The following is a 197521-nucleotide window of genomic DNA, read 5'->3' as shown; positions in this document are numbered from 1 at the left end:
GGAGGACTTGAAAAAAGTGCGAAGCTAAAGTCTCCGTTCTCTGGAGATTTAGAGGGGGCTTTATGCTGAGGGGTTCCTTAACTTAATGACATTGGGAGAAATCCCCCATTTTCATTTTAAGTGTTATGGAGAGTTACAATAATTCGAATGGTATTTTATTTTTGTTAATAGGTGTATTCATTCGCTATCAAATTGGAAAACGCAGATTTGACCGCAGAAACATTACAGGATTGCAAATCTATTCTAGCTATTTAAAGGCATTGATGATTTCGATAATAGAAAAACTACTTAATTTTTTTGGGGTGCTCTGTATTGTCTTAGGATTGATTGCAATAGTTATTATGCATTAGCCTCTAAAACCCTTAAAATTTTCGGCCGGCCCTTACGGGCATAATATGTCATTATTATACTTTTAACGACTTCTTTTTTAGACGTTTTAACTTTTAAAAATAGCATATTATACACCCGTCTTTTTTATTGTAATATTTAACAACATCTGATCAAATTTAGATTAAAAGTAAAATCATATTTTAGCCGTCAAAACGTATCTTGTTTAATAAGGTACTATCGACAAAGACTCTCGATGAAATCATCATCTGCTTTAACTAGCATCATCGCATTTCTGACTGTATGATTTATTCAGCAGGCTTTGAACTACCGGAAACAACAATTTCATTACACATCATAAAATTGCTCCAAAGCATTGACTCAGAGTCCATAAAGTGCTCTGCACGCGGCTTCATATTCATCGTAAGCTGAGAGTGTTTTGATACGTTGCCCAATCCTTTTTCGACGTCTGCTTAAGGTACTTGAGTTGGGATTAAGGTCCAGTATTATTTCTGCATCACCTTTTTTTATTACCTCATATTGGCCAATTAGTATTTTTGTTTTCGCAACTACGTCCTGGTGGGCAGCTTGAGCTGAATCAAAAGGTGGGGTTACTCCAAATGGGAGTTTGTGTACATGCCTTTTTCCAAAAGCCCCGCGTGGCTGAAACTCTTCTATGATCTCATTGATGGCTTCGCTGTTGAGCAGACCTGTCAAATAAATCGTTTCATCAAGAGTAGAAACATAAGCAAAATATACAGTTTGATCTAAAATTAATCGCTTAGCGTCTACTTGTCCAAGGTCAAGAAATCCAGCGCATACTTTTCCACCCCCGGCACCAGTCATTACAATAAACCCTGTAGGAGGAAGAATTTGTTGGCTCAGCTTACCTCTCACATTAACAAGAGAAAATATTGTACTAGCATCACCTCTTAAAGGATCAATAGTCTTCGCAATAGCGCTCAAAGTATTCGCGACACCAGGCCCCTTACCTACAATTGCTGTATTTGAAAGAACTTCCCAGACATTATTGATGTTCTTTTTAATAGGTAGCAAGGCTTTTTGCAGTGGTGCAACATCAAATGCGGTGAGCAGATTGGAAGTCACCACATCGAAAATGAATTCTTTAGGAACCATTCGTGGAGCTAAAGAAAATCCTTGGTGCTTTTTAGCATCTTTTACGGTGAACGCAATTGGGCTGGTTGTGGGATTAATAGATTTTATCGCTACCTGATTGATATTTAGTCCTGCACTTACCTCATAAAAAAGTAGACTTCTAGGCATGATATCTGCGCCTTGTCGGAATGAAGCCGGGTTATAGAATCCGGAGCCATCATCGGCAATGGCTTGCTCGCTCCATGCAGTTCTGTTGCCTTGCGTATTTTTATAAAAAGTAATGTTTTTTGAAGGTATTATCTGATAAACAACTTTTCCAGAAATGGGATCTGCTGAACTTAAATCCGGTGATTCCTTTACGCCAAATAGTACAATTGCATTATTTTTAAACACGTGTTCCTGCACTTTCCAAATTTCATCGATGTCAAATGCTACAGCGGAACTGGCCGTAGAAAAAGCCATCTTTCGGAAAGGATTGTGATGATGCCCATTTAGTAAAGTCTCCGGTACAATACAACCTATCTGCGCACCATCAACCAAGTATTGTTGAATAGCGTGAAGTAAGAATATTGTAGCGAGTTCAATATGCAAATGAGAAGAACCCGGTGGCTTAATACCAAAATTATCAGCCTTCTTCTTGAGTATTGTCTGATATGGGTTGTGCGCAACTTTACTTAGTGCAAGCCAAGGTGGATTAGATACAAGGCCATTGAACTGGCCCAATACCAAGCCCGGTCTAAAACTATTCCTTAAGATATATGACCAAATCCCATTTCTTCCGTCTCTGCTAAGAAGATCTATTTTCTCCATCAGGGCATTCAGAAATTCAGTAACTTCAATAATCTGCTCGCCATCAAGATCAACACCAACCTCTACTTGAATAGAGAGCACTTGTGAGGTGAGGTCTGAAAGATCAATAATTAAACTAGGTTGACCTTCCGCTGAACGCACCAATCGGTAACAATAATCGATTAGGTTGTCAAAAAAAGAGCGGTATTCGGGGCTGATAAGATACTGGGGCAAGTCTATCGCATACTCAGCTATTTTTAGTAAATACACGTTTGCCTGATCGTCATTGCCACTATTAGAGATTGGCGTAATTGCAAATAGGGAATCTGCATGGTAGACTGGTATGGAGATCTGATGGGTACCTAGAGGTGCGATCCAGTCTAGTGCGGCAAGAACCCAGTTGATTTTAGATAGCATCACTGCAAGTGGATCAATATCAAAACCAGTAATGCATTGGTTCAATAAATGTAGCTTGGCTTCTTTACTTAAATCGGCATTGTTTGCTATTATCCTTTCTTTTGCAATTTTTATAGTTTCCACAATCATTGATCCGGATCCACAGCACATATCGATAAATTGAATAGGAACAGCAGACTCAAGACTCGAAACTACCTGCTCTACAATTTTTTGGGATAACCAACCGGGTGTCCATTCCTGTCCAAGTAGCAATCTTTGTGAACGATTAGCCAATTGAGCCATTAGTTCCCCAAAGAGGTCTTCGACTGGGTTAGAGCGGAAATCATAAGCCATTAAATCTTGCTGCATGCTTCTAGCAATCGGAAGGATTACTTCGATGTTTGGAGTGGCATTAATCCATCCGAAATAGTCATACTCAACGAAATTCAGCAGACCTCTATTTTCAAAGAAGGATCCATTAATGATACTGGAAAGCTCGGCATCGTCAGAATTAAGCGCCTTGTTTTCCAGATAATTGGCGCACAATAATTTACCTAATGTAAGGATGTAGTATTCGTCCACATATGTAGTCAAGTCAAAAGTATCAGACTGACCTTCCTCCCTTAGATAGCTTACAAAATTGCACCAGAGTTCCGAGATGAGGTTCGCATATTTTGGGTTATCTTCAAAAGCGGAAGAAATAATCCCCGATAAGGCAAGCACATGTGTACGACTAAAGCGATTTTCAAAACCAAGATCCTTAGCAATAGAGTTTGCAGTAACCGGCCTTGCGCCGATACGAGCTAGATATTTTACCAGAAATCGTATCAAATCCAATGCATCCTTTTTTGTAGCACCTGAACAATCAATATGCTCGAGTTCGATCAGCACAATGTTTTCCCTGCTACAGACTTCTCCATTCAGAGCAGAAACATCTATCTGGTATGCATACCACCGTATTGTGTCAGATAATATACCAATGATCAAATCTGGATCGTTGCCAGCATTAAACAAACTTGCGCAATAATCTTTCACTTGCAAATGACCTTGACGGTATTTACTGGAATTCCTTAAATCTCCTTCGTACTCAATAGCTGTGAGATCTACTAAATTGTCAACAAATCCTGTGCTACTACTACCATTCTTCGCAATTTTTACAGCAGCTTCACTACCCTGAATGTGGCGAAGTATCCAATTTGGTGCTTCTGTAAATACCTGTCTTAAATGCGAGGTGAAACTATCCCTTACCACTTGTTCGTTTTTTCCGGCATTAATCAGAGAATTGCTTTCCTGAAGACAGAGCCTGGCGGCTTTTAAGTTTACTTGAGTAGCCTCCATTATTTAATCCGTTTTTTAAGCAAGTTTGCTTTAATGTTCGACAGTTCTTTTAGTTTCTCGGATTGTTGATTTCCAAATTCAAAACTTTCCAAAATTATAGAATCAATCTTATTAATTAGTTTGGTTGGCTTGTCCTTTGCCTGACTAAGCTTTTTGCCAATTAGATGCAATGAGGAAAGTTGTTGATCACTGAGGGACGGAAAAGGAATTTTTTTGAGTTGCGTGGCCTCTAGTTTTAGGGCTCCACCGCCCATTACCGTCCCATACAGTTCCATTGAAACAATAGCCCATGTGCTATTTAATAAAGCTAAAAGCGAATGCTGGCTATATTTGTTACTTTCTTTAACAATCCATAAAGTTGAAAAATTAGCGTCTATTAGGACGTTGTCTATATTAATCCTAGTTTTTGGTTCAGAAGAGTTAACTCGTGGAATTACTAAAGACCCTTTATGTCTCGCTTTAAATTCAGGAAGCATATACCAAAATCTTGGCTTTTCACTTGGCCTTTTACTGTTCCACTTTCGGACATTAGTTTTAACGGCGCTAAGCTCTGGAAAGAGTGGATCATCATTGCCTCCACCGTTGCGCATTTCTGCGCCTTTCTTTATATATCGAGCAAGCTCACGCGGAACTTGTTCATATGAAAATGAGAAAGCCTGGTCATTTGGTAAATGCTGAAAATCTTCTGGTAAAATATAATGTTGCAAAGATAATGCAACATGATTTAAATCGCTAAGGTGCACACAGAAATTGTCCTTTAGATCAGATTGTCGTCTGAGAACAGGACTGAAATACCGCGAATGTGCCTGAAAAGCCTGCATGTTGTATTCCTCCCTGGGAGCGATTAAGATTTGTTCGTTCAGTTCAGCGTTATATGATAAGTAAAAAAAGTTGTTCGCACCAGTTCTAAGACCTTGCCCGATTTCAACCCCCAATTCCTGTAACGTAAAGAAAGATACTTTTGAATACTGATGCCATTGCCTGAGATAAGAAGACCGCTTAATATTTCCCGTCACGGATGGAGTCTCATTTTTTGTGTTTTCAAGTAGTTTATACCATCTATAGTTTTGAGCTGCAAACAACAAATCTGTTGCGAAATCCTTTATAAATGTATGTTTAGATTCAAAGAATTCAGGGAACTGTTGGCCGTTGGTAATAGCTTTAACAAAAGCAATCTCACTCGCAACCGCATCGGGGTAAACTTTTCCAACTAAACTGTGATCGTTCATTGACGTCTTATAGACAAGAGAACTGCTAAAGCTTTCTTTTGTCCAAGATAAAATCGAATTGCGTTTTTTAATTCTTGTAGCGACAAGCAAAGTTGTTTTTACCTGTGTAGGCTTGAACCATGAAGCATTTGCGTCTTCTACAATATAGTCTATTTTAAACCACTTCAGTAGAATGTACTTAATAATGCTTGCATAATCCCTGCTCAACCAGGTTTCAGGAACTACCAATGCGATTTGCCCTGACTCTTTTACGAGCATAGCGCATAATATCCAAGAGGGAACTGCTAAATCTGACAACCCAGAATAACTCGAGATAATAATGCGGAACTCTTCTTTATCCTCTACGCTAAGTGTATTAAAATGCTCCAGTTCACTGATTAAGTTTATCCTGATGTCATCCATTGCAAGTGCATCGGTCAGGTTTGACTTTTTAATCTCTTGATGGCGAACATATGGAGGGTTGGTAATCACCAAATCATAGCCATTGGGTGAGAATTTCTTTAGCATGGAACGAGCGAACGCATTACCCTGAATTAGCATAGAAGATTTAATACCTTTTGTCCTTTTGTTTGCCTGCTCGTATACTAGATGATCTATTTCTACACCAGTCATCGTTTTTGCGGAAACAATAGTCTCAGCACAAGCAAGCAACAAATCTCCAGTCCCGCACATCGGGTCTATGATATCTTTTGCATTTTGTCTCGTCAGATAGGCAAGCATCCTACCCACCCTTTTTCCGGAAAAGAATTGACCAAGTTCTTTTTTACCTGTCTGCATTATTTGATCGATCTTCAATAAACTATGTTTGAAGCGTGAATTGTAATCTTGGAAGTTCATCCTTTATCAGCTTGTAAAATTCTACCGCGTCCAGCCAAACTGGATTCCCGCGTGTTAGGCAAGCATTAATATACCTTGAGTACAGTCGTTCAGGTTTTTGTTCTTCCAAGTTTTCACTATTCATAAATGCGCTACCAATCAGTTCTCTTATCAATGCTTTTTCACTGAGATCATCTTTTGAAAGTACTTTATCCGAAGCAGTTGACTTGGTCAAAAGCAACAAGGGATCTCCCTGTACTTTTACAGTAGAGTTCGTCTGTTTAAAGCTATTTTGTATTTTATCCAAAATGCTTGATGTGATGACCTGGAAGCCTGCCTTTTGATAAGCATCAATTAATGCTCGCCAAATCTCTGCTTGCGCAGAGTGAAAGACAAGACTTAATGAACCTTTAGACTTTAATACTCTTTGCATCTCAGAAAATACAGCCTGCATTATGGTGTGGTATTCAGTAATTCCTTTTTCCTGGGCTTTGTTCACAATTGCTTCATTATGTTGGTCAGTCAGCCTACCCAGCCAAAATTCATTTAGCTGATTGATTTCTGAATAAGGGATATAGTCTCCGAATGGCGGATCGGTAAAAATATAGTCGACTGACTCATCTGCGAGGTTAAGTTTAGTGCTGCTTGCATTTATTACCTCTACCTGACTTGCGCTATTGTGCATTAGGTCAAATGCCTGCTTAAATGTTTTGATCTTTCTGCGCAGACCTTCAAAAATATTTTTTTCTATAGGTAAGCCGCTAACATATAACACACCGGATTGCGAGCCTGTAATGACAAAATCTGTACTATTTTTTTTAACAACTACTCGAGTCATAAGCGTCGCATGGGACGAGTTATAGCTTAAAAGCAACAACTTCAAGGCTGATTGAAGAGAGGGTGGAAATGTTTCAATGTTCTTCCATAACACAGAAAACACCTGTGCATTTCGTTTTGTATAAAAATGATGAAGGTGTGTAATACCATGATGGTAGCCCGCACGGTGTAAAACTCCCCAACGTATTTCATGCTTAGGGAAACTATTTAGAGGAAATGCCGTTAGAAGAGACTTGATATCCTTTTTTTCGTTCTCGGTAATCAGTCTACTCCATGTTTTTTTATCCGTCTTCCCATACACTTTAACCGGAACTCTTTTTTTCTGTTCATGACTTTGTTGCAGTACTTCATCCCATACAGTCTCAGTGGCACGTTTAATTTTACCTATATCATCAGCAAAACCGCAATGAGGACAAATGAAATCCTGTGCAAGGCTTAATGGCTCTTGTCTTACCACAGCTGACCAAAATGTAATTTCTTCCCTGCACTGCGGGCAGCTCAATACATCTGACCAGATCACATGCCTAATTATACCTTGCCCACCCGCATTGTCTTTAATTGCATAAATATTATTCAACTCCGCTTCAGTTTGATGGATGAGTTCTAAGGCTGCGTTTTCAAATTCTGACGTTTCCGGAGGAGTTGACATGGTTTCAGAAACAAATGCACCTAAAGTACTGAGTTCGTACAAAAAAGCTTTCCTTTTACCCCATTTTGGATTAAGTTTTAAAGCTTTCGCCGTATCAATCATATACTGCGTAGGTTTGTGTGCCAATTTTGCTCCAAGCCCCGTTGTGCCACTCCCCGCAAAAGGATCAAGTACTGTAGCGCCCACTTCAGTATGACAAGCTATGAAAATACCAATGGCTTCCGGGGATATCTTCGTCGGGTAGGAAAAAGCATTATAAAGCGCACCAGTGCGACTGGACGGTAAAGGAGCAAGATAGAGTTGTTTAAGTTCGGCAATTTTATGTTTTGCTATATGTCCCTTCAAGGTTTTCTATTAAAAATATAAGTTTATGCAATTTCAGAATTTTCAAGCCCAGTAGCAATTTAAATTTCAAGCTAATTTTAGCCGAAGTTAAAATATTACGCTTCATTAGCATAGCGGTTAAGTATCTTTAACCTCTTCTCCGCTGAATTCCCAGACAAGTATACGCTAATAAAATTAGTAAAAAAAATAGTTAAGCTTACTGTCTTCCAAGTAATTATTAATCAGTGCACTTGTAAAAATTAATAAATAATTGACTTATTTGCTCTACGTTTGGGGTTTCAATCAAGTAGGAGAAGCTCAAGTGAAAATTTTCGGTGTTTCACTTTGCGGCAACGGATCCGCATCTGCAATTTTGATTAAAGAAGAAAAGGCAAACGCTTCTCCTAAGACTAAGGCCTGCTGTTGCTTAAGGCTGGTTAGTAAATCAATCTGGCTTTTGTCGTCATACTCAATGGTATTTCGTATAAATTCCAAATCTCGGCTGTTGGTTATTTTATGCACGATAAGTGAATTGCATTGCGAAATCACTGTATTAGAAACTTCAGATGGCCTTTGTGTTGAGACCATCAAATTCACTCCAAATTTACGCCCTTCGCGTGCCAGCTTATCGATATAGTAGTTGTTAATTTGATCCGTACTGGATGTAGAAATATACCGATGCGCCTCTTCTAGTACCAAAAGAATATTATCTTTCTGACGATTGCCTGCTGTTGTCTTGAAGTTAAAAATACTTTTACTAATCATATACACAAGCAATGCAAGGATATCATTTGACACACGCAAGGATAAAATCAGCACCTGCTTTGTAGGAGAATTAAGGAAGTCCTCTATGCTATTGCCCTGTTTATTGAATACCGCATCAAAACGTTCGTCTGAACAATAATGTTTGATGCGCTTGATGACATGTTTTAGAAATCCTATAGTAAATTCGTCTTTTTTGCCATTCTTTAATGGTACTGCTGCCTCTATTTCTATCTGCAATTCTGAAAATTCATAATATACTTTATGGTCAGCATTCGATGATTTTTTTAGCTTTAAAACTGCCTCTTTAAGATAGGGTATCACGTTGGGTGAATCTTCTTTTAAGAGTTCCGTGATCTCATAGAAGCTTAAATCTTTGTGGGAAAGTTCCATATCGGAGTAGTCTTTGAGTATAACCCAAGATGGTCTCCCAGCACCTGGGTCTAGGGGTTCATTAAAGATGTCCGAGTATTCCTCATTAGAATCTATGATGATGGTTTTTAGTTTTTTATTTGTCACATTATGCAGGCGGCCACTATTCCGATAGACTCCTTGTAGAATTGAGGTTACGGTACATGACTTGCCACTTCCTGTATTGCCAAATATTGCGCAATGTTTTCCAAACAAAACATTTGGATCAGCATTGATTTTTACTTGATCGAAATAAATATCTTGCCCGAGTTGTAGTGCGGCAGTATTTGGTTTTATAGTGGAATTATAGATAGCCTCTAGTTGTTTTTCGTCAACGGTAAACACGTCCGCCTCCAAAGTAGGAAAAAAGTCAATTCCTCTTTTAAACGAATTGCTTGAAGGATTAAAGGTTCCAATCAATCTGATTTTGGAAATGATAAGATCTATCTTTGGAGCGAACAAGGCCTCTCGCTCTTTTGAAGGTTCATGTTGTTCAAATATAATTCCGATTGCATTTTGGGAATTGTATAAAGGTATTGAAACGTATCCATTGAGCATGCCTACAATATGAAGACCGTTACCAGAAGACACTGGCTTTGAAAAGATATCTTTATCATGAATTATTTCCAGATAACGGTTCGTAATCCGGTAGACAGTTCCTATCTTAAACGCCATATTCTATTTCGAAAGTTCCTTTAACGTTTCAATAATCGTGTCTTTAGCCGGTATAAATGTACTTAAAGGAATTAGATACTTAACCACATTGCTGAAATCACCTACTAAATTGCCTTCGAAAAGGATGATTCGACTGTCACTTCCACTCCGAGCCTTGAGCGTTTGCAGAAAGAGGGGGCTGGTATTCGTAATCAAAGAGTACGAGTATACTATTAGTGATAAGTTTGGGTTGTATAAACCAGTTCTGATAATATCGTTGACATGTTCGTCTAAAAAGGAATAACCTACGATAACCAGCGTATTTTGGGTTTCAGTAAGACATTTAGAAAAATTCCGGAATAACTCACTATATGGCAAGTCCAGAGAATAGGATTTTTTTGTTTGAATTGGATAAATCATTAGGCTTTCGAACTCAAACTCGTCCTTTTCCGAACTGTCGGATATTTGGATTTCTTTGAGATTATAAAGATCATTGATACTATCTGTATACTGCCAAGAAATGCTCCCATGAAGCTTATATATATTTAAATAAGTAGCTATCCTTTTTCCTTTGTCTCCAGAATCTTGTTTAATATAGGTTTCATTATGAAATGTGTCAGGATCAAATTTCCTCATGTGCACACCTCTAAACCCATTGTTATAACTTGCTCCAATCTTTTCGCAGGCATTTTCAAAGGCTAGGTCATAGTTTGGCGTAAATATTCTAGGCCTGTTTAGTGTTTCTTTACGACTGATAATCTTATTGATAAACAATTCATGCACAGCGAGTTTATCTTTTACATATTCAATGGGAAACGGGACATAATTATCGACGAATACTTTCAAAGCTTTATTTAAATAGCTTTTAATTAGTGTGGCGGCTACAGCATCCTCCTTATTGTTCAAATAATATAGGTATTCCTGATTGATTTTATCAAACTTTTTTTCCAAAAGATCATTGGATTTAAAGAATTTGATCAGTTGCAAAACATAATCCGATGGAGAGCCTGTGGCTTCCAGTTCTTTGACAATAGCTTCAAATGGGTTTTCATCCTTGTTGATGGTTTTACCACCAATAGCTACAGAAGTTCCCGAACCACATAGAAAATTGAGATTTTCATTCAAAAAGTATTTAGCAAGTTTACCAATAGGAATGTTTTCTTCATCCTTGAAAAAAGCCTGAATTTCTTTCTCATCACCTAATTTAGCATCGTCAAGTTCTGCGATAAGTACTTTTCCTTCTATTGTAATGTAGTTGATCATAATTCTTCTAGCTTTTCGAAGGTAATAAAAAATTACCGGTAACTTAATAGATGTGTTCTCGGCGAGGTAAGCATCGAATTATGAGTGAATTCTAATATCGATAAATTAGCAATTAAATTGACTACTAAAATGGTTCTTAGATTCATCTTGATATAACTTATTGCCCGCAAGGGCCGCCCGAAATTTTTGGCATAGCAAGGCACTAAGAACAATCTGTCCTTAGTGCCCATTTTGCTATTTTAACATCCCCTAATTAAGCGCATTCACTCCCACCTTTGCAAAATCCCCGCATAAATCAAATGTAGTTTGCACCTTGCCCAACACATTGCCTGTCATAATGGATTTGAATTTTGTTTCTGTATCCTTCTAGCTTTTCACATTCTGAAAATAACCCGTTACACAATTGTAAACGCCAAACAAGCTACCTTTTTTAGTTTCTTTCTGTTGGGTCGGACTTGTGACGGAATACTCTAAAACCCTATCGACCATATTGGTAAATAGACTAGAGAATTCATCCTGTTTGCCTATTTGCAGGTTATGCAACGTTTCCTTATCTGGAGCCATTACAATGGAAATTACTGAAGCATTGACCAGCTAATTACGTGGCGGATTGACCAACTAAAATAATTACAATTATTTTTATAATCATCTCAATATTATCAATTTAAGGTGGTTAATTTCAGCCGAAATGAATTGCCTCGGGTTTTCCGAATCAACTGATCTCGTGCTCCAAAATCTCCATCGTAAGTCCTCCATAGGCACACAATAGCTCACTTGCTAGAAGCAATTCTGTATTGCTTTTTAGATGACATATTCAGGTGAGCGGCCTAAAAAACTTTTCAGTATATCCTTTACGATGTTCATACATCTCTTAGATTTGAGTAATTTACTACTCATCCACCAAGCATACACAGATATAATGTAATTTCTGATTTGTACGGGTTAAATACGGGAAGTCAAATATCGCTTTGTGATTGAGGCTTTTTTAAAGCAAATTTTTCCGTTTTTTCTCATCAAAGTAGTAAGTTGGATAGAAATCTTTTTCCTGCCCCATGTTTCCAAACAGGACTTGCTCAAATGGCCAGCCATCATGCTTGAACTCACAATAAATTGTCGGATAACCATAGTACACATCAGGAGCAAGATCATAAGTCTCAATATCCTCAAAGGCCAGGCGGCAAAAAGTGTTAGCGTGCGTTTTTTTATAAAGCGATTTTGATCTTCGGTTATCATCAGGACCTAGAACGTCCCAATAGCCTTGCGGATCAACGATAAGATTACCGCCATGGCCTATAAATTCCACTCCATAATCATACAGATTATAAAATTCCATTTTTGCCCAGGAAGGCTTTTCAGGGTCAGCATCTGGAAACATCCTATCACCTACCTGCCTAACTATTGCGCTTCCAAAATTAAAACAGGTCCGTTTTGCAAAAGTACGCCTTCTGAAATTTTCCGATATCGTCTCATGGTCTAAAAAATCTCTATAAACTTTCTTCTTCATCGCTAGCGCTTTTTTTTGACGGTCAACTAACCTGGGCTGGCTGTTTTTGTAATTAACTGCCAGACTAGACACCACAATTCTTTTGAGTTCAGATAATTTAGAGCTAGGTAGGAAATTGATATGATAGATAAGACTTCTAAAATCTAATACGTTTGTTGAGGTCTCAAAATTGAGTGATTCGGGTATTTTTAAAGATGGATAGCTCTTTTGCCTTTGTCCCAGGATCAGAATATAAACATTCTCAAAGATTTTATCCTGATCATGCTTGATAAATTTTTCGAGTGTGTCTTGAATCTTTCTCACGCTACTCGTCGTTGTAATCTGATAGGCGATACCATTCTCCGTATCGCCTAGGTCAATAGCGGCTTGGTTGCCTGCGGTTGCATTTAGGTTTTTTAGCCTATAACCGAAAATACAGTTAAGAATCTCGCAGATTACGTATTCCGATATAATATTTCCGTCTTGAAGATTTAAAGAAGAATGGTTGGTAAGCTCGCGTTCTCAAATCGAAAATTCTCGTATAATAGCCTTTAAATCAATTTCTCTCTGTGTCATTTTCACCTAAATTATTTTTCTCAAGTTCCTCTGCGTCACCATGGTGCGAGGGCTTCTCCAATGCCTTTTATTGCAGCGATTTCAAATTCACTATGGGATGCATTAAACTTCGTCAAAATTTCCTAGATTTTTTTCTAAGATTGAGTTCAACGTCTCAGTCAAGGTTTGTTCTTGCTTCGTGAGTCCATAATAATGTTCTATATTCTCATTTATATAATCCAGTTCTGTGATTAGCTCAATTTCCTCTTTCTTCAAATACGCCGCGTGATCCTGCTTCCACAATTTGGCGTCTATGAATGAGAGCGGAAGCATTTAAATAAAGATTAAAAGGGAAATATTTCATTCTATACCCAAGGCGGAAGAAAATGTCGCCCACCATAATGTTGTCGTTTTTTTAAGTCACTCATAATTGTCGGTCTTTCATAATTTTCTGGAACATAAATATTTAAGAATAATAATCCGGCCGTTCAAGTTCTAGGCTTTTACCCTTGTTATATTCAATAACCTCAAATTCTTCATCGAAATCTTCACCATCGACGATATAAAAAGACATTAGTACAGGAATTTCAACAGTTTGTTGTATTCCCATATCCGTTTGTTCACGAAATAACATTACTTTATCTTCGCTGTCATAGATGCCAGTGTCTTCATCATCAATCTGAACCGACACGTCAACTTTAATCTCCAAAATGGCTTCCACCTCAAAGGTTTCTTTATCACCCCCCACGACCTCAAACTTTCGGTCGATTACCTCTGTCGAATTGATTGTGATGCCATATATCTCCATATAATTAACAATATCTATATAGATACTTTCATCGTTGAGCTCATCCTCCAACCACGATATAACATATTTGTCTAGGTCCTTGCCCTTCTTTTCAATGATCTCTTCGAGTTTCCTAGACCTGCTTACGCCCAATAGTTCCTCAATAAAACGCTTGTAATCCTTTACAATACTTAGTGAACCACTTCCCAGTGAATGGAAATCCTTATCCTCTGAAAAGACAAAAATATCCTTACCCTCGTCTATCCCATATTGCTCAATCTGGGCGATAGCAAATGCATCAGGGAATTCGCTCTTCTTGTCAGCAGCTCCAAATGGCGGTCTGGAATTGAAATAGTCGTCAAAAATCTGGGTAGTGTCGATTGTCGGGTAATCTAAAATAATAACATCGGCATTATCCAACACATTATCCAAAGTCTTAGAAAACTCATCAACCAAAACAGAAAGCTTTGGCATCCGTTTTATTAAATCCCTGGCTGCCCCACTGTTTTTCAGAATATCGATATTTATTTTCTTTCCATGTTCATCAAGAGATTTGTTATTAATCAATTGCCCGTGTTTTTCTATAGCTCGCTCAGCTCTTCTTTTGAAATTTGCCTTTATCTCATTCACCGTTAGTTTGGGCATTACAATATTAAAATAATCCTTATAGACTGGGTTCAAAAAGGTTTTAATAACTGTGCCATGAAGAAAATTCTGGCCTATGAAAACCGAAGAATCAATAAAAACTGTTTTTCCCTTTAATTCCAAGATAGTACTCTCCTTCGCGTAATTTATAATTTTCAATTTGGAAATAAATTACCACAAGGTCGCTTAAAAGAATGATAAGAACAAATTCTAAAACTTACCTTGAAGATTTTTGAGCTTAAAAAATTTTAACTTTCATCTACAATATTCACAATCTTATTATCTTCCAGATTAAACTTAATCTGACCAAACTTTTGGATGGGCTTTATTTGAGAAACTTCAGATATAGGAAAATATTTTACGCCAATGGTTACTGTGGGCATACTAAAGTCCCAAGATGATCTTATCTTGAAGTTTTTACCATACAATCGTTGATCTGGAGAGTTTAAATAGGCTTTGAATTCAGCGGTTCCTTCTGTTCTAGTAATATTCTGCCAATTTTTTCTGCGCTCAAATATGAAGTTATCTGCAAGGTTTTTCAAAACATCAATTTCTTTACCCCTATTGCACGCATTAACAAAGTCTCTGATAGTCTTACGTGGTGTCTTCTGTAGCTCCCTTATCGCCTCCTTTTTATCTTCCAAATAGGAGGTAAAATCTGCCCACTGTTATCTTCATTATTATTCTTGAAATTATCTAATAACAAGAAGCCTTTCTCGTTGTTCGCTTTGTTTATGCCATCAACTATATTAACATGGTAATATTGCTCTCTGTCTTCAAATAAGACTTTTATTCTAGGACTGAATTTTTCAGCTTTTTTGTTTGATTTTCGGATCAGATATTTTGTTTCATTCAGAGGATTTTCTATTGGTTGTCCCCAGCCATCTGTAGAATATTCAGACTGGTATCTGGATATCTGAATTCTAATTTCTTTCCGTCCTTTTTCAAGATCGGTAGTTTAGCCATATTCTGGGAAACATTCAAGTATTGCGCTATCCAATTCCCACTCTTCATAATCACTTTTAAAGTTTATTTGGCAGCTAAATTCGTACTCAAGTATGTAGACCGGAAAACGCATTTTCTTCTCGATAATTTTTTGTTGTACCAAAGTAATGTCTGATTCTCGATTTACGGTAATTGAGATTTCTGTTGCTATCATATAACGATTTCGTATTTTTTGCCCAGTTAATAATTAATGTGAATAAGTCTTTCTGTGTAGATTTAACTACATAGACCATTAAATTCCGTGGCGGACTGAACATTTTTTAAAAATAGAAAATAATTGTACTGCATTAACAGTTAAATTAATAATATGGTCAATTATTAACGAATTGGACTGTCTCTATTTTGATAACCGATATGGTCTGTGCCTCCTAAATCCCCAATCAAGGTCACAATGGCCTCACACTAAAGTGTCACAAACTGGTCCTTCGTAAATTGTACAAGCAAATAGTTGCAAAAGCAAGATTTAATTGCCAGCTTTAATGCTGCACTCTCAACTCCGCTCTCAAATGACCATTCTACCGAAAATTTTTAAGATCGATAACGATCATCGCGATCTAAAAGGCATAGCCAACATTCTTGATGTTTTAAAAAAGATTATTCGTTTGGCCTACGGAAAATTCGGCTGGCCATTGAAGAGAGAAAACCTGGAATTAGATAGTTTTGTCAAGGATGACATCACCTATTTCCTGTACCTGCACTCGGTACCAGACAAGACTTCTGAATGGGCTAGTTTTCTTCCTGAGCAGTTAAAGTCCAGTCCCGAAATGTTCAAACAGACAAAGTTATCACTTATACTTTTTATCGAAACCGAACACGACATATATGCCGTGGTTGGCGGAAATGCCTATCCAATTATCGTCGGGGTGATTGACCACGAGTTTGGCCTTGATATCTACGACAGGATTATATCAATCGAAAATGACGAAGCTTTCTCTACCAAGTCAAGAAGAATCATAGGCCAGCAGATTGGCGTCAGCGAACAGTTCAGGGACAAGTACAAGATGATAAACTACCTTCAGTTCGGAAAGATACCAAAGGAACTAAATATCAAACTTGATAAAGAGACAAGTAATGAGCACTTTGATTTTCTTTTGCAAAAATCAGGCGATCGTTTAAATATCAGTGTCGGGAAAGCCTTTAGGGTAAACAAACAGGTCAGTTTCGATGTACTCGACCAGATTATCAGGGAGCTACTTGTCATCAAGGGCATCGCCCCCCAAGAATTATTAAGCTCCTACATCCAGGTACGGGACAAAGTGGTCATCGATGATCTTCAGATGCAACTAGTTAGCCGAATTTTTAACTATATCCCAGTTTTCCAGGGCACAGCGAAGAATATGGATGCGCATTTTGAATATGATTTCTGCAGTCCTAATAACATTGAGGCCTTTTATGAGGCAGAAACATACCAGTTAAAGGAAAAGGGCAAAGACGATAAGCACGAAATTTTCGCAACTCTTCACGACAAGAATGAAATCGTCAAAGCAATAGTGCTACGCGGTTATGAGCTTCATGGAAACAACGAACAATCATTCCTCTTTTACCTGCGTGGCGTCAGGGTTCATTGCTATACTGGAACCAAAAATACAACCAGTAGTGGATTTCTGTTCCACTTCAATGCTGAGTTCAATATCAACAAAGAGCCTGTGTTTTTAATCGATACCAAATGGTACAAATTAAAGGACGCATTCTGCAAAAGCCTGGCCAGCCAGACCAGCGCAGTGCTGAAGAGCACCAAACTGCAGAACGGCATATTAAATATCCCATGGCAGAAAAAGCCAAATTCGACTTCTTTGCTGGACGAGGGCGAGTACAATGAGTCCTATGATGGACGCATTGACTATTTCGTCATGGATACGATTACCCCCGATGGAGTAGAGTTATGTGATATCATTTATCGCAATGGCGAGGAACTAATGCTGATCCACATTAAACACAGCTTCACAGCGCGGGTCAGGGAACTTACCAACCAAATTTTGATCAGTGGCAGAAGGGTCAGTGAGGCAATCGCAACAAAAAACAGCGCATATTTTAAAAAGGTCTACAATTCTATACTCGCCAAAGGGAGATCTGTGAACAATCTTTCTGAAAGCGAATTTACTGAAATGTTCTTTGAAAGCCGGATAACCTATGTTTTTGCAACAGCGTCTCAATTCGAGGACGACCCCTCTATTTCAGAAAACCTGTCCAGATATACCTCGAACATTGCCAAATTTTCGCTAACGACGTGTTCAAGCGAAGTACGAACGCTATATGGAGATTTCAAAACGTACCAGATCGAGAGGCAAAACTGTTAACCCCTGATTATCAGCTGTTCGAAATGTCATTAAAGTTCTTTAGATAATTATCTGCCCAATACCTAATCACACTACCGATTGGTCTAGCGTGCCGTTCTGCTCCAAAAGATCTATAATATCTCTTCCTGCGCTCGTTTTTATACCGGACCATTCCAAGGTCTGCCATTCGAATTTCCAAAATACCTCTGCTTACACCAAACTCGTAGGCTAGTATGGTCATTGCCTTTTGATAGGCCAAGATATTGCATTCCTGATCGTCAACCCAAAGAGAACCAATTTTGCTTATGCCATTATTCATCTGCCACTCTACCAGCTTCCACATCAAAGAAACCCGTGGCATCAAAAGACACGATGCCAGATAGTTGGCCTGCCATTCGATCCAATGCTTTTCTTTTTCAAGAACATACCTGCCCGTGGAGTTATCAAATTTAGAGTCGGCAGTTTCCTCGTAATCCTTGCGGAAAATCCTTGTTTTCGAATGCAAGATAAAATGGCAGATTTCGTGCATGACAACAAAGGCGAACTGCCCCGTCCCCGCCAGCTCTGGATTTACATGTATCGTCTTTTCCCTCCTATTGAAATAACCGTTTTCGTTCGACATTTCCATGGGAAATGGAACGTCCACCAAAAACTTGACACCGTAGGTTCTTGTTATAAATCCCATAAAGGAATCGATTCGTACGGTCTTGACGTTTTCGATCAGGCCCCCATAAAAGGAATTCAAAATATTTTGGCTCATTTCAGATAAGCTCTCTTTTGAAAGGAACTCAAGGCTGCTTATTTCCTCTCCTGGAAACCAGTTGACACTCGCATTGAGTTCCGTCAATAAGAATTCACTTATGATTGAATCTACGTTTTCAGGGTTAAGCTGAACGTCCTCATTTGAATAGAGATCCTTGATTTCCTCAATCTTACTCATTTCATCACTCCAAGCTCTATCCTTGGGCCCACATGATTTTGTAGGTTTTCTTGATTTATTGTAAAGGATGATATCCCCGACATCCCCGTCAACCTTTATCCACATCATTCTTTTGCTTTTAAGCAGATTAAATGCACCGGACTGAAGGTCCGAATTTGTCATAAATATCCCCTTAACATTTAATCCAGCAACCTGTTGGATCTTGCAAATGAACTCCTCAACGTCGCTCACAGGAACTAAACTATTATAGTTTTTACATTCAATCAGGTAAAGTAAATGCAAATCGGTTGCGCCAGCCAACTTCAGTTCGATACTAAGATCAAATATGATATTACTGTTCCTATCTTTTGAAAAGTAGGGAACTTTACTCCTTACCTTACAAAAATCCGGATTAATCCCAAGCCTGCCAGACCTTACCGCTTCGTCAATGATCATAAATGCCGCTTCCTCTAAGACATCACCTTTTTGAACTGTATTCATGTTTGCTAATTATATTCGTAAAAATAATAATTTTACTTTTCAACTTATTGACGAGTAACAAGTTATTTTTCCACAATAGCGATTGATAAAAAAGTTAGTATTTCGGCAACCAATCAAGCCTGGTCTATATAACCAGCTAATTGTACATATCTCAAACTTATTTGTGCAAATATCATCCCATTCTGTGCTAAACATTTGGACAAACTGCCCAACAAAACCACGTTCTCACCGTTAATAACACGTAACCAAAGTGAGAACCCCATTTAAGCCGACAGACTACCATAGCCTATGGAAAAAACATCAGAGGAGCAAACAGCTGATCTGCTACTGGTCATGGACGCCATTGTGCCCCTGCCATATCCTTTTCGGCAACGGATCACACAGTGACCCTAGTTCAAACCCGATCGCCTTCCCCTAAGTCCGTTCCCAAAAGCAGATACTCCGCCTGAGACAAAATCGTATCCATCGCCACCCCCATAACTGGAGTTGCTACTGTAATTGTAATGAAAGTAGAGACGCTTTAGGCAGCTTCTGTATTATTTTTAATCAGGGAGTTAGGTAGTCAAGAGCAGAATGCCTCCGTTTTCTTTTACACCTTACTTCATTAAAATCGAATAGTTCAAGTTTTCCCCTTAGTTTTTAATTGTTTTATAAATGGACACGAGAAAAGCTTGAGGCAAAAATGCATAAAAATGTCTCAAACTATTAAAAAGTTAATTTAAAATAACCCTCTGACACTAATTCCCATGCAATCTTCAATAAAGGTATTCGATATTTGTACGATCTGGGTTATGATTATGCAATGAACCAATATAAACTTACACTTATTTTAGAGTGTCAGATGAACATTTTTGAACCAAATAAATATGTAGAAAACGATGAAATTCGATGAGCTATGTTGGTCAAACAAAATAATTTATACAATTTAAAATTTACCCTAGTAGAGATTTTTGCAAATTCTCTACTAGGGTAGTGTATTATTCCTCTTCCTTCAATTCATCAGCCAATATAATTATCCGCTTTAAATCTGAAACAAAAAGGTTCGAGAAAATGTCAGTAAGGTTCACCAGAAGCAACATCAAAGAAAACTAAAACCCTGTAAATCAAATGATTTCAGGGTTTTTGCTTTTACCAGAAATACCAGAATATGCACCAATTCGCAAATAAAATGTGCGTCATTAGGGGAGTCATTCTCGATATTACCAAACTCCCCGAATTCGCACTAAAACATTGAAAGTAAGCTAGTTCAATAGATGAACATCTTGTTAGAATAAAACTGCAAAGCTAAATTTGCATCGTCAATTAATTGTTTTTAATGGCGATGCAGCCCTTGCCCGAAAATCGGGCTCGGGTGTTTAACCTTAATGTTATCGTTATGAAAACTAATTTTAGCGTGCTTTTCTTTTTAAAAAAGCCAAAAAACTACACAAAAGGGGCTGTTTACTTTATCTTTTTAAGAATTACCGTGGACGGGGTTCGTGCGGAAATGTCCACGAGCAGAAACTGCGAACCAGAGCGGTGGAATGCAAGAGCAGGAAAAGTGGTTGGAACAAGGGAAGATGTTAAAATCCTAAATGCACATCTGGATAATATAAAAGCCGAGGTTTATGCAGCCCATACCTCGCTAAGTGTCGACGGGAAAGAAATAACGGCTGATAGCATTAAATGTTGTTATCTGGGCAAAGAAGAAAAAACGCATACAATTCTCGAAGCAATTAAAAACCACAATGTGAAAATGAGAGCATTGGTGGAGAAAGAAGAATATGCTCAAGGGACGCTTAACAGATTTGAGGTGTTAGATAGACACGTAACTAATTACATAGCCTACAAATACAACAGGACAGACCTTAATGTAAAGCGCATAGACCATGAGTTTATAGATGGTTTTGACTTCTACCTCCCTACGGTTAAGGAAAATGATACCAATACCGCAAACAAACATGTTAAAAACCTTAAAAAGATAGTGAGCATCTGTCGACAATATAGGTGGATAAGCACTGACCCCTTCTTCGGTCATACATTGAAATCCAAACCTGCCCATCGAGAATACCTGACCGCAGATGAATTGCAGAAGATCACCGAAAAACAGTTTACTACTGGAAGACTATCGCAGGTCAGTGACTTTTTTCTATTCAGTTGTTATACCGGGCTCTCCTATGCGGACGTTCAAAAACTTAAACTGGTAGACATTGGTATTGGGGTTGATGGGGAACGCTGGATATTTACCTACAGAAAGAAAACCAATACAAGAGCGGCAATTCCATTGCTGCCGATAGCGGCAAGCATTCTGGATAAATACAAAGGTCACCCCTCCTGCCTGAGCAACGACAGGGCCTTACCTATTTCCAGCAATCAAAAGATGAACGAATACCTCATTTAAATTGCAGCTATTTCAGGAATCAATAAAACATTGGGCAATAGGATAGCCAAACGGACTTTCGGGACTGCTGTAACTGTGATGAATGGCGTGCCTATCGAAAGCATTTCGAAGATGCTCAGACACACCAATACACGCACCACTCAATTGTATGCTAAAGTATTGGATAAAAAAGTGAGCGAAGATATGGCTCCACTCATGGGGAAATTTGTTGCGCAAAAAATCAACGTCAATGACCTTAAAGAATCGTAAAGCGCCGATATTGATTTTATAGGAATGAAATACGTGCCACGCTCAAAAATGGCCGAGACCTTTTAAAGTAAATCCACACATCATGAAATAGATCCTATTAGCTCAATAAGTAACGCGCACCCTTTCGGCAGGTTATAGGACACAACTTATTCTATAAATAGCATGAAAAAGAGTTATTAATAGTTGCAGTAGGTGCATTGATGTTCGCTAGCGCTGCTCACATTTCAAGAAAAGGAGCAAATAGCGGTAAAGTACCTCCTGAAAAAGCAACGAGAGGAACCAGATCAAAACTCCACTAAACATTTCGCTTTGGGTCAACAGGACCGGGCTCAGCTAGTTAAAATAAGATGAACCACGCATTAAAAAGATTTCTCCTCATTGACGATGACCCAATGCGCAATTTCATTTCTGAAAGGATTCTTGAAAATCCATTTGAAAAAGTGAATACAGATCACTTTACAGTTCCGAGTGAAAGGTTAGAATTTATAAGAAATAACTCAGACAATGATCCCACGGATGAAAAAAAAGTACTGTTTCTGGACATAAATATACCATTGATATCAGGATAGGAGTTTCTCGTAGCACTTTATCTTTTTGACCCATTGCGGTAATAGCTAAACAAAGACATTTAAAAAAATAAGCTTTTTGGATACTATCATTAGATGAAAAAACCACCGGAGCCGAGGCAGACCCGCACTTGGACCGGGTACATCCAAACACAGAACACTATGAAATTTTTCTAATGTTGCAGAAGGAATAATAAAATCATATTTGTAGAAGCTAAGGTGTAAGCTATTTACAGATACTCGCTTCAAAATTTCCTTTTATGGATGTATTTGTGTTCAATTTATTGTCAATAAGAGTTGCCTTTCCGGTTATTTTTTCTGCCGTTATTGCAGTTATCTCCACCATTGAGCTTGATGAATAAATTAAAAATCCATCATTACCGGTAGGATCGTTAGGGTCTTTGACAAGTAAGGGAATGTAGGTATAAATGCCAACCTTTCTAGGTACAGTAAATCTTACTGAAAACTCCTTATTTTCATTTGTACAGCTTTTCGTCCCGTCAGCAGAAAGATAGATGTTAAACAAATCTTCTACTTTGTAATCATCGTAATAGAAATTCGTGTTTTTATGCATTGATACTTTTGTAGTGAAGGAAGTGCCATAAAGTTTTCCTGTAACCACAGAGGGAAACGATTCGGGTATTGGCTCTGGATCATTTTTCTTTTTGCAGGATAATACAGCAATCGATATGAATAACAGGTACACTTTATTTTTCATGTCTAAAAATCTTTATATAAACCAAGTTACGCTTTTTTGTTTACCAGAAAGAAATTTACCGTTACACGGCGAATACCGGAAATTGAAAATTGGACAATCTTAGGAACCCCAGGGAATAGTGAATGTAATATGGATAATCAACCTCCTTTTCCCGCAGAAAAAAAATTAATAAGACTCTTGAGTATTAGATGCCTTGCAAATACCATCTTTTCTAATTCGCTGAAGTTTAATTATTGCAATAACCTCAAGAGCGAGTCCTAAGCCCGTTATAAATCCTTTAAATAGATCAGGTATTGGATAATATCGGCTGAAAATTGGCGTAAGGCTTGTGAACATTAATCCGATGATTAGGTAAGCCTTTGCAGATTTGGGAATGGTGTGACGTTTCATATTTATATGTTTTTAAGTTGTTTTGATATAGTTTCCATTTTTTTACGAGTAGCCTCTAACTTAGCGGCATCTTTATTAAACGACCGTGGGCGTATTACAAACCATAAAACAGCCAGATAGATAACTGCTACAGTGTAAGTAGGGAAAAGCCAAATAGGATACTTTGAAATAAGCTCGTATACGTACATCAGCCAGCCAACCGAGCATAGCGCAACTACGCTAACCATTGTTTTCTTATAATAGTACTTCTGGTTCTGACGGGTTTGCTCAATGAACTCAATAAATTCCAGATTACTACAGTTGTCAAGTTGTTTAAAACGTTTGAGGGATCTCATATTCGTGGCAGCAACTAAAAGTCCTGATGTAACCATTAATCCACCACCTATATAAGTCGTAATCAGCCTAAAATTGACAAATAATAGAACGGCAATTATCAAGCTTGAGAATAGTAGGCATGAAACAATCATTAACCATTTGTTTCTGAGCTTCTGATTTCGAAATGTGCTTATTAATTTTACCATTTCCTTTGCAGTAAGCAATCTATCAGTTTTTGCGGTGTGCCATACAGCTTTCAAATCATCTAAATTGTCCATTCGCTTGAAATTTTTGAGTTAATTTTTCTTTTATTCTATGAATTTTTACTCTTACATTTCCGTTGCTCAGCCCTACAACTGCAGCAATTTCTGCCTGCGGCAAACCCTCCAATTCCAGCGAGATGATGATGCGGTCTGTTTCTTCCAGTTCTGAAATATAACTGTATAACATTTTAAGTTTTTCCTCCGACGACTCCTCGACTGTTTCGGCTAAATTATAAGGAAGTTCTGCAGTGGGCATTCGCTTCGCAACTTCTAGAGCACGCAGGCAGTTATTGGTGGCGATCCTGAATATCCATGTACTGATCTCTGACTGGTAACGGAAGCTAGGCAGATTTTTCCACACGGAGATAAAAGTTTCCTGCACTAGATCTTTAGCCTGATCAGCGTCATTTGTGTATCCTAGACAAACCCTGAATATTTGCGAAGCGTAGCGGTTATATATTTCCTCAAACATTATTACATTCACTGGCTGATACAATTGCCTTCTTTTTATGCCGGGTTAGATACCACACTATATGGAATGTTACAATCAATTTAATCAGTGCAGCTGAACCCTTTCAAGAATTTAAAAAAGGAAACTTAAGTAACTAAATAATTCATCATTCCATTGTGGCAACTTTAATATTATCGCTTAGAATTGATATGTTGTCGTGACTAAGATTATCATTAACAAATGTCATAATTCCCACTTTGTCTTGGGCATAGGCCACACAAAGTGTGCTAGATCCAATGCCGGTACGGCCACTGCTGTGGCCCAACAGTTGTTGAATATACCTAATGGCTGTTCCAACCCTTCCATAAATCTCAATTCGAGTAAGTTTTTCAGCAGACACAACCTTATTGGTACGCATGCAAAACACTAATACGCTGTGCCGAACCTATGCTCCCCTAAATATTGGCTTGTAGAAATGTTCTGACGGTCTTCAGCGATGAACGCCATCCAGATATGAAAGGATTTTCCGAGCCACGAAGCATCCATGGCCAAAGTTTCCTTACCCATTTTCCATTTGGCACCACTGGTTATGGTTTCTTGATAGGCTGTACCGGGTATATACGCGAGTAACATCACTTGGTCTGAATTTCGCTCCCATACCTCATATCCCTCGGTGTCCCAGCGTACATGAAAACCTTCATCACTCACTAAAACCACCGGGTTGGCAGCCCCCATCAAAGTTCCAGCGCTTACCAACACTTTCGAACAGTCCATTAGCCCATCTTCATCAAAACCGATAGTTAACAAGTAGGATTTGGCCAGGTTGTGCGCAGTCATCTGCCGCTTCTTACTTTCTATGTTAAACCCAATGCGCACAAAATGAAGGATGTGGGTCAAGAACTCCTGTGCCCTGTTAAATTTACTTCTCGACAACTGTTGCTTCACCGATCCCTCTTTGTTTTTTGCGCTCGGCTTCCGTGCGCCCCTAATGCAGGCTTGCCCAAAACGCTCGTAGCCATATACGCTTCCCACTTTACCGCTAAAGGCACCATTGATGCCATTTTTTAAAATCGCCATAATTAGATCTATTTAATAAACTGATTACAAACAAGTTAATTATAAATCGGGACTTTAACAAACCTAAAACGAATGCAATTCGGATGTTAATCGGATCTCAATGTCGTAGTTGCGTCAAATGTCCATCCAACATCCGTCTTACACCCGGTAAATTGCGATCTCAAGGGCGGTTGGAAGCGCAATATTTTAGCCGGTAAATTGAAATGTGGAGACAGCGATCACCTGTTAAAACAACCAACACCTGCCAACGTGGAGCAAAAGCAGGGGGACTTTTTGCTTGGCGCTTGAGTCGAACACCGCCTGAGCGATAAATACAATTTTGAGCATAGTCTTATCAGTCGATTGCAATCCTTTTAACCTCTACCCTCCATTGTATGATTCAAATAGAGGTGGTTTGAAACGCTCGCATTTCACATCCGCACCACCTCCACGTGCGTTAAAAAATCGCTGATCAAAAAGAGCTAAATTGATGTTTCGGCAGGGTCGCTTTCCCAACCATTCCCTGGAACGGTGATACTAATACGCTTCTCCAAATTGATCTCAAGCGCCTAAAAATTTTAGGTAATTTGCCGATCCGTTATAACCTAACCCTCTATAAACTTTTATTAGGTATTTATTAGCGTTTTTATGCGTGGCACTTTGCTTTTTTCCTGTAGCGCAGGGCCAACCACAAAACTAATATCTTCCTTATATAGATTTTGGTAAAGGCTTATCGCACAACCAAGTAAACACCATCTATAAAGATGCTGAGGGCTTTATGTTATTTGGGACGTTATCTGGATTAAATCGGTCATATGGACACGACTTCAACCTATTTAAGCACAATCCGCAAGATATCATCAGCTTCATAGACGATTACATCAACCATATTTTTGAAGGCCCAAGTATGAAACGGTGGATAGTGTGTATGAACGGCGTAAACAGCTACAATCCTATAGAGGATAAAATCGTAAAAAATATTAGGCTTTTTATGCAAAGCTTAAAGTTCCCTGTAAACGATGAACTGCTAGACATTAGGCTGCCAAATATGATAGCGCCCAAAACGACAACTTTTTGAGTTTAGAAGAAGGTTGGAAAATATTTACCCCAAGCGCTCCTACCTAGGTGGTGTGTTTAAATGGGAAAGATTTGATTTTAGAGGAGAACCAACACCATTTGGATGGCTTCCGGTTCCGTGTCGTTTCGGTAGGATAGATTTATGTGATTTCCCAAAAGATTATTATTAATACCTGAAGTCGTGGTGGACAGAAACACCAACCATCCATATTTTTCCGCATTAGAGTTGGAAAGGAAAAGAAGGTCAAGCGATTCCAGTTTGGCTTCACAGCGATGTCCAAGAAGGGGAGCTTTTCTTAAACGATAAGAGTGTAGGCAAAAAAAAATAACGCCAAAAATGGGTATTCAAGTTGGTACGTAATTTATCAAGAAGGCACGCTATAAGGCTGTGGTCTACAGCAACAGATAGCAGACAATGGTTGACATGGCGAAAACGGCTGCCAGTGGAACAACCCTTTAACTAAAATCTCATAAACCCACCATTAAAAGCAAACCAAGCAGATGTTGCAGTCATCATCTTAGATCTTTTGGATAGGAATAAACTTCATCGCTATAGCATTTAACTAAACAAAGCTACCCAATAAGAGGAGCCTTGTTTAATTAAGACGTCAATAAAAAGCGTTAGTTTATGGGGTCAGGAGGCGCCGGATTTGCTGGATCGTAAATCGCCACCGCAACACGCGAATCTGCACAACCGTAGTAGAGATACCATTTCTTTTTAAAATAGACCATACCCTCAATAAATACAGTACCGTTGACATACTGTCCACTTTTTTCGAAGGGGGCTAGCGGGCGTAAGAATGGAAGGTCTAGACGGGTAATTGGTTTCGAGGGATCTTTACTGCTAAACAACGCCTGGCCTGCACAATAAGAATTGGCAGTAAAGCGGGTATCGCGTCCCTCACCCGGTTTGTTCTTTCCATTGTAAAATAAAATGATCCCCTTACTTGTCATAATGGCTGGGGGACCACACTCTGTTAGATCGCTGTCGAAATAACCTGGTCTCGGTGAGATCAGTTCTTTCAATTTCCCATCTTTGTCTACCACAGGCGCCCAATTTATAAGATCAGTAGACGTTGCACCATAAACGTGGTGTTCTCCCCAATAAACCCAATACTTACCCTTTATCTTGATGATTACTTGTTTCCCATTTACCACCTTGGTTAATATGGAAGCCGATTTCGTCGCCATGTTTAAGAACTTGCCATTGTATGCCGTGCGAAACATCGGACCAAATTTTTTCCAATGTAGGAGATCGCGCGATGTGGCTACGCCGAGGCGGGGCACATCTCGATTCCATTCGGTGTAGAAGACCACATAAGTGCCATTTATTGTTACAGCAACTCGAGGATCTTCGCAACCACCTGGCCACTCATATTTCTTGGCCATGTCGTTGGCCGGATAGAGCACTGGCTTGTCGTTTCTCTTGAAATTAAGTCCGTCGCTACTCTCTGCGTAGCCCAGGCGGGAGGTACGAAAACCGATTCCGATTCCATAAAGATCTTCGGCGCGGTAGAGCACTACAATTTTGCCATTCTTTAGAGCAGCTCCAGGGTTAAAAGTATCATTGGCTTCCCAAGCAACCATTTTTTTACTTATGGGATCCAAAAACCTTGATGAAGTATCGGGCGAAATGATGGGATTTACCCCCGCTGGCCTAACAAAACCGCCAAACGCCCATGATGGAAGTTTATTAATCGTAGTTTGTGAAAAGCCGTTAACACCAATCAGCAGTAAGCCAATTATCCAAAGCGATTTAAAGTTTCTGATCATAAGTTATAGTTAAATTTGTTTGTACAGTTCTTCAATACGCTCTAGTGGAACACCCTTAGTCTCGAAAATATATCGACTCACAAATAGCACCATACTGATGTTTATGAATCCATAAATCCCGAAAGTAGATGCAGCTCCCAACCCGGCAAGCATCACCGGAAACGTGAGTGATACGATGGAATTGGCTACCCAATTTCCAAATACGGCAATAGATGTTGCAGTTCCTCTGATTTTAGTTGGAAAAATTTCTGCAACATAAACCCATAGTACTACGCCCCAAGTACAGGCGAAACCGCCTATGTATACAAATATTGTGATGAGTACAAGGTAGTTATCCAACAAATTAAAATAAAACAGTGCCGCGAGGGCAAACATACACAGGCCCATAATCCAAGAGCCCGCCAGTAATAGTTTTTTACGGCCAAGCCGATCGATTAACGGGAAGGCTAGCAAGGTAAATATAAGGTTAACCACGCCGGTAAGCACTGTTTGGAACAATACACTTCCTCCAACATGTGTTTTCTCAAATATTAAAGGAGCATAGTAAAAAACAATGTTGATTCCTGTAAGTTGAGCGATAGAGGCGAACACGAGCCCTATAATGACCACCTTCCTAAAACGCGGTGTAAATACATCTGCTAAAGCAGGAGTACTTTCTGACCTAATGTCATCCTCCACCAGCTTCACTTGCGTGGCACCTTCATCAGAAGAATAAATGTTCCCGAAAACCTTTTCTGCTTCTTCTGCCCTACTCTTAGAAACCAACCATCGAGGACTCTCTGGCACCAAAAGGAGTAAAACAAAAAATATGACCGATGGTATAACGGCTGCCGCAAGCATATAACGCCAATAGTTGTCGTTATTCAAGCCCGACCAATGTGAATTTACAATAAGATAATTAGAAATAAAAGACAAAAGTATGCCTGTGACGATTGCAAGTTGTTGTAGCATCCCCAGCCGACCTCTAAATTTTGGTGGAGCTACTTCTGAGATATAAATAGGTGCCAAGGTAGACGCCATTCCTATTGCCACTCCACCAACCAATCTGTAGATCACCAGTTGATCATAACTTGCTGCAATACCACTCCCTATGGCGGCAATTATATATAAAATAGAAGTAACGATCATTAGACGTTTACGCCCAAATCTATCTGCAAGCCTACCAGCGAACAACGCGCCCGGGATACAGCCAAGTGATGCCGCAGCAACTACTAATCCTATCTGCGCATCATTAAGCTGGAATAATGGTTTAAGGTATTGTAAAGCTCCTGCAATTACCGCAGTATCAAAACCAAATAATAGCCCACCAAGCGCAGCCACTATTGATATAAGGATGGTGTATTTTTTCATTAGTTCGGGCTTTCCATTACATATAGAGAATTTACTTCGGATGCGCTCAGCACCTTATTGTATAGGCGAATTTCGTCTAAAGAACCCATGAAGTAGCTCGCACCATAAAAATAGTTAGGACTTGAAGTGTCTGTGAGGCTGTAAGCAGTTTTAGGGAGTTCGTTTCCGATGCACACATTGACAATGGTTTTTGGCGGTGCAAGATTCCCTGCGACCGCAACCGATTTTATCAATTTACCATTGATGTAAAAAGTGATGGCACCATTGGTAAAGGAAGCCACTACCTGACTCCAAGCATTTAATGCTACGGAACCTGGGTTGTCATCAACATCGTGGATTCCTGCATCGGTTGACACGGTAAGGAACGGGAAGTTATTGCCTTGAAGCTGGAATTTGTATCCAAAATAATGATCGACCGAAAAAATATAGTTCCCGTTGCTTGCGGCAACCGGCTTTACCCAGCAGCTAATTGAAAAGTTATTTGGGTATAAGGAAGCATCGTAAGGAATCTCCACGTAGGCTCCTTTGTCAAAAAAGTAAGCCCCGTTAGCAGTCCCATACCTGTCGGCAGTTAAAACCGGCAATGTACCCCCATCTGCGGCATTGGCTACTGATGTGCCAACATAATTGGTTTTAAGTACACCATTATGTCCGTTACCGCTTGCATCCATCGGGTCTCCGTTAAACTTCCAATAAGCTACCAAATTTTGCGGCGATACTTCCTGAATCAGATTGGTGCTAAATGCATTTTTCGCTCGCACCAGGTTAGCAAGTGCATTGTCTACTTCCCGCTGAGTAAAAGAGCCAGTGACAACAGCAGCGGCAAGGTTGATAGCGGTTTTAACTTCCGCTTTTGATCCGGCAGTATAATCGCCAGCTTGCTTGCCTTCAATCGCCGCACTGTAAATTGCGGTTGCGCTGTCGATCTGAAGGCTTAACTTTGTCTTGTCAGAATTGTAGTTGGGTTTATCAGCATTTTTTTTACAAGATTGTATCAGGGCTGTAAACGCGATCATCATCATGATCAATGTTATCGAAATTTTAAATTTTTTCATATCAAATGTTAATATGGTTTACAATGAATTACAAGCCTAATTTTAAATTGGTTTGCCTTTCGCTCTCTGGTATTGGAAAAAACTTATTGTTATTAAAATTAAACAATGGTTTGTAGCTCAATACACCGTTTGCGTAAGCTGACCCGTAGCGAATAATGTCAAAGAACCTGTGAAACTCTAATGCCAATTCCGACCTCCGTTCCTTCCGTATCAGGTCACGAAGTTGTCCTTGATTTGTGGTGCTGATATCGGGGAGCAAACCTGTGGGCACCGCACCGAATCCGGGCAACGTGGTATCGTATAAAAAACTCTCTCTTGCACGTTTGCGAACTCGGTTTAACGGCACTAACGCCCCGGCACCGTTGCCTAACTCATTATATGCTTCAGCTTCTATCAGTAGCACTTCGGCAAAACGAATGGCTTGGTAATTGAGGTTGCCATCGCCCTTTGTAGTAATAGGAACCTCTGATAAGGGTTGGTTGTGCTTTTTACTTAAGTAGCCGGTGGAGGACCAAGCGGGGTCGAACGCCTTATCGAAATAAGAATGCCCAGTTCTGGCAATAGAGTAATCTAACCTCGGATCATCCACACCAGAAGGTGATTTTTCGAAATTATCTACCAAGCTTTGTGTAGGATAATAAAAACCGTAACCGTTAAGTGGTCGAGGCGCAAACCAAACGTTAAGATTATTTCCTTGAAAGGGCACCAGCCCAGATTGATGTTGAACCGAAAATACTGCTTCGGCATTATTTTTAGTAGAGGCTCTGAAATTATCGGCGAACACAGGCAGCAAACTGTAATTACCAGAATCGTCAACAGCCTTTGCAGTTGAAGCAGCAAGTGCCCATTTCTGTTCAAAAAGGTAAGTTTTAGCTAACAATGCCATTGCAGCTCCTTTTGTCGCGCGGCCTCGATCTGCGCCAGTCCAAGTGGTTGGCAAGGTGGCGATAGCGGCGGTAAGATCTATTTCTATTTGAGCATAAATTTCTGCCTGTGTAGAAACTGGTTTCTGTGCTTCAGCAGGAGTCTCCACTTTAAGATGCAACGGAATATTTCCATAGGCTGCTGTTAAATTAAAATAATAGTAAGCACGTAAAAACTGTGCCTGCGCAATTGCTTGTGCTTTTACAGTTGTAGAAATAGCGGTATTGTCAGTGCTTAAGCCATCAGTAACAACGTTACAGGTAAAAACTCCCTGATAATACCTTTTCCATACTGCTTCAACGGCAGAATTGTTGGGATTGATGTTAAAATCGCCAATGGATTGAAAATCTGCCTGGTCGCCAGCGCTACCGCCTTTAATTGCATCATCTGATGCCACATCGCCCAAAACCCATATCGCATTAGAGGAGGCATCGGTAAAGGTTAATGAGCTGTAACAAGCATTTACCGCGAGGACGGTATTTGCGTCATTTGTGAAAAAATTTGTGGTTACATATTGCCCGCGAAGCGGCTGATCGAGAATTTTTTTGCAACCCGAAAATGTAAATAATAGGACGAGTATGCTGTAGAATATAAAGTGCTTTGCTTTCATCTGTCTAGAATTAAACTGTTAGAAATTTGCGTTAATACCTGCCGTAATGGTACGTGCCGAAGGATAAGTTCCCCAGTCGATTCCCACTGCTCTTACCCCATCCCCGGCATTATTGCTATTGGTATATTGCTCAGGATCCAACCCTTTATATTTGGTGAATGTAAGCAAGTTTTGCCCACTTGCATAAATCCTTACAGAGGATAGTCCGATTGCTTTTAATACACTTTTACCAAGTTTGTAACCAATTTGCACATTTTTCAATCTTAAATATGATCCGTTTTCCAAAAATCGAGTTGAAGGTTGCTTATTGTTTGTCGCATCTGTCCACGACAATATTGGATAGGTATTGCTAGTCCCCTCACCGTGCCAAGCCTGTGTAGCTGCCGCTTGGGTTAGGTTAAAAGGACGGTAAAAACCTTCGATATCGGTATTTATTTGATCGTAGAGCTTGTTGCCATAAACCCCTTGAAAAAACAAGCTCAAATCAAAGTTTTGATAAGATAAATCGCCCGTTGCACCATAAGTAAATTTTGGAATTGGACTGCCCACAAAAGTTCTGTCATTGTTATCAATCACTCCATCTCCGTTGATGTCCTTAAACATTACATCGCCTGGCTTAATATTAGGCCCTTGGTAAGCATGGGTAAATACTTGTTGTGCATTTTGGAAAATCCCTTCTTGCTGTAATAAATAAAACGATCCAATTGGTTTTCCAACCTGTGTTAATGTCGCAAAATAATTGTTATCAATTCTGCCGGCCGCTATGGGAGGATTTCCTGCGAGGGATACGACATCATTCTTGAGGGTAGCGAAATTACCACTTATGCCAAAACTCCAATCTTTGTCGAGCGTTTTACGGTAGCTCACTTCAAGTTCAAACCCCTGATCTCGTACTTTACCAGCATTAATAACTGGGGCGGAAGCCTGGCCTGCGCTACTCGGTAACTGTACAGGCAACAATACGTTATTGGTATTTTTAACGTAATAGTCTGCCGTAACCATAAGGGAATTATTTAAGAAACCCATGTCCAATCCTATATCTTCCTGATTGCTTATTTCCCATCGAATATTTGGATTGCCAATTGCGTTAATGGTGTAACCCTGATTGGTAGTACCGTTGAAAGGATAATAATTATTGCCAGATAAAGTAGATACATATGGCGCTGTACTCAAACCCTGCTCATTACCTGCTTGGCCTATGTCGAATCTAAGTTTTAACGTTGAGATTGGCTTAATGGCTTTGATAAAATCTTCTTGATCTAACCTCCAACCCAAGGAACCAGAGAAAACCGACTGGGCATTATTATTTGGGTCGAGCTTTGAGGATCCATCGCGCCGATAATTGAAACTTGCGAGATATTTATCGTTATACTGATAGTTTATCCGGCCAAATAACGATGAAAGTGAGAAATTAGATTCACCACCACCATTTTGCTCGCCCAATATTGATCCATTATCTAGGTATTGGAAATTTGGCGACTGGTTAATGAAATTAGTACGAGAAGCGCCAAGGCCTTGCTGGTCATTTTTAATAATCTCTGTTCCAAGCAAAAAGGTAAATCTGTTTTTATTAAAATCCAGATCGTAGGTCGCGGTATTTGTCCAATTATAGTTTAAATTATTGTTGTGAGATTGTGCCAGCGAACTTGGAGAATTAAAGGAACGATCTGCCCCGTAGGTAGCGAAAAACTGCTTATAATCTGTCTGGATAAGGTTAAGTCCGAGATCGGTTCTAACCTTTAAATTCTTGATAGGCACTATTTCTGCAAATACGTTCCCTAAAACAGTGTAGTTGTAGTTGTTGTTGGATGTATTGTCTGCTTGTTGCGCAGGATTTACACCATCGCCTAAAAAGTTTCCTAAGGTCGGATCCTGCTTGGGCAAATCTACAAACTGGCCGTTCGGTCCATAAACAGGTGTTCCAGAGGTACGAAACAACGCGTAACGCACCACACTGGCTGCCGCGCCGGAAAAACCATCACCAGATGAACCAACTATTTTCGTTTTTTCATAGGCCAAGTTGATGTTGGTACCAAGCGTAAGGTAACTGGTTACCTTACTTGTAACAGCTGTTCTAAAATTATATCTAGCAAATGATGAATTTTTTACTAGACCGTCTTGATCAAACACATTGCCTGATACCGCGTAGGTGGTTGCATCATTCCCGCCAGTAATAGAAAGGTTTACATTATTAACTGAAGCGGGTTTAAGCACTGCCTTTAACCAGTTTACATCTGACAACGTTTTCGCCAAACTATCAGTTATTAATGGTCGCCCGTCGTTTGTTGCAGCAGTATTGTATGCACTTACATACTGGGAGGTATTGGCCATCTTGATCAGATTTTGTGCCGACTGTATGCCAGTATATGCGTTCACACTTAATTTAGCTTTTCCAGAGACGCCATGTTTGGTGGTGATAATAACCACACCACCGGCAGCACGTGCGCCATATATAGCGGCAGAAGATGCATCCTTAAGTATGTTGATACTTTCAACATCGTCTGGGGCAATTTCGTTTATGCCATCTGTAGTCGGCACGCCATCCACGATATATAAAGGATTAGTACCATTGATGGTTCCGAGTCCACGGATGTGAACTGCGATGTTGCCACCTGGTGCGCCATTGTTTTGAGTTACCGAGACTCCTGCTGCTTTCCCCTGGATAATTTGATCTACACCGCCAACAGGGATTGCATTGATGTCTTTACTGTTTATGATCGAAACCGCACCCGTTAAGTCCCGCTTTCGCTGCGTACCATACCCGGTAACAACTACCTCATTAAGGCTCCCAGCAAGTTCCTTTAAGACAACAGTAATTGGATTTTTACCCGAGACTTCAATCTCTTGCTGCTGATAGCCGATATACGAAATCAGCAATTTAGCGCCATCTGGTATCGATACTTTAAAATTGCCATAAACATCGGTAAGCGCAAGTGTTTTTCCACCCACTATCCCAACAGTAGCACCGGGTAAGGGTTCGCCCTTTTCATCAAGCACTTTTCCTAAAACCTCTACATCTACAATCTGTGGCGCAGATTTTAAGGTGATGACAATAAGTTTAGACGATAAAACTTTATAAGACAGATCCGTATTTAACATGGCCGCATCAAGTATTTGCAAGATACTTTTATCCCTTAAATTAACAGTAATGGTTTGAGTTGGGATGGCTAAGTTGTTGTATAAGAAGGTGTAACTACTTTTTTTGTCCAAGAGGTCGATAAACTTCTCGAAACTAACGTCCTTGACATTCATATTCATTTTTTCCTGTGAGTGCACACTTGCAGAAGCATGTAGCAACGTGACCAGGATTATTGCAAATGTAAATTTCACGTATAATAGTATTTTTTTGACAATAGAACGCTCGATGAAAGAACTAAGAGTTTTTTTCATACTTTTGGTAAGTTGTGGTTAATAAAATTCTAAGAAAAGCCTGAGATCCAGCCAGAAATTAGGTTAATTGGAATAGACTCAACAATGGGGGAAGTGTGTCAGCACTTCCTTTTGTATTTGAGCTAAAAAATTCGGAATGTTATTTTCTAAGTCATAAAAGATATCCTTTCTTAATTGTTTTGATAAGTTACAATGGCAACTACCAAATGTGTATTTGATTATTTGTTTTCTTATAATTAAAAGGTTGTATCAATTGCAACGCCCGCATTACTTCATCAATGTCCTGACCTTTAAAGGCTCCTGTAAACTCCTTATTGACATATTTTTCATTGTTAAACACTATGGTTACATCGTACCAACGCTCCAACTGTTTTGCTAGATTGGCAAAACTTTCTTTTTTAAAACTTAGCTTATTGGCTATCCAAGCAGTTTCAGTAACGTCTTCGGGTACAGATGGTAAATCTGTTACTGTTTGTTTCGATTTAGATAGAGAATCGATTTCGACTTTCCGGTTACTTACCAGCGTCTTTAGCACAACAAAATTATCTGTCCGAATGGTTGCCTTTTCGTTTGGATGCAACACCAATGCGCTACCACTAATGCCGTCAACAGATAAAGAGACCTTTCCTCTAATAAGGGTAGTTTCAGCAAAATTTTCATTTGCATAGGCCTTTACATTGAAGGCGGTACCCAGAACTGCTATGTTAAGCTTACCAGCATGCACCACAAATGGATGCGCGGAATCGTGTTTTACGTCAAAATAAGCTTCTCCGACTAGCGTAACTTCTCTTTTACCGCTACCGAATATGCCGCTGGTATAGTTAATCGACGAACCAGCATTTAGCCAAACCTTTGAACCATCTGGTAAAATAGTATGGTTACGCTTGCCATAAAGGGTACTCAATTCTTGCTGTTTTAAAGGATTTAATCCTACTTTATATTGGAAGGAAAGTGCACCAATAATTAAAAGGGATATTATAGATGCCGCAACCATCCAATTCCTCCTTTGGTTACGGCGCAAGGGCTGAATGGTAGAATGCTCAAACATCAGATTTTCGGCATAAGTCCCCTCTTTTAAAATTAGGTTATCGAACCTTACCAGGCCCCGCTCCATCGCTCGACGCTCTTCGACCGAATGAAAAGCAGGCACGTTGACGCGCAACCTGTGTAGATTTCCATGAATGATCCGTAATTCGGGATACAACAAGAAATGCTGTTCCATTTCCTGTAGCTCAGCGGGCGAAAGGTCGCCAGCAATAGCACGTGAAATTAACAGCCAAATTCTATCCTCAGGATTCATATACTAACAAGACACCGTTTTTAAAAAATACCCCCAAAACGAAAAAAAAAATCCTTTTGGTTTTGTTGGTTATTTTATGGTTAAAAAATTTATACCTTTAATTAGATTCTAATCATCTCTGCAATACCAAATATGCAAGTAGTTCTTCAAAATAGTTTTTATCTGGCCATACTTAAAGATGAAAAGGTGTTTAAAGACATTTATAAGCAGTATTTTGTGAAATTGTATCGATTTGCGATATCATTGGTTCAATGTAATGAGGCTGCCGAAGAAATTGTTGATGATGTGTTGCTTAATTTATGGAAGCGGCGCAACACTTTTGATGAAATTACCAATCTTAACACTTATTTGTATGTATCTGTTAAAAACCTGTCCATCAATTATCTTCGCAATCAGGATAAATTAAAGCGGATTGATGTTGAAACTTTATACGATAGAAGCAGCTACCTATCCGTCGATCCGGAAAGTATTTTGATAAAAAAAGAGCAGATTAAACACCTTAATGCCTTAATAAACAACCTTCCTGTGCGCTGCAAATTAATTTTTAAGCTGATAAAAGTTGATGGACTTAAATATAAGGAAGCCGCGGCATTACTAAATATTTCCACAAAAACGGTCGAGAATCAACTCGCAATTGCATTTAAAAAAATTGCGGAGGTCTTAAAAGCAATTTAACTATCATAAGAGAAAACACAATAATGAATTTTGTTTCCTTTGCATTATCGATTTATGCTTGCTTTAAAGTTGTTAGGATAAAAAAAGAATCCACCAAGTGTTAAAAATTTTTCTGATCATCGCACAGCAAAAAGAAGCATTTCATTTCCTTTGTGAATTTGATGCAAACAAATTACATAGGGGCATTTTCAAAAACTCCGTCAGGATTTCTATTGGTATCCCATTGCCTGAAGTTCGAACAGTTCGGCATATTTTCCCTTGGCCTTGAGCAACTGCTGATGGGTACCTGATTCTAAAAGTTTTCCATCTTCCAAAACCAATATCCTGTCGGCGAGCCGGGCGGTAGAGAAACGATGTGAAATCAGGACAGCAGATTTTCCTTTGGTAAGTTGGGCAAACCTTTGAAAAACCTCATATTCTGCTCGGGCATCCAATGCAGCAGTTGGTTCATCCAATATCAAAACTTGAGCATCCTTCATATACGCCCTTGCCAAGGCTACTTTTTGCCATTCTCCACCAGACAATTCTACGCCATCGTTAAATTTTCTTCCAAGCCATTGCTGGTAGGCACCCGGAAGTTTTAATGCAAGTTGATCAGCCAGACTCTCTTCTGCTGCTCTCGTAACAAGTTGCTCATTTTCAATCTCTTTTATATTTCCTACCGCAATATTTTGATAAAAGGTCATTTGGTATCGGATATAATCCTGAAATATGATTCCGAGATTGTGTCGAAGATCCTCTAAATCATAATTTTTTAAATCTTTACCATCTAATAAGATACGTCCTTCGGTTGGATCGTACAATCTGGCCAATAGCTTTACAAGTGTCGTTTTTCCAGCGCCATTTTCTCCGACCAAAGCTAGTTTTTCTCCTGGGCTAAGTTGAAAGCTTAAATTCCTATTTGCCCATCTATCTGTATTTCGGTACTGAAAACCGACGTTCTCAAATACAAATCCAGATTGAATAGGATTTGGAAAAGGTAGTGCATTTTTTGGCTTGGTAATTTTTGGCTTAATCTCAAAAAAATCGATAAAATCATTGAGGTAGATTGCACCTTGAGAAACCATTGTAAATCGAGAAAGCATGGTTTCCATTAATCCGCTAAGCTGGCGGAATGAGCCGGCGAGAAAAGTTAGGCTGCCGACGGTAGATTTCCCTGTAGCCGTCTCATAAATAATAAATCCGTAGGCTGCATAATATCCCATGGTACCTAAAATAGAGAAGAACGTACCCCAAACGGAGCGGCGAATGGCGAGCTTACTATTGTCGTGATAAAATTTATCCGAGAGTTTTTTAAAGTGACTTATTATGAAGTCTGCGAGGCCGAAAATCTTCACTTCCTTTGCTGTTTCATCGCTTGCGCCCAAATAACGAAGGTAATCTAGTTCCCTACGCTCAGGAGTCTGACTCCGCGAAAGCGCATAATTTTTACTGTTGAAGTAAGATTCTCCTAAAAATGAGGGAATAATAGCAAGTAATAAAAGTAGGATCAACCAAGGATTAAAAGCAATCAGCGCAGTGAGTAAAAATGCCATAGAGATAAAATCCTGAATCTGGCTCATCACCTGCGAGAGCAAAACCGTTCTGCCAACAGTCTGCTGTCTGGCTCTTTCTAATTTATCATAAAAAACAGAATCTTCGAATTGATCTAAGTCGAGGGTGGCCGCGTGTTCCATAATACGTACGGATGTATAATTGGAAAATAGATCTCCAAGCAAGCTATCTGTCAAGTTAATCATCCTATTTAATCCATCTGTTAACAACGCTAACGCAAGCTCTAAGGCTACTAGCTCCCACAAATGGTGCAAATCGCCTGATGGTGAACTTGTGTTTAGAGCCACCACCTGATCAATAATTAATTTACCGACATAGAGTAGCGCAACCGGCATCGCGGAGCGTAAAATTCTTAATGAAAAGCTGATTAACGTTTTGCTTGGGCTACTCTGCCAAACCAACTTGAAAAAATTAGGTAAGTTTTTTAGGGAGGTAAGACGTTCTTTAAAAGAGATGTTTTCTAATGGAATGGTATTTCTATTCTTTGCCATTTAATGATTTAGGGAAACAAATTTAAATTTATTACAGCAATAGCGTCGCAGCTATTTGTAAAAACTTTATCGTTTGGTTCATAAATCTACTAAAGATCGGAAATCCGTTAATTATATTATTCCTCAGACTAAAATCAATAAGCTTAATGAATTTCAAGCTAATCACCAAAAACCAACTTCTAATCCTTGTAAAACGTGGCAATCATAGTTGGCAATACAATTAACAGCAGCGGCAGGGCAATGATAAAACCACCTATCACCGCAATTGCGAGCGGCTGATGCAACTGTGCCCCTGCTCCTATTCCCAAAGCCAAAGGCATTAACGCAATAATCGCGCCCAGTGCAGTCATTAATTTTGGTCGGAGACGCGTGGAGATTGCGTAAGTAACGGCTTCATTCACAGAAGTCCCTATTAGAGATTCTTTAAATTGCAGGAAGGTAAAAATAGAATTTTCGCCGATGATGCCGACAATCATAATCAGCCCGGTATAGCTCCCAACATTTAGCGGGGTGTTTGTAAAAAATAGTGCCAGATAGCTCCCAGAAATACCCAACAGGGAAACAAACAAAATGATAAAAGCGATTTTAAAATCCTTAAATAGGAATAGAATTACGGTAAACACCAATAAACTCGATGCGATTAAGATGGTTAACAATTCCGAAAACGACTGTTGTTGCTCTTTAAAGGCGCCCCCGTACTCAATGTGGTAACCCTTTGGGATGGAAATTGATTTTGAAATATTAGCCTGTATGTCGCTCATCACACTTCCTAAATCCCTATTGTCCAGCCGAGAGGTAACAACCCCAATATTCTGAATATTTTCTCGCTCTACCTCCGGACTTCCTGTCGCCAATGTTACGGTCGCCAATTGATTTATGGGGATTGCTGTACCGTTGCCCAAGAATATTTTAAGTCGATTTATGTCAACAATACCAAAGTTTCTGTTTCCAGGATAAACGATCCTTATCGGCGATAACTTTTCTCCATCAAATAAATCTCCTACCACATTGCCCTGCATGGCATTTTGCACCTGACTTTGAAAGCTAGCAACGCTAACACCAAATTGAGCAAGCATGTTATAATTGGGTGTAATGTTAACCGTTGGCCCCGACAGTAAAATTCCATCGAATACATCTGCCGTGCCCTTTACGTGGTCTACAACATTGGCTATTTGTTTTGACAATTGCTGCAACTGTTTTTGGTCGTTACCAAATACTTTAATTTCAACCGGCTGTGTAGACGTCATTAAATCGCCCAGCATATCGCCTATTACCTGCCCAAAATCTACGGTTAAGGCAGGTTGGCTTTTCTCTATATGGGCTCGAATTTCGGCAATAACCTCATCCGTAGTCTTTGTGCGGTCCTTTTTTAATTGGATCAAATAATCTCCTCGATTGGGTTCGGTGATGAAAAAGCCCATTTGTGTCCCCGTGCGCCTACTATAAGCTTGAACCTCCGGAATTTTAACAAGATTTTTTTCTACTTCTTTTAACATCCTGTCTGTCTCTTCTAGCGAAGTTCCAGGTGGCGAATTGTAATCTAACACAATGCTTCCTTCATCCATTTCGGGCAAAAACCCTGTTTCTAAATGTGGAAATATCAATACAATAGAGACAATCAATACAATCACAAATCCTAGGCTTAAAAAGGGGCGGGTGATAAAATAAGGAACCCATTTTTTTATTTCTACGTGGTGCGTTTCTGCTTTTTTATCATTTTCAATTTTTTTGTTTTTTGTAAGCAAGAGATAAATAACCGGCAAGCCGATCCAAGTAACAAAAAAGGAACAGACCAAGGTAATGATCATCGTATTGGTCATTACGTGGAAATAGGCGCCAGCAACTCCGGTCATCAATGCAAAAGGAATAAATATTACAATGGTGCTGATGGAAGAACCAAGCATCGCTGGAAAAAGAAACTTTATTGCTTTGCCCAGTAACCTTTCGGTTGGCTCATCTGGATGTTCCTCATGTGTGCGGTGGATTTGCTCGACCACCACGATGGCATCGTCTATAATTAAGCCGATGGCGGCCGCAATCGCTCCCAACGTCATGATGTTGAGCGAATAATTTATAAAACCGAGCACAATAACGGTTAGGCAAAGAGTTATTGGGATGGTAATTAAAATAGTGGCACTCGCCTTTGCCGATCGAAGGAAAATTACCGCGACAACTAAGGCCAAGAGCAGACCAATGAGCAAACTGTCTCTTACGCTTTGGATGGAATCATTCACAAAATTGGCCTGCACATAGTAAGGTTTGATGCTTACTCCAGAGGGCAAAATATCTTTAAGCGCCTTGACTTTTGCGGCCATTTCTGTCGATAGATCGATCAAATTTGCACCGGGTTGTTTAATTACTGCAACCAAAACACCATCTTTTCCATTGGCATTTATACGCGTATATTCTACGCTTGGCTGAATGTCTATTTTGGCTATGTCCTTTAAGGCGATGGTTCGATTTCCACGTTTTTCTACAACTAAGTTTTCTAAATCTATTGTAGACTTTACCGTGGCATCCGTTATGCTGAGGTATAAAAAATTATAATTAGAGAGGTAACCGTTTGATTTTATAAAATTACTCTGGCTTAACGCCATACTTACCATTTCTGGAGAAACCCCAAGCGCCTGCATTTTCTGCAAATTCATTTCTAACCAATACTCTTTCGTTTTACCGCCAATAACGCGGATTTCCGAAACCCCCTTTACCTGCGAAAGAAATGGTTTAACCGTATAAGTTGCAATCTGCTTTAACTCTATCGCGCTTTTTTCATGGCTCTCCAAACTGTAACCGCTTACCGGTAAAATGGAGGGATTCATTTTTTCTACTGTTACATTCAATCCGGCCGGTAAAGTATTGTTAATACTTGCAATTTCCGATTCGATTTGCTGCTTGCTTAAATCTACATCGGCACCTTCATTTAAATAAGCAGAAAGTTCAGTACTTCCCCTGCTTGTGGTGCTTCTTACAAGTTTTAGATTAGGGATTCGTTTTATTGCATTTTCTAAGGGACGGGTTACAGTCACCACCATTTTATCAACAGGTTGTAGCTCGCCTTCGGCAATAACTTTTATTTTCGGGAAAGTAATTTCGGGAAATAGAGAAGTTTGTAATCGCTCGAAAGAAAAAGCACCGCCTATTAAAACGATAATCAACATAGCCAGAACAGGACTTTTATAAGTTACAAAAAAGTTTTTCATGGCAAATTATTTTTGAATCTTAATTTTAGCGGTATCAGCTAAGCCGTAGTTTCCAACCGTAATCACCTTATCAGCTGGGCTAAATTTTGGAGATAAGATTTCTATCAACCCACCGTTTTCGATGCCTTTTTTAATCGGGATTTTTACCGCCGTGCTGTCGTTCATCAACTTCATTACCCAAAATTCGTCCTCGGTTTCATTGCTTAAGATGGCAGATTTTGGAAATACCTGTGCATTGGCATGGTTGGTTTTTACCAGCATTACCTTCGCAATTAAACCTTCGGGAATGTTCTCGGCTTTTCCTACTTTAACAATCAATCGCTGTGTTTGGGACAAAGAGTCTACGGATGGAAGACTGCCCGATATTAAGCCGTTTAATTTTTCTCCATCTGGTAGCAATATTTGAATTGTTTTATTTTGTTGGATAATTTTATTGTATTCAAAAGGCAAATCTAACAAGAAGACCAAGCTACTTTTATTTATCACTGCTGCCAAAGGATCGCCGTCTTGCACATAGTCTCCTTTTTGCCTATTTACTTGCACAATCGTACCACTTTGAGCGGCACGGATGTAAGAAATCCCTGAGAATTTAAAACTTGGATCCAATTTGTTTACCGCGTTTCCAATAGCTCTTGCTTCTTTTGTAATAATGGTAAACAACAGCTGCCCCGCCCCTACGTTTTTCCCCGGTAGCGCAGTGGCTTTTTGAATGTAGCCATTTATGTTCGCCTTAATTAAGCTCTTTTCTAAATAGGCTGAAACTGCAGTAAGAGAAACGGTTTCAGTTAATACGCTGTCTTTTACTGTTGTTATCTTAACTGGTGTTACACTAGCCGCACTTTCTTTTGTCGTGTCGCCAACTCCTTGCTTGCAGGAGGCTATGGATGCCGTAATAGCCAAGATCAAAACCATGTGTAAATTTCTATACATTTTATTTTCCCCAGTAATTAAGTTGATTTATTAATTTATATCTATTTAAAGTGGTTTGCACAAAAAGATTCTGCGCGGCTAAGTAATTGTTTAAAGCAATAACGAAATCAGCGATTTTTACGTCGCCAGTGTGCAAAAGTTTTGCATCTACCTCTATTAATCCTTTCGCAAATTTTAATTGCTTTTCAATTTGTGGAAAAAGCTGTTGTGTACTTGCTAGTTGTTGTCGGATTAAATTAAGCTGCTGGCTCCGTTGCGTTATAAAAAAGTTTTTATATCTGGCCACTGTGTTTAAACTCAAGTCTATTTTATTGTATTCTAGCTTTCGCTGATGACCATCATAAATCGGAATAGACAACGTAAAACCAACGCTAGTGCCAAAGTTTTTATAGGGCTGAAAAATGAGCGAGGAACTGTACCCTCCATTTGCGTAAATAGACAGTTTTGGCGTATAACGCAGCGCGATGAAAGATTTTTGATTGATGCCTATTAAACTATCTACCTCAAATTTTTTAATAAAAAACGTGGGTGTCTCCACAAGATTTTCAATTTCTACAGTTGGAGCATCTAAAACCCTCAGCGCTGTGTCGGCTATGCCTGATAAATAATTTAAAGCTCCAAACTCGCTCTTAAAGTTTAAAATGCTTTGTTCAAGGGCAAGCTTTTGCTGTTGATAACTTACTAAAAACGTTAAATATTCAGCTTGTTTAACAATGTTACTTCTGGTAAGTTTTCTTAATAACGTATCTTCATTTGCAAGCAACTTAACCAATTCCTTGTTAAAAGCTACTTCTTGCTGGCTTGCATACGCAAATATATACCGTTCAGTTATTGTCCTTTGTAAATCTAAACGGGTAAATTTCGAAGCGTAATTTACTGAGTCGGCGCTGAGTTTTACACGTTCTAAAGCATTGCGGGTTCTATTGCCGTTTAGGAGATTGTAATCAACTTGCAGCAATCCTTCTAACGCTTGTCCATTTGTTATGACTTGATCAAAACCGTAACCCTTAATGCTTGGGGCAAAACTGCCAATGCCATTGGCATTTACTTGGGGTTTCGTCCCTGCATAAATGAGCGCGCTATCTAACTTTAAAGATCTCACCTGATTTCTAAAATCGGCCAAGGATGGGTTGTTTTGTTCCGCTTGATTTAGAAAATAGTTTAGAGGAAGTGCGGGCGTCTGCGCGTACAATTTTGATCCGCAACACAGCAATAAACACATAAATAAGGTTGCTTTCGCAAAACTTTTAACTATAACCATGTTTTAAAAAAAGTGATCGACATTTTTATTTTCCAAAGGTGTTAATTGACGAAAAAAAATTGTTCCAATTGCACTAAAACTGAGCAGCAAAAAACACACCTGGAGTGCCTTCTTGATAAGTCGGCATAAAACTGATATTTTCATGTTTTTTAGAACCAAAAATTTCTTTCATATATGGGTAAACCAAATAGGCAATTTTGGTAGAGGCAATACCGAATCCGGCGCCTGCAATGGTATCGCTTAACCAATGTTTATTGTTGTAAAGGCGCAAAACACCTGTAGCAGATGCAACTAGATAACCAGAATAGGCAATAAATGGCGATTGATCTTTATATTCCTGATGTAAGAATTCTGCCGATGCAAAAGCAGAAGCCGTGTGGCCGGAGGGAAAAGAGTTGTTTCCAGAATTGTCTGGCCGCGTCCTTCCTTGCAATTTTTTAACCAAGAAAGTGCTTCCTCCCATTATTGCTGCCGAAGTTACGTAAAGTAGGCTAGCATCGCCAAGACTGTGCCTGCCTTTTACACCGGAAAGATTTAGTGCGTAAACAGCAGCGACCGGGACAAATTGCAAATAATCGTCTACATGAGTTACGAAATGCGGATGGTCTTGTTGCAATTTGTCTTTAATGCTTCGATCTAAACGGTTAAGGGCGCCAGTGGTATTGGCAGCAACGAAGCCATAAGTTACTAAAACAGTCGGAAGAATAAATGGTGCAACCTTAAATTTTTGCCTGGTCACTTGCTGATATAATTTGCCAGAATCTAAATAATTGACTTGGGAATTTGTAGTGCGCTGAGCATAACTGAAGCTTACAGCGCAAAGCAGAAGGAAGGAGAATAGGATCGATTTCAATAGATAATTTTTTTCAAAAATAAAACTAAAATCTGTAGAAAACTTGTAGTACTTAGCTTTCAAAAATAATGTTGATCGTGTGTTTGTCATTTTGGTACTGGTATAAAAAATCAAAGTGATAGAGCGCACAGATTTGCTTAACGAGCGCTAAACCCAATCCCAGTCCATCTGAAGACTGAGATTTGCTAAATCTATTAAAGAATAGGTCCGGAATTTCTTCATCTCGTCCCGAGTTGGCAATAGAAAGCGTTGTATCGGTTAGCGAAATTTCTACCACACCTGCAGGCACATTGTGTTTAATTGCATTGCTTAGAAGATTATTTAACAGAATATCCATCAAAAATCTACTCATCATTAATTCTTTTGGTACTAATTCTGTCGAAACTGTCACATTTTTTTGTTCGAGCATTCCTTCAAACTGACGCAGTTTTGAGATCAAAACTTCAGCTAAATTGATGGACTGCGCATCGGGCAATAAGTTGTTTTCTATTTTGGTAAGGAGCAAGAGTGTTTGATTTAACCTAGAAAGTTTACCCAGCGCATCATAAATATCGGTCAAAATCATACTCTGCTCTTCGTTAATTGGGTTTGTTTGGAGCAGCAGGTCTAACTTCGAAAGAACCACAGCAATTGGCGTGTTCATTTCGTGTGACGCCGTATCTGTAAAAGACTTTAACTCTTTATAATCACGGTTAACCCTTGTAGCCATTTCACTTACCGAACTGCCCAACTCTTCAAATTCTGATATAGTGGTTGGTTCAACCGATAAAGTGTCCGAGTTGCTTAAATTAAAATCTTTAAGCTGCCTCAAAAGTTTGTAAAAAGGTTGCCAAAGTTTATTTAAGATCAAACGATTTATCGAGGCAGAGCTAAGCAACAGAATTCCGGTAATGCCGAGCGTAATTAATAAAATAATGTGTAGCAAATCATCAGATTCTACGGTAGATCTGATGATGGTTACTTGATAACTTTGATTTTTGATTTTTAAAAATGTGGTGAGTTTTCTTGCAGGTTCTGTTTCGTTCTCTTTTGAATTAAATATATCAGCATCAGCAAAAAACCTTTTCTTATCCCCTATCGCAGGAATTTTTTTATAGATGATTTCTTCATCTATGTAATTTGAGCTAAGCGGAAGCTCCTGAAATTTCTTGGCGTAGTAAAAGATTTCATGTTCCTCGATCAAAAGATCTGCATCTAATTTGTTCTGTAAAATTACGCTGATCACTACATAATAAACAATGCCGGTAATGATCAGCATTGCTAGAGACACGAGCAGATTTACCTGATTGTATTTTCTAGAGAGTTTCATTAAATAGAAAATTTATATCCTATTCCATATATAGAGTTCATGTAATCTTTTGAGCCGGCTTCTAACAGTTTTTTTCTAAGGTTTTTAATGTGCGTATAGATGAAATCGAAATTATCTACAACGTCAATTTCATCCCCCCACAGATGCTCGGCAATGGCATTTTTACTTACTACCTTACCTTTATTTGCTAAAAAATAAATTAAAAGATCGAATTCCTTTTTCGTTAGCGTTAAACTTGTGTCGTTAACAGAAACTGTTTTGGCGGAAGCATTTACATAAATCTCATTAAACTGGATGATGTTTTCCCCATCAAAATGTTTTCTTCTTATAATGGCGCTCACCCTGGCCATGAGTTCAGAAAGATGAAAAGGTTTAACCAGATAATCATCAGCACCCAGATTTAGTCCGGCAAGCTTATCGTCTAAAGAATTTTTAGCCGAAATAATAAGAATGCCAGCCTTGTTGTTTACCGCTTTTAATTCCTTCAGTAAAGTTAAGCCATCGCCATCTGGCAAACCGAGATCTAATAAAATACAATCGTACTTATAAAGCGCAATTTTTTCTGATGCTGTCAACAAATTTGTCGCATACTCGCAAATGTTCCCTTCCTCCGTAAAATAACTCTGTATGCTGCGTAAAAGCGGCAATTCATCTTCAACAATCAATAATTTCATTCCTATATGTGTTGTAAATTTTTTACTCCCAATAGCAAACACGCTCAAAACCCTAACTTAACTATTCTTTAGCAATCAGCTTGCATTTTTAGCAATTCTATTAGATCAGCCATTGACATTCGTAAAACAGAACGTTTGTATTTGGCAATTTAAACACGATGATAGATTTAAAATCTGAAGAAAACTTGAAGTTCTCTGTCGCAATGATTTAAATGATTTATTGAAAATACGCTTCAAATTTACGACAGAATGTCGAGCTACATTTGAATTATGAAAACGAACTTATTAATGTTAACCGCTTTTCTAGGATTATCGGTTAGTGCTTACGCACAAAAAAACATCCCAACAATTGTAAAAAGCGCATTTGCAAAAGAGTATCCAGGTGTTAAAGCCAATTGGGATAAAGAAGGTAATAAATATGAGGCTAGCTTTAAGATGAAAGAAAACAGCATGAGTGTTTTATACAGCCCGAAAGGAGTGGCAGAAGAAACTGAAATGGACATGAAAGCAGACATGCTTCCTGCCGCTGTGAAAGCTTATTTAGCCAAAAACTTCAAGACTGAAAAGATTAAAGAAGCTGCAAAAATTACCAAAGCTGATGGAACTGTAGAATACGAGGCAGAAATTAAAGGCAAAGATTATTTATTTACGCCAGAGGGAAAATTTATTAAGGCAGTAAAAGACTAATAAATATCCAGATTATCTATACTTCATTTCTTGGCGGATGTTTCCTCATCCGCCTTTTTTTTTGGAATACTAGGCTATTTACCTATAAGTCTCACAATTTAATTACTTGTTCCAGTTTAAACTTAATACAGTTGGATTACATTTTTGGCTTTTTAAAACTGATGGGAATTCCTAACTTTTTAACTTAACCAATCGAATAGAGCATTACGTTGTGGCTAATTCCTTGGATGGCGTAAAAATTTTAATATTTAATTCATCAAAACTTCAGAAAGTCTTCAGTTTTTTTCGTTTAATTTGGAAGTAAGATTAAACCATCCACAAGCTTATATTCCAAATTGAGTTGTTCTTAAATACAAACATTTTCACCTAACTTTTAATAAAGATGGATCGCAAAGATTTCTTAAATGCTATTGGAATGAGTGCAGCTGCTTTTGCACTCGTTAACTGCATTGGCTGTCAAAAAACTACCGGCTTATCGGCTGTCGGTACAACAGGCCCATCAGGTGTTGATTTTACACTTGATTTAAGTCTCACTGCAAATGCAGGTTTGCTGAATAATGGCGGTTCGCTGGTTTCTAATGGTGTAATTGTAGCCAAAACCAACGCAGGTAATTATATTGCCGTTCAGCGATCCTGTACGCACGAGAGCTATCCTTTAAACTACCAAGCTTCAAACGCCCGGTTTTATTGTCCCAACCACGGCGCAACATTTTCTGAATCAGGCAATGTAACAAATGGGCCGGCTTCGCGTTCTTTAGTCGCTTATCACACCATGCAAACGGGTTCTTCTCTAAGAGTTTATTCTTAATATATGAAAATTTTATTCATTTGGTTTATCGGTTTTATAGGTCCGCTTGTGTGGATGGGAAATTTTAATCAGGCAGAAGCAGAGGCAAAAACTGCACATAAGCTTATTTTAATTAATTTTTCTGGCTCAGATTGGTGCGGCCCTTGCATTCGTCTTCGAAAAGAGATACTTGAATCGGCTGAGTTTTCTGACTATGCGAAAGAAAAACTTGTGTTGGTTAGAGCAGATTTCCCTCGACAAAAGAAGAATCAATTGTCAAAAGATCAAGTTAAGTTAAACGATGCCCTTGCCGAAAAATACAACATGGACGGTAAGTTTCCCTTTACTTTGCTAGTTAATGAAAATGGTAAAGTTTTAAAAACTTGGGATGGACTTCCAAATGAAAGTCCTGCGGAATTTGTTAAAGAGCTTTCAGCGGTTGGCCATTAAAGAAATAGATCGTCACTCCTCCGTTAGCCGCATTCTCAAATTAATGGGCAACCGTTTTGAGTTTACCGTTATTGCCGATGACAGTGATTCTGGAAATCATGCCATTGATTTAGCCATCGCAGAAGTAAGTCGAATTGAACGCTTACTTACTACTTTTAGTGATCAAAGTGAAACCAATTTGATCAACAAAAGTGCAGGTTTAACACCCGTCAAAGTTTCAAATGAAGTGTTTTTATTGATTGAACGATCGTTAAAAATCTCTGGAATAACTGATGGTGCATTCGACATTACCTATGGATCTATTGATAAAAGCCTATGGAATTTTGACTTGACGATGAAGAAATTGCCCGATTCGGAAACGGCGCTAAAATCTGTGGATTTAATTGATTATCGAAATGTTATTCTGAACAAAAAAAATTCAACGGTATTTTTAAAAAATAAAGGCATGCGTATTGGCTTTGGCGGTATTGGAAAAGGATATGCAGCAGACATGGCTATGAAAACATTAAAAGAAGCCGGAATAAAAAGTGGAATTGTAAATGCAGCGGGAGATTTAATCACTTGGGGTAAACAATTAAACGGCAAGAATTGGACCGTAGGAATTGCGGATCCAAATCAGACCAGTCGCCCTTTTTCGTCTTTAAATATTAGTAATATGGCAATTGCCACCTCCGGAAATTATGAAAAATTTATCACCATTGATGGCAAGCGCTATTCCCATACCATCGATCCAAAAACTGGTCTTCCGGTCACGGGCGTAAAAAGCGTGAGTGTTATTTGCCCAAGCGCAGAGTTGGCAGATGCCCTCGCCACACCAATAGTGGTCATGGGCGTTAATGTGGGGGTTAATTTAATTAACCAATTGCAACAAGTTGCATGCATTGTTATCGACGACGATGACAAGATATCTGCTTCAAAAAACATTAATCTGAAATAATTAAAAATGAAATCAATAAAAAGAACAATTTTTTTAAGTGTAGGATGTCTTGCTGCCATCTCGCTAATGGCGTCTTGTGCAAGTGTAAAGCCGTATCAAAAAAACCGACTTAACGATGCCGAAATGATTTTATCTGCACGGAAGGTTCAGAAATTTGAGCAAAGTTTTCAACTCTATCGGGAGGGCGCCTCGGGTGCGAATGGTGGAAAAAGTGGTGGTGGATGTGGTTGTAACTAGCAAACTAAATGAAAAAAATATATCTTAATGTGGCTTTTATGTACTTGAGTTTACTCGGTGCATACGGACAAAGTAAAACCGCTCCAGTGAGTAGAAGCGATAGCAGTTACCATGCTCGAAAACTTAAAATTGACGAAGTAAACTTAGTTTCCGCCTACTACAACCAAGATGGAAACAACTCGGCAGTTACGGGTGGAATTGGTACCGAGAAATTAACCGATATAGCCAATACTTTTGACGTACAACTATCCAACTTTAACAAAGTTGGTAAAAAAAATACCTTTTTGTTTGAGCTTGGTGTGGATCATTATACCTCTGCCTCATCGGATAAGATCGATCCATCTACCATCTCTTCTGCATCTAGTGCAGATACCAGGATTTACCCTTCGTTAAACTGGACACGCTCTAATGAGCAAACTGGCAATTCCTATGGTTTTACAGGTTCTTATTCAACAGAGTTCGATTACCAAAGTGTAGGTGGTGCTTTTAACTTAACTCGTTTATCCAAAAATAAAAACACACAGTTTGACTTTAAAGCGCAGGCGTTTCTAGATCAATGGACTGTTATTTTGCCAATTGAATTGCGAACCGGGAATGCGGGGAAGAAAGGTGAGCAATATGCCACTGCTCCGAGAAATTCATTTAGCGCATCGTTCGCACTTTCGCAGGTTATCAATCAGCGTTTTCAGGCGTCCATTAACATCGAGCCTTCCTATCAACACGGTTTATTAGCGACTAAATACCAAAGAGATTATTTTACCGATGGATCACTTCGCGCCGAAACACTGCCTGATAAGCGCTATAAGCTGCCTATAGGAATCAGGATGAATTATTTTCTAGATGACCGATTTATTGTGCGTGCTTTTTACCGATATTATATGGATAATTGGGGAATCAGGGCACACACTGCAGAGTTGGAAATACCGGTCAAAGTTAATTCATTTTTTTCCATTAGTCCGTTTTACCGGTACAACAATCAGCAAGGCACGAGGTATTTTACCGCTTACGGACAACACCAAGTTGGCGACACTTATTTTACCAGTGATTATGATCTTTCGACGTTAAATAGTGATTTTTACGGCGCAGGTGTAAGACTTTCTCCGCCTAAAGGGGTTTTTGGTTGGCAGCGATTAAACAGCGCAGAGCTAAGGTACGGACATTATACCAGGTCTACAGGTCTTGCTTCTAACATTGTCTCGCTAAATTTAAAGTTTAAGTAGGATGGCAAAGTAATTATTTGCCATGTAAGTTTCGAATTATCCATTGATTTTAGAAGAATAAAGAGGCACAAGGGCCCTTTATTCTTTTTAATTTAAGTGGATTATTCTCTATAATTAATTAACACAAAACTACAACAAGCCACCAGCAACAGTAATTCTTTCCCCGGTAACCCAGGCTGAATCGTCTGATGCAAGAAAAACTGCCACTTTTGCCATATCTTCTGGCTATAACTCAGACAAGCATGAGCGAAATGCTTTTACGCAACAAACTTTGTTGCTGTAATCTTTTTGGTCAACAGCTGCTTTAAATTTTATCTATTTTTTGCTGTACTCAAAAATGTAACCAAAATGTCTTCAGAATTTATGCTTTACTTTATCTATTGATAAGCGTCACATGAAATTTTTAAGCAAAAATGCAAACAAGATATTGGCTATTATTATAATAGGCTTTCTTGTCCTCACTGCATTCATACTAATTTTTCCTTCCTCGCGGATGGATCTAGAGTTTTCTGAAGAAGTCCAAGAACATCATAACTCCCTCTTAGATTTTTTGATGAAGGCTGTAAGTTGGTTTGGACTTATGTACAGCTCCGTTATAACGGTAACGATAAGTGCTACGGTCTTTTTTTTAGCAAGGAAAAGACGGGCGGCCTACTTTTGCTTTTCTACCCTGTTAATTGGGTTGCTTACCTATTCTATCAAAGTTTTGGTGAATAGACCAAGACCTGGAAAAGACATTGTTAGGGTAATTGTTGATGCGAAACATCAAAGTTTTCCAAGTGGTCATGTGGCGTTCTACCTTGTTTTTTTTGGCTTTATCGCCTTCGTCTTGCACCATCATAAATGGTTAACGAAAAGCGGTCGAAATATCGTTATATACTTCTGTCTGATCATGATATTGACTGTGCCACTATCTAGAGTTTACTTAGGTGCACATTGGTTTACCGATGTTTTAGGTGGCTTTTTATTAGGAATGGCGTTTTTATGGATACTTATCCGGCTATATCTAAAAGCCAGTCCTGGTAAAACAATTGGCTAGCGCTACGCTTTACAGATATAGTTGACAAACAGCTTCTGTAACAAACTTATTAACTACAAAATTACTTCAGCATTTTATTCTATTTCTGCAAATATTAAGTTTATATCTTTTTTATGAAATACATTTTACTTGCAGTTATCCTATTTTTTAGCATCTCTCTAAAAGCCCAAAAAACCGTTAAAATCACTGGTTTTGTTCAAGATTCTATTACGCACGCTGCGATAGACTACGCTTCTATCGCGCTTTTTAAAACAGGAGACATCAAACCTATTGATGGTGTGGTTACAAATACCAAAGGAGGCTTTACTCTAAGTAATGTTAAAAGAGGCTCGTATAAAATGGTAATAGGTTTTATTGGTTATAAACGTAAAACAATAGAAGCTATTAAGGTTGACGGTGTAATCAGTGTAGTTGATCTGGGCGACCTGTTCCTAAGTTCGGAGAGTAAGTTACTAAAAAGCGTAACGGTAACGGGCAAGGTGCCTACTATCCAAAATAAAATCGATAAAATTGTTTACAACGTAGAAAATGATTTAACCTCACAAGGAGGTGCTGCTGTAGATATTTTAAAAAAAATCCCTCAAGTTTCTGTTGATATCGATGGTAATGTGCAGCTTTTGGGAAGCTCCGGTGTTAGGTTTCTAATCGACGGAAAGCCATCAACCATTTTTGGAAGTAACGTTGCAGATGCGCTAAAATCTATCCCTGCAGACCAGATAAAGTCTGTTGAAGTTATTAGCAGTCCTGGTGCTAAATATGATGCTGCCGGCACCGCCGGCATTATCAACATCATCCTAAAAAAAAATAACGCATACGGGGTGAATGGAAGTGTGAATCTATCTGCCGGCACGAGAAGGAATAATGGCTCGGTTAATTTGGGAGCGAAAAATGGGAATTTTGGCTTCAATGCCTATTTCAACGGCAACAATCAACCAAACACACTTGCTTTAAATAACACAAATCGAAATTCTTTTTTTGCCGATACAACTAATACGCTTATCCAAAACGGCAATACTGAAAGCAATAGAGGCGGCATACGCACCGGGTTAGGTATAGATTGGGACATTAATAAGAAAAATAATATTACTGCCGCTGTTAGTTATGATAATTTTACCAACGATAATAATGGCTTTAATAACCAAACAATTGAAACTTTTAAAAGTAGTCAACTGGTCGATAGGGAACTGTCTTTATTAAACTCAAATAGCCATTCAAATGAGCACGCGTTTGATTTGACGTTTGCCTATAAAAAAAAGTTTAAAAAAGAAGACGAAGCGTTAAATATTGAGGCAAATGCAGGATTGGGGAAAAGTACTAATGCTTTTAGTCAGCAACAGTCGTTATTAAATTCAAATCCTTTTTCTGGTTTAAAAAGCAGTAATAAGGGTTTGGATAACGAATTTGAGGTAAATATAGATTACACCTACCCGATAAGTGATAAATTCACTTTAGAAACAGGCGCTAAAACCACCAAAAACCGCATCATCAGCGATGCTTTGGTGAATTCATTAGACAACAACACGCAAATGTTTATCCCAAATCTATCGCAGACAAATAGTTTAAACTACAAAAGGGATATTTATGCTGCGTATGTGTCTGGCACTTACAAACTTTTTAAGTACCTGGATGTAAAATCTGGATTGCGGTATGAGCGGACTTTATCAGATGCAAGTTACTCACAAGTGGGAAACATCAACATAAAGCCCTACAACACTTTCGCCCCTTCGATTGTAATTGCACACAACTTTGCAAATACCAATAGTCTAAAGTTAAGTTACAGTTACCGGATAGAAAGACCAGATTATGAAGATTTAAATCCTTTTCTAGACTTATCTGATCCTCGGAATGCAAGCACAGGAAACCCCAATTTAAAACCAGAAATTGGAAATAATTTCGAACTTGGTTATAATAAAAATTACAAAAAAGGCGGCAACCTTAACATAGCGGTATTTTTTAGACACAATAGCCAAGACATTAAATCTTTCGCTACGTTTTACCCAGAATATGTGGTGGGAGATTCGACTTATAAAAACCTAACTCTAAATACGCGATTAAATATTGGACAAGAAATAAGGGAAGGTATAAGTATTTCGGGTTCTATCCCTTTGGGAAGCAAATTAACGGTACGCCCAAATATGTATGTCGCCAATCAAACCCTCATTAATAAATTTACCGGCGGCCCAAATATTAGCGGATTTAGAGCGCGTATCAATTTAAACGCGACGTACGAGTTTAAGCATGATTTTAGTGCTGAAGTATTTGGAACTTACAGCGCACCAGAAAACAATATCCAGGGAAAAAGACCAGCATTTTTCTTTTACAATTTTGCGATAAGAAAACAGCTTCTTAATAAGAAGGCTAGCATTGGTTTTACAACGACCAATCCGTTTAATAAATATATAAATCTTAAGAGCACAATTACTGCAGTTAATTCTGTGAGGTCGTCTTACCGACAACTCCCTTTCCGTTCCTTCGGATTAACTTTTGCCTATCACTTTGGTAAACTAGAATTTAAAAAAGATGGAGAAGACCCGCTGCCAAACTCAGTCAACTAATAAAATAATTTTAACAGCCAATAAAGGCTAATTTTTATGCTCGAGTTTGAGGTGCAATATATTAAGGGCTTTTCTTGGCCGGAATTGTTGCAAGGCACTCCTTATCTTTCTTATCCTCGACAACCGAAAGATAAATCACTAAGCTCAGGATTACAACAAGAAATACAATATTTACGACAACAATTGGAACCCCGAGCCCTCCATCTTTTGGTGTTTGAGTCAAAAGATCGCCGATTGATGCCCCTAGCGGCCGTGTGAGTATGTAGGCTAACCAAAATGCAAGAACCGCATTTAGCTTTACATATTTGTACGATAAGAATATAAGTAGAATGGTACCGGAGAACAAGCTTGCCGCTATTGGATAACCCAAGCCCAAACGCTCTGATAATAAATCGCCGCCAGAAGTACCTAAAGCAAAGGTAAACAGAATAGCCCCCCAATAGAAAAATTCGCGTCTTGTAGACGTTATCTTATGAACCGATAATGTTTTTTCGCTCGCATACCACGCAATAAACACAATGATAAGTCCGGCGCCAAAGCACACGGTGGTTGTAACCAAACTAACCCCAAGGTTATCAACCAGATTATCGGATATTAAAGTACCCATAACACTTATAAATACGACTACCAACCAGTAAATCCAAGGGACATATTTGTGGTATCTAAATTGGACAACAAGTACTATAATTAGCAGTGCCGTCATTACATAAGACGTGTTTACCAAACCAAGCCCTAAATTTACGTTAAGAAAATCTGCAGCAGTCTCACCAATGGTGGTTGCTAAAATTTTGATGATCCAAAATGCCAAAGTAACGGCAGGAACCTTGTTTAATAGATTTTTCATCGTTGATTTCTTTTTTAGTTTGACAGAAATAAAAATCGATTTTATTTGATACCACTCATCACAAAAACCAGTGTCTCAATGCTTAATTTCATTAAGTTAAAAGCGAGGTTAAATTTTTTGTCAATCCTCCAAATTACACCTCGTTTTTTACAACAAGTTAGCTTTCAAATCTGTAGGCTTTTAGTAGAAGTTTGACAAAATCTTTTTATTAGAAATTTGGGACCAAACATAGATAGGTCTGAACTTCCATTGAAGAAGGATGTTCTATAGATCATCGTAAATGATCCCTAAAAATTATTTGAGCGAATAGTTCGTTATCCTTTTCGTTGAATACCTTATTTGGCGGGTTCGTCACTTGACTTATGTTAAATCAAATTTGATGTACGACATTACTGGTAAGGAGAATAACCATATGAAAACTTCTCAAACAATGTTGAAAAGACCGAAATTTATCATTATAAATGGAGCATATTTTGGAGATGGAATTTACCTTTCTCCAAATGGATGGGAATTTAATGCCAATTCTGAAGTTTCTAGGGAGAAAACTATGTTATCTCCCCTAAGATTTTATATCCAAAACCAAATTTTCTAATATTTACGCTCCGGTTTTAATGACCATTTACACATTGACACTTTGCATCTAGGAAGGAGAAAGGGTCCACACCGAGGGCGATTATTAAGGGCAAAAAAAATCTGAAAACAACAGCTCTCAGATTTTTTTTTATTCATACAAATAAAGGTATTATTTGGATTTGTACACCAACAATTTAAAGGAATTAGGTACTGCTTTCCTTGTTCCGGGTTCGAAAGTTGCCACACTGAAATAGATTTTGTGCGTCAATGGATCTAATGCCATCGTTTTAGCTCTATTTTGTGTTGTTAAGGTTTGCATCAATTCATATTGATCTGCCGTTTTTTGTTTGAAAATAGTAGCCGTACCGTCGCCATTAGAAACAAAAACCAACTTTTTAGCGGCATCATACTCAACAGCATCTACTCCAGTTCCGATTGCCAAGGTTTGGATGACTTTTCCGCTGGTTAAATCTACGATACTTAATCCCTTATTTTCCCTGCAAACGGTAAAAAGTCTTTTATTTACAAGATCTAATGCCAATCCTGTAGGTCCGCCGCAAGGTTGCAAATCATAGTTTTTAACGACTTTTAAGGTGTTGGTATTGATGATATCCAAATGGCTCTTATCTTCTAAGTTGTTATAAATTAAACCTTTTCCATCGGCTACAGCGAACTCTGGCGCCCCTCCCAAGTCTACTGATCCTGATTGCGTTAGCATTTTAGGGTCAACCACCGAAGCATTTTTACTGTCTCCACAGAAAGCAAATATTTTCTTCGAGAAAGGATCATAAATGATAGCGTCGGGACCTTCTCCTGTAATTGGTATAGATTTAATAATTTTTAAGGTCTTTGTGTCGAAAGCAATAACAGCATTTGCTTTTCCATCACTAATAAAACCTCTGTTTAATTCATTAACAATGGCGATACCATGTACCCCGCCCATGCCGCTTATGGTGCCAATTAGCTTTTCTGTTTTTAAATCTATGGCATGAACCATGGTTCCGTGAGATACAAACAGTGTTCTGGTCGGTTCATTAACGTAAAGATAATCGTAGCCCCCATCTCCCGGTAGCGAAATGGTTTTATCTAAAATAAATTGGCCTTGTGCCTTTGAAGCGGTGACAGTAGCAGCGAGCGTAAAGACAACAGTGAAGATTGAAAAAAATTTATTCATGTAATTTGATTTTAAGTATAGAATTTATTTTGATGATTGTTATCTATTGAAAAGTTGAACAAACATGATGACAACTTAGTTTTGTTTCTCCGGGCTCTGTTATGTAATGTCTTATAAATCTCGCAATATTGGCAGCGATTTAAGCCTGATGTAAAAATTTAAATTAAACATCAATTAATGCTAATGTTGATTTCCTTTTCCATCGAGGGTATAGGCACCAATGTCACGACTACCTAGGTTGTTCCTGAAGTTCGGATGACCTGTTCCGAAACATGGAGATCCATCTTTTAAGCTAAAATTATAGAGATTCGGAAATCCATTTGGTGCAGCAATAATGCCGTCATAGCTCACAAATAAGGGATTTAAATCTCCTTCTGATTTAGAAATTAAATCGGTATTTTGAGGGACGCCTATTCCGGAAACTGGGTAAAAACCGGCACGGATATCTACTTTCAAGGTTGGATCCCCTAGATCAGCGAATTTATCTATGGTTGCATAAAAAAGATTATTTCCATAACTCGTATGCACTATGTCTCCATCATCAAACAGCTCTAAGCCGTGTAAACAGTTTACGATAATGTTATTGTAAATATGTCCTATCGCGTTTACACCAACAGAAATCGCTCTACCAGGTTCTGCAGCACCGCGTCGCCAACCAATAGAAACAAATGTATTGTTATACACATCAACTTCTGTTTGTGGGAACGGTATTGTTTTGCTTGTTTCTAATTTTACTCCGGAGCCTGCTTGGCTAAAAATCACATTGTAGGCTACCTGTCCGGTTACGCCAGACTTCAAGTTCATACCTTCCCCATCGGTACTGCCAGAAGAACTAATGGTGTTTCTCAAAATAGTCACTTTCGCACCATTAAAAATAGCAAACATATCATCCTGGCCATTGGTAAACCAAGAGTCTTCAATAGCTACATTAATGGGAGCTACAACTTTTAAAGTGGCGCGTGCACTTCCGCTGGCATCTGGCCCACCTGTATTTTCTACCTTAGTCCATTTAATGGTGACCGCTTGGGCAGTATCGCATTGAAAGCCACCCCATGTTCCCGGCTTGTTCTTATCAGAGTTAAAGGAAATCGGCTGGTCTTTGGTACCAACTAAATTTAGAACGCCTTGAACCGTTACTTGTGCATTATTTTTGACAATGATTGTTGATCCTGGCTGTGCGTTTAAAGTGTCTCCTTTTTTAATCGTTAAATCGCCGGTAACGTAATAGGTCTGGTTTGCTTGCAACGTTCCCTTAACAAATCCTTGGATGTCTCCCGGTTGGATTGGACTGGATGTGGGAATTTCGATTTTAGTAAAAGTAGTAACTTCTTCTTTTTTGCAAGAATAAATGGTGAGCATAATTGCCGATCCAACCAATAGAAATGCATGACTTAACTTCATAATCTTAATTTTTAACTTATAGTGAATAACGCAAACCCAGATTAAAACTCATATTATAAACCTCTTTAGACTGCGTTAAATTGCCTATTTTAATGGTTGTAGGTGTATTTAAAATATTGTTTATTTTCGCCGCTGCTGTTAAATGTTTGTATAATTTTTTTTCTCCAGATAAGGACAAAAATGATTGTGGTTGCTGATAATAATCGTACCCATAATTTGGATACACACTTACCAAAGTTTTGTCTGTATATGAATAAGCCAGTTGGACAAATGCTTTGTGTTTATCATTTTTATATAACAGCGAAAGATTTGCAACATTCCCAGTCTGACCTTGTAATGGCCTACTTTGCAACCGCTCTACCGAAGTAGTGACGCCAGAAGCATCTGTAGATGTAAATATTTTAGAAGTGTTAATATTAGAATGGGTGTAAGTGTAATTGCCTGAAACGCCCACTTCGCCAAAAAATCTGCTGTACACCAGCTCTGCACCATACACTTTCGCAGTACCATAATTTTGAGGACTCGTTTGCTGCTGTCCTCCAAGCAATCCATTTAAACCGAATTCTATAGGATTGACAATGTTTTTGTAAAACCCTCCAATAAGAAGTTGTTCATCCGCTTTTGGAAAAAATTCGTACCTTAAATCTACATTGTCTGCTTGAGTATGTTTAACAAGTGGATTGCCTGTAACATCTGTTGCATCGCCAAAAGTTACCGTGGGCACCAACTCATATAGCGCAGGGCGAGAAATGGACTTAAAATAAGATGCTCTCAGGTTCGACTTAGTAGACAGTTCGTATTTTAATTGTAGGCTAGGTAACACATCCGTGTACTTTTTCTGTGCATTGCTCCTAACATCTAAAACAACAGGATTTGTGTCGTAGCCCTGTTTTGTTATTTCAGTTCTCAATCCTCCGGTGGCACTAAATTTGTCAGAAACTAAAGTAAACTGCGCGTATCCTGCAGCAATATCTTCGAAAGCTGTATAATTGGCTTTATCGCTCTGTAAAGATCCAGAGACGTCATAAACGACAAATTCTGAGCTATAAACATCTTTAAATGGTGTTTTTTCACCCCCATTCCCCGCAAGTGGTTTCAACGTATATTGGTTTTGCAGGTTGTATCTTGTACTATGTCGGTATAAGCCACCCGCCTTTAGCTCTAAAGATGTATTCGCACTTAGCGTTGTTTTGTAGGCAACATTGCCCAATGCGGTCACGTCCCGATTTCTACTCCTATCCCAAATCCTAGAAATATTGTATAAAAAATCTGGCGTTGAGGAAAAATCTGGATTAACCAAATGATTGGTAGAAATTACTGCCCGATCGGGGGCATCTTGTTTTGCGTTCGAATAGACGCCTGCCCAATCTAATTTAAAATGTTGGCTTAACACATGTTCTCCACTTAGTTTAAGATTTTCTGCATATTGATTTTGAACAGACGACCTGTTGTCGTCGAACACGGTTCCTGTCCCCGGCCCTAAACGACCACCATTGCCACCAACAATGGAGGTATCTACACTTAATCTAGTTTGATTTAGTTTTGTATACAGGAAGATATTATCTAGCGCCAGTTTGTTCTTTTCGTTAAATTTATAATCTAAGTGAGCGGAAAGTCCATTATTTAGTTGCTGAGTGGAATAGGTTCTGTTCGCTATGTCAGATATAATTGGCTGAAAACCTTTATTCGGTCTAGTATCTAACTGTGCAATATTAAATTGAGAGTTACTGCCGTAAAACTGGTTCTGATAACTGTCTGACACGATAAATCCTAATTTTTTGTTTAAAGCTCGCCTTCCATAAGTAAAGCTTGCTAAAGATGTTACGGGCGCCGTTTTATCACCGAAAGCTAAATTTGAACGAGAGAAATTACCCGGACTTGCTTTATAGTTTACCCCAAATCGATCGGATACGCTTTTCTGTTGAACTGCGCGTTGATCGAATGTGCTGTAGCGCCGGTCGAAAAATAGCGCATCGTAACCAGCAGATGCGCTTGCTTTAAAATACTCGTAGCTTGGAGCATCCTTAAAAACCAAATTCACAGTTCCACCAATCGCATCTGCTTCCATGTCAGGCGTTAAAGTTTTGCTTACCTCAATTCTTTGCAGTAGATCAGAAGGTACAATACTTAAAGAAATAGATCTAGATACAGGGTCTGGACTTGCTACTTTAACCCCATTTATCAATGTGTTGTTGTAACGGGGCTCTAATCCACGTATCACGGCAAACGCTTCGTCAGAACCTGTACTTTTTTGCAAAGTAACTGCAGAAACCCTTTGTAATGCATTGGCTGCACTAATGTCTGGCGACCTTACCATGGTTTGGGCGCTAATTACGTTTTTTATGTTAACAGCATTCTTTTCCGCCTGTCGGGATGAAAGTTCTGATTCTGCATCGACTTTACTAAAAACCGTAATACCAGTTAACTCCTTTGCATTATCGGCCATGGGAATGTTAAGCGTGGGCGAGGTATTACTGTTTAATTGCATCTCTTTTTCAAATCTTTTATAGCCAACATACTTCACTTTTATTTTATATTTACCTGGTTTTAACCCCTTAAATGAGTAAGCTCCAAAGGCATCTGTAAGTACGCCTATCTGCAAATCATCAAAATGAATGTAAGCACCAGGTAGCGGCTCTTTGGTTTGTTCATCATAAACTTTACCCCTTAAATCCAAGGTTTGTTGCCCAAATAAGACGGATGTGAATGAAAGAAAAATCAAAATTGTGAAGTAGAATTTGTACATTATACTGAGCTTTTTTTATGCAAAAGTTCTTGAAGATTCTGTAGGGATTCTGATTTTTTGACCGTATAAAAAAAACTTAACCAAGACTTAATACCGAATTAACATTTACCCTGTTGGCTAATAATTACAGCGCTTCTGTTTACAATTATTTAACAAAGCCAGCTGTTATGTCTACTGCGTCGATGTGTTTTTTTTTTAAAATTGAACGCGGTTTTTCTTCTACGCAGGTGAAGATGAGACTACTGCTAAAGTGGGTTTGTATAGTTGCAATGCGGGAGATCGCATGGTGCTTAAAGAAGCTACCTGATATCCATTGACACATGGCTTAAAAAAGCGCTCGAATCTTACTCCTGCACAGAATATCTACAGAATTATAATTTAATTTAGTTCTATGAAAGAAGAAACGGAGACCTTCGATAAGGTTACCAAAACATCATGTTTGCTTCAAAAAGCAAAAACATTTGTCATAAAGTCATTATAAATGGTTGGAGAAGGAATGGGAAGAATAACGATGGCAGCCGCCAATTAAACAAAATTTGATGAGTGAATCATTTTTAACTCAAGAAAACGACAATCAAATTTTACGTCAGATCTCTCTTAAAGATTCGGCAGTGTTTGATAAACTATACAGAGATCAATACAAAAAGCTTTTTTTGCTGTCGTTTGGGTATACGCGCAATCAGCAAATTTCTGAGGAGGTTGTGCACGATGTGTTCATCAAAATTTGGAATCATTCCTCTACCTTAACAATCAATCAATCTTTAAATGGATATTTAGTTAAAGCGACCATAAACACCTCTCTTAATGCGATAAAAAAGACGAAAAGATTAAACGAACAAATAGACGATTACAATACAGAACATTTTATTGGCGCTATTTCTGAAGTTGTAAATGAACGCGCAGAAGCCGCAGAAATGAGGATGCTTTTGCTGGAGGAATCAATCGAAAAGTTGCCGGAACAATGCAGAAAAATACTATTGATGAGTAAATTTCAAAAATTAAAACAACAACAAATAGCCGACGAATTGAAGATTTCCATTAAAACGGTTAAGAATCACTTAACCTATGCATACAAAAAATTGAAGGAGCGGGTAGGAATCGAAGTGCTAATGATCGGGGTAATTTTTTTTTATATAGGACTTTTAAAGTTTTAAGTTGTCTCATAACAAATGGCTGATTTTAATTTAACAAGCGAAGAAATTTTTCATGTCTCCTTAATCCTTGAAGATAAGCAGGGATCAATTTCGCCTGTTGAAGAAAAAGAGTTACAAGAATGGAGGTCGTTAAATGGAGCCAATAATTTATTGTATAAGGAAATATCACATGTGGATACTCAACTTAATCTTTATAGTGTATATCAAAAACTGGATGTAGAGCATTCGCTGTTGCATCTAAATAAAAAGCTAATGCAACATGAGATTAGCCAAAAAGTAAAAGCAAGAAAAAACTTAGTGCTAAAATTTATTGCTATGGCCGCCTGTTTTTTTGTGGTTTGTGCTGCTATTTTCTATGTTAGCTATGGGATGGACAACGTTAAAATAGAAACTTCTGCGCTCGAATCTAAAAGCTTTATTTTGCCCGATAAATCCACCATAACTTTAAATGGCAATACATTGATTACCTATTCCAAAAAAAAATTTGAAAACAACAGGAGTTTAACGTTAATTCGAGGAGAATGTTTTTTAGAAGTTGTTCACAACAAATCTAAACCTTTTACGATCACCTATAAAGATTTAACCATAGCAGACATTGGGACTGCATTTAACATGAAATTGGATAAAAATCAGCTTATTGTTAGCGTAAACGCTGGACGGGTGGAGCTTAAAATTGAAAATAAAAGTTTAATTGATTTGCGCGCTGGTGAAGCTGCCGCATATCTTCCATCCATTAACAAAGTTCAAAAAACCACCATAGACAACCAAAATTACAAGGCATACGTCGATCATAATTTTAATTTCAACAATGCCCCACTTTCTCAAGTGGCGGTTGATCTAACAAGTGCCTTTCATCAGAAAATTGTATTGGTTAATTCTGACCTTAATGCAAAGCGCATTACGGCAGAGTTTAAAAATCAATCGCTAAAAGACATTCTTCAAGTGATATCTAACAGTCTAAATATTCAAACAACAATTAAAAATAAAGTCATTTATTTGAAAGACTAAAAAGCGTCTTCTTTTGGGTAGATTGCTTAAAATTAGCCAGCATAAGTTGACATCTCCAACAAATTTATATTTTACGAGTCTTATTCTAGCAATGGCCTTATTCTTTGTGTCGTTTCATACTCAAGCACAAGAAAATGTTTTAGAAAGAAAAATATCCATCCAGTTCAATGACTTGACAGTCCGCGAAGCCATCCAAAAGCTAAAGACAATCGGCAATGTCTCTTTTGCTTACGAACCCAGCGTCATCCCACCAAAAAAGGTAGCAAATAAAATTTTTGAAACCGAGCGAATAAGTGCCATTCTAAGTTATATTTTGTCTGATACAAATCTTAGTTATGAGTTGGTAGTAAATAATGTAGTTATAAAACTGAAACTTTCCCAAGTTCACACCTTACACGGAATTGTATACGATGAAGAAACAGGCGAAAATTTAATTGGGGCAAAAATCCAGGTAGATGGCCTTACGCAGTTTAGCAATCAATATGGTTATTTTTCTATTTCGCTACATGTAAATAAATATTTGATAGGGTATTCCTACATGGGTTATCAAACAAAGTTTGAGGATTTGCGGCTGGATGAAGATGCGTACAGAAAGATAGGGCTACGTAGAAAGTCTGTAGAATTACAAGAAGTAAACATTGGCATAAATTTAATTTCAAAAGACTCTTTGGAACTAGCAAAATCTATTAAATTACTCGATTCGAAAGCCTTACAGAAGTTGCCTTTCTTTGGTGGTGAAGTTGATTTAATTAAAGCACTACAAACCCAGGCAGGCGTTAAAAATCCATCTGAAGGCAGTTCTGGAATGTCGGTTCGAGGTGGTGGATTAGATCAAAATCTAATACTAGTTGATGAAGCGCCGGTTTACAATCCCTCCCATTTATTTGGCTTAATCTCTATTTTTAATAGTGATGCCATTAAAAGCGTAGATTTTTACAGTGATTTCATTCCCGCTAATTTTGGCGGCAGGCTCTCTTCTGTGGTAGATACCAAGCTTGATGAAGGAAATTTAACAGACTATCATTTAAAAGGTGGCGTTAGTCTGTTATCTGCCAGATTAACAGCGGAGGGACCAATTATAAAAGATAAAAGTTCTTTTTTAATCTCAGCGCGCAGAAGTTTAACAGATTTGTACAACAGCGGTTTTAGCTTTTTTAACGTTAATGCGACCTATTATGATCTTAATTTTAAAAGCAATTATATCTTTAATAATAAAAACCGAATTTATCTCTCTGTTTACCATGGTTTCGATCATTTATTCTCACAAGATAATTTCGCAAATGATTGGACAAATTCCACCTCAACCTTAAGATTTAACCACATTTACAATCCTCGATTGTTTCTTAATTTTTCGGCCATTTATAGCAATTATAGGAATACATTAAGTTTAGGAAATGCGCAAAATTGGCTTACTGGAATTAGAGATATAACTTTTAAAGCCGATTTTACTTTCTTTAACAAACCTGGAAACATTATCGAGTTTGGTGGCGTTGGCACAAGACATCATTTTAAACCTGGAGAGACTTTACCTACCGATGTTACACGAAGTTTAAATAGATTTAGTGCCCTCGAATCGGCCCTGTATTTTAATCAGGATGTGAATTTACTAGAGGCCATTAATTTAAAATATGGCTTTCGATTTGGGTCTTTCAGTACCGCAAAAAAATTCCAAGAAAAAATCGGATATGACACCCCTACCGATTATTTTTATTTGGAGCCAAGGATACAACTGGCTTTAAAACTCTGCAAAAATCAGGTCATTAAATTAACCTATAATAGAAGCGTACAAAACCTACAGCTCATACAAGACAATGAACAGGCTTATTCGTCTTTAGAAACTTGGCTTCCGGCAGGTAAAAACAGTAGTCCGCAAAAATCTGACTATGTCGCCACTTCTTATACTCTTTTAGACAGCATTAAAGGGAAATTTGGCTTAGCTGTTTATTATAGAAGATTCTATCATCTAGCAGATTTATTAGATCACTCCCAAATTATTCAAAACCCAAATTTCGAAAATCAACTTCGATTTGGAACGGGCACTGCATATGGAATAGAATTAACCCTAGAAAAAAAGATAGGAACCGTTTCTGCTGAAGCGATTTACACCTATTCGAGGACGTTTCGTAAAATCGAAGCCATTAACAACGGCCTCCAGTATCCAACAAATTACGACACCCCTAATGATTTAAAAATAAATATAAATTTCCCAATTACTGATAGAGTTGCGTTATCCGCGTTCTTTAATTACCAAACGGGAAGAGCAATCTCGATACCGGTTGGCTTCTATAATTTTCTTGGCTCAAACGTACCCATTTACGAGGGAAAAAATAGTTCTCGTTTTCCTGCTTTTAATAGGTTAGATGTTTCAGCAGTTTTAAATCCTAAGATTAAGCTTATTAAAAACGGCCACCGAAAATTCGAAAGTACTTGGAGATTTGGTGTGTACAACTTATACAATCGCCGAAATCCATTATTTTATAGAATAAATAATACCGAGTCTGACCGAAATATTGGCTTTGAAGAATCATTCTCGGGCATTCTACCAACTTTCTCTTACAGTTTTAAATTCTAATATGAAATTTAAAAAAAGCTTCTTTTTCTTCGTTTTAGTTGGGATGGTCTCTTGTAAAAAGGAGTTGATTAATAGCATTCAATTCCGGAGTCCTTCCCAACAATATGATCTCGTGGTTGAAGGCGGGGTAAATGCTTTAGATTCAAATCAATTTATCAAGCTTTCCAAGCCGGTATTTCAAGTTTCAGACAGCATTGTTCCGATAAATGATGCGCAAATCTTTATAAATGATGTCGCGTTGCATATTACTAATGACCAAGGAATTTATTCCACGAATTTACTCAACAACAAAAACTATAACAGTGTTTATAAGTTGAGGATAGAATTTGGCAACAAAACGTACTATGCAGAAGATTCGCTTAAACAAGTAGCTCCAATAGAACCATCAGAACTGAACATGCGTAAACAGCAAGTTGATGAAAGCACTTTTCTTTCTATTCCGAAACATGTTTTCAATTCCCCAAAGCCAGCAATTTTTTTTTATCAGTTGGCCGGACAGAAGGACTGGTCTGCAGCATTCTTTGGCCCTTCTACATTAAATTTATTCATACATTCTGCTCCACCACCCTATGGATTGTCCCCAGTTTTAGAAAAAAGAACTAACCATCCATATAACGAAGCGGATATGATTACCGTTTACAAGTTTTCCGTCTCTAACGCTTACGAGAAATTTCTCTACCAAACTTTCCAAGAAACAGATTGGAAAAGCTTATTTTCATCCACACCTGGAAGTATAAAAGGAAATATATCTGGAAATGCCCTTGGCTTCTTTAGTTGTTCTGACGGCATTATACAGAAATTTTCTGTTAAGACCTTAACAAAGTAGATATCTTTCTCTTTCTATATAGGTCTTTTTAAATTAAGAATTGTCCTACCAATATATACATTTAAGAAAGACACTTGTATGGCTAACATAACGAAAGTATATGGGTTATTACTCCAATTATATTTCACTCTAGATCATCAACCGAATTAAATTAGCACTCAATCAACTATGGATTTTAATTTCAATACAGATCACGCAACAACAATTCAGTTAATATTTTTTGCCACTATTATTATAAGTCTGTGGCACGCTGAATTGCTTTTTAACACGGAAAATCTAAAAAGCAAGTGGACACATACTCGGGTGAATCTTGGATTTATTGTTACCGCGGTTCTCATCCAATTGCCTCTAACAATTATTCTAATTAAGGTGATGGGATGGACACAAAATCATCACTGGGGTCTGCTTTATCTATTTCCTTTTTCAATGAATTTCCTCGAAAAATTAGTTTTTGGTATCTTAATGCTCGATTTTTTCGAATATTTATATCACGTGATGATGCATAGAGCAAAATATCTTTGGCACTTTCACCTTATTCATCATAGTGATATGAAACTAGATGTCAGTACCACAGTAAGAGAGCATCCCGCAGAGACTTTTTTTAGAGTAATTTCTATGATTTTTGTAATGTACCTCACCGGAGTTACACTCCCTATATTGATTATTAGGCAATTTATTCAAAGCCTTTTTAACATTAGCTCGCACAGTGCTTTCAGTTTACCCGGCAAATTGGAACGGGTTTTGTCTTTTGTTTTTATCACACCCGGGCTGCACAAAGTACATCATCACCATAAACTACCCTATACGGACAGCAATTATGGAGATATTTTATGCATCTGGGACAGAATTTTTGGGACCTACGCTACTTTAGATCAGTCTAAAATTGTGTATGGGCTTGATGTGACGAACCATTTAAAAATATGTCGATTTAATGCCCTGTTGAATTATCCATTCCAACTTAAAAGGACACGAAAACCTGTAATGCCAGAACAGGATGCCCATTTACTTGGATGTCTTAAAGTTGATGTAAAATTGATAAAAATATGAATGTTCCCATAATCGCTTTATTTATTTGCTTTTTCAATTGCCAGGCAACGAACGTAGAAACTAAAAAACCTGCAAATCTCATTTTAGGAAAGTGGATGTCTACCCAGAAGAATCTGATCGTAGAGGTTTACAAAGAAGAAGGTGAATTTAGGGCAAAGGTTTTTTGGTTTAGCGACAAAGACAACACGTCAAAGCCTATGGCTTCGAGGGTTGATTGGAGAAATCCTGATGAACATTTGAGAAAAAGAAAACTGTTGGGAATGGATATTTTAAAAGACCTACAGTACAATTCAGAATCAAAAAGATGGGAAGATGGGCTGATTTACGATCCGCTGACTGGTAGAGAATGGAGTTCTGTGGTTTATTTTGATGATCAGGGAGAATTAAAAGTTAAGGGCTATTGGCACTTTGAATTCATCTCTAAAACGTTAACTTTTAACCGTTTGGCCGGATAATCTTTTTAATAATTTGTTAAGGAACTTTTGGGTTCAACATAAAAAATTCAAAAACAATATAATTTTTATTTCAGCTACGGAATCGCGCAGTTAAATCTCCTGCTCAGTACTATTACATGTCATCACAAAAGGCAATTTTTTTCCAAACTAATGCAACTGTTCGTAAACCACAAATATGGATGACTCTTGCATTTAAGCGCTTTAGAATTAATACCAGAGCGCTTTTGATTTTACTTACTTCGTTAATTGCTTTTGCCCAAATACTACTGCATTTGATAGCTATAAATGCTTATGGTTTTCATGAGGATGAATTGCTTTACATACTTTTAGGAAATCACTTGGCTTGGGGTTACATCGAAACAGGGCCACTAATTGCGGTTGTAGGAGATGTTTCTAAAGCTTTTTTTGGAGATTCATTAATCGCGATGCGCATATTCCCTGCCATATTTGCAGCCGTTATTGTACTTCTAACAGGCATAGTGACTATTAGGTTGGGAGGTAAATATTTAGCGGTGATTATAGCATGTACGGCCGTCGCATTTTCTCCTGCGTTCCTTGCCTCAGGTGCATTGTTTATTCCTCAGGTTTTTGATGAGCTCTTTTGGCTGCTAACCGCTTATCTCGTCGTTTGCTGGATTCAAAAACCAAAAGACAACTACCTCTACGGCCTTGGTGTAGTCATAGGATTAGGCATATTGTTAAAATACACGTTAATTTTGTACGTATTTGGCATTTTACTCGGTATATTATTTACTCCGAAGTTGCGTGGACTATTTAAAACAAAAGCATTCTATCTAGCCATTCTAATTTCCATTATTGTTTTATTGCCCCACTTAGTTTGGCAGTTTGAACATCGATTACCCGCACTTACGCATTACCATGAATTGAAAAAAACGCAACTTAATTACTTGTATCGAATAGATTTTCTGATTCAACAACTCTTAGTAAATGGACCGGCGGTATTTGTTTGGCTTGCTGGTCTAATTTATCTATTCTATTCCAAAAAATTAAAGCAATATCGTTTTTTTGGTATCTCGTTTTTTACCGTTATGATAGTTTTGGCCATTCTTAAAGGAAAACCCTATTATGGTTTCGGCGCATACCCACCATTGTTTGTAACTGGGGCCTTATTTTTGGAAAAATTCCTTAATGTGAAAAATCAAATTATAAAGGCCCTTCTTCTCTTCATATTAATAGTCCCTAATCTTTTGCTTTCTGTTATTGTACTTCCATTATTGCCGATAGAAAACGCAGCAAAGGTTTTTTATTGGGCGCGTTGCCATTTAGGCATCACTTTTACCGTAAGATGGGAAGATCAAAAAATTCACAGCGTAAACCAAAATTATGCAGACATGATTGGCTGGGAAGAACTTGCCCAAAAAACATCTGCGTTGTACAAGACGTTAGCTCCAGCAGAAAAGAAAAAAACAATTATTTATACAGAAAGCTACGGGATAGCATCGGCAATGAGCTATTATGGAAAATATTATCCATTGCCAAAGGTTGTTTCGTTAAACGGTAGTCTAGCACTTTGGGCTCCAAATAATATTGACAATAACCTTGTAATTTACTACCTACCGCCACTTGTCCTTAATCCAGTCAGCGGCATTAACAGATCAAACAAATATGTCATTAATAATCAATTTTCCAGGTTGTTCGGAACGCAAATTTGCATTTCAAAAAATCCTGCAAGTAAAAAAATAGCGCATTTAGCTTATTCCCTGGCAAAGAGTAAGGCGAGATTTTAATCTCAAAAATATTTGCTCTAAGAATGAGTATTTGATAAATTGGAAAATAAGTAGCGCTGGAAAATAAAAATTCAATTAAGCGCCCAAATTTAATGTCTGTGTGTGTGAACGAGTTTATAAAAATTCCTTATTAATTTCATCATACACACCTATCAATTGATTTGATTCCCCTGAATCGTTGAAAACTTTTTCCCACATACTCAAAGGTTCCCAGATGCAAGTTCCCTTCCCTCTTCCGTTAGGCAGATTGAAAGCAATATCATTTACTTCTTTTTTTAATGAGGAATATTCTACCACGATAATATTTTGCTGGTATTTATTCGCGAGGGATGTTAGATTGTCTCTTAAATCCTCTAAAGTTCCATGCCATTTTGGGTAGTAAGACATGCCAATCACATCAAAATTTAAGCCCCTTTCGAGCAGCTGATCAAAAAAGAAATTTGCCTCATCGCGTTGTCCTCCCAGTGCTACATGTAACATAATAGGTATTTTAGGATCAACTTTTTTAACTCCATTGATCCCCGATTGGATCAGTTGCGCCAAACTGTCCAAATGGGAAATATGTCCTTCGGGCCATACAATGCCGTGGTTAATTTCATTTCCAACTTGAACCATATCTGGAGCGGTTCCTTGATTTTTTAGAGATTGAATAACATAAGACGTATATTTTTGTAAAGAATCCTTAAGCACATTAAAGGGAAGATTTTCCCAAGCCTTTGGCTTGTATTGCTTTTCTGGGTCTGCCCAATAATCGCTATAATGAAAATCTAATAACAACTTCATTCCTGCCGCTTTTACCCTCCTTGCCATTTCTTCCGTGTGGATTAAATCACAAAAACCTGCTCCCGGCGAATACCCTTTTTCATTAGATGGATTATTGAAAATTCTTAAACGCACGTAATTAAATCCGTGGCTCTTTAAAATTTCTATCGCATCTTTCTGAACGCCTTTGTCGTAAAACTTCATTCCTCTTGCTTCCAACTGCGGGAGAAATGAAATGTCAGCACCTAACATTTTCGAAATAGGGACGACCTTTTTATTCTTCTCCAAATTAATTACCTGATGTACCGCGCCTGAAATTATGGTATGAATTCCGGTGCTTCCCGTTTGTAATGCGTCAGATTTGGCTTCGAATTTAATAACGCTCTCGGTATTTCCCGCTTGTACAATTACCTGGCATTTGCCGTTAAATAATTTCCTCGACGTAACACCTTTATCAGCCTCATGGCTGCTTGGATCGCCATTTCCAACGCCAATAATCTTTGCATCACCTGTTAAATCAAAAGAAATTAAATTGTCTGCATCTGGCACTTCTCTTCCTTCTTTATCGACAACAGAAATATTAAGTACAGAGACATCCGCTCCATTTGCAAGCATGGTTGTCTTATTAGGCGTTACAACTACTTCAGCAGGCATGCCTGTCGTTTCGACTTTAGCCTCTAACTTTCTTCCTTTTTTAAATGCAATTGCCGACAATGTTCCCGGCTCATACTTTACCAACCACGTTAAGTGTGAGTTTCTAGGCATGTCTTTCTTGCCTAGACTTTTTCCATTTAAGAAAAGCTCTACATTTTCTGCATTTGTATTTACCCAAACCTCTATCAATTTGCCCTCCTTCCCTTTCCAATTCCAATGTGGGGAAATATGTAACACGTCCTTATCTGTCCACCACGATTGATAATAGTAATAGATATTTTTAGGGAAGCCGCAAATATCCATCACTCCAAAATGGGAACTAATGTTTGGCCATTTAAAGGGGGTTGGCTCTCCCCTATAGTCAAACCCAGTCCATATAAAACCGCCCATCCAATAAGGATTTTCCGCGGCTAATTTCCACCAAGTTTCCGCTTTGCTTGCCCACCAAGGTGCTGTAATGTCTTGATCTGGCAGGTAAGCTTTGACGCTATCAATTTCGTATATCCCTCGCGTGGTTACCGTACTACCCATTTCCGTGCCCAACAGGGGTTGGTTTGGATGATCTTTATGATAGTCTGCGACCGCAAATTGTCTATAATTAAAGCCTCGGATCGGTATAACTTCATTTACGCCCGTAAATACGTTTGCCAAATCTGCAGCATAAACCGATGTTCTTGTAGGATCTAATTCCTTTTGCTTTGCCAATAATGTTTCGGCAATTCTTTTCCCAAAGCTGTTTGCTTGAACATAGCCTTCTTCATTTCCTATCGACCATAAAAATATTGAGGGATGATTTCGATCGCGTTTTATTAAACGCTCAAATTGTCCAATATACTCCGGACTGCTGTTTAATAAACGCTGCTCATCTAGTACCAACATTCCCAAACTGTCACAAGCCTCTAATAATTCTGTTGTAGGCGCATTATGGCTTGTGCGATAGGTATTTGCACCCATTTCCTTTAGTAAATGAATTCTGTAATATTGCAGGTAATCTGGCATTGCGCTGCCCACACCAGCATAGTCTTGATGGTTGTTAGTCCCTTGAATTTTTATATGTATGCCGTTCAGAAAAAATCCTTTGTCGCCATCAAAAGCAATTGTTCTTACTCCAAATCTGGTTTTTACGGAATCTATTACTTTCCCACCATCTTTCAGCACTGTTACTACTTTGTATAAGTATGGATCATCTAGTGTCCAAACACGCACCCCTAAAAGATTTATCTCTTGGCTAACGGTTTGTGCACCATTAAAGGCGAGCGTTAGCGTTTTTTCAGCCGACTGAACAAGTTTTTTTCCATTCCTATCTGTCAGGTAAGAGTAAGTCTTGTAAGTGCCTGGTTTCAGTTGCTGATTTTTAACAGTGGTTTCTACGGTAACAGCCGCACTTTTTCCGGTTACTTTTGCATGAACAAAAACTCCGTCATTTGCAATGTGTGCATTGTTAAATTCGTTTAACCAAACATGTCGGTAAATTCCCGCTCCTTCGTAAAACCAACCTTCATATTGCGTGGCGTCTGCACGAACAACCATCACATTCTCCTTTCCAAAATTAATGTAATCGGTAATGTCATAATTCACGCCAACGTATCCACTTTTATTGTTTCCCAGATAAAAACCATTGATCCAAATATTTGCATCTCTAAATATACCATCAAATTGAATTTCAAATCTTTTACCAGAATCTGTTCTTGCGATGATGAATTTTTTGCGATACCAACCAATGCTGGTTTCAGGAAACAAGCCGCCGACAGGCTTATATCCGTGACCCATGACATCTAGATTTTCAGAATTTACAAAAGGGAGTTCAACCGCCCAATCGTGCGGAACATCAATCTTTCGCCAGCTTTTGTCATCAAACTTTGGATCAATAGCAGTTGTTTCAGCTTTACCAGATTTGGAAAAAATATTGGCTATGCCATAATTGAAATCCCTGACAGGATTGGAAGCATTTCCAAGACTAAAGGACCAATCTTTGTCTATCCTAGTGTGTTTTCTAGCATTCACCTGACCATTTGCTGTACTAAAAAGAGCCAGTGAAAAGATTGTTAAACCAAGGTACAATAAACGCTTACACATATAAATTTCTGTTTCGTGATCACTAACGTTGAAAAACTGTGCTGCATTGAGCGACAGTTGCCCACGCTGCCAATTCCAGGCTTTCAATCAATCAAAGATAAAACGAAAACCCCTGTTATTATAATGGTTCGAAATATGAATTATTAAAATCAGTTTAATGCTAGTTTGAGTCGTGGTGTTTTGTAATCGCTCGCCTAAATAAATTCCAGCAAAATAAGACTAAATCGCGGTTAAATAACATATCAATCGGTTCTATTATGGTCTATCTGACCTAAAATAGGTGTACATTAGGTAAAGTTAAGCCTTTGTTTTTTATAGAGAAACGCCCAAACATTAAAGAGTTTTTTTTAATCAAATTTACGGATGACATTTTTCAAGATCATTTTTATCGCCGCTATTGCTTGTCTGGCGCCAAGTGCAAAGAGCGACCATTTAAAAGCCGAGTCGAGTTTTGTACACAACAAAATTTACAACATGGATGGGGTGGTTTATAAATCTTATACAGGTTTGGTAATGGCTGGCTATCAAGGCTGGTTTGCTGCCAATGGCGATGGTTCAGGTAGAGGATGGTATCATTATCAAGGCAGTGGCGGCTTCTTTCCCGGAACCACCAACGTAGATTTTTGGCCAGACATTACTGAATATGCCAAAAAATATAAATCACCTTTCAAATTTGCCAACGGTTCTGATGCCTATCTCTACAGTCCTTACGATGAGGACAGTGTAGATCTTCACTTTAAATGGATGAAGGAATATGGCATTGACGGCGTACATATGCAACGATTTATTGCAGAGATTAAATCTTCGAATGTTGCGGGGAAGAGGCATTTTAATAAGGTGTTGGCCAACGCTCTAAAAGCAGCAAAGAAATATGGTCGGGCAATTAGCATCATGTACGATCTTAGTGGGTGCTCTAGTGCAGATGTTGCTTATTTGGAACAAGATTGGAATGAGGTACAACGTCTTTTTAAGCTCTTCGACAGCAAAGAGAACCCAACCTATTTGTATCACAATGGTAAACCGTTGGTATCTATTTGGGGAGTTGGCTTTAACGACAACAGGCAATACTCTATTTCTGATGTGAGCAAACTCGTTACAATCCTTAAAGGTCCTTTTAATAAAGTTGCCATCATGCTCGGTGTGCCATATTATTGGAGATCATTGGGAAAGGACACTGAAAAATCTCTGCAGCTTCATGAACTGATAAAAAAAGTCGATTTGGTGATGCCTTGGGCCGTGGGAAGATTCAATTCGACAAATTACAATGAACATATAGTTTACGACGATATCGAATGGTGCAAGGCCAATAAAATAGATTATATCCCGCTGGTATTTCCTGGTTTTTCTTGGGGTAATATGCACAAAGATGCCAGTCTGTATTCCCAGATTCCTCGTTTAAAAGGAGATTTTTTATGGCAGCAAATTGCAGGTGCAAAAAATGCAGGTGCAAAATCATTATATGTGGCCATGTTTGATGAAATTGATGAAGGTACGGCCATCTTTAAAACAACTCTTAAAAAGGATACACCTTTAAACGGAGATGAAGGTTTGAAGTTTGTGGGAATTGACGATGATCTCGCTTCAGATTATTATCTTTGGCTTACTGGCCAAGGTGCCAATTGGTTTCATGGAGCAAATGGGTTTACGAACGTCAAGCCAAAAAGATAGCAAAGACATAAATGTCTTTAGATGAAATAAATAAATGATGTTAACAGAAATTTGAGTAATTCAGTATTGCGCGAAAGCAGCTTATAACAGCACGCTTGAAAAAATGCGAATAAAGGTCACTCGTTGCTATTTTCTATAGATGGGTGAGAACGACAGAATTGCGAATTAAAATACTAACCAAACATACAAATGAAATCAAATAAATTATGGGCATTAGGAATTCTCAGCCTATCTACGCTTATTTATACGTGTAAAGTATCTCAAAATACTTTAAAACGAGATGCTTCTGGCCGAATAATAGTTGATAAAAAGCCTTTGTCTGCTTATTTAACGCCCAAAGAAAGTATGAAGACCATCCACCTTGCTAAAGGTTATCACCTGGAACTTGTGGCTAGCGAGCCGATGATCCATGAACCGGTAGCTATCGCGTGGGACGGGAATGGTAGAATGTATGTTGCAGAAATGAATACTTACATGCAGGATGCCGAAGGCACAGGAGAAATGAAACCTCTTTGCACAATTAAAAGGCTCGAGGATACAAATGGAGACGGAGTAATGGACAAATCGGTCGTATTTCTCGATAAGCTGGTATTGCCACGAATGATTCTTCCATTAGACGATCGGCTTCTCGTCGCAGAAACATTCGACAATAGCATTTATAGCTATCGTGATACCAACGGCGACGGCGTAGCAGATGAAAAGAAAATGGTATTTAAAAATGAATCTGCAAATACAAATAACCTTGAACATCAACGAAGCGGCCTAGTGTGGAACATTGACAATAAAATGTATGTAACCGTAGAAAATGTGCGTTATAAACTTGACAACGATAAGTTGAAACCAGAATATTTACATGATGGCCCTGGAGGTCAATGGGGTTTGACTTACGATAGTTATGGTCGACTATTTTTCTCTGCCGCTGGCGGCGAAGCTCCAGCATTGAATTTTCAACAAAATCCTGCGTTCGGGAATCTGGATATTGGAGGGCAATACGATGATGAGTTCCAGGCGGTATGGCCAATTATTTCTACCCCTGATGTGCAGGGTGGCTTAGGTAGGTTAAGGCCCGACAGCACTTTAAACCATTTCACCGCTTGTACTGGGCAGTCTATTTTTAGAGGAAATTCTCTCCCCGAAGACCTAAAAGGAGATTTACTTATTTGCGAACCAGTGGGCAGATTGATCCGACGTGCTAAAGTTATTGATACAGATAGCAAAATAACGCTTAGAAACGCTTATGAAAAAGAAGAGTTCATCGCCTCTACAGATATGAATTTCAGACCTGTAAATACCGCAACCGGCCCGGACGGATGTGTATATATTGTAGACATGTACCGCGGAATTATTCAGGAAGGAAACTGGACAAGGAAAGGAACCTACCTGCGCAGTCAGATTGATCAAAAGAAGCTTAACGAAAATGTTGGTAGAGGACGTATTTATAGATTGGTTTATGACGGGATAAAACGTGATAAGACAACACCGAAAATGTTGGATTTACCGAGTGGAAAACTTGTTCAATACTTATCGCACTCAAACGGTTGGTGGCGAGATAATGCACAGAAAATTTTGGTGATAAGGGGCGATAAATCTGTCGTACCTGCATTAAAGCTATTGGCCTTAAATTCTCCGTTAAAACTCGCTCGCATTCATGCCTTATGGACCATGAATGGACTTAATGCATTAGACAGGACCACACTTTTAGCTGCATTGAGCGATAAAGATGCTGAGGTAAGAAAGACCGCATTATGGATCTGCGAAGAGCCTTTAAGAAACGGAGACTTGACACTAGTTCAGGCAGTTGAGCCCCTAAAAAACGACCCTAGTGCCGACGTGCGTCTGCAACTCGGCCTATCTTTAAGATTTAATAATTCTGACAACGCACATCGAATTATAAAGGAAATTATTGACACACACCCGAACGACCAAGTACTTGTTGAATCTCAAAAAAAATACCAAAGGCAAATGGATGAAAAAGAAATTGCCGAAAAAAATACCAAGATAATGGTTGTAGCCGATCAAAAGTTAATAAAAAATGGGGCAACTATATTTAAACAACTGTGTGCCACCTGCCACGGCGCAGAAGGAAAAGGTGTAATCAATGGAGGAAAAGATATGCCCGCTCCGGCTTTGGCATCGAATAAAGATATAAATGGAGATCCAGAAAAATTAATTCGTATTTTACTTCATGGATTATCCGGGCCTGTTAATGGAAATAACTATGCAGATGTCATGCCTGCGCTTGGTGCCAATACCGACGAATATATTGCTTCTGTGATAAGCTTTATCCGCAACGATATGGGAAATAAAGCTTCTACTGTAAAGATTGCTGACGTGAAAAAGGTAAGAGAGCAAACTGCTAATAGAACTAAAAATTGGACATGGACGGAGCTTAACACACTGAATTAAAATAGAGCCTCGGCTTATTTCTCACGGTGAAATAAACCATCTTAAGCGTTTTTGCACACTGCTACATTATAATACAACCTTGTCTAAAGATTTAGAGAGAAATTTGACCGATTGCTAATTACCTTAACCAACTTTGTAGAAGTTACTTGCCAAAATAGAAAGCGTTTTGAACACAGAAATTTGCACAGATAATTATCCCATTAAATGATCTATCTATTTTTTTATTCCCGTTAACACAAAGATTTAACTATTCGGGGGAATCTTCCTCAAATTAAAATAACTCACAGGACTCACTAACAACGGGATTTTTTCCACTCTGGTTTCACTGGTGTCAAGACCAAAAGCTTTGGCGTCAGATTGACCCAGCTTACGTATTGCAAAATAGCTCCTCAGAATAAAACCCTCGCGAGCATTAAACTCGTTTTCATAGGACAGGAATTTCTCCAAGATCACAAACTGGAAGTCAGCAGCCAAATGATATTTTTGAAGCGATGGATACCGACTAATAATATTTAGATTCTCATTCGCTACCAATTCCTGCACAACTTTCCTAAACAAAACATTAATACGTGGCTGCACTCGAAATCCTATTCGAAACTCCACACGGATTACTTTATCATATTCTAGTTCTTCTACACTGTAATCCATAGTGAAAGGTTCATCGGTGCGTTCGATATGAATGAACCAATAAACATCAGCTCGTTTTGGTTTCCGGCTGAAAATGGAGTAAATAATTTTTTGCTCAATCTGTTTGCTATTATTGGCTTTGGTGAGGTAAATTAGGTGCGTTGCAAATTTAGATACAGTAGTGTCGGCACTAAGGTCATGGAGCATAGGAATCTTTTCCTTTAGATCGACGAAAGTCAAGAATCGGTTATTGATTTTTCTGGATCGAAACCAGATGTACATCGTAAAGATCAATCCTACTTCAAATACCAGAAAGAAAAGTCTTTTTACAATCTTCACGGAATTAGCTATAAAGAAGGAAAACTCCACCGTTAGGAATATGCACAAAATAATGACCACTATCCATAAGGGCCAATGCTTTACATAGCGCATAAAATAGAACATTAAAAGCGTCGTTGACAGCATTGCTATCGTAATGGAAAATCCATAAGCCGCTGTCATATTTTCCGCAGTGCGGAAGTATAAACTAACCGCTATGCAGCCAATGCATAAGAACCAGTTAATACTGGGAATATAAATTTGCCCGCGAACGTTTGAGGTAAATTTAATGTCGATACGTGGCCAAAAGTTCATACTTACCGCCTCACTGATGAGCGTAAATGAACCGCTGATGAGCGCCTGGCTCGCTATGATTGTTGCCATCGTAGCGATACATACCGCAGGGATGAGGAAACCATGCGGCACTATAGCGAAGAACGGATTTATATTAACATCTGCTTTAGATTGCGACAGCACCCATGCCGCTTGCCCAAGGTAATTTAGCATGAGCGCAGTTTTAACAAATATCCATGTGATTTGTATATTCTTACGGCCACAATGTCCAAGGTCGGAATAAAGGGCTTCCGCACCAGTAGTACATAGAAATACTGCACCTAATAACCAAAATCCATTAGGGTGTTGAACCAGCAGGTCAAAACCGTAAACCGGGTTTAATGCTTTGATAATTGAAGGATAATGTGCGACCTGTACAATTCCAAGTCCACCAAGCATTAAAAACCAGACGAGCATAACAGGTCCAAAAGCAGCTCCTATCACGTTAGTCCCAAATTGCTGAAAGAAAAACAACAAAATTAAAATTGCGATCACGATCACCAGAATAACGTCATGTCCGGGAATCATGATTTTTGACAAAGCTGGTACTAAAGCCAAACCTTCAATAGCCGAGGTGACCGATATGGGCGGCGTGATGATGCCGTCTGCGAGAAGCGTACCAGCGCCAATAATTGCAGGAATAGCCAGCCATTTCCCGTATCTACGAACAAGTGCGTACAAAGAAAAGATACCACCTTCGCCACGGTTATCAGCTTGTAGCGTGATAAATATATATTTAAAAGTTGTCTGTAACGTCAGCGTCCAGAAGATACAGGACACTGCACCCAATACCATAAACTGGTTGGCAGCGCCGCCTTCCTTCAAGATGGTTTGCAAGGTATATAGAGGGGAAGTACCGATATCGCCAAAAATAATACCAAGGGTGATCAACACGCCTCCGGCGGAGAGTTTTTTAAGATGGGAATTCATAATTAATGCGGACGCTTGCGGTACATCAAACGTATAATAATAAGATCGGTAAATATATGAAAACTACCACATCATTGTTTCTTAAAAAACAGGGGTATCCCCAAGTTTTTTAGCGATTAAGAAGAATTTTACATTATTATAATGATCTTGATGTACAAGCGTTTAAGACAGTTCAAAGGGAACAAATTTAAAATGTGCATTAGTGACGCTCAGCAAATTTAAAATTTACAGAGATCTACGAATTAGGTATGGCAAGGAGCAATCTGGTATTGTAAATTGTTAACGGCAAGGTCGACGAAATTGCGTGGACCAAAATATTGTGCCATAGTTAAAATGTAATTTCTAAGTATTTAAATGAGAAAAGTAAAACAGAGTGATGGATGGAAGAGAAATCCTAATAAAAAAAGGGGGTTTGTCAGATTTTATAGGTTAAACTCAATGAGCTTTTATTGATACCTATTTATAAATTGGCCCATTGTTAATTTCCTATTAGAAATTAACAATGGGCCAATTACATTTTTCCTATTTAATGGGCTACTGCTACAACCGCTGTCTTTTTTTGCCAGAAAAACAGTATCGTAAACAACACAATTAGTATTAAAGGGAAAGTAAGCATTTTTAGCAACGTATCTTGTCCTGCTGCAAGCTCCAATTGTCCACCGGTTAAGCCAGCTGCTGATCCTGCTGCTCTAGAAGCGTCAATCCATCCCCCAATAATCGGCTGAAATATTGCGGTAGAAAACATCCCCACACCACCTACAATAGACATCCCAAGTGCGCCACTGGTGGGCACACGCTGAGCGACAGCACCGACCATAACAGGCCAGAAATAGCATACTCCCAACGCAAAGATTACGGTAGCGACATAGGCAAGGGGTCCGGTTACAACGCTAAACATATAAATTCCAACAGCAGCCAAAATGGCCGAGCCTAGTAGCACTCCCGTTTGGCCAAGCGACCTTACCACTGGGCCAGCAAAGAATCTTCCTACCGCCATTAACCCACTCGTTAATGCAAGGATTAACATTGGGCTAGCGCCGCTATTACTCATAATGACACTCACCCATTGATTAGGGCCAAATTCTGTAATTGCAGTGAGCGCCATACAGATAAATAGAAAGATATAGAGCGGCTTGAGCATTGCTTTGAAATTTCCTCCGATTGAAATACTTCCTTCTTCTCGAGGGGTTACAAACGTTTTACCGTAGAACAAACCGGCATAAATAACTGTTGGAACCATAGTTACCCACATCTGAGCTTGCCAACCTAGTCCAAAATCAGTCATAAATTTAGAAATCAAGGCGCCGATGAGTATTCCGCCGGGAAACCACATGTGAAATCGACTCAACATTTTGTTCATTTTGGAACCTGCATATGCATCTGCAATCATGGGGTTACAAGCCGCTTCAGTGCATCCATTACCAAAGCCAATAAACAATGTAGACACAAGCAAACCGATGTATCCGCCGGCGAAAATAGTTAGTATTATACCAATTGTGTGCGCTACAAATGCAGCCTGCATGATAATTTTAGGACCGACGGAGTGGTATACAAGTCCGCCGATAATCATAGAAATAGGAAATCCTAAAAAAAACATCAGGTTAATAAATCCAAGTTGTTCTGCGGTCAAGTTAAATTGTTCGCCAAGTTGAGGCAGAATCCCCGCCCGGATAGAAAATGTAAAGGCGGTGGTAATAACGGCAAAACAGCTTCCGTTAAATAAGGCGCTTTTGTTAATCGGTTTAGTCATAATTTAAGAGTTATTTGGTTTTTAGTGTGTTAATGGTTTAATAATTGTTGATTATTTTTGGTAAGATTTTGGCTTCATTTATTGGCCAATAAAGGTATAGGATTTACCAGCAGTCGTATTAAAATCATAAAGTATCGTCTCCTTAAGTGAGGGCGCTGTTAAGTTTGCTTTTTTAGAAACGATCGGTGTACGTATTTGGTCGATTTGAAAAAATGGGTTTGTGTTGTCTCCTTCTGCGTTCCTTAACAAGCTTCCTTTTAAAGCATTGGGAACCCGCAGGCGGCAATTTCCTCCTAGTTTAGATTTAATGGTAACTTTATGAAGGCTGCCATTTTTCCAGACAATCTTTTCGATTACAAATCCTCCAGGCGCCCTTAAACCGGAAATGCTGCCGTTCTTCCATTCATCGGGCATAGCCGGCAATAAATCGATCGAGCCGTCGTGGGCTTGCAATAACATCTCCGTAATCCCTGCAGTACATCCAAAATTTCCGTCTATTTGAAAGGGCGGATGAGCGTCGAACAAATTGGGGTAAGTTCCGCCGCCACTGTTTTCTCCTCCTTTATTTATCCCGGTAGGTGTAAGTTGATTTCTGATAAGCTTGTAAGCATGATTCCCGTCCCTTAGCCTTGCCCAAAGGTTTACTTTCCAACCCATAGACCAACCTGTAGAAACATCTCCTCTTTGTACGAGTGAGTTATGCGCAGCTTGGAATAAAATGGGAGTTGTAAAAGGAGAGATTTGATTGGCAGGATACAAACCAAAAAGGTGCGATACATGTCGGTGTTTATCATTGGGATTATCGAGATCTTGCATCCATTCCTGCAACTGACCATATTGACCTACCTGCATGGGTGCCAGCTTATCTCGCATCACTTTAATTTTCGCAACCAGATCTTTATCGGTATTTAACGCTTCAGCTGCTTTAACTGTATTCGAGAACAAATCGAAAACTAGTTGATTGTCCATTGTGGCGCCCGCCGAAATAGACTTTCCCGCCCGAATGCTTGGTGCGTTTTCTGGCGACATGGATGGTGATACTACCATCCATTTATGAATCGGCTCTTCCACTAAAAAATCTAGATAAAATTCTGCAGCTCCTTTTAAGGCAGGGTAAACTGTTGCCAAATATGTTGTATCTCCACTGTACAAATATTTCTCCCATACATGCCTACTTAGCCAAGCACCACCCATTGGCCACATAGCAGAGTAAATCCCATCGACCGGTCCGGTAATTCGCCACAAATCCGTATTGTGATGTGCAACCCAACCGCTGGAGCCATACATTTCTTTCGCTGTTTGTCTGCCTGTTTGAGAAAGATCTTTCACCATTTCTATCAATGGATTGTGCATTTCTGTCAGGTTGGTTTCTTCAGCTGGCCAATAATTCATCTCTGTATTTATGTTTATTGTATACTTACTTCCCCAAGGCGGATTCATTTTGTTGTTCCATATGCCTTGTAAGTTCGCAGGCTGTCCGCCAGGTTGAGAGGAAGAAATAAGCAAATATCGACCAAACTGATAATATAGGGCCACTAATTGCGGATCATTGCCATCTGCAAAATCCTTAAGCCTTGAATCCGTTGCGTTTTTTACTGAATCGGTTTCCCCTAAATCAATTTTTACCCGGTTAAAGTATGATTGATAACTACTTATGTGTTTTTTTAGCAGCTTGGAATAACTCTTTTTTAAAACATTAGTCAGATACTGTTCTGAGCGGCTTTTCTCATCCGCACTGATGTCCTTGTAATTAACAAAATTAGTGGCAATTGAGATGTATATCGTCACACTATTTGCGTTAGTGACACTGATATGATCTCCAGAAATTAAAACTTGTCCTCCCTCATTCTTGATTTTTACGATGGCATTAAATTTAACTTTTCCGGGAACATTTTCTCTGTCGCTACCGGTACCAGATAAATAAATTTCATTTTTATTTTTTGTTTCTACCGAGCTTTTATGTTCGCTGTGCATCGATGCCGAAAAACTTAAGCTTTTTCTTTTACTCGCAGTTAGCCTAATAATTATAGCCTGATCAGGTACGGATGAAAAAGCGGTTCGTTTATACGTGACACCATTAACCACGTAGGAACTTGTTGCTACTGCGGTAGCTAAATTTAGCTCACGATAGTAATCTGAAAAATGCTCATGACCCAAAAATTTTAGATCAAGATCGCCAACCGGCTGATAAGCCATTCCGTTGTTTTTTTTAGATTGGATGGCCCGTTCGGCAAGTGCACTTGCTTCCTCATACTTATCTTCGAAAATAAATTTCCTTATTTTCGGTAGCGCCGCAAGGCCGTCGGGATTATCGTTTCTATTTGGGCTTCCACTCCACAAGGTTGATTCATTTAAGCTAATTTTTTCATTTGCTGTGTTTCCGTAAATCATAGCGGCCAACCTCCCGTTTCCAATTGGAAGTGCAGATTCCCAAACACTTCCTGCCGGAGCTTTATACCATAATTTGAGGTCTTTTTCTTGTGAAAATGCAGATATACCGACGATAGTTAGCACCAAACAAAACGCAGAAATGGTTTTCAGATTTTTAGGCATTGTTTCTATCAGATATTTGGTTTTTTTGTGCTGTTCCGCTTTCCTTAAAAAATGGAAATTATTAAAAAAAATTAAGATATGGTTAATTTTTGAAATTATTACGTTTTTTTGCTGCCTGCAAAATCTTAAAAGCTCAACAATTCTTTTTTTCGCTCGATAATAACTGCCACCAAAAAAGATATACAATTCCCAATAAAATCTCTTAATCGAAATTCTTTTATTTCTCAATTTTTTTTGCTTACTCCGATTTGAAGTCACAAACACGCTTATTTTCCACATTTTAAGTTATTGGCATGCAGTAAACGAATTTGGAGTTAAGCTAAGTGAATAATAAAACCATAGTTAACGTCTAAATTCTATCTTTACGAAATGGATATTATTTCGCGTGAGGATTTTACTAAAGCTACAGGAACAGTTAGATTCCCTTCTTTGGTAACTTTTTTGATGAAATCTATTAAGATTGACGCGTTAAACCAGATGATGGCAGCAGCAGGAGAACTTAAGGGCATAGATTTTGCCAGGTTCGTATTTGCATTTTTAAAGATAAAGATAGATCTAGATCCCGAGGAACTCGAAAATATACCAAAAACTGGTGCGTTTATCATTGTGGCCAACCATCCTTACGGTGCCGTTGAATCACTCGCACTAATGGAACTTCTGTTAACTTATCGACCGGACACCTTATTTATGGGTAATTTTCTTTTAAAAAGATTGCCACATCTTGCTGATCACATTATTGCTGTGAATCCTTTTGAAAATATCAGGCACAGCTCGAGCGTAAGCGGCCTAAAAATGACTTTGTGTAAGCTTCGATCCGGTACTCCAGTAGCAATATTTCCTGCCGGTGAAGTATCTGCATTCGACCTAAAAACCTTAAAAGTGACGGATCGAAAATGGCATCCAGTAGTGGGTAAACTTATTGCCAAAGCCGCCGTACCTGTCTTGCCAATTTATTTTCATGGGCATAACGGTTTTGCCTTCAGCCTATTGAGGTTCATTCATCCGTCGCTTCAAACAGCCATGCTGCCCGCAGAACTATTTAATAAAAGAAATCAAACTATAAAAATTAGCATAGGGAAACTTCAAGGAACAAAAACTTTTCCAATGGCGTATCAAGATCCAGAACTGCTTCAGGTATTGCGTAAAAAGACCTATTGTTTGGCAGATAGATGCGTTGATTAAACCTGTAAAATAATTACCAATAAAAACGAATGGTTAAAGTTTTTTAATCAACTTTTTATCCAAGGCGAGGACTGGCTCGAAGCCATACATAGCTAGTTCCAGACTTTTGTCCTGAGCATATATATCATCATAAATAATAAGGTGACTGTCGATCATTTCGCAAGTAAGGTAAACCGTTTTGACAGGTACGGGAGTTTTTAATATAAAATTCTTTCTTTGATAGGCAGCGATAGATTTGTGCATTACGGATGTTTTTGAAGTAGTTCCATCTTGATCCGACAATAAGCCCGCAAGTTTTTCTATTTGTTCAATTCCGATACCGCCCTCGGTAACTGCCCGTTTACTTAGTAGGAACAATTTTGATTGAGGTGATCCGTAGAGGCGAGTTCCGGTCGAAATGTCGGTACCAAATTCGATTTTACCGGCTGTCTTTTCACCACCCACCGATCTCCGTGCGAAATAACTTGAAGCGTGCGCTTTTATAAAGGCTAATTTTTTGCCGGTAAGTTCCACAAATCTTCCTTTGCTATCATAAATTGTATAATGGTTTTTTTCTAAATAATCGATGTTTTTTATCGCGCTTGGCAACAAGATATTGATGAATTTTTTAGCGCTTACTTTAACATCTGGAGCCACTGTAAAATGAGTAATTGCACTTTCTAACAGTGGTGTTGGGGTAAGTGGGTTGCCTACCATCACTTTAAAAAAATAAGTGGTATCCATAACCATAAGCTTTGCTTTGTAAGCTGGAATGTTGATCACTAGATTTGTACCTTCGCTGACTGACATCCACCTTAGGCGCTCCATATTTAAGGCCATCTTTCTAACACTTTCCTCTGGAAATTCGTAATTGTCTTCCAAATATTGTCCACGCACCAAGCGCATATACCGCTGCAAGTCGTGATATTCTTTTAGATTTGGCTGAACCTTAATAATTTCTGTATAAAAATCTCTGCTAGTCATCAACATCGATAAGCATTCTACGGCATTTATATTGCCTAAGTCGCCGGCATCAATTTTAGATGGCGTCAAATCTTCATTAAACTTTCCATAATGCAGTTGGTTGATAAACGTAATCATGGCATCTGTAAGTAAAACATCAAAGTTTGCCCGTTGTTCACTCAACAAACTAGGATGTTCTGTTAAAGCTGTGAGTTTTTTGTATCGGAGCTCGTTTGGATGAAAATCTTGATTATTAAGCCCGAACTGTGATACGCAGTCCAATAAGACCATTGCAGGCAGGACTTGAGCATTCGGTTTTTCTGTTGCTAACCAAACTAACACATATCCTTTTTCATCGTAAAAGCGCTCAACCGATTTTGGGTAGTTCAGTTTTTTTTTACCGATCACTAATTGTGCTTTTATTTGCTGGGAAATAACTCCATTTGTACTTTCATAACCATTATCCACTACATTAGATGGTGTTTGTGCGAGTACAATAAACGAAATATCAACCAGGACACAGATGAGCCAAACGATAAACAGGTAGCGATAACGTGTAGAATTTTGCGGAGGGAGCAGAAGATTTCTCATATGGTTTTATTTCTATACAAATCTCTTCAAACTACTTGTTAATTTGATGATTAAGATCATAAAATCCATTGATATAGAACCAAATAGGCATGTCTCCTACAATTAAGTTTGTTTAATTTGGTTTTCAAATATTTTTGAAAAAAAATAGAAAATTGGTTTTTTCTTTTAAGCCATTAAAACTGGCAAAACTTTAGTCGATAGCCCAGTCCATTTGTTTTGTGTGGTAAACGTCATTAATTTCGGTTGTGGATCAAAACAAAATCTACCCTTAAAACAACAGAACATTCTTTTATTAACAAACAATTAGCGCCGAAATGTGTATTGTATTCGTAAAAATAAAAAAACCTAATAGCGGACCTACTTTCAGACCTTTAAATAAACAATCCAATCAGCTACAATGGCAGTAAATAACTTAAAGGAAGCTCAGGAAAAATCAGACCAGTCGCCCAGTAAATTCGCAAATTGGTTTATCAGCTTATATAACGTTTACCGTTTCATTGGCAGATTCTTTAAAGAGGCTTTCCTCCCACCTTATGAATTTAAAGAATCGATGCGCCAATGCTATGAAATTGGGTATCGTTCTGCATTGCTTATCTCAACAACCGGTTTTATAACAGGATTGGTATTTACCAAACAGTCCAGGCCGTCTTTGTCAGAGTTTGGAGCAACCTCTTGGTTGCCATCGCTGGTCGGAATTGCGCTGTTAAGAACATTAGCTCCACTCCTAACTGGACTTATTGCCGCGGGGAAAGTAGGCTCAAGTATTGGCGCCGAACTTGGATCTATGAAAGTAAGTGAGCAAATTGATGCGATGGAAGTATCTGCCACCAACCCATTTAAATTCTTGGTCGGTACGCGCGTGCTCGCCGCGACAATAACCATGCCTATCCTAACTTTTTATACCGCAATGGTTGGGATGTTTGGCGCGCTACTTAATGTGTCGGTTAACGAAGGAACAAGTGCCTCGGCTTTCTTTCAGAGTGCAATGGAAAGCATCACTTTTTTAGACATTATTGCTTCTACTTTTAAAGCACTATTGTTTGGTTTTACCATTGCAATTGTTGGTTGCTATCAGGGATTCAATTCCTCAAAAGGAACCGAAGGTGTGGGGAAAGCGGCCAATGCTGCTGTTGTTACTGCAATGTTCTTAATTTTTATTGAAGAAGTAGTATGCGTTCAGATATTTAGTTTGTTCAATACATAACCCTAATATGTTAGAGAAAAAAATAACTGATCAAACAGCCGAGAAGGTCATTGAGATTGTTGGGCTAGATAAATCTTTTGGAAGTTATGACGTGCTGGAAAACGCTTCCCTCAGCTTGTATAAAGGAGAAAACTTGGTAGTGCTAGGAAAGTCTGGTACTGGAAAGTCGGTGTTGATTAAGATCATTATCGGATTGCTTCGTCCCGATCATGGATTGGTTAAGGTACTTGATCAAATCGTCGATCAAATATCGTATGAAGAATTGCTTGAGCTCCGTTTGCGGGTTGGATTTTCGTTTCAAAACAGTGCACTTTACGACAGTATGACTGTAAGAGAAAATCTGGAATTCCCATTGGTTAGAAACCGAAGAGATTTATCGAGAGGAGAAGTAAACGGATTGGTTGAAGAAATGTTGGATGCAGTCGGTCTTTCGCAAACTATAAATCAGATGCCATCAGAGCTTTCTGGTGGCCAGAGAAAACGGATCGGAGTCGCAAGAACGCTTATTTTGAAACCGGAAATCATGCTTTACGATGAACCTACGGCTGGTCTCGATCCGATTACATCGAAAGAGATAAATAAACTAATTAATGATGTGCAAGACCGTTATCATACCAGTGCAATTGTAATTACCCATGATTTAACTTGCGCGAAAGAAACAGGAAATAGAGTTGCCATGTTGGTAGATCGAAGTTTTGCAAGGCAGGGAACATTTGAGCAGATATTTAATTCAGGCGATAAGCAAGCACAACCATTTTTTGATTATAATTTTATAGTATAGCCATGACGGACAATAGAAAAAAAATTACAGTAGGAGTTTTCATATTTATCGGAATTTTAATTTTTGTGTTGGCGGTTTTTACTTTGGGAAGCCAGAAAAAAACCTTTGTAAAAAGTTTTTCGCTGAGTGTTGTATTTAACGATATTCAAGGACTTAAGAAAGGAAATAATGTTTGGTTTTCGGGGGTGAAGGTCGGCACGATAAAAAAAATTGAGCTGTTCGGACAGTCGCAGGTTCGGGTATCTTTAAGTGTAGAAGAAGACGCACATAAATACATTCATAAAGATGCCGGCGCAAGTATAAGTGCAGACGGTCTTATCGGAAATAAGATTGTGGTGATTACTGGCGGAAACACGAAATTTCCTTTTGTAGAGGATGGAGATCAATTGCACGTAAATACCTCACTCTCTACTGATGACATTATGAAGACTTTACAGGTTAATAATAAAAATCTTGTAGACATTACAACGGATTTCAAAACACTTTCTCACAACCTTATTGATGGGAAAGGCGCTGCAGGCGTATTATTGTCTGACGAGAAGTTGGCAACCAATTTTAAAGCGATGGTGGAAAATCTCAACCGCACTTCTCTAGCTACTTCCAAAACAGCTATAGAACTGAGTACGTTTGGTCAAACCTTAAACTCGAAAACGGGATTAATGCATAAGGTGCTCACTGATACGGCCGTTTTTTCAAATTTAGAAAAGTCAGCACAGATGTTAAAAATTAGTGCGCAATCGGCATCGGTGATGGCCGCAAATTTAGAAGCTGCGTCATCAAAACTAAAAAGCTCAAATAATGCCGCCGGTCTGTTGTTAAATGATGTTAAAACAGCTGAGCAGGTTAAATCTATTATGCGCAATTTAGAGACAAGTAGTAAAAAACTTGATGATGATTTAGAAGCTGTGCAAAGTAACTTTTTACTTCGTGGATTCTTTAAAAAGCGGGCAAAGGACTCTTTAAAACGAGAGTAAGCCATAAACTGATTGATTTACTGATGGGTTGATGAAGCTATCTAGATAGCTTCCTATTGTCTACGATGTAAAAAGATGCGAGATTGCTCCTTGGATGAAGACAAAGCTTTTTTAATCATTGTACTTTTAAATTTAAATAGGTTTTTGCATTAAACAATGCGCCAGATATTGGTTTTTTTCCAAGGCATTAGAATTAGAATTTTATCGTTTTTCCGATTGCTGTAGTTAGCGATCAAGGAACTTGTGTTTAGCTTTTTTTTTTAACTTGCCAATAAGTTCTTCGCTATACGCATCAGATGAAGGACCATAACCATTTACCAAAACTCCCTTAATTGTCCCGTCGATTGAAGATATTGCATAGACGATTGCTTCGTCTTCAGGATCTGAAGCGCCTTCAAAACGGTAAAACCCGTCGATTAAAAAATTTTGTGGAGATTTTCGAATGTCATCCAAGTTGTTGTAGGTTTTATTATTTTCTATGTTGAAGTCGTATGTGTAACCACGACCAACCAATAGATCAATCACTTCAGACAATGTCTTCATTTCCCCCATATGTTCGAGTCCTTTCATAGCCATAAAATGGTTAATTTCTTCTGCTTCCGTAAGTTAAATAAAAATTACCGCAAACTACTTCTCACTTCGTTGGCATTTAATAAAAATCAAAAAAGAACTTGCTTGTTTTGACTACTGATTTCTTTAGGCGATGTCGATCGATTGCACAAAAAAATTAACTTTGTCAATAGTTGCGCCTATTTGCATTACGAATAGATTTTTGCACTACATCGAACTTCGTGTAATCCCAGTAGTTCGTTGTCCAATTGTTTAAAAATGAATGTACAAATAGTTTCCATTCTGATGACCTTGGCTATTCTTTCGCTAGTTGTTGTCTATTTCTCGTCGAACGCCAAAAACAAAAGAGCCAAACTCTTAGAAAAAATTAGAGAAGAATGGAAAGACGCAAAAACCGACGGCATCAATCTAGTGAAGTTAGATTGGTACATGCCAGACGCCTTAAAAGGCTTTCACGAAATCAACTTGCAAACCATTTCTGATATAGATTTCCATGAACTTTTTGCCTTTGTAGATCGCACAACAAGTAAAATGGGACAACAATTTCTATTCCATCGACTTAAATCGCCTGCGAAAAACATAGCACAATTGACCGATTTAGACCATCAAGCCCTGTTTTTTGATGCAAACCCAGATGTTAGAGAAGATGTTCAATTGGAATTATCCAAACTAAATCACGACGATGCTTATACGGTTGCTTTATTGATTAACCAAAGATTTCCGAGCAAACCAGAGTGGTATCATTTGCTCATTTTAGATGTAGCCGTTTTGATTTTGTCCGTTGGACTTGGCTTTATCTTCCCGAATTTCTTCTTGCTAGCGCTTTTTATTATGGTGTACAACGCTACATATTTAAACTATTGGAATAAGAAAAACATTATGGTTTTCACCAAATCGCTTAGTCAATTAAATACCTTAATTAATGTTTCTAAAAAGCTGGCAAAAAAACCTATTCCTTTTAACAATGATTTAATTGCAGAGAAGATACCGGTTTTTAAAAAAGTACAGCAGAAAATTGCCATTCTTTTCATCAACAATAAAAATGGCGGCGACATTAGTCAGATTCCTATCTATCTTTTCGAAATTATAAAAGGTATCTTCTTGGTTGATATTTTTACCATTTTCAATCTGTTAAAATCGTTAGAACGCAATCGGAAAACCATTTCAGATTTGTTTGAATACGTAGGTTCGATAGATATGGCCATTTCGTTAACTGCCCTTCGCAAAAACTCGACAGGAACATGCAAACCAACATTTACAGCTGATGACAAGAAGCTTTCCGTTAAAAACATCGTCCATCCATTGGTAGAAAACTGCGAACCGAACAGCATCGACGTAGAAAATAAAAGCGTTTTAATTACGGGTTCTAACATGTCGGGGAAAACGACTTTTCTGCGAACTATTGCCATTAACTCTTTATTGGCGCAAACCATTTACACCGTTTTCGCCGATTATTATGAAGCGCCATTTTTGACTTTATATTCTTCAATACGAATAGACGACGACTTGTTTGAGAGTAAAAGTTACTATTTAGAGGAAGTAACCGCCATGGGGAAATTGGTTGAAGCGGCCAAAAGTGAAGACCAACATTTGTTTATTATGGATGAAGTATTTAAAGGCACAAACACCATCGAGCGGATTGCGGCTGCAAAATCTATTTTATCTTACCTAAACCAAAAAAACAACATTGTATTTGTTTCTACGCATGATATTGAGCTTGCCGATATGCTTTCCAAAGAGTTTGATTTATACCATTTTACAGAAACCATTGCCGAGGACGAACTTATTTTCGACCACAAATTAAAACAAGGCGCGCTGAAAACTAAAAATGCCATTAGAATTTTGCAAATGCACAACTATCCGACCCAAATTATAGAAGAAGCTTTCGCGATAAGTGAAAAATTATCTTCAGGGAAAATAGATGAAGTGGTAGAGTGATTTTGATTAGGTTTCGGCCAACTTTAATCTTGAGAGTTGTTTGGATTGTTGAAATGTAATTATAGATTTGGGTAACTTAAACGAAAAATATACGCTGGAAAATAGAGGATATTTATTAGTTGAGATTGATTAATAAAACCGCACTAACAATAAAACAGAACTTGGAAAGAAAAGCACTAAACAGATTAATTAAACTGAAGGAAGAAGCTGAAAGTCTACCAAAAGAACTGGTTACTGAAAAAAATTTTGATAGTATTATAGATTCAAACTCTGAAGAAGATAAGCAGCACACTTATAATGAAATTAGCAATATAAGGGAGCAAAAAAATAAATTGATTCGAAAGCTAATCGGTTTTTTCAATGCTCATTTAGAGGATGATAGCATCTACTATAATCATCTAAATAAATTAACTTTTTTTCCAAAAGAAGGTATATTCAACACAATTCACTACAAAAATAATGAGGCTTGGGTTCAAGACAGAAAAGGTCTTATAAATCTTATTGAGATCCTTGAAAATGAACTAACTGAAAAAATGAATTTACCGAAAGACAAAAAAGACATTTTCTCATCTGGTTTGTTTTGGACTATTTTGACAATCGCGGTAACATTTGCCTATTCTGCTGGTATATATAAAGCAGAATTTGACAAGTCAAATTCCGAAAAGGAATTAGAACAAACTCAATTAGACTTGAATATCTTAAAATTGAAACAAGAAACTCCAAAAAAAGAAAATGATTCCTTAAAAGGAATAAATCTGTTGAGGAAATCAGATAGGAAAATAAGTAAATTAACTGAATAGTCTAACTTTAGATAAATAAGGGTTTACCGCAAAATAGTTTCTTTGGAACAATCCCTTTTAGATGTTTTAAAGAGTGTTTGTGGGTTCGGAAATTGGGCTCATCTACACTTCGGGGCGCGCAAGTTTAACATCCCCAAAAGAAGACTTTTTTTTATGCAGTATAACTCGAGCAATTTTGGTTTTTTCTAAAGATCAATTTTAACAAATCGTGTAATTTCGACTTAACATTCGACGTCTTTACTTGGCAGATTCCATTCAAGTTCAGGGTAACTTTCAGCCATCAATTTCATTTTTCCAAAAGTATTCACAAACCATTCTTCAATATCTGTTTCCATGGACTCAGAGCTTATAAAATCGGATAGAGACTTAGTATACTCAAAATAGTCTTTTGCATTGTTATAGCCTTCATTTACCTTTGAAAGCATATCTTGAAAAGCCTTAAGGCTCGGACTATCCTCGGGAACCCAAATCCACACAATTAGATGAGGAGAGCCAGAAAACTGAAAACCGACGCCCAATTCAACATAATAATTTCCAAAAAGATTCTCTTTCCAAAAAACGTGGCGTGTATGCTCTTTTAGTTGATTCATATTTTTGGCAATTTTAAAGTCACCAAAAATTGATCTGAATCTCGGCTTAAGCTTATCAAGGTAAGCTTCCATTTTTAATAATGCCGGATTAAAATTTTCAAGCGCAAGGACTTCGTGCAATGTAAAATCAGTTGAATTACCCATTTTGTTAATTTCTAAAAATTCGAGAAAGATACCAATAATCTGGTGCTCTGACCAAAATGACAAAAAATTTGCAATATTACACCATCTAAATTGCTTAAAATCGTGTTGTACGATGTGTGCTTTATCTTGAAAAAATTTTGTGCAAAATCTCAGGTACCTGTTTTTATATTGAGAAAGCCCGTCAAGGACTTGACAATAATTATTAAGTTGCCCAAAACCTTCAACAGAATGAACTTTATTCTCCAGAAAACAGATTGAATCCTCGTTTCGAAATACTATATCTATTTTACATGAGGTCCGACTATTTTTTGTAAAAGAGAAAGTTTCTTGAGATGAGATGGAAAATCCATCCCCATCAATTTTCAGAATATCTTTAACGAATTTCTCTCTAATTTTAGGATGGGTTTCGAGAATATTAACAAATATTTCAGTCGTAAAATCTTCTAAAGGAGTTTTTAGCCCTTGCGACCTGTATAACTTTATTAAGGAACTAAATAAATTCATGGAGCGTAAGGATATTTAGAAATGCTAAGATACGTTTTGAAAACGGAATTTAAAATCACCCAATATTCGACATGGTGCTCAGCGCGATGCCTAACCTTTGATAAAACGTGATTTGCAATCCCGATAAAACCGGATTCTGAAACCCGTGTTATAGATAATCGGAATGTGCAAGCTACGAATTCCGAAGAGCGGGATTCTTCACAAAATCAAATACAACTTCATAACTTCGAATAGTGGATAAACTTCTCCTCCTTGCCTTTGCAATTTCAGTCGCATACTTTGGTTTTACTATTTACTGTAAAATACGTGATAAAAAATTAGTAGAAAGCGTCACGAATAAAAATAGAGGCAAAGAATCAGAAAGAGATTTGGTATTAAAGCTTTTGAAATACGGAATACCAAAGGAAAATATCTTTCACGACCTGTATATAGAAAAACGCAAAAATCAGTTTCTCAATCTGATTTAGTTGTTGTGACAAACGTCTGCATTTTAGTATTTGAAGTAAAAGACTATAGCGCTTGGATTTTTGCAACTGGACGAGCCACAGCCAATAACGAATTGGTAGAAATTGGTACAGAATTACAAAAGTTTATTACGCACATTAATAAGACTGAAAAGTAATTATGGAAAACACCAATATTATTATTTACCAAACTGAAGATGGCATTACAAAAATTGAAACCCGATTAGAGGATGAAACGGTTTGGCTAACGATAGACCAAATGGCTGAACTATTCCAAAAATCAAGATCTACAATAAACGAGCATATTTTAAATATTTATGATGAGAAAGAACTTGTTAGTGAGCTTTCTATGAGAAAAATCGGAAATTCCGATTTTTCTACCAAACCTACTAACTTATACAATCTCGATGTAATAATTTCTGTTGGCTACCGAGTAAAAAGCCAACAAGGCACAAAGTTTCGGCAATGGGCAACAGCCCGATTAAGAGAATACATTGTAAAAGGATTTACAATGAATGACGAGTTGCTGAAACAAGCAGGTGGCGGCAATTATTTTGAAGAACTATTGTCTCGTATCCGAGATATTCGTTCGTCTGAAAAAGTATTTTGGAGAAAGGTATTAGATATTTACGCTACCAGCATTGATTACGACGCTTCGTTAGATATAACTACCCAATTTTTTCAAACGGTACAAAACAAAATGCATTGGGCAGCACATGGGCATACAGCAGCGGAAATTATTTACCAACGCATTGATGCAAAGAAGACAAATTTAGGCTTAGCTCACATTAAAGGCAGCAAACCTACAAAACAGGAAACCGACGTAGCTAAAAACTATTTAAACGAAAATGAGTTGAATGTGCTGAATAGAATGGTAACCGCCTACTTAGAATTACCCGAATTACAGGCACTTAACCGCAAGCCAATGTATATGAAAGATTGGGTTGAAAGATTAGATGATTTTGTGAGAATGACAGGCAATGATATTTTAAAAACTGCAGGTACAGTAAGTCATAAACAAGCATTAAAAAAGGCCAGTGCTGAGTATGAAAGATACAAAGAGCAAACTAAAAACGAACTATCTGAAGGAGAAAGGCATTTTATAAAGCAAATAGAAAATACTGCAAAAAAAATAAATCCTAAGATTTCGAAAAAGTAATGAACAACTACACCCTATCTCCATCACTTAACCCAAACCGAGTTTTTATTTTGCAAAAAAGCGAATTGGAAAAACGTTTTGACCCATCTTGGTCTGTATATCTTAAAACTATTAAAGATTTTAAATACAAGCCAATTGCTTTGAAAAACTTTCTTTTAGAAAACCCACAATATGGTGCTAATGAAATTGGAATTGAAAGAACAAAAAGCGACGAACCAAGATATATCAGAATAACAGACATAAATGAATTTGGTGAATTAGAAAATAACTTGGGGAAATCTGCAAATACAATTGAAGAACAATATTTTTTGAAAGAATACGATTTGTTACTTGCACGAAGTGGAAATGCAGTTGGTAAATCTTATTTACACAAAAATGTGGGTTATGAATGTTTTTTTGCCGGTTATATGATTAGATTTAAAATTGATGGTTTGAAAATTATGCCTGAATACATATTTGCCTATACTCAAACTGACTTTTATAAAAAATGGACAAAAGCAATTCAAAGATCAACAGAGCAACCAAATATTAATGCAGAAGAATATAGGAATTTAGAAATACCAACACCTGATATTGAAACTCAAAAGAAAATCGTCAAAATATATTTTGATGTTATTAAACACAAACAACAAAACGAAGCCGAGGCCGAAAAGCTATTAGCCAGTATAGATGATTATTTGCTGGGCGAGTTGGGCATTACATTACCCACACCACCCAAAAATACGTTGAAGAATAGAATGTTTACAACACAAATTAGTGAAGTAAGTGGAAGCAGATTTGATCCTCATTTTAATAAAGCTTATTTCAATGAAATTTTCAGTTCATTTTCTGAAAGTAAATTTCCAATTTCAAGAATAAAAGATGTCTTAGAAAATATTAAAACAGGTACAACACCACATCAAAAACTTGACCCATTTACAGACAATGAAGAAATAGTTTTCTTACGAAATACAAATTTAAAAAATATCAAATTGATTTATCTGATACAAAATATGTAAAATATCAATTTGGAAAAGATTTGACATATTCTCTAAAAGACGAAGTAATAATGTGTATTGCAGGTACTGTTGGACTTTCAGCAATAAATGAAATAGAAAATCCTATTTCTATAAATCAAAATGTTTCCTCATTAAAATTTTTTAAAGAAAAAATAAATCCTCGTTTTGCTTCATGTTGGTTCAATACAAATATATTTCTTGAATTGACAAAAAGAGCTTGTTCAGTAGCAACAATATTTTACTTAAACAACGATAATTTAAAATTGCTTCCAATCCCCCTCCCACCACTTGCCAAACAGCAAGAAATAGCAGACCACATAACAGAAATCAGAAAACAAGCACAACAACTAAAAGACAATACAAAAGAGGCATTGGTACAAGCCAATGCTGAAATAGAAAAAATATTGTTAACCTAGACAACCGGCTGTTCAATATCTTCCGCATGGTGATGTCTAACCTTCCATAAAGCGGGATTTGCTACGAAATAGCTCCTTTGGAGCAATCCCGATAAAAGCAGATTCGTAAATCCGCGTTATAGATAATCGGAATGCGCAAGCTATGCATTCTGAAGAGCGGGACTAAAAGTCTTCAGAATAATGTATTTTTAACGTAAGTTCGATAACTAAAACATCCAAAACGAGCCTACAGAAAAGATTGCTTCGTTCCTCGCAAAGGACGATCCCGCGCTGCGTCATTGCGAGGAACGAAGCAATCTCAGCACAAAATGTAGCTCAAAAACGGACTTAGCTTTATTTAAATAAATACTAATTATCGAACTCAGGTTTGTAATTTATCTCCTTTAGACACCCAAATATGAAAACCCTAACTTTTTTACGTTCAGTTTGCTGTAGTTTTATTTTATCAGTTTTCTTCATTTTTATGAGTTTAAATCCCGCTTATGCGCAAAAAGGTTTAAAAGATTATTATAAAAAATATTTTCCAATTGGCGTGGCGGTAGGTCCGAGAGATTTAAACGGAGATGAAGTTCCGATGATTACCAGAGAGTTTAATAGCTTAACTGCCGAAAACTGCATGAAGATGGGACCAATACATCCTGAGGAAAACAGCTATTTCTGGCGAGATGCCGATGCTGTTGTAGATTTTTCCACCCAACATCACATGAAAATAAGAGGTCATAATTTATGTTGGCACGCCCAAACTCCTAATTGGATGTTTAAGGATAGTGAAGGAAAAGACATAACTAAAGAAGCATTACTGCAAAAATTAAAAGACCATATCCATACGGTGGTTTCGAGGTATAAAGGCAAGGTTTACGCTTGGGATGTGGTAAATGAAGCGGTAGCAGATGGCGAAGGCGCTTTGCTTCGCAACTCGAAATGGTATCAAATTTGTGGTGAAGACTTTATTGCCAAAGCCTTTGAATATGCACATGAAGCTGATCCGAAAGCAGTGTTATTTTACAACGATTATAATACAGAAATCCCTTCCAAACGAGAAAAAATTTATAAACTGTTAAAAGGTTTGATAGATAAAGGTGTTGCAATACACGGAATAGGTTTGCAGGCACATTGGTCGGTAAATACGCCATCTAGAGAAGAATTAGAAAAGTCTATCAAGTTGTTCGCCTCTTTAGGCCTCCAAATTCAGTTTACAGAACTTGATGTCTCGGTATATTCAGGGCATCAAGGCGGACAATTAGTAAGCGGCGAAAATGAAAAAGCAAGTTTTACTCCAGAAATGGAAAAGCAACAATTGGACAAATACAAAATGATATTTGACGTTTTCAGAAAGTACAGAAAAAACATTACCGGAGTAACATTTTGGAATGTATCTGACCGTTCTAGTTGGCTAGATGGAAGAGGCAAAAAAAACTATCCTTTATTATTTGACGCGAATCTTAAGCCAAAAAAGGCTTATTGGAGTGTAGTCAATTTTTAATTTGCTTATTCTGAAATTCGAGCCATTATAAAAATTTCTAGTTCAAGACAAATGCGATAGATTAATAGCCTAAAAAAAACCTAACACTGAAAATATAACACAACAAAAGATGCTCTAAAAGTAGATGCAGTTATGAGCTTTTAAAAGGATGAGTGTTCCGTTTGAAACCATCGACTATTTAAAAAATACTTTAGCGCAAGAAGAATTAACCGATTTAAGCAAATAAATTGCATGTACCAGTAATCGGATTCCGTTTATATGAATTGAGTTTTCTCTCGAAAAAAAGCGAAAGAAAACTCAATTGTGGTTATAAATTCCTAAGTAATCTATTTATAGAAGCGATTACACATCATACGTAGTAGAAGCGGTTTCTCCTCCACGTCCAGTCCAATTGGTGTGGAAAAACTCACCACGAGGTTTATCAATTCTTTCGTAAGTATGGGCGCCAAAATAATCGCGTTGCGCTTGTAGCAAATTGGCTGGCAAACGTTCAGTTCTGTAGCCATCAAAATAAGTTAATCCTGCACTTAAACAAGGTACCGGAATGCCGTTTAGTACCGCAGCAGAAATCACTTTTCTCCATCCATTTTGTGTATCTGCCATTTTTTTAGCAAAGAAAGGATCCAGTAGCAAATTAGTCAACTCGGGGTTCTTATCAAAGGCTTCTTTAATGTTGCCTAAAAATCTAGATCGGATAATACAGCCGCCACGCCACATTACAGCAATACTGCCGAAGTTTAAATCCCAACCATATTCTTCTGCCGCCGCGCGCATCATTTGATAACCTTGTGCATAAGAAATTACTTTTGCAGCATATAAGGCATCTCTTAATTGGTTGATGAATTCCTTTTTATCGCCTTCGAAAACAGGCTTAGGACCAGTTAATATTTTAGAAGCTTCCACCCTTTCGTTTTTCAATGCAGACAAACACCTAGAAAATACCGATTCAGTAATTAAAGTTAATGGAATACCTAATTCTAAAGCCACTGTGCCAGTCCATTTCCCTGTACCTTTTTGGCCTGCAGTATCTAAAATTTTATCTACCATTGCAACGCCATCTTCGTCTTTAAATGCTAAAATATCGCGTGTAATTTCTATTAGATAACTGTCTAGCGCTCCTTCATTCCATTCTTTAAATACCTCGTGCATTTCTTGGGCACTCATGCCAAGTAAATCCTTCATAATTTGATACACTTCGTTAATAAGCTGCATATCACCATATTCTATTCCATTATGCACCATTTTAACAAAATGACCAGCGCCATTTTCGCCCACCCAATCGCAACAAGGAACATCGCCATCAACTTTTGCTGCAATCGCTTGAAAAATGGTTTTTACCTCGGGCCATGCTTTTGGAGAACCGCCTGGCATAATAGATGGGCCCAACAATGCACCTTCTTCACCGCCAGAAACACCAGTACCAATATAAAGCAGGCCTTTACTTTCTACATACTTTGTTCTTCGATCGGTATCTGGAAAATGAGAATTCCCACCATCGATGATGATGTCGCCTTTTTCTAAGTGAGGAATTAGCGTTTCAATAAAATCATCTACAGGTTTGCCGGCTTTAACCATTAGCATTACTTTACGTGGTGTTTTTAAAGACCCAATGAAATCTTCTATGTCCATTGCGCCATAAATATTTTTACCTTTTGCTCTACCTTCTATAAAATGGGTTACTTTATCTACAGTGCGGTTAAAAGCGGTAACTGTAAATCCTTTACTTTCCATGTTTAGGATCAAGTTTTCGCCCATGACCGCAATTCCTATCACTCCAATGTCTGATGCTTGTTTCATAATTTAATGAATTGTTTTTTTGATGACGTGAATTTATTTTGTGTATTTCTCAAATATATTGTTTTCGATTAAATCTGTCGTAATAAGCGCAAAACTATGTTTGATTCTCGGCATTTGCCTCTTAAAAAATTCGGGTCGGTCTTATTTCGTGAGAGTTTTTATTCAATTTCTGAGGCGAACACACATGATTTAGATAAAGATGCAAACCCACAAACAAAAAAGCAATCGAACCAGCATGCAGCTTATCATTCCAAAATGAAAAAGGCAAGAAGTTAATGCTGCCAAGCGTATTAAGGCAATTGAATTTTAGAAGAATTATTATTCGCAGTCTAACACTTGTCCGTAACTGCTTTTGGTTACCGGAGATAAAAAAGGAATTCCGAGATCCGCAGATCGTAAGATAAAAAGTATACCCATAATAAGCATAAACCAAGGGATAAGTTTATTGGTATTGAAGCGGATGTATTTTTTTAGAAAAATTCCACCCAGCGAAATCATCATCATGAGCGGAGCAGTGCCCACCCCAAAAAGAAACATAAACATTGCGCCCGAGGTCGTATTTCCTGTGTTTAAAGCGGTTGCCAATGCGAGGTAAACCATCCCACAGGGAAGCAATCCGTTTAACATGCCGGCAAACAAACCCCACATTTTTAGGCTCAATACGTTTCCCATCAATTTGCTTATCGGATTTAACGTTTTTAACTGAATTTTTGAGAATCTATTTTTATACCCTTTGTTAAACTGAAGCGCTGTAAATACAATTAGTATAATTCCAATACTTATGCTAAGTGTTTTTTGATTGCTGAAAACTTTTAAACTGCTTCCCAAAGCGCCAACTGCAAATCCTAGAATAGTGTAAATGAGTATTCTTCCAAACTGGTATAACAGCAATTGTATTCCCGCAGTGAAATAGTTTTGCTTTTGAAAAGGCATACCAAGCATAATTGGGCCGCACATTACGGCACAATGGAGGCTGCCAAACAAACCCATTAAAAAAGCCAATGGTAAAAGTTCCGTCACAGGATGATGTTATTTTTATATAAATAAGCGGTACTTAGCGAGTGCCATTGAAGATTTAACAGCCACATACCTTTAGTCAATTTAGTCTTGTCTACCACAATTAAATTTGAATCTCCTGTAGAGGTGCCGGATAGTTTAATGTCATTTGAGCTATTGGATGGCCACATTAAAACAAGTTGATAGGTTGCTTTATCCTTTAATTGGATTATAATTTGATTTTCTGTAACCGTAATTTTTGGTTTAGCATCATCTTTCAGCACGTTTCTTTCTGCATTAAATTCTTGGTTGTAATTTATACCCTTTTCATAATAATTCTCCTCAATTAGCGGATCTCTATTGTGCACATAAAACATGTATATAACTAAGCTCGATATAAAAAGCATAAATGCTACCATTCCCATTACAATCTTTGTTCCCCAGTTCATCCGCTTATTTTTTATGAAATTAATTGTGACAATTGTTTAAGTTATGCATTGAAGGAATTGTTAATCATCTGCTTGTGGTTGCGCAAAAAAGCTTGTTTTTGCGGTACTTAAGACTTTTCCATCAGCAATAACTTCGAAAACTGCAGCTGTTTTAAATTCTTTTATAGCTGTGTTTTTTCTAATGAGGAAAAATGTAAGTTCAACGGAACCTCCCTTTGGCAAAACAGTCGCTTTCTGGATAAATTCTACTTGATCTTGATCGTTTTGAGGTTTAAAAATAAAGTGTATGTTCTTATTTGTTTTGTTTGTAAGTTCTGCGCTATACAAGTTCGTCGTTTTATCATTACCCCTACTTTGGTACAGGGTGCCACTTGCCCTTAAGACAGTTGTTTGCACATCTTCTCGTCTATAAATAAGCGAAGAAAAAACCATCAGTACCACAAAGAGTACTGCTGCGTATCCATATGCTCTAACTCCAATTTTAAAAACTTTTCTGTCTTTGATGTACTCCTGATTGAAAAAACCAATTAGTTTTTTAGGTTTTCCTATCTTAACCATCACTTCATCACAAGCATCTATACAAGCAGTACAGTTTACACACTCTAACTGAGTGCCCTTTCTGATGTCAATTCCTGTTGGACACACCTGAACACAGAGTTTGCAATCTATACAGTCGCCCTTTAAGGTGTCGACTACATTTTTCTGTAGTTTTGCACGAGGCTCGCCACGTGCCACATCGTATGCGACCACAAGGCTCTGATTGTCTAATAAAACCCCTTGCAACCTACCGTAAGGACAAATTACAGTGCACACAACTTCTCTTACGTAGGCAAACACACCATAGAAAACAAAGGTAAATAGCCAAATGGAAATAAAGCCAGAAACGTGTTGTGCAATCGGTTCAGTCATTATTTTTACTAGCACATCAGCGCCGATCACATAGGCGAGAAATACATTAGAAATGGCGAAAGAGATGACTAGAAAAATAAAATGCTTGCTGAATTTTTTTAGTACTTTTTCCGCATTCCATTCTTGCGCATCTAATTTGCGTTGTTTGTTTGCGTCACCTTCAATCCAATATTCTATCCGACGAAAAACCATCTCCATAAAAATAGTTTGCGGACATGCCCATCCGCACCACAATCTTCCCAAAACCACCGTAAAACATACAATGAACATAATAAATATAAGCATGGCAAGCGCAAAAAGATAGAAATCTTGTGGGGTAAATATTAAGCCAAAAAAGACAAACTTTCTTTCAATAAAATTGATCAGCACCAATTGCTCTCCTTTAAATCTTAAAAATGGACAAGCAAACATGATCAACAACAACACATAGCTTACCCATTTCCGATAGGTATATAATTGACCGGATGGTTTTTTAGGATATATAAAGTTGTTGGCCATTGTTTTTTTTTATCGTTAAGGTGTCGCCACAGTTGCGCTATCAGAACTTGTTTTCATTTTACCATCTGTGGGGTTTTTCGCTTCGTATTTTTCTCCTTGAGGTGCTCTGGCTCCCGCGGGATTTGTTCCATTCAGTGATAAAATAAAATTTGCTACGGCGCTCATTTTTTTTGGATCGAGATTCTTTTCCCAGCTAATCATTCCTTTTTCTGGTACGCCATATTTGATGGTCTTAAAAACGTTATTTATTCCACCTCCATGTAACCAGAAATCATCCGTTAAATTGGGTCCTATTACACCTTGTCCCTTATCACCGTGGCAGACAGCACAATTCGTTGCAAAAATAGATTTACCCTCCGTCAAGATCGTTTGGGTATTGTCCAGTTTAACTGAGTTTTCATCAATGGCATTGGCAGACGTAGCCAAAAAAGCTGTATTGTCTATTTTGGCCTGAACCATTTCTTTTGCATATTCCTTGTCTTGGGTATCGCCATATCCGGTAACTTCATAATAAAGGAGATAGCTGATGGCGAACATAACGGTTGCCAGAAACAGTATGTTAAACCAAGCGGGCACGGGATTATCTAATTCTTTTATACCATCATAAGAGTGGTCTATTACCAGATCTTTTTCCTCTTCCATTGGCCTTAAACTCAATAACTTTGTCCAGATTGAGGGTTTTGCTTTTTCTTGTTTTAGCCAAATTTCATAATTTAAAAGCGGCACTTTTGCGGGTGCCAAGTACGGGGTTGGATTCAACTGTTCCTTGTACAAAACTTTAAATGCGTTTAGTAACGCTAGCGAAACAAATAGTAGAACGATGGTAAAAAGCAACAAAATGACAATAAGCAGGTCGGCGCTGCCTAAACCCAAGCCAGGTTCGGTAGAGATTACCTGGGCTGGGGCAACATCGGCTGCAAAAGTCGCTACCGATGTTGCTAAGAGTAAAATAGAAAGTCTAAGCTTCTTCATATCCTGCGGGTTGGTTTTCTTTTAAGGGTAACTGGCTCATCGCATCGATGTGCTTCTTGCTTAACTTTAGCAGATAAATGCCCACCACAACAAAAAAAACGATGAACATAAATAGTGAGATAATGAGGTAAACTTCGCCACCGGCCAAATCTTTGATCTGATTGAACATATATTTATTGATTTGAGGGAATTGGTTCTTTGTTTGCTTTTATATCCGTGCCCAAACGTTGTAAATAAGCTATAATAGCTACAATTTCTCGGTCACTTTTAACATTAATGTTATTTGTTTTGAGATTTAGCGCAATCTTTTCTGCCTGTGCCAATAAGTCGTCATTTGCCTGTTTATCGTACCCTTCTGGATATGGGACGCCTAATGTTTGCATCGCTCTAATTTTTGTGGCAGTTGTGCTTATGTCTAGTTTTTGAGTCGTTAACCATGGGTAGGGAGGCATAATACTTCCCGGAGACATCGACGTTGGATCGAGCAGGTGATTGTAATGCCATGCATCCGCATATTTTCCGCCTATTCGGTGCAAATCTGGACCTGTACGTTTACTTCCCCATAAAAATGGATGATCATAAACAAATTCCCCTGCTTTACTGTATTCCCCATACCTTTCGGTTTCAGAACGGAACGGACGTACGGTTTGTGTATGGCAGTTTACACAGCCTTCTCTAATGTATAAATCTCGTCCCTGAAGTTCTAAAGGTGAGTAAGGCTTAACGCTAGCAATGGTTGGCACGTTAGATTGTATTACGAAAGTTGGCATCATTTCTACCATTCCACCTATAAGAATAACGATGAGAGAAACCACCATAAATTTCATTGGTTTACGCTCTAATGTTCTATGCCAAGCTTTATCTCCAGGCGCAAGCTCAATTATTTTTGGCAAAGGCATTGCTTCAGCAGCTTCGTTTGCAACAAGTTTGCCGCTTAACATCGTTTTTGTCAAGTTGTATGTCATAACTATTACACCCGCTAAGTAAAGCGCGCCACCAATCGATCGTAATATGTGCATTGGAATAATTTGCAATGTTGTAGCCAAGAAGTTTGGATACTTCAACATGCCTTCGGGGGTAAATTCTTTCCACATGAGGCCTTGCGTAAAGCCAGCCCAATACATAGGTACGGCATAAAACAGAATACCTAACGTGCCGATCCAGAAATGAAAGGCCGCCAATTTTTTAGAATACAACTCTGTTTTGTAAATGCGCGGAATTAACCAATATAAAACTCCAAACGTCAAAAACCCATTCCAGCCGAGTGCGCCAACGTGTACATGGGCAATAATCCAATCTGTAAAGTGGGCGACGCCGTTAATTTGTTTTAAAGACAACAATGGTCCTTCGAAAGTGGCCATGCCATAAGCAGTAAGCGCAACCACCATAAACTTGAGGGTAACATCTTCACGAACTTTATCCCAGGCACCCCGCAAGGTCAACAATCCGTTGATCATTCCACCCCAACTTGGTGCGATCAGCATCACAGAAAATGCAACGCCTAGAGATTGCGCCCAACCCGGCAGAGAGCTATAAAGTAAATGGTGAGGTCCTGCCCAGATGTAAATAAAAATAAGTGACCAAAAGTGTAGAATACTTAATTTGTAGGAGTAAATTGGGCGATTTGCCATCTTGGGTAAAAAGTAATACATCAAACCCAAATATGGAGTGGTGAGAAAAAAAGCGACGGCATTGTGCCCATACCACCATTGCACCAAGGCATCCTGTACTCCAGCATAAACGTAGTAGCTTTTTAAGAAAGAAACGGGGAGTTCGAAGGAATTCACTAGATGCAATACCGCAATGGTAACAAATGTGGCAATGTAAAACCAAATGGCAACATACAAATGACGCTCACGCCTTTTTAAGATTGTACCAAACATATTTACGCCGAAAACCAGCCAAATAACCGTGATGGCAATGTCTATTGGCCACTCCAACTCCGCATACTCATGAGATGTTGTAAAGCCCATCGGAAGCGTGATTACCGCTGAGACAATTATTAATTGCCATCCCCAAAAGTGTATTTTGCTAAGCACATCGCTGTACATCCTTGCTTTTAGCAGGCGTTGTAGCGAATAATACACGCCCATGAAAATTGCGTTTCCGACAAAGGCAAAAATTACTGCATTGGTATGCAACGGCCTAATTCGTCCGAATGTGGTGTATTGGCTACCAAGGTTAAGCGCAGGATTATAAAGTTGGGTGGCGATAAGTAAACCGACCGTCATTCCGATAATCCCCCATACCAGTGTGGCGATACTAAAGTCTCGAACGATTTTATTATCGTAGGTAAATTTCTCTAACTGCATCATAGAAAAGAAGTTTGTTTTAATACCTCAAAAGTATCTCAAACGACGTGTCAAATAGATGACAATGCTTAATCAGAAAGGTGATCTTGCTCATTATTTTCTTCAACCGTGTCATCGTCAAATAACACTCGCATACCTGGAGTATGCACATCCTCATTTTGCCCGGTTTTATATGCCCAGAAAAATGCGGCAAGAAAAATTAGTGCCATAAATAGGCTGCAACCAATTAAAAAGTAAAGGATGTTCATATCAAGTTATTTTTTCGGGCGAACCATCTAGTGGCTATTGTAGTGAAAAATATGATTGTAATTGTGCTAATAGGCATTAGAACAGCTGCAACTAACGGATACAGGGTTCCTTGCGCAGCAAAATAAACCCCGATACAATTGTAGGTTATTGCAATGGCAAAACTGATTTTAACTACCTTTAATCCATCTTTACTGAGCTGAATAAAATTTGGCAAAAGACTTATGGAGTCGCCTTTTAAAATGGCATCGCAGCCCGGCGAAAAATTATTTACATTGTCAGTTAAAGCGATACCAAAATCGCTTTGCTTTAGCGCACCAGCATCGTTTAAACCATCACCAATCATTAAAATCTTATTTCCCTGTTGTTGAAGTTTTGACACGGCATTTAATTTTTGACGCGGATTTTGCTTAAATCTAAATCTTGTTGACGTCGTAAAAATGCGTCTAAGTATTTGACGATCTTTGTCTGTATCGCCAGACAAGACCTGTAGTTTAAATGCTGAAAGTTTTTGAATAAGCTGAGGCAAACCATCACGCCACTGTTGTTGGATTTCGAAGAAACCTTTATAAACTTCGCCAATCGCGATGTGAACGCCACTTACACTCACTGCTTCAATTGGTATCGGAAGCATAAAAGAATGGCCTGCATAAATTTGGCGACCTGCGACCTGAGCACTTAAACCCTTTCCTACTACTTCTTTATAATTGTAAATTGGAAGGAATTTTTCTACGTTTAATGCCTTTAAAATATGCCTACTAAGCGGATGCGAGGAATTCCTCAACAAAGAAGCGATCATAACGTTTTCCTCTTTTGTTAAGGATCCATTAAATCTTATTCTTGCATTTTCAGTAGTGGTAAGCGTTCCTGTTTTATCAAAAATGATCAGATCGCATTTAGCCAACATTTCTACCGCATCTGTATTTTTTACGTAGAATCCTTTCTTGTCAAAAATTGATAACACAGCAGATAAAGTAAATGGCGTACTTAAGGCGAGTACGCATGGGCAAGCAACGATAATTACCGCCGTAAAAGCGGCCCAAGCTCTATGGATATCGTGTTGGAAAAACCAGTATGCGGCCGCAGAAAATGCGATTAAAAAAACCGCAATACTGAAATATTTTGCCACACTATCGTTGAAGTTTTGCCTATTTTTACCGTTTTTATAATGTTCATTGTTCCATAATCCTGTTAAATAACTTTGATAAACGGGCTTTATTACCTCCAACTCTATCGCCTCTCCGGTTTGCCTACCGCCCGCATAGATAATTTCTCCTAAAATTTTATGAATTGGCTCAGCCTCTCCGGTTACAAAACTTACGTCCATCCAGGCATCTCCTTTCATTAAAATAGAATCGGCGGGAACTAGTTCTCCGTTCCGAATCCATAATCTATCGCCGATTGAAATCTCATTTATAGGCAAAGGTTTTTCTTTACCATCCTTTAAGGTGGTCACTGCAATGGGAAAGTATGATCGGTAGTCACGATCAAATGAAATATGATGGTATGTACGCTGCTTTAGCCATTTCCCAAGCAGCAATAAAAAAACAAGACCAGTTAAAGTATCGGCAAAACCGGGCCCAAAATCAAATATAATCTCGAAAGCTGTTCTTAAAAAAAGTACCGCAATAATAAACGCTAATGGTGTATCTAAATTAATGCGTTTGTGTTTTAGACTGTTTATCGCCGATACAAAATAGTCGCTGCCACAATAAAATGCAACAGGAATGGCAAAAGCTAAATTTAACCATCCAAATAGCGACTGAAATTGTTTCTCGAAGGAAGAAAGCCCAAAATATTCTGGAAAGCTAAACAGCATGACGTTCCCTACGCAAAACCCCGCAATGGCAATTTTTAGTACGAGTCGCTTATCTACCAGATTGTTTTCTGCCTTAACAACATCTTGTAAATTGATAGATGGTTCATATCCAATCTGATTTAAGACCGACACCAATTGCCTTAAAGAAATTTCTTTGTGATTGATGCTAATCGTCACTTGTTTTTTTAAAAAATCGATGCGAGAATTAAAGATGGCTGGATTAATTTTATATAGATGCTCTAACAGCCATATGCAGGAACTGCAGTGAATGGCCGGAATGTAAAAGGTAATGATGCTTGCGTCTTCATCTTGATAGTCTAGCAGCTGACTAATAATTTTTGGTTCGTCAAGATACTCCAGACGCTGCTCGCCGCCCAGTTGGCTACCAGGATTGCTGTTATATGAATAATAGCTACATAAGTTGTTCTCTGATAATATTTTAAAAACGCCCAAACAACCTGCACAGCAAAAATCCTTATCCTCAAAATGATATTGAATTTTGGGTAATTCTTCGCCACAGTGATAACAACAAGGTTTAACGATGGTATTTTTTTGGTGTTCCATTCTGCTTAATTGGGTAGATCTTAACTTCAAAAGTGGATCTTCGCAAAAATAAACTATCGCGTTTTGCTTCGGCATGAATGAGGTTGGAAAAAAAAATGATAGTTATTACTTTTTCCATGTATGTAGCTGCTATTGGTCGATTTAAATTTCCGTTACAGCGGAGGTCATGCTATCTAATAATCCGCAATATTAGTAGAATTTATATTAAACTGCCTTAAATATTAGATAATCCAGAATACTCGAACGGCTCATACACACATTCATTTTTAATTGTTTGAAAGACCAATTAGATTTAAAAAAATCTTTTCAAGTTGATAACTCCTTTTATTATATTTGATTTTTATGAAAATTCATTCCAAATTATTGTTGCGCGGTGGTGGCGAGATGGGTGAGCTTACTCGTTCTTTCGATTGGTCTAAAACCACATTGGGCCCCATGCAACTTTGGCCGCAAAGTTTACTCACCATTTTAAGCTTGCTTCTTAACTCAAAATCCCCGATGTTTTTATGGTGGGGACCAGAGCTAATCCAGTTTTATAATGATGCTTATCGGCCGAGCTTAGGAAACGGCGGAAAACATCCAACAGCTTTAGGACAGCGAGGTGTGGAATGTTGGCCTGAATTATGGCCTGTAATCGAACCTTTAATTGATCAGGTTTTGTCGGGTGGGGAATCTATTTGGAGTGAGGATCAACTGATGCCAATATACCGCAATAACCGGCTGGAGGACGTTTACTGGACGTTTAGTTATACAAAAGTAGATGACGAAACAGGCAACGCTGCAGGCGTATTGGTAATCTGTAATGAAACAACAACTAAAATACAAAGCTTAAAATCAATCAAAGAAGCGAACGAAAAATTAAGTTTAGCTCAAATAGAAGCGGAACATCAGCGTGATAGACTAAACGAGTTTTTTATGCAAACCCCCGCAGGAGTGTGCATACTTGGCGGAATTGATTTGGTTTTTGAATTAGTCAACCCGCGTTACCAAGAATTATTTCCTGGTCGCAAATTACTGGGAAAAGCTTTACTTGAAGCAATACCTGAAATTAAGGGGCAAGAGATTTGGAAAATCCTGCAAGATGTATATACTACTGGGAATACCTACGAAGGCAACGAATTACTAATTCCGTTGGCGCGGGAAGAAAGTGGCCCTGTTGAAGAAAGATATTTCAATTTTATATACCAAGCAAAAAGAGATGCAAAAAATAAGCCGGATGGTGTACTTGTGTTTGTTTTCGAAGTCACAGATATGGTATTGTCCAGGTTGGATTTGGTAAAAGCCCAAGACAACTTAAAGTTGGCCGTAACAGCCGCTCAATTAGGAACATTTGATTTGGATATTGAAAATGGAGTGATGCATTGGGACAAACGTTGCCGGATGCTGTTTGGAATTAGCCATAATAACGCAGTTACTTATGAGACAGATTTTCTAAACGGTCTTCACGCCAATGACCGAGAACGCGTAGACAAAGTGATCAACAATGTGTTTATCAAATCTATAAGTAACGGGCATTATGATGTTGAATATAGAACTGTGGGTGTAGAAGATCATCAATTGAGGTGGGTTAGGGCAATGGGAAAAGCATATTTTGATGACCAAGATAAGCCGCTTCGTTTTGTAGGTTCTGTGATGGATATAACGGAACGCAAACAAGATGAAATTAGAAAAAACGATTTCATCGGAATGGTTAGCCACGAATTGAAGACTCCATTAACTTCTCTCACAGCCCTTTTACAGGTTCTTAATTCAAAGTTAAAGAACAGTGACGATAACTTTATTTCCGGCGCTATTTCGAAATCCAACATCCAGGTAAATAAAATGCGAAACTTGATTAAGGGTTTTCTCGACATTTCACGCTTAGAAGCAGGTAAAATCCATATCGATAAACAGTATTTTAATTTAGATCATTTGATAAAAGAAATTATCGAAGAAATTAAGCTTACCGTAAACAGTCACACCATCCATTTTGCGTCTTGCGAGCCAGTAGAGATTTACGCCGACCGTGAAAAAATAGGATCTGTTGTATCTAATTTGCTGAGCAATGCTGTAAAGTATTCACCGAAAGGAAAGAATATAGAGATTCGGTGTGCAACCGAAGAAACTTATGTGAAAGTAAGCGTAACGGATGAAGGAATGGGCGTAAAACAACACGACATCGAAAGGTTATTTGACCGCTACTATCGCGTAAAAACCAACCATACCCATAACATTGCGGGATTTGGAATAGGTCTTTATTTGTGCTCAGAAATTATTGAAAGTCACGAAGGCCGTATTTATGTTGAAAGCGAACCGGGTGAAGGTTCCACATTTATATTTACTTTACCGATAGCCTAAGCTTTAGAAACTAATGTTCAACTAAAATTATTTGGTCGTTTTTAAACGCTGTACGCAATATCTTTTTGGGCAGAAAATGCCAAAAAGTATTCCTCTTCAATCTTTTAGGCTAGCCATTTTCCCCTAAACCGTATTTTTGAAAAATAGACGACTTTTATTAATAGTGTTAAGGCAATTAAAAACAATAAAAAACGTCGCATATAAAGTAAAATCAGGAATGATGAGAATCGATTTAAACTAAGTTTATTGTGAATCACTCAAAAACGACAACTAAAATCAGCTAATAGTTAACACTTAGCAAAGTCAAGATATTTCCGCCTGGAAGCCGATCGAATTATTTGCCAAAATTTTATAAAAATTTTATTAAAAGTTTTTCTCAGGCCAATTATCGGTCCTAAAAGGTACGACAGGAAATCCTTCTTTATTTTGCAGATTGGTAACGGGATAATTAAAAAACGCATACCTAACCGCAACGGGACGTTTTACTTTTGCGCAACTGACAGTGATTTCGTCTCCATTTATTTCTGCCTGCGCAGGATAAAATACCCGGTCGACTCCGGCCATTGCGAAGAATTTTGGTACTTGTCCATCATTGGTGCTGAGCCCCGAACCCAAACTCTCTTTCTGGAAATGTATGACGGCTTTCCTTTTGTTAAATTCTGCATTAGTGTAATGTGGGCCTTGGTAGACGACGTCTAAGTTTCCATAAGTTCTATTTAATGCAGTTTTCGCCAAGCGCAATCCGACTGGTCTCTTGTTTTTTGGATGCAGATTTTTCGAGTCGGACACATCTATCGTAAGAACCATTTCCGTATTGTTTAACTTCAAAATCTTTTCTTGCGCTTCTCTAAAAAAAGCATCTTCGGCCAACGATGGATCTTCTTTATCGTGAAAAAACGGTGCAATCTGAACATAGTAAAACGGCAATTGTCCTTGTCCGAAATCTTTTCGCCAGGCTTTAATCATTTCCTCCGTTGCTCTGGTGTAACTCCTCCGCTCTAAATGATTAGATTCTCCCTGATACCAGCAAAACCCCTTGATCGACAGGCTTCTGAACGGATAAATCATGGCATTATATAATAAAAAAGGACGCACCACTTTTTCAAAAGAAAAACCTTCATTGATTTCTTCTTTCGACTTCGGACTTGCAAGATAAGGCTGAAGATAAACGCGGTTTAAAAGTGTATCGTTCGCCAAAACTTCTTGCGGCACATAGGCCTGCACGCCAGACGCACCAATTCCACTAAAAATCAGCCCGATTGGAATATCTAGCGTTTTTTGAAGTTGCTCACCAAAAACATAAGCAACGGCACTAAAATCTTTAACAACTTCAGGCGTACATATTTTCCAACTTCCACCGATTTTATCGATTTGTGCTGCACTGAAATTGAGCTGCGTGCTTAATAGTCGAATGCTGGGTTTGTTGGCATTGGCCATTATGGAATCGGCATCCACCATTTCCTTTACAGAAAACTGCATATTTGACTGCCCGCTACAAAACCAAAGATCGCCGATCAACAGATTGTTCAGAACTACATTGCTGTCAGCCGAACTTACAGTAATCTCGTGGGTGGAATAATCTCCACGTTTAATATCCGGAATATTTATGATGCCCATAAAATTACCGGAATCATCGGCCATAACCTTCACCGGATTAGTTATCCAGTCGGTGCCGATGCTTACCAACGTCTGGGGAGCGGCAGTGCCCCACACCTTAAATGGTTTATTTCTTTGCAACACCATATTGCTCTGTAACACATCCGAGAGTTTTAAATGATTGCTAATTTGTGCGAATACATTCTGACAGGTCAAAAAAATCATCATTAGGACGAGCTGTTCGATTTTAGTTTTCATCTTTTTATTTTGAATTGTCTTTTAATAGGAAGTTAAAGAAAAAGGTTTGTCTTCGTTTTTAATGCCTCTTTTCTTATTGGGCTGGTTGCCCATTTTAAAATTCAGCACCCCACCGTCGCTGATGTTTTTATAGGTGATAAAATTATGTTCGAAATTTTTTCCGTTCAGCTTTGCAGATTGGATGTATACATTCGAGGCACTGTTACCATCTGCCAGGATGACGAACTTCTTTCCATTTTCTAACGTGATCGTAGCTTTTTTAAACACCGGGCTTCCAATAACATATTGATCTGTGCCGGGGCAAACGCTATAAATTCCCAAAGCGCTCAACACATACCAGGAGGACATCTGGCCCTGATCTTCATCGCCGGGATAGCCTTTCTCGGTTGCGTTATAAAGTTGTGAGGTAACCATGCGCAATTGACGCTGAGATTTCCATGGCTGCCCGCTATAGTTATAAAGATAGGGTACATGTTGCGTGGGCTGGTTTCCATGGGCGTACTGACCCATTTTCGCAAGTACCATTTCTCTCATTTCGTGAATCTCGTGCCCGTAAGACCCGTATTTGACGTCTGGTTTTATCGTGAAAAAAGAATCGAGTTTTGCATTGAATTTATCATCGCCACCGATCAAATCTATGAGGCCTTTTGGATCTTGAAAGACAGACCATGTGTATTGCCAGGAGTTGCCTTCGGTAAAAGCACCGCCCCATTCAACCGGATCAAAGTTAGGTACCCAGGCGCCGTTAGAAAGCCTGCCACGCATAAAACCAACCGTTGGATCAAAAACATTTTTATAGTTCATCATCTGCCTCGCAAAAATATTTTCGTAATATTTGTTACCGATGGACCTTGCCAGATTGTAAGCACAAAAATCATCATATGCGTATTCAAGCGTCTTTGCCGTGCTTTCGTGCACTTCTCCCAGTGGTACAAATCCTTTTGTAAAATAATCTTTCCAGCCTTCCCTCCCATTTGATCCGCCCCACGGACCTTTATTGGTCGCTTCGTGGTAGTAAGTTTTTAAGGCACTATCGGGATTAAATGTTTTTATACCTTTGAGCCATGCATCCGACAGCAAGGAAATCGCATGGTTGCCCAGCATTACGCCAGACATGCCGGGATTAGACCACGTGGGAAAAAATCCATATTGTTGTTGAGCATCCAAGAGGGATTGCATGTACCTTCCCTGCATTTCACGATGAAGGATGTTGCTCAGAGGAAATTGCGCCCTAAAAGTATCCCAGAACCCATTGTCGGTATACATATATCCATCATGCACTTTTCCATCATACGGACTATAATAGTAAGGCTTGCCCGCTTTGTTGAGGTCGTAGAATTTTCTGGAGAACAGATTGGCTCGGAAAAGGCAGGAATAAAAGGTTGCTTTATCAGCTTCAGATTCTCCCTCTACCAACACACGGTTAAGCAAATCGTTCCAAATTTTAAATGCCTCATCTTTGGTGGTTTTAAAATTTCTATTTTTTGCCAGTTCCCGGTCAAAGGTTACCTGTGCCTGTTCGGGGCTTATGTATGACGAGGCAACCTTCACTTCAACCTGCGCCCCGGCCGCAAATTCTAGGTAAGCCCCAACTCCTTTTCCAGAATCTGATCGATTTCCATCTTTTATCTTCCCCTTTACATTCTCCCAAGTGCCGAAACTTTTAAAAGGCCTGTTAAATGTCAGAACAAAATAGCTCCGAAAACCGTTCGGCACAAACATTCCGTTGTTTACCCAACCAATAATTTTTTGTTCTTTCGGCAAAATTTTTACTTCACAGTCTTTTAAAAATCCGTCCAACACCAAAAAGGCTTTTACTGATTTTGGAAAACTGAACCTCATGTGCGCGCCGCGTTCTACGGGAGAAACCTCTGCCGTAATTCCGTCATCAAACTTAACTTTATAATAGTTTGGTTTGGCAATTTCGTTGGCATGGGTAAAAGACAATGCCCGCTCATCCTCATCAACAGTAAGTTTTTCAACATTCGGCATAAGCGAAAAAACGGCGTAATCACCCATCCAAGGGCTGCATTGATGAACCTGTTGAAAGCCCCTAATCGTTTTGGCTTTATATTGATATTTCCAGCCGTCGCCGTTTTTTCCAGTTTGAGGAGAATAGAAATGCTCGGCAAAAGGCAGGCCAACAGTTGGGTAAGTACTGCCATAGGACAACGAATACTCAGAATCCGTTCCCTGCAGGGTGTTTACATACTGCACCAGGTTTGGCTGTTGCGCATTTGCGGTGAATGCCAGAAAAACTTTAGCCAATAGAATGAATAAAAGTTGTCTCATAAATGTGCTTGGTTTGGTTATGGTTTGAAGTAAAAATCTGTTAATGCGTTTAAGTTAAGGGTCGGATCAAGCAATGTCCGAAGATTTTATTCGTTTTGTCAAGTTTCAGTTTTTAGGCTGCTTCCGAAGATTGGTTTAACCATTCTGCTAAAATTTTGCCGCGATTGCGTTTTTTTCCTTTTGGCCATATTGCTTTGGCAAAACATCAACGCTCCCGTTTAACAAATCAGATCCTGCCGCCATGGTAATTTCCTTTTCTTCACCTTACATCAATGTTACGGAATTGTCGTTCATTATAATTGGCAATATTCGCCTTTTGGTTACCCTGTTTACCAAACGCAAACGATTGGCAAAAGCAACTGTTTTCGAGTTGTTTTTCAGCAACAGGTCGATCGTGCTTGTGCCGTTTTCTTCGCCCGGATTACTTTTCTGAAGCACTGCAGAAACATTGGATTTTCGAAGAGAAACAAGGCCAAAATAGACGGTAAAGGAAATATTTGCCCTTCCTAGTTTTAATGGCATAATCTGCATCACTTTCTTATCCCGCGGCTACATAATCCTTAAACCCACACCATAAACTATCCCTTTAACACAGTCCGGATTTTTAAAACCTGCGGTTGATATTTCATTGACCATATTGCTAAGGTTGGCTTTCGGGGAATTTGCCATTCTATCTAAGGATTTGTCTTCCCTAATCAATTCTGACTTGTTTGTGAATAACTGGAGAACGACGACAGCGCAACACAAAATGAGGGCGTTCGAAAATTTATTTTATACATTATTTGAGTTTTAAAGTGATCTTTTCTTGTTCCGTTCAAATGAAATTGATTGTTCATTTTACGTTTTTCAATCTAATGGTTTTAAAACCCGAAGGCGGAATACTGAGGGTAAGATAAGCGCCACCTTCTGATTTATTCACCACTAATTCTTCTACTAAAGTTCCATCTAATTTTTCCAGATAAGCCACAGGAGGCAGAAAACTAATGTCTAGTTTCGATCGTTGAGCCGTTCCCTCGGCATTAAAAATCCTTAATACAATATCGTCTCCATCGAAAATGCATGATGATAAAACCCAACCTTTGGCAGCCGTTTTGAAAAATGATTGTTGATCCATTTTCAAACTCTCATTTACAACGACAGACTGCAGTGGCTCTTTAATCCGTTCGCTCTCTTTCCATAAATCCGCTTCTTTCCAGCTACCGAGGTGCGGAATTAGGGAATAGTTTATTTCCGTAACGCCTTCAGCACGATAATCTTTGCCCCAAAGACCTCTTCCCACGTACTGAATGTTCAGCCCAAGCGGAAAATCTGATCCGTGTGCATAGCTCGTAGTATGATCTGTGTATAAAGCACAGCCGTATTCACTATTTTCATCAACGACATCTACCCAATTTAAAATGACATTGTTCTTTATACTGTCCCAAGAACTATAAAATGTATTCGTTAACTTACTCTCTGTCACATCAAACGGAGCATCTTTAAATACTTTCTGTCCTTTTAAGTTAAGTGGAAACAGTGCAAGCAATTTATACTTGTCGTTGTAAAATGCCTTTTTACTCGTCGTTGCTTTATAATTTGTCTCTTCAAATGCTCCAATACCTTCATTTTGCTGCCAATCGATTTTTACATTTAAATCGATGCGTTTTTCACCTTGATACAACGTAATTGTTTGCGTATAGGGTTCACCGGCAATTTTTCCATCAATAGACAAGCTAATCTCTGCAGGACCATTTTTTAAAATTTCGACTGCTGCGATACTGCTCCCAGTTGAATGAAAGCCACCTTTATTAAAAAAATTTCCTCGAAGCTCGTTGAATGCAAAAGATGAGTTGGCATTTACAAAATCTTTATTGTTTGCCTTTTTAGCAATCAGCTGTTTAATAGTTCCCCCACGTTTTGGATCTATTAATATCTGATAGAAATCTGTTTCTAACTTATAATTCCCATTTGCCAATTTTTCAATATTTGCGCCTGAAATGGGAGAAGATTTTTTATTTTTTAATCGAAAAGAGGCGTATCCAGCTGATGGGACAAACCCTTTAAAAAGCAATGAAGGTTTGCTGGCGGTTAAATAGACTTGCATAGGAAGTTCTTTTCCGTCATTAGCTAATACTACGGTTTTGGATGCATTCCAACCGTGTGGCAAATTTGTTCTAATCCATTCCGTTCGATCGTAGAGTGTAGTGTTATAAACTTTGAGTGCGGGTGTTTTAGCATTTAGATCGTTCGCTTCGAGCGCAATACTATCGGTTTTAGAATCTGTGAAAGCTGTCCAAACATTCACCTTGTCTGCCCAAGTATCTCCGCTTCTACCGTTGTACGGCACTATCCAACAATCGTGGTGTTGAGATAAAAGTAGGGACTGCCAGGCCTTTTCAAAAACGGCGGTAGGATAACTTGTTTTATCTACAATTGATTTAAATGCGGCAATTTTTTCGGCTTGAATAATTTTATCTTCAGATATTCTAACTTTTTGTGCTATTCGCTGAAGCACTTGGGCTCCCCAAACCAGTCCAACGTTAACATCTTCTTGGCTAAACTTCCAATCCGTCGCTTTGGAATGATCGGGAACGATATTTTCGAAATAGTTTTTCCAAGTGGTATATTGGCTTGGCTTATAATAATTGCCCTTAAGCCAAGGTCCAAATTTCCACCCGGCATCTTGGAGGCACATTCCAACAGGTGCCACTACGTTATTCTTAAACGCGGCCTCCACGTAGGTCATCGAATTGGCGTTGCCAATGGTTTCCCAAGTGGAGTTTGGTTTTAAAGTTTCAAACTCATATCTGGGTACGGCTAAAATTTTTGATCCATCAGAACCAATCCAATTGACTAGGCCGGTTCCAAAAGCGCTCGTGTAACCACCCCAACAAGTGTTCGGATTTTTCAGTGAAGCGTATTTAAACCCAAAAGAAGTTAAAATTTGCGGTAAGGCACTAGTAAAACAGGGTTCTTCAGCCGAATAAGTTGAAAATTCCAAACTTGGAAAATGGTTATGTAGTTTTTTTATGCCGTAGGCAAATTGACTTATAACACTCTCGCCAGAGATGTTGAAGAGATAACTTTGACCATAGGCCGGATTTACATATTCTACTCTTCCATTGCTAGATTGGTCTTTAAGATATGCTTTAAATGCTGTGTAGGCTTTCTCATCTGTCTTTTTGACACTGTCCCAAGTTTCTGGCTCAATCTCTAAATTTATTTTCCAATCGCGGTTGTCATTCAATTGATCAACGAGGTAAGAAGTGTATCCGTTGGGATAATGACCCCAAATACCTCCATGAAAACCGTCTACAAAATAAGCAGTTTGAGCCATTGCATTGCCCATAACCAAGAATGAAAAAAAAACAAACAGAAATAGCGTGAATTTATTTGATCGTCTACAGGAAAAGGAGGTATAATCGGGCTTTTCAATTATGCTCATATCTCAGCTTTAATGTTGGTCTTTAACCTATCAGTCATTTCCCCAATCTTTATTCGGTTTCGGCCCCATCTCCAACTCCAACTTTCCCCCTAACATGATGTCCTTATAATCTAACCAACATTTGTTGTACTTCACTCCGTTTAATTTAGCACCTTGAATGTATAAGTTTTGGGAGGAATTATTTCTAGTTATAATGGTAAACGCTTCGTCTGTATCGGCATTTATGGCAACCCGTCTAAACACAGGACTTGTAATTTCAAACCTAGTGCTTCCTGGCGTAATTGGATGAACTCCACTTGCGGCAAGCACATACCACGCGGACATTTGTCCAACATCTTCATTACCCACCAAACCTTCTACATTGTTGTGATAAGCTCGTTCGCAGATCAGACGTGTCCATTTTTGGGTTAACCAAGGCGCACCAACTCTATTAAAAAGAAATGGAACATGATGAACTGGTTCATTGGCATGATTGTAATAGTCGTTCCACATCATGTTTTTTGGGGCTTTTTCAAAGAAATTTTCCAGATCTACCTTTACTTTTTCTTTGCCACCCATCAAGTCCACCATTCCATCCACATCTTGCGGCACAAACCAACCTTGTTGATAAAGATTGCTTTCCAAAGTACCATATCCTTGTGTCAACCTTCCATTGGCCGGCCAAGCAAGCCATTTTCCATTCTTGTCTTTCGGTCTGAACCAGCCTTTTTCATTATCGAAAATATTTTTATAGTCTTTAGATTTTTCCAAATATTTTGCCTCATCGGCAGATTTACCAAGGCCTTCTGCCATTCGAGAAACACACCAGTCGAAATAGGAATATTCTAGAGTCTTGGAAATTCCTATGCCATCGTCTGTGTAGCCATTATCTCCATTTCCAAATTTCTCTACACTATTTACCGAAAGCTGATAAGCCTTTTTAACATCAAAACCTCTTATACCTTTTACATATGCATCTGCAATAACCGACACTGCCGGATTTCCAATCATGCAGCCGCTATAGGCATTTAGAAATTCCCACCTTTCCAAATAATCTTTATTTTTCTCATCAGCCAACGTCACCAAAGAATTAATCATGTCACTCACAACCTTAGGATTTATGATTGTCTGTAACGGCATTTGACTTCTAAAAACATCCCACCCGCTGAAAATAGTTCTCTTGGTAAAATTCGTAGATTGGTGAGCTTTCCCATCTCCGCCCGGGTAATTTCCATCCACATCTTCAAATATTCTCGGATCTATTTGGGTATGGTACAAAGCGGTGTAAAAGATTTTCTTTTCGTTTTCTGTTCCGCCTTCAATGGCTATTTTAGAAAGAGATTTATTCCATAATTCAGTTGCATTTTTATGAATGGAATCGAAATCAAAACCTTTAATTTCCGACTCCAAATTTTTTTTTGCTCCCTCCATGCTCACAAAAGAAATCCCAGTTTTTAAGAGCACTTGTTCTTTATCTGATGTTGGGAATTCTGTATAGAAGCCCAAATGTTTGCCCTCCAATTCTTTTTTCCCACTAAAAATTTTTGCATCAGCAATGCGCTGCTGATATTTTGCACTGGTTACATCTTCTCTTTTTCGTTTCCAATCATCGGGAATTTCTGCTGACCATAGACCTTGGTTTTTAAAGGGCTTACTGAATTTTGCATAAAAATAAACGGTATAATCTGCGTGTCCATCCCCATCTCCCCAACCACCACCATCGGGTGTACACTTCATCCAGCCTTGGATGGTATGGTCGTCCAAAACTTTTATATATTGGCTTGTGGAAGTACCTCCCACCCTTCTTGCGAGATCTATCTGTATGCGCGATCGATCATTTTTCGGAAAAGTAAACCGAAGCATTCCACTATGAGGCGAAGCTGTCGCCTCAGCCCTAATGTTGTAGTCTGTCAGATTAACCGAGTAAAAACCCGCTGATGCTTTCTCAGAATTCTTTTCATATCTGGATCTATAGCCTTCATCTGGATTATTTAGCGATCCTGAACTTGTTTTTAGCTTTCCGGTGGTTGGCATGACTAAAAAATTTCCTAAATCGCCATACCATCCCACGCCACTCATCTGTGTAAAAGCAAACCCTTCTATGCTTGTGTGTTCCGAACTGTATCCAGACCCGTTGTCGCCGCCTGTAATGGTATTAGGACTTACCTGCACCATGCCATACGGCGTAGTTGCACCTGGGAATGTTTTACCCAAACCATGATAAATACCCGCATCGCCTACACTAGTACTCGCTCCGATAAATGGGTTTACATAGTGTGCTAAATCTACAGAAGCAATCTTTTTTTGCGCAGGGCAATTGACAAAAGATAGTAAAAACAATGCTCCGATAAAGATGATTTTAATTGTGCCCCTTGCCATGTTAAAATTTTTGAACGCTGCGTACAGTTATTGTATGGATTATTGGCTGATTTATTTTATAGATCTCACTAATCAGGGTTTTAATATTGGCTTCCCACATTTTCCGAACTTCAGGAAAACGTGCCGTCTGATAAACCCCCATTTTACTGTTGACAAAGATATCTGTCTTTGCCTTCTCCACAATGGCATCCAGTGACTTTTGCGAATCTTCAAAAAGCATATTGGCGCTTCTAAAATAGTTAAACTGCACCCAATAATAGTTCCTCAGTTTTCCTTCCAATTCGGCTCTTTGATCATTTAAGAACATAATATTTTTCGCCTGCTTGTATTGTGGTGTATTGGACATCAACGCAAGGTTAATCCCCTTTTGTAAGCTGTCGGCAGAAAAGCTGCTAATTTTTTGTCCATCAATCAAAAGATCATAATCTCCTTTATTCAAATTCTTAACAGTGAGGAGTTCTTGATTAAATTCTTTTATGAAAGGGTATATTTTGAGAGCCTCAGATTGCGTGTGCGGATTGCCCCATTGTTCGCTGACAGAATCTATAGGAAACGGGAGCGATTTTGCAGTATAACTAACCGAGATCGCATTTTTTGATGCTTCAGAAATCACTGTATTGGCATTTTCTGATTTTAAAATCCTCTTAGTTCGAGCATCTACAATTATGTCCGCAACCACTTTGTTTGCAAGCCCCTGGTTTTTTAAAAATAAAGCTGCCATAATCAAGTGGCCCGGTTTACCTGGATGAATCCTGTCTGATCCGGTAATGGTGTACGTCGAATCTAATTTTTGCTCGTGCTGCGTAATGGCCTGCATCGGATAATACAGATCTATATACGGCCACTTATTTTTCTCTGCCACTGATTTTTGAAAAGCCACAATACTTTCCAACGCCCTACTTTTTCCTAAAAAGTTGTTGCTGCCTTTTATTTTTGCAGTTTCATCGTACGGAGAGGAAGACATGATTACTGGCTTAATCTCTGGGTGGTTTTTAAATTTTTGCTCAAGTAGTAGAAAATTTTTATAAGATTTTTCTACACGCTCTTTAGCTGTTGCCTCGGCATCGTTTTTTAAGAACTCAAAATAACCAGTGTCATTCATACCGAAAGTAAGCACCACTATGTTGGCTTGCATGCGCAGAATGTCATCTTCAAAACGTTCATTCATCTGCCCGGCAACATCGCCTCCAATACCCGCATTATAAATCTCAACCCGCTCATTCGGAAAATGAGTCATATAGTAGAGCTGTATATCAGACTCGTAAAAGCCGGCTTCTGTAATACTGTTCCCTAAAAATGCAACCTTGTCTCCAGTTTTAAAGGGCTTTAAGGTTTGTGCCTGAGTAAAAATTGAGGCAAAAGAGATAAGTAGTGTAGTTGTTAATAATCTTCTCATAAATTTAGTTCAATAGCTCTTGAGCCTTAACGAGTTAAGCAGCGGTTTAAACCGGTTCTAGCGCTAAAAATATTGTTTGGTGTGATTATTTTATGCCAAAACTAACAAAACTATCTTTTAAAACCGTATGCCCCGAAATGTACAAACGTTAGCATAATTTGTAGGTTCATTCTATAAGTATCGATTTTCCATATAGAAATTTACCAGACTTGCGCCAAAAAATCGAATTCAACAGTAAAAACCAATATATATAGAGTCATCAAAACCCGAGCGTTCATCTAAACTCTAAACCTTCTTCAACCAATTTTTAGCACATAGGACAACTCTTATAAATCAAAAAATTAGTGCAGCCGCTACAACTCCCTTAAATCTAGGAATTGGGAAGCGGCTGTTGTTGAACGCTGAAAGAACTCGCTGTTTAATATTTTGACCTTAGGAATTTACCATAAAATTATACTTCCAAACTTGGCTGCAATTAAAGCAATAACCGATAATTCGCACCAGACGGCCGAAATTGAAAGTGATGGTTTCCATCTGTAAGGACTAAATTTACTTTTTATTATTTCAGTTAGAAATCTTTTTATTACGTTAAAAGCTATAAATGGTGTTTTTTAAACATATACTTCTGCATCTTTAGTGGCCAATTTTGTTGTTCCCATTAAATACTCATCTGCTTTTCTGGCTGCTTCCCTGCCTTCAGAAATTGCCCAAACCACTAAAGACTGTCCACGGCGGATGTCGCCTGCGGCAAAAACTTTGGCAATGTTTGTGCGATAGTCCTGCTCAGAAGCCTTTACATTGCCTCTACCATCCAATTCTATACCCATCTTCTCCAACAAACCTTCTTTTTGCGGGTGTAAAAATCCCATCGCCAGTAAAACCAACTCACATGGCAAATCTCGCTCCGAACCTGCAACTTCTTTAAAACTTGTCGGTCTGCCATTCGCATCCGTATCCCATTCTACATCAACAACCCTCAAACCCTTTAAATTTCCGTTGTCATCGGCAATAAAATTCTTAGTGTTTACCGACCAAGATCGGGCTGCACCTTCCTCGTGCGAAGAAGTGTTCTTCATCAACATTGGATAAGTTGGCCAAGGCATATTTTCGGTTCTAGACTGCGGAGGAGTTGGCATAATCTCGAACTGCATAACAGATTTTGCACCGTGTCGATTAGATGTTCCAATACAATCAGAACCCGTATCACCACCGCCTATTACAATTACATTTTTTCCGGTCGCCATAATTTCCTCCACCTCTACTTTCCTGTCTGCTACCCTTTTATTCTGTTGTTTTAAAAACTCCATTGCGTAGTGAACACCCTTTGCCTCACGCCCTTGGATACCTAAATCTCTAGGAATTGTTGAGCCACCTGCAAGCACAACTGCGCTATATTCCCTAAGCAACATGCCTACTTCTACATTTTCACCAACGTTTGAGTTGCATTTAAAGACAATTCCTTCTTCCTCCATGAGCTTAATACGCCGATCCACGATATCTTTTTGAAGTTTAAAATCTGGAATGCCGTAACGCAATAATCCACCGGGTGCGTCATCTCTTTCAAAAACCACTACTTCGTGCCCGGCTTTATTTAATTGAGCTGCGGCAGCCATGCCGGCAGGTCCTGAGCCGATTACAGCAACTTTTTTTCCGGTCCTCAGCAACGGCGCTTTGGCTTTCATATACCCTTTAGAAAAGGCGATCTCGATAATGTGTTTTTCGATGTCTTCGATAGCCACCGGAGAACGATTTATTCCCAACACGCATGCGGATTCGCAGGGTGCAGGACAAATTCTTCCGGTAAACTCTGGAAAATTATTGGTGCTCAATAAAATATCTGCCGCTTTTTCCCATTCTCCTTTGTAAACGGAATCATTAAATTCTGGAATCACATTACCCAGCGGACAACCAGATTGACAAAAAGGAACACCGCAATCCATGCACCTCGCCGCTTGATTATTTAGCTCTACACTCGGCAGTTCATCCATAAACTCGCGATAATGTTTAACCCTATTTTGGGCATCTTCTTTACTTGGGGCAACTCTATCGTATTCTTTAAATCCTGTAATCTTTCCCATTAATGTTGTGTTTTTACTGTGTTAGAACGCTTGTTCAAAACTGCTTTATATTCTTTGGGGAATACTTTGACAAAATGTGCGGACTGATTTTTCCAATCGCCTGCAATAAATGAGGCTACTTTACTTCCGGTGAGTCTGATGTGTGTGGTAAGCAATGCCAAGATACGTTTTTCATCTTCTTCCAATAGCGGATCTAAATCTACCATTTCTTTGTTGCATCTCTTTTGGAAAGTAGCGTTTGGATTGTAAACCCAAGCAATCCCTCCACTCATTCCTGCGGCAAAGTTGCTTCCAGTTTCACCGAGCACTAATACTTCTCCTCCCGTCATGTATTCACAACCATGGTCGCCAAGGCCTTCAATCACTGCTGTTGCACCAGAGTTTCTAACCGCAAAGCGCTCTCCTGCTTGGCCACGAGCGAACAATTCGCCACCGGTAGCGCCATAAAGTGCAACGTTACCGATAATAATATTTTGTTCAGGTACATATGTAACGTCTGCAAAAGGAGATATGGCAAGTCTCGCACCTGACAATCCTTTCCCAACATAATCATTGGCTTCGCCCTCCAAGGACAATGTCAAACCTCTCGCAGCAAAAGCACCGAAACTCTGTCCTGCAGATCCCATAAATTTGAAATTTATGGTATCTGGTGGAAGACCGGCACCTTTGTGCTTCTTAGAAATCTCATTTGAAAGCATCGCACCGACTGTTCTATCCGTATTTTTTATCGTAAACGTTTCGAAAACAGGCTCTTTAGTTTCAATTGCCTGCTTTGCAATTTCCATCAACTTTCGATCTAATACATGTTCTAAATTGTGGTCTTGGTGTTCAGTATTGTAATTTGCTAAGCCATTGTCTTCTGCCTTGTATAAAATAGCTGATAAGTCTAATTGCTTTAACTTCCAGTGCTCAGGTTCCAAAGCCCTCATCTGTAAAGAATCTGCTTGGCCAACCATCTCTGTCACGGTTCTAAAACCTAGCTCAGCCATAATTTCGCGGAGTTCTTCTGCCAAGAAATAAAACAGATTTACAACATGATCTGCATCCCCGGTAAACATTTTACGCAATTCAGGATCTTGTGTAGCAACCCCAACCGGACAAGTATTTAGATGACACTTGCGCATCATGATGCATCCACTAGTAACGAGGGCGGCCGTTGCAACTCCCCATTCTTCTGCGCCAAGCAGTGCAGCTACAGCAATGTCTCTCCCTGTCTTTAATTGACCATCGGTTTGCAATACCACTCGATTTCTTAACTTATTTCTCATTAAGGTTTGATGAGCCTCTGCCAAGCCAAGTTCCCAAGGTAGTCCGGCATGCTGGATAGAGGTGATTGGCGATGCACCTGTTCCACCGTCAAATCCAGATATTAAAATTACGTCGGCATGTGCTTTCGCGACTCCTGCAGCAATGGTACCCACCCCAGCTTTACTTACCAATTTAACATTGATTCTTGCAGCCCGATTGGCATTCTTCAAATCATAGATCAACTGTGCTAAATCTTCGATAGAATAGATATCGTGGTGCGGTGGCGGAGAAATTAGACCTACACCCGGAGTTGCATGACGCACTCTAGCAATCCAGTCATCTACTTTATGTCCTGGTAATTGTCCACCCTCACCAGGCTTTGCACCTTGCGCCATCTTAATTTGCAGTTCATCTGCATTGGTTAGATAGTTGCTTGTAACTCCAAACCTGCCAGAAGCGACCTGTTTAATTGCAGATCGCATACTGTCGCCGTTCTCCATTTTTTCAAAGCGCATTTCATCTTCACCTCCCTCACCAGTATTGCTTTTGCCCCCTATTCGGTTCATAGCGATGGCTAAGGTTGAGTGGGCTTCGTGAGAAATAGAGCCGAATGACATGGCCCCGGTTGCAAAACGTTTTAATATCTCAGTTATCGGTTCTACCTCTTCTAGAGGAACTGATGAGCGGTTGTAATTAAACTCAAACAACCCTCTAATGGTATAAGCCTGTTTGGTCTGTTCGTTAATCAGTTTAGAATATTGTTTAAAAAGTTGATAATCGTTTTTACGAGTAGAATTCTGCAACAAATGGATGGTTTGTGGGTTGAACAAATGCTGTTCTCCCCTCCTACGCCATTTATAAGTACCTCCGGTAGGCAAGAGATGCTCCGGCTGCGTAGCCGGACCAAAACTTCTATGGTGTTTCATTAACGTTTCTCTCGCAATCTCATCCAGTCCCAATCCGCCAATACGAGAAACAGCCCCTGTAAAATAAGTGTTGACCACCTGTGGGTTTAATCCTAAAATTTCGAAAATCTGCGCACCATGGTAAGACTGCAGAGTCGAAATACCCATTTTCGAAAAAATCTTTAGCAAGCCGTTATTTACAGCATAGGTATAATTTTTAATGAGCTCTTTTTTGCTCAAGCCAGATTCTTCTTCAAAACCAACAACGGTTTCTAAAGCCAAATAAGGATTAATCGCGGTAGCGCCAAACCCAATTAAGGTTGCAAAATGATGCACTTCCCACACGTCTCCAGCTTCTACCACAATGCCAACGGCACCACGATATCCTTTTCGGATTAGGTGATGGTGGACAGCTGAAACGGCGAGCAGCGACGGAATTGCGGCATGTTCAGAATCAATGGCTCGATCAGAAAGGACAATAACTTGAAAACCATCTTCAACGGCATCTACTGCATATCTACATAAACGATCGAGGGCTTTAGCCATTGAACCGTCTTTGCCGTTTGCCCTAAAATAAGTTTGTAACGTCTTCGCCTGGAAAACTCCGGTATCAATACTTCTTAATTTTTCAAGCTCTAGATTCGTTAAAATCGGATGCTTAATCCCTACACAATGACACTGCATTGGGCTTTCTGCCAACAAATTGCCGTTGTTGCCCATAAAACCTGCCAAACTCATCACCACTTTTTCCCTGATCGGATCTATAGGTGGATTGGTAACTTGAGCAAAAAGTTGCTTAAAATAAGACGATAGATGTTGCGGTTGCTTAGACAATATTGCCAACGGCGTATCAGTTCCCATTGACCCAATGGGCTCTTTGCCTGCAAAAGCCATAGGCTTTAAAATCACTTCTACATCCTCACGACTGAAACCAAAAACTTGTTGATATTTGAGTACAGACTCTGGTGATAGATGCGTGAAGCCCAACCTAGGTTCTGGCAAATCTTCCAGCTTAATCTGATATTGATTGATCCAGTCTCCGTACGGACGTGCACCACAAATCTCTTGTTTAATTTCTGTATCGCTGATGATGCGGCCCTGCTCCATATCTACAACGAACATTTTGCCGGGTGTTAATCTACCTTTTTCAATGACCGTGCTTTGATCTAAAGCCAATGCGCCTGCTTCTGAAGCCATAATTACGCGATCATCGGAAGTGATGGCATATCTAGAAGGCCTTAAGCCATTACGATCAAGTGTGGCCCCGATCAATTTTCCATCCGTAAAGGCTATTGCAGCGGGACCGTCCCACGGCTCCATTAAAGTGGCATGAAATTCATAAAATGCCTTCTTCACGGGATCCATATCTTCATTACCGTCCCAAGCTTCCGGCACAAGCATCATCAATACTTGGGGCAAGGACCGACCTGCGTGTAGTAAGAGTTCAATAACATTATCTAGACAACCGGAATCTGAATTGGTCTCGTCTATCACCGGGAGGAGCATATCAAGCTCCTCGGCGGTAAAATATTCTGAGGCGAAAGATTTTACACCTGCTCTAAACCAGTTCAAATTTCCCTGCAAGGTATTGATTTCACCATTGTGGGCAATAAATCTAAATGGTTGCGCCAAAGGCCACGATGGAAAAGTATTGGTTGCAAAACGAGAGTGAATGAGGCCAAAGGCGGAAACCATTCGTAGATCATTTAGCTCTTTGAAATAGGTGCGCACCTGCAAAGAGGTTAACTGACCTTTATATATGATGGTTTGAGAGGATAGTGAAACAACATAAAATCCTTTTGCTCCTGTTACCGTATTTTGAATGGTTTTAAGTAGGTAGTTTTTGAAGATGTATAGCTTACGCTCAAAATCCGCTCCTTCTGAAATTGTAAATGGACGAGCGATAAACAATTGCTCAATTTCGGGTTCGACTGATAGCGCCGTTTCGCCAATTTCAGAGGCGTCTACTTCGACCTTTCGAAATCCCAAAACCTCTAAGCCCAGTTTATCTGCTGCGCGATATATAAGTTCTCGGCAAGCCTCTCTGGCTCTTAAATCTTTTGGCATAAACAACATGCCTACGCCGTATTCATTCGTTTTAGGTAAACTAAAACCCGTTTTCAAGCATTCATCATAAAAAAACTCATGTGGAATCTGCAGCATAATTCCGGCTCCATCTCCACTATTTACTTCTGCACCGCTAGCACCCCTGTGGTCTAAGTTCTCTAAAATGGTCAGCGCATCCGAGATGATTTGATGTGATTTTCGGCCTTTTACATGGGCTACAAACCCAATTCCGCAAGCATCATGTTCAAACTTTGCATCATATAACCCGTGGTTCAACTTCATTCTTGTGTTTTAATAGTTAGTGTAAACGAGACACTAAGTTACGAAAAAAACACGAGTTATTTCATAGTTTGCATTACTTTTTCATATTTCTTATGTTTTATTAAATAAAAAACAATTTTCTTGCCGATTATGGAATTTATCAATTAATTATTTACAAATATATCAATTTACTAAAAATGGCTTTAAAAGGAATTTAGCCAATTTGTAAGTTTTGAAATTTATTGCTTTACTAATCAACAACATATAAATTTTAAACAATTTTTAAAGGACTGTGTTTTGTAACCTAAGTAGTTTTGCTACCTTTGTGGCGGGCAAGTCTTTTACGACCAGCTCCCTTCGAACTCCCCCAGGGTGGGAACGCAGCAAGGGTAGAAGGTTGTAGCGGTGCGATAAGAGGTGCTTGCCCATTTTTTCACCCCCTATAACCCCCTGAAGGGGGAATTGAAAATTCTTCAGGGTTTCTACATTGAACCTAATTATCATTTTAAGAATTTAAAAACATGAAATTTTTTATTGACACAGCCAACCTCGATCAAATTAGAGAAGCACAAGAACTTGGCATTTTAGACGGTGTAACTACTAATCCCTCTTTAATGGCCAAAGAAGGTATAACAGGAGACGATAAAGTAAACAAGCATTATAAAGACATTTGCGAAATTGTAGATGCAAACGTAAGTGCGGAAGTTATTTCTACGACTTATGCCGAGATGATTAAAGAAGGCGAAGCACTCGCTGCGTTAAATCCTAAAATTGTAGTAAAGATACCCATGATTAAGGATGGTGTAAGAGCGATCAAATACTTATCCTCTAAGGGAATAAGAGTTAATACAACTTTAATTTTCTCTGCCGGACAAGCTTTGGTCGCCGCCAAAGCTGGTGCATCTTATGTTTCGCCATTTTTAGGTCGCCTGGATGACATAGGAAGCGAAGGTTTATTATTGATTGAGGACATAAGAACTATTTTTGACAACTACGGATACGAATGTGAAATTTTGGCAGCGTCTATCCGCGGACCATTGCATATTATAGATTGTGCTAAGATTGGCGCAGATGTAGTTACCGCTCCTCTAAGCGCTATTTTAGGTTTGTTAAACCACCCACTTACCGATAAAGGTTTGGCAACGTTTTTGGCGGATCATAAAAAAGCTGGCGAAAACGCTCAGAAATAAATTTAATCGTTAAAATAACATAAAGCCTGAGCAAAATGTTCAGGCTTTTTTACTGGCGGTCAATTTTTCTGACGCATTTGATCGTGCGCAGAATCAATTATAATTTCATTAAAACGACAGATATAAACGTTACAAATCCCCATGATTTAGATCTTCATACGCTATCCTATTTTACCAAAAAAATCATCTATTCAAAAAATACGCACATACCTTTCTAACTTAATTGAAAAAGATAATTGCAAATAATACCAGTTCCTAAATTTAATTGGGTAGTATTACCGGAAGCCTTAAAACCGACTAACCAAAATATTATGAAGATGCAAATCTTACTTTGCTCGCTGTTATTTACAGTCGCAGTAAATGCCCAGCCTAACGTAAATCTTACAGAATTCAATGCTGCAAATGGCGCTGCTGTTAAAACCAACGGTCAATATTTAGAGATAACTTGGCCGATAGGTAATCGGGAAATTGGGAAGATGATTTTAGATGTGCGAAACTCAAATCCGTTATTTAAAAGTTTGCAAATAGGAAACTCGAAATCCTTTGTCGAAATTGCGAAAAATCTTGATCCAGCATTCATTTTAAGTGTTGGAAAACGTAAACTCGACCCAAAAAGCGGCGGTTGGGATGTGTTTTTCGACAAAGTACCTTCAAAACCCCATAAATCATACAATTTAACGTTAGAAAAGGAAAATACAGCAAGCGTAAAATCGGTTGGATCACACACCATTATTAGTTTGGGAAAGCTAAAGGCTCCGAATTTTAAGGGGCTGCTCGAAATCACAGTATACAATGGCAGCCCATTATTTAACATTGCCGGAATTGTAGCGACTGATGTTGATTCGACAGCAATTTTATACGATGCAGGATTGGTAAGCAAAAAGCAACCTTGGAGCGCTATTGCTTGGTCTGATGTTTATAAGAAAATGCAATATGTACACGCAAATCAGGCAGATACAAGCAAAAATCTAGCGGTAAAATACCGAACCGTTATCGGACAATCTTCTACAGGGAGTTTAGCAATATTCCCCGCACCACACCAATATTTTTATCCTCTAGACGAAGCTTTTAATTTAAAATTTACCTGGTATGGCCGCAATTACCGACAGATGATTCCTGAATTTGGCATAGGAATTAGACAAGAGCTGCAAGGTGATAACCGGTTTGTTCCTTGGTTTAACGCTCCACCAAAAACGCAGCAAAGATTAAACTTTTTCTGTTTACTGAGCAAAGACAATCCTGAATTAACGCTTGAGGAAGTGAAAAAATTTACCCATAAAGATAAGTACGTCGGTCTTCCAGGATACAAAACAATGGAAAGTCATTTTCACAATGAGTTTATATCTGATGTTGTTTTGGCTGGCAAACCTATCCCTGAGGAGCCAAATTTCGTGAAAGTTTTTAAAGAAACTGGAGTTGATATTGTGCACTTAGCCGAATTTCACGGACCGGGACATCCAAAAGGGCCCGATAGTACACGCTTAAAAGAGCTTAAAACGTTGTTTGAACAGTGTGAGCGCTTATCAACTAAGCAATTTTTGTTGCTGCCCGGAGAAGAAGCCAATAATTTTTATGGTGGACATTGGTTGGCTTTTTTTCCTAAACCCGTGTATTGGATAATGAGCAGAGCACAAAATATACCGTTTGTTACCATTGATGCCGAATATGGAAAAGTGTATCACATTAGAGACAAGGTGGATATGCTAAAACTGTTAGAAATTGAGAGCGGTTTGGCTTGGACTGCCCATGCAAGGACAAAAGCATCAACCGGTTATCCAGACGCTTATAAAAATGAAGACTTTTTCAAATCGAGCACATTTCTAGGAGCCGCTTGGAAAAATATTCCGGCAGACCTTTCTCTGCAAACTTTAAGTAAACGTGTATTAGATTTGATGGATGACATGAATAACTGGGGTTTAAAAAAGACTGTGCTTGCGGAATGTGATATTTTCACCATCGAGCCAGAAAACGAGATGTATGCGCATTTGAATGTGAACTATTTAAAAATGGACAAAATTCCACCTTTTAAGGAGGGTTGGCAACCTGTGCTCGATGTCATTAAAAATGGCGATTTTTTCTCTACCACCGGAGAAGTGCTTATCCCCTCTTTTACGGTAAATGATGGTAGTTCTGGACAGACAGTTCAGCTGTCAAAAACAGGGGAGGCGACTATTGCTTTTAACATAAATTGGACCTTTCCTTTAAATTATGCGGAATTGGTTTCAGGAGATGGAAATAAAGTCTACCGCGATAAAATCAACCTTAACGAAACGGAAGCTTTTGGTGATAAAACCATCAAACGAAAATTGAATTTAAAGGGGAGAAAATGGATTAGAATGGAAGTTTGGGACATTGCTGCGAATGGTGCTTTTACGCAAACTGTTTATTTGAAGTGATTTGAATAATTTATTAAAGTTAAGATAATAGATCGATATTTTTATTTCAACTCCGCAATTTTCACAGGATCCATATCCCCATAATCTTGGTTCTCCCCTCCCATTCCCCAAATGAAAGAATAATTTGAGGTACCACAGCCCGCATGGATGGACCACGGCGGACTTATCACTGCCTGATGGTTATGTATGGTGATGTGTCTAGTTTCTTCAGGTTCTCCCATGAAGTGGAAAACAGTCTGTTCGGTTGCGAGATCAAAATAAAAATACGCTTCCATCCTTCTATCGTGCACATGTGCGGGCATTGTATTCCAAACGCTTCCTGTTTCAAGAACAGTTAATCCCATAACCAATTGGCAGCTTTGAATTCCATGGCCATAGATGTACTTATTTATGGTTCGCAGGTTGGAAGTTTCTGCAGATCCCATTACTACAGGACTGGCCTCTTCCCCTTTCATTAGGGTGGTTGGATATTCTTTGTGGGCTGGGGCAGATATGATGTAAAATTGCGCAGGATTTTCTACATCCTTTGACGAAAATATGAGTTCTTTATTTCCTCTGCCAACGTATAGACAATCCTTTTTGTTAAGGTTATAGGTTTTTCCATCCACCCTGATGGAACCTGCACCGCCAATATTTATCGCACCCAACTCCCTTCTTTCCAGAAAGTATTCCGCTTTCAACATCGAAAAATTTTCAAGTTTTAGGTCATCGGTCATAGGTACCGCGCCGCCGATCACAATCCTATCGTAGTGGCTATAAGTAAAGTTGATCGCGCCTGCATTCATCAGATCTTCGATAAGAAATTGACTGCGCAGTTCCTGAGTATTCATTCCCTTTACTTCTTTCTGACTGTTGTGGTATCTCTGTTGCATGTTTTCTTTTTAAAAATGTTCAACCAAATATGTTAACGACTCATCCATCCTCCATCAACGGTAATGATGGTACCGTGGATATAATCTGCTGCTTTAGAGGCGAGGAAAACTGTTACACCACCAAAATCTTCTGGAGTTCCCCATCTTTCTGCAGGTATCCGAGACAAAATTGCATTGCTTCTATCCTCATCTTTTCGCAACGCCTCTGTATTGTCTGTCGCTACATAACCAGGTGCAATTGCATTAACATTCACCCCTCTTGCGGCCCATTCATTTGCAAATGCTTTAACCAAACTGCCTATAGCGCCCTTACTTGCCGCATAGCCTGGTACATTTATCCCACCTTGAAAAGTTAACAAGGAGGCAGTGAAAATAATTTTACCAGAGCCTCGCTTAATCATTTCCTTGCCGATCTCTCTGGTAAGGATAAACGGGGCATCAAGGTTTATGGACATTACATTGTCCCAATAATCATTTGAATGTTCTGACGCAGGCGCCCGTTGTATCGTTCCTGCGTTATTAACCAGAATGTCAATAATTGGGTTTTCAGCTTTAACTTTTTCAATGAAAGATTCCAAAGAATTTCTATTGCTAAAATCACATTGGTAAGCTCTGTAAGTTCTACCAAGATTTTGCACCTCAACCTCTGTTTGGCCGCCAGACAAAGGCATCTTTGCGGATACACCGATGATGTTAGCACCTGCTGCTGCCAAAGCAACAGCCATTGCTTTTCCTATTCCCTTGTTACAACCTGTTACCAGAGCAGTTTTTCCTACTAAATCGAATATGGTCATGTTTCAGTTTTCGCTAATTGCATAAAACCGAAAATAGTCACTAAAAAACGAATCGAAGAAACTTTAAGTTAGTTTATGTCCTTTTACAGCATAAAAAAAGATGTAGGCATAACATGGTACCATACTTATTACCAAAGCAACTTGGGGGCCTAGATTTACCTCTAATGCGCCATAAATTTGTGGAAGAACTGCTCCACCTGCAATTCCCATTACCAGTAACGCGGAGCCAATCTTTGTAAATTTGCCTAACCCTTTAATTGCGAGGGGAAATATTGCAGGCCACATTAATGAATTTGCCAAGCCTAGTAAAGCTATGAATGCGATGCTTGTAAAACCTGAAGTTAAAAATGCACAAACCGTAAATAATATACCCACAAGGGCAGAAATCATCAATGCTTTTTCTTGTTTGATGTACTTAGGAATGCAGATGATTCCAATAATATATCCAACAACCATGGAAGCTAATGTATAAGAGGTAAATATTTTGGTTTTGTCTAAACTCATACCCAACGATTTACCATAACTCCCAATAACGTCACCAGCCATTACTTCCACACCAACATATAAAAATAGGCAGATGACGCCGAGCGTAAGATTTCTATATTGAAACACACTCGATTTTGGAGCTACTATGACGCCATCGTCACCGATATGATCTTTGTCGGTATCTATCTCTGGCAAGGAGGAATACCTGATCAACAAGGCGAGTAAGGTCAGAACAACAGCAATAATAATATATGGCATTACCACGCGCTGGGCTAATGCATTTAACAAAACCTCTTTTTGGACCGGATCTGAAATCACCTTGACCTGATCCTCTATTGCCTGAGCTCCGCTGAGTACCAAAGCACTCAAAATAAGTGGACTCAATGCGCCCGCCAATTTATTGCAGATGCCCATTATACTAATTCTTTTTGCGGCACTTTCTATAGGTCCAACAATGGTAATGTATGGATTAGATGCCGTTTGCAATAAAGCTAAGCCCATTCCTTGTACAAAAAGCCCGACAAGAAAAAGCGGAAAAGAACGCACATTGGCAGCGGGTATAAAAATCAACGCACCTAGCGCCATCACAAAAAGCCCCAAAGACATTCCATTCTTAAACCCCGTAAGTTTTAAAATGTAAGATGATGGAATGGCCAAGAAAAAGTAAGCCATGTAAAAAGCAAAGGTTACCAATAGCGCTTGTGAAGTATTTAGTTCGCAGGCGAGCTGCAAAAAGGGTATCAAGGTGCCATTAAGCCACGTAACAAATCCGAAGACGAAAAATAAGGCGCCGATAATAATTACTGGATTTACCCCCTTATTAGGAGACTGGACGGAAGAAGGATTTGTTATAGACATAGGTTCTGTTTGGTTGGTTTCATTTTATCGTCTATTTAAAAATAGCGTTGGCAAAATATTCTGGAAGGTGAAAATTTGGCATTGCAACATTAGTTATAGGATTCCAAGAGAGGTAATGAGGTTTGGGCAGGTCATCGCCACATTTGTACACATTTAGCTTTGCAGATTTATTTTTAAACGAGGTGATATGATGAAACTGAAAAGCAGATTTCGGTATAATTAAAGTTAAATCCCACTTGATCATTGTTTTACCATTGAATAACACCGATTTGAAACTTGCAGACGACTCAATACTCTTCAAATTTCTAATATCTATCAGGGTTCGATTTGTTCTTGATGTACCAAAGCCGGCCAAACACGTTCCCTTGCAGTTAAACTCGAAATTATAGTAGTTTTCATCACCATCGAAAGCAATAAAAAGTTCAACACAAGAGTCTTTATAGACAGGATCATTGGGTCTGTTATAAATGGCTGAGATGTGCTCTTCAATCACATCGAATTTCAACAACAATCCGTTGTCCAGATATCCAATATCGAACTGAGCTTTACCGTCAAAGTTATGATTCCAAGAGTTTTGATCAATTTTATGCGCCTCATTTTTACCTAGTGCCTTTTTAAGCATGTCAATAGACATTTCTTCGGAAGAATAATAAGGAATAGTAATTTGTTTTGGCATGATCGTGAAGAAAATAATGTTAATACCCATCCGTGCACGTATTGTACAATAATTCTTTCAAAAAGCATCAGATTTAGAAAAAAACGAGTTGACATAGGATAAATCCTGTCTTACTCGATTTTAAATAGCTGCTCTATTTGTTCAAAAAAAATGTCGTTTGTGTCCGTAAACAATAGCTAAAATACAACCTTTAGTCCAAACAAAAAAATAAATTGTTTGCGAACACACAAAGTAAACGAATAAGCATCAAAGATTGTGGGTTTAACCTATTTCGATTAATGACGAATTAAGCTTCTTCAACAAAATAATTTACATTCTCTTTAGTAATGATGTCTAAGGGCAAATATTTGAGCATAGGAACTTCCTTGTTAAAAATCAATTTATCTGCCAATAATTTAAGGCTCCAGAAGCCTTGTCCTTTTGGATTTTGATTGATTAAAAAATCAATGGTATTATTCTTTAGATAATGTAGATTTTTTGCCAACAAATCATATCCAACCACGTGCACATCATGCTTATGCTTTTGATTTAAATAACTTGCAATTTCGAAGGACTTTGAAGTGGTTACAAAAACAGCTTTAATGTTCGGGTTTGACTCAAAAACATCATCCAACTGGGAGACTAAGCTTGCATAATTAGGACGAGTGATATCTGCTTTAAGAATCTCGTATTTTTGCAATAGATTGTTATGGAGAAAATAATTTCTAAAACCTCGCTCTTTTTTTTCTAGGTGAGCTGCATTCGTTGTTTCTTCATCAAAATGGGCGATTAGAATGCTGCATGGTTCTGCCAAGCCGTAATGTATCAACTTGCCCGCCAAATAGCCGCTTTGATATGAATCTTGACCGATATAGCTAAGTGGTTCGAAATCGGGTATTTCTGTATTGAACAACACAAAAGGGATGTCAGCTTTTTTCCAACTTTGAAAGAACGGTAATGTTTCACGATGGAAAATAGGTGTCAAAATAATGCCATCAGGGTTCATCATCGTAACTTCATTTGCCTGTTGCGTAAATGAAACAGCAGAATAAGGATCGAAAAAGTAGAATTTTACTTCCAAGCCAAATTGTTTCAGTTCCTTTAACGATTGCTTTATACCAGATTTTGGAGCAAACCAATAAGGGTCATAAGTCTCATCAGGAATAAGAACAGCAACAACAAATTTCTTTTTAGAACTTAACGCACGGGCGATAATATTAGGCTCATACTCCATTTCCTTAATAATTCGAAGTATTTTCTCTTCCACTTTCGGCGCGACTTTCCCTCTTTTATGCAACACCCGATCTACTGTTCCTGCACTAACTTTTGCTTTTAATGCGATGTCTTTTATAGTGATGATCTTGTCGTTCATGTTTTAGGTATGCAACTGGCTTAGAGAAGCGAAAGTATAAAATTATATCGTATTTATATCAAATGCTGGCTGTTCGTCAACTTTACTTTCATTTATAATTGATACAATGATGCAAAAACCACTTTAATTCTCGGAAACGAGTTTATTTAATCAGCGAAAAAAGCCTTTTAAAAGTTAAATTCGATCACCAATGGAGTTTCTAATCCTTGGCTAAAGTTTTTCAAATAAGTCAGCCAATCGCCTTCTTGACTAAACAAACCGCTTCTGTTCCAGGCAGCACCTTGATAGTAAATAAAGGTTTTATTTTTATCGATGTTTTTTAGTCCTAAAAGATGACCAGCTTGATCTACTAACTTAACGTGTTCATTTTCAGGAAATACTATTCCGACTCCAATCATTCCGTTATCAACATTTCCTGCTGTTTTATCCCAGTAACTTATGTAATGGTTAATCGTGTCTATCTTTTGTTTTCCGTCATCATTGTGTTTAGTTAATCCTGTTGCGATAGGCAGCTTTTTGCTGCTGAATTGATAATTGTCTACAATTTGATTCAGGCTACTTCCAGCGTCTAGAGAGATGCGTTTGCGCTGGCTAACTTTTTCGCCGTTAACATCCCAAGCGTTATAGACCAAGTCGAAAGTAAAACGGATTGGTCCTTGATCTACAACTTTATAAACGTTGTAGTTGGATGAAAAAACAAATTTTCCGTCAATAAATGGCGTTGAATTGCCCGCACCTAAGGAAATGCCAACATCATAACCATCCATACCCTGTCCATGGTCTACATGATAGTCACCTTTTTTGTACCACTCATTTACAATAAGTCGAGAGGTTTTTTTAGACCAAACGTCAATACCTTTGGCATTGTCTTTCTGACTATCAAGGGCAGCGCCATACATTCTAAATGCAATCCGATCATTCTCCCAAGCAAAATCATCAAATCGTTCCGGCACCTGCCGACCATAAACTTTTACGGGATAATTGTCCCTATGTCCTGATTTAATGTTAAAGAAGCGTTCGGTTCCTGGTTGAATATTCACCTGGAAAATTAATCCTTGCGGCTTTGTCGAGCCGTTGTAAATAACCTGTGATGGCACCTGTTCGCCAGTGAGGGCATCTAACACAATTGCATTCGCCTCATTTAATTGTTTGTTTTTCTTCGCAATTGTTTCCCAAGAAATTTCCACTGTCTGCGCCATCCGGTTAATTGCTAAGGTATTTTCAACGCCAACTAACAGTCCAGAATTCTTGTTCAGTTCCATTCTGAAGATTTCGCTTCCCGCTAACAAAAATGCACCAACTCCATACACCTCACTATCATCATACGTTACCTTTTGCGGATCTGCACCTATCGCTTGTACAAAGCCGAGCTTTCCGTCAGGATGTATGGAACTAATCAACGCATTCCACGATTTTTGAACAGCCGTATGATACGCTTTATAACTTAACAAACCGTGGTTAATCCCCCAAGCCAAAGCATAGGCAAAAAATCCTGTTCCACTGGTCTCTTTAACTGGAAAACTTGCAGGATCTAACAAACTTGCATGCCAAGAACCATCTTTTTGCTGCAGCGAAACTATTTTTTTTGACATTTCCTCAAACTGCTTCTCGAATTTTTTCCTATCGGGATGGTTCTTTGGCATCACTTCGAGAATCCTAACCAAACCGCCCATTACCCAGCCGTTTCCTCGACTCCAAAAAACCTTTGCTCCGTTCTTTTCTTTTTTATCAAAATATCTGCTGTCGCGATAAAAAAGATGTTCTTTATCGTCGTATAAATAATCGCTCGTTTTCCACCACAATTTAGATGCTGTATTTATATATTTTTTTTCACCCGTCGCTTGAAAAAGATATCCTAACGATGGCGGCCCCATAAATAAAGCATCGCACCAGGCCCATTCTCTATTTTGGACGTTATTTTTCCAAAGAAGGGACTCTGTATGAGGTAAAGAGACGATAGTATCCGCTCTTGCTCTAAACTTAGCAATATAGTCGGGGTCATTAAATACTGTAAAAAGTTGAGCATACGTTTGCCCTACGCAATAATCATCCGCAAAAAAGCGCTCCGATCCCAACCCCCAATCATTTTCCTTACCAACTTTAATCAGTTCATTATAGTAGGTGTTGTTGTTTACAACTTTGGCTAAGGCAACCATCCCGGCATACATCGCTCCGTTTGTCCAATCTGTTTTTGAATGTCTCCAACCGTTCTCTTTCAACTCTTTCCATTGCCAATCGGCAGTTTTTTTCATGACATAAATGATACTGTCTGGCTGAAAACTTCCTTGTGCGTAAACGGTAGCGCACATCGTTAAAGACATTAAGGATAAACTGAGTCTAAAAAAGTTTAATAAATTTTTTCTCAAAATAGTAGGTTTTAAACAAATGTATTTTAGTTGAGTAATCAAAGAAGGCAATCTACCCAAACTATTTCTAACGTAGAAGCAGAAAAAATCGAGCTAATTTCAATAAAAAAAACGAATCCTTTTTCAGATTTTGCAAACCGCTAGTACGCTCGGAAAACATTCAATCACTTGCTATTGATAACTTGAGCAAACATTGTGAGGATAAATGCCAAAGCGTCTGCAAAAATAAATTTCACAGAAAAAGACTATTGAATGAGTTTGATCAGCTTGCCAAGCTATTTTGGGTTTCGTATAAAATGGTTTCCAATGCTACTTTTTTCTCCATGAGCTTTTTTAGAAGTTGAAATTGCGACCTTGCTCTTACTAAATTATGTGCTGGATATGCGATCTTATAATAAGTATCGCCGTTTAAATAATCTGTTAAAAAGCGTAGGCCCTGAAGATATGGAAATAGAAAAATTGCCAGATATAAAGATTTTATTTCCTGTTCGGTTAAAAAATTAATGGCTTCTTTAAAATAGCCTTTGGTGTATGCCTTAAATAACATTAGGTCTACCTTCACTTTTGTTAAGTCTGGCTCATCTTCTTCAGCTGTATTTACCAACGTTCTAATGGCGTCTCCAAAATCGTAAGCAATATAGCCGGGCATCACGGTATCCAAATCAATAATGCAGATTACGTTGTCTTCTTTATCAAATAGAATGTTGTTAAACTTGCTGTCGTTATGAGTTATTCTTTTTGGCAGTAGTCCTTGTTGTCCCATATTGTACAAGGTGCACATAAATTTTTTTTGCTTTTCTACCAACTCAATTTCCACTGCAACCTCCTCAACTCTGCCCTTGCTATTTTTCCGCAAAGCCTCCTCAAAATTTTCTAAACGAAATTTAATGTTATGAAAGTTTGGCAATGTTTCGGTTAATAAATCAGGATTCATATCTGATAGCATGCGTTGAAAACGACCGAATGCTTCGCCGCCTTCATAAGCCTGCTTAGTAGATGACACGAGATCGTAACTTATAGAATCTTTTATAAATTGATATAATCTCCAAAAATTACCCGCTCCATCTTTAAAAAATAATGCTCCTTGAGTCGTTGGAATTAATGTGAGAACCTGCTCTCGACCTTTATCTGTTTTAAATTCTACCGCTAATTTGGCTGCGAGGTGGGCGGAAACTTTAGAGATATTTTCGACCACCGAGGCCACATCTTTAAAAATAGCATGATTTATCCGCTGTAAGAGATAATCTGGACAATTTTCTGAACAATTTTTTATTAAAAATGTATCATTTATGTGTCCAGATCCGAAGGGCTTATAGCTTTCAAACGCACCCTCGATAGAAAATTGTTCAACTAGTTTGCAAATGTTTAAAGATGTAAAATTGGAGGTATTCATAGATTTATGGTAGTGCGGTAGAAAAGACTAATATTGGGTTAGTGTTAAAATTATGCGTATTTTTTTATTCTCTAAGTTAAAATTTCCATTTCACAAATGCCTCAATGGCTTCATATTCCGCCAAACCTAAATCATTGTATGCTTTAGCGGTTTCTCGAGTTCTATCCTCCGCCCTTTACCAGAACTCCCGAGCATCGTCACCCGGAAAAACAGGAATATCCTTTTGCGATTGGTGCTTAAATATAGCTTGCCGTTTTCGCAACACTTCATTAGGAGAAAGTGGAACAGCCATCTCGATTTCATCAATCTCAAATTCATGCCATGCGCCTCTATAAAGCCAAAGCCAGCAATCTTTTGCCCATTCTTCGGTTATTCTCAAGCGGGTAATTGCCTCTAAAGTAATGTTAAAACAAACAATGTGTGTGCCGTGAGGGTCTGCAAAATCACCTGCCGCAAATATTTGATGTGGTTTAACTGAGTCTAATAATGCCATCGTTTGTAAAATATCGTCCTCATAAGATACGTTTTTACTGATTTTCCCTTTATCATAAAAAGGCATATCCATAAAATGAATGTGGGCATCATTAAGGCCGGCAAATCTTGCTCCCGCAATTGCTTCGCCTTTCCTAATCAGTCCTTTCACCGTTCTAAGCGCTTCGTTATCAGGCTGATTTGGTTTTTTTGTTTCCAGAAACGCTCTAGTAGTGTCGTATACCGACAAAAGTGTTTCATTTGGCTGATTTTGAGATTTACAAAAATCTATCGTAAATTCCATGAAACGGAGGGCATCGTCATCCCAAACAGCGGTATTTCCAGAAGTTTGATAAGCTACGTGCACATCGTGTCCTTGATCTGCCAAGCGGATAAAAGTGCCACCCATCGAAATTACATCATCATCTGGGTGGGGAGAAAATACAATAGATCGCTTTTTGGCCGGTTGCGCTCTTTCCGGTCGTTGAGAGTCGTCAGCGTTTGGTTTACCTCCTGGCCATCCTGTTATGGTGTACTGAATTTTATTGAAAATATCAATGTTCACATTATAAACCGGGCCTTTTTCTGTGGCCAGTTGCGCCATGCCGTGGTTGTTATAATCTTCTTCGGTTAACTTTAAAATCGGTTTATTCAAGGTTTTGGCAAGCCAAATAACGGCTTTTTTAGTCATGGGCAGGTTCCAAACGCAGTCTTTTACCAACCAAGGCGTAGCAAATCGGGTCAAATCAGATGCGGCATCATTATCAAGCACAAATTCTACATTGTCCGATAGTTGTAGATAAGTTGCGGGTACTTCAGCAGAAATCTCTCCTTCTACTGCTTTTTTTATTATAGAGGCTTTTTTCTGATTCCAAGCCATCAAAATAATTTGCTTCGCCTTAAAAATTGTTCCAACACCCATTGTAATGGCTTTAGTGGGAACATTTTCTTTCCCTCCAAAATCTCTGGAAGCATCTCTTCTTGTCAAATCGTTTAGTGTTACCAGCCTAGTACCCGAATTTGGCGCTGAGCCAGGCTCATTAAATCCAATGTGACCGGTTCTTCCGATACCTAAAATTTGTATATCTAGACCACCGTAAGAAGAGATTTTCGCCTCATAGTTTGTGCAGAAATCAAACATTTCGTTCTCCTCGAGTTCACCATTCGGAATGTGCACATTCTCCATGTTGATGTCAACATGATCGAACAAATTGGCTTTCATAAAAGACACGTAACTTTGGGCAGCATCTGGTTTCATCGGATAATATTCGTCCAAATTAAAAGTAATTACGTTTTTAAAGCTCAATCCTTCTTGCTTATGCAGCCGGATTAATTCTTGATATACTTTTATAGGAGATGCACCAGTAGCAAGGCCTAAAACAGTTTTTTTTGCTGACCTGTCTTTTGCCCTAATAACCAATGCGATCCTTTTTGCCACCTGAATAGATGCAGCCAGCTCATCTTGATATATGGTAACGGGAACTTTTTCAAATCGGGTTTCCTCTAAGATATTTAACCTTGCTGTACTCATAAAATATTTTACATTAAAATTTACTATCCCTCTGCATCAAAAACAAATATAAAAATATTTATATGTTTTCGTACACATCCACACTTTTTTCCAAAATTTAAATCACTTTTATCTGATTTCCAATACACGTACCGCTGCAGTTGAATAGCAATCCTTTTTAAATTGCTTAGCTTTTTACCGATTTTGTAACGTTTCGAGTCAATCTAAAGTTTTGACATCAACAACTTTTACCAGTGATTTTCATCACTTTTTTTTAGGGCTTTTTATCCGTCCTTCGCGGTGATTAATTTCAAAATCATGATTCATACCTTTCATATTCCAGTTTTAGGATTGGGCTATTCTATCGATACTCCACTCAAAATTGCCAGATATGGCATTTCTTCCGTCGTTTCTATTGTTGATGACATTGCAATAGAGCGGATGAGAGAATATCATTGCAAAAAAAACGGAATCCCTTTCTCACAGATCGAGGAAAACGAAAATGACAGCAGAGCAAAGAGAATTACTGCTTATCTTAATTTAATGTGCAAATTGGTTGATCGGCAATTCGACGACTTGCGCACACAAACCTTTACCCCCAATAGCGATATCTGCCGATACTTTGAGCTGTTGCCGAAGAGTTCTATTCAGCGCAAAACCTATGGACAGATGCTTGCAACAGAGCATTTGTGCGAAAAATTAAAACTTCAACACCAACTTCGCTCGCAAATGCACAAAGGCGCAATTGATGTTAACATTATGTCGAAAGTAGATAAAATGAACTTTAATGGCAACGCAGAAGCGCTACCTGAAATTTTCAACGATGCGTTGGCAGCTCTACGCGGTTTTGCAAACAGCGATTTAAACTCTTCCATTATACTTTCTGCGGGAATGAATCCAAGGCTATATAGTTATTTAGAAGAATTTGCCGATTTTTTCCCAGATCAATATGGAAGCCTGAATAAAAAAGTAGTGTTGAAAGTTAGCGATTTTCGCTCTGCCTTTATCCAGGCAAAATTTTTAGCAAAGAAAGGCATTTGGGTATCTGAATTTAGGGTAGAATCTGGTTTAAATTGCGGCGGACATGCGTTTGCAACGGAAGGATTTTTGTTGGGTCCCATTTTAGAAGAATTTAGGGTAAAACGCACCGCTATGAAGACAGAAATATTTGGGCTTTACCAGCAAGCACTCTCCCACAAAGACATTAATTTAACACATATACCGCCGCTTAAAGTAACTGTACAGGGTGGTATTGGTACAGCAGAAGAGCATGCATTTTTTTTAACGCATTACAATTTAGATGCAGCCGGTTGGGGAAGTCCATTTTTACTCGTGCCAGAAACCACCAACGTAGACGAGACCACATTAAGGGAGTTGGTTTCTGCGAAGGCTACGGATTTCTTTATAAGCGGATCCTCTCCACTTGGGATTCCGTTCAATAATTTCGGCAAAAGCTCTGGTGAAAAACAACGGTTAGAACGGATTGCTAGAGATAGGCCGGGTAGTCCCTGCACTAAGAAATTTCTGGTTTCAAATACAGAATTTACCGCCGAACCGATTTGTACGGCTTCTAGGAAATACCAGTTTCTAAAAATCAAGGCGCTAAAAACTGAAAATTTATCGCAAGAGATATTCCGGCAAAAATTTGATGCAATTACAGAAAAAACATGTCTGTGCCAAGGTCTGGTAACTTCAGCATACCTCAAAAATGGCATGCTTAAACCTAAAGAAAACCAAGCGGTAACCATTTGCCCCGGACCGAATTTAGCCTATTTTAAAGGTATATTTTCGCTGGAGGAAATGATAAAGCACATTTATGGGTATAAAAACCTGCTAAAAGGCGTAAACAGACCACATATATTTATAAACGAATTGGTGCTTTACATAGATTATCTAAAGAAAGATTTAGAGTTAAACATGGAAACTATGGACACAAAAAAACAAAGGTATCTCGTTGGTTTTTCTGCACAGTTGCAAGTAGGTATCGACTACTATAAATCGCTCTTTAAAAACTTAAAAATCCAGAAAAAAAACTTCTCTAATAATTTTCTAATAGAAGTAGATGAATTGGAAGCTAGATTGAATGCATTAAAAGTGATAAAAATGGCTTGAGAGATACGTAGATTTTAACAAAATTAATCAACCGCGCATCTACTAGTTTACAACCAATGCAAAAATATGGAGTTTTAAAATTTGCATAATCCAGTTTTGTGAATTAACTTGTAGGAAACAGTTGATTTCCGACTGAATCTAATTTATGAAACCCTACTTTTTCTCCCTTGTCATTTTACTAAGCTTTTTAAGTTTAACTTCATTCGCGCAACAAGAAATCCCTTTATACGAGGGCGCGATTCCAAATTCCAAGCCGGATACCGTGACTGAAAAAAGAGGGAGCTGGGGCGGAGAAAATTATTTCTTAAAACACATCACTAAGCCAACACTCATTGCTTTTTTGCCAACCTCTACCAATGCAAACGGCACTGAGGTAGTTATTTGCCCAGGTGGCGGATATGAAGTTTTAGCGATAAATAATGAGGGTTTCGAGATTGCTAAAGCATTTCAGCAGATGGGTATTGCAGCATTTGTCCTAAAATATCGCATGCCATCTGACGAAAGTATGATTGATAAAAACATTGGCCCTTTGCAGGATGCCCAACGCGCAATACAACTCATCAAAATAAATGCGAAAAAATGGGGCGTAGATACTGCAAAAGTTGGTATTGCTGGGTTTTCTGCCGGCGGACATTTAGCTGCAACAGTTGGCACACATTTTCAACGAAGCTATATTTTAAACGCAAAAAAGATCAGTTTCAAGCCGGCTTTCATGATTTTAGGGTATCCAGTTATTAGTTTTACGGATAGTCTTACACACATGGGCTCTAGAAACAACTTGATTGGAAAAAACCCATCCGCAACCACAATTAATGAATACTCTAATGAGATGCAGGTCACTAAAAATACCCCACCTACCTTTTTGGTTCAGGCTGACGATGATGATGTAGTTAAGGTTGAAAACAGCATTTATTTTTACCTAGCCTTGCACAGCAAAGGCGTCCCAGCTGAGATGCTTCTTTATCCAAAAGGCGGGCATGGCTATGGATTAAATAACCACACAACCACATCTAAATGGATGGATGAATGCAAAAAATGGCTATTAAGCAATGGCTTTATTGGGAGATAAGTTAAGTATCAACCTTGGTGTCTGCATATAGCGCATCTATAAATACCAGTAAAGTTTGACAACAACTTATCTAATGGATTTTTTAATCTATTTTTAAGTGTGCAAACCTAGACCTAATAAAATAATCGATAACAACGCCTTAAGGGATAAACCTCAAAAAACAGTTTTTAGACGCCCATAAAAACCAATTTTTAGTCGTTTTCTTTAAGACCTCGTCCGGTTTTGTGTTGAAGCTCGTCAATTCGCTTCGATGCCTCCGCTTTGCTAAGAGATTCGTCAAATTCCTCCCCAGCTTCATCAGAAAGTGTTTTTAGATAAGAATGTTGAGCTCCCGTCATTGACTCATCGCCTGTTGTCCAATCGTCTGGATTTTTAACGGTATTTGAGCTTTGTGAATTGTTTTCATCTTCAACATTATGGTGTTGATTATCTTGTGCAGCATCTTTGTCTTTATAAATCATGTCCTCTTCTTTTAAATTTTACCCTACAAACAACACATTGTTAGTGGTATTGTTTGGAAGAAAGTTCAATAATAAGCGTTGGTAATTTATAAAATCAGCTTACTAAATATGGTCTATGGATGTCATAAAACGCTCAAGTCCAAAAAGCATGAAAAAAAGAAAAAGCTTTATACTAGCTTTTTAGTTCTCTAATCCTAGCTGATTGAAAATTATTGTAGAGGTGCCTAATTTACCATTTAGGTGTCGAAATTCTCTAACTGCCCTAGCTTAAATTGAAACTCGTAGATCAATTTTACAATAACCTATAATTAGCGCTTACAAAATAAATCGTTTTAGTGTTTGTATTTAAGAATTTTTTTAAATTTGGAGCACATGAAAAAAATCAGCATCCAGGGATTGTTCATCCTACTATTAACCACTTCATCATCACTATTTGCCCAGACCATTAAGGAGCCTGTTGATTACGTAAATCCTTACATTGGCAACATTAGCCATTTGCTCGTACCCACCTATCCAACCATACACTTACCCAATAGCATGTTGCGGGTTTATCCTGAAAGAGAAAACTTTACAGGAAACTTCTTAAATGGCCTGCCTTTGGTGGTGACAAGTCACCGTGGAAGTTCGGCTTTTAATCTAAGTCCATATCAAGGCACTGTGGAGCAAATTAAAAGCGTCACAGAGTTGAGTTATGACAATGAAGTAATTAAACCATATTTTTACAGTGTAGATTTAGATGAGTTAGAAATTGCCGTCAAGTACGCTCCTTCCCATCAATCCGGAATCTATGAGTTCAACTTTCTCAATCCTAAAAAAGACACCTATTTAATCGTCAATACCGGCAACGGGGAATTGACAAAAACGCCTACCAGCATTAGTGGATATCAACAGCTAGATAACGATACCAAAGTGTATATTTATCTGGAAACAGACGTAACACCCATCGCTATTGGCACAAAAAAAGGCGATAAAATTGGTGTAGAGGAAAATACAACTAAAGGTGGAAACGCCCATTATGTGATGCAGTTTCCCAACAAGACAAAACAGCTGAAGTTGCGTTATGGTGTGTCATTTATAAGTGTTACTCAGGCCGAAAAAAACCTTAGAAGAGAGATTAAGAACTATGATTTAGACGCTGTTGCGAAACAAGGACGTGATGTTTGGAACAAAACGCTAGGAAAGATAATGGTTAGCGGAACAGATGAAAATGCTAAGGTGGTTTTTTACACTTCGCTTTACCGCACTTATGAGCGAATGATTTCTATTTCTGAAGACGGACATTATTTTAGCGCTTACGACGGGAAAGTACACGACGATGGAGGGAAGACTTTTTACACAGACGATTGGATTTGGGATACTTACAGGGCCACGCATCCGCTGCGAACGATTATTGAGCCAGAAATGGAAAGCAATATGATTAATTCTTATGTAACCATGACCGAGCAGATGACAAAAGCATGGATGCCCAACTTTCCGGAAGTTACAGGCGACAGCCGGCGGATGAACTCCAACCATGCAGTTGCTATGGTTGCCGATGCACAGAGTAAAGGACTAAAGGGCTTTAACTTAGAAGAAGCGTACACGGTTGCAAAAGCGGCAATTACTGAAAAAACGCTGGCTCCGTGGTCGGCTAGACCAGCTGGTGTACTCGATAGGTTTTTTAAAGTGCATGGCTATTTCCCATCGCTTGCGCCGGGCGAAAAAGAGGCGGTTCCAGAAGTAAATGGTTGGGAGCGCAGACAGCCGATTGCTGTTACACTAGGCACAGTTTACGATGAGTGGTGTCTTTCTAAAATTGCCGGCGCCATTGGCAATAAAATTGATGAGAACTATTTTTCTGAGCGCAGTAAAGATTATCGCAAAGTTTTTAACCCAGATACAAAGTTTTTTCACCCTAAAGATTCTTTGGGCAATTTCATGCCGAATTTAGATTACCGCTTCCCACCGGGCATAGGCGGTAGAGATGCCTACGATGAAAATACCGGATACCTTTATCGGTTTGATGTTCAGCATAACATCGCAGACCTCATAAAACTAATAGGCGGAAAAGATGCTTTTGTAGCTGCCCTAGAAAATATGTTTAGCACTCCTTTAGGTATGGGAAGACCTGATTTTTACCACATTTATGCCGATCATAGTGGCAACGTAGGGCAGTTTTCTATGGGTAATGAGCCTGCCATGCACATTCCATATCTGTACAACTATGCTGGCCAACCGTGGCGATCGCAAAAAAGGGTTCGTACACTGCTTAAAGAATGGTTTAGAAATGACTTAATGGGCATTCCAGGAGATGAGGACGGCGGAGGATTGACCTCGTTTGTAGTGTTTTCTGAGATTGGTTTTTATCCCGTAACTCCGGGCTTGCCGATGTATGTAATTGGAAGTCCTGTCTTCGAAACAGCAGCGATTAAATTGGGAAACGGGAAAACGTTTACAGTAAGTTGTAAAAACTATGCACCGGAGCATAAATACATTCAGAGCGCAAAATTAAATGGAAAACTGTGGAATAAATCCTGGTTTAGCCACGCGGAATTAATGGAAGGAGGCATATTGGAACTAACAATGGGCGAACGACCAAACAAGGATTGGGCAACAGGAAAAGAGGCCATTCCGCCATCGTTTGACATGCCTAAACTATAGCTTGTTGAAAATATTTAACCGCTCCTGTCAAATAATTCTAAATCAAAAAAAAAATTAATATTTTAGCCTAGTAAGTCCATTAGTATTAAAATTAGGTTACATAAATTTGGATGATGCAATATGTTAACGCTTAATAAACTTCATCATATCGCCATTATTTGCGAAGACTACGAAAAATCAAAGAGATTTTACGTAGAAATCTTGGGCTTTAAAATAGTTCAGGAAATTTATCGAGCATCAAGACAATCATATAAACTTGATTTGTCGTTGAATGGGAGTTATTTGATTGAACTTTTTTCCTTTCCAAATCCGCCGAACCGACCAAGCAGACCTGAAGCGACAGGTTTACGACACTTGGCATTTGGAGTGGCAGATATAGCGGAATGTATTAAACTGCTGAACGCCAAAAGCATCTCCACCGAACCATTGAGAATAGATGAATTTACTAGAAAGAAATTTACTTTTCTGACCGACCCAGACAATCTACCCATAGAGCTTTATGAAATTTAAAGGTTGCGAAGACATCCATTCGCAGTGCAAATAAATAGGTTCGAAAATCTTTCGTACGGAATCGAGCGATCTGCAAACTAGTCCTCCATCAACCTTTAAAAATTAGCTGATCAAAAGAAGTCAAATTTCTCTCAACAAATGATTTAACGCATTCCAATACAAATGAATAGGCAAATGATTAAATGGGCATTAGTTGTCTTGTTCTTTTAACTATATTTGATGAGGACAACTATTGTTAGCAGGTCTCGAACTCTAGGCAACCACAACATCGGTTAAAGAATCGAGCCGAATTCTATAAGTCGATAGTCGAAATTTATTATGAAAAAAATACTTCCTGTAGCCAACGGCCTAGCGTTAATTATTACTGTGCTAATTAATTATCTTTCCAACACAGGCATAATTAATGGCAATACAATGAAAACCATGTCAGATAAATACTTTACATTTTTCACACCTGCGGGATATGCATTTTCAATATGGGGAATAATTTATCTGGGCCTATTTGGCTTTGTTTTTTATACTGGGCGAGGGCTTTTTAAAAAAAAGGCGGAAGAACCGATGCTATTAAAAATCGGGTGGTGGTTTGTCATTTCATGTATTGCAAACTCCCTATGGGTTTTGGCTTGGCTATATGATTATACTGGCACATCGGTAATTATTATGGGAATCATTCTTTTTTCTCTATTTAAAATTATTGTGAACACCCGTATGGAACTCGACAGCTATCCCCTTACAAAATATCTTTTTATTTTTTGGCCCTTCGCTTTTTACTTTGGATGGATTTCAGTAGCATTTATCGCAAACGTTTCCGCGTACCTCACTAAAATTAATTGGGATGGATGGGGAATTTCTAATCCGTCTTGGGCTATCGTAATGATTTTAGTAGCGGGTTTAGTAAACATTTTTATGATTAAGACGCGAAATCTTAGAGAATATGGAATTGTAGGTATTTGGGCATTAATTGCTATTTCGGTAGCAAACAACAATGTAACGGGAAGTAAGTCAATTGTATATACTTGCTATGCCGTTGCAACAATTATTTTCGTTTTTATCGCGATTAGTGGGTTGAAAGATCGTGAACGCAGTATTGATCGCATGTAAACGATAAAAATTAGTAAAAAACCCTTCCAAATAAAAAACTATTCTTTGTTACCAAAATTAGAGCTATTGCTATTCGAAAATCATCCTTACATGACTTCGCTTCGTAAATTCTACTCTATATAAGCACTCTAGTTGCCAATTTAGTCCATATTCGTTTTCCCATCTATCGAAAGCAATGTTTTTGGATCTGTACAACCAAATTTTACATATAAGGGCAGTTTTAATGTGTGAATAATGTAACTATTTTAGCAATTTGTATAACGCTTAAAATAAAAGGAAACGCACCTTTACATCAGCTATTTGTTATTGCAATAATGTGTTTATAAGACAGATTTGCAAAGGAAAATGTTGGCAAAATTTATAAAAAAGTAGAAAACGAAGAGCAAAAATAGTGTTGAACTGAGATAATTCTAAAAAATTGATAAAAACATTTATTTGACAAGATCATATTTTGCGGATGAGCTCACTTCCCTATAGGTCCCTCAAAATAAAAACATCAACAGATGTTTTTTGAAATACTTTTAAATTTTGATGCTCGAGATAGGACGTTCAAAATTTTCCATCGTTTAAAAATCAACTTTGCGTTTATGTTTGATGCCTTACGTTTCTGCTGAAAAAAATCCATTGCACCACCTCTACACATTTTCTAATTTCATTAGCGTCCTCCAACTTTTTGAATTAACCCCAACCAAGGGCTTAAACAGGTTTTGGGTGCAGGCATTAAATGAATGAACATTAAAAATCGTATAAAATGGAAAAAGTTTTAATCAGCCCTAAGGTTGAAACATTGTCACCAAGTCTGTTAAATAAAATGAATGCTTATTGGCGGGCTGCGAATTACCTTTCTGTAGGACAGATTTACCTATACGACAACCCCCTTTTGAGAGCGCCTTTGAAACTTGCGCATGTTAAGCCACTTGTTGTGGGACACTGGGGGACCACTCCCGGACAAAATTTTATTTATGTTCATTTAAACCGAGTGATCAAAAAATACGATTTAGACATGTTTTATGTGGCAGGTCCCGGACACGGTGGACCCGCTTTGGTAGGAAATGTTTACTTAGAAGGGACGTGGACAGAGGTTTATCCAGACATTACTCAAGATGAAGCTGGAATGAAAAAGCTCTTCACTAAATTTTCTTTCCCAGGCGGCATCTCAAGTCATGTGGCTCCAACTACGCCAGGTAGCATCCACGAAGGGGGGGAATTAGGTTATTCTTTAAGCCATGCTTTTGGCGCTGCATTTGATAATCCGGCGCTTATCGTGGCTTGTGTAATCGGAGATGGAGAGGCAGAAACTGGGCCATTGGCAACCGCTTGGCAATCGAACAAATTCCTTAATCCAATTACAGATGGTGCTGTTTTGCCCATTTTGCATTTAAATGGATATAAAATAAGCAACCCCACCCTACTTGCCAGAATTGAACATGACGAATTAGAAAAGTTTTTTCAAGGCTGCGGATGGACACCTTACTTTGTTGAGGGCGACGATCCCGAAAAGATGCACCAACTTATGGCCGAAACCTTGGACAAAGCAATAGCTGCAATTAAGGAACATCAAGAAAATGCCAGAGTAAATGGAGACAATACAAGACCTCGTTGGCCAATGATTGTATTGCGTTCACCAAAAGGTTGGACCGGCCCTAAAATGGTTGATGGTTTGCCCAACGAGGGAACTTTTCGTTCCCATCAGGTGCCAATTTTGGTAGATGCAAAACACCCCCAACACCTTGGTCAGTTAGAGCGTTGGATGAAAAGCTACAAGCCTGAAGAGTTGTTTGATGCGCACGGCGCTTTGATCGCAGAATTAGCAGAATTAGCCCCAAAAGGAGGCAAACGAATGGGCGCAAATGCACATACCAATGGAGGCCTATTATTACACGATCTTTGTATGCCCGATTTTAGAGTTCACGCTGTAAATATTCCATCGCCAGGGGCAGTTCAAGTGGGTGATACCACTATATTGGGAAATTTTTTCAGAGACATTATCGATCTTAACAGAACCAATTTTAGAATCTTCGGACCCGATGAAACGCTTTCAAATCTATTGGGAGCAGTTTTTGAAACAAGCAACCGACAATGGGATGCAAAAGAAGAAAAAAATGATGAGTTCTTATCACCTTCGGGAAGGATAATGGATTCGCAGCTTAGCGAGCACCAATGCCAAGGATGGCTTGAGGGTTATCTACTAACTGGCAGGCATGGACTTTTTAATAGCTACGAAGCTTTTATCCGCATTGTTGATTCGATGTTTAGCCAGCATGCCAAATGGTTAAAAGTCACTAAAGAATTGCCTTGGAGGAGACCTATTGCCTCGTTAAATTACCTTCTTGCATCACACGTTTGGCAGCAAGACCACAATGGCTTTACCCACCAAGACCCAGGATTTCTTGATCATGTAATTAACAAAAAGGCAGATATAGTACGGGTGTATCTACCGCCCGATGCAAATTGTCTCCTATCTGTTTTTGATCATTGTTTACGCAGTAGAAACTACGTAAATGTGGTAGTTGCAGGTAAACATAATTTACCGCAATGGCTAGGTATGGACGCGGCAATTATTCATTGTACCGAAGGAATTGGAATTTGGCAATGGGCTAGTAATGATCAAGAATCTGAACCTGATGTAATTATGGCCTGTTGCGGAGACACACCGACGCTAGAAGTTATGGCAGCGGTTTCTATTCTTCGCGAGCACCTCCCCAATTTGAGAGTCCGTGTGGTTAACGTGGTTGACCTAATGAAGCTGCAATCCGCAAGTGAACATCCGCACGGACTGAGCGACCATGATTATGATTCGCTATTTACCAGAGACAAGCACATCGTTTTCGCATTTCATGGCTACCCATGGTTGGTGCATCGCCTAACTTACCGCCGTACCAACCGCAATTTACACGTGCGCGGATATAAGGAAGAGGGAACCATTACTACTCCCTTTGATATGCGTGTGCAAAACGATCTTGATAGATTTCATTTGGTGCAAGACGTAGTAGATCGTGTGGCAAACCTAGGTGCTAAAGGAGACTATCTAAAGCAAATGATGAAAGATAAATTGATCAAACATAAACACTTTATAGATCTACATGGCGAAGACATGCCCGAAATTGTTAATTGGGAATGGAGCATTAAGCCATGAACGAAGCGATGCTGACAGAAACAGTGCGAGCCCTCTTGGATGACAATAAAGGGCTTCTGGCAATGGATGAAAGCATTGGCACGTGTAATAAACACTTTGCGGCTCTAGGAATTCCGCAAACTGAAGAAATGCGACGAAGCTATCGGGAAATGATTCTGACAACCCCTGGCCTCAATGAAAGCATCAGCGGAGCTATCTTGTTTGATCAAACCATCCGAGCGCGCAAGTTAGATGGCACTCCATTTATTAAAGTGCTTATTGATGCGAATATCATCCCTGGAATTAAAGTAGATTTTGGCGCTAAAGCAATGAAGGGATTTCCAGGTGAAAAATTAACGGAAGGCCTCGATGGTTTACCGGCACGGCTTAAAGAATACAGCGATATCGGCGCACGTTTCGCCAAGTGGCGAGCGGTAATGGCGATAGGCAATGACATTCCTACTCCAAACTGCATAAAGGCAAATGCAATCGCTTTAGCGCAATATGCAAAATATTGCCAGCAAGCTGGTTTAGTCCCTACGGTAGAGCCGGAAGTATTGATGGATGGAAACCATTCATTGAAAAAATGCATGGAAGTAACTGAGCAGGTACTTCAAACTGTATTTGAACAACTTTATAAACACAATGTACTGTTAAGTGGGATGCTGCTTAAACCCAATATGATTTTACCAGGATTAGGTGCTAAGATTCAAGATCCGATTGATGTTGTAGCAGAAGCTACTGTAAACTGCTTGCTAAAGATAGTACCTAAATCCGTCCTGGGCGTTGCATTTTTGTCCGGCGGACAGGATGCAGAAGTCGCATCGGCAAGATTAAACGCAATGCAGAAAAAGTATAAATCTCAGCTGCCATGGACACTTACATTCTCGTTCGGAAGGGCACTGCAACAGCCTGCTTTAGAAAAATGGCTAGGAAAAAACTCGAACATTTCGGCTGCACAACGTTCGCTGAAACACAGATCCAAATGCAATAGAGCAGCCAATATGGGCCACTACAATAGCAAAATAGAGCAGGCATTTTGGCAGGAAGACGGCGATTGTTCACTAACTCACTCTTAGACAGTATTTGTTTTGACAAAAACTAACACTGAAACCCTAACTGAATTTTTTTTACTAATACCTCGTTAGCTAGTGAATTGTTTGACAAAAGTATTGTTGACATAGACAAATTAGACGGAATTGATAATTAAAAGAGGTGCGTGGAAAGTATTAGAAGACGAGGACGAGTAAATGATTTGATACTAAAAATGAAAGCTGATTTAACACATATTTATCAAAAAAAGCTGAACTTCGGCAAAATTATATCCGTAAGAGGCAGTGTTATAGATGCCCGTTTTGAAGACTCATTACCGGCAGTTTACACTTTACTCCACGCTGGCAAAACTAAAGAAATAGCCATAGAAGTTTTGTCGCAGTTAGATGAAAATACCATAAGAGGAATTTCATTAACTCCTACTCAAGGTTTAGCAAGGGGTATGGATATAGAAACTGACGGTAAAGAAATGATGGTTCCTATCGGAAAAAGAACCCTAGGTAGAATGTTTGATGTATTCGGAAATACGATAGATCATTTAAAGAAATTGGCCGAAGGAGAAAAGAGAAACATTCATCAAGCTCCTCCCCCATTAAATAAACGCGCCACAGAATCACAGGTTTTTGAAACAGGCATAAAGGCTATTGATGTTTTGATCCCCCTTGAACGGGGAGGAAAAGCTGGTTTGTTTGGCGGGGCAGGCGTTGGAAAAACGGTTTTGTTAACAGAAATGATCCACAACATGGTTGGTCGGAATAAGGGAGTAAGTATGTTCTGCGGCATAGGCGAACGGTGTCGGGAAGGCAACGAACTGTATAATGCGATGAAAGAAGCGGATTTGCTAGACAACATGATTATGATGTTTGGGCAAATGAACGAGCCACCAGGTGCCCGTTTTCGGGTTGGTCATGCTGCTTTAACTATGGCAGAATATTTTCGAGATGTTGAGCATAAGGATGTTTTACTACTCATAGACAATATCTTTCGATTTATTCAGGCGGGTATGGAAGTGTCTGGCTTAATGGGTCAAATGCCATCGCGTTTGGGTTATCAGCCAACATTAGAAACTGAATTATCGGCTTTAGAGGAGCGTATTGCCAACACAGATGCTGGCGCAATTACCTCTATACAAGCCGTATATGTACCAGCCGATGATTTGACCGACCCTGCCGCCGTGCATGCATTTTCTCACCTCTCTGCAACCATTGTACTTTCGCGAGAAAGGGCGAGTGAAGGTCTTTACCCGTCTATAGATTTTTTGCAATCAAATTCTAAAATGGCTACGCCAGGAATTATCGGCGATAGACACTATCAGCTCGCTCAACAGATTAGACAAACGCTCGCGAAATACGAGGATTTAAAAGACATTATTTCCATGCTTGGATTGGACCAATTATCAACTGATGATAGACTCGTGGTAAATCGGGCAAGACGTTTAGAGCGTTTTTTAACACAGCCATTTTTTGCTACCGAACAGTTTAGCGGCGTAAAAGGCACAGTGGTCAATTTGAAAGATGCCTTAGATGGATGCGAACGTATTTTAGCTGATGAGTTTAAAGATTTGCCTGAGAATGCTTTTTACATGATAGGCACTATTGAAGAAGCACTGAATAATAAAACTATCAAAAAAGGAGAGCCAATTACAGCACATGGGGCTCAATAAAAAACAATATGAACCTAAAAATATTACTTCCCTATAGGGTCTTTGCTGAAGTTAAAAATGTGGCTAACATCGTTGCAGAGACAAGCGAGGGATCTTTCGGTTTTTTACCGCAACGCTTAGATTGTGTTGCCGTATTGCTGCCAGGTATTTTTAGCTATACCACGGATAAAACTCACTATGTGGCAGTAAGTGAAGGAATATTGGTAAAAGCCGGACCTCAAGTGTTGGTTTCTGTCAGAAATGCCGTGGGAGGTGTGGAACTTGGAAAATTGGCAGACACAGTACGAGGTGAGTTTAAGAATATAGATGAGAATGAAGAAAAAGTTCGTCAGATGGCCTCAAAACTGGAAAGCGGATTTCTTTCTAGGTTGAAGAAATTTGAACAGATATAAAATGGCAAAGCCCGAAGATGACGATGGTTTTTTTGGTCGGATAATATCCGAGAAAGAGAAACGTAAACTAAAAGCGCTCAACGAAAAAAAAAGAGCTGAGTGGTTTGGTCTCGGCATGTTCGGAATGGTAGGCTGGTCTATCACCGCGCCAACTTTTTTGGGCACCGTTGGTGGAATTTGGTTGGATAAGAACTACCCACAACCCTTTTCTTGGACAGTAACGTGTTTGATTTTAGGTCTGGTATTGGGTTGTGCCATCGCTTGGAATTGGGTTATAAAAGAAGATAAGCAATAAAAATAGTTATGATGGCAACAACATTTACATGCGGACTACTATTGGGAATCCTATTTTTCGGTGGTTTGTGGCTCACGGTTAAAAAAAGTTTGGGTACGCCTTATGCAGCGTTGTGGTTTTTAGCGAGTTCGTTAATTAGAACTGCCATTGTTTTAACAGGATTGTATTTTGTTGCTGCGGGCAGCTTGCAGCGAATTCTAGTAAGCGTTGCTGGGTTTGTTATTTCCCGCTTTTTGGTGTTATGGTTTACAAAGCATCTTGAAAAAAAACAACTCACACCAACAAAGGCTAACTAATAAGGCTAATTAACTATGAACTTAACACCCGATCAGACTGTTTTTTGGAGCCATGGCTTCTTCACCATCAACCTAACCATTGTTACTACATGGGCAGTAATGGCATTTATGGTTGTCGGCGCAAAACTGGTTACGCGAAAACTGAAAACTACCCATAAAATTTCTCGGTGGCAATGCATGCTAGAAATTGTTGTAACAGGAATAATTGAACAAATTAAAGAAGTAGGACTTGAAAATCCCTCCCGATACATCGGATTCATCGGTACGCTGTTTTTATTTATTGCCGTTTGTAATTTCTGGATTGTATTGCCCTGGTACGAGCCGCCAACGGGCTCACTTTCTACTACGGCAGCGCTTGCCATCGCCGTATTTTTGGCTGTTCCTTTTTTCGGGATTCAAAAAAGTGGTTTTTTCGCTTATTTAAAAACGTATATCAAACCCACTTTTATTATGCTGCCTTTTAACATCATTAGCGAATTGTCTAGGACTTTGGCGCTCGCCATTAGGCTATTCGGCAACATTATGAGTGGTGGAATGATCGTTGCTATCTTGTTAAGTATATCTCCATTATTTATACCAATCGTAATGAAAGCTCTTGGTTTGCTTACAGGTATGGTACAAGCCTACATATTTAGCATATTGGCTACCGTTTACATAGCCGCTGCAGTTCAAGAAAGCATTAAGAAGAAAAAATTATCTATTCAACAAAAACATTAATTATAAGTAAAATGGACAATGTATCATCAATAGCAATCGCATCAATTATCACCGCAGGATTAACAACAGGTATCGGTTGCATGTTTCCCGCTTTAAGTGAGGGCAAAGCAGTCGCAACTGCTTTGGGCTCGATCGCACAACAGCCAGACGCCGCGCCGACCATAACAAGAACTTTATTTGTTGGCTTAGCAATGATCGAGTCAACTGCCATTTATTGCTTCGTCGTTTCGATGATTCTTATTTTCGCAAATCCGTTCTGGACGCACATCATAGCTAAATAACAAAATCATGCAAATTAATTGGTTTACGGTAATTGCGCAGCTCGTCAATTTTTTGGTGCTTGTTTGGTTGATGAAAAAATACCTATACAAACCAATTCTTCATGCCGTGGATGAGCGTGAGAAAAAGATAGCTACTGAGCTTGCAGATGCAAAGGCTAAAAAGACAGAAGCGAAGATAGAACAAGATGAGTTTCTCAAGAAAAATGATCTGTTCGACAGTCAGAAAAAGAAAATGATGGCTGAGGCCACGTTTGAAACAGGACAGGAACGCCAAAAGTTACTAGATGCAGCGCACAAAGAAGCAGCACATGTAAAATTGAAATTAAACAGTGAATCAAAAACGCTGCAAAAAACCTTGAATGATCAGTTAGTCCGGCAAACCCAACAAGCGGTTTTTTCGCTTACTAAAAAGGCCCTTACCGATATGGCGTCTACAACTTTGGAAGCGCAATCGATCCACGTGTTTATCAAAAAAATCAGAGCAACAAGCGCTAAAGAAAAGACACAGTTTTTAAAAGCTTTTGAGTCAAATGCAAATCTATTGTTAATTAAAAGTGCTTTTAATTTATCGGATAAGGAACAGAGCATGATAAAAACTGAAATTGAAACCATACTCGGCGGCAAAATTAAGTACGAGTTTAAGACAGATCCGAAAATGATAAGCGGCATAGAACTAGCGACAAATGGATATAAACTTTCTTGGAGTTTTTCTGCCTACATCAATTCTCTAGAAAAAAGTTTACCCGCTACAGAGAAGGAAAAACCTGAACCAGTTAATTCATAATAAATGCCATCAACTACTTTAAAAGACCGTATCGAAAGCACTTTTAAACAACTCGATAAAGGCATTTCGGAATACGTTTTCGAATTGGTGCCCAAAGAAATTGGTTACGTAACAAGTGTGGCCACAGGCATTGTAAAAGTTTCTGGACTTGAGGGAGCAGGTTTTGAAGAATTGTTAAAATTTTCGGAAAACTTATACGGAATCGCTTATAATTTAGACGCAGATGAGATCGGTGTAATTTTATTGGGCGAAGATACTTTGCTTAACGCAGGCGATGAAGTGGAGCGTACGGGCCGGGTGATGGATATTGCTGTGGGCGAGCATTTAATCGGTCGGGTTATAGATCCAATGGGCACTGCCATCGATGGCAAGGGCGCTATTTTAACGAGCAAAAGGCTACCCATAGAAAGGCCATCGCCGGCCATTATGGATCGAGCTGCAGTGAATAAACCGCTGCAAACAGGAATAAAAGTTATTGATGCTTTGATCCCGATCGGTCGCGGGCAGCGAGAATTGATTGTTGGCGACAGACAAACCGGGAAAACTCAAATAGCGATTGATGCCATAGTAAATCAAAAAGGAAAAGACGTTATATGTGTTTATTGCGCAATAGGACAGCGGGCTGCTGCAGTTGCTAAAGTTATTGCCAACTTAGAAAAAAATGGAGCGATGGATTATACCATGGTGATGGTGGCAGAAGGCAATAACGCTGCAGGATTAAAATACATAGCGCCTTATGCTGCAACAACTATTGCCGAATATTTTATGGAGCAAGGGCGAAACGTACTGATTGTATATGATGATTTAACACATCATGCACGCGCTTATCGAGAGCTTTCTCTACTTTTACGCAGGCCACCAGGAAGGGAAGCTTTTCCTGGCGATATATTCTATATCCATTCCAGATTGTTAGAACGAGCAACTCATTTAAGTGAAGAATTAAAAGGCGGATCGCTCACTGCTCTTCCAATTATCGAAACTGAAGCACAAAATATATCCGCTTACATCCCAACCAATTTAATTTCTATTACAGACGGACAGATTTATCTATCTCCAAAATTATTTGAAGCCGGTAATTTGCCAGCTGTTGATGTTGGTAAATCAGTTTCGCGAGTTGGATCTAATGCACAATTACCTGTCTATAAGTCAATCGTAAATTTAAAATTGCAGTATGCACAGTTTGAGGAGCTAGAAAATTTTTCTCGTTTTGGCACTCGCCTCGATGACAACACCAAAAAAGTAATCGATCATGGGCAACGCATCAGAATCTGTTTGAAACAAAATGAGTTGAGTCCACTTACTGTAGCAGAACAAATAGTTATTTTGCTCGCCCTAACAAATGGACTTTTTGACGAAATTCCAACCACAAAAATAGCTGAAGCAGAAGCAACAATCCTTAAACAGATGGGGAATTTTCCTGATGAGGTATTAAAACGTCTGTCTGAAGATAAACCTTTAAGTGATGCCGACAGGCGCTCAATTTTGAAAATCACCAAAGAACTATTGACTCCGTTACAGGGGCAAAAGTTGTCTGATCCGACCTTAAATTAATGGATACGTTAGAGGATTTAAACCGCGAACTGGACGGCGCAAAAGATATAAAATCAGTAGTTAGAGCCATGAAGGCAATGGCAGCTGCTAATATTGCACAATACGAAGCGGCGGTAGCCTCTCTTGGCGATTATTACCAGACCGTAACATTAGGCATCAAAGCCTATTTTACGGCAGAAAAAGTTCAAACACTTGTTAAAAATCCTTCAATCAAAAAGGAAGAAGACCAAACTGTTTGCGTTATTGTTTTTGGGTCAGATCTCGGCTTAGTTGGACAGTTTAATGATTTAATTTCTGAATTTGTGCAGCAAACGCTTAATGACATCAAGGGTAAGAAAGAGCTTTGGGTAATTGGCGAACGCGTTCAGGCACTTTTATTGGATGTAGGTTTAAACATCACAAAATCTTACCCCGTACCCGGATCGATAGATGCAGTAACCCCTTTGGTGCAACATATTCTTCTTGGAATTGAAGCCACAAGAGAAACCGATCATGTCGTTAAATTTTACATTTTTCATAACCAGCCTAAAATCGGAGCAGGGTACAAACCTGTAATGCAGCGTTTATTGCCACTCGACCAAAAATGGCTACATGGACTAACTGCAATCCAATGGCCAACCAAAAACATACCAGAGATTGCTGGAAATCCGAAAACTACACTAGCCGCGCTTATCAACGCCTATCTTTTTGTTTCGGGATTTAGGGCATGTACAGAATCTTTGGCGGCAGAAAACGCAAGTCGGTTGGAAGCAATGCAACGGGCAGAAAAAAGCATAAGTGATGTGCTAAGCACCCTAAGTAAAAAATTCCAAAGTTTGCGCCAAAGTATGATCGATGAGGAACTTTTCGATGTTGTCTCTGGATTTGAAGCTTTGAAGAAACATCGGTAAAACTCGATTAACTTAGTAAGAGTAGTTAATAAACCATGCAAAGATTGCTTTTCAAACAAATCTTAGTTCAATCAAACTGACGCAAGCATAGCCAACTAAATTTTTAAAAATTTAATTAGAATCTATGTTTAGCACTTTACACGTGAACTTTGCGATGATAAATTCCTCATCTGTTTTTATAACGCGGACTTTCACCGTACTTTTAGCCGAAGAAATTATCGAGTCGTTATTTCTATTCTTGCTATCATCCAAATGAATTCCCAGGAATGTGAGGTTTTCGCAAATTCTAGCTCTTAACTCATGTGAATTTTCTCCTATGCCTCCCGAGAACACCAATACATCTAATCCGCCTAGCGCAGCGGCAAAAGATCCGATCCATTTTTTAGTTTGATAGCAAAAGAAATCTATAGCCTCTTTGGCGCGGACATCTTTTCCCTCGATTTTTATCAATTCGCGTACATCTGCATTGGTTTCTGAAATACCAAGCAAACCAGATTTATGATTAATTAGAGTGCTAAGTTTTTGCGGACTGAGGTTTTCTTGCTTTATTAAAAACCAGACTGCCCCCGGATCTAGATCTCCTGTACGAGTAGACATTGGCAGACCGCCCGTTGGGGTAAAGCCCATACTGGTATCTATACTTTTACCATTTTTTACCGCAGCCAAGCTAGCGCCGCTACCTAAATGCGCTAAGATGACCTTTCCTTTTGCAGTTTTTTTTCCATCCATCCGCTCAAGCGATTCCATTAAAAAAGTATAAGAGAGCCCATGAAAACCATAGCGATGGATGCTCATCTCAAAATAGCGCCGAGGTAATGCTAATAATTTTGCAACAACTGGCATTGATGTGTGGAAGGATGTATCAAAACAAGCTATTTGTTGTAACTCTGGATAATGAGTCCTAAATACCTCAATCAATTCAAGCTCTGCTGGCAAATGTTCTGGGTCGAATGCACTAACTTTCTTCAGTTCTTTCATGAGCTTATCGGTAATCAGCTCTGGATCGGTGTGATTCATACCATGCACAATTCGATGTCCGATGGCGACAACTGAAGTAAATTCTACACGTTTTCCAAGCCATTCCATCAAATGGGTAGCTCCTTGCCCATGATTTATAGCATTAAGACCTACACCATCTATTTGATGATTGTCCTTACCGATAAAATGAAATTTTGCGTTTTTAGTTCCTATATTCTCAATTTCTCCATGAAGCAGCCGTTCCAATGTTGTTCCAACTTCATACAAAGAAAACTTTATACTGGAAGAACCACCATTGATGGTAAGAATATTTTTTTTTGCTATCTTCATGGCATTTGGCTTAATTATTATTCACTTTCGCCCGCTTCCTCCATTTTATGGCTTCATACCATATAACTGACATAAATCCTGTACCAACAGAAATCGCAACTTGACCAAAGGTCGGCTTTTGAAACTGGAAAAAGGTAGCTAAAGGGTTTACAAAAAGCAACAATCCTGTGATAACAATAGTAATTCCGATGATGAGTAAAACAAGTCGGTTTTTGTACTTCATAGTGGTAAAAATGGAGTAATAAAATGATCGGTTTACCAATGTGAGGAACACATTTGCAGTAATAAGAACAATAAAAACCGAAGTTCTTATGGCAGACTCGTTGAAATAATGGTAAATCCCGTATTGATAAATAAGTAAAGTTGCTGCTGCAATTGTTAAGCCTTGTATGATACTTGTGGCAAGTTCTTTTAAACTGAAAAAAGTATTGGAAAGTGCATGAGGTTTCCGAAACATAGTATTTTTTTCCATTGGCTCATTTTCATAAATAATAGAGCAGGTTGGCCCCATTATTAACTCTAAAAAGATAATGTGAACCGGCGAAAATATGTTTGGATAAATCCATCCCAAAGCTAATGGAAGGAAAACCGTCAATACAATCGGAATGTGAATTGAAATAATGTATTGAATGGCTTTTTTAAGATTCGCATAAATTCGGCGTCCCATGGCCACGGCATCGACCATTTGAGAAAGATCGTCTTCCTTAAGGATTAAGGAAGCGGCCTGCTTTGCAATTTCTGTTCCTTTTTTGCCCATCGCTATCCCAATGTGTGCCGCTTTAAGTGCCGGTCCATCATTTACACCATCGCCTATCATTGCAACAATTTGATTATTTTTTTTTAATGCAGTAATAATTTTAAATTTTGCTTCAGGAAACATCCTGGTAAAAACATTCACTTCTTCTACTTTCCGCTGAAGGTCTAGGTCAGATAAATGCATCAAATCCGCGCCAGAAATACTTCTATCAAATCCTCTAAATCCTACCTGCTTACAAATTGCCATTGTAGTGGTCAAATTATCGCCGGTAATAATTTTGACAGCAATACCTGCAGTATAGAAGTCTGCCAAAACTTTAGCAATATTTTTTTTTGGTGGATCATAAAATGCCACAACCCCTTTAAAAGTAAAGGCAAAGTCTTGTTGATTTGTCGGGTAATCGCTGCCCTCAAAACTGGTTTCTCCAACGCCCAAAACTCTAAATCCCAAATATGTCATGTTTGTAATTGCCTCGTTAATCTGTTGTTTCTCGATTGTAGTTAGATCACAGACTTTCATCATGGTTTCTGGCGCACCTTTGGACGCAATGATTCTCTTTCCAAACTTATTTTCGAAAACATGCGTCATCATTGGTGGTTTTCCTTCTAAGGGATATTCGTGCACAATTCTATAGTCTTTTCGTTCATCTGAAGTGCACGAATTTTGATATGCTGCATGAAGTGATACTTCCATCGGATCAAATGGAATGGGCTCACTCGCAAACATGGCAACCTTAATAAATGCTTTTGCCTCTTCTTCTAGTGCCTCACCTGGTTTGAAGATTTTACCTGAAGGCATCGTGAAGATTTCCGCCAAGCTCATTCTATTTTCAGTAAGGGTTCCTGTTTTGTCGGTGCAAATAACGGTTGCACTGCCTAATGTCTCCACTGTTTTCATTTGCTTCACAATAATTCCCATCTTCATCAACCGCCAGGCGCCAAGTGCCATAAATGTGGTAAAAGCGACTGGAATTTCTTCGGGTAAAATACTCATTGCCAAAGTGAGCGCCTTTAGCAAGCTATTTGAAATACTAAACGACTGGAAATAGTTTATGCCCCAAACGATGAAGAAGACAATCACGCCTAACACCACCATCTTCTTCACAAAACTATTGATCTGTATTTCTAACGGGGTTTTTTCTTCTTGAATGTTTTCTAGGCTTTTGCCGATCTTACCAAGGTTAGTGGCATTGCCGATTGCTGTTACCGTAATGAAGGCTAAACCGCTGGCAACTTTTGTACCACTCGAAACTAGATTTTTATACTTTGATACATCTCTATACACAGATAAAGATTCACCAGTAAGAATTGACTCGTCTACCGAAAAATCATTGGAATGAACAATCAGTCCATCCGCAGCAACCGCAGTACCTTCTTCAATTATCAGGCTGTCGCCGACTACAACTTCCTCGCTTCTAATCTCCCGTATTTCGCCATTCCTAATTACTTTGCAGATTGGTTGGCTTAGCTCTTTTAATTTTTCTAGCGCATTCCTACTTCTAGAATCTTGATACAAAGAAATAGTGGCTACTAAAACAATTGCGGAAGCCATGAATATGCCGTCACCGGTTTTTCCGCTAACGAAATAAATAGAAGAGGTGGCCAATAATAAAATTACCATTGGCTCTTTTGCAACACTTTTTAAAGCGTCAAAAAATCCGCTTTCCTTTTTAAATTCAAGGCGATTCTCCCCGTGGAGCTTTCTTGCGGCAAAAACTTGCTTATCCGTTAACCCGTCGATATCGAGACCCGAAACATAAGTATATTTAGTTTTTAGAAACTCGGCCATTTACAAGAGAAATAATTTTAACCGCCTTCCTAACGGTGCTCAAACCAATTGCGTGTACGCTATTATTTGGCTTACAGTGTTTAAGACCAAGCGCATTGCGCTACATAAGTCTTCTCAGTCGTTTATCATCACCAATCAGTTGGTTTATCATACCTAGATAAGCGATTTAGAGTGGCAAATTTACCCCTTTACTTGCTTAAAATTAAAGATCTTTTTTCTGCGATGGATCATTACGGTTCGATAATCACTTTCATTGCTTTCTCTTTTCCTGCATTGCCAAAAACTTCATAAGCCTTTAAAATTTCATCTAATTTAAAATGGTGGGTAATTAATTGATTTGGTTTAAGCTTACCTGAAGTTACTGTTTTTAATAGCATTGCGGTTGTATTCGTATTAACTAAGCCCATGGTTATGGTAATATTTTTTATCCAAAGGTCTTGAATTTGAAGGCTGACCGGTTTTCCGTGCACGCCAATATTTGCAAGGTAACCACCAGGACGAACAATATTCTGGCAAACATCAAAAGTAGCAGGAATTCCAACAGCTTCAATGGCTACGTCTACTCCATCTTTTGTTTCGGCGAGTATCCTTTGTACGGCATCTTCAGTACCAGAATTAATCACATCTGTGGCACCGAATTTTTTTGCCATTGCTAACCGATTTTCATCAATATCTATCATATAAATTTTGGATGGCGAATAGAAATGCGCCGTGAGCAGAGCAGCCATTCCTATTGGTCCCGCACCAACAATAGCAATCACATCGCCGGGCTTAACTTGTCCGGCAACAACACCTATTTCAAAGCCTGTTGGCAAAATATCGCTCAGCATTACCAAGGCCTCTTCGTCGGTATTTGGCGGAATTAAGTGCAAACTATTATCTGCATGCGGAATGCGAACATATTCTGCCTGTGTTCCATTAATTAAATGCCCTAAAATCCAGCCGCCATCTACGCAATGGGAATACAACTGTTTTTTGCAGTATTCGCAAGTTCCATCTGCAGTAATACAGGAAATAATGACATGATCTCCCTTTTTAAAATTGACAACTGACGTTCCAACTTCCTCAATAATCCCAACACCTTCATGTCCCAAAGTGGTACCCGCTTTAACCGACGGTGTTTTACCATGTAGAATACCTAAATCCGTTCCACAGATTGTAGTTTTTAAAATTTTTACCAGCGCGTCTGTCTGTTTTTCGATAACGGGTTTTGATACCTCCTGCAATGCAATTTTACCGGGACCTCCGTATACTAGTGCTTTCATAATTTTAAGATTATTGGTTGATGGTTGAGCTTTTTTTACAACTGCGCATTTCTACCATTTTTTTCTGAAATAGAGCGGCCTTTCTTCTTTATGAATGAGCTAGCGCAAATCAATTTTCAAAATCGATCAAAAGGCAAGAATCTATTATCTTTTGTTTCGGCGTGCCTCATTAGGTTCTTGTTGGTGTAAAGGTCAACAAATCGAGCCAACCAACTTTTACATATCTTTTTAAAGACCTTACATCTTTCACACATTAAGATAACTATCAAGTATTCTATAAGGTCTACTGTTGTTTAAATACTAGCGTTGAAGTGTATGCTAATTACAATAAAAGAAGTTAAACAGTCAATCGGAAAACCAATGTGAATGCCAACGCTGTCCTATTTTTAAAGCGAATGTAAAATCGTGATGAGCATCATAAATGAAATGGTCGAATGTCATTTGAATTTTTAAGCGTAATGGTGACTTTGCCCCCCTAAACCATGCGATTTTGGAAGCAATAGAAAACCACCAATTATCCGACGAACTACAAGAACTTTACCTTCAAAATAAAGAATGGTTGTCGGATGTTTTATTTCTCGAAGACGAAACACATATATTCGAAAATTTATTCGACAAAATAAACACCTTGGCCATGCATAAAAAAAGAGTGCATGAAATACAGCCTGTAAACAAACGGTTGACTGCTTTATATAAAAAACGACAAGCATTTAAAGCATTGATCAGCCAACACCAGCACTTATTGAAATCGTTAATTAAAAATCAAACAAAAACCGTAGGCCTTAGACTGCTACAAGAAAATGCGCAGATCATAGAAAATATTAAGACCCTATTTCTTTTGGAGAGAAAAACCTTGCGCAAAGACTTATTTGACCTGACTGAAAAACTGATTAATGCAGAAAATAAAACCGTCTTATTGATGACGTAATAAGAATGAAAGGATTTTTATTGAGGGGTATTTTTATTGTCGTACTTAATTGGCCATTTTTTTTGTGCCATAGTCAAATAGTGCAGAAAGAAAAGTCATTAAACATTGCCCCAACTACATCGAACAAAAGCATAAGAAAGGATTATATCGGACAGGGAGACCATAATCTCGACAGTTTAATAATTAAATTGTTTTTTAGATCTTACCCACTCTTAAAAAATGTGGAACAAGAAGTTATTACTTTTTATAGGTCGAGAGATTTTTCTTTTGCATGGTATAGCGAAGGAAAAATAATTGAACAGGCTTACAACCTTCACAATAGAATAAGCAATTTAGGAGATGAGGGCATCTCTCAAAAGGTTCCTTATCAAAATGCATTAGATTCGTTTATTTATCGAGCAGAATCTTTCCCTGCTGAAAAACCCAACAGCGCTTTAGAAATTATGCTAACCGCCCAATACTTTATATTTTCTAAACTTAGTTGGGAAGGGATGGACCAGTCTGTCAGCGAATCTCTAAAATGGTATTTACCACGTAAGAAAGTACAATATGAGGAATATCTAGATACGCTTTTAAGCAGTAAAGACCCAAATGAATTAATAAAAGAACCTGTTTATAGGCAATATAATTTACTTAAAGGCTTTCTTAAAAAATACAAGGATTTAGCGCTACAGGAAACATGGCCGATTTTAAATCAAACCAGCATAAGCAGTCAACAGGGCGATTCTTCTTTATTTATAGCACAGGTAAAAAAACGTCTTTTTTTGTTTGAGGACTATCAGGGCGATACTACTACCACCTTATTTGATAAGAATCTTTACGAATCTACTAGGCAGTTTCAAAAAAGGAACGGCTTAAAAATAGATGGAAAAATTGGTAGGGAAACATGCAATGCTTTAAACATTCCTTTAAAAAGCCGTATTCGCCAAATTTTAGTAAATATGGAGCGTAATCGATGGTTGCCTATTGCCTCTAATGAGGATGTACTTGCGGTTAATATACCGGATTTTAAATTACACGTTTTTCATAAGGACAGCCTATTGTGGAGTTGCAATGTAGTGGTTGGGCAAACCATTCATCCAACCACTATTTTCTATGGAGATTTGGAGTCTGTGGTATTCAGTCCATATTGGAATGTACCAGAAAGTATTGTACAGCAAGAAATAGTGCCACAAATGAAGAAAAATCCAAACTACCTTACTGAGCATTATATGGAAATAAGAGGTTATAGAAATGATTTACCCATTGTTAGGCAAAAACCAGGATCAAACAATGCTTTAGGGCTCGTAAAATTTCTATTCCCAAATAGTTATAACATTTATTTGCACGATACCCCGAGCAAATCTTTGTTTGGCGAGTCGGCCAGAGCATTTAGCCACGGATGTATCCGCGTAGAAGAACCTGTTAAATTGGCTAGTTTCCTGCTCCGTTTTCAAACACAATGGACCCTTAAAAAAATTGATGCTGCCATGCATAGTGGAAAAGAAACCTCGGTAAAGTTAAGGAAGACAGTTCCTGTATTTATTGTTTATTTCACCGCCTTTGTAGACAAGAGCCAAAAATTAAATTTTAGGAAAGACATCTATTACTTGGATGATCGGTTGGCCGAAATGATTTTAGAAGACAAATAGAACGGATATTTCTCTAATCTATCATTTAGCCGAGCTTTGTTCAACTTAATAACTATTCTTTATTGAGTAGCTTATTCATATCCGCTTTTAATTATGGTCAATGTCATTTTAAAACGCGCTTCAGCTTTGATAATATGAGGCGTATGCGCCGGTATAATAATGGCTTCGCCGGTTTCCAAAAGGTTTGGGTTTCCGTTTATGATGATTTCGGCGCTTCCTTCAATAATTTGGGCGAAGGCATCAAAAGGCGAAGTTTTTTCTGTAAATCCTTCACCCGAATCTACTGCGACAATAGTTACATTTCCGGTCGGCTTCTTCACAATTGTTTTACTTACAATTCCGTTAGGAAGGTACTCTATCATCTGCACGACCACAATTCCCTTTGCTTTTTCAATCTCACCAAGTTCCATATCCTCCCCTTTATTTCGTTATCTTAATTCAAATGTCATCAGTCTAGGGTTGGCAAATGCCAATTTCTTAGGCGCCACAGTACTTATTTACCACTAGAATAGTTTTGTTAGGTTTAGAGTATTTTACTCCTTAAGCATCTAATAATCTATGCGTTTTTTAAAGAATGGTAGGTAAAAGACTGTTTCATTTTTTCTTCCCAATTTGCGACCTATACACGGTTGCATTTAACTTATTGGCTTATAAAAAATGATTCATACAACAGATTTTTTATGCTTCACTTATCATTTAAATTGCTAAAATATGAATTGTCTGAAGTTGTCTGATAAATCGAAGTGAAGACCGAGTTGGATCAGAAAAGCAACTAACTAATTAAAAACAGCAGAAAACTTCGGTTGCTATTATAATTCTTAGACTGGTTGACACTTTTAAACGCTATTAATAATCGGTTTTTCTTATTTACAAATCAAAAATACACCAATGGCCTGTGTTAGAAGTTACAACATATTCTAAACATGTTGCACATTTCACATATTTTCAAGATTCTTTCGCCTTTTATTTCCAAGGTCTTTAAAATGAGAAGGTGTCAGACCGGTAATCTTTTTAAACTGATTCGACAAATGCCCAACGCTACTGTAATGGAGCTGATAGGCAATTTCGGTCAGATTCAATTCGTCGTAAATCAACAGCTCTTTTACCCGTTCAATTTTATGAATAATGATGAAATGCTGGATTGTTATGCTCTGAACCTCTGAAAAAAGATTGGCAAGATAGGTATAATCGTAGTGAAGCTTCTCACTAAGATAGTTGGAGAAATTTGTTTTGGGAAGTTCATCAGAGTAGTGAACCATTTCTATGATGACATTTTTAATTTTCTCGATCAACATGCTCTTTTTATCATCCATTAACTCGAGACCAAATTTCAGTAAAGCTGTTTTGATCTGATCTTGCTGAATAGCAGACACATTGCCTTTAATTTCTATTTCACCTAAATCTACATTGCCGTACTGCAAACCCAATTTATCGAGCTCGGCCTTGACCACCATTTTACAACGGAGGCTAACCATGTATTCAACGTAGAGTTTCAATCTTTTCTGGGAAAACTAAAGATACTAAAATACGCTTATTAACATATAGGCTTGGCGCTATTTATCTTTCCAACTTGGTAGTGCAGTATCAACTAGGCCCACACACATTAAAACATATTTTTTAAAAGGATGGTCTTTCAGGTTGATCGCGGCGACTTCGAACTACACCCATTGGCTTCAACTTATCTCTCCACAAGTACCGTTTACCTCTGGATGCCGATAATAACGGGAAATTTCAAGTGCAGTACCGTTATAGACGATGTGGGAATTTCGTGAGGAGAAAATTCTACAAAGCTGCCAAATGTTTTCCCTTCTACCGCATATGTCTTTTATATGATTGCTTTCAATAAGTTCGAAAGCTATTTGAAACGGGTTGCGTAGATTGCCAAAATGTGTCAAGCTCCCGTTAAAATTTCACCGATCGATACCCAAACAATTTAAAACCCATTCGCAGGTTACGTACCTTGATTTGTAAGTCATTTATGTAAAAATATTAGGGAGATTATTATATTTGGGAAACCAGATAACGTATATGTAGTCGGAGGCGGCAATCTTTATACTGCTGCAAATGCAAGTGCAACTGAAATTAATGGAGGTGGAAATATAACAAGGAGCGATGGTAAAGTTTACAAGATGAGTGTATCAGTATATTCTAAAGCTACCCTATCGGCTGCACAAACCGCTCAAGGAGTGGATGTTTATAGTCATGGGGGAGCTTCTGCTAATTATGGCGCGATCATGCAGTCAGCTGACTGTGGAACTACAAATGGAAAAACCAACTACGGATCAACGGATGCCCTTGGGAATATGAAGATTGATACTGCTGACACTGCTGCAGTTTATAGCGGTATTGCTGACTTCTGGAACAGTGGAGGCTCTTCTCCCCACGTAGGTCAAGATAGCGGAGTAACACAATCCGATTTTGTGCAAAACACAACAACTCACGAGATGATGCACAACCTTGGCCTTGTGGACGGTCCCGATGATGGACTAGACGATGCGCACCCTATCGAAACTAACGATCAAAACCATACTGTTATAGGAATGAAAAATATAGGAATGGGTTCAAATAGTAAAAAGACAGCAATTGATAGAACAACTACGTTAAGCGCAGGCACAGCTACTGTACAGGGAACACATATTTACAAACTTCCGTAGTATTTGTTCCGCGGGCAGTGATTTAGTGTATGGTATCAATTTATGAGCACCAATAGTAATACTTTAAACTTGTTGTTAAAAGGGGTTCTACGGAATGGTTTAGAGCTCGTTTTTATTGACGTTAATTATTATCAATTATGAAAAAAATCGCGCTTACAATTGTCGTAGCCTTGATAATGTTGAATTCGCATGGACAAGATTTAAAACAGCTTATGAAATCAGGCGATTCATTGATATATCTGAGGGTCTATGATAAAGCAGCAATTATATATAAAAATCTTGTTCGTGATGTTCTCAATGGGAAATTTAAAGCAGACGACAATCAATGGCGTCGAATTGTATATAATGCCGGCATGTCAGGATGGAAATCTGGAGAGAGTGAAACGTCCGTTCCGTATAATAACATGTATTACGGCAGTGAGGGAGAAAAATTATTAGAGAAAATTGATTTTTTAAATAGGTTCGGTGCAAAATTTATTTATACTTACAATCCTTATGCAGGAGGTGGAACCAAAGAAATTGTTATTGACGGTTGTACAACCAACCAGAAAAAATATTTGCTATGGTATGGATCGAGTTATTGGTATGTTCAAGCATTTGACGAATGTCACTCTTATAAACCAATAAAATTTCCAAGCATTAAATTGTATAATCTTTTCTCAACGTCTCAAAACCTACTTTTAACGGAGACTATTTCCGATTTGGATATTAATAACAGCAACGATCTGCGTTATGAATACGAGTTTTATTCAAAAGATCGCAAAGTAACAAAAGCTTTTTATCAAGCTGATATAACTGTTTACCCGTCAGACAGCAAAGAACTTAGTATACTCAAAGAACGAAAGAATTTAGAGCCTTATGAAAAAAATTTAAAAGCGAAAATTACCTTTTTGCAAAGTATTAGTGAGTCCTTAGTAGTAAAATATCAGGATAGTTTAAGTTCAATCACGGAGCGACAAAAGGTTGGAAAGCTTTAGGGTAATATGACTGTAAAAGTTGTCCTATCTCAAATTAATGCTTTCGACAGGTACAGATCGGGAATACTGATAAACTTTATATGTTTATAGACCAGAGTGGGAAAATGCTGAACGATGATGCACCGAGACCCAGTAGCATAGAGTTGACAAAATTAATTGACCAATATCTATAAATATCTTAGTCTTACCGCCAAGTTAACTTTAGCATTTGATTTGCGTTGACTATTATGGAAAAACAAATATATATAATAGCGTAAAGTATATTTTAAGATACCGGCTTCTTGATGCTTTTTTTTCATACAATAACTTAGGTTTGTTAAGTAACACTAAATCAAACGGACATAATCTTTTGCGTAGATCCGGGGTAGGCTAAAATGGGTTTGGGTTTTTTGTCTGGCGTGATATGGATTAGCCAATTACTCTTTCAGCTTTAATAACGTTCCATAATCTTTGCTTCTAATCTGGCTCTCAGAAATAATCTCGAAGGTGTAAGCACCAGAATTCTGATCTGTCTTGACTTTTATTTTAGATCCATTGATTCTATATGTGCCTCTGTAGCTGACGTCGCCGCCGGGAGTAATGTCAGCCGTCCCATCAGGCTGAAGCGTTAAATGCATTGCGCCCCCAGCAAGATCTGTTTGCGGTTTTTCTGTAACCTCGAAATACTCCTTTGTTTCGTTCACATCCAACTTATCTTTTTTACATCCAATAACGGCAATTGAAAACCCGATGACTACTATTGGTAACCAGCTAGCTCTTAATGATCTTTTTTTCATATTTCGGATCTTATTGTTTCTTATCGCAAAGTTTGTCCCTTGATGTATCAGTATTGGATTAAACGATCAAACCATGGATAACGCTACACCCAATATCAAACATCTGGGATTTTGAGTAGCAAAACATGTGGTGATTATGAGGCCTTTCAATAACGGGCGCTAATATTGCAACCTGTCTCGCTAATTGAATTGGCTACGAATGTTGTTCGATATTGACAAGAACAGCTCCTAATTTTGGCCAATAGGTATTGACAAACTTAATCTTTACACACTCATCTTTATCCTTTTTGCGCACATGAGATAAACCCAATAAACAAAAACAATGATGCCATAAAAAATATCCTCTTCATTTATTTCCTTCCAAACTAGATGATTATTTAAAAAGTGCTGAAACTGAGCATTCTGACGATAATCATTGTATTTTACCTCGTCAAGCACAAGCCTATCTCCCTCTGTACCATTTCTTAAAACACCTTTACTAATCATATCTGCGTTTGCGGTGGAATTAATATCCTCAAAGTTCATTGTCGAATATGAAAGAAATAATGTAAAAAAATAAAATTCCTATTTAACGGTGGAATTATGTTAGTTCAAAGGTTAGATTAACTCAGCAAAATGGGCAATGATTACAAACCTCTTAACCGATATAAGTTGGTTTTTAGAAAAAATCTTATGGTTTTGTTAGTCTGGGAAATGAATTTTCCCCATAAAAATCACTAATTTGTGTAAATAAATATATAACATATTCCAACGTCCCGGCCCGAACTTAAATAGTGAATTGCTAGAGTCAATTGTCCTAACTTTAAAGAACATCTCCCTTAAACGAGAGGTATAACGCAAATCTAACCCAATGACATGAAGATTAAAATGTTTTAAACAACAAAATTTTAACTTCGGGGGGGTAGAATTGTTGTTTCTGTAATTTTCGTATTTTCTATACCCCACTCTTCAAAACCAAAATGTTGATCTCCACGTATTGGTAATTGACTGTTTAAATCGAGCTGTTCATTAAATAATGCGTGGAATATGGTACATTCCTTTCTATCAGAATATCTTACTTCCAGACCATTAATTACAAACAAATGAATTGAGAAGGGCAAAAATTTATAACCGTTGAATTCTTTTTCGACCTCTTGCTTTAAATCTAGAAAATGTGGCCTGAATTCCATATAAGGAGACGCAGTAATCACGTTTACCCCCCTGTAGTTTAGGTCTCGACCATTTTCATCACATTCTTTAACAATGGTTTCGTCAACACCATAAATTGTAAAAAACTTACCAATCAGACTTATGGCAACGGAAAGTTTTTTAATTCGCCTAAACTGTGGTAAATCGATGTCCTGTAAAAAAAAGTCTGCACTGAAGCTCGGCGCTTGACCAAATGTAGAGCCGCGATATGTTAATTTTTGTTTAGATGAGACCTTTTCGCAAAATGTTTTCCAACCTAAATAATTTTTATTACCGTCGCCATGGATTGCCTCCACAACTACTTTTTCTAATTCCTTTATTCCCGAATACTTATAATATAAGCCATATTCGTTTTTTTCCAATCCGATCGGATAATACTGCCTTATGGCTTCATAGACTGGCCAAAAATTATGGGTGTCAGGATTAAACATAAAATTAAATTTCATAAGCGCGCATAAAGTTTAAAGGTAATATTTTAATTCTTTATAGACTTTATTTCATGATTATAGCTTCATCAGATGCCTAATTTATAACTTGTTGAAATGTTTTGCATCAACTTACTTTAAAAGATTGTAAGCTATCTCTAGGTCTGATGTACAATTTTGATTACTTGAACTGTCTCATCTAACAGTGGAATTTTAGTAATAAAGCAGCTGGTGTCAGAAATTGAGGGGTTAATGATTACGGAGGTTTTGCCATTGAAGACATTTTAGCTAGCATTTCCTAAAGATTATAAATAATGTGCTTTTTTTTAAACTATTGGCACCATCAATATTGGCATAAGTATTTAAAAAGCCACAACTTTTCAGTGCTTTTTGGGAAAATAAGGTTGCTCGGCACAATCATCCTCTCTAAAGATAACATGTAAAAATCAAGTAATCAGAAGTATACAAAATGTTTTAAGAATTAATTAAACCATTATTGGTAAAAACCATCTGTATACCAAAACACAAATAGATCATGAAAATTATTCAAAAAATTGTAATGGTTGCAGCTATAACAACCTTTTGGGGATCAGCATCCTCTGCACAAATTATAGTTAGGATAAGGCCTGCCAGACCAGCAGCAGTGGTTGTAGCCAGCCGCCCGCTCCCACCCTCACCACACCACGTTTGGGTTAACGAAGAATGGGTAGTTAAAGGTGGCAGATATGTATGGCATGGCGGTTATTGGGCTGCACCTTCCCGCCCCGGCGCAGTCTATGTACCAGGACACTGGAAAAATACCAGACGCGGCTCTATCTGGATATCCGGTCACTGGAGGTAATCCGAAGAATTGAAGAATAAGTTTAGATGTTATAATCGAGATCATATGAAAAATCAACTAAAAAAAGTGCTAGGGTTGCTATTGCTTAGTATAATTGGACTTTCCAGCTGCACGGTTGAGTACCGTGAGCATAGAAGACTGAGAAGAATGCCCCCGCCTCCGCCAAGAGAAAGAGTAATTATAGTCCATTAAGTTGTCTGGACTTCGCATTTAGTAAAAGGACTTTTTAATAGAGCCTTTTTGCCGGTTTATTTAAATTTAGCCGGCTTTTTAATAATGAAAAGCGTCAGACACCTAAATTAAAAAGTGACGCCGGAACTGCTCTTGACATAAATTTACAGACCCATTGTTAAACTAAACCATCACCTTTCCGATTTCCATATTGCAGTGCGAGTAACCCTCAAAAGGAAATTGTTAAATGGTGCAATTGCTTAAAAATACTGGGAATATAACGAATGGATATTCGGTTAACCATCCATCGGGCGAACACCAGTTATGACCTCATTTATGTGTTAGTCTGCACACTGCGCTTCCATCTTATCTAAAGCACGGTTAGCGCATCAGTTAAACACGGAACTTCCTTCTATAATATTTCAGGTGCCTATTTTTACCAAACTGACTTTAAGGGCAATATCTCCAAGTTCTTAATAATTACCCCTTTACTTTTTTCAATAAGGACCTGATCAAATGGCAGTGACGGGAAGAAGATACTTGTCATTACTGTCAATCCATTATCTGCAAATAGTTCAATTGAAGATGCATCAACTACAAGTTCAATATTGGAAGATGACACATTAGTAAGCCGGGGTGCGGACGCTGTCTTTGCAAATTCGGGATTAAAATCAATTTTGCCTGACTTCGACCTGTCTATAAAATATTGCTTCTTAGCACGATCATATCTAATCGTCAATGTTTCTCCAAGGTTATTTGATAGTATTATAGAATAATCATTGAGCCTTGTAACGTTAAATTTTAGAACGAATTGACCGGACCCAACCTTAATTTTTTTTCCTATCGCGATATTATTAATTAACTTAACTGGCGCTAGTTTCATTCCATCTAACGCTCTTACCGGATTTGATGTTACCAATATTTTACCATCCACCTTTTTCAGCCCAAGTTCTCTTGGAATGGTCATGGCGTTTCGCCACTTTTCGGTTGGTACCTGGTTGGCATATTGCCAATTACTCATCCATCCTAAGAATATCTTACGACTACCGGTATTACTCCAAGTTATACCAGCATATTCATCCGGCCCATAATCAATCCAGCGAATTTCATTATCAATTGCGGTAAACTTATTTCCGTCAAAATTTCCAACAAAATACTGTGTAGCCGATCCCCCATTTGGACCGCCCGGGTTAAGGTTTACTACCAACACCCAATAAGTTTTCCCATTTAGCTTTAATGGGAAAAGATCAGGGCATTCCCATACGCCGCCATGTGCGCCAATTTCCTTGCCAAACGCACTCTCCTTTTTCCACTCCTTCAGGTTAGTTGATGAGAAAAAAGTGATGTGATCAAGCGTTGCCAGAGTCATTATCCATTTTTTTTCCTCCGCATACCACATTACCTTAGGGTCACGAAAATCCCTAATACCTGGATTCTTTAACACTGGGTTACCTGTATATTTTGTCCAGGTATTGCCTTCATCAAGGCTATAAGCAATGCTTTGATTCTCAAAATCATTCTTTCCGGCTTTTTCCCCTTTAGGATCATGATGTGTAAATATCGCTACCAAGGGGATTTTTCCATTTTTTCCGAAACCACTGGTGTTATTGGAATCAACCACTGCACTGCCAGAAAAAATATAACCCAAACTATCTGGGTAAAGCGCAATTGGAAGTTCTTTCCATTGCACCAAATCTTTGCTAATTGCATGCCCCCAATGCATTGGCCCCCAAGTTGTTCCAGCAGGGTAATATTGAAAGAACAAATGATAGATGCCTTTAAAGTAAACCATGCCATTGGGATCGTTAATCCAGTGTGCTGCAGGCGAAAAATGAACCTGCGGTCGGTAAGGCTCGTGATAAGTTGCTATGCTGTCCTGAGCCTTTGCAAATTGTGATAAAGTCAGAAATATTAAAATAACCCGATATATTTTCATAATTGTTACAATTTAACGTTTATTTTAAAGTATATACCGTTAAATTTTTGAACCTAACGGCTCCATTGCTCAAATACATTCTCCAGTCTCCATTTTATATTTTATATATCCTTGTAGTTGACGCCGATTGCCCATTGATATACATTGTTGCGATAGCATTCTCAATCACTATCTTCAATGAGTAATTCGTATTTGCAGTAAGTCGAAACAGTAATTACGCCTACGTGGTTGATATTTCTGAGTTGATGCGGTCACTTTCCGCATTTATTTTACAAAGCGAAACAGATTTCTCTTGTTCCTTGATAAAACACGTGTAGCCGAATTTTACCCCGATTGTCGTGTACCCAGTAATCAGGTTTGCGGTACACTTTAGTTGCAGAAACAAATGTAGCTACCTCCTTTCGATAACATCTTTATTTCTTAATAGGTTTCTTCATTGGTTTACTCTCGTTCAACTCTTCGATATTTACGTACAGCTGTCATGTAATCGTTTTTCTTTATTGCTAAGCGCCATTGCCTTTCAGCAATCGCACCTTAAAGTGGTTTGGCAGCTATATCCTGAAACTCGCTACAAAGAAACCAACGCTCATCTCTCTCTAGAGCATCAGATCGCTGTTGCAATCTGTTCAATACACATAGGTTTTGAAAATTTGTACAGAAATGGCATTTCTGCAGAACTATTGTCGCAGCGTATTAAATTATGTAAATAAAGATGGAATTAACGAAATCCATCGTCAGCCCTCTTTAAACGAATTTGCTGTTAGCAGAAATTTATTTTTGTATTTTTTGTTCAAGTGTTGGAAGTTGTTTTTTGTATTCATCAACATTCCAAAGAATCTCCCAACGTTTAACATATTCAGCAAGTAAACCAAGTCCAACTTTTGCTCTTCGTTCATCAACATTATCTGGGTCATCAAGTGGCAACACATAATTTTTTTTCGTTTCACTATCGTAACCTATTTGACTACCATATATTTGTCTTTTCCCTTCCCTAAGCGCTACACGGTCTTCCAATAATGCCAATGCACTTCCATTTGCATTTCCAATTTTCACTGCTTCTTTCATCATTGGAAGATATTTTTGTTGCGTTTTTAAATCTGAATGTTGAATTACCAAAAACAATGTTTGATTTGCCTGAACACAACTTTATCAACACCAACCCAACCATATTTATCCAAAATTTCAGTGACTTTAATCAGATTAACACTGTCTTTATGCATCATAATTCTACCCAAACTATCAACTTGTTTACTTTGGTGACCAAATTCTTTCTGTGCTGAAATGTATTGTAGTCTTATGGGTTGGTCATCTTGGAAAATTGTTAATAATTTCGCCTGAAGAGGTTTGTCGTAATTTGCTTCTCTCTTATCAGCCACTGATTGCATATCTGAAACAAGTTTGTTCCATCTTTTCTCTGAGTGCAACGATGTTAAGTCGGTATCTGTTTTTAAATGGCTAACATTAGACCAACCATTTATTAAGGCAAGGTTTAACCACTTAAAAGCTAATTCTTTGTCACCTAATAATGAAGCTGAACAGCCTGCGTTATAAAAATCGATATCACTCTTTTGTTCTAGTTTGAACCCTTGATGATAGTTTTCAACTGATTTTTTATATTCTTTGTTCTTGTAAAGGGCATCGGCTTCGGCAACAATAGATTTGTACCTCTGTCCAAAACTAAGTGAGCAAATAAAAAGCAATAATGTCGTTGTAAATAGTTTCATTTTAAATGTCGTTTTAAATTTCTGCTAAGGTTCTCGGCTTGGCGATGTGGCGGATAATGAAGCTGAAACTCTATATTACCGCTGAACTTGAAAGTTAGCAAAAATCCTCGATTTAGTACAAAACCCGCCATATTACCAAACCATTGTTAGTAGCATGTGGGTTTGTCGTCTATTGTTTTGGTTTTATTTTGTGTGTTGAAAAATGAGAAAAGTGGTGAAAACTATTTTAATTAAACGATTGTCTAAACTTTAAAGGTGATTGATTCGTTTTGGTTTTAAATAATTTACTGAAGGATTGTGAATGTTCAAAGCCTAATTCGTATGCAATTTCGCTTACGGTTAATTCTGTGGTCGATAATTTTTCTTTGGCTTTTTCAATTAACTTGTCGTGAATGTGCTGTTGCGTACTTTGTCCTGTAAGTGTTTTAAGCAATCGACTTAGGTAACTTACAGATACATTTAATGCGTCAGAAATATACTGAACTGTTGGCAAACCCTTCTGAATTATGTCAACATTGTTTAAATAATCCACTAATAATTTTTCAAAACGGTCAAGAATTAGGTGATTAACTTTCTTGTGTGTTAGAAATTGACGATGGTAAAAACGGTCGGCATAATTCAATAAAGTTTCCAAATGGGCTATGATGATGTCCTGGCTAAAGTTGTCAATGTTTGAGTGGTACTCTTGTTGGATATTTTCAACTATTCCAATAATCGTTTTTTCTTCTTTCTCTGAAAGCATTAATGCTTCATTTGCCGAATACTCAAAATACTCATATTGCTGAATTTTTTTTGCCAATGTAGTCGACCAAAGAAAATCGGGGTGAACGAGCAACACCCACCCCGATTGTTTTAGTGCTGATTTTCCCTCTTTAGAAACCCTAAAAACCTGATTGGGCGACATAAAAGACATAATACCTTCATCATAATAATATTGGCCTTGCCCGTAGGTTACTTTGCCTTGACTAAAAACTCTTTTAAGCGCTATGACATAAAAATCCAAAGCCAAATTCGTTGGTTCATCAGCGTGCCAATGTTGAACGTTTTCAACATCAATAACACTAATTAAATGATGTTCAGGTTTTGGTAAACCCCTGTATTGATGAAATTCAGTTATGGTTTTAATATGTCTCGTCATTTCAGTTTTCTTTTCTCACTTCTAGAATGAATTTTCCACGAACGTGGCCGGTTTCACTTTCCTCGTGTGCTTGGGCAACTTGTTCCAAAGAATACACTTTGCCGATAGTAATTTTTACTTTACCTTCATTAATCCACTCCGTAAACTGATTGAGCCATATCAAGTGATTGGTTTGTGCAGCAAGAAATTCTCCTTTGACATTCTTTTTCTCCATTGCTTTTTTAACTGCATCGTCAAAAGGGAAGTCGACATTAGCACTAACAAAAATCCCACCATTTTTTAATACGCTTATACTCTTTAAACGCTCCTTGTTATCCCTAACCGATGAAGCTTCAAATACAACATCAATATCCTGCAATAACGCTTCAAATGATTGTGTCTGATAGTCAATCACATCATCTACGCCAAGTTCTTTTAAATATTCCTGATTATCCGTAGAACCACTACCAATTACATAAGCCCCTTTGACTTTTGCAAATTGCACTGCAAAATTTCCTACACTGCCTGATGCACCTTGAATAAAAATTCGTTGTCCTGCTTCCAGTTTTCCGAGGTCAAAAATTGAATTAGCTGCTACAAGCCCCGTTATTGAAATCGCGGCAGCCTCATTGAAAGAAAGACTTCTGGGTTTCAAAGCAAATTGGCTTGCTTTTGCTGCCATATATTCTGCATAGCTACCGTTGCCTGGAAAATTAGGAACACCATATACTTCATCCCCTTTTTTAAAATTTGTAACGTTGCTCCCGATTTCTTCTACGATGCCTGATGTATCCCATCCTAAAATTAAGGGCAACTTTAAATAAGGTCGTAATAGATCGTTGCCGCCTTCACGAACTACCCTGTCCACAGGGTTTATACCACTTGCATAGACCTTGACTAAAATTTCATCTACTGCTGGAACAGGACGTTCTATTTCTTCAATTTTTAATACATCCGTGCCGCCAAATTCGTTAATTACTACTGCTTTCATTTTTATATATTTTGTTTATGCAAAGATCTACAAGAAAGGAAAAACACTTGTAGCCATTTTTGACTTCATTGTAGTCAAAAAAGACATGATGTCTATAATAAAATTATTGTCGGTTTAAAAGGTCGTTCTGCCATTGCCACAAATCGAGTCACGAGAAAGAATTTCACCTTTGCGCCCTCACAGCAGCGTACGTAAATGCCAACTATAACAAAAACAGTTAGACGTTGAGAATCCTGAATAGGCTAGCTGGCATACATTGTTCTCGGAAGGCGCTACTCCTATAAATTTGTATTTTTTTAGTGGCATTAAATGATCGATGTTTAGAAGGGTCATCCAACAAGAGAAGTCAACACTCCGACAACACTGTTCCTTTTTAAAGAATACAATCAAGAAAGCGGAAAAATAAAATTCAAGAATCCCGATAATTCATCACTAAACTTCACCTATCAAAATGATCATCAAAGCATTTATTTTTTGGAATATTTTGTCAATACCTAAGCCTGAACTTATCTAAATAGACATAAAACAAATATCAGCCGATTAAAAAACGACAGTAGGTATTGTTATTTTATGCCTAGCTCACAAAATCAGTTTCTACTCATGTGGTGTCATAAATAATTCCATTTGTTGCCGTGTCCCTCCTTCACCCGCCCTAATTGGAGCGATGCATGTCGGTATTGCTGCATTCAAAATTAATTCGAAATTGAATCCTTAAATTTACCAAATGAAGATTCTGATCATAGAAGACGAACCGCAACTTGCAGAAAGCATTGCTGAATATCTTTCAGATGAAAAGTACCTATGTGAATTTGCATCTACCTACCACCAAGCGTTGGATAAAATTGAAACCTACAGTTATGATTGTATCCTGTTAGATATTATGCTGCCAGATGGCAATGGAATGAGAATTTTAGAAGCGCTGAAAAATCAGGATAAGCAAGACGGAGTGATCATCATTTCTGCCAAAAACTCCCTAGATGATAAAATAAGGGGTTTACAACTCGGTGCTGACGACTATTTAACAAAACCTTTTCACCTTTCCGAACTGGCAGCAAGGATATTCTCAGTCATTCGGAGAAAACAGTTCGGGAATGCAAATACCATTCAGCAAAATGAATTGCAGATTGATTTGCTTGCAAAAACCGTTTTAGCAAATGGCGCATTCATTTCACTGACTAAAAAAGAATTTGACCTCTTAATTTATTTCATTGGAAACAGCAACAAGGTGATTTCAAAAAGCACTTTGGCAGAACATTTATCAGGAGATTTTGCCGATATGTTAGACAATCATGATTTTGTATATGCGCACATCAAAAACTTAAAAAGAAAACTCAATGAAGCCGGTTGCGGCAATTATTTAAAAACCGTTTATGGAACAGGATATAAATGGGAAAGATGAATAATCTATTAAATAAGACGCTTAGAACCTTTGGATTGTACGCCCTTATTGTTTTAACCGCAAGCGTTCCCGCCTATTATTATCTGGTGGATGGCATTTGGTTGAGCGAACTAGACGAACACAACGAAATTATTGCAGAGCGAACAGAAAAAGAACTAAATAAGTTAAATTTAACTGAAACGGAGCTTGCCCAAGCAGTGGCGTTATGGAACAAAATACAACCCGGCACTAATTTAAAGAAAGCAAATAAAACAACCGCTCGCCACGACAGCACTTACGTTGTTTTAAGAGAAAATCCTTACGCCAAACATAAAGAAATTGATCGCTTTAGAGGATTGATCAGACCAATCCACATCAACAACAAGCCTTACCTATTAACTGTAGAAATAAATGTCGAAGAAACAGAGGAAACGGTTGCTGCCATTGCAGCAATTACACTCCTATTTTTTCTGATTTTAGTAGTTGGTTTTTTGTTCTTAAGCAGACGACTGTCTGTTCGATTATGGAAGCCTTTTAGAAGTACGTTGTCGAAATTAAAAATATTTAACCTAGATAACCATACTGCAATATCGTTTAACAAATCAGACATAATTGAATTTGAGGAATTAAATATTGCCCTAGAAAAACTATTAGATCATAACATATGCGTTTATAAAGCGCAAAAAGAATTTACAGAAAATGCCTCACACGAATTACAAACCCCTCTTGCAATCATCAAAACAAAATTGGATTTATTGCTGCAAAAGGAAGCCGTCACAAACCGACAGTATCAAATCATTGAGGAAATAAATAAAGCACTAACAAGGATTACACGGATCAACAAAAACTTGCTGCTACTTAACAAGATAGAAAACCATCAATTTGAAGGGAACGAAACTGTCAATGTCAGCGAACTTACCCTCCAATATTTAGAAGAGTTTAGAGAACATTACAGCAATAAAGGCATTCATATTCAAACAGAAATAAACCCAGATATTGCCCTTACGGGAAACAAAGTATTGATCGAAATTCTACTAAACAATCTATTGTTAAATGGCATCCGGCACAACTCGCCCGGCGGAACGATCGATGTCTTTATAAGCAAAACAGCATTAATCATTTCCAATTCCGGAGACTCCCCACTAAATGAATCTGCTATATTTAATCGATTTGCAAAGCGCTCCACCAAAAATGCAGGCAGCGGCTTAGGTTTAGCCATAATTAAACAGATTTGTATCCGTCATCATTGGGTAGTCAGCTATGAATTTAAAGAGCAGGCGCATCATTTCTCCATACAATTCTAACGCTAGTACTTTCGGCCGCCTGCCCGCAGCGCACACATTGAAAAATTTAGGGTGTTTAACCGCATTCCCTTGCCACGATTTTATGGCCCGTTGCTTATATCATAAGCATCAAGAGGCAAGCGCATGAACCTTCTTGAAAACTAGAAAGTCTACTTATGACTTCCGCGCTCATTGCCGCATAAGCCTCCCTTTGTCCATCTGGATCTAAGAAGTATGCATAAAATGGCGAAATGGTGAGAAATTCGTGGGAAGAATAATCAACGCCTTTTATCCACCTCCCCTTTTAAGGGCAGCGCCGCAAGAAACCCATATCCCGCGCCAAAATTCAAAATTTATGCTAAATCATTTCGAATCTTTGACCCATGATGTCAATGGAAGTCTTGCGAGCAGAAAGAAAATGGCTTAAACAGTCAACGTTGACAATTTTTTCCAATCTAAAGAAATCATGTTTCAAAGAACCATGCAGGCATGAAAATAAAACAAGCTGCAAAAATCCCAGACTTCAACGGAGCTTTTACGCCCCGAATTGAATGACAACAAAAAAAGTTGAATTATAAAATTTAGAAAAACATTTAACAATAACTAAGAATTAATACCATGAATAAAATTCGACTATTCTTTATGTTGATTGCCCTATTGCCAGCCTCGATGGTCTTTTCTCAGATTTCATCGGTGACGGTTTCAAGTATGGTAAAAAGCAAGGCCGAAAAAACCGCCATGCCTTATGTAAGCGTGGTGCTGAAAAATGAAAAAGACTCCACATTCGTTGCTGGTACGATTACCGATGAGGAAGGCAGGTTCTCCATATCAAACCTAAAACCAGGCAACTACCTAATGGAAATTTCATTTATGGGCTTTATAAGTAAAAAACAACCTTTATTTATTGGCAGTCTATCGGCATTTATAGACCATCGTTTAATCGAATTAGAGGAAGCGGCAACCACGTTAGCGGGGGTAACTGTGACCGGAAAAGTAAGCGAAATAAGCAGTAAAATGGATAGAAAGAGCTATTCGCTCGCAAACAACATTAGCCGAAGTGGAGGTTCTGTATTGCAAAGCATGCAAAACCTGCCGAGTGTTACAGTACAAGATGGCAAAGTACAGTTAAGGGGAAATGAAAAGATTACGATCCTGATTGATGGGAAGCAAACCGCATTAACGGGTTTTGGAAGCCAATCGGGCTTAGATAATATGCCTGCATCTGCCATAGATAAGATCGAAATCATCAACAACCCATCTTCAAAGTATGATGCCAATGGAAACGCCGGAATCATCAACATCATCATGAAGAAAAACAATCAAAATGGATTTAATGGCAAACTTGGTTTAACCACTGGCTTAGGCGCGCTATGGGAAAGAAGGAAAAACTTGCCCACCATAAGACCACAATACACCACTACACCAAAAATAAATCCGTCAGTCTCTCTTAATTATCGAAAAGGAAAAGCAAATGTCTTTCTTCAAGTAGATAATTTATATACGGAGACGTTAAATAAAAATGAATACGTAACACGTACGTATGCCGATGGAACGGCAATCAATTCGCAATTGAAGAGGAATAGAAACACCAACTTTTTTACAAGCAAAGCCGGCGTAGATTGGAACATCAACGCGCAAAACACCCTAACCCTTTCTGGTTTATATGGAAGTGAAAAAATAATTGACCGTGGCGATCAACCGTTTTTTAATAGAGACCTATCCCAACGTTTACGCCTATGGCAATTCTTAGAAGATGAGCTTAAAACCACGGCAATGGCCACGGCTGCTTTTCAACATAAATTTAAAGATGCGGGCCACTTGTTAAACATCGGTTTTAATTACACGTTTCACCGGGAAAATGAAAAATACTTTTACGACAATTACCTGCCCGCCTCCACCGGAACAGATGCTTTTAAGTTATTGTCGGATGAGCAGGTGTATAATTTTAACATAGATTACATCAAACCATTAAAATATGGTCGGATTGAAGCCGGGTTTAAATTGCGTAACAGAAACATCCCCACCGACATGAATTTTATTCCAGGAGTAAATTCGGTGTTAGATACCGATGCAGGAGGTTGGGCAACCTATAAGGAATTGATCCCAGCACTGTATACCAATTATGCATTTGAAAATGAAAAGTGGGAAGCTGAATTAGGATTGCGTGTGGAGTATGTGAACATCCAATACGACGTAAATCCAACTCATAGTACCTACAAAAGCTCCCTTTACAACTATACCCAGCCCTTTCCTAATTTAAGATTGGCTTACAAACTGAATGATCGCAGCAAACTTTCCGTTTTCTACAACCGCCGGGTAGATAGACCCAATGAGGTAGACATTCGTATTTTCCCTAAGTACGATGATGCGGAAATTATAAAAGTCGGCAACCCCGCTTTGCGACCACAGTTTACCAATTCTTTAGAATTAGGTTATAAACTAAATACGGACAAAGGATACCTATATGGCGCGGTATATAGCCGCTTTGCAACAGGCACCATTACAAGGATTTCGAGCATTGTGCCGGGAAGCACCTTGGTATATGCCATCTTTCAAAACGCTGGGAAAAGCTCCAATACAGGATTAGAAGCCATTTGGAGCCAAAAACTATCTGATGTTTATTCGGTTAACATTAACGGGAACATTTATAGAAACCAAATTGATGCGTTCACCGTGCAGAACCTTTATCCACGGCCTAATACTTTTTCTGCTTCAACACAATCCATTACGTCGGGAAACTTAAAACTGAACAATACCTTCAATTTTAGAAACGGCTGGGCAGCACAAACTACCGCAGTGTACCTAGCGCCCAACCTTATTCCTCAGGGAAAAATTTCTTCCAGATTTTCAATAGATGGAGGTGTAAAAAAATCTCTTCAGAAAGGTAAAGGAGAAATTTTCTTTAACGCAACTGATTTGCTCAATACATTGGTGATCAAAAGGCAAATTCAGGGAGTTGGTTTTAGCTATACAAGTGAGGATTATTACGAAACACAGGTGCTGCGCTTAGGGTATAGCTACAAATTCTAAGTTGATTTAAACGTATGCGTGTTAAGGAAAAATAAACGAAAACAACAACCCTGCACCATAGCAATTAAATTCTTGAACCCATTTTAACAAAGAATCCCTCAACTTAACAGCAGTGGGGTTGGAAAAACTAAGGCATAAAAAAAAGGAAACGTTAAAGGTAATTTCAACCCATTGGCATTGAAGATCTTACCTATGTCTCTTTAAGCTGAATTTAAAAAAAGCCCAACCAATTAATTCATTCCGATGGGAAGCAGTCTACAATTAATATTTAGGTTTAGGTAAAGTCAACCGCCTGCCAATTCTTGCTCCCTGGGCATTACAGCAACATTAAGGGTTGGGCATTTTTTGTTTATCTACAAATATCCGTTTCAAATTACTGTACCATTCGCGACAATACATTGGTTGTTCCCTCCTGCCCTCGCGTACCAATGGCTACTACTCTACCGTAAATGCGCTTCCCACTGGCCATATTGCCAAAAGTATATTCTCGGGTTGATGCGCCTTTCGAGATCCAACTACTGTCTAGCGTTAAGGGTTCTTCTGTATATTCGAAGATGTAAGATTTAGCGTTTTCTACCGCCTTAACCATAAATTTAACTTCACCAGGGTTCATCCCATCTGCAATAACAAATTCTTGTGGGGCAGATAAGGCGACAGCATTATCGCTTTCGGTAACCAAATCCATTCCAGAACTTACCAATTTAGAACGATTGCTTTCTGCAAGCGAATCTATATTCATGGCCAATAGACGTAAACTGGTTAAAAGCGTTTCGCGGGCATCGTTTTTTAAAGAAACCGCCACCCTCGCCCTGGAAGCTGCTGCTGTTAAGGCATCAGAAAAAGAAGTAGCCACATCGGTAAAATTGGCGAGGGTGGGAACCGTAGCCGGAAAATTGGCATTGGCGGTTAAGGCTCCAATAATGGCCTGTGTTTTAACATCCAGCTTTGCATCGCTGTACCTCTGGTAATTTAATACAAGTTTAGGGATTTTCATATCCGTAATGAATTAATTGGAAGACTCCATTGCCTTCTCGAAACAAGGTACAGGAGCTGAACCATAAAAAAAAGGCGCCATGTGCGGAATCAAAGCATTTGGCACTTCGTGATGCTTTTAGTTCTTTTTGGTGTTTTTGGATACTTTTGGCAACTCTTGGTTCCATCCGACAACTATTGGCCGCTGAGGTATATTCAACAAAATGCCCTCAAAAGTATCGCCTAACACCCATTCCACAACCTCGACGTCGATTTTGTACCGCATACAAGGAACTATGTTCCACATACATGGCCACTTGTACCGCATACATGGCCTCTTGTTCCGCATGTATTGCCCCATGTACCACAGACATTCTTTCTTGTACCGCATACATTGATTGTTGTACCGCAGACAATCCTTCATGTCCCGCATACAATGCGCATTGCATCTCTTACATTGCCGTTTGTACCGCATACCTTGTCGATCTTATTTGCAGTATTGCATCGTTTACGGCACAATTGCACTCTTAATTTCCAGCCTTAGCGCTTGTACACCTTCCATCGAATTTGTCTTGTAGGCAACAGATTCTTAACGATGTAGCCTCACTACTTTTGAGTATTTAATCAAAAACCTCAGGTACTTCTTTGAAAAAAATGCTATATTTATTAATTAGCCGTTGAAATCTTGCCAAACAAAGACAGTCCCACCCAGGAAATAAGTTGTCGATTTTATTAAACCAATAGCTAAATACCTAACCATTTTAACTGAATACACATTTATAACTCTCGCCTATATCATCTAATCAAAAATTAACGAATAAACCTCTTATTATGAGTGTAAAACAAATTTTTGTCCGCCCGAGTAACTTTAGGTTGCTGCTAAGCTGCTCCAAAACAACCAGCTTCCGCGAAATGAATCTTGTAAACAAAGCCATGGGAATTGTAGCCCCCAAACGCCTAACCATCGAACACGTTTGCATCCATTACGGCATCACGATGGTACAATACCTCGCCTCTCAAGAAATATTTCCCAATAAACCAAAGCGAGAGGAGGTTTAATCCTCGCTAGCGCACGCGTGTCGCGTGTAAATGAATAATTATATAAAAAGACAACCCCTCGCTAGCGCACGCGTGTCGCGTGTGAATTTGTAATAAAGTAAGAATACACAGAGAACAATGAGTCGTAAATACCCTCGCTGGCGCACGCGTGTCGCGTGTGAATGAATAATTATATAAAAAGACAACCCGGCGCACGCGTGTCGCGTGTGAATTTGTAATAAAGTAAGAAGACACAGAGAACAATGAGTCGTAAATACAAATTCCATAATAAAGAAGGATTATACTTTGTAAGTTTTGCAACCGTATATTGGATAGATGTATTTGTTAGACCATTATATAGCACCTCGCTGGCGCACGCGTGTCGCGTGTGAATTTGTAATAAAGTAAGAAGACACAGAGAACAATGAGTCGTAAATACAAATTCACCCTCGCCGGCGCACGCGTGTCGCGTGTGAATTTGTAATTATATAAAAAGACAACCCTCGCAAGCGCATGCGTATCGCGTGTGAATGAATCATTATATAAAAAGACAACCCGGCGCACGCGTGTCGCGTGTGAATTTTTAATAAAGTAAGAAGACACAGAGAACAATGAGTCGTAAACACAAATTCCATAATAAAGAAGGATTATACTTTGTAAGTTTTGCAACCGTATATTGGATAGATGTATTTGTTAGACCATTATATAGCGATATTCTGGTAGAGAGCTTAATTTATTGTAAGGTAAACTTAGGTTTGGAATTGTATTGTTGGTGCATAATGCCAAGCCATGTGCATTTAATATTTAGCGCAAAAGATAACAATCCTGATGTTTTGCTGGGTAGCTTTAAATCCCACACCTCAAAGCAAATTGTAAAGGCCATAACGGAAAATAGCTTAGAAAGCAGAAAGGAGTGGATGCTTTGGATGTTTAAAAAGGCAGGATTAAAAAGCAGCAATGTTAAAGGAAGTCAGTTTTGGCAACACAACAATAAGCCGATAGAATTATGGAGTACAGCCGTTATTGAACAGAAAGCAGATTATCTACATGACAATCCGGTGGTTTCGGGTTTTGTAAATGAAGCCTGGCATTGGAGGTATAGCAGTGCAATAGATTATAGTGGTGGTAAAGGTTTAATCGAAATAGAATATTTATGATGTTAACAAATGCACACGCGGCACGCGTGCGCCAGCGAGGAGTCATACGTAAAATCTTTTGTCAATAGTTTTAGTTTAATGCGCTAAGATGTTGGTTCTAGAAGCAACGCCAAGTCTGCAAAAACTTTCAAAACGTTACAAGCAAGTGTAGGACGACCGACACTAACGACAAAACCGACAGATATACAAAAAATTAAAATCGTAAATTTGCGACTTAACGAACTGAAATAAAATAAATGGCAAATAGCAATCTTACAAAAGCAAAATCGGTAAAAAATGATGAATTCTACACTCAATACCAAGACATTGAGAAAGAGATAATGGCTTATTTAGATTTCAACCTAAATGCTTTCAAAGATAAGATTGTTTTATTGCCTTGTGATGACCCTGAGTGGAGCAACTTTACAAAATTTTTTGCACAGAACTTTGAAAGACTAAAACTTAAAAAACTCATTAGTACGAGTTATGCACCCGACAGCAAGAAGCTTAAAATAATCTATGCACCAACACTTTTTGAAACCAACGCACCCCAATTTGACAAAACAAAAACCATTCTAAACGGAAAAATATTTACGCTTGACCATGACACAAGTGGAGACGGAAAAATTGACGTAAACGATTTGGAGTGGACTTACTTAAAAGGCGATGGAGATTTTAAAAGTGCTGAAATTAGAAAACTACGAGACGAAGCAGATATAATAATTACAAATCCACCTTTTTCTTTATTTCGTGAGTTCTTATCTTGGATTATTGAAGCTGACAAACAGTTTGTAGTTATTGGCAGTATGAATGCGATCACTTACAGAGATGTTTTTGCAATAATTAAAAATAACAAAATGTGGCTTGGCAGTGGTTTCAAATCTGGCAACGCTTATTTCTCTTCCCCAATTTCTAATGAGTATGCTGAAGGAGTTTTTGACAAAGAAACTGGATTAGTAAAATTTAGAAATTGTTGTTGGTTTACTAATATAGACCACGGTAGAAGACACCAAATTTTACCTTTAATGACAATGCAAGATAATATCAAATTCAGTAAACATAAGGAACTTAAAGGTAAAGAGTACGATAAGTATGAAAATTTTAATGCAATAGATGTTTCTTTTACAGATGCAATTCCAAGTGATTACAATGGGGCAATGGGCGTACCTATAAGTTTCCTTGATAAATATTCGCCAGACCAATTTGAGATTATTGGTTTAGGTATTTCAAATTCGGGTATAGAGTGTGGCGTTAAACCATATAAATTAGAACATAAAAAATATAGAAAAGAAATTCAAAAACGTGGAGCTGTTGATGGAGATTTATATATGATTAAAGATGAAATAGTAGTAGTTCCATACGCAAGGATATTAATTAGACGAAAAAAATAATGAACACAACATTAAGAACAGATATAAAAATAAAAGACATTTGCGATGGGTTCATTTACAACGAACTTGAAGGCAAAGGTTTGTTTGGCCTTTCGGGATCTTTGACAATTCAACCTGAATATCAAAGAAACTATATTTATGCAGATGGCAAAAGAGATGTTGCCGTTATTTCGTCAATTTTAAAAGGCTATCCATTAGGACTAATTTACTTCAGCAAAATCAACAAAGACAGCCTTGAAGTTTTAGACGGACAACAAAGAATTACAAGTTTTGGGCGATTTGTAACCAACAAATTTGCAATCAAAGACGAAAACGGAATGGAGCAATATTTTAGTGGAATTGCTACCGATAAACAAGAAAAAATTTTAAAAACCAAACTTTTAATTTACGAATGTGAAGGCACAGAAAGCGAAATAAAACAATGGTTTAGGACTATCAATATTGCAGGAGTTCCGCTCAATAATCAAGAACTTTTAAACGCAGTTTATTCTGGTCCATTTGTAACACTTGGCAAAGAAGAATTTAGCAACAGCCAAAACGCAAACATTCAAAAATGGAGTGCCTATGTTTCAGGCAGCGCAAACCGACAAGAATATTTAGAAAGAGCTTTGGCATGGGTAAGCAAAGAAAATGTAGGCGATTATATGAGCCGACACAGATTTGACTCAAACATAACCGAATTAAAAAACTATTTCAAAAGCGTAATTGACTGGGTTTCTACAGTTTTTATAGACGTAGAAAGCGAAATGAAAGGACTTGAATGGGGTAGTCTTTATGAAGCCTACAAAAAACAACCTTACAACTCAAAAACAGTTTCGGAGCAAGTAAAAAAACTTTATGCTGACCCTTATGTGAAAAACCGAAAAGGAATATTTGAATTTATTTTGGGTGGGTTAAGCAACACAAAACTTTTAGAAGTACGAGTTTTTGACGAAGCAACAAAAAAATCGAAATACGCTATTCAGACAACAGAAGCAGAGAAAAAAGGAATATCAAATTGTTCATTTTGTGCAATCGGTCACGATGCAAACAAAACGAAAATATGGAAATTTGCTGAAATGGATGCAGACCACGTAATGGCCTGGAGCAAAGGCGGTGCAACAGACACAAAGAATTGTGAAATGTTATGTAAATCTCATAACAGAGCAAAAGGGAATAAATAAATATGGACGGTCAAACCACGACAGAAAGAACGCCAGCCTGTAAAAGCCTTCGTTAGCGCACGCGTGCCGCGTGTGAATGAAGACTAATAAACACCTGAACAGTGAGCCGTAAATAAAAGTTCGATAATAAAGAAGGATTATACTTTGTAAGTTTTGCAACCGTATATTGGATAGATGTATTTGTTAGACCATTATGTAGCGATATTTTGGTAGAGCGCTTAATTTATTGGAAGGTAAACTTAGGTTTGGAATTGTATTTGTTGGTGCATAATGCCAAGAAAACTAAGATTGCCAAACCGGTTACTTTGCACTGGTTACGCCATAGTTATGCCACATATTTATTAGAAAGTGGTACTGAATTAAGGCATATACAAGAATTATTGGGGCACAATAGCAGTAAAACTACTGAAATTTATACCCGTGTAAATACTAAAAGCTTACAACAAATAAAAAGTCCATTTGATGATTTATGATCATTAATTTATACATTAGACTGACCAAAAAGATGACGATTATTAGACCAATCTACCCAAAAATAGGCGGATAGGTCTGACAGCGTTAGACATATATACAAGTTAGGTGCAATTTTAGAAAGACACAAAACTCCTGAAATGAACAAAACAATATTTCTCATATTAATCAGCTTAATTCCATTTGGATGTAGATCCCAAAATAAAATTAATCAAGACTTAAAAAGTGAACTTGATAGCATTTTAATAAAAGACCAAATATTCAGAGAATATATCGACACTCAGACTAACGAACTAAGAAAACAGGAAATCGCCAAATTGACAGGCTATTCAAAAGAATATCTAGACAAGAATACGTGGGCAATAATCGCTAAAACTGACAGTCTTAACTTAGTTAAAGTTGAAGAGATAATTTCAAAATATGGTTACCCAGGTAAATCATTAGTGGGACAGCCGACCAATACCGCAGTCTTTCTAGTCATACAACATTCACCGAAGATTGAAAAATATTATCCTTTGATTGAAAAAGCAGGAAAAGATAAAGAAATCTCTTTTACTGACGTAGCGATGATGCTTGATAGAAAATTAACCGAAGAAAAAAAGCCACAAATCTATGGAACTCAACTAGAAGGGAAATCTATTACTAATAAAAAAACGGGTAAAAAGGAACAGGTTATTTATGTTTTACCAATTGAAAATGCGGAAAAAGTGAACAGTCGAAGAAAGAAAGCTGGGTTCGAGACTACTGTAGAAGAAAATGCAAAAAGGTTTGGCGTTGAGTACAAAAATTACACTTATGAAGAAATTGAAAAAATGAAATAAAAAAACCTCTGCTAACAACAAATTCCTATGTAAAGCAGTTTACAGTTCTAATTTATTAATTTTATTCCAATAAGATGCCATAAAGTGTCTAAATTAATGCTACTCAAACACCG

General features: G+C 38.4%; 151 protein-coding genes, 1 other RNA gene and 2 pseudogenes. 70 read left to right on the top strand and 84 right to left on the bottom strand.

Going from position 1 to position 197521, the window contains the following annotated elements; genetic code table 11:
• Window positions 1-708: 708 nt before the first annotated feature.
• The 11 genes and pseudogenes from ACVWYG_RS09895 to ACVWYG_RS09845 all read right to left on the bottom strand — a co-directional run bounded on the left by ACVWYG_RS09895 (window position 709) and on the right by ACVWYG_RS09845 (window position 15540).
• Window positions 709-3966, bottom strand: coding sequence for an N-6 DNA methylase (locus ACVWYG_RS09895; RefSeq protein ID WP_457270051.1), 3258 nt, complete (start codon window positions 3964-3966; stop codon window positions 709-711).
• Window positions 3966-5990, bottom strand: coding sequence for an N-6 DNA methylase (locus ACVWYG_RS09890; protein WP_457270049.1), 2025 nt, complete (start codon window positions 5988-5990; stop codon window positions 3966-3968). The genes ACVWYG_RS09895 and ACVWYG_RS09890 overlap by 1 nt, the downstream gene beginning before the upstream one ends.
• Before the next feature lie 4 nt (window positions 5991-5994).
• A complete protein-coding gene (locus tag ACVWYG_RS09885; protein WP_457270048.1) occupies window positions 5995-7842 on the bottom strand; it encodes a DNA methyltransferase in 1848 nt (615 codons plus the stop codon).
• A gap of 297 nt (window positions 7843-8139) precedes the next feature.
• Entirely contained in the window at window positions 8140-9669 is a 1530-nt protein-coding gene (locus ACVWYG_RS09880) for an ATP-binding protein (RefSeq protein ID WP_457270046.1), read from the bottom strand.
• A gap of 3 nt (window positions 9670-9672) precedes the next feature.
• A complete protein-coding gene (locus ACVWYG_RS09875) occupies window positions 9673-10911 on the bottom strand; it encodes an SIR2 family protein (protein WP_457270044.1) in 1239 nt (412 codons plus the stop codon).
• Between the two features lie 366 nt (window positions 10912-11277).
• Window positions 11278-11475, bottom strand: coding sequence for a hypothetical protein (locus ACVWYG_RS09870; protein ID WP_457270042.1), 198 nt, complete (start codon window positions 11473-11475; stop codon window positions 11278-11280).
• A 421-nt stretch (window positions 11476-11896) separates the two neighbouring features.
• Window positions 11897-12898, bottom strand: a pseudogene (locus ACVWYG_RS09865) (SMEK domain-containing protein); the annotation flags it as partial.
• A 174-nt stretch (window positions 12899-13072) separates the two neighbouring features.
• Window positions 13073-13282 carry a hypothetical protein gene (locus ACVWYG_RS09860; protein ID WP_457270040.1) on the bottom strand — a complete coding sequence of 70 codons (210 nt, stop codon included), beginning with the start codon at window positions 13280-13282 and terminating at the stop codon, window positions 13073-13075.
• 133 nt (window positions 13283-13415) lie between these two features.
• Entirely contained in the window at window positions 13416-14504 is a 1089-nt protein-coding gene (locus ACVWYG_RS09855) for a PIN domain-containing protein (protein ID WP_457270038.1), read from the bottom strand.
• 125 nt (window positions 14505-14629) lie between these two features.
• Window positions 14630-15025, bottom strand: coding sequence for a hypothetical protein (locus ACVWYG_RS09850; RefSeq protein WP_457270036.1), 396 nt, complete (start codon window positions 15023-15025; stop codon window positions 14630-14632).
• A gap of 314 nt (window positions 15026-15339) precedes the next feature.
• Complete coding sequence (locus ACVWYG_RS09845; protein ID WP_457270034.1) at window positions 15340-15540, bottom strand: hypothetical protein; 201 nt, start codon at window positions 15538-15540, stop codon at window positions 15340-15342.
• A 325-nt stretch (window positions 15541-15865) separates the two neighbouring features.
• On the opposite strand from ACVWYG_RS09845, the gene ACVWYG_RS09840 reads away from it, so the two are divergent.
• Window positions 15866-17683 carry a DUF6119 family protein gene (locus tag ACVWYG_RS09840; protein ID WP_457270032.1) on the top strand — a complete coding sequence of 606 codons (1818 nt, stop codon included), beginning with the start codon at window positions 15866-15868 and terminating at the stop codon, window positions 17681-17683.
• 10 nt (window positions 17684-17693) lie between these two features.
• On the opposite strand, the gene ACVWYG_RS09835 is transcribed toward ACVWYG_RS09840, so the two are convergent.
• Window positions 17694-19082 (bottom strand): ImmA/IrrE family metallo-endopeptidase, encoded by a 1389-nt coding sequence (locus ACVWYG_RS09835; protein WP_457270030.1) that lies wholly within the window; start codon window positions 19080-19082, stop codon window positions 17694-17696.
• Between the two features lie 1375 nt (window positions 19083-20457).
• Between ACVWYG_RS09835 and ACVWYG_RS09830 the strand changes: the two genes are divergently transcribed.
• The 3 genes from ACVWYG_RS09830 to ACVWYG_RS09820 all read left to right on the top strand — a co-directional run bounded on the left by ACVWYG_RS09830 (window position 20458) and on the right by ACVWYG_RS09820 (window position 22280).
• Window positions 20458-21462: a phage integrase SAM-like domain-containing protein gene (locus tag ACVWYG_RS09830; protein ID WP_457270029.1), complete on the top strand. Its 1005-nt coding sequence runs from the start codon at window positions 20458-20460 to the stop codon at window positions 21460-21462.
• A gap of 30 nt (window positions 21463-21492) precedes the next feature.
• Window positions 21493-21711 (top strand): hypothetical protein, encoded by a 219-nt coding sequence (locus ACVWYG_RS09825; RefSeq protein ID WP_457270027.1) that lies wholly within the window; start codon window positions 21493-21495, stop codon window positions 21709-21711.
• 347 nt (window positions 21712-22058) lie between these two features.
• A complete protein-coding gene (locus tag ACVWYG_RS09820) occupies window positions 22059-22280 on the top strand; it encodes a hypothetical protein (RefSeq protein ID WP_457270026.1) in 222 nt (73 codons plus the stop codon).
• Between the two features lie 223 nt (window positions 22281-22503).
• Here ACVWYG_RS09820 and ACVWYG_RS09815 read toward each other — a convergent pair whose 3' ends face one another.
• The 6 genes from ACVWYG_RS09815 to ACVWYG_RS09790 all read right to left on the bottom strand — a co-directional run bounded on the left by ACVWYG_RS09815 (window position 22504) and on the right by ACVWYG_RS09790 (window position 25491).
• A complete protein-coding gene (locus ACVWYG_RS09815) occupies window positions 22504-22995 on the bottom strand; it encodes a hypothetical protein (RefSeq protein WP_457270025.1) in 492 nt (163 codons plus the stop codon).
• Between the two features lie 165 nt (window positions 22996-23160).
• Window positions 23161-23385 (bottom strand): hypothetical protein, encoded by a 225-nt coding sequence (locus ACVWYG_RS09810; RefSeq protein WP_457270024.1) that lies wholly within the window; start codon window positions 23383-23385, stop codon window positions 23161-23163.
• A 2-nt stretch (window positions 23386-23387) separates the two neighbouring features.
• Entirely contained in the window at window positions 23388-23978 is a 591-nt protein-coding gene (locus tag ACVWYG_RS09805; RefSeq protein WP_457270023.1) for a hypothetical protein, read from the bottom strand.
• On the bottom strand, window positions 23962-24447 hold the full coding sequence (locus ACVWYG_RS09800; protein ID WP_457270022.1) for an RNA polymerase sigma factor: 486 nt from the start codon (window positions 24445-24447) through the stop codon (window positions 23962-23964). Before ACVWYG_RS09800 ends, ACVWYG_RS09805 begins: the two co-directional genes overlap by 17 nt.
• A gap of 133 nt (window positions 24448-24580) precedes the next feature.
• Window positions 24581-24832 carry a hypothetical protein gene (locus ACVWYG_RS09795; protein ID WP_457270021.1) on the bottom strand — a complete coding sequence of 84 codons (252 nt, stop codon included), beginning with the start codon at window positions 24830-24832 and terminating at the stop codon, window positions 24581-24583.
• A gap of 8 nt (window positions 24833-24840) precedes the next feature.
• Window positions 24841-25491 (bottom strand): DUF6266 family protein, encoded by a 651-nt coding sequence (locus tag ACVWYG_RS09790; RefSeq protein WP_457270020.1) that lies wholly within the window; start codon window positions 25489-25491, stop codon window positions 24841-24843.
• 757 nt (window positions 25492-26248) lie between these two features.
• Here ACVWYG_RS09790 and ACVWYG_RS09785 point away from each other — a divergent pair.
• Window positions 26249-26548, top strand: a complete 300-nt coding sequence (locus tag ACVWYG_RS09785) for a hypothetical protein (protein WP_457270019.1) — start codon at window positions 26249-26251, stop codon at window positions 26546-26548.
• Between the two features lie 250 nt (window positions 26549-26798).
• Window positions 26799-26876: a DUF4982 domain-containing protein gene (locus tag ACVWYG_RS09780; RefSeq protein WP_457270060.1), complete on the top strand. Its 78-nt coding sequence runs from the start codon at window positions 26799-26801 to the stop codon at window positions 26874-26876.
• Window positions 26877-27168: 292 nt separating this feature from the next.
• Here the strand turns inward: ACVWYG_RS09780 and ACVWYG_RS09775 are convergent, their stop codons facing one another.
• From ACVWYG_RS09775 to ACVWYG_RS09750, 6 genes are all read right to left on the bottom strand, one after another.
• Window positions 27169-28320 carry a glycoside hydrolase family 130 protein gene (locus ACVWYG_RS09775; RefSeq protein ID WP_457270018.1) on the bottom strand — a complete coding sequence of 384 codons (1152 nt, stop codon included), beginning with the start codon at window positions 28318-28320 and terminating at the stop codon, window positions 27169-27171.
• Between the two features lie 9 nt (window positions 28321-28329).
• A complete protein-coding gene (locus tag ACVWYG_RS09770; RefSeq protein WP_457270017.1) occupies window positions 28330-29670 on the bottom strand; it encodes a sugar porter family MFS transporter in 1341 nt (446 codons plus the stop codon).
• Window positions 29670-30725, bottom strand: a complete 1056-nt coding sequence (locus tag ACVWYG_RS09765; RefSeq protein ID WP_457270016.1) for a LamG domain-containing protein — start codon at window positions 30723-30725, stop codon at window positions 29670-29672. The genes ACVWYG_RS09770 and ACVWYG_RS09765 overlap by 1 nt, the downstream gene beginning before the upstream one ends.
• A gap of 28 nt (window positions 30726-30753) precedes the next feature.
• The gene (locus tag ACVWYG_RS09760; protein ID WP_457270014.1) at window positions 30754-32259 is read right to left on the bottom strand and encodes a RagB/SusD family nutrient uptake outer membrane protein; all 1506 of its coding nucleotides are present in this window, start codon (window positions 32257-32259) and stop codon (window positions 30754-30756) included.
• A gap of 18 nt (window positions 32260-32277) precedes the next feature.
• On the bottom strand, window positions 32278-35649 hold the full coding sequence (locus ACVWYG_RS09755; RefSeq protein ID WP_457270013.1) for a SusC/RagA family TonB-linked outer membrane protein: 3372 nt from the start codon (window positions 35647-35649) through the stop codon (window positions 32278-32280).
• A 199-nt stretch (window positions 35650-35848) separates the two neighbouring features.
• Window positions 35849-36949, bottom strand: a complete 1101-nt coding sequence (locus ACVWYG_RS09750; protein ID WP_457270011.1) for a FecR family protein — start codon at window positions 36947-36949, stop codon at window positions 35849-35851.
• Window positions 36950-37081: 132 nt separating this feature from the next.
• Here ACVWYG_RS09750 and ACVWYG_RS09745 point away from each other — a divergent pair, with 132 nt between their 5' ends.
• Window positions 37082-37624 carry an RNA polymerase sigma-70 factor gene (locus ACVWYG_RS09745; RefSeq protein WP_457270010.1) on the top strand — a complete coding sequence of 181 codons (543 nt, stop codon included), beginning with the start codon at window positions 37082-37084 and terminating at the stop codon, window positions 37622-37624.
• Window positions 37625-37833: 209 nt separating this feature from the next.
• Here the strand turns inward: ACVWYG_RS09745 and ACVWYG_RS09740 are convergent, their stop codons facing one another.
• The 7 genes from ACVWYG_RS09740 to ACVWYG_RS09710 form a co-directional block, all read right to left on the bottom strand.
• Complete coding sequence (locus ACVWYG_RS09740; protein ID WP_457270009.1) at window positions 37834-39669, bottom strand: ABC transporter ATP-binding protein; 1836 nt, start codon at window positions 39667-39669, stop codon at window positions 37834-37836.
• A 179-nt stretch (window positions 39670-39848) separates the two neighbouring features.
• A complete protein-coding gene (locus ACVWYG_RS09735; protein ID WP_457270008.1) occupies window positions 39849-42869 on the bottom strand; it encodes an efflux RND transporter permease subunit in 3021 nt (1006 codons plus the stop codon).
• Window positions 42870-42875: 6 nt separating this feature from the next.
• A complete protein-coding gene (locus tag ACVWYG_RS09730; RefSeq protein WP_457270007.1) occupies window positions 42876-43799 on the bottom strand; it encodes an efflux RND transporter periplasmic adaptor subunit in 924 nt (307 codons plus the stop codon).
• A gap of 1 nt (window position 43800) precedes the next feature.
• Window positions 43801-45060, bottom strand: coding sequence for a TolC family protein (locus ACVWYG_RS09725; protein WP_457270006.1), 1260 nt, complete (start codon window positions 45058-45060; stop codon window positions 43801-43803).
• A 73-nt stretch (window positions 45061-45133) separates the two neighbouring features.
• The gene (locus ACVWYG_RS09720) at window positions 45134-46003 is read right to left on the bottom strand and encodes a phosphatase PAP2 family protein (RefSeq protein WP_457270005.1); all 870 of its coding nucleotides are present in this window, start codon (window positions 46001-46003) and stop codon (window positions 45134-45136) included.
• Window positions 45966-47222, bottom strand: coding sequence for a sensor histidine kinase (locus ACVWYG_RS09715; protein ID WP_457270004.1), 1257 nt, complete (start codon window positions 47220-47222; stop codon window positions 45966-45968). The genes ACVWYG_RS09720 and ACVWYG_RS09715 overlap by 38 nt, the downstream gene beginning before the upstream one ends.
• Window positions 47222-47896: a response regulator transcription factor gene (locus ACVWYG_RS09710; RefSeq protein WP_457270003.1), complete on the bottom strand. Its 675-nt coding sequence runs from the start codon at window positions 47894-47896 to the stop codon at window positions 47222-47224. Before ACVWYG_RS09710 ends, ACVWYG_RS09715 begins: the two co-directional genes overlap by 1 nt.
• A 270-nt stretch (window positions 47897-48166) precedes the next feature.
• Here ACVWYG_RS09710 and ACVWYG_RS09705 point away from each other — a divergent pair, with 270 nt between their 5' ends.
• The 6 genes from ACVWYG_RS09705 (at window position 48167) to ACVWYG_RS09680 (ending at window position 52214) form a co-directional block, all read left to right on the top strand.
• Complete coding sequence (locus ACVWYG_RS09705; RefSeq protein ID WP_457270002.1) at window positions 48167-48583, top strand: PepSY-like domain-containing protein; 417 nt, start codon at window positions 48167-48169, stop codon at window positions 48581-48583.
• 382 nt (window positions 48584-48965) lie between these two features.
• The gene (locus ACVWYG_RS09700) at window positions 48966-49391 is read left to right on the top strand and encodes a QcrA and Rieske domain-containing protein (RefSeq protein WP_457270001.1); all 426 of its coding nucleotides are present in this window, start codon (window positions 48966-48968) and stop codon (window positions 49389-49391) included.
• Between the two features lie 3 nt (window positions 49392-49394).
• A complete protein-coding gene (locus ACVWYG_RS09695) occupies window positions 49395-49820 on the top strand; it encodes a thioredoxin family protein (protein WP_457270000.1) in 426 nt (141 codons plus the stop codon).
• The gene (locus ACVWYG_RS09690; protein WP_457269999.1) at window positions 49771-50757 is read left to right on the top strand and encodes an FAD:protein FMN transferase; all 987 of its coding nucleotides are present in this window, start codon (window positions 49771-49773) and stop codon (window positions 50755-50757) included. Before ACVWYG_RS09695 ends, ACVWYG_RS09690 begins: the two co-directional genes overlap by 50 nt.
• A gap of 6 nt (window positions 50758-50763) precedes the next feature.
• A complete protein-coding gene (locus ACVWYG_RS09685) occupies window positions 50764-50994 on the top strand; it encodes a DUF4266 domain-containing protein (protein WP_457269998.1) in 231 nt (76 codons plus the stop codon).
• Window positions 50995-51002: 8 nt separating this feature from the next.
• The gene (locus ACVWYG_RS09680; protein WP_457269997.1) at window positions 51003-52214 is read left to right on the top strand and encodes a DUF3570 domain-containing protein; all 1212 of its coding nucleotides are present in this window, start codon (window positions 51003-51005) and stop codon (window positions 52212-52214) included.
• Window positions 52215-52343: 129 nt separating this feature from the next.
• Here ACVWYG_RS09680 and ACVWYG_RS09675 read toward each other — a convergent pair whose 3' ends face one another.
• Entirely contained in the window at window positions 52344-52430 is an 87-nt protein-coding gene (locus ACVWYG_RS09675; protein WP_457270058.1) for a hypothetical protein, read from the bottom strand.
• Window positions 52431-52608: 178 nt separating this feature from the next.
• Between ACVWYG_RS09675 and ACVWYG_RS09670 the strand changes: the two genes are divergently transcribed.
• Both ACVWYG_RS09670 and ACVWYG_RS09665 read left to right on the top strand, forming a co-directional pair.
• Window positions 52609-53253: a phosphatase PAP2 family protein gene (locus ACVWYG_RS09670; RefSeq protein ID WP_457269996.1), complete on the top strand. Its 645-nt coding sequence runs from the start codon at window positions 52609-52611 to the stop codon at window positions 53251-53253.
• A 113-nt stretch (window positions 53254-53366) separates the two neighbouring features.
• Window positions 53367-55808, top strand: a complete 2442-nt coding sequence (locus tag ACVWYG_RS09665) for a TonB-dependent receptor domain-containing protein (protein ID WP_457269995.1) — start codon at window positions 53367-53369, stop codon at window positions 55806-55808.
• Window positions 55809-55869: 61 nt separating this feature from the next.
• Here the strand turns inward: ACVWYG_RS09665 and ACVWYG_RS09660 are convergent, their stop codons facing one another.
• Window positions 55870-56652, bottom strand: coding sequence for a COG4705 family protein (locus ACVWYG_RS09660; protein WP_457269994.1), 783 nt, complete (start codon window positions 56650-56652; stop codon window positions 55870-55872).
• Between the two features lie 412 nt (window positions 56653-57064).
• On the opposite strand from ACVWYG_RS09660, the gene ACVWYG_RS09655 reads away from it, so the two are divergent.
• Complete coding sequence (locus ACVWYG_RS09655) at window positions 57065-57244, top strand: hypothetical protein (protein WP_457269992.1); 180 nt, start codon at window positions 57065-57067, stop codon at window positions 57242-57244.
• A 150-nt stretch (window positions 57245-57394) separates the two neighbouring features.
• On the opposite strand, the gene ACVWYG_RS09650 is transcribed toward ACVWYG_RS09655, so the two are convergent.
• The 3 genes from ACVWYG_RS09650 to ACVWYG_RS09640 form a co-directional block, all read right to left on the bottom strand.
• Entirely contained in the window at window positions 57395-58399 is a 1005-nt protein-coding gene (locus ACVWYG_RS09650; RefSeq protein ID WP_457269991.1) for a YncE family protein, read from the bottom strand.
• 180 nt (window positions 58400-58579) lie between these two features.
• Window positions 58580-59800 carry a right-handed parallel beta-helix repeat-containing protein gene (locus tag ACVWYG_RS09645; protein WP_457269989.1) on the bottom strand — a complete coding sequence of 407 codons (1221 nt, stop codon included), beginning with the start codon at window positions 59798-59800 and terminating at the stop codon, window positions 58580-58582.
• Window positions 59801-59816: 16 nt separating this feature from the next.
• Window positions 59817-62546, bottom strand: coding sequence for a TonB-dependent receptor domain-containing protein (locus ACVWYG_RS09640; RefSeq protein ID WP_457269987.1), 2730 nt, complete (start codon window positions 62544-62546; stop codon window positions 59817-59819).
• Window positions 62547-63085: 539 nt separating this feature from the next.
• On the opposite strand from ACVWYG_RS09640, the gene ACVWYG_RS09635 reads away from it, so the two are divergent.
• The 7 genes from ACVWYG_RS09635 to ACVWYG_RS09605 all read left to right on the top strand — a co-directional run bounded on the left by ACVWYG_RS09635 (window position 63086) and on the right by ACVWYG_RS09605 (window position 71356).
• Window positions 63086-63700: an RNA polymerase sigma factor gene (locus ACVWYG_RS09635; protein ID WP_457269986.1), complete on the top strand. Its 615-nt coding sequence runs from the start codon at window positions 63086-63088 to the stop codon at window positions 63698-63700.
• Window positions 63701-63715: 15 nt separating this feature from the next.
• Window positions 63716-64708 carry a FecR family protein gene (locus tag ACVWYG_RS09630; protein ID WP_457269985.1) on the top strand — a complete coding sequence of 331 codons (993 nt, stop codon included), beginning with the start codon at window positions 63716-63718 and terminating at the stop codon, window positions 64706-64708.
• 91 nt (window positions 64709-64799) lie between these two features.
• A complete protein-coding gene (locus tag ACVWYG_RS09625; protein ID WP_457269984.1) occupies window positions 64800-67280 on the top strand; it encodes a TonB-dependent receptor in 2481 nt (826 codons plus the stop codon).
• Window position 67281: 1 nt separating this feature from the next.
• Window positions 67282-68106, top strand: a complete 825-nt coding sequence (locus ACVWYG_RS09620; RefSeq protein ID WP_457269983.1) for a hypothetical protein — start codon at window positions 67282-67284, stop codon at window positions 68104-68106.
• Window positions 68107-68274: 168 nt separating this feature from the next.
• Window positions 68275-69153 (top strand): sterol desaturase family protein, encoded by an 879-nt coding sequence (locus ACVWYG_RS09615; protein WP_457269982.1) that lies wholly within the window; start codon window positions 68275-68277, stop codon window positions 69151-69153.
• The gene (locus tag ACVWYG_RS09610; protein WP_457269981.1) at window positions 69150-69608 is read left to right on the top strand and encodes a DUF2147 domain-containing protein; all 459 of its coding nucleotides are present in this window, start codon (window positions 69150-69152) and stop codon (window positions 69606-69608) included. Before ACVWYG_RS09615 ends, ACVWYG_RS09610 begins: the two co-directional genes overlap by 4 nt.
• 116 nt (window positions 69609-69724) lie before the next feature.
• On the top strand, window positions 69725-71356 hold the full coding sequence (locus ACVWYG_RS09605; protein WP_457269980.1) for a glycosyltransferase family 39 protein: 1632 nt from the start codon (window positions 69725-69727) through the stop codon (window positions 71354-71356).
• A 114-nt stretch (window positions 71357-71470) separates the two neighbouring features.
• On the opposite strand, the gene galA is transcribed toward ACVWYG_RS09605, so the two are convergent.
• On the bottom strand, window positions 71471-74935 hold the full coding sequence (galA, locus tag ACVWYG_RS09600) for a beta-galactosidase GalA (RefSeq protein ID WP_457269979.1): 3465 nt from the start codon (window positions 74933-74935) through the stop codon (window positions 71471-71473).
• 276 nt (window positions 74936-75211) lie between these two features.
• Here galA and ACVWYG_RS09595 point away from each other — a divergent pair, with 276 nt between their 5' ends.
• Window positions 75212-76516 (top strand): glycoside hydrolase family 71/99-like protein, encoded by a 1305-nt coding sequence (locus ACVWYG_RS09595; protein WP_457269978.1) that lies wholly within the window; start codon window positions 75212-75214, stop codon window positions 76514-76516.
• 189 nt (window positions 76517-76705) lie between these two features.
• Window positions 76706-78922, top strand: coding sequence for a DUF7133 domain-containing protein (locus tag ACVWYG_RS09590; RefSeq protein ID WP_457269977.1), 2217 nt, complete (start codon window positions 76706-76708; stop codon window positions 78920-78922).
• 243 nt (window positions 78923-79165) lie between these two features.
• On the opposite strand, the gene ACVWYG_RS09585 is transcribed toward ACVWYG_RS09590, so the two are convergent.
• From ACVWYG_RS09585 to ACVWYG_RS09575, 3 genes are all read right to left on the bottom strand, one after another.
• Window positions 79166-81130, bottom strand: coding sequence for a KUP/HAK/KT family potassium transporter (locus tag ACVWYG_RS09585; protein ID WP_457269976.1), 1965 nt, complete (start codon window positions 81128-81130; stop codon window positions 79166-79168).
• 526 nt (window positions 81131-81656) lie between these two features.
• A complete protein-coding gene (locus ACVWYG_RS09580; protein ID WP_457269975.1) occupies window positions 81657-82880 on the bottom strand; it encodes an MFS transporter in 1224 nt (407 codons plus the stop codon).
• Between the two features lie 78 nt (window positions 82881-82958).
• Complete coding sequence (locus ACVWYG_RS09575) at window positions 82959-85433, bottom strand: glycoside hydrolase family 95 protein (protein WP_457269974.1); 2475 nt, start codon at window positions 85431-85433, stop codon at window positions 82959-82961.
• A gap of 369 nt (window positions 85434-85802) precedes the next feature.
• Here ACVWYG_RS09575 and ACVWYG_RS09570 point away from each other — a divergent pair, with 369 nt between their 5' ends.
• The gene (locus tag ACVWYG_RS09570) at window positions 85803-86615 is read left to right on the top strand and encodes a lysophospholipid acyltransferase family protein (RefSeq protein WP_457269973.1); all 813 of its coding nucleotides are present in this window, start codon (window positions 85803-85805) and stop codon (window positions 86613-86615) included.
• 33 nt (window positions 86616-86648) lie between these two features.
• Here ACVWYG_RS09570 and ACVWYG_RS09565 read toward each other — a convergent pair whose 3' ends face one another.
• Window positions 86649-88148, bottom strand: coding sequence for a L,D-transpeptidase scaffold domain-containing protein (locus ACVWYG_RS09565; RefSeq protein ID WP_457269972.1), 1500 nt, complete (start codon window positions 88146-88148; stop codon window positions 86649-86651).
• A 397-nt stretch (window positions 88149-88545) separates the two neighbouring features.
• Here ACVWYG_RS09565 and ACVWYG_RS09560 point away from each other — a divergent pair, with 397 nt between their 5' ends.
• Genes ACVWYG_RS09560 through ACVWYG_RS09550 form a run of 3 tightly spaced genes read left to right on the top strand, consistent with a single transcriptional unit; the run spans window position 88546 to window position 91107 of the window.
• Window positions 88546-89352: an MlaE family ABC transporter permease gene (locus tag ACVWYG_RS09560; protein ID WP_457269971.1), complete on the top strand. Its 807-nt coding sequence runs from the start codon at window positions 88546-88548 to the stop codon at window positions 89350-89352.
• 7 nt (window positions 89353-89359) lie between these two features.
• Window positions 89360-90133 (top strand): ABC transporter ATP-binding protein, encoded by a 774-nt coding sequence (locus ACVWYG_RS09555; protein WP_457269970.1) that lies wholly within the window; start codon window positions 89360-89362, stop codon window positions 90131-90133.
• A gap of 2 nt (window positions 90134-90135) precedes the next feature.
• The gene (locus ACVWYG_RS09550) at window positions 90136-91107 is read left to right on the top strand and encodes an MlaD family protein (protein WP_457269969.1); all 972 of its coding nucleotides are present in this window, start codon (window positions 90136-90138) and stop codon (window positions 91105-91107) included.
• A 225-nt stretch (window positions 91108-91332) separates the two neighbouring features.
• On the opposite strand, the gene ACVWYG_RS09545 is transcribed toward ACVWYG_RS09550, so the two are convergent.
• Window positions 91333-91677, bottom strand: a complete 345-nt coding sequence (locus ACVWYG_RS09545; protein ID WP_457269968.1) for a phosphoribosylpyrophosphate synthetase — start codon at window positions 91675-91677, stop codon at window positions 91333-91335.
• 258 nt (window positions 91678-91935) lie between these two features.
• Here ACVWYG_RS09545 and ACVWYG_RS09540 point away from each other — a divergent pair, with 258 nt between their 5' ends.
• On the top strand, window positions 91936-93615 hold the full coding sequence (locus ACVWYG_RS09540) for a MutS-related protein (protein WP_457269967.1): 1680 nt from the start codon (window positions 91936-91938) through the stop codon (window positions 93613-93615).
• A 161-nt stretch (window positions 93616-93776) separates the two neighbouring features.
• Complete coding sequence (locus ACVWYG_RS09535) at window positions 93777-94415, top strand: hypothetical protein (RefSeq protein WP_457269966.1); 639 nt, start codon at window positions 93777-93779, stop codon at window positions 94413-94415.
• 221 nt (window positions 94416-94636) lie between these two features.
• Here ACVWYG_RS09535 and ACVWYG_RS09530 read toward each other — a convergent pair whose 3' ends face one another.
• Complete coding sequence (locus ACVWYG_RS09530) at window positions 94637-95653, bottom strand: PD-(D/E)XK nuclease family protein (protein ID WP_457269965.1); 1017 nt, start codon at window positions 95651-95653, stop codon at window positions 94637-94639.
• 355 nt (window positions 95654-96008) lie between these two features.
• On the opposite strand from ACVWYG_RS09530, the gene ACVWYG_RS09525 reads away from it, so the two are divergent.
• The 5 genes from ACVWYG_RS09525 (at window position 96009) to ACVWYG_RS09505 (ending at window position 100173) form a co-directional block, all read left to right on the top strand.
• Window positions 96009-96275, top strand: coding sequence for a nuclease-related domain-containing protein (locus tag ACVWYG_RS09525; RefSeq protein ID WP_457270056.1), 267 nt, complete (start codon window positions 96009-96011; stop codon window positions 96273-96275).
• A gap of 2 nt (window positions 96276-96277) precedes the next feature.
• Window positions 96278-97276, top strand: coding sequence for a RhuM family protein (gene rhuM / locus ACVWYG_RS09520; RefSeq protein WP_457269964.1), 999 nt, complete (start codon window positions 96278-96280; stop codon window positions 97274-97276).
• The gene (locus ACVWYG_RS09515; RefSeq protein ID WP_457269963.1) at window positions 97276-98274 is read left to right on the top strand and encodes a restriction endonuclease subunit S; all 999 of its coding nucleotides are present in this window, start codon (window positions 97276-97278) and stop codon (window positions 98272-98274) included. Before rhuM ends, ACVWYG_RS09515 begins: the two co-directional genes overlap by 1 nt.
• 20 nt (window positions 98275-98294) lie before the next feature.
• Window positions 98295-98690 carry a restriction endonuclease subunit S gene (locus tag ACVWYG_RS09510; RefSeq protein ID WP_457269962.1) on the top strand — a complete coding sequence of 132 codons (396 nt, stop codon included), beginning with the start codon at window positions 98295-98297 and terminating at the stop codon, window positions 98688-98690.
• Window positions 98691-99153: 463 nt separating this feature from the next.
• Window positions 99154-100173, top strand: a complete 1020-nt coding sequence (locus ACVWYG_RS09505) for an endo-1,4-beta-xylanase (RefSeq protein WP_457269960.1) — start codon at window positions 99154-99156, stop codon at window positions 100171-100173.
• Window positions 100174-100515: 342 nt separating this feature from the next.
• Here ACVWYG_RS09505 and gnd read toward each other — a convergent pair whose 3' ends face one another.
• From gnd to ACVWYG_RS09460, 9 genes are all read right to left on the bottom strand, one after another.
• Window positions 100516-101970, bottom strand: a complete 1455-nt coding sequence (gene gnd / locus ACVWYG_RS09500) for a decarboxylating NADP(+)-dependent phosphogluconate dehydrogenase (protein ID WP_457269959.1) — start codon at window positions 101968-101970, stop codon at window positions 100516-100518.
• A 318-nt stretch (window positions 101971-102288) separates the two neighbouring features.
• Window positions 102289-102990, bottom strand: a complete 702-nt coding sequence (locus ACVWYG_RS09495; protein WP_457269958.1) for a sulfite exporter TauE/SafE family protein — start codon at window positions 102988-102990, stop codon at window positions 102289-102291.
• Window positions 102987-103415, bottom strand: coding sequence for a FixH family protein (locus ACVWYG_RS09490; protein ID WP_457269957.1), 429 nt, complete (start codon window positions 103413-103415; stop codon window positions 102987-102989). The genes ACVWYG_RS09495 and ACVWYG_RS09490 overlap by 4 nt, the downstream gene beginning before the upstream one ends.
• Window positions 103416-103475: 60 nt before the next feature.
• The gene (ccoG, locus tag ACVWYG_RS09485; protein ID WP_457269956.1) at window positions 103476-104822 is read right to left on the bottom strand and encodes a cytochrome c oxidase accessory protein CcoG; all 1347 of its coding nucleotides are present in this window, start codon (window positions 104820-104822) and stop codon (window positions 103476-103478) included.
• Between the two features lie 15 nt (window positions 104823-104837).
• A complete protein-coding gene (locus ACVWYG_RS09480) occupies window positions 104838-105794 on the bottom strand; it encodes a cbb3-type cytochrome c oxidase N-terminal domain-containing protein (RefSeq protein WP_457269955.1) in 957 nt (318 codons plus the stop codon).
• The gene (locus ACVWYG_RS09475) at window positions 105781-105963 is read right to left on the bottom strand and encodes a hypothetical protein (RefSeq protein WP_457269954.1); all 183 of its coding nucleotides are present in this window, start codon (window positions 105961-105963) and stop codon (window positions 105781-105783) included. Before ACVWYG_RS09475 ends, ACVWYG_RS09480 begins: the two co-directional genes overlap by 14 nt.
• Before the next feature lie 4 nt (window positions 105964-105967).
• Window positions 105968-108106, bottom strand: coding sequence for a cytochrome-c oxidase, cbb3-type subunit I (ccoN, locus tag ACVWYG_RS09470; RefSeq protein WP_457270055.1), 2139 nt, complete (start codon window positions 108104-108106; stop codon window positions 105968-105970).
• A gap of 68 nt (window positions 108107-108174) precedes the next feature.
• Window positions 108175-108354, bottom strand: coding sequence for a cbb3-type cytochrome oxidase assembly protein CcoS (gene ccoS, locus ACVWYG_RS09465; RefSeq protein WP_457269953.1), 180 nt, complete (start codon window positions 108352-108354; stop codon window positions 108175-108177).
• Complete coding sequence (locus tag ACVWYG_RS09460; protein WP_457269952.1) at window positions 108351-110735, bottom strand: heavy metal translocating P-type ATPase; 2385 nt, start codon at window positions 110733-110735, stop codon at window positions 108351-108353. The genes ccoS and ACVWYG_RS09460 overlap by 4 nt, the downstream gene beginning before the upstream one ends.
• 342 nt (window positions 110736-111077) lie before the next feature.
• On the opposite strand from ACVWYG_RS09460, the gene ACVWYG_RS09455 reads away from it, so the two are divergent.
• Window positions 111078-113072 carry an ATP-binding protein gene (locus ACVWYG_RS09455; protein ID WP_457269951.1) on the top strand — a complete coding sequence of 665 codons (1995 nt, stop codon included), beginning with the start codon at window positions 111078-111080 and terminating at the stop codon, window positions 113070-113072.
• Between the two features lie 363 nt (window positions 113073-113435).
• Here ACVWYG_RS09455 and ACVWYG_RS09450 read toward each other — a convergent pair whose 3' ends face one another.
• The 8 genes from ACVWYG_RS09450 to gltB form a co-directional block, all read right to left on the bottom strand.
• Window positions 113436-114926 (bottom strand): sialate O-acetylesterase, encoded by a 1491-nt coding sequence (locus tag ACVWYG_RS09450; protein WP_457269950.1) that lies wholly within the window; start codon window positions 114924-114926, stop codon window positions 113436-113438.
• Between the two features lie 21 nt (window positions 114927-114947).
• Window positions 114948-117218 (bottom strand): GH92 family glycosyl hydrolase, encoded by a 2271-nt coding sequence (locus ACVWYG_RS09445; protein WP_457269949.1) that lies wholly within the window; start codon window positions 117216-117218, stop codon window positions 114948-114950.
• Window positions 117219-117482: 264 nt separating this feature from the next.
• A complete protein-coding gene (locus ACVWYG_RS09440) occupies window positions 117483-117740 on the bottom strand; it encodes a hypothetical protein (protein WP_457269948.1) in 258 nt (85 codons plus the stop codon).
• 310 nt (window positions 117741-118050) lie between these two features.
• Entirely contained in the window at window positions 118051-120642 is a 2592-nt protein-coding gene (locus ACVWYG_RS09435) for a glycoside hydrolase family 38 C-terminal domain-containing protein (RefSeq protein ID WP_457269947.1), read from the bottom strand.
• Between the two features lie 30 nt (window positions 120643-120672).
• Complete coding sequence (locus ACVWYG_RS09430; RefSeq protein WP_457269946.1) at window positions 120673-123000, bottom strand: GH92 family glycosyl hydrolase; 2328 nt, start codon at window positions 122998-123000, stop codon at window positions 120673-120675.
• A gap of 1 nt (window position 123001) precedes the next feature.
• A complete protein-coding gene (locus tag ACVWYG_RS09425; RefSeq protein ID WP_457269945.1) occupies window positions 123002-124396 on the bottom strand; it encodes an SGNH/GDSL hydrolase family protein in 1395 nt (464 codons plus the stop codon).
• Window positions 124397-125007: 611 nt separating this feature from the next.
• A complete protein-coding gene (locus ACVWYG_RS09420; protein ID WP_457269944.1) occupies window positions 125008-126474 on the bottom strand; it encodes a glutamate synthase subunit beta in 1467 nt (488 codons plus the stop codon).
• Complete coding sequence (gene gltB, locus ACVWYG_RS09415) at window positions 126474-130976, bottom strand: glutamate synthase large subunit (protein ID WP_457269943.1); 4503 nt, start codon at window positions 130974-130976, stop codon at window positions 126474-126476. The genes ACVWYG_RS09420 and gltB overlap by 1 nt, the downstream gene beginning before the upstream one ends.
• Window positions 130977-131285: 309 nt before the next feature.
• Between gltB and ffs the strand changes: the two genes are divergently transcribed.
• From ffs to ACVWYG_RS09400, 3 genes are all read left to right on the top strand, one after another.
• Window positions 131286-131385, top strand: an RNA gene (gene ffs / locus ACVWYG_RS09410) — signal recognition particle sRNA small type.
• 91 nt (window positions 131386-131476) lie between these two features.
• Window positions 131477-132145: a fructose-6-phosphate aldolase gene (gene fsa / locus ACVWYG_RS09405; protein ID WP_457269942.1), complete on the top strand. Its 669-nt coding sequence runs from the start codon at window positions 131477-131479 to the stop codon at window positions 132143-132145.
• A gap of 311 nt (window positions 132146-132456) precedes the next feature.
• Entirely contained in the window at window positions 132457-134541 is a 2085-nt protein-coding gene (locus ACVWYG_RS09400; protein WP_457269941.1) for a hypothetical protein, read from the top strand.
• Window positions 134542-134582: 41 nt separating this feature from the next.
• Here ACVWYG_RS09400 and kduI read toward each other — a convergent pair whose 3' ends face one another.
• From kduI to nagB, 8 genes and pseudogenes are all read right to left on the bottom strand, one after another.
• On the bottom strand, window positions 134583-135413 hold the full coding sequence (kduI, locus tag ACVWYG_RS09395; RefSeq protein WP_457269940.1) for a 5-dehydro-4-deoxy-D-glucuronate isomerase: 831 nt from the start codon (window positions 135411-135413) through the stop codon (window positions 134583-134585).
• Between the two features lie 32 nt (window positions 135414-135445).
• The gene (locus tag ACVWYG_RS09390; RefSeq protein ID WP_457269939.1) at window positions 135446-136207 is read right to left on the bottom strand and encodes an SDR family oxidoreductase; all 762 of its coding nucleotides are present in this window, start codon (window positions 136205-136207) and stop codon (window positions 135446-135448) included.
• A gap of 63 nt (window positions 136208-136270) precedes the next feature.
• Window positions 136271-137551, bottom strand: a complete 1281-nt coding sequence (locus tag ACVWYG_RS09385; RefSeq protein ID WP_457269938.1) for a sugar MFS transporter — start codon at window positions 137549-137551, stop codon at window positions 136271-136273.
• A gap of 31 nt (window positions 137552-137582) precedes the next feature.
• Window positions 137583-138257 (bottom strand): carbohydrate-binding family 9-like protein, encoded by a 675-nt coding sequence (locus ACVWYG_RS09380; protein WP_457269937.1) that lies wholly within the window; start codon window positions 138255-138257, stop codon window positions 137583-137585.
• Between the two features lie 256 nt (window positions 138258-138513).
• Window positions 138514-139578: a substrate-binding domain-containing protein gene (locus ACVWYG_RS09375; protein ID WP_457269936.1), complete on the bottom strand. Its 1065-nt coding sequence runs from the start codon at window positions 139576-139578 to the stop codon at window positions 138514-138516.
• Window positions 139579-139745: 167 nt separating this feature from the next.
• Window positions 139746-141899, bottom strand: coding sequence for a glycoside hydrolase family 88 protein (locus ACVWYG_RS09370; RefSeq protein WP_457269935.1), 2154 nt, complete (start codon window positions 141897-141899; stop codon window positions 139746-139748).
• 307 nt (window positions 141900-142206) lie between these two features.
• Window positions 142207-143337 (bottom strand): phosphotransferase enzyme family protein, encoded by a 1131-nt coding sequence (locus tag ACVWYG_RS09365; protein WP_457269934.1) that lies wholly within the window; start codon window positions 143335-143337, stop codon window positions 142207-142209.
• 76 nt (window positions 143338-143413) lie between these two features.
• Window positions 143414-145339, bottom strand: a pseudogene (nagB, locus tag ACVWYG_RS09360) (glucosamine-6-phosphate deaminase).
• A 297-nt stretch (window positions 145340-145636) separates the two neighbouring features.
• On the opposite strand from nagB, the gene ACVWYG_RS09355 reads away from it, so the two are divergent.
• A complete protein-coding gene (locus ACVWYG_RS09355; protein WP_457269933.1) occupies window positions 145637-147430 on the top strand; it encodes a hypothetical protein in 1794 nt (597 codons plus the stop codon).
• A 145-nt stretch (window positions 147431-147575) separates the two neighbouring features.
• A complete protein-coding gene (locus ACVWYG_RS09350) occupies window positions 147576-148499 on the top strand; it encodes an alpha/beta hydrolase (RefSeq protein ID WP_457269931.1) in 924 nt (307 codons plus the stop codon).
• Window positions 148500-148690: 191 nt separating this feature from the next.
• Here the strand turns inward: ACVWYG_RS09350 and ACVWYG_RS09345 are convergent, their stop codons facing one another.
• Window positions 148691-148960, bottom strand: coding sequence for a DUF3072 domain-containing protein (locus ACVWYG_RS09345; protein ID WP_457269930.1), 270 nt, complete (start codon window positions 148958-148960; stop codon window positions 148691-148693).
• 372 nt (window positions 148961-149332) lie between these two features.
• Between ACVWYG_RS09345 and ACVWYG_RS09340 the strand changes: the two genes are divergently transcribed.
• The 14 genes from ACVWYG_RS09340 to ACVWYG_RS09275 all read left to right on the top strand — a co-directional run bounded on the left by ACVWYG_RS09340 (window position 149333) and on the right by ACVWYG_RS09275 (window position 164248).
• On the top strand, window positions 149333-151600 hold the full coding sequence (locus ACVWYG_RS09340; protein ID WP_457269929.1) for a GH92 family glycosyl hydrolase: 2268 nt from the start codon (window positions 149333-149335) through the stop codon (window positions 151598-151600).
• Between the two features lie 120 nt (window positions 151601-151720).
• Complete coding sequence (gloA2, locus tag ACVWYG_RS09335; protein ID WP_457269928.1) at window positions 151721-152110, top strand: SMU1112c/YaeR family gloxylase I-like metalloprotein; 390 nt, start codon at window positions 151721-151723, stop codon at window positions 152108-152110.
• A gap of 318 nt (window positions 152111-152428) precedes the next feature.
• Window positions 152429-153211 carry a hypothetical protein gene (locus ACVWYG_RS09330; protein ID WP_457269927.1) on the top strand — a complete coding sequence of 261 codons (783 nt, stop codon included), beginning with the start codon at window positions 152429-152431 and terminating at the stop codon, window positions 153209-153211.
• 751 nt (window positions 153212-153962) lie between these two features.
• Window positions 153963-156347 (top strand): phosphoketolase family protein, encoded by a 2385-nt coding sequence (locus ACVWYG_RS09325; protein ID WP_457269926.1) that lies wholly within the window; start codon window positions 153963-153965, stop codon window positions 156345-156347.
• Complete coding sequence (locus ACVWYG_RS09320) at window positions 156344-157405, top strand: class I fructose-bisphosphate aldolase (protein ID WP_457269925.1); 1062 nt, start codon at window positions 156344-156346, stop codon at window positions 157403-157405. Before ACVWYG_RS09325 ends, ACVWYG_RS09320 begins: the two co-directional genes overlap by 4 nt.
• A gap of 188 nt (window positions 157406-157593) precedes the next feature.
• A complete protein-coding gene (gene atpD, locus ACVWYG_RS09315; protein ID WP_457269924.1) occupies window positions 157594-159042 on the top strand; it encodes a F0F1 ATP synthase subunit beta in 1449 nt (482 codons plus the stop codon).
• Window positions 159043-159050: 8 nt separating this feature from the next.
• Window positions 159051-159434 (top strand): F0F1 ATP synthase subunit epsilon, encoded by a 384-nt coding sequence (locus tag ACVWYG_RS09310; protein WP_457269923.1) that lies wholly within the window; start codon window positions 159051-159053, stop codon window positions 159432-159434.
• Between the two features lies 1 nt (window position 159435).
• Window positions 159436-159729: an AtpZ/AtpI family protein gene (locus ACVWYG_RS09305; RefSeq protein WP_457269922.1), complete on the top strand. Its 294-nt coding sequence runs from the start codon at window positions 159436-159438 to the stop codon at window positions 159727-159729.
• 8 nt (window positions 159730-159737) lie between these two features.
• The gene (locus ACVWYG_RS09300; RefSeq protein WP_457269921.1) at window positions 159738-160025 is read left to right on the top strand and encodes an N-ATPase subunit AtpR; all 288 of its coding nucleotides are present in this window, start codon (window positions 159738-159740) and stop codon (window positions 160023-160025) included.
• A gap of 15 nt (window positions 160026-160040) precedes the next feature.
• The gene (locus tag ACVWYG_RS09295; protein WP_457269920.1) at window positions 160041-160742 is read left to right on the top strand and encodes a F0F1 ATP synthase subunit A; all 702 of its coding nucleotides are present in this window, start codon (window positions 160041-160043) and stop codon (window positions 160740-160742) included.
• A gap of 11 nt (window positions 160743-160753) precedes the next feature.
• The gene (locus tag ACVWYG_RS09290) at window positions 160754-161023 is read left to right on the top strand and encodes a F0F1 ATP synthase subunit C (RefSeq protein WP_354358312.1); all 270 of its coding nucleotides are present in this window, start codon (window positions 160754-160756) and stop codon (window positions 161021-161023) included.
• 7 nt (window positions 161024-161030) lie between these two features.
• Complete coding sequence (locus tag ACVWYG_RS09285; protein WP_457269919.1) at window positions 161031-161807, top strand: F0F1 ATP synthase subunit B family protein; 777 nt, start codon at window positions 161031-161033, stop codon at window positions 161805-161807.
• Between the two features lie 3 nt (window positions 161808-161810).
• On the top strand, window positions 161811-163358 hold the full coding sequence (locus tag ACVWYG_RS09280) for an alternate F1F0 ATPase, F1 subunit alpha (RefSeq protein ID WP_457269918.1): 1548 nt from the start codon (window positions 161811-161813) through the stop codon (window positions 163356-163358).
• Window positions 163358-164248 carry a F0F1 ATP synthase subunit gamma gene (locus ACVWYG_RS09275; RefSeq protein WP_457269917.1) on the top strand — a complete coding sequence of 297 codons (891 nt, stop codon included), beginning with the start codon at window positions 163358-163360 and terminating at the stop codon, window positions 164246-164248. The genes ACVWYG_RS09280 and ACVWYG_RS09275 overlap by 1 nt, the downstream gene beginning before the upstream one ends.
• Before the next feature lie 111 nt (window positions 164249-164359).
• Here the strand turns inward: ACVWYG_RS09275 and ACVWYG_RS09270 are convergent, their stop codons facing one another.
• The 3 genes from ACVWYG_RS09270 to ACVWYG_RS09260 form a co-directional block, all read right to left on the bottom strand.
• On the bottom strand, window positions 164360-165556 hold the full coding sequence (locus tag ACVWYG_RS09270; RefSeq protein WP_457269916.1) for an acetate/propionate family kinase: 1197 nt from the start codon (window positions 165554-165556) through the stop codon (window positions 164360-164362).
• 10 nt (window positions 165557-165566) lie between these two features.
• Entirely contained in the window at window positions 165567-168101 is a 2535-nt protein-coding gene (locus ACVWYG_RS09265; protein WP_457269915.1) for a cation-translocating P-type ATPase, read from the bottom strand.
• 230 nt (window positions 168102-168331) lie between these two features.
• Entirely contained in the window at window positions 168332-169366 is a 1035-nt protein-coding gene (locus ACVWYG_RS09260) for a zinc-dependent alcohol dehydrogenase family protein (RefSeq protein ID WP_457269914.1), read from the bottom strand.
• A gap of 490 nt (window positions 169367-169856) precedes the next feature.
• Between ACVWYG_RS09260 and ACVWYG_RS09255 the strand changes: the two genes are divergently transcribed.
• Both ACVWYG_RS09255 and ACVWYG_RS09250 read left to right on the top strand, forming a co-directional pair.
• Complete coding sequence (locus ACVWYG_RS09255; protein ID WP_457269913.1) at window positions 169857-170294, top strand: hypothetical protein; 438 nt, start codon at window positions 169857-169859, stop codon at window positions 170292-170294.
• Between the two features lie 5 nt (window positions 170295-170299).
• Window positions 170300-171925, top strand: coding sequence for a L,D-transpeptidase family protein (locus tag ACVWYG_RS09250; RefSeq protein ID WP_457269912.1), 1626 nt, complete (start codon window positions 170300-170302; stop codon window positions 171923-171925).
• A 71-nt stretch (window positions 171926-171996) separates the two neighbouring features.
• Here the strand turns inward: ACVWYG_RS09250 and ACVWYG_RS09245 are convergent, their stop codons facing one another.
• Entirely contained in the window at window positions 171997-172335 is a 339-nt protein-coding gene (locus ACVWYG_RS09245) for a cupin domain-containing protein (RefSeq protein WP_457269911.1), read from the bottom strand.
• Between the two features lie 525 nt (window positions 172336-172860).
• Entirely contained in the window at window positions 172861-173379 is a 519-nt protein-coding gene (locus ACVWYG_RS09240; RefSeq protein ID WP_457270053.1) for a helix-turn-helix domain-containing protein, read from the bottom strand.
• 675 nt (window positions 173380-174054) lie between these two features.
• Here ACVWYG_RS09240 and ACVWYG_RS09235 point away from each other — a divergent pair.
• Both ACVWYG_RS09235 and ACVWYG_RS09230 read left to right on the top strand, forming a co-directional pair.
• Complete coding sequence (locus ACVWYG_RS09235) at window positions 174055-174579, top strand: hypothetical protein (protein ID WP_457269910.1); 525 nt, start codon at window positions 174055-174057, stop codon at window positions 174577-174579.
• A 137-nt stretch (window positions 174580-174716) separates the two neighbouring features.
• Window positions 174717-175556 carry a hypothetical protein gene (locus tag ACVWYG_RS09230; protein WP_457269909.1) on the top strand — a complete coding sequence of 280 codons (840 nt, stop codon included), beginning with the start codon at window positions 174717-174719 and terminating at the stop codon, window positions 175554-175556.
• 416 nt (window positions 175557-175972) lie between these two features.
• Here ACVWYG_RS09230 and ACVWYG_RS09225 read toward each other — a convergent pair whose 3' ends face one another.
• The 3 genes from ACVWYG_RS09225 to ACVWYG_RS09215 form a co-directional block, all read right to left on the bottom strand.
• Window positions 175973-176332, bottom strand: a complete 360-nt coding sequence (locus ACVWYG_RS09225) for a hypothetical protein (protein WP_457269908.1) — start codon at window positions 176330-176332, stop codon at window positions 175973-175975.
• 264 nt (window positions 176333-176596) lie between these two features.
• On the bottom strand, window positions 176597-176857 hold the full coding sequence (locus ACVWYG_RS09220) for a hypothetical protein (RefSeq protein WP_457269907.1): 261 nt from the start codon (window positions 176855-176857) through the stop codon (window positions 176597-176599).
• Window positions 176858-177219: 362 nt separating this feature from the next.
• A complete protein-coding gene (locus tag ACVWYG_RS09215) occupies window positions 177220-177966 on the bottom strand; it encodes a hypothetical protein (RefSeq protein WP_457269906.1) in 747 nt (248 codons plus the stop codon).
• A gap of 514 nt (window positions 177967-178480) precedes the next feature.
• On the opposite strand from ACVWYG_RS09215, the gene ACVWYG_RS09210 reads away from it, so the two are divergent.
• On the top strand, window positions 178481-178786 hold the full coding sequence (locus ACVWYG_RS09210) for a hypothetical protein (protein WP_457269905.1): 306 nt from the start codon (window positions 178481-178483) through the stop codon (window positions 178784-178786).
• Between the two features lie 607 nt (window positions 178787-179393).
• Here ACVWYG_RS09210 and ACVWYG_RS09205 read toward each other — a convergent pair.
• The 5 genes from ACVWYG_RS09205 to ACVWYG_RS09185 form a co-directional block, all read right to left on the bottom strand.
• A complete protein-coding gene (locus ACVWYG_RS09205; RefSeq protein ID WP_457269904.1) occupies window positions 179394-180893 on the bottom strand; it encodes a glycoside hydrolase family 32 protein in 1500 nt (499 codons plus the stop codon).
• Between the two features lie 771 nt (window positions 180894-181664).
• On the bottom strand, window positions 181665-181961 hold the full coding sequence (locus tag ACVWYG_RS09200; protein ID WP_457269903.1) for a DUF6624 domain-containing protein: 297 nt from the start codon (window positions 181959-181961) through the stop codon (window positions 181665-181667).
• Window positions 181962-182002: 41 nt separating this feature from the next.
• Complete coding sequence (locus tag ACVWYG_RS09195; RefSeq protein WP_457269902.1) at window positions 182003-182617, bottom strand: TPR end-of-group domain-containing protein; 615 nt, start codon at window positions 182615-182617, stop codon at window positions 182003-182005.
• Window positions 182618-182843: 226 nt separating this feature from the next.
• On the bottom strand, window positions 182844-183755 hold the full coding sequence (locus tag ACVWYG_RS09190) for a helix-turn-helix domain-containing protein (RefSeq protein ID WP_457269901.1): 912 nt from the start codon (window positions 183753-183755) through the stop codon (window positions 182844-182846).
• Between the two features lies 1 nt (window position 183756).
• Window positions 183757-184725: an NADP-dependent oxidoreductase gene (locus ACVWYG_RS09185; RefSeq protein ID WP_457269900.1), complete on the bottom strand. Its 969-nt coding sequence runs from the start codon at window positions 184723-184725 to the stop codon at window positions 183757-183759.
• A 724-nt stretch (window positions 184726-185449) separates the two neighbouring features.
• Between ACVWYG_RS09185 and ACVWYG_RS09180 the strand changes: the two genes are divergently transcribed.
• The 3 genes from ACVWYG_RS09180 (at window position 185450) to ACVWYG_RS09170 (ending at window position 190416) form a co-directional block, all read left to right on the top strand.
• Window positions 185450-186124: a response regulator transcription factor gene (locus tag ACVWYG_RS09180; protein WP_457269899.1), complete on the top strand. Its 675-nt coding sequence runs from the start codon at window positions 185450-185452 to the stop codon at window positions 186122-186124.
• Window positions 186121-187407 carry a sensor histidine kinase gene (locus tag ACVWYG_RS09175; protein ID WP_457269898.1) on the top strand — a complete coding sequence of 429 codons (1287 nt, stop codon included), beginning with the start codon at window positions 186121-186123 and terminating at the stop codon, window positions 187405-187407. Before ACVWYG_RS09180 ends, ACVWYG_RS09175 begins: the two co-directional genes overlap by 4 nt.
• Window positions 187408-188004: 597 nt before the next feature.
• Window positions 188005-190416: a TonB-dependent receptor domain-containing protein gene (locus ACVWYG_RS09170; RefSeq protein WP_457269897.1), complete on the top strand. Its 2412-nt coding sequence runs from the start codon at window positions 188005-188007 to the stop codon at window positions 190414-190416.
• A 373-nt stretch (window positions 190417-190789) separates the two neighbouring features.
• On the opposite strand, the gene ACVWYG_RS09165 is transcribed toward ACVWYG_RS09170, so the two are convergent.
• Together ACVWYG_RS09165 and ACVWYG_RS09160 are read right to left on the bottom strand one after the other, a co-directional pair.
• Complete coding sequence (locus tag ACVWYG_RS09165; RefSeq protein ID WP_457269896.1) at window positions 190790-191410, bottom strand: hypothetical protein; 621 nt, start codon at window positions 191408-191410, stop codon at window positions 190790-190792.
• Between the two features lie 208 nt (window positions 191411-191618).
• Entirely contained in the window at window positions 191619-191837 is a 219-nt protein-coding gene (locus ACVWYG_RS09160; protein ID WP_457269895.1) for a hypothetical protein, read from the bottom strand.
• A 382-nt stretch (window positions 191838-192219) separates the two neighbouring features.
• On the opposite strand from ACVWYG_RS09160, the gene ACVWYG_RS09155 reads away from it, so the two are divergent.
• The 6 genes from ACVWYG_RS09155 to ACVWYG_RS09130 all read left to right on the top strand — a co-directional run bounded on the left by ACVWYG_RS09155 (window position 192220) and on the right by ACVWYG_RS09130 (window position 197408).
• Window positions 192220-192447 (top strand): hypothetical protein, encoded by a 228-nt coding sequence (locus ACVWYG_RS09155; protein WP_457269894.1) that lies wholly within the window; start codon window positions 192220-192222, stop codon window positions 192445-192447.
• Between the two features lie 590 nt (window positions 192448-193037).
• Entirely contained in the window at window positions 193038-193583 is a 546-nt protein-coding gene (locus ACVWYG_RS09150) for a transposase (protein ID WP_457269893.1), read from the top strand.
• A 236-nt stretch (window positions 193584-193819) separates the two neighbouring features.
• A complete protein-coding gene (locus tag ACVWYG_RS09145; RefSeq protein WP_457269892.1) occupies window positions 193820-194953 on the top strand; it encodes an adenine-specific methyltransferase EcoRI family protein in 1134 nt (377 codons plus the stop codon).
• Complete coding sequence (locus ACVWYG_RS09140) at window positions 194953-196116, top strand: HNH endonuclease family protein (protein WP_457269891.1); 1164 nt, start codon at window positions 194953-194955, stop codon at window positions 196114-196116. The genes ACVWYG_RS09145 and ACVWYG_RS09140 overlap by 1 nt, the downstream gene beginning before the upstream one ends.
• Before the next feature lie 206 nt (window positions 196117-196322).
• Complete coding sequence (locus ACVWYG_RS09135; protein WP_457269890.1) at window positions 196323-196589, top strand: tyrosine-type recombinase/integrase; 267 nt, start codon at window positions 196323-196325, stop codon at window positions 196587-196589.
• Window positions 196590-196727: 138 nt separating this feature from the next.
• On the top strand, window positions 196728-197408 hold the full coding sequence (locus ACVWYG_RS09130) for a DUF6624 domain-containing protein (protein ID WP_457269889.1): 681 nt from the start codon (window positions 196728-196730) through the stop codon (window positions 197406-197408).
• The last annotated feature ends 113 nt before the right edge of the window (window positions 197409-197521 follow it).

It is taken from the genome of Pedobacter sp. UYEF25, assembly GCF_054061655.1.
The sequence above is the reverse complement of the archived record's forward strand: the minus strand, read 5'-3'. Positions and strand labels throughout refer to the sequence as shown.

Excerpts from the sequence above, each read along its gene's own strand:
- ACVWYG_RS09735 (WP_457270008.1), bottom strand. The coding sequence starts at position 42,869 with ATGAAAAACTTTTTTGTAACTTATAAAAGTCCTGTTCTGGCTATGTTG.
- ACVWYG_RS09295 (WP_457269920.1), top strand. The coding sequence starts at position 160,041 with ATGAACTTAACACCCGATCAGACTGTTTTTTGGAGCCATGGCTTCTTC.
- ACVWYG_RS09310 (WP_457269923.1), top strand. The coding sequence starts at position 159,051 with ATGAACCTAAAAATATTACTTCCCTATAGGGTCTTTGCTGAAGTTAAA.
- ACVWYG_RS09170 (WP_457269897.1), top strand. The coding sequence starts at position 188,005 with ATGAATAAAATTCGACTATTCTTTATGTTGATTGCCCTATTGCCAGCC.
- ACVWYG_RS09540 (WP_457269967.1), top strand. The coding sequence starts at position 91,936 with ATGAATGTACAAATAGTTTCCATTCTGATGACCTTGGCTATTCTTTCG.
- ACVWYG_RS09845 (WP_457270034.1), bottom strand. The coding sequence starts at position 15,540 with ATGATAGCAACAGAAATCTCAATTACCGTAAATCGAGAATCAGACATT.
- ACVWYG_RS09490 (WP_457269957.1), bottom strand. The coding sequence starts at position 103,415 with ATGAACTGGGGAACAAAGATTGTAATGGGAATGGTAGCATTTATGCTT.
- ACVWYG_RS09280 (WP_457269918.1), top strand. The coding sequence starts at position 161,811 with ATGCCATCAACTACTTTAAAAGACCGTATCGAAAGCACTTTTAAACAA.
- ACVWYG_RS09770 (WP_457270017.1), bottom strand. The coding sequence starts at position 29,670 with ATGAAAAAATACACCATCCTTATATCAATAGTGGCTGCGCTTGGTGGG.
- ACVWYG_RS09185 (WP_457269900.1), bottom strand. The coding sequence starts at position 184,725 with ATGAAAGCAGTAGTAATTAACGAATTTGGCGGCACGGATGTATTAAAA.
- ACVWYG_RS09380 (WP_457269937.1), bottom strand. The coding sequence starts at position 138,257 with ATGGGTATTAACATTATTTTCTTCACGATCATGCCAAAACAAATTACT.
- ACVWYG_RS09155 (WP_457269894.1), top strand. The coding sequence starts at position 192,220 with ATGAGTGTAAAACAAATTTTTGTCCGCCCGAGTAACTTTAGGTTGCTG.
- ACVWYG_RS09740 (WP_457270009.1), bottom strand. The coding sequence starts at position 39,669 with ATGGCAAAGAATAGAAATACCATTCCATTAGAAAACATCTCTTTTAAA.
- ACVWYG_RS09830 (WP_457270029.1), top strand. The coding sequence starts at position 20,458 with ATGAAAACTAATTTTAGCGTGCTTTTCTTTTTAAAAAAGCCAAAAAAC.
- ACVWYG_RS09730 (WP_457270007.1), bottom strand. The coding sequence starts at position 43,799 with ATGTATAGAAATTTACACATGGTTTTGATCTTGGCTATTACGGCATCC.
- ACVWYG_RS09235 (WP_457269910.1), top strand. The coding sequence starts at position 174,055 with ATGAGTGTATCAGTATATTCTAAAGCTACCCTATCGGCTGCACAAACC.
- ACVWYG_RS09205 (WP_457269904.1), bottom strand. The coding sequence starts at position 180,893 with ATGAAAATATATCGGGTTATTTTAATATTTCTGACTTTATCACAATTT.
- ACVWYG_RS09530 (WP_457269965.1), bottom strand. The coding sequence starts at position 95,653 with ATGAATTTATTTAGTTCCTTAATAAAGTTATACAGGTCGCAAGGGCTA.
- ACVWYG_RS09165 (WP_457269896.1), bottom strand. The coding sequence starts at position 191,410 with ATGAAAATCCCTAAACTTGTATTAAATTACCAGAGGTACAGCGATGCA.
- ACVWYG_RS09760 (WP_457270014.1), bottom strand. The coding sequence starts at position 32,259 with ATGAAAGCAAAGCACTTTATATTCTACAGCATACTCGTCCTATTATTT.
- ACVWYG_RS09300 (WP_457269921.1), top strand. The coding sequence starts at position 159,738 with ATGATGGCAACAACATTTACATGCGGACTACTATTGGGAATCCTATTT.
- ACVWYG_RS09505 (WP_457269960.1), top strand. The coding sequence starts at position 99,154 with ATGAGTTTAAATCCCGCTTATGCGCAAAAAGGTTTAAAAGATTATTAT.
- ACVWYG_RS09875 (WP_457270044.1), bottom strand. The coding sequence starts at position 10,911 with ATGATCAACTACATTACAATAGAAGGAAAAGTACTTATCGCAGAACTT.
- ACVWYG_RS09175 (WP_457269898.1), top strand. The coding sequence starts at position 186,121 with ATGAATAATCTATTAAATAAGACGCTTAGAACCTTTGGATTGTACGCC.
- ACVWYG_RS09750 (WP_457270011.1), bottom strand. The coding sequence starts at position 36,949 with ATGAATCCTGAGGATAGAATTTGGCTGTTAATTTCACGTGCTATTGCT.
- ACVWYG_RS09320 (WP_457269925.1), top strand. The coding sequence starts at position 156,344 with ATGAACGAAGCGATGCTGACAGAAACAGTGCGAGCCCTCTTGGATGAC.
- ACVWYG_RS09230 (WP_457269909.1), top strand. The coding sequence starts at position 174,717 with ATGAAAAAAATCGCGCTTACAATTGTCGTAGCCTTGATAATGTTGAAT.
- ACVWYG_RS09640 (WP_457269987.1), bottom strand. The coding sequence starts at position 62,546 with ATGTACAAATTCTACTTCACAATTTTGATTTTTCTTTCATTCACATCC.
- gnd (WP_457269959.1), bottom strand. The coding sequence starts at position 101,970 with ATGAAACAAGCATCAGACATTGGAGTGATAGGAATTGCGGTCATGGGC.
- ACVWYG_RS09220 (WP_457269907.1), bottom strand. The coding sequence starts at position 176,857 with ATGAACTTTGAGGATATTAATTCCACCGCAAACGCAGATATGATTAGT.
- ACVWYG_RS09835 (WP_457270030.1), bottom strand. The coding sequence starts at position 19,082 with ATGAATACAGTTCAAAAAGGTGATGTCTTAGAGGAAGCGGCATTTATG.
- ACVWYG_RS09670 (WP_457269996.1), top strand. The coding sequence starts at position 52,609 with ATGAAATTTTTAAGCAAAAATGCAAACAAGATATTGGCTATTATTATA.
- ACVWYG_RS09795 (WP_457270021.1), bottom strand. The coding sequence starts at position 24,832 with ATGCGTACCAATAAGGTTGTGTCTGCTGAAAAACTTACTCGAATTGAG.
- ACVWYG_RS09665 (WP_457269995.1), top strand. The coding sequence starts at position 53,367 with ATGAAATACATTTTACTTGCAGTTATCCTATTTTTTAGCATCTCTCTA.
- ACVWYG_RS09790 (WP_457270020.1), bottom strand. The coding sequence starts at position 25,491 with ATGGCGATTTTAAAAAATGGCATCAATGGTGCCTTTAGCGGTAAAGTG.
- gloA2 (WP_457269928.1), top strand. The coding sequence starts at position 151,721 with ATGTTAACGCTTAATAAACTTCATCATATCGCCATTATTTGCGAAGAC.
- ACVWYG_RS09400 (WP_457269941.1), top strand. The coding sequence starts at position 132,457 with ATGAAGATGCAAATCTTACTTTGCTCGCTGTTATTTACAGTCGCAGTA.
- ACVWYG_RS09595 (WP_457269978.1), top strand. The coding sequence starts at position 75,212 with ATGACATTTTTCAAGATCATTTTTATCGCCGCTATTGCTTGTCTGGCG.
- ACVWYG_RS09390 (WP_457269939.1), bottom strand. The coding sequence starts at position 136,207 with ATGACCATATTCGATTTAGTAGGAAAAACTGCTCTGGTAACAGGTTGT.
- ACVWYG_RS09725 (WP_457270006.1), bottom strand. The coding sequence starts at position 45,060 with ATGGTTATAGTTAAAAGTTTTGCGAAAGCAACCTTATTTATGTGTTTA.
- ACVWYG_RS09385 (WP_457269938.1), bottom strand. The coding sequence starts at position 137,551 with ATGTCTATAACAAATCCTTCTTCCGTCCAGTCTCCTAATAAGGGGGTA.
- ACVWYG_RS09480 (WP_457269955.1), bottom strand. The coding sequence starts at position 105,794 with ATGAAGAAGCTTAGACTTTCTATTTTACTCTTAGCAACATCGGTAGCG.
- ACVWYG_RS09655 (WP_457269992.1), top strand. The coding sequence starts at position 57,065 with ATGAAAACTTCTCAAACAATGTTGAAAAGACCGAAATTTATCATTATA.
- ACVWYG_RS09565 (WP_457269972.1), bottom strand. The coding sequence starts at position 88,148 with ATGAGAAATCTTCTGCTCCCTCCGCAAAATTCTACACGTTATCGCTAC.
- ACVWYG_RS09560 (WP_457269971.1), top strand. The coding sequence starts at position 88,546 with ATGGCAGTAAATAACTTAAAGGAAGCTCAGGAAAAATCAGACCAGTCG.
- ACVWYG_RS09715 (WP_457270004.1), bottom strand. The coding sequence starts at position 47,222 with ATGAAACTCTCTAGAAAATACAATCAGGTAAATCTGCTCGTGTCTCTA.
- ACVWYG_RS09680 (WP_457269997.1), top strand. The coding sequence starts at position 51,003 with ATGAAAAAAATATATCTTAATGTGGCTTTTATGTACTTGAGTTTACTC.
- ACVWYG_RS09145 (WP_457269892.1), top strand. The coding sequence starts at position 193,820 with ATGGCAAATAGCAATCTTACAAAAGCAAAATCGGTAAAAAATGATGAA.
- ACVWYG_RS09870 (WP_457270042.1), bottom strand. The coding sequence starts at position 11,475 with ATGGCTCCAGATAAGGAAACGTTGCATAACCTGCAAATAGGCAAACAG.
- ACVWYG_RS09895 (WP_457270051.1), bottom strand. The coding sequence starts at position 3,966 with ATGGAGGCTACTCAAGTAAACTTAAAAGCCGCCAGGCTCTGTCTTCAG.
- ACVWYG_RS09840 (WP_457270032.1), top strand. The coding sequence starts at position 15,866 with ATGCTGCACTCTCAACTCCGCTCTCAAATGACCATTCTACCGAAAATT.
- ACVWYG_RS09355 (WP_457269933.1), top strand. The coding sequence starts at position 145,637 with ATGATTCATACCTTTCATATTCCAGTTTTAGGATTGGGCTATTCTATC.
- ACVWYG_RS09580 (WP_457269975.1), bottom strand. The coding sequence starts at position 82,880 with ATGACTAAACCGATTAACAAAAGCGCCTTATTTAACGGAAGCTGTTTT.
- ACVWYG_RS09690 (WP_457269999.1), top strand. The coding sequence starts at position 49,771 with ATGAAAGTCCTGCGGAATTTGTTAAAGAGCTTTCAGCGGTTGGCCATT.
- ACVWYG_RS09365 (WP_457269934.1), bottom strand. The coding sequence starts at position 143,337 with ATGAATACCTCCAATTTTACATCTTTAAACATTTGCAAACTAGTTGAA.
- ACVWYG_RS09290 (WP_354358312.1), top strand. The coding sequence starts at position 160,754 with ATGGACAATGTATCATCAATAGCAATCGCATCAATTATCACCGCAGGA.
- ACVWYG_RS09340 (WP_457269929.1), top strand. The coding sequence starts at position 149,333 with ATGAAAAAAATCAGCATCCAGGGATTGTTCATCCTACTATTAACCACT.
- ACVWYG_RS09610 (WP_457269981.1), top strand. The coding sequence starts at position 69,150 with ATGAATGTTCCCATAATCGCTTTATTTATTTGCTTTTTCAATTGCCAG.
- ACVWYG_RS09625 (WP_457269984.1), top strand. The coding sequence starts at position 64,800 with ATGGCCTTATTCTTTGTGTCGTTTCATACTCAAGCACAAGAAAATGTT.
- ACVWYG_RS09700 (WP_457270001.1), top strand. The coding sequence starts at position 48,966 with ATGGATCGCAAAGATTTCTTAAATGCTATTGGAATGAGTGCAGCTGCT.
- ACVWYG_RS09190 (WP_457269901.1), bottom strand. The coding sequence starts at position 183,755 with ATGACGAGACATATTAAAACCATAACTGAATTTCATCAATACAGGGGT.
- ACVWYG_RS09200 (WP_457269903.1), bottom strand. The coding sequence starts at position 181,961 with ATGATGAAAGAAGCAGTGAAAATTGGAAATGCAAATGGAAGTGCATTG.
- atpD (WP_457269924.1), top strand. The coding sequence starts at position 157,594 with ATGAAAGCTGATTTAACACATATTTATCAAAAAAAGCTGAACTTCGGC.
- ACVWYG_RS09275 (WP_457269917.1), top strand. The coding sequence starts at position 163,358 with ATGGATACGTTAGAGGATTTAAACCGCGAACTGGACGGCGCAAAAGAT.
- ACVWYG_RS09440 (WP_457269948.1), bottom strand. The coding sequence starts at position 117,740 with ATGCCATTAAAACTAGGAAGGGCAAATATTTCCTTTACCGTCTATTTT.
- ACVWYG_RS09720 (WP_457270005.1), bottom strand. The coding sequence starts at position 46,003 with ATGACAAACACACGATCAACATTATTTTTGAAAGCTAAGTACTACAAG.
- ACVWYG_RS09330 (WP_457269927.1), top strand. The coding sequence starts at position 152,429 with ATGAAAAAAATACTTCCTGTAGCCAACGGCCTAGCGTTAATTATTACT.
- ACVWYG_RS09650 (WP_457269991.1), bottom strand. The coding sequence starts at position 58,399 with ATGAATAAATTTTTTTCAATCTTCACTGTTGTCTTTACGCTCGCTGCT.
- ACVWYG_RS09755 (WP_457270013.1), bottom strand. The coding sequence starts at position 35,649 with ATGAAAAAAACTCTTAGTTCTTTCATCGAGCGTTCTATTGTCAAAAAA.
- rhuM (WP_457269964.1), top strand. The coding sequence starts at position 96,278 with ATGGAAAACACCAATATTATTATTTACCAAACTGAAGATGGCATTACA.
- ACVWYG_RS09215 (WP_457269906.1), bottom strand. The coding sequence starts at position 177,966 with ATGAAATTTAATTTTATGTTTAATCCTGACACCCATAATTTTTGGCCA.
- ccoG (WP_457269956.1), bottom strand. The coding sequence starts at position 104,822 with ATGGCCAACAACTTTATATATCCTAAAAAACCATCCGGTCAATTATAT.
- kduI (WP_457269940.1), bottom strand. The coding sequence starts at position 135,413 with ATGCAACAGAGATACCACAACAGTCAGAAAGAAGTAAAGGGAATGAAT.
- ACVWYG_RS09635 (WP_457269986.1), top strand. The coding sequence starts at position 63,086 with ATGAGTGAATCATTTTTAACTCAAGAAAACGACAATCAAATTTTACGT.
- ACVWYG_RS09695 (WP_457270000.1), top strand. The coding sequence starts at position 49,395 with ATGAAAATTTTATTCATTTGGTTTATCGGTTTTATAGGTCCGCTTGTG.
- ACVWYG_RS09585 (WP_457269976.1), bottom strand. The coding sequence starts at position 81,130 with ATGAATTCCCATCTTAAAAAACTCTCCGCCGGAGGCGTGTTGATCACC.
- ACVWYG_RS09860 (WP_457270040.1), bottom strand. The coding sequence starts at position 13,282 with ATGCTTCCGCTCTCATTCATAGACGCCAAATTGTGGAAGCAGGATCAC.
- ccoN (WP_457270055.1), bottom strand. The coding sequence starts at position 108,106 with ATGCAGTTAGAGAAATTTACCTACGATAATAAAATCGTTCGAGACTTT.
- ACVWYG_RS09550 (WP_457269969.1), top strand. The coding sequence starts at position 90,136 with ATGACGGACAATAGAAAAAAAATTACAGTAGGAGTTTTCATATTTATC.
- ACVWYG_RS09455 (WP_457269951.1), top strand. The coding sequence starts at position 111,078 with ATGAAAATTCATTCCAAATTATTGTTGCGCGGTGGTGGCGAGATGGGT.
- ACVWYG_RS09245 (WP_457269911.1), bottom strand. The coding sequence starts at position 172,335 with ATGGAACTTGGTGAGATTGAAAAAGCAAAGGGAATTGTGGTCGTGCAG.
- ACVWYG_RS09225 (WP_457269908.1), bottom strand. The coding sequence starts at position 176,332 with ATGAAAAAAAGATCATTAAGAGCTAGCTGGTTACCAATAGTAGTCATC.
- ACVWYG_RS09375 (WP_457269936.1), bottom strand. The coding sequence starts at position 139,578 with ATGAACGACAAGATCATCACTATAAAAGACATCGCATTAAAAGCAAAA.
- ACVWYG_RS09140 (WP_457269891.1), top strand. The coding sequence starts at position 194,953 with ATGAACACAACATTAAGAACAGATATAAAAATAAAAGACATTTGCGAT.
- ACVWYG_RS09705 (WP_457270002.1), top strand. The coding sequence starts at position 48,167 with ATGAAAACGAACTTATTAATGTTAACCGCTTTTCTAGGATTATCGGTT.
- ACVWYG_RS09445 (WP_457269949.1), bottom strand. The coding sequence starts at position 117,218 with ATGAGACAACTTTTATTCATTCTATTGGCTAAAGTTTTTCTGGCATTC.
- ACVWYG_RS09305 (WP_457269922.1), top strand. The coding sequence starts at position 159,436 with ATGGCAAAGCCCGAAGATGACGATGGTTTTTTTGGTCGGATAATATCC.
- ACVWYG_RS09420 (WP_457269944.1), bottom strand. The coding sequence starts at position 126,474 with ATGGGAAAGATTACAGGATTTAAAGAATACGATAGAGTTGCCCCAAGT.
- ACVWYG_RS09575 (WP_457269974.1), bottom strand. The coding sequence starts at position 85,433 with ATGCCTAAAAATCTGAAAACCATTTCTGCGTTTTGTTTGGTGCTAACT.
- ACVWYG_RS09630 (WP_457269985.1), top strand. The coding sequence starts at position 63,716 with ATGGCTGATTTTAATTTAACAAGCGAAGAAATTTTTCATGTCTCCTTA.
- ACVWYG_RS09370 (WP_457269935.1), bottom strand. The coding sequence starts at position 141,899 with ATGTCTTTAACGATGTGCGCTACCGTTTACGCACAAGGAAGTTTTCAG.
- ACVWYG_RS09545 (WP_457269968.1), bottom strand. The coding sequence starts at position 91,677 with ATGAAAGGACTCGAACATATGGGGGAAATGAAGACATTGTCTGAAGTG.
- fsa (WP_457269942.1), top strand. The coding sequence starts at position 131,477 with ATGAAATTTTTTATTGACACAGCCAACCTCGATCAAATTAGAGAAGCA.
- ACVWYG_RS09150 (WP_457269893.1), top strand. The coding sequence starts at position 193,038 with ATGAGTCGTAAACACAAATTCCATAATAAAGAAGGATTATACTTTGTA.
- ACVWYG_RS09810 (WP_457270024.1), bottom strand. The coding sequence starts at position 23,385 with ATGAAACGTCACACCATTCCCAAATCTGCAAAGGCTTACCTAATCATC.
- ACVWYG_RS09325 (WP_457269926.1), top strand. The coding sequence starts at position 153,963 with ATGGAAAAAGTTTTAATCAGCCCTAAGGTTGAAACATTGTCACCAAGT.
- ACVWYG_RS09555 (WP_457269970.1), top strand. The coding sequence starts at position 89,360 with ATGTTAGAGAAAAAAATAACTGATCAAACAGCCGAGAAGGTCATTGAG.
- ACVWYG_RS09240 (WP_457270053.1), bottom strand. The coding sequence starts at position 173,379 with ATGGTGGTCAAGGCCGAGCTCGATAAATTGGGTTTGCAGTACGGCAAT.
- ACVWYG_RS09605 (WP_457269980.1), top strand. The coding sequence starts at position 69,725 with ATGTCATCACAAAAGGCAATTTTTTTCCAAACTAATGCAACTGTTCGT.
- ACVWYG_RS09710 (WP_457270003.1), bottom strand. The coding sequence starts at position 47,896 with ATGAAATTATTGATTGTTGAAGATGAATTGCCGCTTTTACGCAGCATA.
- ACVWYG_RS09515 (WP_457269963.1), top strand. The coding sequence starts at position 97,276 with ATGAACAACTACACCCTATCTCCATCACTTAACCCAAACCGAGTTTTT.
- ACVWYG_RS09210 (WP_457269905.1), top strand. The coding sequence starts at position 178,481 with ATGAAAATTATTCAAAAAATTGTAATGGTTGCAGCTATAACAACCTTT.
- ACVWYG_RS09260 (WP_457269914.1), bottom strand. The coding sequence starts at position 169,366 with ATGAAAGCACTAGTATACGGAGGTCCCGGTAAAATTGCATTGCAGGAG.
- ACVWYG_RS09130 (WP_457269889.1), top strand. The coding sequence starts at position 196,728 with ATGAACAAAACAATATTTCTCATATTAATCAGCTTAATTCCATTTGGA.
- ACVWYG_RS09775 (WP_457270018.1), bottom strand. The coding sequence starts at position 28,320 with ATGATCAGAAACTTTAAATCGCTTTGGATAATTGGCTTACTGCTGATT.
- ACVWYG_RS09430 (WP_457269946.1), bottom strand. The coding sequence starts at position 123,000 with ATGGCAAGGGGCACAATTAAAATCATCTTTATCGGAGCATTGTTTTTA.
- ACVWYG_RS09805 (WP_457270023.1), bottom strand. The coding sequence starts at position 23,978 with ATGGACAATTTAGATGATTTGAAAGCTGTATGGCACACCGCAAAAACT.
- ACVWYG_RS09820 (WP_457270026.1), top strand. The coding sequence starts at position 22,059 with ATGAACCACGCATTAAAAAGATTTCTCCTCATTGACGATGACCCAATG.
- ACVWYG_RS09570 (WP_457269973.1), top strand. The coding sequence starts at position 85,803 with ATGGATATTATTTCGCGTGAGGATTTTACTAAAGCTACAGGAACAGTT.
- ACVWYG_RS09675 (WP_457270058.1), bottom strand. The coding sequence starts at position 52,430 with ATGGCAAAAGTGGCAGTTTTTCTTGCATCAGACGATTCAGCCTGGGTT.
- ACVWYG_RS09765 (WP_457270016.1), bottom strand. The coding sequence starts at position 30,725 with ATGAAAAAATTTAAAATTTCGATAACATTGATCATGATGATGATCGCG.
- ACVWYG_RS09615 (WP_457269982.1), top strand. The coding sequence starts at position 68,275 with ATGGATTTTAATTTCAATACAGATCACGCAACAACAATTCAGTTAATA.
- ccoS (WP_457269953.1), bottom strand. The coding sequence starts at position 108,354 with ATGAACATCCTTTACTTTTTAATTGGTTGCAGCCTATTTATGGCACTA.
- ACVWYG_RS09450 (WP_457269950.1), bottom strand. The coding sequence starts at position 114,926 with ATGAAAACTAAAATCGAACAGCTCGTCCTAATGATGATTTTTTTGACC.
- gltB (WP_457269943.1), bottom strand. The coding sequence starts at position 130,976 with ATGAAGTTGAACCACGGGTTATATGATGCAAAGTTTGAACATGATGCT.
- ACVWYG_RS09745 (WP_457270010.1), top strand. The coding sequence starts at position 37,082 with ATGCAAGTAGTTCTTCAAAATAGTTTTTATCTGGCCATACTTAAAGAT.
- ACVWYG_RS09880 (WP_457270046.1), bottom strand. The coding sequence starts at position 9,669 with ATGGCGTTTAAGATAGGAACTGTCTACCGGATTACGAACCGTTATCTG.
- ACVWYG_RS09250 (WP_457269912.1), top strand. The coding sequence starts at position 170,300 with ATGAAAGGATTTTTATTGAGGGGTATTTTTATTGTCGTACTTAATTGG.
- ACVWYG_RS09815 (WP_457270025.1), bottom strand. The coding sequence starts at position 22,995 with ATGAAAAATAAAGTGTACCTGTTATTCATATCGATTGCTGTATTATCC.
- ACVWYG_RS09425 (WP_457269945.1), bottom strand. The coding sequence starts at position 124,396 with ATGAGAAGATTATTAACAACTACACTACTTATCTCTTTTGCCTCAATT.
- ACVWYG_RS09350 (WP_457269931.1), top strand. The coding sequence starts at position 147,576 with ATGAAACCCTACTTTTTCTCCCTTGTCATTTTACTAAGCTTTTTAAGT.
- ACVWYG_RS09195 (WP_457269902.1), bottom strand. The coding sequence starts at position 182,617 with ATGAAACTATTTACAACGACATTATTGCTTTTTATTTGCTCACTTAGT.
- ACVWYG_RS09160 (WP_457269895.1), bottom strand. The coding sequence starts at position 191,837 with ATGCAATGCGCATTGTATGCGGGACATGAAGGATTGTCTGCGGTACAA.
- ACVWYG_RS09270 (WP_457269916.1), bottom strand. The coding sequence starts at position 165,556 with ATGAAGATAGCAAAAAAAAATATTCTTACCATCAATGGTGGTTCTTCC.
- ACVWYG_RS09785 (WP_457270019.1), top strand. The coding sequence starts at position 26,249 with ATGTTATTTGGGACGTTATCTGGATTAAATCGGTCATATGGACACGAC.
- ACVWYG_RS09180 (WP_457269899.1), top strand. The coding sequence starts at position 185,450 with ATGAAGATTCTGATCATAGAAGACGAACCGCAACTTGCAGAAAGCATT.
- ACVWYG_RS09345 (WP_457269930.1), bottom strand. The coding sequence starts at position 148,960 with ATGATTTATAAAGACAAAGATGCTGCACAAGATAATCAACACCATAAT.
- ACVWYG_RS09460 (WP_457269952.1), bottom strand. The coding sequence starts at position 110,735 with ATGGAACACCAAAAAAATACCATCGTTAAACCTTGTTGTTATCACTGT.
- ACVWYG_RS09660 (WP_457269994.1), bottom strand. The coding sequence starts at position 56,652 with ATGAAAAATCTATTAAACAAGGTTCCTGCCGTTACTTTGGCATTTTGG.
- ACVWYG_RS09435 (WP_457269947.1), bottom strand. The coding sequence starts at position 120,642 with ATGAGCATAATTGAAAAGCCCGATTATACCTCCTTTTCCTGTAGACGA.
- ACVWYG_RS09590 (WP_457269977.1), top strand. The coding sequence starts at position 76,706 with ATGAAATCAAATAAATTATGGGCATTAGGAATTCTCAGCCTATCTACG.
- ACVWYG_RS09685 (WP_457269998.1), top strand. The coding sequence starts at position 50,764 with ATGAAATCAATAAAAAGAACAATTTTTTTAAGTGTAGGATGTCTTGCT.
- ACVWYG_RS09265 (WP_457269915.1), bottom strand. The coding sequence starts at position 168,101 with ATGGCCGAGTTTCTAAAAACTAAATATACTTATGTTTCGGGTCTCGAT.
- ACVWYG_RS09620 (WP_457269983.1), top strand. The coding sequence starts at position 67,282 with ATGAAATTTAAAAAAAGCTTCTTTTTCTTCGTTTTAGTTGGGATGGTC.
- ACVWYG_RS09645 (WP_457269989.1), bottom strand. The coding sequence starts at position 59,800 with ATGAAGTTAAGTCATGCATTTCTATTGGTTGGATCGGCAATTATGCTC.
- ACVWYG_RS09285 (WP_457269919.1), top strand. The coding sequence starts at position 161,031 with ATGCAAATTAATTGGTTTACGGTAATTGCGCAGCTCGTCAATTTTTTG.
- ACVWYG_RS09475 (WP_457269954.1), bottom strand. The coding sequence starts at position 105,963 with ATGTTCAATCAGATCAAAGATTTGGCCGGTGGCGAAGTTTACCTCATT.